Here is a 165,314-nt window from a genome sequence, read left to right as displayed (position 1 = left end):
CCGCTGGCACTCGCCGCGTCGACTTCGCGCCAACTTACGCGCCGCCTCCCGCGCCACGCCGCCCCAGGGGCGCGCGGCGTAGACCGCAGCGCTCGCCCCCTCGCTCCAAAAGAGCGAAAGTCGAGTCTGAGCGTGACGCCGTCAGGCCGGGGGAGATGCCCGGAACGAATCCGCTCGAGCAGCTCTTCGGGGAAGCCTCGCCCATTGTCCGTACAAATGATGGAGTCGGTGCCATCGGTCTCGACTTCGATCCGAAGCTCGATCCGGGGGGAGGAGACACCCTCGCAGGCACGCGTAGCGTTCTCGAGCAGTTCGCCGACGAGGAAGGTGCTGATGCCGGCCGGAAGGTCCAACGGCTTCGACTGCGAGACGGCATAGCTGAACTCGGGGTGCGCGCGCCGGTACTGGTCCGCGACCCTCTCGATGGTCTCCTGCTCCTGCGCCTGTTGCTCGGGGGCGTAGTAGGCCCTCGAAATGTCCTGCATGAGCTGCAGGACGCGGACGAGCCGCTCGAGCCCCACTCTCATGCGAGCAGCGCTTTTCGATTCGCTGGCGGGGGCCTCGGGCTCCTTGTGGGAGAAGTGCTGCAGCGACGCGGCGACGTTCAGGGCGTCGTGGAGCAATCCCCCCATGACATAGGGGTAGACATCGCGTCTGAGTGGAGGCGCGGGGCGCTCCTGGGAAGAAGGCATGTCCGCGGGGCGTGAGGGCGGGGGCTCCTCCTGAGTGCTGCGGACGGATGACATCCCCAGTGCCCTCCGAAGAGTCTCTACCGCCGAAAGCCACAGCTTGGGAAAAGTGGGGACACGTGAGATTCCCAAGGTCCTCCACATCCACCCGTCCCGTATCTCCAGCGTGAGACGGATCATCTGAATGAGATCATTCAGGTCGAATGGTTTCGCCAGATGTCCGCACGCACCGATGTCAAGCGCTTTGCTCCTTACATTCCTGTCGGCGGATAGGACCACAATCGGAATCCGGGGCCGGATGCGTCGCATGCGAAGGCGCTGCGCGAACTCCCACCCGTCCATCACCGGCATCATCAGGTCGAGGACGATGATGTCGGGGCGGACGTGCTCCATCTTTTCGAGAGCCTCCTTGCCATTGCGTGCGGGCAGGGTCCCGAAGCCCTCGGCCTCCATGATCTCGCTCAATGCTTCCAGGATGTCTGGATCATCATCGACAATCAGGAGGGTGGTCTGCTGGGTCACAATCGCTGCTCCTCCGCACGTCCCGCTGCAACCGAACCGGCAGTCGCCCGCACAGCAGCGTATCAGGCCGTGGGAGCTTCCAGGTTCGCCAGGACTCTAGCGCCTTCATGCTGGGGAGGAAGAAGTAGCCCCCACCCTTCATGGTGACGAAGCGTTAGATTCCCTCCACGCACCGGCGCAGCGGCGCGCGCGGCAGGGTGAGCTTGCCCGCGCCGTGCATCATGAGCGGATCGCGCTCGCCATACCAGCCGCAGAGGATGTCCGCACGGGCGACCATGCCCTCCCGGAACTCGGTGGGGAAGCTCTCCAGCGCCGCGGCTGGGAGCCCCAGCGCCTTTAGCCCGCTCCAGCTCACCGCGAGGTTCAGCCCCGTCGTCCACTGGGAGAGTTGCTCGGAGGTCTTGTCGGCCGCCGTCGACACGCCGGCCCTGGCCGCCCTCCCATGAGGTGCGCGGCAGGGGCTTGGCTCTCTTGGCCCTGGCGGCTTGAGCCTCAACACCACGCGGCCTGAGGGGGCTCGCGCGGCGGGGCCAGCCTCGCACCTGCCGTGGGCAGGCCCAGGTGCTCCAGAATCGCTCGCACTCCTGCCGCCTCGTTCACGTACGCCAGCACTCGCCGTCTGCCTCCACACCTCACGCAGGCGAACACGTCGAAGTCGAACGTCCTCTTCAGCCACTCTGCCCAATCCACTCGCGGCCTCCTCTCCTTCATCGGCTCCTTGCTGGCCGCTGCCTGGGGCGCCACGCTCGTCTCCTCCTCTCCCGCTTGGGGGGGCCGGTATGTCCCTTCCGATACCTTGAAGAGCGCGCTGGAGAAGCTCCCGGAGCCACCCCCGAGCCAGCAGGATGCGGAGCAACGGGGGTTCTCGAAGCTCCGGGGGGTGATCACCCCGGCGGAGCAGCAGCTGGCCCAGCAGTTGGAGGGGACGTGGACCCAACTGACGCGGAGATCGGGGAAGCTCGTCATCCACCCCTCCTGCCATGGGGAGCCCATGGAGATCCGCATCGAGGCTTTCGGAGAGGAGACCCGGGTCCACCTCCAGTTCAGCACCGAGGACGAGGGGGAGGAGACCAGCCTCATCGTGGTGGGCGTCGAGCTCAATCACGGCACGACCGTCTTCAGGGACCTGAATGGAGGGACGCTCAAGCACGCGAGCTGGCGCGAGGACCCGCGGGTGTCGACCTGGACCTACTCGGAGTGCGAGCCGCTCAACGGCCTGTGCGTGCACTCCTCCCAGAAGGACGCCTTCCCCGTCGTGGAGCCCAACTGCGACGGCGTGGACTCCAGCCCCCAGTAGAAGCTGGGACTGGCCCCTGGGGCGGCTTCAGGTCCGGCGGAGGAGCCGCGCCAGCGCCGGGGATGCTGTTCCAGTGGCCGCGCCGCCGCCTCCAGTCGTTTGAGGGCACCGGACCGCGGACTGTGGCACCGTGCGGCCTGCCTGCACGTCCGCTTCTCCCTGAGCGGTCAGCTGGATCAGCAGCGCGGCATCTGAAGACCCACGGCCTCAGCCGATTGGGAGCATGGGGATTTTGTGGTTTCATCACGGCGAACCATCCCCTGTGAGCACACGGGGGCGCCCTTGCCGGCCGAGAACATGCCTCACATCTTCATCAGCTACCGGCATTCCGACTGGGAAGCAGCGCGAATACTGGCGGACGATCTGGCGGACCTCGGATTCGATGTGTTCCTGGACTCGCTTCGTCTGGAGGCTGGTCAGGTTTGGCCGAACGAGCTCCAGGACGCGGTCCAGACGTGCCGCGCCATGCTTGTGGTCGTCGGCAAGGGGTGGACGAACTGGAGGAGCATCCGGCGCTTGAAGCACGAGGGCGATTGGGTTCGAAGGGAGGTCCATGGGGCGCTCGTTCGCGGTCCCCGAGACGTTCTCGTCATCCCGGTTCTTGTCGAGCCGGCAAAGCTACCCGGAGCCGAGCGGCTGCCTGAGGAGCTTCGTCCGCTCCTCAGGCTCCAGCACGAGGAACTGACGCGCAAGCAGAAGGACGGGGACGTGAAACGGCTCGCGAAGCGGCTCCACGCATGCCTGGGTACCTCGGCCACCCCGCAGGCGGAGCCGATCCCAGAGATGCTTCCGTACCTGTGTGACCGCGACGTGCAGGAGGGGGCGCTCAACGATTACCTCAACGCCATCCTGCGGCAGGAGCGGACGCCGATCTGTGTCGTCCATGGTCACGGGGACGAGAGCCACAACGACTTCCTGCGCCGGGTGAAGCCCGCCATCCTCGAGAATTGCCTTGGCGCCACGAGGTCCGGTCTGGCCGAGCACAAGCTGGTGTGGCCAACGCCATACACCAAGCTGAAGGACTGCGCCCCGTTGCTCCGCCAGCGCATCAAGCAGCATGTCCTCGGTTCGACCGCGTCGGATGAGCAGCTCACCCAATACCTCAAATCCCCGGGACAACCGCAGGTCCTGGTGCTTGAGGCCGCGGATGATGACCTGCCGCAAGGCGGCCGCCTGTTCGTGGAGAACCTCGCCAGTGCGTGGCAGGACCTGTTTCGGCTTCCGAGTCCCGATGGAAAGAACGCGGTCATCGTTCCGAGCCATCCGTTCCTCCTTTGGGTGAACCTGCGCCACTACGCCGAGGAGAGTTCTCTGGTTCCCCCGGGCACATCGGGTCGGGTGATGGTGGGGGGAGCGGCCGTACTTCCAGCACTGGCCCCCATCGGAAGACCTGACATCGACGTCTGGCTCGACCGGCCGGAAGTGCGGCCCTTCGTCCGCGAGAAGCGGCTGCAGTTACAGGAGCTCGTGAAGAGCTCACGCTACCGCCTGCGAGACAGTAGGCTCCGGATGAGCCATTTCGCGCACCACGTACAGGAACTCCTCGGCGACCGCTCCTCGCCATGACGAGAGGACCATGCACTACACGAAAGACATCGAACGCCTCGTGACGAAGGAGGACAAGGAGGAGGCGAAGCGCGCTGGTGGTGAACATCCATCAGGCTACGTGCCAGACGATGACCTGGTGAACGCTGTCAACGTGGCGCTCGTCCTGCAGCGCCCGCTGCTCGTCACGGGGGATCCCGGGGCGGGCAAGACGCAACTCGCATCCAGCATCGCCTGGCAACTGCACCGCCAAGGCGTAGAGGGGGTGACCTCCTTCGAGGTCGAGAAGTTCGAGACCAAGTCGACTTCGGTCTCACGCGACCTCTTCTACTCGTTTGACGCGATCGGTAGGTTCCACGCGGCGCACATCAAGGGGAGCAGGAACAACGTGGATTACATCGCGTACAACGCGCTCGGCCGCGCGCTGTTGGACGCCTGCCCCGTGGAGAACGTGAGGTCCCTCCTGCCCCCGGGTCACAGGTACCGGGGCCCGCGGCGAAGCGTGGTGTTGATCGACGAGATCGACAAGGCGCCGCTGGACTTCCCCAACGACCTTCTGAATGAGCTGGACCAGATGTACTTCCGTATCCCGGAACTCGGTGGCCGGACCGTCGGCGGGAGAGGGAAGGTAGAGGACACGCTGAGGCCCATCGTGGTCATCACCAGCAACTCGGAGAAGGCGCTGCCCGAGCCGTTCCTGCGCCGCTGCATCTACTACGACATTCCCTTCCCTTCAGAGACGCGGCTGCTGGAGATTCTCATCGCCCGTACGCCCGAGGAGAAGCTACCAGGCGGTGCGCTGCTCCAGGACGCCTTGAAGTTCTTCCGCTATTTGCGCGAGAAGGCCCAACTCCAGCGGCGCATCTCCACCGCGGAGTTGCTGCAGTGGCTCACCTTCATGCGGCAGATGAAGGCGGCGCCCGACCGCAGGCTCAAGGAGTCGCAGCCCATCGCGTTCCAGGGGCTGCATGCGCTCGTCAAGAACTCGGACGACCAGCCTGCGGTCAGGTCGCTCCTGGAGAGGTTCATCGAGGGCAAGCTCAAGTTCGACTGACACATGAAACCGACGCTGGACCTCCCGCTGCTCACCGCACAACTGCGCGACGCAGGCTTCAAGGTCGACACGCGCCAGTTCCTGGCGGCACACCAGCTCATGGTGGAGCTGCAGCGCCGGGGTGTGAGGATCGACGAGGACGTTCAGGCACTCACCTCCCACCTGGGGCCGCTGTTCTGCACGTCCCCCGAAGAACAAGCTCGCTTCAGGAGGGTCGTCCAGGCGCACCTCGCGGTCCCCCCCCCTCCTACCAAGCAACCCGAGTCACCCGACTTCGGGGGGCTCCAGAGGGCCATCGCGGGTTTCTCCGTGGTCGCCTGCCTCCTGTTCCTCTGGTTCGTAGGTCGCGACAGACTATCGGGCGAAGAAACCCACTCCAGCGATGGGGGCTCCGTGGACGGGGGCGTGCTGGATGCGGGGGTGGACGGGGGCGTGCTGGATGCGGGGGTGGACGGGGGCGTGCTGGACGCGGGGGTGGACGCGGGCGTGCCTCCGCCCCAGACGTGGCTGCGTGTCGGGGAGCCACGCACGTTCTCGCCCTCTGCCGTGGGCGAGTCTCAGAGTCCTGGGTTGGACTGGAAGCGCGGGGGGCTCCTGGGCGTCATTGGGGGCCTCGTCGTCTTCGGGCTCTGGTCGCTCCTCGCATGGAGGGCTCGCCGCTTGGTCCTCCAGAAGCTCCCGGAGGCCGAACGGCCGGATTTCGTGCATCTCGACCCTGAGCCCTCTGATGCCTTCTGGCTGGAGGACGCGCGGCTGAGGGAACTCGCGGCGGGGCTCAGGCGTCCTCGCGAACTGCTGCAGGTGCCAGAGTTCGACGCACGGAGGACGGCCGAGGCGGCTGCCCGTGGTGCGGGGTTCAGCCTGCCGCTCTTCTCCTCGCGGAAGACCATCCCGCACTACCTCTTCCTCGTTCATCGCCGGGCTCCCCAGGACCATCAGGCCCGCCTCGTCGAGGGACTGCTCGAAGAGCTCGGCAAGCGCCATGTGGCGGTGGCTCGCTACACGTTTGTCGAGGACCCCAGGACAGCTTTCTCCGCTGACGGCGAGCGCACGCCGATTCCTCTCGCGCGCCTCCTGGCGCGTCACCACGCCTCCACGGTCGTTCTCGTGGCCGAGGCACGCACCTTCCTCGACCCACTCATGGCGAGGCCCGCGCCCTGGCTCGCTGACTTCCGCCGCCTTCCCCGAAGGGTCCTCCTCACGCCAGCGCCCGTGGCCCATTGGGGAAGGGAGGAGCTGGCGGTTGAGCAGGAAGGCTTCGCGATCGTCCCCCTGGAGACCGAGGCGCTCGTCGCGTTCGCGCGGAGCGAGGGTGGGGGGATGGCGCGCCCGCAGGCTCTCGCGGAGTTCACGCGGCCCTTTCCCCCGTCCATTCGGCGGAATCCGGAACGCTGGCTCGAGTGCGCGACACCCGATGCCGTGGTGATCGCACGTTTGCTGCGGGAGCTACGAGCCTACCTGGGGCCCTCCGCGTTCACGTGGCTCGCGGCATGCGCGGCCTACCCGGAGGTGGAATGGGACCTCACCTTGTACTTGGCGCGGGCTGTGCCCAAGGTGGTAGACGGCTCCGGTGGCGGGCTGTCCGTTCCAGTCCACCTGCCCAGGCTGGCTCGCCTTCCCTGGTTCCAGCATGGGGTGATGCCTGAATGGCTCCGCAGGACCCTACTCACCCAGCTCTCCGCTGGCCAGGAGCGCGCTGTCCGGCGCTGCCTCAGGATGAGGCTGGCGCTGCTGGCCCGGAGGACCCTCGCGCGACAAGGGCAGGGCCCGGACGGGTCCGGCGGAGGTCTGCGCCTCAAGGCCTGGAACCCGCTTCAGCTCCTCCAGACGTCTTCGCCGGAGAGCCCGATGAGGGACGCGGTGTTCGTCGGCTTCATGGCGGGCGCGCGCATCGAGGCCCCGGTGCTCGAGGCGCCGGGCATCCTACGGCGCCTGTTCCGCCACGTCGGAGTCATGCCGTCGCCCCTGCAGGTGAGCGCGGCAAGCCGTGCTCCGCGGAGTCTTCGCGAGCGCATGAGGGCGCGGGTACGTGGGTGGGCTGCGTTCCGGCCGCAGCAGGTGCGCTTCGTGGCCGCATGCGCGAGCGCGGCCCTCGTGGGGGTTTTGTGCACCCCGAGGGTGGAGCCACTCTCGGAGCTCCCGCTCATCGCGGCAGTGGCTCTGAGCCCGGACGCAAAGCAGCTCATCCTGGGGCTGGAGAGCGGAGTAGTGCAGCGGGTGGAGCCACTGACAGAACCTTGGAAGGAAGTGTCTCCCGGGCACCAGAGCCGCATCACGGCCATGGCGTTTGCCCCGACGGGCAACGTGCTCGCCATTGCCTCCGAGGGCGGTGGGGTGCGCTTGTGGGATGTCCGCTCCGGCGGCGAACCACGCGTCCTGCGCTCCGATGAGGACATGTCGCTGCTGCGCTTCAGTTCCGGCGGCGAGCGCCTGCTCGGGCTCAGCGCGTTCACCGCTCGGGTCTGGGACCTCCCATCCGGCACCTCACGCTGGTCAATCGACCGGCGGCAGTCGCAGGGCGCGAAGTTCTCCACCGCGGCATTCCCTTCCGACGACCGGGTGCTCATCGGTGAGGAGACGGGGGAGTGGGTAGCGTGGGACATGGAGCGGTTGGCACAGGTTCCCTTCACCCTGCGGCCGGGGGGAGTGGTGCCCGGGGAGCCGCCCTTCGACCCAGGTCGGCCAGCGTTCACGAGCGATGACAGCTCCCTGCTGCTGAACACCACGGCGGACGGGAGGGTGCTGGGGTGGGATGCACGCTCGGGTGAGCCGCTCTTCCGGCTCCACGTGGACGGGGGCTACCTGCGTGTCGGCGCCACGCCGTGGGGCCTCCTGCTGGTCCAGCGAGACTCCAACGGAAGCATCTCCCTCCAGGAGGCGCAAACACGCGAGATCCTCGTGGAGGGGATTCACCACGATGGTGTCACGGACGCGCGTCTCAGCATGGACGGCACCACCCTTCTCACCACCTCCCAGAAGGAGGTGCGGCTCTGGTCCCTCGTGCGTGACGTCCCGAGTGGGTGCGACGCGTTCGAGCCGGTCCGGTTCGCGTACGGGGTCGATGGCTTTTCCGGTATGGGGCGGGAGCAACTCAAGCACGTCGCGGATTGCGTCAAGAAGCGGTCTGCTCCAGGCAAACTGCTCATCACCGGACATGCGGAGGGGGAGGAGCGCGGGGCGACCGTTCAGAGCGCCAGCGAGGCGCTGGCCCAGCAGGCCGCCAGATACCTTATCTCCCTCGGAGTGAGCTCCTCCCGCATCGAGACGCAAGGGGCGGGCACGTCCAAGCTGCTGTGCCAGGAGACGACTGAGGCGTGTCGGGCCCGGAATCGCAGGGTGGATCTGCAGTGGAAGGTCCCCGTAGCGCCCCCCGTAGCGCCCCCCGTAGCGCCCCCCGTAGCGCCCCCCGTAGAAGTCTTCGTGGAGGTGCCCGATCTGGTCACCCGGCGCGTGAGCGAGGCGCAGGGCCTCCTTGAGCAAGCACGGTTGGTGCTCGGCAAGGTGCAGGGGCAGACGCCGGACGTGCCGCTCAACGACCCGGACATAGTAGTCAGCTCGCAGTCTCTCACGGAGGGGAGCCAAGCAAGGCCCGGCAGCCGGGTCGATGTCACGGTGATGCGGCTGCCCCCCAGGTGCGAGCTGACTGAGCTGCCTCCGCTACGGATCGGATTCAACGAAGCTCGGCTCCGCGGGCCGGAGCGGGTCCTGATCCAGCAATACGCTCGCTGTATCAACGACAGTACGGACGGTTCGCGCGTGACCCTCGAAGGGCACACCGGCTTCCCGGGTGATGATACCTACGCCTTGCAGCTCAGCAACAGGCTTGCCGGGTCGGTCAAGCGGGCCCTCATCGAGCTGGGCGTGCCCGCCTCCCGCCTCGAAACCGTCGGCTACGGCGAGACGCGGCCGCGCTGCACGGAAAACACCGAGGCGTGCTTTGCCCTGAATAACAGGGTGGAATTCAGATGGGGAGGGCCCGACGTGCGCCTCGTCGACGTTCCCGACGTGGTGGGGCGGGGCAGGTCAGAAGCGCGCGCCGCACTCGAGGACGTCGGGCTGGTGGCCGTCTTGCCCGAGCCCCAATCAGAAGGCCTCCCTGGGGAAATCGTCGCTGCACAGGCGCCTTCCGCTAAGGCTCGAGTGCTTCCTGGAACCAAAGTCGAGCTCACGCTCCAGGTGATCGGGTACGTCGTCCTCCTGAGTGAACAGGCCGGGTGTGCCGCGACCGTGGACACGTACCTCGCCCAGCGGGAGGCACTGGCCGTCAGCCTTGGCACCGAGTTCAACATCGACCGGCTCCACGTGGTCCGCGCACGTCGGGAGACGTCTGCGACGTCTGCACGGTATGCCGTCGTCTACGGGGATGCCTCCACGAGGCCTGAAGAGGCCCGCCGTCTCGCCAACACCGTGGGAGGAAGCGCAACCCCGGTCCCGAGCGAGAAGTTCGAGGAGACGTCAGGCGGCTGCGAGGTGAAGGAGGAGGTGCGCTCGCGCCTGCTGCGGCTCGCGGCGGACTACACGCAGATGCGCGAGCGGCTCCCGTCAGGTGACGAGCGGACGACGCTCTTGAATGGAGTGGTCGCGCGCATGATGAGCGTGATCCCCGAAGTGTTCTTCTCCGCGAAGGACCTGGAAGAGCTCTACCGCCAGCATGAGAACCCGGAGGGTGCGCGGATTGCGGCGCTGGCAGCTTGGCAGAAGGTCGAGGTGCCTGTCGTCCTCTTGAGCATGGATCTCATCCTGCAGTCCATCCAACAACCCGACTCGCCATTCGAGCAGTACCAGGCGCTCATGGCACTCATGCGAATCGAGCATTACCTGCTCCTCGATGAGGACAGGGCGCGTGCGTTGAATGCGCTCGAGAGTGCCTGGCGGACGGATGTAATGGGAATCCAGGACGACATCTCGCGAAAAGAACCCGCGCAAACACTCATGAAATCGCTCCAGCGTTGACCTCGCCATGAGGCGTCCCAGACAGCTGCTTCCCCAGGAGCTCCGAGGGATGGCTGCGCGTCCTCGTGCGCGGAGGGCGTGAGACCACCGTGCGGCCTGCCTGCACGTCCGCTTCTCCCTGAGCAGTCAGCTGAATCAGCAGCGTGGCATCGCGGAGCGCTTCGTGGGTCGTCACGTCTAGGACGACCACGCCCGTCCTGACTGCTGACCATGAGGGGCGACGCAGGGCGCAGGAACTCTCGGCTCCTGTGCCCGAGGGCCTTTCGTGAAGCGCTGAGGGGCAGGGCTGAGTGAGTAGGTTTGCTCGAATAGGTGGGTATGCCGCTCGCGGGTCGCAGCAGAGCAATGCTCCTTGGACGCGATCGCTATCAGCGAACCCGGTTGATGCGCGAGATGGGGCTGGGGGCGCGAAGGTTGTACGCAATTTGTACGTAGCCGACTGAACGCCTGCGCACCCGCCCGAACGATTCATCCTGCACCGAGAGTCGGCTGCAACCGCCCGATTTCAGAGAGAAAAAGGGTGGCGGTAGGGCATGAGAATCGAACTCACCAGGGACCGCTCTCGCGACCCCTCACCGGTTTTGAAGACCGGGCCGGCCACCAGGTCCGGAGGCCCTACCACCGTCGATTACTGCCGCACGCCCACGGCCCCGTCAACCAACGCCACGGCTCACCGCGCCTTCTTCGCCGCCTTGGCCGGCTTCAACCCCGGCAGCCCCTCCACCAGCGTGGCCACCAGCAGCCGTGCCAGCTCCTCGGCGGGTGCGCCCTTGAACCCCGTGCACGTGAGCCGCAGGCTCACAATCCCGTGAAGTCCCGCCCAGAGCACCTCGGCCAGCTTTGAGGGCTCGGCGTCCTCCGCAAGTCGCCCGGCCGTTTTCAGATCCTCGAACACCCGCACCAGCACGGCGAATGACTTCGGCCCCGCGCCCTCCGCATCACCGAACAGCGCCGTCGACAGCTTCGCGTCCTCCATGAAGATGAGCCGATACGTCTCCGGCTGCCCCAGGCCGAACTTCACGTAGGCCTCGGCCATCCTCGTCAGCCGCTCCACCGGCTCCTCCACCGTGGCCGCCGGCTCCAAGGCCGCCAGCAGGTCCTGGAACCCGCGAACGCACAGTTCCTTCGCAATTGCGTCCCGGTTCTCGAAGTGCAGGTACAGCGTCGCCGGCGCGTACTCCACGGCGTCCGCCAGCTTACGCATCGACAAGGCGCTGAAGCCCTCGCGCATCACCATGTCCCGGGCCACCCGGACAATCTGCTCGCGCAGCTCCGCCCGCTGCCGCTCCTTTCGATCCGCGATCCCCATGTTCGCAGTGTAGGTCTTGACATCCCGAACGGCCACCAATAAATGAACGGTGTTCACAGAACGGTGTTCATAAACCTCTCGCCGTTCGGAACAGGGAGTACGACATGGACAAGGTGGCGTTGTTCGGCGCCTCGGGCGTCGTCGGACAGAGCGTGGCGCAGGCCCTCCAGGCGCAGGGGCGGGCCTACCGGGTGGTGGGGCGCTCGAAGGCCAGCCTCCAGAAGGAGTTCGGCGCGGACCCTCTGGCGGAGGTCGCCACCTGGAACCCTGACGACCCGGACTCCATCCGGGCCGCGGCTCGCGGCATCCACACGCTCGTCTACATGGTCGGGGTGAACTACTGGCAGTTCCAGCTCCACCCGCAGCTGATGCGCCGCACGCTGGACGCCGCCATCGCCGAGGGCGTGAAGCAGGTGCTGCTCATTGGCACCGTCTACCCGTACGGCCTGCCGCGCTCCACGCCCGTCACGGAGGACCACCCCCGCGAGCCCCACACCTTCAAGGGGCGCATGCGCAAGGAGCAGGAGGACCTCCTCATGGCCGAGGACGCCGCCGGTCGCATCCGCGGAACCATCCTCCGCCTCCCCGACTTCTACGGCCCGGGCGTGGACAAGAGCTTCCTCCACCGCGCCTTCCTCTCCGCCGCGCAGGGCAAGCGCGCCGGGCTCATCGGCCCCATCGACGCCCCGCACGAGTTCGTCTACGTGCCCGACGTGGGCCCCGTCGTCACCGCGCTCATGGATGAGCCTCGCGCCTACGGCCGTTGGTGGAACCTGGCCGGCGCGGGCGTCACCACCCAGCGGGAGCTCGTGAATGAAATCTTCGCCCAGGCGGGCCGTCCTCCGAAGCTCATGACGATGGGGAAGGGGATGCTCCGGCTCATCGGCCTCTTCGACCCGTTCATGCGCGAGCTGGTGGAGATGCACTACCTCCTCACGAAGCCCGTCCTCATGGACGACTCGGCCCTGCGTGGACTGCTGGGCACCGTGCGCAAGACGCCCTACAGCGAGGGCATCCGCCAGACGCTGGCGGCCCTGCGTGCCCCGTCCGTCAGTCCAGCCCCCGTTGCCACAGGTCGTCCTCATCCAGTCCCATGAGGTGACCGACCTCGTGCATCACCGTGATTCCAATCTGCTCGATGAGCTCCTCGCGCGTCCTCGCGAAGCGCTCCAGGTTCTTCTGGTACAGCACGATGGACGCGGGGTAGTGGTCGTACGCGTTCGTCACGCTGCGCTCGCCCACGGGCGTGCCCCGGAACACCCCCAGGATGCTCGGAGACAGCGGCGGGTCCTGCCCCAGCAGGTCCTCGTCCGAGGGCAGGTCCTCCACGGCAATCGTCACGTTGTCCAGGTACTGCTTCGCGTGCCGGGGCAGGGACTTCACCGCGTCCTCCACCGCGCGGTCGAACGCGGACTCCTCCAGCTCCACGGGAGGAGGGAACTCCTCGGGCACCAGCGCCTGCGCCTTCCCGAAGCGCTTCTTCGCCTCCTTCGCGTCCCCGCGCCGCTCCGCCATCAGCCCCAGGTAGTGGTGCGCCCACGCCTCGTCCGGCACGTCCTTCAGCACCTTGTCGAAGGCGGCCCGCGCCTCTTCGAAGCGGCATAGCTCGAAGAGGGCAATCCCGCGCTCCAGCTGCGCGTCCAGTGAGCGCGGCACGTGCCCGAGCGCCGCGTCCAGGCTGGCCAGCGCCGTGGCGCACTCGCCCATCTGGTTCAGGCCCATGCCCTCCAGGAGGAGGAATTCGTACAGCAGCTCCACATCATCGGCCTTCTGGGCCAGGCGCCGGCCTCGCGCGCACAGGGCCAGCCCCTCGGCCACCGCCTCGCGGTCCTCCCCGGCGCGGCACACCAGGCAGTCCGCGGCGCCCAGGAGCACCTCCAGGTCCTCCGGAGCCACCTTCAGGGCCTGTCCGAAGGCCCGGCCGGCTTCCTCCAACCGTCCCAATTCCACCAGGGCCGCTGCCCGGAAGTGCAGGGCCGGGGGCAGCTCGGGCGCGTCCGCCAGCAGGGCCTCCGCTCCGGCCAGCGCCGTCTCGAAGTCACCCGCCTCGAAGGCGTCCGCCACCGCGTCCAGTCGAGCCTCCACGCCGTCCACCCCCTCTCGCTTCGCGGTCCGCTTCCCCATGGGCCGGCACATATGAAGGCGCACTGTGCGTTGTCAACGACGGCCACGGCTGTTAGGTTGCGCGACCCGTCCATGCGTGGCGGCTCCGTCCCGTGAACATCCTAGTCGTCGACGACGATCTCGAGCTGTGCACCATGCTCTCTCGCTTCCTGGAGATGCATGGGTACACGGTCTACTCGGCGGCGGACGCCCTGCAGGCGCTCGACATCCTGGAGCGCAACCAGGTGGGCATGGTCATCACCGACTACGTCATGCCCCACATGGACGGCATCCGCTTCACGGAGATGCTCAAGGCGGAAGCCCGCTTCCAGTCCATTCCCGTGCTCATGATGACGGGCAGCAACGACGAGGGCATCACCGAGCGCGGCCTGCGCAAGGGCGTGGCCCTCACCCTGCGCAAGCCGCTGGACATGGGGCAACTGCTCACCCTCGTGCGCTTCGCGGAGTAGGGCCCCCGCCAGCCCTGCACCCAGGGAGGCTGGACGCGTCGGCTCGCCCACAGGGTTGCCCTTCTCGGTTGACATCATCCCGCTGGCCCTTATGTTGGCGCTCGCCATGGCCGAGTGCTAACGGCCAGCGTAGTCACAACATAATTCCCCAGTAAATTCAGGAGGTTGCGATGGCAGCGAAGGAGATTTTCTTCCACCAGTCCGCGCGTGAGGCCATCCTGCGCGGTGTCCGGATTCTGTCGGACGCTGTCGCGGTGACCCTCGGCCCCAAGGGCCGTAACGTGGTCATCGAGAAGAGCTTCGGCTCGCCCACGATCACCAAGGACGGCGTCACCGTCGCCAAGGAGATCGACCTCGAGAACAAGTTCGAGAACATGGGCGCGCAGATGGTGAAGGAGGTCGCGTCCAAGACCTCCGACAAGGCCGGCGACGGCACCACGACGGCGACGGTGCTGGCGCGTTCCATCTATGAGGAGGGCCTGAAGCTGGTGGCCGCGGGCCACAGCCCCATGGACCTCAAGCGCGGCATCGACAAGGCCGTCGAGGTCGTGGTGGCGGAGCTGAAGAAGATGTCCAAGCCCACCGCCGACAAGAAGGCCATCACCCAGGTGGGTACCATCTCCGCCAACGGTGACGACACCATCGGCGCCATCATCGCGGACGCGATGGAGAAGGTCGGCAAGGAGGGTGTCATCACCGTCGAGGAGGCCAAGGGCCTGGAGACCAACCTCGACGTGGTGGAGGGCATGCAGTTCGACCGCGGCTACGTCTCTCCGTACTTCGTGACGAACCGCGAGCGCATGGAGGTCGTCCACGACGACCCCTACCTCCTCATCAGCGAGAAGAAGGTCTCGTCGATGCAGGACATGATTCCCATCCTCGAGCAGGTGGCCCGCTCCGGCAAGCCGCTCATCATCATCGCCGATGACATCGAGGGCGAGGCCCTGGCCACCCTGGTGGTCAACAAGATCCGCGGCGTGCTCAACGTCTGCGCGGTGAAGGCCCCCGGCTTTGGTGACCGCCGCAAGGAGATGCTGAAGGACCTGGCCACCCTGACGGGCGGCATGGTCGTCAGCGAGGACCTCGGCCACAAGTACGAGAACCTCACGCTCAACGACCTGGGCCGCGCCAAGCGCGTCACGGTGGACAAGGACAACACCACCATCGTCGACGGCGCTGGCACCAAGGCGGAGATTGAAGGCCGCATCAAGCTCATCCGCGGCCAGATGGAGACCGTCACCAGCGACTACGACCGCGAGAAGCTCCAGGAGCGGCTGGCCAAGCTGGTGGGCGGCGTGGCCGTCATCAACGTCGGTGCCGCCACCGAGACGGAGATGAAGGAGAAGAAGGCCCGCGTCGAGGACGCGCTGCATGCGACCCGCGCGGCCGTCGAGGAGGGCATCGTCCCTGGCGGTGGCGTGGCGTACCTGCGCTGCCTGCCCGCGCTGGAGGCGCTGAAGCTGGGCGGTGAGCTGGACTTCGGCGTGGACATCATCCGTCGCGCGCTCCAGGAGCCGCTGCGGAAGATTGCCAGCAACGCCGGTGTCGAGGGCGCCGTGGTCATCAACAAGGTCCGCGACGGCAAGGGCGCGTACGGCTTCAACGCCCGCACCGAGGTCTACGAGGACCTGGAGAAGGCCGGCGTCATCGACCCGACGAAGGTGGAGCGCACCGCGCTGCAGAACGCCGCCTCCGTCGCCTCGCTGCTGCTGACCACCGAGGCGATGATCGCCGACCGCCCCGCGAAGAAGAAGGGCAAGGGCGGCGGCGCCGGCGGCGGCGGGATGCCGGACTACGGCGGCGACGACATGGACTACTGAGCCGACACCCACGGCCCGGGGCAGACGCCTCGGGCCCGCGGGTCCGGTGAGGTTTCTTGATGGGAAGAACGCGGCCCCGGATGCCTCCTCAGTGAGGCGCCGGGGCCGTGGTCTTTTCAGGGCAGGGGAGGGGGCCTTCCGGCCTGGGCCCCGGCTCAGGGCACCCGACCCACCGCGCCTCCGGTGCCGCTCTCCTGGGACGTGTAGAGCAGCGTGTTGCCGTCCACCAGCAGCCCGCCCGGGCCCGTGCCCTCGGGGCCCACCGCGTCCGACGTGCCCGGCGCGCACGCGCGCACGCGGCGCAGGAAGTCAGCACCGCCGGCACGCGCCTCCTTGAAGTAGACGGCCCCATTCAGCTCCACGGGGAACCACGGGCCCTGGAGTCCTTCGGCGAGGATTTCAGCCGTGCCCCCGCTTCGTGGCAGCTTCAGCACCCGGCCCGTGCCGCCCGCGCCCTCGGTGATGAGGAAGTGTGTGGGCGTCACCTCCAGCGAGTTGCCTCGCGTCACCGTGGCGTCCCGCCGCTCCGCCGCCGCGCTGCCGTCCAGCGGGACGCGGTAGAGGCCGGGGTTGGGGCCGCCGGAGACCAGGAACCACACGTCCGTGCCCACGAGCCTCGCGCTCCGCACCTGCGTGGCCCCCGTGCCGGCGTACAGCTCCTGGCGATTGCCTCCGTCAGTGTCCACCCGGACCAGCCAGCGATTCCCCGTGGCCACCACGACCACCTCACGGCCCGAGACGCTGGCGCGAAGCACCTCGGTGCCTCCGACGGTGACGTTGCTGACCGTCGCGTCGATGGGCAGGTCTCCCCGCCTCCCCGTCGCCTTGTCCACCTGCCAGAGCCCATCCAGGTCGAGCACGTAGATGCTCGTCGCATCCACGGCGAGGGCATCCGGCGCGCGGAAGCCCGTGGCCAGGGGCGTGGGCTCGCCTCCCGCGCGCGAGAACTTCAGCACCTGCCCTGCCCCCGGTGACGGCTGCTGGGGATTCAGCGAGTGCGACTCGGAGATGTAGAGGTCCGTCGCATCCAGCGCTAGCCGTCGGGGCGCGTTCAGTCGGGCGGCCAGCTCCGTTCCGCGCTCCGGGGCGGGGGCCTCGCAGGCTCCACCGTCCGTCGTGCCGGCGTCCGTGTCCGGATTGCCACCGTCCACTCCGGTGCCCGCGTCGTCCTCCGTGCCCGAGTCCGAGGGCTCCGTGCCCGCGTCCGGTTCGTCGCCGCCATCCGGCTCCGTGCCCGCGTCCTCCATGATTCCCGCGTCGTCGCCGCCTCCCGCGTCCTGTCGTCCCGGCTGCGGGGGCTTGTCCGAGGAGCAGGACACCGCGAGCAGCAGGACGGACAGGAGCGCGAGTCTCATGGGGCCTCTCTCTTGAATGCGCGGCTCAGCTCACGGCTGAGGGCCGTGATGTCGGACAGCAGCTTGGGCAGGCATGCGGAGGCGCCGGCGCGCAGGGACTCCAGCGCCGTCTCCATGGTGAGGTGCTCGGCCAGCACGACGAAGGGGGCGCCCTGCGACAGCGCCTTGGCCAGCTCCAGCGCCTTGCGTCCGTAGGCTGGTGCGAAGTCCCAGCTCACCACCACGCCCACGGGCTTCTCCATCGCCATCAGCTCGGCCGAGGCCAGCACCCGCGCCTCCAGCCCCGCCAGCGCCAGCGCCTCGGTGATGAGCTTCGCCGTCGTCGGGTTGTCCTCCAGCACGTCCACCCGCCGCATCTCGGTCGCCGTCCGCGGCGCGGGAGGCAGGGCCTGCTCGGACAGCGAGGTGCGCAGCAGCGCCCGCACCTGCCGGATGTCGTCGAAGGGCTTGAGCAGGTAGTCCACCACGCCCAGCTCCAGCGCCTGCTGCGTCGTCACCAGGGACGGGTAGCCCGTCATCAGGATGACGCGCGAGTTGGAGTAGAGCCGCCGCGCCTGCTGCGCCAGCTCCAGCCCGGACAGGCCCGGCAGGTTCTTGTCCGTGACGATGAGGTCCACCGGCGCCTGCCGCAGCAAATCGAGCGCTTCCTCGCCGCTGGCCGCCTCGATGACCTCGCACTCCTTGCTCATCAAGTCCCGGAAGACCATTCGGATGATGGTCTCATCGTCCACCACCAGCAGCCGCTGGCGCCGCGTGGGCGCCGCGTCCGTGGCGGGGAAGAGCACCCGGAACACCGTGGCCGGCGGCGGCACGTCGCGGATGATTCCCGGAGCCGCCAGGCCAATCTGCGCGCGGTGCTCCTGGGCGATGCGCCGGCACACGGCCAGCCCCAGCCCCGTGCCCCGCTTGTTGGCGGTGACGTAGGGCTCGAAGATTCGCTCGCGCAGCTCGTCGGGGATGCCCGGGCCCCAGTCCGCCACGTACAGCACCGGCGACGAGCCCTCGCGCGCGAGCACCACCTTCACGCGCCCTCGCCCTGCCATCGCGTCGCGCGCGTTGTTCAGGAGGTTGAGGGTGAGCTGCTCGATGAGCCGCGCGTTGCCCTGCACGGAGATGTCCTCGGGCGCCTCTACTTCCAGGGAGATGCGCGCGGAGTCGGGGTTGATGCTGAACAGCTTCGCCGCCGCCCAGATGGGGGCCGCCAGCGACAGGTGCTGCTGGGGCGCGGGGCGCTCGCTGGCCAGGCGGATGTAGTCGGAGACAATCTGCTCCATCCGCTCGACCTGGGCGAGCAGGAGCCGGAGCGGGCCGCTGGGGCCGCCGTCCTCCGCGAGGAGCTGCGCATAGGCCTTCACGCCCAGGAGGGGCTGCCGCAGCTCGTGCAGTACCTCCGCCGCCAGCTGAACGGAGTGGGCTCCCGCCCGTTGCAGTGCCGCCGCCGCCGCGCGCGCGGCTGGCAGGTCCCCCGCCTCCAGGGCCTGGAGCAGTTGGGAGAGCGGCGCCGGTGTTTCCATGCCGTGAGCATGACGGAGGCAGCGGCATCTACGCAACGCGGGCGAAGGGATTCCGTTGACCCGGGCCCCGGGCCGCGCGGATGCTCCCCGCGTTCTCAGGCGTCCAGGACCTGGACTCCGCCGCCGGCCTCCGGAGGGCCTTCATGCCGCAGACCAACCCGTTCCACTCGCTTGTGCCCCGGAAGATGTCCGACACGGAGCTGGCCCGCTCCATCCGGCTGAACATCGAGGCGGAGCTGGACGCCATCAACCTCTACGCCGCGCACATCGACGCCACCGACAACGAGGAGGCCAAGGCCGTCCTCCGCCACATCATGGACGAGGAGCGCGAGCACGCCGCCCTCTTCTGGCAGCTGATTGCCAGGCTGGACCCCGAGCAGGCCCAGCACGACCGCGAGGCGGGGGAGAAGTTCCGCCTCATCACCTCGGGCGCGTCGCACGAGGCGGTGGAGGCCGTGGGCAAGGAGGGCGGAGAGGGCGGAGAAGCGCGCTCCGTCGCCGACGGCAGCCCCGACAAGCGCCTCACCATCGGCAGCCTGCGCCGCTAGCCCGGCTCAGGCGTTGCCGGAGCCAGGGCCGCCCTGCCGGCGCTCCGCGGGTGGGGCCTCCAGGTCCAGCGCCGCCATGTAGACGACGTTCCTCGAGCCACGCTTGCCGCGGTACATGGCCCGGTCCGACAAGTCGAGCAGGGCGGCCTTCTCCCGGGCGTGCTCGGGGAAGCTGGCCACGCCGATGCATGTGGTGACGGTGAGCGACAGCCCCTCTCGCGCCATGAAGCGATGCGTCTCCATGGTGCGGCGGATGCGCTCCGCCACCTTGAGCGCCCCGCCCGAGTCGGTGTTCCGCAGCAGCACCACGTACTCGTCGCCGCCGTAGCGGGCCACCACGTCCGGGTCTCTCACGCAGCCCTTCACCACCCGGGCCGTCTCCACCAGCAGCTTGGAGCCCACCAGGTGGCCATGGGTGTCGTTGATGGACTTGAAGTGGTCCAGGTCCAGGAACAGCAGGCTGAAGGGGCGCTGCGTCTGGACGGAGTCCTGTACCTCGCGGTCCAGCACCATGTGCAGGTAGCGCGTGTTGAAGAGGCGGGTGAGGTCGTCGACGTACGCCAGGTCCTCCACCGCCGCGAAGCGGCCGAGGTTGCGCAGCGCCAGCGCCCAGTTGCGCACCAGGTAGCCGGCCGTCTCGCCGGTCCACCCGGCCCCGACCTCGCTGAAGAGCAGCACCGCATGCCCCAGCACCGAGTCTCCCTCGGTGGCGGGGAGGGAGAGGGCGCGCGGGAAGGCCGCGTCCAGCCCTTCCAGCTCCCGGGGCGCGCGCGCGTCCTTCAGGCTGGCGATGAGCGAGTCCACCAGCGCCTCCTCCGTTCCGGAGGGGAGCCCGCGCGTGCCCTGGAGCCGGAGGCCGGAGGCGTCGCGCTCCAGCAGCACCACGGCGGTGGCGGAGGCCATGGCCTGCAGCGCGCTCGCGGTGGCGGTGGCCAGCTTGTCCCTGTCCAGCGTGGTGGCGATGCGCTGCCCCGCCTCCAGCATGGCGACGTGCCGGCGCAGGGACGCGTTCTCCTGCATCAAGTCGCGCGTGGTGAGGGCGCGGCGCACGGCGTGCTGGAGGGCCTCGGGGGCCACCGGCTTGACGAGGTACTCGGCCGCGCCGCTCTTGATGGCCCTCACGGCGGGGTCCACCTTGTCCAGGCCGGTGATGACCACCACCTCCACGCCGGGGTGGCGCTCGCGGACGAACCGCAGCACCTCCATGCCGTCGCCGCCGGGGAGGATGAGGTCCGTCACCACCGCATCGAAGCGGTCTCCGGCCAGCGCGTCGCGCGCTTCCTGGAGTGAGCCCACCGCCATGACGGCATGCCCCACGGCCGTGAGGTAGTCGCCGTAGAGGGTGCGGGCGATCTTTTCGTCGTCGACGAGGAGGATGCGCGCCATCTCATCCAAGGGCTTAGCACCGAGGGGGGGAAGGCTGCTAGGGTAGGGCCGTGTCACCCTTCGAAAGCGGACGCCGGCTCTGCCTGCTCGTGGAGGCAGGAGAGACGCGCTACGCGGTGGAGGCCACCTCTGTCATGGAGGTGGCCATGTCCGGCGCCAACGGCACCAGCCTGCGCGGCGTGCTGGAAGTGAAGGACCTGTCCGCCCTGCTCGGTGGCCCTCCAGAGGAGGGGACGGGCATGGTGGTGGTGCTCGACGTCAGCCCCACACTCGCCGTGCGGGTGCGCTCGGTGGTGGAGGTGGCCGACGTCGCCCGCGCGCCCTTCTTCCTCCTACCGCCGGGGCTCGCGGACTCGCTGGCCCCGTTGAGCCGGGGCGCGGTGCTCCACAAGGAGCGGCTCTACCTGGAGCTCATCGCCGAGGCGCTGCCCCACCGCATCGGCCCCCGGTCCTCGCCCGCCCCCTCGCGTCCCGTCCACTGGGCCGAGGCCCCGCCCGAGCGAGCCATGGTCTTCGAGTCGCAGGGGCGGCTGTTCGGCGTCCCGCTGGGCCTGGTCTCCCAGGTGGTGGTCCGGGGGGAGGCCTTCAGCGTCCTGCCCGTGCAGAGCGGCCCGGTGGCCGGTATCTTCCCTCATGCCCAGGTGCTCTGGCCCATCTGCTCGGTACCCGCCCTGCTGGGGTCCGCCCCGGCGCCGGAGGCCTTCTTCATCCTCACGGAGCTCGCCGGGCGGAACGTGGGGCTGACGGCCACCCGGGTGCTCGGAGTGCTGCAGCGCTTCGAGTCAGACGACACCGCGGGCAGCTTTCGCGCCCCCGGGTTGCCCGAGCCCGTATTGTTCCTGGACCTGCAGCGCATGTTTTCTTGATCGTCGCAGAGCGCGACCCGTAAGCTGCTTCGCTTGACAGAGTGCCGCGACCCAGGCTTATCGCGGCAGGAATCCCCAACGAATTCAGGGGGGTGGACGCCCCCCGAGGCCCGAACCGATGCCCAAGAATCTGCTGGTCGCCGACGACTCGCTCACCATCCGGAAGGTGATCGGGATGATCTTCGCGACCGAGGACTTTCAGGTGACCGCGGTGGACAACGGGCTCGACGCCATCTCCCGTGTCCGCGAGCTGCGCCCGGACGTCGTGCTCGCCGATGTGATGATGCCGGGCAAGAGTGGCTACGAGGTCTGCGAGGCGCTGAAGAACGACCCCGCGACGCAGGGCATCCCCGTGGTGCTGCTGGCCGGCACCTTCGAGGCCTTCGACGAGAACCGTGCCCGCGCCGCCCGCGCGGATGACCACATCGCCAAGCCCTTCGAGAGCCAGGTGCTGCTCGACAAGGTGAAGGCGCTGGTGGGCCAGAAGTCCAACACCATGCCGGCCTCCATGGCCACGCGCGTGTTGCCGCCCTCCGCCCAGCCCGCGCCCGCCGCGCCGCAGCCCGCGCCCCAGCCTGCTCCCGTCGCCGCCCGTCCGGGCGTGCCTCCCGGGCCGGGCGTCCCCCGTCCTCCGGGCGCTGGCATGCCTCCGGGCGCGCCGCGTCCTCCGGGCCCTGGCATGCCGCCGGGCCCTGGCATGGCCCGTCCTCCAGGCCCCGGCATGCCGCCTCCTGGCGCTCCGGGCGCGCCGCGTCCTCCGGGCCCTGGCATGCCGCCGGGCCCTGGCATGGCTCGTCCTCCGGGCCCCGGCATGCCGCCTCCGGGTGCTCCGGGCGCGCCGCGTCCTCCGGGCCCCGGTATGCCTCCGGGCGCCGTCGCGCGTCCGGGCGTGCCGCCTCCGCCGGGGGCCCCCGCTCCGGGCATGCCGCCGCGTCCGGGCATGCCGCCTCCGGGAGCGCAGCCTCCGGGCATGGCGCGTCCGGGGATTCCCCAGGGCACCCAGTCGGGCTTCCCGCGTCCTCCGGGGGCCGCGCCGCTGCCGGCCGCTCCGGGTGGGGCGCCGCAGCCCGCCGCCCGCGCGAGGGATCCATTCGGCCTGGGCGCTCCCGCGGCGCCGCCCGCGCCCGTCGCCGCCCAGCCCTCCATCAGCATCGAGGACTCGCTGCCCGACACCCACGGGGCGGAGGAGATCTCCCTCGACATCGGCACTCCTCCGGCGCCCGTCGCCGCCCGTCCCTCCGCCGCTCCGGCCCCGTCCCGTCCGTCCGCCGCGGATGGTGGCGAGGCGCAGCTCCGCGAGGCGCTGTCGAAGGCCTCCCGCGAGGTCATCGAGAAGATTGCCTGGGAGGTGGTACCGCAGCTCGCGGAGACCATCATCCGTGAGGAGCTCGAGCGGCTCATCAAGGACCGAGAGACGCAGCACTGAGGCGTTCTACGCCGTTTCCTCCTGACCCTCCCGCCGACCCCGCCCCCGGGGTCGGCCGTGCGCAATGACCGACACTACTGAACTGTCCAAGGCCTACGAGCCCACCGAAGTCGAGGCTCGCTGGTACGCCCACTGGCTGGAGAAGGACTACTTCCGCGCCGAGGCGACCTCCGACAAGCCGGCCTTCTCCATCGTCCTGCCGCCGCCCAACGTCACGGGCAGCCTGCACATCGGCCACGCGCTCACCGCCACCATCCAGGACATCCTCACCCGCTGGAAGCGGATGAGCGGCTTCAATGCCCTGTGGCTCCCCGGCACGGACCACGCCGGCATCGCCACGCAGATGGTGGTGGAGAAGGAGCTGAAGAAGTCCGAGGGCAAGAGCCGGCACGACCTGGGCCGCGCGAAGTTCCTCGAGCGCGTCTGGGAGTGGAAGGCGAAGTACGGCGCCCGCATCGGTGAGCAGCACCGCTTCCTGGGCGCCTCGCTGGACTGGAGCCGCGAGCGCTTCACCATGGACGAGACGTCCTCCGCCGCCGTGCGCGAGGTCTTCGTCCGCCTGTACGAAGAGGGCCTGATGTACCGGGCCCAGAAGCTCATCAACTGGTGCCCCTCGTGCCGCACCGCCCTCAGTGATTTGGAGGTCGAGCACGAGGAGAAGAACGGCTCCATCTGGCACATCCGCTACCCCGTCAAGGACAGCGACCGCGCCCTCACCGTGGCCACCACGCGCCCGGAGACGCTGCTGGGCGACACCGCGGTGGCCATCCACCCGGAGGACGAGCGCTACACGGGCCTGGCCGGGCAGACGGTGAAGCTGCCGCTGACGGACCGCGAGATTCCCATCATCGCGGACGCGGAGCTGGTGGACCCGAAGTTCGGCACCGGCGTGGTGAAGGTGACGCCGGCCCACGACTTCAACGACTACCAGACGGGCCTCCGGCACAAGCTGCCGATGCTCACCATCCTGGACGACTCGGCCCGGATGACGAAGGAGACCGGGAAGTACTCCGGTCTGGACCGCTTCGAGGCGCGCAAGCAGGTGCTCGCGGACCTCACGGAGCTGGGGCTGCTGGAGAAGGAGGAGCCCCACAAGCTCTCCGTCGGCACCTGTCAGCGCTGCGCCACCGTGGTGGAGCCGCGCCTGTCGCCGCAGTGGTTCGTGAAGATTGAACCGCTCGCGAAGCCGGCGATTGAAGCGGTGGAGCAGGGCCGCACGAAGTTCGTCCCCGAGACGTGGACGAACACGTACTTCCACTGGATGCGCAACATCCACGACTGGTGCGTCAGCCGCCAGCTGTGGTGGGGCCACCAGATTCCCGCGTACTACTGCACCTCGTGCAGCCCCCGTCAGGGCGATGACACGGACCTGCCGCTGGACGCGCCCACGGTGAAGGTGGGCGGGGTGGACTTCGCGCGCGCGGAGCCCATCGTCGCTCGCGAGCAGCCCAAGTCCTGCCCGAAGTGCAGCGGCACGTCGTTCATCCAGGACTCGGACGTGCTGGACACGTGGTTCTCGTCCGGGCTGTGGCCGTTCTCCACGCTGGGCTGGCCGCGCGAGACGCCCGAGCTGAAGACCTTCTACCCGACGTCCGTGATGGAGACGGGCAGCGACATCATCTTCTTCTGGGTCGCCCGGATGATGATGATGGGCCTGCACTTCATGGGGGATGTGCCCTTCCGCACCGTCTACCTGCACGCGATGGTGCGCGACGAGAAGGGCGAGAAGATGTCCAAGGTGAAGGGGAACGTCATCGACCCCCTGGACATCGTCCTCGGCGCCCCGGCGGACAAGCTCCAGCCGACGCTGAAGAACAAGTTCCCCCAGGGCATGCCGCCGTTCGGCGCGGACGCGCTGCGCTTCACGCTCGCGACGCTCACCCAGCAGGGCCGGGACATCAAGCTGTCCATGGACCGGCTGGCTGGCTACAAGGCCTTCTGCAACAAGCTGTGGAACGCCAGCCGCTTCGCCCTGATGAACATGGGCGACTTCCAGCTCGACGCGCGCCCGCTGACGGAGCGCAAGCTGACGCTGGCGGACCGGTGGATTCTCTCCCGGCTGCAGCGCGCCACCGTCGAAACGCACAAGGCGCTGGAGGAGTTCGGCTTCGCCGAGGCCGCGTCCACGCTGTACCAGTTCCTCTGGGCCGAGTTCTGCGACTGGTACATCGAGCTGTCCAAGGGCGCGCTGTACGGCGAGGACGCGGAGGCCAAGGACTCCACGCGCGCGGTGCTGGTCTACAGCCTGGACCGCATCCTGCGGCTGCTGCACCCGTTCATGCCCTTCATCACCGAGGAGATCTGGCAGAAGCTGCCGATGACCCGGCCGACGGAGAGCATCATGATTGCGCCGTATCCGGAGCCGGACACCGCGCTGGTGGACGAGGCGGCGGAGGCGGAGATGGCGCCGGTCATCGCCGCCATCGAGGGCCTGCGCACCCTGCGCGGCGAGAGCAACCTGCCGCCCGCGACGAAGGTGAAGGCGTTCATCCAGAGCTCGGACGCGCGCACGCGTGAGCTGCTGGAGCGCTGGCGTGGCTACCTCATGCCGCTGGCCGGCCTCTCCGAGGTGCAGGTGAGCGCGCCGGGGGCGAAGCCGCCGCAGGCGGCCGCCTTCGTGGGCTCGAATCTGGAGATCTACGTCCCGCTGGCGGGCCTCGTCGACCTGGACGCGGAGCGAGATAGGTTGAAGAAGGAGATTGCCCGCGCCGAGCAGGAAGTGGCCGGCGTGCTGCGCAAGCTGGAGAACCCCAATTTCGTGGCCAAGGCGCCGCCGGACGTGGTGGTGAAGGACCGCGCCCGCGTCGAGGAGTTGAACGAGCGCAAGGCCAAGCTTCAGGACCACCTGCAGCGGATTGCCCCGGAGCCTCCCATGCCCGAGAACACGCCTCCCGAGAACAACACGCAGTCGACCGAGGTAGGTGCCTCCCCCTCCGCCCCGGCCCAGGTGAAGGTCGCCCCGAAGCAGGAAGAGAAGGGCGGCGTGGACCTGGGCCAGGAACTGAAGGGTGAGATGGGTGAAGCGGAGGGCGCGCCCCAGCCCGCGGACTCGCAGGTCGAGGACGCGCTCGCGAAGCTGCGCGAGGGCACCAAGGAGGGCCTGTCCCCGGCCGACCACCATGACCTCGGCGTTGCGTACATGAGCATGGGGCTCGTGGACGACGCGATGCGGGAGTTCAACCGGGCCAAGGAGGGCGGAGACGCCCGCGCGGCCCCTGGCGAGGAGGCCTCCGCTCCGGCGAAGGTGCAGGGCGACAAGCTGGCGAAGCAGTTGCCGGCCGCGAAGCCCGCGCGCCCGGCCCCGGCGAAGAAGTCGTCCGCTCCGGTGAAGTTGCAGGGCGACAAGCTGGCGAAGCAGGCCGCGACGCAGGCGCCCGTTGCTCCGGTGAAGACGGCCGCGGCCCCCGCGAAGAAGGCGGTCCCGGCGAAGAAGGCAACGGCTCCCGCGAAGGCGGCGGCGGCCCCGGCGAAGAAGGCAACGGCTCCCGCGAAGGCGGCGGCGGCGGCTCCGGCGAAGGCGGCGGCTCCGGCGAAGAAGGCCACGGCCCCGGCGAAGAAGGCCCCTGCGAAGAAGGCGGCGGTGAAGAAGGGCGCGGCGAAGAAGGCCCCCGTGAAGAAGGCGGCGGCGAAGAAGGCCGTGGCGAAGAAGGCCCCCGTGAAGAAGGCGGCGGCGAAGAAGGCGACGGGCCGGAAGGCTCCCGCGAAGAAGGCCTCCGCGAAGAAGGCGGCGGCGAAGAAGGCCACCCGGGCGAAGCCCACGGCACGGGCGAAAGCCCGGCGGTAACTGGAGGCGACGTGCAGCAGGATTACCTCGATCGGCTCATCGCGCTCGCTCTCGATGAGGACCTGGGGGCAGCGGGTGATGTCACCTCGCAGGCCCTCATTCCTCCCGACGCGGAGGGCAGCGCGGAGCTGGTCGCAAAGGAGCAACTGGTGCTCGCGGGGATGGAGGCCTTCATCCGCGTGTTCCAGACGGTGGACTCCGAAGTCGAGGTGGAGCTGATCCGCCGCGACGGCGAGGAAATCAAACCCAAGGTGGTCGCCGCGCGCTGCCACGGGCGCATGCGCTCGCTGTTGGCCGCGGAGCGCACCGCGCTCAACATCGTCCAGCGCGCCGCGGGCATCGCCACCCTGGCCCAGCAGGCCATGACGTCGGTGCGGGGGTCCAAGCTGAAGGTGCTGGATACCCGCAAGACGCCGCCGGGCATGCGCGCGCTGGCCAAGGACGCCGTCCGCATGGGCGGCGCCGCCAACCACCGCTTCGGCCTCTTCGATGGCGTCCTCATCAAGGACAACCACATCGCGGCGGTGGGTGGCTCCGTCTCCGAGGCCCTCCGGCTCGCCAAGGCGCACGGGCCCCGGCTGACCAAGATTGAAATCGAGGTCACCAACCTCAAGCAGCTCGCGGAGGCCATCGAAGGCGGCGCCGACGTGGTGATGCTCGACAACATGGACGACGCGCAGATTCGCGAGGCGGTGAAGCTCACGGCCGGCCGCGTCCCGCTCGAAGTCTCCGGCGGCGTCACCCTGGACCGGCTGCCCCGCCTGGCGAAGCTGGGCGTGGACTTCGTGTCCATGGGCGCGCTGACTCACTCCGCGCGGGCAATGGACCTGTCGCTGGAAATTACCGGCGCCGCGGTGAAGAAGACGCGCAGCAAGCCGAAGCAGGCGTGACGCCCAGGCGGGGTGCGGGTGGCTCCGCACTCCGCTCGCGGCACGGCAACCGCGTTGTGATAGTTCCTCGTTTCCAATTCCTTCCGGAATCGAGGACCCTTCATGCAAGCAATGCTCCGCAGTGCCCTGCTGTGCTCCCTGTTCGTCGTCGTCGGCTGCAAGACGGGAGCAGGCACCGTCCGTCCGACTCCGCCCCCGGATGAGCCGGCCTTCGAGTCCACGGTGGTGCCGTGCGACGAGGCGCAGAAGGCCATCTCCCAGGCGGCGGACACGCGCGCGAGCCCGTACGGCATCGACGCGCACGTCGAGAAGAACTTCAAGGACCGCAAGGTGTCGTGGCTGATGCCGGAGGGGACCTACCAGAAGTTCGTCGTGCAGACGGGCGCGAAGAACTTCGGCCGGTGCAACGACAGCGGCTGCTTCCTCTTCGCCGCGCCCTCGGCCACCATCCAGGACGCCGTCGCGAAGTCGATGGTGGATGGGAAGCATGACCCCGCGGTCATCGGTCAGGCGCTCGGGCTGCCCGCGAAGAACTTCGAGGGACCGCTGCGGATGATGACGCTGGACCTGGCGGCCTCGAAGTCCTGCGCGCGCCTTCCGGTGGATGAGGACCCGGGCGTGTGGAAGTGCCAGACCGCCGAGGACACGGACTGCTTCAAGTTCGGTGGTTACACGTCCGGAGGCGTCCCGGAGATCATGGTCATCAACGCCCCCGTCGAGCAGGCCACGGTCGCGGAGGTCCCGTGAGCGATGAGGAGGTGCTCTACCAGAGCCCGCTCCTCTACAGACTGCTGCGCGCTTCGGATGGCGGCCTGACGCTCGAGGTCGTCGTGGGCGGCATCGCCATGTACGAGGTGCGCGTGCGCCTGACCTCCCAGGAAGCGGAGTCCTATGCCCGGGAGGGCCGTGCCTTCACGGACCGGATGGCGCAAGCCATCATGGCCAACCCTCCCTTCGGAGGACGTTCGGTTCGCGCCTCGGAGGCGTGAGCCGGGAGGGGGCGGTGCCTTCGCACCGCCCCTCTGTGCGGCGCAGGGCCGTGACCGCACCATCCGGTCACGGCCCTTCAGGTGTTCGACTCTGGCGGCGGGTTGCCTGACGGCCCACCCTCACTGCGCGAAGCGGCCCAGGAACAGGTCCTTGCCGCCCGCGCTCGTCTGTCCGGGCAGGGTGCCCAGGGTTCCACCCACGAGGTACACGCCGTTGCCCGTCCGCGTGGCCACGCCCAGCACCACCTCGTCCGCGGCGGAGCCCAGGTGCTGCGTCCATCCCCGGGTGCCGTCGCTGGCATAGCGCACGAGGTAGCCGTCGTAGCCGCCCATGTAGCCGGGCGCGAGCGTGCCGGTGCTCGAGCCGGCCAGGTACACGGTGCCGGTGGAGTCGGTGGCCACGCCGTAGCCGGACTCATCCGCGGCGGTGCCGAGCTGCCGGGCCCACTCGAGGACGCCCGCGCTCGTCCAGCGCGACACGAAGGCATCCGAGCCGCCCTGGTTGGTATACGCCAGCGCGCCGGTGGTGGAGCCGCCCACGACGATGGCGCCCGTGCCGTCCACCTCCACGTCCTGGGCGATGTCATTCCCGGTGCTGCCCCACTGGCGCACCCACGCCAGCGTGCCCTGGGCGGAGTACTTCGCGACGAAGACGTCCTGGCCGCCGCTGCTGCTGGCCCCCTGCAGCGCGCCGCCGGTGACACCCGCCACGTAGACGTTGCCGCTGGAGTCCGTGGCCACGCCGTGGGCCAGGTCGTCCGAAGCCGTGCCCAGCATGCGCACCCACAGCAGCGTGCCCGCGGCGCTGTACTTCGCGACGAAGGCGTCCTTCAGCCCGGCGTTGGTGGCCTGGAGCGAGCCGGCCGTGTAGCCCGCGACGAGGAAGTCCGTGCCGTCCGTGGCCACCGCGCGCACCGAGTCCTCTGCGGCCGTGCCCAGCATGCGCACCCACTCGCGCGTGCCGAGGGTGTTGTACTTCGCGACGAAGCCGTCGAACGTCCCACCGGCATACGCCTCACCGGCGACGCCACCGCTGGCTTGGCCGCCCATGACGACGGCCGAGGCCGTGGCCGCCACACCGAAGGACTGCTCGTCGCCCGCGGCGCCCAACTGCCGGCCCCAGTCCCGGTCTCCCGCCGCGCTGTAGTGCCTCAGCACCGCGTCCCGTCCGCCCTGGTTGTCGTAGTCGAACGCGCCCAGCGAGTAGCCCACCACGTAGGCACCGCCATTCGGGTCCGTCGTCACCGCATAGCCGTATTCGTCGGCAACGGTGCCCATCTGCCGCTGCCAGAGCAGCTCTCCACCCGTGGGAGGAGGAGGCGCCGAGGCGCAGCGCTCCATCGCGCCCTTGTCCGGCGCACCGCCGCAGAACGACGCCGCCGTGTTGTTCATCGCGGTGTCGACGGCAGGGGAGGCCGCCAGGAGCGTCAGGTCTCCCGCCGCCTCCTGGGTGAAGGCCGCCGAGGCCACCGAGCTGGTCGGGTCTCTCAGCGTCAGGCCGCCGAGAGCACAGGTGCTGCCACGCCACGCGCTCAGGTCCTTCAGGCCCTGCTGGAAGTCGCAGGTGAAGTGCGCGGCGGAGCCGTCCGCGTGGGAGAAGAGGTTCCCATCCGACTCGAAGTCCACCAGGAAGTCGCCATCCGTGACGAGCCAGCGTGAGCCGGACGCGGACAGCGAGACGATGTTGTTCCAGAAGTCCAGGTTGCGCACCGTCCACCCGGCGCTCGAGATGAGCACCGCGGTGCGGCCCGCCTGGGAGAAGGTGTTGTGGAAGAAGTCGCCGCCGGTGAGCTTCTGCACGTAGAGGGCGGTGCCCGAGGTGCCGCTGGTGCCGCAGCCCTTCTCGCCCGTGTAGAAGTGGTGGAAGCGCGTCCGGGCGATGACGACGTTGGCCAGCGGGTCGGTTGCGCTGTTGCCCAGGCCCAGGCCCATGCACGAGTCGAAAATCTCCGAGTCCTCCACCCGCATTCCCTGCGCGCTGAAGTGGAAGATGGCGGCCCCGCCCCCGTTGAGCGAGCCATTGGCCTGCCGGGCCGCGCGGAAGCCGTGGTAGCGCTCGCGGCGCAGGGTGATGAAGTCACAGTCCTTGATGTCCGTGGCCTCTTCCACGACGCCCTGGTTGGCCGGGCTGGTGAACATGTCGTTGTCCTCCAGCGTGATGTCCACGGGCCGCGTCCCGGCGGTGTAGCCATACAGGGGGCCCGCGCACTGGAGGCCGTCACCGGTGTTGTCGTGGATGACGTTGCCCTTCACCAGGACGGAGTGCGAGTCGGACAGGACGACGATGGCGTGGCCGTCATCTCGCTCGCGGCAGTAGCGGCGCAGGACGTTGGAGGAGTCGTACTCCGGCTTGCAGAAGCTGCCGGCGGAGCAGTCGGTGTGCGCGGTGCAGGCCACGCCCCGGGCGCTGCCGGCGGTGTGCTCGAAGGTGTTGCGAATCTCATTGCCCTGGATGAGGACGTGCTGGGCCTTCACGTTGAGCGCGTCCAGCGAGGCGTCGCGCACCAGGCTGTTGCGCAGCGTCAGGTGGTCCGAGCGGAAGAGGACGGGATGCACCCGCGCGTAGCGGCCATCCAGCTCCAGGCCGTCCAGGATCCAGTACCGTCGGTTGAGGTGGAAGATGGGGGAGGAGCCGTTGCTCTTCAGCACAGGCCTCGACTCGCCGGGCGCGCCGCGCAGGGTGATGGGCGCGGTGGCCGTGCCGTCCAGCGCCGAGGCGGACGCGAAGTCCACCTGGGTGGCGTCGTAGGTGCCCGCGTGGATGTAGACGGTGGACCCCGGGGGCAGCCCACGCACCGAGCGCACCACCGTCCGCCAGGGCTTCGCCGCGCTGCCGTCACCCGTGGAGTCGCTGCCCGTCGTGCTGACGTGAAACACCTTGTCGGCCGGCGAGACATAGCCGGCATAGGCGTTTTGAGACTGCACCGTGGCCGCGCTGCGGCGGTCTCCGGCGACGATGTCCTTGCTGACGGCGGCAGGCGCCGACGAGGCCATGCAGAGCATGGCGAGCGCGAGACTCCGCGCCACATTCCCTCGCATCTGGAACTCCCGTTCGTTTTGTTAACTGGAGGATGAAGCGAGGCCAGGGTTGCACTGACCCACCCGGAAATTCCAGGGAGGGACCAGGCAGACAAGGAGGCGCCCGGCAGCCCGTGAGAGCCCCGGCTCGGTGCCTTTGACCGTGAGCTGCGAATGGCGTCGGCTGAGCTCAGCCTCGAGCACGGACAGGCGCTCGGCGGGTTGCCTGGCCGGGCCGTGGCGACACAGAGGCCACCGCCACGTCTGCGATTGGCCTGACTATCTCCCGCGACTCAGCGGACGCTCACTTGCCCGTGAGGATCTCCGCGCGAGGCTTGCCCTCGGCGGATGCGGGCATGCCGATCTCCATCAGCGCCGCCAGCGTGGGCGCCACGTCCACCGGGTCCATCTCCTCCAGGTACGCCCCGGGCTTGATGCCCTTGCCCGCGAACACCACGGGCACCTGTGAGTCATACGAGTACGGCGTGCCGTGGCTCGTGCCCTCCGCGTCCGTGTAGAGCAGGTGGAAGGGCTTCACCATGTACAGCACGTCTCCGCTGCGCTCCGGGAAGTAGCCCTTGCGCAGCGGCGTCAGGTGGCCCGCGATGTCCGGCGCGGTGAACAGGTCGTCCCGCGCCACCGCCGTCACCACCGCCGGGTGCTTCGCCAGCCACGCCGCCGCCGCGCGCCGCATCGCCGCGCCGTCCACCTTGGGGCCCTCCAGCGACTTGCCGGAGAGGTACACGTCCAGCTCCTCCAGCGACGCCGTCACGTCGCCGCCGAACTGCTTGCGCAGCTCCTGGGTCAGCTCCTGCGCCAGCACCACCGGGCTCACCCGCTGCGCCGGAAGCCCCTGGGCTGCCCACTGCTCGGGCGCCGTCGCCCCGCCGTGGTCCGCCGTCAGCGCGATGACCAGGTTGGCCCGGCCTCCCGCGGCGCGCTCGGCCGCGGCGATGAGGTCGCCCAGCGCCTTGTCCAGCCGCAGCAGCGAGTCCTGCATCTCCCACGAGTACGGACCGAACTCGTGGAACACCAGGTCCGTCCCGCTGAGGCTCACCGCCAGCAGGTCCGGCACTTCGTCCTTGCCCAGCGCCTCGCCGACCATGGCCGCCTTCGCCGCCTCCACCAGCACGTCATGCGAGTCGGGGGACACGCCGAATGCCCGGTAGGAGATCAGCCCCGGCGACGGCAGCCCGCCGTCCAGCGGGTGCGGGAAGGTGCGGCCCAGCCCGTACGCGTTCACCTCGTAGGGGCGCTCGTCCTCGCCCACGTACTCCGCGCGGGGGCGCATCAGCTCCCACTTCTTCCCGAAGTACGACTCAGGCAGCTTCCGCGCGTTCAGCTCCTTCACCCAGGTGGGGAACTCCTTCGTGTACCAGGTGCCCGTCACGAACTTCCCCACGCCGTCGTCGAACCACCACGCCTGCCCCAGCCGGCCCGCCATGGCGATGGCCGCGCGGGACTTGAGCGACACCGCCACCGCCTTGCCCCGCTCCTGCGTCGCCACCCGGAGCCGGTCCGCCAGCGTCTCCACCATGAGGTTGGCCGGGCTGGCGTCCTGCCCCGGCGACAGCGGCACCTCCAGCACCGGGTGCGCCGGGTCCACGAAGCTGTTGACGGGCTTGCCGGTGGCGCGGTCCACCCAGCGGTTGTCGATGACCCCATGGCGCCACGGGTTGGTGCCCGTGGAGAGGGTGGCGTGGCCCGGCGCGGTGCGGCACTCGGCGAAGCCGTAGCGGGCGTACGGGTAGAAGGCGCCCGCGGTGAGGAGCTGCCCCAGGCCCCCCTGGAGTCGAGGCCGGTTGCGCAGCAACACGTCGCTGCCGAGCGCGTCCACGGTGATGAACAGCGTGAGCCGCGGCGGACGCGCCGAGGCGGGCAGGGCGGCAAGGGCCGTCACCAGCAGTAGGGCTCGAATCATACGTATTAGAAGCTGCCCCGGTCGGCTGGTGAGAAGCAACCAACAAGCGGCACGACTGCTTGGACGCCGACGGGGGCCCTGTTACCTTCAGCGCTTCATGGTCGAGGCCCGGCTTCGCGTCATCTACGGCGACACCGATCAGATGGGTGTCGTCTACTACGCGAACTACTTCCGCTACTTCGAGTTCGCCCGCAGCGAGTTCTTCCGCTCCCGGGGCGGCAGCTATGCCGACATGGAGCGCTCCGGCCTCCAGTTGCCTGTCGCGGAGGCGAGCTGCCAGTACAAGTCGCCCGCCCGCTACGACGACCTCATCGTCATCCGCGTCACGGTGGACGAGTTGCGCCGTGCCTCCATCGTGTTCACCTACGAGCTTTTCCGCGACGGCGAGCCGCGCACGCTGCTGTGCACCGGTCGTACCCTGCATGCCTGCGTGGGGCGCGACGGCAAGCCCACCCGGTTGCCAGACTCCGTCGTCCGGCTGATGAAACCCTCGGAGCCCACCTAGGGACTCCGCCGCTTCCACCTGAACCTTCAGGGACACTCAAGGAGCACACACATGGATCGCAACCTGGCAATGGAGGTCGTGCGCGTCACCGAGATGGCGGCCATCGCCTCCGCCCGACTGATGGGCCGCGGCAACAAGGACGAGTCGGACCAGGCCGCCGTGGACGCCATGCGCAAGGCCTTCGACGCGCTGCATATCGACGGCACCGTCGTCATCGGCGAGGGCGAGCGCGACGAGGCGCCCATGCTCTACATCGGCGAGAAGGTGGGCAAGCGGAGCGAGGGCGCCCCCGAGGTGGACATTGCCCTGGACCCGCTCGAGGGCACCAACCTGTGCGCCTACGGCCGTCCGGGCTCCATCTCCGTGGTGGCCATGGCCGGCAAGGGCGGCCTGCTCAACGCGCCCGACACGTACATGGAGAAGATCGCGGTGGGCCCCCGCGCCCGCGGCGCCATCGACCTGCGCAAGTCCGCCACCGAGAACCTCCGCAACATCGCGGAGAAGATGAAGGTCTACGTCGAGGACCTCACCGTGGTGGTGCTGGACCGCGAGCGGCACGCCGACCTCATCAAGGAGGTCCGCGCCGCGGGCGCCCGCATCCGCCTCATCGAGGACGGTGACGTGGCCGGCGCCATCGCCACCTGCTTCGACGACACCGGCGTGGAGGTGCTGATGGGCATTGGCGGCGCGCCCGAGGGCGTCATCGCCGCGGCCGCCATCCGCGCTACCGGCGGTGACATGCAGGGCCGGCTCGTCCCCCGCAACCAGGGCGAAATCGACCGCGCGAAGAAGATGGGCATCACCGACATCTCCAAGATCTACACGGCCGAGGAGCTGGCGAAGGGCGAGGTCATGTTCGCCGCCTCCGGCGTCACCACCGGCGACTTCCTCAAGGGCGTGCGCTTCTTCGGCGGCGGCTGCGAGACGCACTCGGTCGTCATGCGCAGCAAGACGGGCACCGTTCGCTTCATCCAGTCCGTGCACAAGTTCGACAAGAAGCCGGGCTACGCTTTCTAGGTCGTCCTTCACGCCCTTCCGGAGACGGAGTCACTCATGCCTGGCGCCACGCGGACCATCGTCATCAACGCTCCCGTCGAGAAGGTCTTCGACGTCATCACCCAGTACGACCGCTACCCGGAGTTCCTGCCGGAGGTGAAGGAGGTCCGCGCCGCCAACCGGCAGGGCAACACCCTGGAGCTTCACTACAAGGTCGATGTGGTGAAGACGATTCGCTACTCCATCCGCGTCACCGAAGAGCGCCCCAAGCGCATGGCCTGGTCCTTCATCGAAGGTGAGATGATGAAGGACAACAAGGGCAGCTGGGTGCTGGAGCCTGAGGGCGAGGGCAAGACGCGCGCCACCTACAACGTGGAGATGGCCCTGGGCCTGCTGGTGCCCAAGGCCGTCGTCAACGCCTTGGTGGACACCTCGCTCCCCAAGATGCTGGAGGCCTTCAAGCGCCGCGCGGAAGGGACCTGAGCCTCCCTCCCAGGTCCGAAAGGACCTCTGACGCAGGCCGTCATGCCCGCCTGGAAGCAGGCGGGCAGGCAGGCCCTCCAGCGGGGAGCTTGTCGCCCTGAATGCCACGGGTCTGCCCGTGAGTTGGACCGCTTGCGGGCCAATTCGAGGGCATTAGAATGAACACCGTCCCTGCGGTATTTCGGCTTCCATGACATCCGCGCCCCGGTTGGTGGGGCCTGGGTGTCGGGTGGCGGACGAGCAACCGTGCGAGATGGCTGCCACGTACCCGTTGGAGAACCGGGGTTCTTAATTTGCATCTGAGACAGGTGGAAATGGTAATGGGGCGGGACGGCGGGCGTACATCGGGGTACGTAGGCTGAGGGAGACGGAAGACCCATGCTCGACGCCTTCATCATCGAAGAAATCAAGCGACGTGAGCGCCGCCGCGAGGACCATGAGCGGCCGGTGGTGGAGCTGCCGCTGCCCGCTCCTGACGACCGCCCTCGACGCCGGACGGAGACCGAGGACGAGAAGCCCCAGCGGGGCGTGGTGGTCATCGACCTGCTGTCCTGATTCCAACGCGCGGCCCTGATGCCGCGCCGTGTGTCACCCGGCCCGCGGTGGGTGTCCTCCCAGAGAGGACCACCCCCGCGGGCTTCTCACGTCCAGGGCTCCGTGGGGCCGCGAGCGGGGCCCCGGGCCTGGTGTGCTCACGCCGAGGCGAGCGTCAGCAGGTGCCTCGGGTGGTACACGTCCCAGAGGGGGCCCTTCACGGTGGCGAGCGCCTCCAGCACGCCCTTGCGCCACTCGGCGGGGAGCGCCTCCTCGCCGTGGAAGGCGCCCACCAGCGCGCCGGTAATCGCGGCGTGGGCCTCCGTGTCGCCCCCGCGGTGGACGACGTCCAGCAGCGCGGCCTCGGCGGTTGGGGCGTGGAGCAGCTCCCAGAAGGCCAGCCGGAAGGCGACGCGGACGGCGTGCAGTGGCCGGTGCAGGTGCAGCTCCGGCCCGTAGAGCTGCGGGTCCGTCTGCCGGGCCAGCACCAGGTCCTCGCGCAGGAGGGCGGCGGCCTGCGTCACCTCCTGCACGTAGTCGCTCGCGGAGCGTCCGAGCGCCGCGCCCGCGACGAGCAGGCCGGACTCCGCGGCGACGAGGAGGTCCTCGGGCTTCAGCCCCGCGCCGCTGGTGACGGCCCGGGCCAGGGCCGCGTTGAAGGCGGCGCAGGCGAGCTGGCAGCGCGGGTCGAAGTGGGTGAGGGCGGAGTCCTCGAGCGAGGCCTGGGTGCGCGCGGCGGTGTCGCCCGCCAGGTACACGCCCAGCGGCGCGGTGCGCGCCAGGCTCCCCACGCCCGCGGGCTGGCGGAAGGCGCGCAGCCACACCCGGCGGCCGGCGCCCAGCGGTGGGCCGGCGAGGCAGTCCTCCAGCACCTCCTTCATGGGCTCGCTGATGTCGAAGGCGTGGGGCTGCCAGCCCCGGTAGCGGCGGAGCGCGTCCGCGGCGTCGTAGCGCTTCAAGTCCCGCAGGCTGTGGCTGAGGCAGCATGCGAGCTGCACCTCTTCCGTCACCTGGCCCTTGCGCAGCTCGTGGGGCCCCCCGCCCATCAGCTTGAGGTAGGGGCCCTCGGCGGGCGTGGGGAAGGACACGGCCATGAGGGGGCGGTGCGCGGTGGGCACGGCGAGGGCATTGCCCACGGCCAGGCCCAGCAACGCACCCCGGCGGCGCTGGGCGAGGAGGGGGTCAGGCCCCTTGAGGGCTTGGCGGCGGTTGGGCGGCATTCGGCGGGTGGACACTGTAGCAGCGCCGGATGCGAGCATGCTTGCCCGCTCCGAGGCCCTCTTCTAGAAACGGCGACCTATGACCGAGATTGTCCATATCGTGGCGCGCGAAGTGCTCGACTCCCGCGGCAACCCCACCGTGGAGGCCGAGGTCCTGCTGGCCGGCGGCTCCCGGGGCCGTGCGGCGGTGCCGTCCGGGGCCTCCACCGGCGAGCACGAGGCCATCGAGCTGCGCGACGGCGACAAGGGGCGCTACCTGGGCAAGGGTGTGCGCAAGGCGGTGCAGAACGTCACCGACACGCTGGCCCCGGGCCTGGTGGGCCTGGACGCGGCGGACCAGTTCGCCGTGGACCAGAAGATGCTGGAGCTGGACGGCACGCCCACCAAGGGCAAACTGGGCGCCAACGCCATCCTCGCGGTGTCCATGGCCTGTGCCCGCGCGGCGGCGGATGCGCACGGCCTGCCCCTGTACAAGTACGTGGGCGGCGCGCAGGCGCGCACCCTGCCCGTGCCGCTGATGAACATCCTCAACGGCGGCGCGCACGCGGACACCCGCGTGGACGTGCAGGAGTTCATGGTGGTGCCCGCGGGCGCCACGACATTCGCTGAAGGCCTGCGCTGGGGCGCGGAGGTGTTCCACGCGCTGAAGAAGATCCTCAAGGGCCGCAAGCTGGCCACCGGCGTGGGCGACGAGGGCGGCTACGCCCCGGACCTGCCGGCCAACGAGGAGGCCCTGAAGCTCATCATGGAGGCCATCGACCAGGCGGGCTTCAAGGCCGGCGAGCAGCTCTTCCTCGCGCTGGACGTGGCGGCCAGCGAGTTCTTCGACAAGGGCTCGAAGAAGTACAAGCTCAAGGGCGAGGGCAAGGAGTTCGACTCGTCCGGGTTGCTCGACTACTACCGCGGCCTGTCCGAGCGCTACCCCATCATCTCCATCGAAGACGGCATGGCGGAGGATGACTGGGACGGCTGGAAGAAGATCACCGATGCGCTGGGCGGGAAGATGCAGCTGGTGGGCGACGACCTCTTCGTCACCAACGTGGAGCGCCTGGGCCGGGGCATCGACACCGGCGTGGCCAACTCCATCCTGGTGAAGGTGAACCAGATTGGCACGCTGACGGAGACGTTCGACGCCGTGCGCATGGCGCACAAGGCGGGCTACACGTCGGTGATGAGCCACCGCTCGGGTGAGACGGAGGACACCACCATCGCCGACCTGGCCGTGGCGCTGGACTGCGGGCAGATCAAGACGGGCTCGGCGTCGCGCTCGGACCGCGTGGCCAAGTACAACCAGCTGCTGCGCATCGAGCAGGAGCTGGGCGCGGCGGCCCGCTACGCCGGCAGGTCGGTCTTCCGCTCCCTGGCGCAGAAGAAGTGAGCCCGTGAGCGACAAGCAACCTCGCATCCTCGTCTCCAACGACGACGGCTACTTCTCCGAGGGCCTCAAGGCCCTCGTGGAGGCCGTGAGTCCGCTGGGCGAGGTGTGGGTGGTGGCGCCCGACCGCGAGCAGAGCGCCGCCTCCCATGCCATCTCCCTGCACCGGCCGCTGCGCATCAAGGAGGTGCGCGAGCGGTGGTTCTCCGTCGACGGGACGCCCGCGGACAGCGCTTATCTGGCGATCAACCACCTCATGAAGGATGATCGCCCGACTCTCATGGTTTCCGGCATCAACCACGGCGCCAACCTGGCGGAAGACGTCATGTACTCCGGTACGGTGGCGGCGGCGATGGAGGGGGCCCTGCTCGGGATTCCCGCCATCGCCTTCAGCCTCGTGGCCCGGGGGGAGTTTGACTTCGGGCCGGCGGCCCGCTTCGCGCGCTCGCTGGTGGCCAGCGCGCTGGCCCGGCCGCTGCCGCCGCGGATGCTCCTCAACGTGAACATCCCCGGTGGGGTGGAGCCGGACGGCTACGTGGTGACGCGCCAGGGCCGACACACCTACGGGTACGCGGTGGTGGAGAAGGTCGACCCGCGCGGCCGCAAGTACTACTGGATTGGCGGCAACGAGTACCAGCACGAGGACATTGCGGGCAGTGACTGCAACGCGGTGCACCTGGACAAGCGAATCTCGGTGACGCCGCTGCACTTCGAGCTGACAGACCACGGGCGCCTCGCCGACCTCTCGGGGTGGCGGGTCGACGGGTTCGACCGGCACGAACCGGATGGTGCCTAGCGTTGAGGCCGTCCGTGTCCAGCCGAGCGGGTGGGGCGCTCCGGGTGCTGCTCGTGGCCGTGCTGTTCTCCGGCTGCGTGGGCACCCGGGCCGCCGCGCCCGGTCCGGACACGGCGCTGGACTCCGTGGGTGAATCCCAGGGTGCCGCCGTGGCTCCGGCGGCGGCGGCGTCCTCGGGGAAGCCAGTCGCGCTGCCGTTCGCCCTGCGGGGCGCGCACCCGGAGCCGGAGTTGGTGTCCGTGCGGCACCGCGTGGCGGCGGGCGAGACGATGTACCGCATCGCGAAGACGTACGGCCTGACGGTGGAGGAACTGGGAGCCGCCAACGGCATCAAGGCGCCGTGGACGCTGGCGGTGGGGCAGGAGCTGACCGTTCCCGGCGTGGAGCAGCGCGGGTCGGCGGAGGCGCCGGAAGTGCTGGCCGAGGCGGACTCGGAGCCGGTGCGGACGGGTGGCCCCAGGCGCAGCGTGCCGGTGGTGGCGCGTCGCGAGGAGGCGCCGGGTCGCTCGCGGCCCGCGCCGCGTCCGGGGACGGGCTCCCGGCCCCGCCTGGCCACGCAGGGGATGCTGGACTGGCCGTTGAAGGGGGTGCTGTACGGGCGCTTCGGGAAGAAGGGCAAGGAGCCCCATGACGGCATCGACCTGGCCGCGCCCGCGGGCAGCCCGGTGAAGACCGCGAAGGACGGCACGGTGCTCTACGCGGGCGAGCAGCGTGGGTACGGGAACATCGTCATCGTGGAGCACTCGAACCGGCTGATTACCCTGTACGCGCACAATCGGGATTTGCGCGTGCGCACGGGACAGCGGGTGCTGCCGGGGCAGATCATCGCCACGGTGGGCGAGTCGGGGAAGACGTCCGGGCCGCACCTGCACTTCGAGGTCCGGCTGGATGGCAAGCCGGTGGACCCGCTCGAATACCTGGGGCCGATGCCATCGTCATGAGGCGGGGGCGGGCGCCTGCCCGCCTCCCTGGCCCTACGGCCGAGCAGCGGATGTGGCAGGGCGACCAACCGGCCCTCTGTGAGCGGCCCGGGTGAGGGTAGAGTGTCGCGCCGTGCCGCGCTCCCTCCCGTTGCTTGCCTCCCTCTTCGTCCTCCTCGCCTCGGCCGCTCGCGCCCAGACTCCGCCCGCACAGGGGAGTGCCGCACCTGACTCCGTCGCAGCCCCCGCCGCCGCCCAGCCTCCGCCCACCGCAGGCAGCGCGGCTCCCGCCACTTCCACCGTGACGTCCCCCGCGGATGGCAGCGCGACTCCCTCCGCTTCCGAAGCACCAGCCCCCGTCTCGAACGTGCCGGCGCCCGTGCCTCCCTCCGCTTCCGAGACGCCGGCCCTGGTGACGCCGCCCGCCGCTGCCGCGCCCGTCGCCACGCCCGCGCAGACTCCGGCCCCGGAGCCCGAGAAGGACTCCTTCGTCGTCGCGGTGCTCACCCTGGAGTCCAACGAGTCCGCCCGCGACTCCGCGCCCGGCGTCACCTCGCTCATCGCCTCCCGCCTCTCCGAGTCCCCGCGCCTGCGCGTCCTCTCCCAGCGCGACATCGAGACGGTCCTCGACGCCGAGCGCCAGCGTCAGCTCCTCGGCATCAAGTCCTGCGACCGCGGCGCCTGCCTCCAGGAGCTCTCCTCCATCACCGGCGCCCGCTACATCATCACCGGCCGACTGGACCGCTTCGGCGACCAGTACCTCCTCACCGCCAGCCTCGTGGACACCATTGGCGGCAGGAGCCTCGCCAAGCCCCGCGCCGAGGCCCCCGAGGCCGACACCCTCCTGCGCACCGCCGAGGCCGTCGCCGATGAGCTCCTCGCCGCGCTCGTCGTCTCCCCCGAGGAGTCCCTCACCGCCCGCCCGCTGCTGGACGGCGCCACGAAGACGGGCGGCGGCGGCTACATGCTGGGCCTGCGCATCAACAACAACTTCATCGACAACCTGGCCACCCTCAACCCGGGCGCCGACCTGGAGCTCGGCTATTGGTTCCACCCCGAGTGGGTCGCCTTCGCGCAGATTGGCTTCTCCTACGTGCGCTCCAATGAAGAGGGCGCCAAGGGCGGCCTCAACGTCCTCCCCAGCCTCGTGGGCGCGCGCCACTACCACAACGTCGCGAAGACCCTCCGGCCCTACTGGGGCTTCGGCCTGGGCGTGCAGCTGTCCTTCGGCGACTTCGGCATCTTCCAGTCCACCGGCCCGCTGCCCACCGTCGTCGGCTTCGCCGGCCTCGAGTACCTCATCGCCGGCCACGTCGGCCTCCAGCTCGAGGCCGGCACCAACGTCGCGCAGGCGGTGATGGGCCTCGCCGAGTCCAAGCTCGGCGACGGTCTCAACCTGGACCTCAACGCGGGCATCTCGTACCACTTCTGAGAGTCGGAGCTTCCATGTCCCCGCGTCTGCGCGTCCTCCCGCTGCTCGCCCTGCTCGCCGCCGCCGCGTGTGACGATGGCCCTCCGCGCGTCAACCCCAAGGACCACGCCGAGGGCCTCTACCTCAAGGGCACCGCCGAGTACCTCCAGGGCCAGTTCGAGGCCTCGCTCGCCTCCTTCGCGGCGATGAAGCAGCTCACCCCGAACGACCCGCGCCTCCCCGCCGCCCGGGGCGAGGTCTTCCTCTCCATGGGTCGCATCCATGACGCCGCCGCCGAGTTCGAGGCCGCCGTCCAACTCGAACCCAAGCGCTCCACCAACTGGAGCCGCCTGGGCTTCATCCAGGCCCAGCTCGGCAAGGTGCCCGAGGCCCAGAGCTCCCTGCGCAAGGCCATCGGCCTCTTCCCCAACGACTACAACGCGCTCGAGTCGCTCGGCGAGCTGCACCTCAAGAAGGGCGAGCACGAAGAGGCCGTGCGCCACTTCACCCTCGCCGCCAACGTCACGACCGGCGAGGCGCGGTCCGCGCTCACCATGCGCGCCCTGGAGGTGCTGACGCAGCAGGGCCGCCACGACGAGGTGCTCAAACAGGCGACACGCGCCGTGAGCCAGGGCGTGCGCACGCCCGAGGTCCTCACCACGCTGGGAGATGCGCTCGTGCGCGCCGGCAAGCTCCCCGAGGCCGCCAACGCCTACAAGGAAGCCGCGGGCCGCTCCCCGAAGGACCCGACGCTGTGGGAGCTCGTCGGCGAAATCCACATGCGGCTGGACAAGCCCGGTGACGCCATCTCCGCCTACAAGGAGTCCCTGCGCGTGAAGGACCGCGCCGTCGTCCATGTGGCGCTCGCCCGCATCCACCTCGCCATGCAGCACCGCGAGGCCGCGCTGGAAGAGCTCGACGCCGCCCTGGAGTCCGTCTCCGGCCAGGACATCCGCGAGCTGCGCGAGCTGGCCGGACTCCTCACGGAGCTGGGCCGCAAGCCGGACGCGCTGCGCATCCTCGCCAGCCTCAGCGCCGAGCAGGAGTACGCGAGCGACACGGAACTCCAGCTCACCACCGCCCGGCTGGCGCGGGAGCTGAAGGATTCCACCGTGCAGCAGGCCGCATGCGCCCGCGTCACCGCGGCGGATGCTGGCGTGCAGAAGTGCCCCTGAGCAGCTCGGGCTTGGACGGCGCCCGGGCGCTTGCTCGGAGCGGAACGCCCCCCTGGCGGGGGGCAGGGACTCCTTAGACGCGCCCGCCCTGCAGCTTGCGGTACACGCCCACCACCTGGCCCAGAATCATGGTGGACCGGAACTCCGCCCGGCTCACGTAGATGGGCTGCATGGTGGCGTTGGCCGGCTGGAAGCGGATGCGGTCGCCCTCCGGGTAGTAGCGCTTCACCGTGGCCTCGTCCTCGATGAGGGCCACGACGATTTCGCCCGGCTGCGCCGTCGGCGTCTTCTTCACGAAGAGGTAGTCCCCGTCGTGGATGCCGTCGTCAATCATCGACTGCCCCTTCACGCGGAGGGCGAAGACCTCGCGGCCGTTCATCCCGCCCAGCAGGAAGCTGTCGATCTTGACCGAGTCCTCCATGTGCTCCTGGGCGAGGAGGGGGGCGCCTGCCGCCACCTTGCCCAGCAGGGGGACCTCCACCATGCCGGCGTCCTTCTTCATGCCCAGGCCCAGCGCGAGCCTCGCCCGCTTGGTGGGGACCAGGGAGCGGCTCTGCTGCTCACCCCGGTTGAGGTAGCCCTTCCGTTCCAGGGCCTTCAGGTGGTCGTTCACCCCGTTGGTGGAGCGGATGTCCATCTGCTCGCCAATCTCGCGGATGGTCGGGGGGAAGCCCCGGGTCTCCGTCTCCTTGACGATGAAGCTGAGAATCTCGCGCTGGCGTTCCGTCAGCTCTTCCATGCGCTCCCTCCCTCGGCTGGCGTCCGGCTAGGGGCACGGACGTCCAGGCAACAGGCTTTCAGTGTCCACTCTCCCTGAACAGACGTGTAGAGTCAATTCGTTCGGTGTCCCCCCACGCACCTGGCGTGCGTGCTGAACGGTCGCCTTTCTCACAACTTGAGGCAGGACGGCGATTCTTGCGTACACTTCCATCCGCTTTGTCCGAGCCCCGCCACACGCTGCTCTTCGTCGATGACGAGGCCGACGTCCTGGACATCCTCACGCGGATGTTCCAGCGCCGGTACCGGGTGCTAACCGCGCCCGATGGCGCCGCCGCGCTGGAACTCCTGCGCCGTGAGACCGTGGACGTGCTCATCACGGACCAGCGGATGCCGGAGATGACGGGCATCGAGCTGGTGGCCACCGCGCGAGCGGAGGGCATCGACGTCACCACGCTGCTGCTCACCGGCTACACGGACCCGGAAGACATCATCGCGGCCATCAACCGCGGCCAGGTGTACCGGTACATCACCAAGCCCTGGGACGTGAACGACCTCATCATCACCGTGAAGAACGCGGTGGAGTTCACCCAGCTGCGGCGCGACAAGGAGCGGCTCATCCGCCAGCTCCACCAGCGGGTGGAGGCGCTCTTCGTCCTCTATGAGGTGAGCCGCGCGAGCGCGAACGACCCGGCCAGCTACGACAACATCATCGACCGGGTGCTCATCGCCGTGGCGCGGGTGCTGCCGTACGACTGCGGCGCGGCGCTCATCGCCCCCGACTCGTCGCGCAGCGTCACCCTGCGGCTGCGCTGCCACGGCACGGTGGGGGAGAAGGCGCTGCTGGGCGTGAAGGAGTCCATGCTCGGCGCGTACCGCAAGAGCAGCGGGCTCGCCCTGCCGGAGGACCGTGTCATCACCCGCGTGGCCGGCACCACCACGCAGGACGCCGAGGCGGCCACCGTCTACCCCAGCCAGCTCACCGTGAATCTCGTGGCCGGCGGGCGCCCGGTGGGCATGCTGTCGCTGTTCAGCCAGCGGCCGGACGCCTTCACCGAGGACGACGGCGTGCTGCTGGACGTCCTGGCCAACCAGACGGCGGACGCCATCCAGTCCCTGCGCTCGGCGGAGGAAGAGGCCCGCCACCGCATGGAGCGGATGGTGGAGTCCATGGCGGACGGCGTGGTCCTCACCGACGAGAAGAACGACATCGTGGTGATGAACCCGGCCGCCCGGCGCCTCCTCCAGGCGGGCGACGACGTCGAGGGCCACACCACGCGGATGATGGAGGAGCGGCTGGGCTTCCAGCCCTTCCACCTGGTGCGCGGCTGGGAGTACAGCGGCAACCAGGTGCTGCGCGAGGAGGTGAAGCTCTTCGAGCGCGAGGTGCAGGTCACCGTCACGCCCGTCAGCGACGCGCGCGGCACCCTGCGCGGGGTGTGCGTGGTGCTGCGCGACATCACCGACCAGAAGCGCCTGGAGGAGCGCAAGGACGAGTTCGTCTCCATGGTGAGCCACGAGCTGCGCACGCCGCTCACGTCCATCGCCGGCGCGCTGGACCTGGTGCTCAACTTCATGGCCGGCGACATCAATGACAGGCAGCGCCGCTACCTGTCGCTGGCGAAGGACTCCACCGAGAAGCTCAACACCATCGTCGACGACCTGCTCGACTTGTCGAAGTTCGCCAAGGGCCGGCTGCGGATGAACTTCGAGGTGGGGTACCTCGACGAGCTGATTCAGCGCGTGGTGGAGAAGTACCAGCCGGCCTTCGCCGAGAAGCGCATCCTGGTGAAGCCGATTCTTCCCCGGCACCCGCTGCGGACGCTGGTGGACCCCAACCGCCTGAACCAGGTCCTCAACAACCTGCTCAACAACGCGGTGAAGTTCACGCCGGAGGGCGGCGAGGTGCGGGTGGAGCTGCACGCCACCTCCAGCCTGCCGGGCTACGTGGTGATGTCCTGCTGGAACAGCGGCGACCCCATCGCCGAGGACAGCCTGGAGCGCATCTTCGACCGCTTCGAGCAGGCGCGCACCAAGGCCAACCGCACCGTGCGCGGCACCGGCCTGGGACTGGCCATCTGCCGCAACATCGTCGAGGCCCACGGCGGTCGCATCTGGTGCGAGCCCTGTGTGGACGGCGTGCGCTTCATGGCGGTGCTGCCCACCGAGCCCCCGCCGGAGCTGCGCGCGACGGACGACTCGGAGGAGGCGCCGGCGCTGCCTCGCCGCAAGGAGAACCGGGGCCGGGTGCTGGTCATCGAGGGCGAGCCCGAGGTGGGCTTCATCGCCAAGGCGCTGATGACCGGACGCGGGTATGACGTGCGGCTGGCCTTCAACGCCGAGGACGGTCTGGTCGCCGCGCGCAACTACCACCCGGACATGGTGCTGGTGTCCGTGCGGCTGCCGGACGTGGACGGGCTGCGGCTGGCCGAAATCCTCCGGCACGACCCGGAGACGCGCCGCGCGCCGCTGCTGGTGACGTCCGCCTTCGACGAGCGACAGCGCGCCTTCCGCGCCGGGGCGGACGCCTTCCTGGTGCGCCCGCTGGCGCCGGACAAGCTGCTGGCCACGGTGGACTCGCTGGTGCGCGGCCGCGCCGGCCCCGCCCACGGGCGCGTGCTGGTGGTGGACGACGACGTGAAGATTGCCGCCATCTGCCGCGAGGTGCTGGAGAACATCGGCTTCGACGTGGCGACGGCGGGCTCCATCGAGGAGGGGCGCCGCTCCCTGCGCGAGCGCCGGCCGGACGTCGTCCTGCTGGACGTGACGCTGCCGGACGGCGACGGCTTCGTCTTCCTGGAGGAAATCAAGGCCGAGCGCGCCAGCGGCCACATCTCCGTCATCTTCATCTCCGCGCGCGCGGAGACGTCCTCCAAGGTGCGCGCCCTCAAGCTGGGCGGCGACGACTACCTCACCAAGCCCTTCGACGCGCTGGAGCTGGGTGCGCGCGTGGAGAGCGTGATGCGGCGCAAGGAGCAGGAGCTGTCCGCGTCACCCACCACGCAGCTTCCGGGCTCCACGGCGATTGAGCGCGAGGTGCAGCGGCGGCTGGTGGCGCGGCGGCCCTTCGCCTTCTGCTACCTGGACCTCGACAACCTCAAGGCCTACAACGACTACTACGGCTTCGCGAAGGCGGACGGCGTGGTGCGCCAGACGGGCGACCTGATGCGCGAAATCTTCGCGCAGGAGGGTGGCCCCGGAGACTTCCTGGGCCACGTGGCCGGCGATGACTTCGTGTTCATCACCTCCACGGAGACGGTGGACCGCATCTGCCAGAAGGCGATTGAGACCTTCGACAGAATCATCCCGCTCTACTACGACAGGCAGGACCGGGAGCGCGGCCACATCGAGGCGGAGGACCGCTACGGTGAGAAGCGGCACTTCCCCATCATGAGCGTCTCTGTCGTCGCGGTGATGACGGACGGCTCGCAGGACCACGCGGAGCTGGCGCGGCGCGCGGCCGACATGAAGAAGCGGGCGAAGGCGATTGCCGGCTCGGTGTTCCTGCGCAGTGACAGGGAGCGGGTGGTACGCTCCGTGGCCGGATGAGGCTCTACCAACAGCTCGTCCTCTTCATGCTCGCCGCGACGGTGCTCCCGCTCGCCGCGGTCGGCTTCCTGTTGCTCTCGCGCGCCGAGGCCGAGCTGGCCAACCGCATCGACGCCGAGCAGCGCGCCCAGGCCACCGCCACCGCGGAGGCCGTCAGCGCCTCGCTCATGGAAGTCGTGGACGCGCTGGCCCGCTCGGCGGAGCTCATCGACTGGGAGTCCGTCAGCGACGCGGAGACGGTGGGCGGCCTGCGGCTGCTCTACGGCCAGTCCCCGGCGGTGAGCGCGGTGCTGAAGCTGGACGCGGACGGCCGGCCGCTGGGCGCTCCTGTCTTCCGGGCGCAGGCGCTGGACGGGCACCCGGCCTTCCACACCGCGGGGCTGGAGCGGTGGGTGCGCTCGGTACCGGTGCAGACCCTTCGCGGAGGCGGCAAGGGCCAGGCGGCGCTGGGCAGCGCCTACGCCCATGGCGACGGACAGCGCGCGGCGGTGGCCGTGGCGGTGAAGCTGGCCGAAGGGGAGGGTGCGCCCTATGCCCTGGCGGAGGTGGTCTTCACCCCGCTGGAGGCGGTGCTGCTGCGCCGCGCGGCCAATGGCCTGGGGCGCATCGACCTGGTGGACGAGGAGCGGCGCATCCTGGCCAGCTCCGAGCCGGAGCGGCGGATGCAGGTGCTGGGGCCGGAGCTGACCGCGCACCTGCTCACCCCCAACGGGCCGCTGCAGGACGCCGTGCGCAGCTTCCGCGTGGAGGCGCCCGCGCGGCGGGTGAGCGTGGCGCGCGTGCCGCAGGGCCTGCGCTTCGACGTGGTGGTGGAGGTGGACGAGGCCACCGCGCTGGCGCCGGTGACGGCCATGCGGCGCACGGTGCTGGCGTCCATCGGCGCGACGTTCATGGTGCTGCTCGGGCTGGGCGCCCTCTTCACCCGCCGCCTCAACCGCCGGCTGGCGGACGTGGTGCAGGGGGCCGAGGCCTACGGGCGCGGCGAGCTGGACAGGCGCGTGAAGGTGGAGGGCCAGGACGAGTTGAGTGAGCTGGCCACCACCTTCAACCGCATGGGCTCCGAGCTGGAGGCGGCGCGCACCCGGCTGATGCGGTGGAACGATGACTTGCGCACGCGCGTGGACGAGGCCACCTTCGAGCTGAAGACCGCCCAGGCCCAGCTGCTGGAGGCGCAGAAGCTGGCGGCGGTGGGGCAGCTCGGCGCGGGCGTGGCGCATGAAATCAACAACCCGCTGGCCGGCATCCTCGGCAACGTGCAGCTGCTGATGCTGGACCGCGGCGCGGCGGACCCGGACCTGGGGACGCTGCAGAAAATCGAGCAGAGCGCCAAGCGCTGCAAGGAAATCACCCAGAACCTGCTGCGCTTCTCCCAGCAGCGCGAGCGCGCGGAGCTGCGGCCGGTGGACCTGAACGCGGTGGTGCGCGACGCGCTCAGCCTCACGGAGCACCAGACGCGCGGCGAGGGCATCACCCTCGTCACCGAGCTGGGCCAGGGGCTGGGCCGCGTGCGCGCGGACCCCGGGCACCTGTCGCAGGTGGTGCTGGCGCTCCTGTCCAACGCGCGCACGGCGATGCTGAAGACGCCCATCAAACGGCTCACCCTGCGCACCGGGGAGCGCAACGGCCGGGGCTTCCTGGAGGTGGAGGACACCGGCAAGGGCATCTCCCCGGACATCCGCCCGCGCATCTTCGAGCCCTTCTTCACCACCAAGGACGTGTGGTCCAACGTGGGGCTCGGGCTGAGCGTGGCGTGGCGCGTGGTGACGGAGGCGAGCGGCACCCTCGAGGTGCGCTCGGAAGCCGGGCAGGGAGCCTGCTTCATCGTGACGCTTCCGAAGGCGTGAGGCCCCTCACCGGGGTGTGATAGCAAGCGAGGCTGCCCATGGCCGACCCCCGCCCACCCCGACGCCAGACGTCCTTCCTCGTCGGCCTCGTGCTGATTCTCGCGGCGCTGCCGGTGGGGTGGTTCGTCTTCCTGCGCCAGCCCCCTCCGCCGCCGCCCCCTCCGCCCGCGCCCGTCGCCGTGGCGGCCCCGGTCGCGAAGAAGCCGCTGGAGCTGGAGATTACCGAGGTGTCCGGCACCGTGGAGGTGCTGCACTCGGACGGCACCTGGCAACCGGCGAAGGTGGGCACGGCCCTGCGCCGCAACGAGAAGGTGCGCACCGACGACGGCTCGTACGCGATGCTCATCGGCGGCGAGGCCGTGGAGGTGCGCATGGAGCCCGGCACCGAAATCTCCGTGGAGGACCTGACGGAGTCGGTGTCCCGCATCCTCCTCGCCAGCGGTATGGCGACGGCCGTGGTGCGCCCCGGCCAGCGGCACACCTTCGAGGTGAAGGCGGGCAACGCCGACGCGGTGGCCACCCTCGAGCAGAGCGGCTCCTTCACCATGAGCAACAACGGCCGGGGCACCGTGGCGGTGGGCACGCGCGAGGGTGAAGTGACTCTGCTCGGGCAGGGCAAGGTCGTCATCGTCCGCGCGGGCCAGCAGGCCGTCATCCGCCCGGGACAGGCCCCGTCCGAGCCCGCGGCCGTGCCGGGCAGCCTGCTGCTCAAGGTGGACTGGCCGGTGGACCGCACGCGGCGCGAGCGCGAGCTGCTCGTGCGCGGGCAGACGGAGCCGGGCAGCCGCGTGGAGGTGGACGGCGTCACGATTACCCCGGATGCCGAGGGCCACTTCGAGCGCAAGGTGTCGCTGCGCGAGGGCCGCAACACGGTGGACGTCCGCGCCGTCGGAGTGGGGCGTATTGAACAGAGGGACCGGCAGGACGTGGTGGTCGACACCACTCCGCCACCCCTGAAGACGGACACTCAGGACATCTGGAATCAAGCAAACGACGCTTCCCCGTAGAGAGCAGTCGGACGAGTGGCCGTTCGCCTTGACCCCTGGCGAGCAGGCTCCCTAGACTCTCCCCTAGTTCATCCTGTTCAAGGGCAATCCAGGGCGAAAGCCTTGGTGCGCAAAGCCGCGGGGCCTGAAGTACGGCCGGCCGTGACCGCCGTGGGAAGCCAGCACCGGATCTACCGGGCCCACAGTGCCTTGCGCAGGCATGGGTCGTCGTCTCGGTCTCTCCGGGAGGTCGTTTCCGATGCTGAGGACACTGGCCCTGGTTTCCATGTTGTTCCCCGCGGTGTACCCCGCCTTCGCGCAGATGGAGGCGCGCCCCATCCACGGCACCCATCGGGTCGTCAACAATGGGCCGGGTGACCAGACGGACCCGCACGTGAGCGGGGCGCTGGTCGCCTATACGAATGAAGTCCGCGGCACGAGTGAGATTCGCTACCACGACCTGGCGTCGGGCCAGGACGCGGCCATCCCCAACGAGGGCGCATTCGACTTCGTGTCGGACGTGAGCGGCGGCACGGTGGTGTTCACCCGGGTGAGCGCCTCCAGCTCCATCTACACCTTCGACGTGGGCCCCGAGGCCACTCCGGTGGAGGTGGCCCCCGAGGCGGGCTGCAGCCGGCGCGCGGCGGTGATTGGTGGCCGCACGGTGGCGTGGCAGGACTTCGGCTACACCGGCAACTCGCTGCAGCCGGAGATCGCCACGTATGACCTGGACCGGGACATCCTCACCCGGCTCACGAATGACACGCTGCAGGACCGCACGCCCTCGGTGGCCCCGGATGGCAGGACGGTGGTCTGGGCCAAGTGCGACGCGCAGGGCCTGCGCTGCGACATCTGGGAGGCGCGGTGGAGCGAGGGCGGCTTCGTCACCCAGGCCCTTACCGGCGCCGAGGGCGAGGACTCTCAGCCGGACACCAACGGCCAGGTGGTGGTCTACGCCAGCACGCGCACGGTGGACGGCGTGACGGACCGGGACATCTACTGGAAGCCGGTGGGCGGCGGCGCCGAGCAGCGGCTGGCCCTGCCGGGCCTGGACGCCAACCCGAGCATCAGCGGCTCGCTGGTGGCCTTCGAGCGGAGGGCCCCGGGCAAGAGCGACTTCGACATCGCCCTGTATGACCTGGCCTCGCAGACGCTGTACGTGCTGACGAGCGGGGTGGAGGACGAGAACCTCAATGACCTGAGCGTGGACGCGGACGGCCAGGTGCGAGTGGTGTGGACGGCGCCCGCGAGCGGCGACTTCAACGTGCACTCCTTCACCTTCCAACTGCAGGAGGAGCCCCACTGCGATCCGGGACAGAAGGAGGGGCGGCTCCCCATCCAGGTGTGCTTCGAGCCCGAGAACTGGCCGCTGCTGACGTCGGTGGAGCTGACGCGGACCACCGGCGGGCCCAACTCGGCGGAGTTCCAGTTCCCCGGCTCGGGCGTGGGCGTGCTGTGCGTGGACAACGGCTACAGCAGCGCGCCGGCCACGTCCGGCTGGGTGTGGCTCAACGGTCACGAGAAGGTGACGCCCGCGCAGTTCAAGCCCGACGTCTCGCTGATCGCCGCGGGCGTGGTCATGGGGGGCGACAACCTGCTGAAGGCGACCATCTCCGGAAGCCCCGGCAGCTCGTTCCGCCTCCGCGTCTACGGCATGCCGCCGAAGTGCGAGGCGGATGACGCACCCGGGCAGCAGCAGGAACCCGGCGCGATGGTCATCCCCGGCCAGCGCGTGCAGCCCATGGCGCTCCAGTCGGAAGCGGTGTCACCCATGACCTTCATTCCCGAGGGCAAGGTGCGGGTCCTGGGCCCGGTTCCCGGGGGCTGCAGCACGGGCGGTGGCTCGCTGGCGCTGGTGGGGCTGATGGTGGTGGCGCTGTGGCTGGCGCGACCCCAGCGGGTGGGGGTGGTGGCGAGGCGGAAGGAACTTCGGCGCGAGCCCCGTGCCCTGTAGAGTGGGAGCCGCCTGAACCGGTTCCTCCTCTCAGCATTGCTGCTGCTGTGCGCCCCGGCCTGGGCGGACACGCTCGAGTTCCTCGGGCCGTCGTCCGCCGTGGCGCCGGATGGCTTCCTCCTGGCGGTGGCGCGGCGCGACGCCGCTGGCGCGCTGGTGCCGACAGGCGCCGTGTCGGTGGTGGCGGAGGGCGCGGAGCTGCGGGACGGCCCCGAGCAGCCGCCGCTGCGCTCCTTCCGGGTGGTGCCGCAGCCGGGCGCGCGCGACGTGGTGGTGCGCGCGCGGGTGGACGGGCTGGAGGCCCAGGCGCGCTACGGCGTGGGGCCGCCGGGCACCGAGGTGCGGCTGGCGCTGGAGCCTGCCGCGCCGGTGAAGGGGAAGGACAAGGAGGCGGTGCTCACGGTGCGGCTGCTGCGGCCGGACGGCGCCGCGGATGACAGCGGCGCGCCGCCGGTGGTGCGCGCCAGCATCGGCCGGGTGGAGGGCCTGGAGCGGACGGGGCCCGGCACCTACCGCGCTCGCTACGTGCTGCCGGACACGCGCTACCCGGAGGTGGCCATCCTGGTGGCGTTCTCCGCGTGGCCCAGCCCGCAGTCCATCCACGGCGCCTATGGGCGCGTGCTGGTGCCGCTGGCCGCGACGGTGACGCTGCCGGGCACCACCGAGCCGGACGCGCAGATTTCCGTCGACATCGCGGGCACGTCCTTCGGCCCGGTGGCGGCGGGCCCGGACGGCCGCTTCCGCCTGCCCATCATCGTCCCACCGGGGCACCGCATCGGGCAGGGCCGCGTGGTGGACCGGGTGGGCAACGTGCGGCGCATGCCCATCGACCTGATGCTGCCGCCCACTGACGGGCTGGCGTGCGTGCTGCAACCGCAGCGGCTGCCGGCGGACGGCGCGTCGCGGGCGCGGCTGGTCTGCGCCACGAGCGACCCGCTGGGCCGGCCGGTGGAGGACGCGAAGGTGACGGCCCAGGCGCGGCACGGGACGCTGAGTGGCCCGGTGCGCGCGGAGGGCGGCCTGCTGGAGTGGCGCTACACCGCGCCTCGTGGGCTGGCCGAGGATGAGCGCATCACCGCGGCGTGGCCGCAGCGGGGCGCCGGTTCACGTGAGGAACTGGCGCTGCAGCTGGTGCAGGGGCCGGTGGCGACGGTGGGCCTGTCCGTGTCCGACGCGCTGGTGCACCACGGCGCCCGCACGGAGGTCCAGGTGACGGCACGCGACGCCTTTGGCCGGCCCCGGCCTGGAGCGGTGGTGGAGACGCTGGCGCCGGTGGGCACCTTCTCGCCGCCGGTGGAGCTGCCGCCGGGCACCTTCACCAGCACGTGGACTCCGCCTGCTTCGGGTGACGCGGCGGAGGTCGGCCTGCGGGCCCGCGCCTGGGGGCCGGCGGGCAGCGAGCCCGCGCGCATCTCCGTGTGGCGCGAGGGCGGCGCGCTGTATGCCGGCGTATCGGACCTGGCGGGGTTGCCCGTGCCGGTTCAACCCCTGCGCGTGGATGGCCAGACGGTGGAGACGGGCGCGGACGGCACGGTGCGCCTGGGGCCGCCACGGCCCGGCACGCTGCAGGTGATGCATGGGGTGTGGCCGGGACTGGCGCGCACCGTCCATGTGCTCGGGCCCGACGGGCCGGTGTATCCGCTGGAGGCGCCGCTCGTGCCGGCCGCCGTGTCGCAGTCCGTGAAGCTGGCGCCCGAAGTCCCGGTGAACGTCCGGCTGAAGGTAGAGGGCACTCGCGTGACGTACTGGGTGGAGGACGCGAGCGGGCAGGTACTGGAGGGCCGCAGGGTGCACGTGGCGCTGTCCGGTGGTGAGCGAGTGGATGAGGCAGTCGAAGGCGGCCGCACTTCGTTCACCGTGAGGGCCCCGGGCCCGGTGGGTGTCTCCGTGGCGGACGTGAGCACCGGTGTGACGGCGCTGGCCGAGGTGAGGCCATGAGGCGCGTGATGAAGGTGCTCTGCGCCGTGCTGCTGTGGCCCGGCCTGTCGGCGGCGCAGGGGCTGTCCGCGGACACGGCTTCGCTGGCCTCCACGATTGCAGGCCGCGTGTGCCAGGACGTGGATGGTGACGGGCGCTGTGGCGCGGACGAGCCGGGCCTGCCGGACGTGCGCCTGGTGCTGACCACCGGCCGCGAGGTGCGCACGGACGCGCGGGGCCGCTACCACGTCAACGGCGTGGACGCGCGCGTGCCGGACGCGACGGGTGGGCTGCACCTGCGCCCGGGCCGCCAGCGGCTGAAGGTGGACCCACGCTCGTTGCCGGCCGCCAGCCGGGTGACGCCCGAGGCCGCCACCGTGGAGGTGCCCTGGGGCGCCGTCGTCCTCCAGGACTTCGCCGTGCGCAGCGTGGCCACGCAGGCGCCGCCGCTGGCGCTGTCCTACGCGGCGGTGCCGCCGGTGGCGGAGCTGGTGGCCGGCGAGGGCGCGGTGCGCTTCCGCGTGGCCGGACAGGCGGCCCGGGGAGACCGCGTCACCGTGGCGGGCGTGGAGGCGGAGGTGGACGCGGAGGGCGCGTGGAGCGCGCTCGTCCCGCTGGTGGTGGGAGAGAACACGCTGGCCATCACCGCCACCGCGCCGGACGGGGCGGTGCGCCTCTTCCGCCAGCGCGTGGACGTGGTGCGCCGCGAGGACGGGTGGCTGGTGGCACCCCGGCCGGTGGAGCCCGCGGGCTCGCTCCAGCTTCCCGCCGGGCGGGATGAGCAGGTGGCGAGCGGCACCACCCGGCTGCGCGTGGAGGCGCCGGAGGGCACACGCGTGCGCACGCCCGAGGGTGAGCGCGTGGTGGGGCGGGAGGGCAGCGTGGAGGTGCCGGTGGCGCTGGCACCGGGGCTCAACGCGGTGCCGCTCCACCTGGAAGTCCCGGGCGAGGCGCCGCGCGACGAGACGCTGGAGATTGACGCCGCCGCGAAGCCCTTCGCCGTGGGCCTGCTGGACGTGGAGGCCACGTGGGCGCCCGCGAATGGCGACGTGCAGCTGCGCGGCCGCGGCTCCGTCCATGGCGAGCTGCGAGTGGGCGACGTGGAGCTGGTGGGCGAGCTGGACCTGCGCGACACGGACGGGCGCACGCTGCACGGCGCCAGCCTACCGGACTGGCTGCGCCCGCGCGTGCCCGAGCGCTTCGAGCGCGTGCCGGACCTGGACCTCACGCCCGCGGAGTGGGGCGACGACTCGGTATCGCTGACGCCCAACGCCGCGGAGGGCCGCCTGCGGCTGGAGGCCCGGCACGAGGACTACGGACGCGCCGGCCTGGGCACGTACCGGGCGCTCGTGCAGGACGGCGAGGTGGGCCGTTACCACCGGCCGCTCTTCGGCCCCTACCTGGAGCTGAAGACGGGGCCGCAGGAGGACGACGCGGCGCGCGCGGGCGTGGAGGCGTTTGGTGGGAGTCTCTCGGACCCGAGCCGCCTGCTCACGGCGGTGCCGGCGCACGAGGAGCTGCGCGCCACCGGCGGCAGCCTCTACTACCTGGGCGCGGTGTCGGTGGCGGAGGGCTCGGAGCTGGTGCGCGTGGAGGTGCGCGACGGCGTCACCGGCCTGCCGCTGGCGGAGCGGCACCTGGTGCGCGGGCGCGACTACGACATCGACTACTTCGCCGGCCGCATCCTCCTGTCGCGCCCGCTGTCCTTCCTCGCGGGCGAGTCCTGGCTGCGCACGGGCTCTCCCACGGAGGCGCCCGAGCCGGTGCTGGTGGTGGACTACGCGGCGCTGCGGGCGGCGGATGCCGACGACACGGCCGGTGGTGAGGTGTGGGCCGAGTGGCTCGGCGCGCGCGTGGGCTTCGCCGCGGTGCGCGAGGGCCGCGAGGGCCGGCCGTACACGCTCTACAGCGGCCGGGCGCGCGCGGCGCTGGGCGCGTACACCCTGCAGGCAGAGGTGGCCTCCAGTCGCGGCACGGCGGTGGCACCGGAGCTCTTCGGCGTGTCGGACGACGGCGGCCTCAGCTTCATCCGCCCCCGGGTGGCGCTGGGGACGGAGGGCGAGGCGCTGGGCCTGCGGGTGCGTGGGCCGGGGCCATTGGGTGGCTCGGGAAGCGCGGTGGACGCCGCCTTCCGACTGCGCGCGAAGGGCTTCTCGGACGGGGCACACGCGGAGGCGGCCCTGTTCCGGCAGAGCTCGCTGCGCGTGCGCCAGCCGCTGGGACGCCTGCGCCTGACGCTGCTGGCGGATGAGCGTCGCTCGGCCGACCCCCGGGAGCCCTTCATGGACACCCCGTTCTCCGCGCGCACGGTGGGCGCGGGCGTGGGCTGGGAGGAGTCGGTCTGGGGCGTGCAGCTGGAGGTGCGCGACTCGCGGCTGAGCGCCGCGGAGGTCCCCGGCGTGGGCCCGGCGCTCTTCGGAGGCCGTACCTCGGCGGGGGTGGCGGGCACCTGGCGCGTGTCCGAGCGCCTGTCGCTGCGGGCGGCGCACCGCCAGACGCTGGCGCTGCACGGCGAGGGCCCGGGGCGGATGGATGACACCTTCACCTCGGCGGGCGCGGACGTGGACGTGGCGCGGGACACCCGGGTGGGGGTGCACGGCGGCTGGGGCCCGGACCTGGGCCCGCGCGCGTGGGCCAACGTGGAGTCGCGGAGCGGGCAGGACGTCTACTACGGCGGCTACTCGGTGGACGTGGACGGGCCGGACTTCGGCGCGGGCCGGACGCTGACGGGTGCGCGCACGGAGCTGCCGGACAGCGGCACCGCGCTCTTCGTGGAGGACGTGGGCGCGCATGACGCCACCACCGTGCGGCTGGCGCGGGCGGTGGGGCTCCAGCAGCAGGTGACGGGCAGCTTCAGCATGGGTGCCCGCTACGAGCGCGGCGTGCGCAGCCTGCTGGACGTGGACAGCGCGCTGAGGCGGGACACCGCGGGCGTCTTCGGTCAGCTCCTGCTGGCGCGCCTGCGCGTGGAGGGCCGAGTGGAGCTGCGCCGGGAGGAGGGCACGCCGGAGCGCGGCGCCCAGACGCCGGTGGACCGCTTGCAGACGGTGGTGGCGCTGGCCGCCCAGGCGGAGCTGCGCGAGGACGTGACGGCCTCCGGCCGCGTGGACTTCTCCCGCACCGTCAATGAGGAGGCGCTCGAAGCGAGGTTCGTGGAGGGCTACGCTGCGGTGGCGTGGCGTCCCGGGCCGTGGCTGGTGGTGGGACGCTACGCCATCACCCGCGAGCTGCTGCCCGGCGCGCGCGCCGCCTTCGGTGACCGGGCGCTACAGATCTTCTCCCTGCTGCCGGCCGTCCAGGCGGGAGACCGGGTCTCCGTGGGGGCGGGCCTGCACGCGGGCCGCTCCAGCCTGGAGGACTCGGTGCGCTGGGTGTGGACGGGCACGGTGCGCCCGGCGGTGCGGGTGGTGGGCGGCCTGGAGGTGGCGGCCGAGCTGGCGCGCAGGACGGCTTCACCGGAGGGCGAGCGGCTGACGGCCGTGAGGGTGGAGGTCGCATACCGGGTGGACGAACGTCTACGAGTGGCCACCGGGTACACACTGCTCGGCTTCAGCGGTTTGGGTCTGACGGCCGACTCGTCGGAGAATCAGGACCGGCTCTACCTGCGAGCCGAAGTGGCCTACTAGGAGCACTCCGTGCGCGCCGCCATCTTCAGCCTCTGTCTGGGTCTCTCCGCGGTGGCGCACGCATCGAGTGCGCCGTCCGGCGTGGATGGCGTCCCCGTGAACGTGGACCTGTGGGCGCCTGGCGTGTTCTCGGTGACGTCGACCGTCAAGGCAGAGCTCCGGAGGAATGCCGACCCCCCGGTGGAGTTCTTCGAGGGGAGGGCGCCCGGCACCTTCCTGTCTCCCCTGGGCTGCTTCGCCGTCGTCGCGCCCAACGGTAGCTTGTCCAGCGTCCAGAACTGCCTGGCCTCCGGGAACATCAGCCCCGACAACCCGAACATCAGCACCCGCGCCGTGCAGCGGGTGCGCTTCACGCCCTCGGGGACCGGCTATGCGATGGTGCGACTCGACACGGCCACGCTCGAGCTGCTCTACGCGCCCCTGGCGGAGGTCGGAGACCCTCCCTGGGATTGGCTGACCATCTCCAACCCCGTGTACACGCCCACGACGGTGATGGGAGTGACGGAGACGGCCAGCGGTACCCAGGCCCTCTTCCACGTCCGCAGCGGCGCCTCCGAGTTCCTGTGGTACCAGGGGCGTGACGAGATGGCGGAGGTCTCCATCTCCGACGCCCTGACGACGGTGCCTCCCGCGACGGTGGACCTCATCGCCGCGGACGGGCCCCATCCGATAGCGCTCTTCGGCAACAGCGACGGGCTCTTCCGGGGACAGCTCGTGCCGCCGCCGGTCGTGCCCGGGTCCATCTCCCCTCCGTTCTCGCGCGTCACGGTGCTCGATGGTGGGACGCCCCTGGGCATCACCTCCGTGGATGTGAACACCGGCACGGGAAGCGTGCGCGGCGAGGGCTTTGGCCTGGCGGTGGGGACGGGGGCCGGCGGAATCCCCGTGGTGCTGGGCGCCGTGCCGACCGACAGCGCGTCCGATGCGGGGACGCTGTGGCGCGTCCATCCTGAGTTCGCGGCCAGCCCCCTGCCGGTGCGCGCGGTGGAGGTGGGCTGTGTGGGCTCCGCCTTCTGCGTCATCACCCTGGACAGCCCGGGCGACTCCAGCGACAACCTCATCCTCTACACCAACGCGGCGTCGCCCCGGTTCCTCACGGGCACGCAGGCCCGGCCCATCAACGAGGGGAGCGGGCCCGTCGCGGTCCAGGTCACCGCGACGGATGATGACGGCGACGCGGTACGTGTCTCGGTGGATGCGCTGGCGGCGGCGGACCTGCTGGACGTGAGCGCCGCGGCCCAGCCGGACACGTTGGACCTCGTGATTTCCCCACGAGGAGAGGTCTGCAAGGACGAGACGCGGGTGCTGAACCTCTGGGCGTCGGATGGCCTGGGGGCGCATGACCAGGGCGCGGGCCTGAGCGTCACCATCGTCAACCAGCAGGGCCCCCAGGCGCCGGGGGTAACGCCCACGGCGGCCTCGACCCCCGCGGCTGGACCGCCGAGGGTCTTCACGGCGACGCCTCCCCCGGCGGGCGCTTGCGCCACGGTGGGCTACAGGTGGGACGGAGGCGCTGGCCAGCCTGCCCTTGCCACGGCCCCCGACGGAACGGCCACCTTCACGCCTCCGGACTTCGTGTGCTCGCGAGCTGGCACCGTCTACACGTACACGGTGCAGGGCCTGGATGAGGGCGGCCTGGCGTCGCCTCCCACGAGCTTCGCCGTGACGGTGACTGCCTGGGGACGGCCTTCCTCGCCCTTCGACCCGGACGCGGAGCGGGCTCTGGCCTCTGGCCCGGACGCGGGTGTGGAGGTGGCGCCCGACGCGCTGCTCCCCTGCGCTCCCGGCACGCCGGACCTGCCCCCGGTGGAGACGGTGTGGCGGCTGACCGCGCCAGGGGAGGGCGTGCCCCCGGGCCTCACCGTGAAGGACTCGGACGGCGGCACCGTCTCGCTCGCGTCCGAGGTGGTGAGCGGAGCGCTCCGGGTGGAGGCCGCCGCGTGCGCGCGCGCCACGCTGTCGCTCACCGCGAGGAACCGCATCAACTCCATCGAGGGCGGCCTCCAGGAAGGCACCGAGGCGCAGGTTCGCGTGGTCGCGGAGCCCCCGGAGGAGGACGCCACCACCGCCGGGCTGAACCTGACGGCGGTGCCCGCGGCGGACCAGCAGGTGGACGTCAACCTGGGCACGTCGCTGCTCTGCCCGGGCGAGTACGCCCTGCGGGCGCGCATGGCGCTCAGCGAGGGAACGGGCGGGCCGGAGCTGGCATCCGAGGTGGTGTCCGTGCCGGGGTCCTGGAGTCCGCCGGTGCCGGAGACCTGCGATGCCACGGAGTACCTCGTCCAGGGCGCGCTCCTCGACGACAGCGGCCAGCCCCGGAGCAACGGAGGCACCGCGGAGGCGCGGGTGACGGTGCCCGCTCGGGACGTCCGGCTGGGCGCGCTGGAGGGTGGGGCGCTGGTGGCCCGCTGTGGCGAGGGTGTCACCGGCACGCTCACCCAGGCGATTCCCGCCGGTGCCTGCCGCACGGCGGCCCTCTTGTGGACGCAGGTGGACGGGCCCGCGCTCACGGAGGACGCGCTGTCCGGTGAGAGCGTCACCCCCCGCACGCAGGAGACGGGGCTGGAGGGGCTGGTGGGCGAGTCCATCACCCTGCGCGTCACCGCGGAGGCGGCCGGCGGCAGGACGGCCACCACCGAGCACGTGGTGCCCATCACCACCGAGCCCTTCGTGGACCTGACGCATGAGACGGAGTCCCCCACGGGCTCGGAGAATGGCCTGGTGGGCGTGGTGGTGCGGCTGCGCAACACCACGGAGTGCCCGGTGTCCGGCCTGCGCCACGTGGAGCAGGTGCAGGGGCTGGAGTGGCTGCCCGGCAGCGTGAAGGTGGACGGCCAGCCCATGGCGGAGGAGGCGCGAGAGGACGGCTTCGCGGTGGAGGGCATCCCGCTGCCGGCGAGCGGCACCGCCGTGCTGACCTACGTGGCGCGTCCCCGGCTGCTGACCTCGCCCCACTTCGGTGGAGAGGTGCTGCTCAACGGCGTGCCGGTGTCCGCGCCCCTGCCCGAGGAGCAGGCCACCTCCGGGTGTGGCTGCTCGGGAGCGGGGACGGGCTCGGGCGCGGCCGTGTTCGGGCTGCTGGCGCTGGCGCGGCTGCTGCGCCGCCGTCGGGACGGCGCGGCGGGCTAGAGGCCGAAGGTGATGCGGTGGCGGCGGCTCGGGGCTTCGGGCCGCTCCTCCAGCACGCCGAGCAGCTCCAGGCCGCGCAGCGTGGCCAGGGCCTGACGCTCGGACAGGTCCGTGAGCGCGAGCAGGTCCTCCACCGTCTTGCTGCCGTCCGCGTACGCGAGCAGCAGCGCCTGCGGCCCCTGCAGCTTCAGCTCGTGCAGGCCATACGGCGGGTCCGCGGTGGGGAAGAGGCGGCGCGAGGGCGGCATGCGCTGGCGCAGCGCCACCAGCGTCTCCGTCTTCTCCATGCCCTCCAGCACCAGGTCCCCGGGGAAGACGGACAGCTTCACCAGGTCCGCGCGCTGCGGCCGCATGGCGCTGAAGCCGTACTGGCCCTCCGTCCAGGTGAAGGTGGACCAGATGATTTCCTTCACCTGCTCCTCTAGGAGCTGCTGGCGCCGCGCGGCGTCCATGAGGCCCAGGCGCAGCATGGCCTCGCCGGTGCGCAGGCCGTGCTCCTTCGCGTACGCGGCCACCTCGGCCAGGCGGGCCTCGGGCAGCACGCCTCGGCGGACGCAGAAGCGGCCGAAGCGCTCCTGGCCCAGGTTGGAGGCGGCGTACACGATGCGGCCGGCCTCGAAGTAGACGACCTTGAGGATGGAGCCCTGCTTGAGCTTCAGCTCTCCGTGGTGGCGCGCCTCGTAGTACGCGTTCAGCAGCCGCGCGACGGAGGTGTCCTTGAGGTCTCCCGCGAGCGTCCACTCGGGCAGGGTGCCGCGCGAGGGGGTGGCCGGGGAGGCGGCGGTGGGGCTCCACACCTTCTCGCGCCGCTCGAAGGGCAGCGGGAGGGCGTGCTCACCATCGTCCGGGACGGGCAGTGCCTCCGTCTCGGCCACGGAGTGCAAGGAGGAGGCGGCGTCGCCCTCTTCGGGCTCGGGAGCCAGCTCCTCCAGGACGATGAGGTCGTCCTCGTCGAGGAGCTCGTCGGGCGGCGCGGACTCCGGCACGGGGGGGGACGCGCGGGGCTCGGGTGAGATTCCACCCGCCTCCTCCAGGGCTTCCATGACGGCGTTCAGCTCGAAGGGCTTGGAGAAGAAGGCGCGGGCGCCGTGGACCTGGACGGCCTCCTGGGCGAAGCGGTCCCCCTTGTAGACGCCGCTGACGGCGACAGCGGGGATGCCGTGGGCGCGCAGCGCGCCCAGCACCTCGCTGCCGCGGATGTCCGGCAGCAGCAGGTCCACGAGGGCGATGTCCCACTTGGAGCCGGGGCCGAGTGCCTCCAGGGCGGCCTCGCCGGTATAGGCGGCGCGCGCCTCATGCCCCCGGCTCTCGGCCGCGGAGACGATGAGGGAAGCCAGTTCGTGGTTGTCTTCGACGACGAGCAGTCGCGCCATGAGCGCGCAGACCATAGCATCCGCGCCATGGACGTTCAGGGCTTCCACCATGTGGCCATCCAGGCGAGGGACATCGAGCGGGTGACCGCCTTCTACCGGGACCTGCTCGGCTTCCCCGAGCTGACCCGGCACCTGAGGCCGGACGGCTCCCTGAGGAGCATCTGGGTGGGCGTGCCCGGAGGCGGCTTCCTGGCCATCGAGGCAGCGGGGACGGAGCCGGAGCCCAGCCCGTTCCGCCACGAGCGGCCGGGCCTGCTGCTGCTGGCGTTCCGGATTCCGAAGTCCGGACGGGCCGGCGCGGTGGAGGCGCTCGCCCGGGCGGGGGTCCCCCTGGAGCACGAGACGCGGTGGTCGGTGTACGTGAGGGACCCGGAGGGCAACCGGGTGGCGCTCAGCCACCACCCCGAGGACTAGCGCCACCGCGCGCCGGGTGTGGGCGCGCTTGCGGAGCGGGACGGGGCACGGCTACAAGCGGAGGCCATGCGCCTGGGTGAAATGCTCCTGAAGGAAGGTCTCGTCACCGCCGAGGGACTCGAGGAGGCGCTCGAGGCACAGGTGGTGCACGGCGGGCGGCTCGGGACGAACCTCGTGGAGCTCGGGCTGGTGTCCGAGCAGGACCTGGCGAAGACGCTGGGTCAACTGCACAACACCGCGTTTGCGTCCGGGGAGCTGGTGCCGGACCCGAAGGCGATGGCGCTCGTGTCGTCGAACCACGCGGACGACAAGGAGTACCTGCCCATGCGGGTGGACTCGACGCGGCTGAGCATCGCCGTGCTCAACCCGCACGACTTCGAGACGCTGGACTCGATTGCCTTCAAGACGGGCAAGCGGGTGGTGCCGGTGGTCATCCCCGAGTTCCGGATGAACCAGCTGCTGCGCCGCTACTGCAAGGCGTTCCGCTCACTGCGCGCCATCGACGTGAATGCCATCCGCCCGAGGCCCGCGCCGGGCTCGCAGGCGGAGCTGGCGAAGGCGTCCGAGAAGGCGCCGGACCTGATGAGCGAGGAGGAGTTCCAGTCCGTCTACGCTCAGGCCTTGCGCGGAGGGGCGGACTACGAAGGGGACATGGGCGAGGAGGAGGTCATCACCGGGGTGGAGGTGATGGAGCCCCTGCCGATGCCAGAAGCCCCGGTGATGCAGCGGCCCGTGGCTCCGGTCGCGCCTCCGGCGGCGCAGGTGCCGGTGCAGCCGCCGCGTCCGGTGGTGCCCGCGCAGCCCTTCCCGATGACGCCGCCGCCGGTGGTGTTTGTGCCTCCGACGCAGCCGCAGCGCCCGGCAGTGCCCGTGGCGGCGGCTCCGACGGCGGTGCCGCCTCCGCAGGCGGTGCCGGTGCAGCGGCCTCCGGAGCCGCCACCGACGCCGATGACGTTCGCGGAGGCGCAGGCGGAGCTGGCGCGCAGCTCGGACCGCGAGGACGTGGCGCGCACGGTGCTGCGCTTCGCGCTGGGCAAGTGGAAGCGGAACCTGCTGCTGTCGGTGCAGGGCAGCCTGGTGACGGGCTGGCACGGCATGGGCACCGGCGTGCGCGAGCCGGCGGTGCGGCGCATCGGCGTGGCGCTGAGGGAGCAGAGCACCTTCCGGTTGGTGCGCGACACGCGCTCGCACTACATCGGCCCGGTGAAGCGGGACGCGGCGATGGGCGTGTTCTACAAGTTGCTGGGCGGCGGCTTCCCGACGACAGCCGTCATCCTGCCGCTGCTGGTGCGCGGCAAGGTGGTGCACCTGCTCTACGTGGACAACGGGCCCGACCAGCTCACCCCGCCGGACGTGGGCGAGCTGCTCATCCTCTCGCAGAGCGTGGGCCGCTCGTACGAGGCGATGATGCGGCGGCGCAAGAGCGCGTAGCGCGCTGCCAGGGAGCTCGCGCTTGTGCACCTGCCCCCGCGCCTCGGATGACGGCGCGGGGGTTCCAGCGGATGCCCGCTACTCCTCGACGGGTGCCTCGAAGTCCACGTCGAAGGCAACGCGCTGACCGGGCTCCATCTTGAAGGTCCGCTGCCAGCGCGCGTTGTTCACGACGACGAGGAGCTGGTGCGTGCCCTCGTAGAGGTCCAGCTCCTCGACGGGAGCAGCACCCACGAGGCGACCGTCGATGGTGACGATGGCGCCCTTCGGCGCGCGCACGGTGGCGAAGCCCTTGTTGAGGAAGAACTGCTGCGCGGTGCGGCCACCCGCCGGCACGGTGATGGTGCGAGTCACCTGGATGCCGAGCACGGGGTTGCTGAGCGTCAGCACGTGCCGGCCCGCCGGTAGCGACGCGGACAGCGGTGTGCGTCCCAGGTAGATGCCAGGCACGGACGCTTCCACGCGCGGCTCGACGGTGAGGTCCAGCATGCCCGTCGGGATGCCCGCGTCCACGACACCGGCATCCACCGGCCCTGCGTCGGCGGTCGCCAGCAGTGCCATGGACGCGGGGTCTCCCGCATCGACTTCCGCCTCGATGTTCGAGGGCAGCCGCTTGAGCACGATGGCGCCCGCGCCGAGCGTCAGCACCAGCCCCACGACGATGAACCCCACCCAGGAGCGTGACGGCTGCTGCGAGGCCACCACGGCGGCCGGAGGAACCTGCGCCGCGGACGGAACGCCCTTGGGCGGCTGCCCACCGACGGCAGGTGACGCGCCCGAAGCAGTAGAGGCCGCAGCCGAAGCGGCGGGAGCCACCGTTCCATTCGAGCCCGTCGTCCCATGCGAGGGCGCAACGGTGGCATTCGAACCCGTTGCGGAGGCCGACCCACCCGGGAGCTGTGGGTGAGAGCCGCTGGCCGGGCCCTGCGCGGAAGCAGAGGAGGCCGGTGCGGTCTGCTCAGCCCCCGTCCCGCTCGGAATCTGTGCGTGAGAGCCGCTGGCCGACACCTGCGCATGCGACCCCGTCGTCACCGTCGCGCTCGCGGCCGGCACCACTGGCGCGCTGCCCGTGATGGGCGCCTGCGCGGAGCTCCCGGCCGCCGCCACCTGCGCGTGAGAACCCGTGGTCGGACCGGAGCTCGCCGCCGCCGGAGTGCCCTGAACGGAAGCACCTTCCTCGGGACCCGCCGAAGCAGCGCTGCTCAGATTCACGGGGCCCGACACGGAGAGCTGTCCCGGCAGCGCCGGCCACTTCGCGGGCAACACTCCCGCAGGCAGCGTCCCGCGCGCGAGGAACTCGGCCACCACGGGGGGCGAGACTCCCGCCTTCTGCATCACCTCCGCGATACCCGTCTCAATCACCCGGCGCCGCGCCGACCGCGCCTCGTTCTCCGGCGGGAAGTACTTCGCCATGAACTCGGCGAACTGCGCATGCGTGGGCAGCGTGCCCACCGCCTCCACCAGCGCCTCACGGAACGCGAGCGCCGACGGATACCGGTCATACGCGCGCTTCGTGGTCGCCTTGCGCACCACCGCGTCAATCTTCAGCGGCACGTCCTGCGGCAGCGGCGGCAGGGAGCGGTTGAGCACGGCCTTGTCCGGGTCCGCCGTCTCCTTGAACGGCATCTTCCCCGACAGGCTCTCGTGCAGCACGAGCCCCAGCAGGAACACGTCCGACTGCACGTTGACGGCCTCGCGGCCACCCAGGAGCTGCTCGGGCGCGCTGTACTTGCGCCGGTTCTTCACGCGCTTGCCGTCCTTCTCGCGCGGGGCCACGCCGAGGGCGCCGTAGCCCGTCACCTTCGTCACGCCGCCGAAGGAGAGCATCAGCGTCTCCGGGCGGATGTCGCCGTGCACCAGTGGCGTGCCGTCGTCATTGCCGGCGACGTGCGCGTAGTGCAGGCCCATGGCCGCGTCCGCGACGACGAGCGCGGCGAACTGCGGCGGCAGGCGGGGGTGGGCCTCCAGCAGGCGGCGCAGGGGCTCGCCGTCGGCGAACTCGGTGACGCGCGCCACGCCGCCGTCCTGTACCGCCAGGCCGTGGACGCGGAGGATGTTGGGGTGCTCGAAGACGAGCGCGCGCGACGTCTCTCGCGTCAGCCTCGCCGTCATCTCCGGGTTCTGGGCAATCTCCTGCGGCGCCCAGATGAGCACCACGGGGCGGGGGGGCGCGCCGTCCTCAAGGGCAAGGCCGAGGAAGGCACGCGAGCCTTCCCCCGCCAGCAGGGGACCGAGGGACTGGTAACGAACGGAACTCATACCCCCCATGCTAGTTCGAGACTCGCGGGTCCCGAAATCCAGGGAGGGCGGTCCTGGACGAAGTGCCCTAGAGCCGCTGCCCCTGGCCCTGCTCGAAGGGCAGCGTGATGTGGTACCCGTACCGGCCCCGCTGCACGAGCAGCAACACGCTCCGTCCGCGTCGCGCCGTCAGCAGCGCCTCCCGGAACGCCTCCGCCGTGGGCACCAGCTGGTTGTTCACCCGCAGGATGACGTCCCCCGGCTCCAGCCCCACCTCGGCCGCCACCGATTCGGGACGCACGCCCGCCACCGCCAGCGCCCGCTTGCCCTCCCGCACCCTGAGTCCCAGCCGCTCCCAAGCCAGCCCCTCGACCATGCGAGCGGGGAATTCCGTAGGCGTCACCTGCACCGTGCGCACGCCGCCCTCTCGGAAGAGGACCAGGGGGAAGGGCGAGCGGGCGGGGTAGCCGCGCACGCGCGTGTCGAAGTCCTCGGCGTCCTCGATGCGCGAGCCGCCCAGCTCCGCCACCACGTCTCCACGCTTCACGCCGGCCTGGGCCGCGGGGCTGCCGGGCTCCACGGTGGACACCAGCGCGCCGTAGGCGCGGTCCCACCCGAGCTGCCGGGCCACGCGCGGAGCCAGGTCCACCGTGTCGATGCCCACCCACGCGGGGCGCACCTTTCCGAAGCGGGTCAGCTCATCGACGATGCGCCGCACCTTGTCCGCCGGAATCGCGAAGCCGATGCCCTGCGCGCCGCCGCCGAAGATGGCGGTGTTGATGCCGATGATTTCACCGTCCACGTTGAGCAGCGGGCCGCCCGAGTTGCCGGGGTTGATGGCCGCGTCCGTCTGGACGAAGTCGTTGTAGACGCGCCCGTCCGCTCGGAAGGTGCGGCCCACGGCGGAGACCACGCCCGCCGTCACCGTCTTGCTCAGGCCGAACGGGCTGCCGATGGCCACCACCGTCTCACCAATCATCAGGTCCGAGCTGGTGCCCAGCTTCGCGGTGGGCAGCGGCTCGCGCGCGTTGACCTTGAGCACGGCCAGGTCGTTGCCCGCATCGCTGCCAATCACCTCCGCTTCGAACGAGCGACCGTCCGCCAGAATCACATGGATGGCGGAGGCGCCACGGATGACGTGGTCATTGGTGACGATGATGCCGGACGCGTCGATGATGGCGCCGCTGCCCAGGCCCTCAATCTTCTGGCGCTCCGGGTCTCCGCCCATGCCGCCGAAGAACTCCTCCAGAGGGGAGCGCCGGCCCCGGAAGCGGGACTCCACCTCCTGCTCGGTGCCGATGTAGACGACAGCGGGGGAGACCTTCTGGACGACCTCGACGATGGCGTCCCGGCGCCGGGCCAGGTCCGCGCTCGCGCTCCCAGAGGCGAGCAGCGCCACCACCCACAGGCTCCACGTCATGACTCCAGGCTTCATTCCAACCCTCCATGCGCCACCAGCGAATGTCGGGAGCATGACAGCCCGACTGTCGGGTAGGCCCCAGCCTGCCCGGAGGTCTCTGGTAGCGGTGCGCTGCCCTTCATAAACCAGTCCGCTCATCCGTGAACGATTGCATCTCCGGGATGCGAGCGCTTCCACCGGTGCCGGTGCACCGTGGGTGGCGGCCGTTATCCTGGCAGTGCGCCGGTAGCGTCAGGCGCACTGAAGCCGAGGGAGTGGAAGCATGAGTCTCGTCCTGGTCGCGGACGATGAGCCAGCGGTGTTGGAGGTCCTCAGCCAGGTGGTGGAGGACCTGGGCCACGACGTACTGAGGGCGCGGGACGGCGAGGAGGCGCTCGGGCTCGCGAAGGCCCGTCTGCCCCAACTGGTGGTGACGGACCACATGATGCCGCGCCTGAGCGGCGTGGAGCTGTGCCGCCGGATGAAGCAGGAGTCCCGGCTCAAGGACGTGCCCATCATCCTGCTGAGCGCGGTGCTGCCGCAGGGGGCGCCGGAGGCCTATGCCTTCCTGCACAAGCCCTTCGAAATCACCGACTTCGAGTCGGTCATCCGCCAGTCCCTGGCCAGCGCGCCGCGTTTGGAGTCCGTGGACGCGGGCTCGCCCGTGGAGGTGCTGGGCCAGTGGGTGGCGCAGACGCTCCAGGGCCCGCTGGACACGGCGCGGGCGCAGCTCAAGCGGCTGGAAGCCGGGCCCGCGGTGGACCGCGTGGCGCTGGAGTCCCTGGAGGCGCAGCTCCGGTCCATGGAGACGCTGGGTCGTCACCTGAAGGACGTGGCGCGGCTTGCGGCGGGTGGGCTGGCGCTGCAGCCGGTGGAAGCGGACCTGACGCGGCACCTGCGTGACGCGGTGATGGCCTGGAGGGCGCATGCGCCGGTGACGCTGGTGGCGCCGTCGGAGCCGGTGTCGCTGCGCATCGACACGGAGCGCATCCGCCAGATTTTCGACGTGCTGCTGGGCAATGCCGTGCGGCAGAGCCCGGACCGGAGCGAGGTGACGGTGGAGCTGCAGGCGTCGCGCTCGCTGGTGACGGTGCAGGTGAAGGACTCGGGGCCGGGCATTCCCGAGGAGGAAGTGCCCCGACTCTTCACGCCCTTCCAGACGGGCCCCGCCGGCGTGACGGGGCTGGGGCTCCACGTGGCCTCGGAGCTGGCGCGCCTGCACGGCGGGGCGCTGTCGGCGGTGTCCCGCCCCGGCCAGGGCTCCACGTTCAGCCTGCTGCTGCCCCGGGGCGGGTGACCGGGCCCGGGGGCCCGGAACCCGCGGCGCTCAGGACTTCTGCGACTTCAGCATCCAGCCAATCATCTTGTAGAGCAGGCGCGCGCCGACGTTACCGTCCCACTCGCCGCCCTCTGGATCCGGGGAGACCTCGGTGAGGTCGAAGCCGACGATGGTGCGGCCGGAGCGGACGACGCCGGAGATGAGCGCCACCGTCTCGGGGAAGGACAGGCCGCCCGGCACCGGGGTGCCCGTGTGCGGGCAGAGCACCGGGTCCATCCCGTCGATGTCGAAGGACAGGTAGACGTGCTGGGGCAGCAGGGCGACCATTTCATCCACCTGCCGGTTCCAGGGGATGCCGTCGAAGCGCTTGTTCTGGAGGGCGGCGTCGAAGAAGCCGTGGACGCGGCCCTTGGAGCCCTCGATGTAGCCGTGCTCCTCCGCGCTCATGTCGCGAAGGCCCACCTGGACGAGCGTCTTCACGCCAGGGATGCGCTCGGCGACGTTGTACATGATGGACGCGTGGGACCAGGTGAAGCCCTCGTAGGCCACGCGCAGGTCGGCGTGCGCGTCCAGGTGGAGCACGCCCATGCCGGGGTACTTCTCCGCGTGGGCGCGGATGATGCCGTAGGAGATGGAGTGGTCACCGCCCACGGCGCCCACGCGCTTGCCCTGCTCCAACCAGTGCTTCGCGGTGCGGTAGACGTACTCGTTCATCTGGTCGCAGAGGGCGTTGACGTCTTTCGCGGCCTGGAGCAGCTCGGCCTCGCCGGAGTGGATGCCACCGGCCTCGATGACGACCTGGGCGCGCTCCTTGGCCTGGGTGTTCCAGTCGCGCAGCTCCTGGGGCTCGGGGAGCATGGCGATGCCGCGCTCGTAGGGGCGGCCCGTCTCCACGTCGAAGAGGTCCACCTGCCGGCTGGCGTCGAGGACGGCGGCGGGGCCCTCGGAGGTACCGCCGCCATAGCTGGTGGTGGCCTCGAAGGGGACGGGGATGAGGACGACGTGGGCCTCGTCGGGCGAGTGGGGGAGGCCGAAGACGCCGGAGCCCGGCTGGGCGGCGGCGCTGGGGTCGAAGTGGGTAGCCATGGCGGCGCAGGATAGAGGGACTGAGCCGAGGCGCAACGGTCGGCTTTCAGGGGCGCACAAGGATGCAGCTACCGACAGTTCCCGCATCCGCGTTTCCCCCCTTGCACTTCCCGATTCTGCCGTCATCGCCTCCCGCACAGTCCTCATTGCGTGTGCAGCGGGTCCCCTCGGGGCAGTCGTGGCCTGCGCCCTCACTCATCCCCTCTGCCAGGAAGCCCCGGTCCTTTACGGACTCGATGAGGGCCTGATTTCCGTGGGTGCCGGGGGCAACGTTATCCAGACGCACCAGTGCGTCTTTGTCTCCGGGCCCCGTCACCTGGATGTCCAACTTCCCATTGGAGATTTGCTTCGTGATGGCAACCGCCATCGCCCAGGCCACACCCCGCGCAGCAGTCCCATCACCGATAGATACTTCGACATGAGAATCGGGTACTTGCCCTGTCTTGTTGAACTCGAAGAACAGTCGGGCTCGACCATCACTGATGGAGAATATTTCGCCATCCGCAATTAGGCCCCCCTCGACGGCTTCGAAATACCCGCTGGCGATACTGGAGTCCTGACGCACCTGGCAGCCTTGCCCGCAGGTCCCACAGGCAAGGGCATTGCCATCGTCGCACTCCTCTATAACAGGAGGGGTTTGGTCCATGAATCCATCGCCACATCTGGCCAGGACACATGACGACAAGCAGTCATCGTCATTGAAGTAATTGCCGTCGTCACACTCCTCGTTGGCGTTTTTAATGCCATTGCCACACCCCTCTTCCGCCCGGCAAACAGCGCTGCAACCGTCGCCCCCCACCTTGTTGCCGTCGTCGCATGTCTCGTTGGCATCCACGACTTGATTGCCACATTCTTCAGAGGCGCAAGTCGCACTGCAGCCGTCGCCACTCTCTTCGTTGCCGTCGTCGCACACCTCACCGGGATCGAGAATGCCATTGCCGCAGCTCTCGTCCGATTGACAATCGGCGCTACATCCATCGCCATTCACCTGGTTGCCGTCATCGCAACTCTCGTCGATGTCGATGAGGTCATTGCCACAGGTCTCGTCGGATTGGCAGTCCGCGCTGCATCCATCACCATCATCATGATTGCCGTCATCGCACGTCTCGTCGGCATCAACGAAGTCATTGCCGCACTCTTCGTTTGATTTACAGTCAGCGCTGCATCCGTCTGACCCGATGGCATTGCCATCGTCGCAATTCTCGTGCACGGCGGTGTCCACGATGTCGTTCCCACATAGCTCCAACGACTTGCAGTCCGGGCTACAGCCATCGGCGCCGGTGATGTTGCCATCGTCACAGGCTTCGCCGGGCTGGATGACCCCATCGCCGCAGTCGTCAAGGATGCATGCATCCTGTCTGGCTGCGCACTTCATGCCCGAAGCACAGAGCAGCCCTGATGGACAGGTGGTGCTCTCGGATTGGATGCAGGACAGGAACAGAAGGCAGAGGATGGCCAGCAGTGCATGGCCGAGCCGGAACTGGAAGGACAGGTCTTGACGCATGGAGGGCCTCATCAAAAACGGAGCGTTCCCAAGACGCCGCCCGAACCGGACCCGACGAGCGGGGTGACGAGCAACTCTTGTCCGGGAGCATCCGGGTTCACCCGATAGGGCTGTGAGCGATTGAGGTAGAGGAGCACCGCGCCCGTGGTCAGCGCGGCTCCGGCGATGACATAGGAGCCGACCGCGACGTTCTGAAGGGTATCGGCCTGATTTCGCAGCCTCACGACGGTCGGACCTGGGAAACAGCCCTCCGTGCAAGCGGCGACCTCAGTGTCGAGCGCATCGAGTCGGTCTTGTGCCCTCTGGTGCAGGAGCGCGCCGCTTCCGGCGACCGCCATTCCCGCGCCCATCACCGACCAGGGGAGCCAGCCAGACCACCGCCGACGATAGCGGGTGACGTCGTCCGCGGTGTACAGCTTGAGCTGGACCTGCACCTTCTCTCCCGGCATGAGCGGCTGGCCCTTCTCTGTCGGCAGGTAACCCGCCTTGAGCGCCACGAGGCTGTGCATGCCGGGCCGGACCAGCCCCTTGAACCGTCCCGGCGCCGAGAACAGCTGCCGACCATTCATTGTCACCGTGGCGCCAGGGATGTCACACGACACGTCCAGCCACGCGAGCTGCTTCTCGATGAGCGACTTGTACCCGAGCGCGTGCTCGAACCGCCCCGTGTCCAGCGGCTCCGGCCCATGCGCCATCGCCGCCACGAGGTGCTCGTGGACCTCGACGGGCCGGTCCAGGTTCATCAGCGCCAACGCCAGGTTGTAATGGATGGCGGGGTGGTTCCAGTGCTTGAGCGCCCTGTGGTACCGCCGGACGGCCTCGACGAAGACGGACTCCTCCAGTCGCTCGTTGGCCTCCTGGAACAGTGCCCGCGCGGCCTGCTCGTCCTGCTCCGTGACACCGCGCGCCCACGGGCGGCCATCGCTCGCGCCGAGCGAGGTCCGTGCCTGCTGCGCCTCCGCGGCAGTCGCCCACGACATCATCCAGGCCATTGCCAGCGCGAGACCGGGCAGGGCCCTTCTCTTCATTCGAATCACGGAGACCTCACTTGAGTGACTTGATGAACGGACTGCCGAGCGAGGACTCGAGGCGCTGGGCACGTTCCATCTCTCGCTCCAGGAGCCGCTGGGTTTCCCTCGTCGCCTTGCGTGCCTCCTCCGCGGCAATCTCCGCGTGGCGCTTCGCGAGCCGGGCTCGCCGCTGGGCCTGCTGGGTTCGCTTCAGGGACGAGCGCAGCGCCACGTTCCTGTGCACCAGCTCGTCGTTGGCGAGCGCGACCTGGGCGCTGGCCTGCTCCGCGCGGAGCTGCGCCGCCTGACGCTCCAGCTCCTTCGCCTGGACCTCTGCCAGTCGCCGTTTCGCCTCCACTTCGGCCGCCTTGGCCATCGACTCGGCGGCGCGCGCCGTGGCCTCGGCGCTCAGGGCCAGCTCGGCCTGCCGTTCCGCCTCCTGCTGCGCGTCGCTGATGACCAGCAGCGCCACCACCGCCGCCACGACCAGCAGGACGAGGACTGTCGTGGAACCCGCCAGCAGGGCCCGCCGGAGCCGCGTGGCCCGGGCCGAACAGGCGAAGACCGCGTCCAGGAAGGCGCGCTGGAGCTCTGGCAGCTCCCGCGGATAGCGCCGCTGGAAGCGCCGCGCCTCGTCCACCATCTCCCCGCGCCAGAGCAGGCCGGTATCGCGGGCCTTGGCCTGCCACTGCCGGGCCGCGTTGCGGAGCTGCTCGATGAAGGCCGCGTCCTCCTGCCCCTCGTCGAGCCACCGGAGCAGGGTGGGCCAGCCGTGGATGAGCGACTCGTGCACCAGCTCCACGGACGCCCCGTTGGCGCCCCCTCCCGTCTGGGTGACGAGCAGTCGCGCCTGCACGAGATGGTCGATGACCTGTCTCAGTTCCCCTGTGTTCCCGGACAGCTCACGCAGCTCCTCCTGGGACACGATGGCGCGCGTGCGCTCGGGGGTCACCAGCCGGAGGAACACGGCCCGCACCAGGTTCCGCTCCGAGGCCGACATCCTGGCGAGCACGCTGTCCGCATGTGTCGCGAGCGCTCCGGTGATGCCGCCCAGCCGTTGGTAGGCGCTCTCGGTGAGCAGCCGCTGCGCGGGGTCTCGAGCCTCCCAGAGTTGCGTGGCGGCGAACTGCAGCAGGGGCAGGGCACCTGGTGTCGACTCCAGGTGCTGGAGCATCTGGTCGACGATGGCAGGCGTCTCGAACCGGTACCCGGCCAGCTCCGCGGGCTGCACCAGCGCATCCCTGAGCCCCTCGCCGTTGGGAGTGCCCAGGAAGAACAATCCCTGCCACAGCTCCGCCATGAACCGCTCGTCCTCGGAGACGCGGTCCAGGAAATCGGAGCGGAGGGAAAGGACGACGCGGATGGGGGACGTGGCGTCATCGGCGATACCGGACAGGCACGCGGTGAAGGCCTGACGCTCCGCGGCGTCGGACACGAGCGTGTAGAGCTCCTCGAACTGGTCCACGAAGAGCAGGATGCGCCTGCGCTCGCGCCGGGCCCGGCTGCGCAGCACCGACCCGACGTAGCCGGGCTGGGCCCGAAGGTGGTCGGCAAGCTGCTGCTGCTTGCGGATGTCCTCCTCCACCGAGAGGGAGGAGGTGATGAAGGGCGCCACCATGCTCGCCAGCGCCGCCAGGGGATTGCGGCCGGGCCGGATGACAAGAGACTCCCAGGGCTCGCCGGAGCGCTTGAGCACGGGCACCAGGCCGGCCCGCACGAAGGACGACTTTCCGGCACCCGAGGGGCCGACGACGCCGATCAACGGCCGGTCCTGGATGCGGTGCACCAGCGCCGCGGTCTCCCGGGAGCGGCCGAAGAAGCGGCTCGCGTCCGCCTCCTGGAAGGAGCTGAGGCCCGCGTAGGGGCTCTCGTCGATGCGGGCCTCGGGGTGGTAGCGCCCGGGCTGGAAGGGCTCCAGGGCGCGCAGCAGTTCGAGCGCGTCCCGGACACGCTCCTCCTTGCGCTTGAGCAGGCAGCGGTCGACGACGCCGGCCAGCCCCTCGGGCACATCGGGAGCCACATCGCGCAGCAGGGGCATGGGCTCGTCGAGCAGCCCGGTAACCATGAGCTGGTGGCCGCGCAGCGGGTCCAGCGGATGCCGGCCCGCGAGCATCCGGAAGAGCATGATACCCACCGCCCAGATGTCCGTCCGGTGGTCGACGGACGCACCGCTGCCCCACTGCTCCGGGGACATGTACGCCATCGTGCCGAGCAACGCGCCCTGGCGCGTGACGTGGACGACCTCGTCGCGTGCGCCGGAGTGCGCGAGGGCGCGAAGCTCCGCCATGACCGCCTTCGGGGACGTCTCGGTTCCCTGCTCCTCGGCGCGGAGCACCTTGGCGATGCCGAAGTCCAGCACCTTGATGGTGCCCGAGTCCGTCACCAGGATGTTATCGGGCTTGAGGTCCCGATGGACGATGTTCCGCTCGTGGGCGCAGGCCAGGGCGCGGAGCACGGGCGTCATCAGCTCCACCGCACGGGCGGGTGGCAGGCGTGGAGGGCTGGCCTTGAGGAGATGGCTGAGCGGCTGGCCCTGGAGAAACTCCAGGACCATGTACGGACTGCCGCCGGCTTCGCCGACTTCATGGATGACGACGATGTTTTCGTGACTGCACTGCGCGGTGGCGCGCGCTTCGAGGAGGAAGCGGCGGGTGAATTCGGAGTCCTGTGTATGCAGGACCTTGATGGCCACACGGCGGCCCAGCCGGGTGTCGCGCGCGAGGAAGACGGTGCCCATGCCACCACTGCCGAGCTGGCGGATGAGCTCGTAATGGTTGATGCGTATGCCAGGCCCCAGTTGGCTGAGGTCGACCCGAGGCATCTGGCCGGGAGTCTTCCTGCTGGCGGCGCTGGCTTCATTCGTTTTCATGGCGGGTCGGCTCCCGGGGCACTCGGTGCCTGGGAAGGGCTGGGACGGGGTGTCAAGGTTTCACGGCAGCGGGTTGCGGCCTCGGCTTGAGGAAGGACAAGCCAGTCCAGACGCAAGGGTTTGCAGCGGCGCGGAGCGCGCCGAGGTCTTACGGTCTGGCGCTGTGGTGCTGAAGCCACGACCAACGTGGGGAGCGTTGGGTGGCTTCCTGCCGGTGAGGGGATGCTTCAGGGGGCAATGATGGCCACTGAAGCTTCCTTGCCTACTTGAACCTTGGGGCAGCGCGGTGTTGTCCGCCCGGCGCGGGGCTGCACTTCAATCCTGGAGCGCGCGGGACCTACTGACCACGGAGCTGCTCGTCCCGATTCTCCTTTATTTGATTTTCTCGCCAGCCCTCGCCCAGGACTCTGTCAAACGCCCATGCAGCCCAGTTCCCCTCCGCGCTGAAATGCTCGTTCTCACGCCTCACGAAGTCGGCGATGTTCTCATCCGTGGCGGGTTTATTGAGCAAGTCCCGGTTTCGCTCGTAGAAGTCCCCAATCTTCCCGGCGAAGAGCTCATTGGCCACGGAGAATGCTGTCTCCAATGTGGGCCGGATCGCCGCGCCCACTGACCCTATGGGAGCCTGACGGGTCACCTCCAGTGCGCGCGCTCGCTGGCCGGGCTTGTTTTGCACGGGGGCGTGCAATGCGCATTGAGTCTTGGCCGCGCTCTTCTTGGCGGCAGCTTCGAAGCGATCTTGGTTGAGCCTGGCCTGAACTGAGTTGACGCCGACCATGCTCTTCTGGCCCGCGGCAGCAGTGCGGCCGGGCGTTCCTGCTGCCTTGGAGGATGACGCAACCACTGCGTGGCCTCTGTCCGACGAGGCCGAAGACCTGCCTGCGTTTGACCCTCGGTGTCACGCGCCAGTTCAACTCGCGACTCTCGGCGAGACTGGAGACCCAGTACACCTTCGGCCAGGGCGGCAGAAGGTTCAGCACCCCGGCCACTGTGCGCTTCACGCCCTAGTCAGCGCCTCTGGTCCCTGCATTGCCTTCCCCACCCGCAGGAGCAACGACCATGAATGTGCTTCGCCGCAGCATCCGCCCCGCCGATGTCACCCGCCCTGCTGCCCCGCTCAGCGCCGCGCGCGCCGCCGCGCGCCCCTCCCCGCCAACCGGCAGGGGCCAGGTCGCCCTGGCCGACGCCCGCTACCGCAGCTCCTTCGAGGCGGGCGACCGCCGCCTGGGCAAGGTGCTCGATGGCCCGAACACCGCCAGGGCCGAGGGCTCGCGAAGCGCTCGCTCGCAGGAGGCCGTGGCGAAGACAGCGGGCCGCTCGTCCAGGACCGCCGACGATACCGTAGCCCTCTTCGATGACTTCGGCCCCGGCAACACTCACGGAGACAAGGTGCGGTACGTCGTCCGGGCGAACAGCCCCTCCACGCGCGCATCCGGCATCCGGCAGGTGGAGGTCGGCACCAGCGGGAGGGGTCCGCTCAACCAGGTCATCGAGCAGAGTGTCTCCGGCTTCCTCGACAGCACCGCCAACGCCATCCAGTCCGTGCTCAGCAACCCCGGGAAGATTCGGGTCATCAACCAGTCGCAGGGCCTCAGCGAGGTGGACATGGCCACGCAGGTCTTCGTCCAAGCGAGGGCCCAGCCTGGAGGCCTTCAGTATCTTGCCCGAGAAATGGGGCTGCCCGAGAACGCCAGCAACAAGGCCCTCCTCAAGGCGCTCGTGGCACGGGTGGACCGCATCTTCGAGACCAGCCCGCGGATCCTCCAGGCCAAGGCCCGCTACAACACGATGTCGGACAAGCTGGAGCGCAAGGGCATTCTCCACGTCGTCGCGGCCGGCAACGAGGGAGCCACGCTGAAAGAGCTGCGGAAGCTGGGCATCCGCGGGGACCGGGACTTCGCGAGGTCGGTGCTCTTCAACCGCAACACCGTGGTGGTGGGGGCCTCCACAGGAGCGCAGCCGGACGGCATCGCCGGCTTCTCCACGCCCAGCCCGTTCGTCACCGTGGCGATTGACGGCACGGACATCCGCGTGGCGGGGAATAACCGGTCGGCGGATGGTACCTCCTTCGCGGCGCCCCAGGTGACGGCTACCATCGCGGAGATGCGCCGCATCAACCCGCGCCTCACCAACGCGCAGGTGCGCAGCCTGCTAAAGCGAGCCGCCACCGACACCTCGGCCCCGCGCATCCTGGAGGGCGCCGGCATCCTCAACCCGGACCGAGCCAAGGAACTGGCCCGGCAGTCGCTCAGCCAGAACGTCCCCGGCCGCGTGAGCTGAGCGCTGGGCCTTCCCCTCACCGCCGAGCGCCGTCGAGACGCGGCAGTGGGGATGAGGTGGGCTCACAGGCGAGTCGAAGCGCACCGGGACGGAGGCGGGCCCGCTCATGGCGGTTGTGGGAACATCCGCTCTCCATCCTTCGAACTGCGCCTCCAGGTGTTGCCGCGCGCGTGTGCTGAGGTGAACATGGGAGCATGAGAAGCGCGCCCGGCCCGCGAGGGTTCGATGGGCCGCCCGGCGCGGCTCACTCCCAGCGCACCACCAGCTTGCCCACGGAGTCGTTGCGCGCCATGCGCTCCAGCCCCTGGCGCAGCTCCGTCATGGGCAGCACCGCGTCCACCACGGGCTTCAGCGCGCCCGAGCGGAACAGCGGCAGCAGGTGCCGCTCCGCGCTCTGTGACAGGGCAATCTTCTCCTCCAGGGGCCGGCTGCGCAGCACGGTGCCCGTGACGCGCAGCCGCTTCACCAGCACCATCCCCAGGTTCAGCTCCGTGGTGGTCCCCGCCACCATCCCCACCAGCATCGCCCGCCCGCGAGGCGCCAGCGCATCCAGCGTCTCCGGCAGATAGTCCCCGCCCACCAGGTCCAGGCACAGGTCCGCGCCCCGGCCGCCCGTCGCCTCCTTCACAGCGTCCGCGAAGCGCGGCGGCGAGGACTCGCACAGCACCGTGCGCGCCACGCCCCACTCGGAGGCCCGCGCCAGCTTGGCCGCGCTGCGCCCCGTGCCCACCACGCGCGCACCGGAGGCCTGGCACAGCAGCGCCGCCGCAGAGCCCACGCCGCTGGCCACCGCGTGAATCAGCACCGTCTCCCCGGGCCTCAGCTCACCCTGCAGCACCAGCGCGTCGTACGCCGTGAGGTACGCCTCCGGCAGTGCCGCCGCGTCCGCGAAGTCCATGCCCTCCGGCATCGGAAGGGCCTCGCGCTCGTGCGTGACGAGCGACTCCGCCCACGCGCCGCCGCCCACCAGCCCCATCACCCGGTCGCCGACCTTGAAGCGCCGCGTGCGCGGGCCCACCGCCGCTACCTCGCCCGCGTACTCCAGGCCCGGCACGTCCGGCGGCACGTCCGGCGGGGCGGGGTAGAAGCCACGAATCTGCAGCAGGTCCGCCCGGTTGAGCGCGGAGGCCCGCACGCGCACCAGAATCTCTCCAGGGCCGGGAACGGGCTCGGGCCGCTCCTCCATGGAGAGCACTTCGGGACCGCCGGGCTCCGTGATTCGCTGGACCTTCATGGCATGGACCTCCTGCGAGAGGCCGGGCACGAAACATCCTGGCTCGCGCGAGCGTCAACGCTTATCTAGAGGCCATCCATCATGAGCGCCTCGAAGTGTTCCATCTGCCAGAAGCCCGTTCCCCCGAGAGGGGAGAACCCCTCCTTCCCCTTCTGCTCCCGCCGCTGCCGCGCGGTGGACCTCGGCCGCTGGCTCGGCGAGGAGTACCGCGTGCCCGACCGTCAGGCGGATGAGCATGAGGACGAGCTGCCCCCCTCCCACCACCCAGACAGGCAGGGCGGAGACGCGTGAGCGGCTTCGTCGACCTGCACTGCCACCTGCTGCCCGGGGTGGATGACGGCGCCCGCTCTCTCGAAGACGCACTGGAGATGGCGCGCGCCCTGGTCGACCTCGGCTTCTCCACCGTCGCCCCCAGCCCCCACGCCCGCCCCGAGTACGCCCCCGTCGAGGTGGTGGACGCGCGCCGCGACGAACTGGCCGCGGCGCTGGCCCGCGAGCGCATCCCCCTGACGCTGGGGCGCAACGCGGAGAACGTGCTCGACGACGCCTTCCTGCGCGGCCTGGGCACGCCCTCGGCGCGGACGCTGGGGCCGGGCCGCTATGCCCTGGTGGAATTGCCCTACACCGCGCCCGTGCCGGCCCTGCCGGACATCCTCTTCCGCATCCGCACCAAGGGCGTGGTGCCCCTGCTGGCGCACCCCGAGCGCTGCCTGGAGTTCGAGCGCAAGGGCCGCGCGGCGGAGGCGGTGCGGGCGGGGGCGCTGCTCCAACTCGACGTGGGGGCGCTCATCGGCCGCTACGGCCCCATGCCGAAGAAGCTGTCCCGGGCCTTCCTGGACGAGGGCCTGTACGCGGTGGCCGCCACGGACCTGCACGCCCCGGTAGGGGCCCGGGACTGGGTGGGCCGCTCGCTGGCCGAGCTCCGGGGTAGGGCAGGGGAGCAGGCCTTCGCCCGTCTCATGAAGGACAACCCCTCCAGGCTGCTGGCCGGTGAGGCGCTGGAGTCTGACCTGGACTGACGGTATACCCGGCCGCCGTGAAACGTGCCGTCAAGCTGCTGGCCAGTCTGCTGGTCACCTTCGTCTTCATGTGGTGGGCCTTCCGTGACACGGACTGGGCCACCCAGATCGCCAGCCTCAAGGCGGCCAACTACGCGTGGCTGGTGCCGTACTGCGGCTGCCTCCTCGCCATCCACGTGTTCCGCACCCTGCGGTGGGGGTGCCTGCTGTCGGGCCTGGAGAAGGTGCCCTTCCGCAAGCTCAACGAGGCGTCCGGCATCGGCTTCATGATGCTGCTGGTGCTGCCCTTCCGCCTGGGCGAGTTCGCCCGGCCCTTCCTCATCGCCCAGCGCAGCTCCATCCGCCGCAGCGCCGCCATGACGTCCGTGGTGCTGGAGCGCATCGTGGACGGCCTGACAGTCGCGGCGATGATGCGCGTGCTGCTCTTCTTCGTCCCCACGGAGACGCCGGAGATCCGCTACGTCAAGTGGGGCTCCTGGGTGCTCTTCGGCGTGTTCGGCGGCGGGCTCGCGTTCCTCCTCTTCGGCCTCTGGCAGCAGGAGCGCACCGTTCGCCTCGTGCGCGCCACCGTGGGCCGCCTGGCCCCGGGCGTGGCCCACAAAGTCGCGGACATCGTCGACACCTTCGTCGGCGCCATGCGGCAGCTCCCGGAGAGGAAGCAGATTGCCCTCTTCTTCCTCTACACGGTGCTGTACTGGGGCGTGAACGGCGCCGGCATGGCCCTGCTGGCCAACGCGTTCGACTGTTCGGGCGCGGCGCCGGGCTCGGCCTGCCAGCCGATGACGCTGTCGTTCTTCCAGGCCTACGTCGTCCTCGGCGTGCTGGTGGTGGGCATCATGATTCCCGCCGCGCCGGGGATGATGGGCACCTTCCAGGCCGCCACCAAGGTGGGCCTCGGCCTCTTCCTCCCTGCCACCGTGGTGAACGCCAGCGGGCTGGCCTACGCCAACGTCATGTGGCTGAGCCAGACGGTGCAGCAGGTGGTGATTGGCCTCATCCTGCTCTCCGTCGGCCACCTGTCCTTCCGGGACATCGCCGGCAAGCTGGACGACAAGGACGGCGGGGCCACGGCGCCCTCCGCCTGACGGCCTCCTGGCGGCCCACGGACTCACGAAAGCAACGGGGCCGCGGCGAGTCCTCGCACGCGGCCCCGGGCTTTTCGGAGGATTGGGTTACGGCGCCGGCGTGGTGGCCTGCTCGGACTGCTCGGCCGGCGCTTCCTTGTTACCCGTCACCACGCCCTTCACCTTCTTCACGGCGGCGGCTGGGTTGAGGTCGCCCTTGATGGTGCCGAACGGAGTCTCAATCTCCTGCTCGCGCTTGACCTTCTGGGCGTGGCCCTCCGGAGCGCAGTACGCCTTCGCGGTGTCGCGCACGGAGACAACGGGCGTGTTCAGGGCGGCCTTCTCGTCGGAGGTGGCCTTGGAGACCAGCTTGTCCTCGCGCATGAGCACGCACCGGTCCTCGCCGTAGTACCAGGCGGTGGACTTGTCGGGGTACTCCTCGGCGCGCGACGGCCCCGTGCCCATCGCCTCCACGACCTGCTGGGACGACATGCCGGGGTACAGCTTGTCGAAGCCGCCCGAGGTCGCACAGCCGGTGGCGACGAAGGCGAGGGCGGCGGTCAGGAAGGGAAGACGCATGGGGTGTGGGAACTCCTGTGCAAGAGGAGTCCCCAGCCTACCCCGTCCTCCGGTCCAGCCTCCAGGGAGGGGCCGGACGCGGGGCTCACAGCTCCTGGTCCAGCCAGCGGACGATGGCCTCGCGGATGGAGGCAGGTCGCTCGGCGGCCAGGCGGGTGCGCGGGGCGCGGACGGCGTCCGAGTCGCGGACCAGCGCGGCGGGGGCCGGCTCTCGGGTGCGAGACGAGAAGGAGCGGGTGCCGAAGGCCACGGCGCTCATGACTGGCCTTCCTCCTTGGGCGTGCCACGGCCGTACTTGCCGAGCAGGTCGTCTACCGCCTCGCGGAGGTACTCGCTCTGGTGGATGCGGGTGCGCCGGGCCAGCTCGCGCAGCTTCTGGACCTGCTCCTCCGGCACCAGGACGTGGGTGGACACGATGTCGGCCTCGGGACCGCGCGCGTCGACGGGGACCTCGGCGGACGCCGGTGACGATGGAGCCTCGGGGCTCAGGGGGCTGGCGCTTCCATCCTGCATCGGACTTCCTCCGGGCGTGGCTGCTACAGGCCGCTACCGACCTGTCCGCGGCATTAGGAGGGCGGTCCGGCGCCCCGTCAAAAAAAGCGTCGGGGGCAGGCAGGCAGGCCCCCTGGCGGGGTGCGACAGGGCCGGAGCGGGCCCGTCTTCCCATGGAGGGAATCCTCGTAGGAGACTCCGGCACCCCCATGCATCTTCGTCCCTTCGTCTTGATGACGTGCTGTGCCCTCGTCGGCGCACCTCTTGTCACGGCCCGCGCCCAGCAGGCCCCCACTCCGGTGGAGCCTTCCTCCACGCCAGCCGACGCGCCGCTCACCGGCGCCTCCGACGCGCAGGCGCCTGAGCCGACGGGAGAGGCGCCGTCCGCGCCTGTCGACCAGGCTCCCTCCACCGTGGTCCCGCTCGAGCCGGTGTCCGTCACCCCGGACGCCTCCGCGGCGCCCGTACCGGGTGAGGCTGTCGAGCCCGAGCTGGGAGTGGAGCCCGTCATTCCCCAGACGGTGGTGACGGCCACGCGGCGTCCCCGGCCGGCGTCCAGCCAGCCGCGCGCGATGTCGGTGGTGTCGCGAGAGGACCTGGCTCGCCGGCCCGCGCGCACCACGCCCGAGGCGCTCTTCGAGTCGGAGGGCGTCTTCCTCCAGAAGACGAATCACGGCGGCGGCGCGCCCATCCTCCGCGGCCTGTACGGGCAGCACGTGCTGCTGCTGGTGGACGGCGTGCGGCTGAACAACGGCACGGTGCGCTCGGGACCGAACCAGTACCTCAACACGGTGGACCCGTTCCTCGTGGAGCAGCTGGAGGTGGTGCGCGGTCCGGGCTCGGTGCTGTACGGCTCGGACGCGCTGGGCGGCGTCATCAACGTGCGCACCTTCTGGCCGCGCTTCGCTTCCGAGGCCACGCCCATTGGCGCCTTGCGCGCGCAGGCGGGCAGCGCGGACGAGAGCCTCCAGGGGCACCTGCGCGCGGGCGTGTCGCTCCAGGACACGGCGGTGGCCGGCGCGCTCACGCTGCGCGACTTCAACGACTTGCAGGGCGGAGGCCGCGTGGGCCTGCAGCAGTACACGGGCTACCAGGAGGGTGACGCGGCGCTGAAGCTTCGCCAGCGTCTGCGGCCGGGCCTCCAGCTCTATCTCCAGTACCAGGGCGTGCGGCAGTCGGACGCGCCGCGCCTGGACCGCTCGGTGCCGGGCGACTTCCGGCGCTTCAGCGACCAGGTGCGCGACTTCGCGCATGCGCGGCTGGAGCACGCGGGCTCGGGGTTCCTGCGGCGGGGCGCCGTGGAAGTCAGCGTGAATCGGCAGGGCGAGCAGGTGGACCGCTTCCGCGTGTCGCGGGACAGGCTGGAGCGGGACCAGGTGGACGTGTGGACGGTGGGCGTGCGCGCCGAGGGCGAGGCCGCGGCGATTTCCGCGCTGCCGGGCGCGCCGGTGCCCATCTTCGGGGCGGAGGTCTTCCACGACAAGGCGTCGAGCACCTTCGGGCGCAGCCCGCTGTCGGAGCCCGAGCTGGACTTCTCCTCCATCCCGGAATCCGCGCGCTACCCGGGAGCGCCCACCGCGCTGGCGGCCGGCGTCTTCGGCCTGCTGTCGAGCGACGTGGAGCGGCCCTTCTCGTACCACGCGGGCCTGCGGGCGCAGCTCCACCACGTGTCGCTGCCCGAGGACGGACGGCTCGCCGCGCTGTTCCCCGATGCGGCGGTGCCGCTGCCCGTGCTGCCGGCCAACACGCAGAACGCGGTGGGTCTGGCGGGAGAGCTGGGCGTGCGTCAGCGGGTGGCGGAGGGCGTCTCGGTGCTGCTCAACCTGGGCTCGGGCTTCCGGGCGCCGAACATCGACGACTACCTGCGGCTGGGCGCCGAGGGCCCGGGCTACCTCGTGCCCGGGGGGGACCTGCACCCCGAGCAGTCCTATACGGCCGAGGTGGGCACGCGCGTGGACCGCGGCCCGGTGGGCGCGCAGCTCTTCTACGCCTACACGGTGGTGGACGGAATCGTGGGCAACGTGCCGACGCTGCTGGACGGTGAAGAGTTCAATCCGGACGGCGTGCCCTACCTCACGCGGCAGAACCGCGAGCGCGCGGACATCCACGCGCTGGAGGCCTCGGTGGCCGTGAAGGTGCTGCCGTCACTGACGCTGGCGACCCACGCCACGTACACGCACACGCGTCAGCGGCGCAGGGACCTCACGGTGGAAGGCCAGCCGCTCATCCTCGAGCCGCTGTCGCGCACGCCGCCGCTCAACGGCCTGCTGCGTGCCACGTGGGAGCCGGGCGAGGTCTTCTTCCTGGAGGGCGTGTCGCGCTGGGCGCTGGCGCAGGAGAACTTCTCGGAGGCGGACCTGCTGGACATCCGCACCTGCGCGGAGGTGCCGGACTGCGCGCGCACCCCGGCGTTCATCGTCTTCCACGCGAGGGCGGGTGCGAAGCTGGGCAAGCGGCTGTCCGCGGCGCTGACGGTGCAGAACCTGTTCGATGCGACGTACCGCACCCATGGCTCCGGCGTGGATGAGCCGGGCCGCTCGGCGGTGATTTCCCTGGAGGCCTCGCTGTGATGCGGATGCGTTGGAGGGTGATGCCCTGGTTGTGCGCGGTGGTGCTGGCCGCGGGTTGCTCCTCGGGCCTGGGCGAGCCGTGCGACGCGCAGAAGGCGTGCCCGGATGACCTGATGTGCAGCTTCCCCAGAGGGGAAGACGGCCCGGCGCTCCAGGGCGTATGCGACTACGCGCTGCGAGGCGAGGGCGAGGCGTGCACGGTGGCCGCCGAGTGCGCGCAGGCGCTGACGTGCTCCAGCCACTTCACGCCCGGGGACCGCTATGGCACGTGCGTGAAGAAGCGCGCGGAGGGCGAGGCCTGCTTCGATGACAGGGACTGCGAGAGCGGCACCTGCGAGGGGGCCTCGGGCGACGCGCTGGACGGAGCCTGCGCGGCGGAGAGCTGAGCCTTCATGGCGGGGTGGAGCCGCGTTCCTGGAGCCATTGGACCAGCTCCACGAACTCGTGCTGGAGCGCCTTCTCCAGCTTGGCACGGTCACCCCATCTCCGTGGGGTGCGTCGCGGGAGGCGCTCCATCAGTTCCGGTAGCGTTGCATCCAGCTCGGCTCGCGTGGGCGCCAACGCCAGCACCGCGCTCCGCATCGCATTCGCCAGGGGAGGCGGGCCCCCCAACACATTCTCCAGGAGCGCGGGCAGTACTCCCACGGCGGGCCGCCCAAGGTTGCCGAGCGCGCGAGCTGCAAGAATCTTCATGAAGGGAATCTGTACCGGGACGGCGTGGCAGCTTCGTGGCGTCTCGGAGTAGAACAGGGTCCGCATCGGAAACAGCGCACCCTCCTGCTCCAGCAGGGCACGCAGGGGCGCGATGGCGGCAGGCTCCCCCCAATGCCCCAGCACCACTGCGACGCCATAGCGCGCGATGAGAGGCAGGGTAGGGCGCTCCATCACTTCCAGCAGCCGTGCGATGCGGGGCCTCTTCTCTCCCTGGAATGGGATGAGCGCCTGCGCCGCGGCTTCGACGCTCTCGCCCGTATCCCGCCCGAGTTCGCGAACGAACGCATCGACGACTTCCTCGCCCATGCCAAACCAGGTGAGGGCGCGTATCAAACCGGCGCGGCCCAGGCCCGGGAGCCGCGAGTCCTCCAGCTCCGCGAGGAGCCGCGGAAGGACCCTGTCGGGAATGCTCCGATACCTGGACAGCGCATCCACCAACTCTTCGGTACACGAATCCCTTCTCGCCAGAAGCTCGCCGTCAAGGGGGGCACCGCTCGGCGCGCGCCTGAGTTCGCCAATCAGCAACTCCGTTACATCAACGCTCTGCTCCGCGAGACGACCCAGTTGTTCGATGAGTCTCCGACGTTCCTCGTCTTGAGGTACCTCCTTCAATCGCACTCCCAGCGTTCGGACCACTTCCGGCGTCTGGTGGGCCATTCGTGGCCGCAGAGTCACGAGGCATTCCATCGCGCGGTCGCGCACCCGCTCATCGCTTGACGATCGGGCCGCGTCGAGGAGTGTCTCCCATCCGCCCGCGGTCTCCAGTGTGTTCTCCAGCAGGACCGCAGCCAGGTGTCGCACGGGAGCCGCTGTATCGGTCAGTAGCGGCTCCAGTTCCGCACAGAAGGCAGGGGTTTCCTTGAAGAAGGTGCGCATGCGGAATCGCTCATGGCGCTCGGCTCTCGTGAAGAGGACTTGGAGTGCGGTTTCTCGCACCTCCATTCGCGGAGACGTGAGGTGCTCCCGGAGCCCCGCCAGGTCCAGGTTCCCCTCCTGGAATGCCGCGACACAGGCCTCGCGTACGCGACCGTCCGGGTCTGCCAGCCCACGCAAGAGGCCCGGAATCCCGGCGGGGAACTGCCCGGGCTTGATGAAGGTCGCCGCGACGTGCCTGGCCCGTGCGTCGGCATGGTCCAGCATGTCAATCATTCGGGAGGGAATGAAAAGGGGCGCGGGACGGAAGCTGTTCAGAAAGACCTGGACATCGCGGGAGCCATGTACCGCCAGCAAGCGGTCGATCGCGGCGGTGCGCTCGGGTTCCGGCGCGTCAAACACGGCGTCGGTCAGGATGGGGATATGCGCGGTATGAGTCGCGTCCGGAGTCAGACTCAACACCTCGCTCAACGTCCGGGCTGAGATCATCCCTGGAGTCTGGCGCCCCGCGCACTCCGGGTGCAACCCCGGCGAGTCCACCTCAGTGCCGCATGGGCGCGGAGACGAGCCGCAGGTACACCATGCCGCCGACGGGGAGCGCGGGGCCGTACTCGCCCCGTAGCGGCTCCGGCACGGGATTGACGCTCACCCGCGCGCCGATGCCGGGGACGAGGTCTCCCCACGTGCCGAGGTTGCGCAGGTAGCCCAGGGACAGCCCCACGGTGTCGAAGGACGAGCCGTGGAAGGACTCGGGCAGGACGAGGTCGTGGTCCGTCTTCTCCACGTACTCCGCGCGCCCGAAGAGGACGTTGCGGCCGTCGAGGTCCAGGGTCGACTCCACGAGGAAGGCGTTGGTGTCCCCGGAGTGCTCGCCCACGTTGCGGCCGAAGGCGGCGGTCGTGGCCCAGTGCCCGGCGGTGCCCACGGGCCGGTGGTACATGGCCGAGGCGGTGAGCCGGTGCAGGGGCTCGTCGGGCTCCAGCGGGTCGTGGCTGGGCAGGTAGCCGTAGGACACCTGGGCGCTCACGTGGCGCGTGGGGTTGGTGGTGAGGCGCACCGCGAGGGAGTCGGGGACGCGCAGGTCGAAGTCCCAGCGGTTCTCATCCGGCTCGCGCCCGTTGAACCAGGACAGCTCCAGCTTCGCGGTGGGGGTGAACAGCGCGGCGGTCAGCACGCCAAAGCTGATGTGCGAGGAGTCGAGCCAGTGGTGGCCGATGGCCGCCAGCGGGTCCGCCGCCGCGGACACGCGGTGGGGTGAGGCGACGGGGCCAAGGGCGGGCTCTCCCACGGGCGCGGCATAGAGCTGCAGGCCCCAGCCCGGCGCAAGTGCCTGCGTGTACGTCACGGCCGCCTCCATGAAGAGGTCATGCGGGTGCTGCCGGTCATGGAGCCGCTCGCCCGCGTACGTCTCGCCGCTCTGGAAGAGCAGGGGGTAGCCCCTGCCGCCGGCGGTGAGGGGCTCGGGGCTGAGCATCAGCCGGAGGCCGAGCCGACTGTCCTCGCCCAGTGGGCGCTGCGCCATGAGCATCAGCCAGCCCGTGCCGGCGAAGCGCCGGGCGCCACGCTCGCTGCCCTGTGCCACGTACCCTCCGAAGAGCTGCTCGTGGAACATCAAGCTCCACCGGCCCGAGGACAGGTGGGAGCCGGCGTGCGGCGTGGCGTCCGGCTGCCAGGCGGTGCCGGAGGCTTCCCGCGCCATGGGCAGCGAGAGGATGTCCGGCACGTCGCTGCCCACGGAGGACGTGGCACCGTGGCCATCGGTGGCACCTGCGTGCCCGGCGTGAGGAGCGGGGTGGCTCGCGTGGGGAGGGGTCGCCTCCGTGGCATGGGCCTGGAAGGCCAGGAGCAGTGCGGCCAGGGTGGCGGAGGCGGCGGGAGCGCGCATGGTGAAGCCCTTTCGTGCGGCACACCGCGAGGCGGCATGCGGCGGTAGCGGTTCACCCACGCGAACGAAAGAGGCCCGGAGCTCTTACAGGTGCCATGCGTCACCCGTGCCTCGCCCAAAACAAAACCCCGCCCCCGGCAACCCGGGGACGGGGCATGTGCGTCAGGTCGGCACCCACTGCTCGCGGGTGGGCGCCCGCGGGGCGTGCCGGCTACCGGCCGTCGAGCGTGCCGTCCAGGTTCCGGTCAATCGCGATGCGCGTACCGGAGCCCGGGGGAACGGCGGTGAACGTCACTTCCTGGCCCGCCGTGTTCGCCAGCGCGCGCAGGGCCGCGGTGGTGATGTTCGCGCTCCCGTCGTCGGGCTTCCACGTGCCCGGCGTGCGCTCGTACAGGTAGCCCTTCACCCGCCCGGCCACGGCCACCTTCGCCACCAGGTCGGCCTCGAACGTCGCGCCGCCCAGAATCTTCGAGGCGAACGGCGCCCGGGCGCGCGCAATCAGCAGGTCGATGCGCGAGCCGACGGTGGAGGCGTTGGTGTTGGTGAGGGTGATCTGCTGGCCGACGATGGGCGCCAGGTCGGTGTCGGCCGCCAGCATGAAGGCCTCCACGTTGCGGCGCTGGGTGTCGTTCTGGAAGCCCACCAGCGGGCCACCGATGCTGGTGTTGGTGAACACGATGGCGCTGAAGAAGCGGAACAGCGTGTCCACCGCGCCGTCGTTCGTGAAGCCGAAGCCGCGGATCTGGTCCCCCAGCTGCCCCGACTCGGGGTGGGAGAAGAACCGGCTGTCCGGGAAGCCGAACATGCCGACCTTCGTGTACATGTTGCGCACGTGGGGAATCTTCACGATCTGGGTGATGCCCTCGAAGCTGCCCTTGCCGTCCGTGCCGAAGAAGCCCTGGGCCCCATCGATGGTGTGGCAGCCGTTGCAGTTGAAGCCGTTGTCATCGCCAATCGCGATGCCGTCCACGCGGCGGCTGCCGAAGTAGAAGTCACTGCCCGCCTTCTCCGAGGCGGTGAGCGAGTTGTCCAGCCGGCGCACGGGGCTGGGCGGCAGCTGCACCTGGAGCTGGAAGGCGGTGAACTTGTTCATCTCCGCCTCGGTAGGCATGGACGCGCGGCCCAGCAGCCCCTCGAAGGCCACGATGAAGTTCTTGAACGACAGCTCCTCGTTGTACGGGTCGCTGCCGAAGAAGCCGTCCGCGCGGTCCCCGCGCCAGTGCATGGCGCCCGCGTTCGTCATGCCACGCAGGGTCTGCGTCGTCATGGGGCCCTTCATGGGGTGGAAGGAGTGCTGGTCGCCGGTGCCGTTGACGTCCGAGCCCGGATGGCCGGTGAACGTGCGGAACAGGCCAATCTCGAGGTCGCTCGACAGGCGCAGCTCGATGGGGTTGGTGGTCACCACGTCGTCCGGGTTGCCCAGGTCCCAGGCCAGCTCGTCCTTGTCGCCGAAGATGTGGCAACTGGCGCAGGACGCCTCGCCGTTGGCGGAGGAGAAGTTGGCGTCATAGAGGAACGGACGGCCCTGCACCACGGAGGCCGGCTCCGGGTTGAAGAACGCCGCCGAGGCCACCTGCGCCTTGGTGGCCAGGTCGATGACCTTCACCGCGTTGTCGAAGCGGGTCATCACATAGAGGCGGTTGCGCGCCTCGTCCAGCACCAGTCCGCTGGGGCCGCCGCCGCTGACGGGGATGTAGTTGGCGCTCGCCGTGCGGGGGTCGAAGGTGTTGGCCTCCAGCGCCGCGGTGTCGAAGACGCCGACCTTGCTGGAGCTGAACGCGGCCACGTACAGCTTCGAGCCGTTGCTCGACACCACCATGTCCGTGGGGGTGGAGAGGCTGTGGTTCTTGACCGAGGGGTCGAAGCCGGGCTTCCCGGCCAGCTTCGAGTAGTCGATGTGCTTGTTGAGGTGCCGCGGGGCGACGGCGCCGCCGGAGATGACGGTGATGCGCATCTTCGCCAGGTTGCCCTGCACCGTGCTTCCGCCGAAGGCGCCCGGGCCCTCGAAGCGCGTCAGGTTGTTGGCCTCGCTGTTGGAGACGTACAGCGCGCCCGTCCTCGGGTTGGTGGCGAGGTTGAAGAGGGTGGTGCCGACGCCGGTGTAGAAGGCCGTCTCCTGGAGGGTGTCCGCGTTGATGGCGAACACGTCCTTGTCCGGCAGGCGGAAGCGCACGCCGTTGTTCCAGTTGCGGCCGAGCGTGTCCTCCCACCGGTTGGCGGACGGGTTCCACTTGACGATGAGCCCCGTCTCCGGCGCTTTGGCACCCTCGACGTTGGTATTCGGACCGGGCAGGCCGCCCGGCATGAGGTTGTTCCCCCACGGGTAGGTGTCGGGGAAGGAGAGACACGGGATGTTCTCGTAGAAGCCGTCGCAGACGGCATCAAAGCTGAGGGTGGTCGTCTGGTTGCCGGACTGGGCAATGGCCGCATAGACGGTCTTCTTGTCCGGGCTGACGGCGAGGCCGCGAGGCGTGTCGCCGAAGAGCGTCACGATGCGCAGGGGCGTGCCGCCCAGGGTGGTGCCCAGCGACGCCGGGTTGAAGACCCAGACGTCCGCGCGGCCCACGCCCGCCGTGGTCAGCTTCGAGTCACCCGCGCCGGGGACACTGGCGATGGACGGGTCCGTGCGATGTTGGCCGCGGTGCGCCGTGGTGATGAAGGCATATCCGCCGGTGCCGGCGAAGACGACGTCGCGCGGCTCGTCACCGACGAGCAGCGTGCGCACCACGCGGGGCGTGCCGCTGAGGCTCACCACGCTGATGCTGTCCGACAGGTGGTTGACCACCCAGACTTCCGTGTTGCTGCGCGCGGCGACGGCGACGGGCTCCATGCCCACCGGCACCTCGGCGGCGAGCGTCAGGCCGGCGCTGGTGATGTTGAAGATCTCCAGCCGGTTGTCCGGGGTATTGACGGCGAAGAGCTTCGTTCCGTCCGGAGAAATCGCCAGCGGCCGTACGTGCCCGCTGTCGAACTCGATGAAGGAGGGCGCCTGCGCGGCGGCGCTGGATGAGACCAACAGCGACACGGCGGCACACAGCGAAACTGCCCGAGCGCGCCACCAGTTCCTGCTCACGCCGACTTGTTGGGTACCCACGATATGGACCTCCTGACAGAACGGGGAAGCGATGCTGTCCGGGGAATACCAGGGCAGTCCGCGACATCGCCCCCACCGAAGGGAGGGGGAGTGAACGACTCCGGGGCTCGTGAAGCCGGGCTTCAACGCGGCGCGGTGTCAGTGAGTTGGTACTTGTGCAGCAACGTTGCGTTTGAGTTGGCCCAAGGGGCCGTGAAGGGCTGCCTCGCGACGCGTCGCGGTGTGCCCTGGGCGACACTTCGCCCGCACGGGCGGGGGTCAAGGCGTTCTGCGTCCATGGTCTACTGATTCAGAAATCAGCCATGGGGAGAGCACCTATGCGGAGCCGTCGAAACGCCATGGGGAGCCGTCAGCTGCCCTCGCCTGTCGCGCCGGGCGCCGCGGAAGGTGCGGCGCCGCTCGGTGAGCATCTCTCGCATCTGCTGCCGACGAAGCTCTCGCCTCCGCAGACGGCGTCGGTGCTCGTGACGAGGAGCGCGCCCCTGCGGCGAATCGACCGGGGCATCAGCGGAAAGCTGGTGCTGGTGACTGCGCCACTCGGCTCGGGCAAGACGACGCTGCTGACCCAGTGGTACCGCGAGGAGCGCGTACCGCACCTGCGCGCGTGGCTGTCACTCGACGAGCAGGACAACGCGCCCGAGCGGTTCTTCTCGTACCTGGTCGGGGCCATCCGCCGGGTGGCGCCGGACTTCGAGGCGTATATCGCGAGCCAGTTGGACGCGCAGGTGGCGCTTCCGCTGGACCATGCCACGACGGTGCTGCTGCGGAGCCTGTGGAACCTGGGGCGCGAGCTGGTCGTGGTGCTCGACGACTTCCATGTGCTGCGCGAGCAGGCGCTGGTGCGGGCCTTCTCGTACCTGCTGGACCACTCGCCGCCGCACATCCATTGGATTGTCGCTTCGCGCCACCCGCCCGAGCTGGACCTGGCGAAGCTGAAGCTCACCGAGCAATTGGTGACGCTGGACAGCAGGGATTTGGGCCTGGACGGCGAGGCCATCCGTGAGCTGGGCCAGCGCCTGTGTGGCACCGCGCTGTCGTCCGAGGACGTCGAGTACCTGCGCTCGCGCACCGAGGGCTGGGTGGCCGGCGTGAAGCTGGCGCTGCTGTCGGCGGGCGAGCACGCGAGCGTGAGCGACGCGCTGAGGAAGGCCATCGGCTCCAACCACGATGTGGCGCGCTACCTCGCGGACGCGGTGCTGCGCGAGCAGACCGACGCGGTGTACGAGTTCCTGGTGCTGAGCTCGGTGGTGGACCGCTTCAACGGAGAGCTCTGCAACGCGCTGCTGGGCATCACCCACGGGCCGGCGATGCTGTCGGACCTGGAGCGGGGACAGCTCTTCATCCAGCCGCTCGACACCCGGCACCAGTGGTACCGGTACCACCCGCTGTTCCTCGACTTCCTGCGCACGCAGCTCGCGTGCGACTTCGGGGACCGCGTCCCGGGGCTACACCGTGCAGCGAGCGTGTGGTTCGCCGGGCACCAGATGCCGGACGAGGCGCTGACGCACGCGTTTGCCTCCGGCGACCGGAGCTGGTGCCTGGAGCTCACCGCGCGCTGCGTGGAGGCGTGGATGCGCGAGGGGGAGCTGGCCCCGGTGCTCCAGTGGCTGGCGAGGCTGACGGGGGAGGAGATCATCCGATCGCCGGCCCTCTGCGTGGCGCACATCGCGTGCCTCATCCTGTCCCGGCGCTTCGCGCACGCCACGGCCGCGCTGCAGGACGCGCAGCACCGCGTGGCAACGGCGCCCGCGTCGTCGGAGCTGGAGCGCGAGCGGCTGTCGAAGCAGCTCGAGCACCTCACGCTGCTGCACGCGGTGCTGTCCGACTCGGCGCCGGGCACAGGCCTCGACCTGGATGCGTCGTCGGGCTACGAGGAGCCGGACGTCTTCATGGCGGGCGCGGTGCTGGCGGCGAAGGCCTACCAGGCGCTGCGGATGAACCGGTTCGATGCGATGCGCCGGCTCGCCTTGAGCGCGCGGGAGAAGCTGCAGGAGCACGACAACCCGTTCCTGGTCGGCTACACGGACGCCCTCGTCGCCCTGGCGGACCGGGCGCAGGGGAACATGAAGGAGGCGGCCGAGCGCTGCGAGGCCGCGTTCGCGAGCGCGAGCCTCGGGCGGCGCAACCCGGTGTGGGTGAACGCGGCGACGGCGCTGGCCAACACCCGCTACGAGCAGAACCGGCTCGACGAGGCCGAGGCGCTCTGCCTCGAGGCCCTGCCGCTGCTGCCGCAGGCGCCCGCGTTCGAGACCTTCGCGCTCGCCTACTTCATGCTGGCCCGCATCAAGTCGATTCGGGGAAATTACGCCGAGGCCTACCGGCTGCTGGACTATCTGCACAGCGTCCTCGAGGCCAGCCAGCAGACGCGCTTCCTGGCCCACGTGTGTGGCGAGAAGGTTCGGCTCGCGCTGGTGGAGCAGTCGCCCGCGCGCATGAAGGCGGTGGCGCAGGAGTTCGGCCTGGGCGAGCGGATGCGGCGAGGGGAGTGGAGCGAGCGGCGCTTCTACGACGAGACGTGGGAGCGGCTCGGGCTGGCGCAGGCGTGGGTGCTGATGGCGCGCGGGCGGCATGGCAAGGCGCACGCGATTCTGGAGACGCTGCGCGCCAGCGCGCATGACGTGGGCTACGTGTCCCGGGAGAGCGCGCTGCAGGCCGCCATCTCAGTGTGTCACTGGCGCGCGGGAGATTCCGCGGGGGCGTTCGCCGCGCTCAACCGGGGTCTGGCGCTGGTGCAGCGGTTCGGCTTCAACCGCGGCGTGTTCGACGAGACGCCGGGCTTGCAGGAGGTCATCGTCGCGGCGGCCACCCAGCGGAAGCTGAGCTACGTGCTGCCCGCCCGGTACGTCGAGCGGTTCCAGGACCTGCTCTCGGTGGGCACCACCGGGCCTGGTGAGTTCGCGGACCCGCCCAGCGCACCGCTGGAGCCGCTCACCGAGCGCGAGTTCCAGATGCTCAAGCTGCTCGCGCAGGGACTGAGCAACCAGGAGATCAGCGAGCGCTCCAACGTGGCGCTCTCCACCACCAAGTGGCACCTGCGGAACGTGTTCGCCAAGCTGGACGTCACGACGCGCACGGCGGCCATCGTGAAGGCCCAGGAGCGGCTGCAGCGGAACCTGTGAGGCGTCAGCGCCGGAAGCGCGAGTAGCGCACGAAGAGCTGCCGCGCCGGATCCTCGAAGGCCTCGCGCGCGTGCATGACGCGCGTGTTGTCGATGATGAGGACGTCGCCCGTGCACCACTCGAGCCAGATGGCCGAGTGGTACACGGCCTGGCGCACCTCGGTGACGAGCCAGTGGTCTATCTCCGAGCCGTCCTCGAACCGGTGGGAGCGAGGGGAGTCGAGCAGGCCCGCCAGGAACACCGGCTCGCCGCAGATGCGCCCTGGCCGGATGGCCTTGTATTCGTACCGGTAGGACAGCCGCTGCTCCTCGTCGAACTCGAGCAGGGCGAGCGTGCCGCCAGGAGGGAAGGTCTCCAGCCAGCGCCGGGCTGTCTCGGGGGTCGTGACGCCCGGGATGATGGACTGCCAGACCGCGGGCGCGACCGCGGTGCACTCGAAGCGGAACGCCCGCTCCTCGAACGCGCGCCGGGTCGTCGCCGTCAGACGGGCAAGCACCGCGCGGCCATCGACGAGGCCGGTGCGGCCACGCCCGTCCGTGGGAGCCCGGGCGCAGTACATCCAGAAGGCCTCGGGCGAGGCGGGGTTCTGCGCCATCTCGAAGTGGAAGTCGATGGCCCTCGCCCCACGGTTCACCGTGGCGTAGGTGCGCTCGCCGTCCACGTAGTCCCGTAGCTTGAGGTTGGGGTGGACCACGAAGGCGTCACCGCCACGCTCGGTGAACTCGCGGAAGCCCTTCTCGTCCACGGCGTAGCCGCGCAGCAGGACCGCGCCCCCGTCGGGCCGCCGGAGGCGCTCGAACAGCGGCTCCCAGGCCAGGTCGGCGAGCGACTCCCCCTGGCGGGCCTCGACGACGTGGCCGAAGCCCGCGCCCAATGACGTGTGAGTGGTCATGGCATTGCCCCTTCATCCATCAGTTGAGCTCCGCGGAGCTGAATACGGGAAGGACCTTCTCGGGACGATCCAACATGCGCAGCTCGCCCTTGTGCAGCCAGAGGATGCGGTCGCAGTGGGCGAGTGTCGAGAGGCGGTGGGCGATGATGAGCTGGGTGCGGTCCGCGAAGAACTCGCGGGTCGCCCGTACCAGGACCTCTTCCAGCTGCGGGTCGACCGAGCTCGTCGCTTCGTCCATGACGACGACCGGGGAGTCTTGCAGGAGGCAGCGGGCCAGGCAGAGCAGCTGCTTCTCGCCAGCCGAGAGGTTGCGTCCGCGCTCCTCGAGCCGGGCCTCCAGGCCCTTCGGCTGACTCCGGAGCCATTCCCCCAGGCCGACCCGCTCCAGCACGCGGACCAGCCGCTCGTCGTCGTGGGCCTGGGTGAAGTCGAGGTTCTCCCTCAGGGTGCCGCGAATGAGCGTGGGCTCCTGGGAGATGAGGGCGATGCTCCTCCTGAACACGTCGAGGTCGATGCGGCCCTGGGGTTGGCCCTCGCGGCCGGTCTCGGGCTCGGCGCCATTGATGAGGATGCGCCCGCGCTCCAGCGGATAGAGCTGGAAGAACGCCTGGACGAGGCTCGTCTTGCCGCTGCCCGTGCGCCCGATGATGCCGACCTTCTCGCCGGGCTGGAGGCTGAAGGTGAGCCCCTTCAAGACGTAGGGCAGCTCCGGCGCGTAGCGGAACCAGAGGTCTTCGACGGTGACGGAAGCGCCGCCGGCAGGCGCGAGGCCCGTCTGCTTCAGGGCCTCTTCCTCACCCGGCGCATGCACCTCGTGAGCGGTGGGGAACCTGCGGGTGGCGGGCAGCTTCGCGCCCGGCTCGAGCTTCCGCCGGAGGTAGTCATCGAGCCGCTCGATGCCCGTCAGCCCGTCCTCGAACTGGGTGAGCCATTCGAAGAGCATCCTCAGGTTCATGCTGACGAGGACGATGAAGGTGAACGCCACGCCGATGGAGCCGACGCTGACGACGCCCTTTCGCGCGAGCCAGTAGCCGAGGAGGCCGGTGCTCAGGAGGAGGAGGGAAGTGAGCGCGCTCATCTGCATGGAGAAGCGCAGGGTCACGCCCGTGGTCCGCAGCCGCTGGTCGAGGTGGCGGCCGTCCAGGCTCCGGAAGCGCTCCAGGAAGGTGGCCTGGCGCCCGAAGGTGCGGATGGTGCTCGCGCCTTGCGTCGTCTCCGTGAAGTGGGCAATCGGCGGCGCGCGGCTCGCCGCCAGCTCGCGCCGCTCTTCCCGGAGCCGGTCACGGTTGAGGCGGTACACGGCGAAGTACGCCACCCCGATGACCACGAGGGCCGGCAGATGGACCGGGTGGGCGGCCGTGATGAGGAGCAGCGCGCAGGCGAGGTCGAAGACGAGCGCGAAGAGCTCGGCCAGTGGGCCGCCGAACAGCCGGAAGATGTTCGCGTAGTCGCTCGAGAAGCGGGTCACGATGTGCCCGGTGGGCGTCGTATCGAAGAACCGGAGCGGCAGGCGTGAGGTCCTGAGCGTCACCTCGTCATAGAGATGGCTCATCGCGATTGCCGACAGGCGCGAGAAGCCGATGCGAAAGAACGCGGTCAACGCGAAGCCAGCCAGCGTCGCCGCGGCGAGGAGCTTCAGGAAGTCGGTGTCGCTGAAGTGCGCGAACAGCGCCGGAACAGGCTTGCAGGGGGCCTGGCTACCGAAGCGGTCGCAGTACGTGTCGGCCCAGACGCCAATCAGGTTGGCATTGGACAGCAGCAGGAGGCGCCCGAAGAAGCCACCGACAAAGAGCAACAGGATGCGGCCAGCCATGGGCCGGTAGGCGAAGAAGAGCGTCTCGAACACGTCGCGTGAGTACCGCCCGCGCAGGGCGCGCTCGTCGCTGGCGTGCTCACCGGGCCGGGACATCCGCCCTCCGCACGTCCGGCCCGGTCACGGACTGCTGCGTGTTATCGGACACCGACGTCACGAGCTCCCGCATGCGGCGGGAGCTCTTCATGAGGTCCGCGAAGGTGCCTGCCTCGGAGATGGCTCCGTCCTCCATGAGGAAGACGCGGTCCACCCGCTCGAGCACGGACAGCCGGTGGGTGACGAGGATGCGCGTGCGGTCCCTCCAGGCGCCTTCGATGAGCTCCTCCAGGAGCCGGCGCTCGGTGTCCACGTCCACGGCGCTCAAGCAGTCATCGAGGAGCACGATGGGCCGGTCGAAGTGGTAGGCGCGCGCGAGCGAGATCCGCTGCCGCTGTCCTCCCGAGAGATTGACGCCACGCTCTCCAATCCGGGTGTCGAGCCCCGGTCCGTGGACCTCGTCGTCGAGTCGGAACTGGCAGGTCAAGAGTGCTTGCTCGACGCGATTGTCGGAGTCCAGGGACGGCTCGTACTGGAAGACGACGTTCTCCCGGAGCGAGGCGCTCATGACGAAGCCCTCCTGCGGGACGAGCGCGAAGTGGCGGCGGCGCGCCTGGAGGTCCAGCCCGAGGGCGTCGACCGAGCCAATACGCAGGCTCTCGAAGGTCGCGCCTGTCTCACCGAGCAGCGAGAGCAGGAGGAGCGACTTCCCGCAGCCCACCTCTCCGACGATGGCGACGAACTCGCCCGGCTTCACCTCGAAGTCGACGTCCTCGAGGAGCTTCTTGCCGTTGATGGTGAGGTTGAGCCCGCGCGCCGAGAGGGCGAGGGCGCCGGCGGGAAGGGGCCCTGCCTCGGGCTCATCCTGCTCGGGAGCGCGCGTATCGGCGTGACGTTCGAGGAACGTCTCGAGCCCTCTCATCCAGGTGAGCGATTCGAGCAGGAAGGTGAAGAGCCATGGAATCTCGCGGAAGGCGCGTGACAGGAATGCGCCGAAGATCCACAGCATCATGAAGAGCTCTCCCGGGGTGACGCGCCTCTCGCTCAGGTAGATGAGGCTCGCGATGCCGGTGAGGTTGATGATGAAGTTGAGTGAGGAGCCGAAAGTGACGATGAGCTGGCCGTTGACGACCATCGCGAGACGGTTGCGCGTCTCCTCCTCGCGCTTCGCGAAGATATTCTTCTCGTAGCCGGCGACCCAGCCAAGGACCCGGAGCAGCCGGATGGACTGCACCCACTCGCTCACGAGGGCGGTGCGCTCGGCCGAGAGCTGCTTGAAGCGCACGAGGAACCGACTCTGCCGGGCCGCCAGGACGAGGGTGAGCGAGATGATGACGCCCATCACGGAGAGCGTCGCCCAGAGCGGAATCCCGCAGACCCAATGGATGACCAGCGGCGCCAGGACCAGGTGGAAGCCGATGAACGAAGCCATCGGAAGGACCTGGGTAATGAGTGCGGAGGCGCCCGCCACGTTGCTGGCGTAGAGCGCGACCACTTCGCCCGTCGGAGTCGCTTTCGCCGAGTCGGACCGGAGACAGAGGGCCTTGCGGTAGAGCCGCTCCGAGAAGAGGCGCTGCACGAGCGTGCCTTCACGCGTCGCCGCATAGCCTCCGGCGAAGCCGAGCGCCTGTGAGACGAAGGCACAGAGGGCTGCGGCGGTGATGGCCGCCAGCGGGGAGACGGATTGGAGCCAGTCGACCCCAGCGTGGGGGGCCCGGGTGGAATCCGAGGCCAGGAGCCCGTCGATGAAGACCTTCTGGAAGACGGGGCTTGCGACTCCGACGACCGCGCTGCCCAGCGCCAGCGCCAGGATTTCGAGCCGCCGTCCGAAGCGATGCCGCAACGACAGCAGCAGCAGGGACTCTGGCTGGCGAGGAGTCGAAGTCACAGGGGAAGAGAAGGGCAACCACCGACCGAGCGCAGCGGCATGGGCAGTCCCTGGCAGCGGCTGACTGATGGAGCCGAGCAGGCTTGCTACCGCGGCTCCAGGGAAGCCCGAGCCCCTGCGGGCAAAGAAAAACCCCGGAATCACTAGAAAAAGTGACTCCGGGGCTTGTGGCCAGGGTCGGACTTGAACCGACTACCTGCGGATTATGAGACCGCCGCTCTAACCAGGTGAGCTACCTGGCCGCAAAGTGACGCCCGTATAGCGGGACAGGGACGCCGCTGCAAGGGCTTCGAAGCGGGATAACCCCAGTTGGCCACGGTCTTCTTCCGCGCCTTGAGGGTGTAGGGGGCCTGCAGGGCCGGGGCCCTGGCGGAGAGGCCAGCGCCCCGGGATTCCGCTTGCGCCTACAGGCGGCTCACGCGCTTCAGCCGGAACGGGGAGGGGGTCTCGCTCATCGTGTAGTAGCTTGCGCCGTTGGCGTCATACTCGATGGCCTCGCCCTGGCCCTCCTGGGTGTCGGTCAGCGTCACCGGGGTCGCCGCGAACGCGGATTCGAAGCCCTGTCCGGCGGCGGCACGGAACTCGTAGACCCTCCGGTAGGTGCGCACCAGGAACCGGTTGGCACACGGGTGGACCGCCGCCGAGGTGGCCTTGGCCGCCTCCACGTCATTGGGATCCACGGGGAGTTGCAGGTCGGCCACCCACACCAGCGTGCTCATCGTCCCCGGCGCCGGCAGCGGCGTGGGGAACTTGTAGACCTTGCTCGCCCCCGAGCCCGACTTGGTGATGACGTAGATGTCCCCCGTCACCGGATGCACCATCAGCGCCTCAGCGTCCTTCGCCGAGTCCGGGTAGACGAACGGGAAAGCCTCGGCGGCGAGGGTCCCCGTCGTCTGGCCGTTGGCGAGGTCCGGCTCCGGAATCCGGTACACCGCGAACGAGTTGGGCGGCGTGGGGAAGTTGGCGCTCGCCCGCCCGATGTCCCCCATGAAGATGCAGGAGCCCGCGGGACAGGGCCCGCTGGCCACGTCCTCCCAGTCCGCCGGCGTCACGTTGCCCACGTCGTACACGCCCACCGTCGAGGCGTTGAGGGTGCTGATGGCCACGATGGCCGTGGTGTCCTCGTTGTGCACGTACAGCACATCCGGCACCACCCGGCTCGCGGCCAGGCCCGAGGGCTCCACTATCTCGGGGGCTACCACCGTCCCCTGCTGAACCCAGGTGCCGACGTAGTTGTCGGCCGCCGTGCAGGCCGGCGCGCTCGCGGCCCTCAGCGCCACCACCTGCGCGGTGTTGGTGTTGGCATAGGGAGAGCTCCCGTTGAAGGCAGGCTGCACCCCGGGCTCCCCGAGGACCTTCCAGGCGGAGTTGAAGATGAGCCCGGTGGACGTGGAGACCAGGCAGGTCTCGAAGGACTCGGTGAAGTCCGCGGGGGGAACGATGGGGCTCGCCGGACACGTGCTCCCGGCCCACAGCTGCGACCCGAACCAGACCGCGAGCCCGCCGGCGCTCGCGGTGGTGAGGGCCGGGGCGTCGAACGCCGAGGTGGTCCCGTTCTTCTGTCCGCTGTGGGTGTCGATGGGGCTCGCGGGGTCCGCACCACTGAAGGCGTCGATGCTGCCCGCGAGGTTGCTCGCGAGGCTGATGCCGAACTCGTACGAGGCCGGCTCGGACGCGGTGGCGACCTTGTAGAAGACCCAGCTCTTGAGCTGGGAGGAACTCTGGTCCGAGCGCAGGAAGGTCCAGCCCGCCGGCGGAGTGAGGGTCGCGCTCACCTGGTTGCGGTTGGACAGGCGCGCCAGGAGGACGTCGTCCGCGGCGACCCCGGCGGGAGCCGGAAGGGTGAGGCGGGTGGCCGCGAGCGCCGAGGCCTGGGCGGCGCTGCGGAAGGCCACCGCGGGGGGCGGGGGGGGCTGGATGGGACGCAGGGCCACGACCTGGGTGGTGTTGGTCTGCGCGTACGGTGAGGTGCCGTTGAACGCCGGCTGCACACCTGCGGCGCCCAGGGCCTTCCAGGCGGCGTCATAGAGGAGTCCCGCGGAGCTGGAGACCAGGCAGGTGTCGAAGGACTCCGTGAAGCCAGAGGGGGGCGCGATGGGGCTTGCGGGGCAGGTGCTCCCGGCCCAGATCTGCGACCCGAACCACACCACCAGTCCATTGCCCGAGGTGGTGGTGATGAGCGGCGCATCGAAGGCGGAGGTGGTCCCGTTCTTCTGTCCGCTGTGGGTGTCGATGGGGCTCACCGGATCCACGCCGCTGAACGCGTCGATGCTGCCCGCGAGGTTGCTCGCGAGACTGATGCCGAACTCGTAGCTCGAGGGCTCCGAGGCCGTGGCGACCTTGTAGAAGACCCAGCTCTTGAGCTGGGTGGAACTCTGGTCGGAGCGCAGAAGCGTCCAGCCCGCGGGGGGCGTGAGGGTGGCGCCCACCTGGTTCCGGTTGCTGAGCCGCGCGAGCAGCAGGTCCGCCTCCTCGACGCCGGCCGGGGCGGCGATGGTCAGGGAGGTCGCCGTGAGCGCCGAGGCCTGGGCGGTGCCGCGGAAGGCCACGCCCGGTGCAGGGGGCGGCGGAGTCGCGCGCAGGGCCACCACCTCGGCGGTGTTGGTGTGGGCGAACGCGGAGCCGCCGACGAAGGGGGGCTGCATCCCCGCCGCGCCCAGCGCCGCCTCCGAGACGTGGAGGAGGAGGCCGGTGGAGGACGAGACGAGGCAGGTGTCCTCCTGCACGGTGAAGCCGGTGGGCGGCGTGATGCCCGGCGAGGGGCACGCCGCGCCCGTCCACACCTGGGAGCCGAACCACACCGCGAGCCCGTCCGCGCTGGAGGTGGTGAGGGCCGGGGTGGTGAAGGTCGCGCTGTCCCCGTTCTTCTGGCCGCCGTGGGTGTCGATGGGGTTCAGCGGGTCCACGCCGCTGTAGGCCACGAGGCTGCCGGCGAAGTAGCTCGCGAGGTCGAGGGTGAAGGTGTAGCTGGAGGGCTCGGACGCCGTGGCGACCTTGTAGAGGACCCAGGTCTTGATGGCCGAGGCGCTCTGGTCTGAGCGGAGCAGCGTCCAGCCGGCCGGAGGCGTGAGGACCGCGCTCACGTTGTTGCGGTTGGTGAGGCGCGCCAGGACGACGTCGTCCACCTGCAGCCCAGCCGGTGCGGGGATGGCCAGTGAGGTGATGCCCTTCCCACTGGCCCTGCTGCTCCCGCGGAAGCTGATGGAGGTGAGCCCCTGCTCACTCGCCCCCCGCGGCGACTCCCGCCCCACGGCCCCAACGTCCTGCTCCAGAGGTGTGCAGGCCATCACGACCGCGGCCACGCACGCGAATGCTCCAAGTAGGCGACGACTCATCGATGATTCCTCTAATAACGGGTAGCGGCGCAATGGGCGCCGACGCGGCGGGGAGGATACCGTGCGGCGCGGGTATCTCCTCGCGGGAGTGAGGGGCGTGAAGCGGGTGCTCCGCGGCCCGTGTACCTCGCGGTACGCCGTGCTGCGGGTTGGGATTGGAGAAAGGCGCCCAGCCCGGAAGGGACTGGAGGCCAGCGGAGGCTTCCGCCATGGCTCTGATGCCGAGGCGCGAGCGGGAATTGCCCTCCTGCGGGCAGGCCACCGCCCAACCGGGGAAGTAGTTGCTCTCCCGGGGCGGCCCGGGAACCTGCTAAAGCCTTGGGGTTGGCAGAAGTGCTGGGAGGTTCCGCTGACCTCACGCATTCATGAAGCCGAATAGGGCGCTTCATTCCTGGCGGCTGCGCGGCTACAGCCCCATGCCAATGAGGGCGGGGCTGTACGGATTCTGTACGGACCGGGCCGGTGGCGAGCGAACGCTAGCGACGGCTCACGGTCAGGAAGAATAGAGGGGGTTACGGCCAAGGGTTCAGAAGGTGAGGGGCAGGGCCGGGATTATGAGACCGCCGCTCTAACCAGGTGAGCTACCTGGCCGCAAAGTGACGCCCGTATAGCGGGACAACCGCACCCGCTGCCCTTGGGCACGGTGCTCCCCCTGCCTGGGGATCGTCCCAGCCTTCGCAGGCTTCCACTGTGTATCGGGGGCGCGCTGCGCGCCCAATGCACGCACGCGGCCTCCGGACGCGGCAGGAGCGTCCGGCTGGGCGAGGACGAGGGCCTGCAGAAGCGACTGCGGCGGCTGCAAGGTACCCGCTCGGGACGGGCGAAGCTGCGCGAGCGGGTGCACGTCGAGCACCAGCTTGCCCACCTCAGCCAGCGCCAGGGCTCGCGGGCCCGCTACCGCGGCACCCGGAAGAACACCTTCGACCTTCGCAGGCTCTGCGCTCTCCAGAACCTGGAGACCCTCCACCGCCGCATCGACGAGAAGCGGCGGCTTGCGGCCTGAGGTTCCACTAACCTGTTTGGCGCTCTAGGACCGCGCAGCCCGCGCCCCGGAAAAGTGCACCATGTCGGCTGGCGGGTTCCCCTTCCGCGAGGGGTGGGCCCGCACCACGCGAGCATCAAGTCATCACGCTGCGGCTTCGAGAGAAAATCAGCCCCGTTCTCTGGACTGCACCGATACATAGGAAGTCGCCGGAGTCGAAGCCGACATGGAGGACTCGCTGGGCGGCATCCCCAAGGAGCGTCGGCCCCATGAGCTTTGCGAGGTGCCTGACAGCGAGCGCGGCGTACGCAAGGCACAAGGGGTATTCGGCGTCGTTCCCAAGGCCGTTCTCGCGCCCGTAGGCCACGCGATAGATGGCATCAAGGACAGTGGAACTCGCGTCGGGCGTGTCCCCGCCCCAGCGCTGCCGGAACAGCCAGTCAGGATCATTCGCACTGTAGGGTGCCCCGATGAGATGAAGGTCCGCGGTGACGCGACCCTGCACGACCGGATTGAAGAGGCCGAACCACAGCCCCGTCACCGGAGCTGGTGGTGGCATCTGCCGCATGACGGTTTCGAGCCACTGCTGGAACTGTTGGAGATCACCCGCCACATCCAGTGAACGAAGAGCGGACCAGTCCGGGTGAGGGCGTGCGGTTTCGCAGAATTGAATGACGCGCAGGAGTCCTTCCGCGACGGGGACGTCCGACTTCACCGCGCTCTCAATTTCACTGAAGAGCCTACCGACATTGTAGGAGACCATGGAGTTGCTCCATCTGCTGGGCATCCATCCGATATCCGGAACCGGGTTGGAGGCCTGTGGGGGAAGTAATCCTCGAAGCCTATCTCATCAGGCGGGAAGGAAATGCACTACCTGGTAGGTCGACGAGGAGGACGGTGCCCCGCGATTGCCGGCAGGTATCGAACGGTGGTCGGGCTGCGCATCGTCCCGTCCATGGGTTGGCTCTCGGTCTTCTCGTTCGTCGTGTGATTCGCGGGTTGGGGTTGGAGGAATGCGCCCGGCCCGAAAGGAACTGGACGCTCGCGGAGACTTCCGCCATGGCCCTGATGCCGAGGCGTAGGCGGGAGTTCCCCTTGGGAGGCCAGGCCATCGCCCAACTGGGGAAGTAGTTGCTGTCCCAGGTCAAGCGGGAACCTGCTAGGTTGTGCCTGAGGTGAGCCGCCTGATGCCCCTGCACGTGGAGAACATTCAGGTGTACCCGGAGGCGCTCGGGCCCGGCACGGAGGTGGGCACCTGGCGCGTGGTGGACCGGCTGGGCGTGGGCGGCTTCGGTGCCGTGTACCGCGTGGAGGACATGGGTCGGCCCGGCGAGTTCTACGCGCTGAAGCTGGCACTGCGTCCCGGAGATGAACGGGCCGAGCGCGAAGTCACGCTGCTCATGGTCAAGGCGGTGCACCCCAACGTCGTGCGCTTTCACGCCTGCGGCAGGTGGCCGCACCCGCGGACGGGCTACCTCTACTTCGTCATGGACTGGGTGGCCGGCCGGCCGATGGACACCTGGGTCGAAGAGGTGAACCCGAGCTTCCGCGAACTGGTGCAGGCCGCCGGCAAGCTGGCCCTGGCCTTTGATGCGCTCCATGGGACGGGAGTGCTGCACCGTGACGTCAAGCCCGTGCACATCCGCATCCGGGAGTCAGACGGCGAGCCGGTGCTCATCGACTTCGGCATCGGGGACTACGCGGGCGCGGCCACCATCACCGAGCAGACTGTGCCTCCGGGCACGTTGCACCTGCGCAGCCCCGAGTCGGTGCTCTTCCACCGGGAGAACCACGGCCGGCCGGAAGCACGGTACGCGTACCAGGCCACCGATGACCTGTACGCGCTGGGCGTCAGCCTGTACCGGGTGGTGACAGGGCACTACCCGTTCCCGCCGCACCTGCCTCCCGACATGCTGTACTTGGCCATAGAAGGGCAGACGCCACCTGCGCCGGCGGACTTCAACCGGCGCACGCCTCGGGCGCTCAGCGACATCATCATGCGACTGCTGGCGAAGAAGCCGCAGGAGCGCTACCCGATGGGGACGGAGCTGCACGCGGCGCTCATTGCGGCGGTGAGCTCCGGCAAGCCCGCGGCGTGGGAGGCCAGTCTCTTCGCGTGGGAGGACGTTAAGGGAACCGAGCCTGTGTTTGGCGACGGCGCACGGCGATGCATCCGCCGGCCAGAGTGGCCCACGTGCTCCGCGACGCCGCCCGAGCCCAGGCTCGTCATCGCCCCGTCACTACCTTTCGTTCGGCATCCGGCCAGGCCGGCTCCAGGAACTGCGGTGCAGGAGCGTCCAGTGGAGGCGCATCCTCGGCAAGAGCGGTTGCGCTCGCCGGTGCTGGTGGCTGCTGTGCTGCTCGCTGGGGTAATGGGCTTGGCGGCCTGGGGGATGCGGGTGGAGGAGCGTGGGCCTTCCTCCGATGAGGCGAAGGTGCCCGCGCCGCTGTCCGGCATGGTGACGCCTCCCGCGCCGCTCCGTGAAGTGGCGCCCGTGGGGGCGCTACCAGAAGCTGTCCCTGCCACAACTCCGCCGATGGTGGCGGCAACCGCTGTGGCCGCCGCGCCTCCCGCGACGCTCCTGAAAGAGGATGCACCTGTGATGAAGCAGCTAAAGCCGCCAGCCGTTTCGCTGAAGAAGGTGGGGATGAAGGCCATGGGCGTGGCTGGCGCCTGTCTCAATCTCTCCTGCTCCAGCCCGCAGGTCCGCCCCCCTCCGCCCGAGCCGGAAGCCTGCCCGCCGAACGCCTTGAAGACCATGGAGGAACTGGGCATCCGGCTGGGCTACGAGCGCGCCGTCATGCTCAACGTCATCAAGGGTGAACCCCACGTCATCTCCGTGAGTGCCGGAGAGACGCAGGTGAGACTGGCGGAAGGGTGGGAGGGTCTGCGCAGCGCCTCGGTGGTCTCCGGACAGCTCATCCTGGGGGACCGCGTGTACGGCCGCTTCACCTCGGCGCTCACTCATGACCGCCGCGCGACCTATTCTGTGTGCATGGAGCTGATCGGCCTGGACGGGAAGCGGGGCCTGGAGCGAAAGCCTGGTGGCGATGCCGATTCCGCCCGCATCTTCCCGGTGGGGGACTTGAAGCCGGTAGACCACTTCGAGTGACGCGGCCTCATGGCTGCATCGTGAGGTTCCGCCTCGTGCATGCTTCGTACTCCGCCGTCCTGCTGGTGTTCACCCTGTTGGTAGGCGCGGCGTCCACCGCTCAGCCACGCTCCGCGTCCTGGATGGGAGGTGTCCGTGTGGTTGAGCTGCCGGAGGAGCCCACAGGTCAGGAGCCGGAGGTTGTCATCAGCCCGGGGTTGTCCACCACGTTCACCTTTGAGGCGGAGTTGTCGCGTGGAGAGAGCGGCAAGGACAGGGTGGAACTGGAGAGACGGGAGGTGTTCTCGCTCGTCGATGTCGGGCAGACCACCCTGCGCCTGACGCCCTCCGACAAGCTGGTGCCCGGCGCGAGGCTGCGGCTGTCCGTGCGCTTCAAGGACGGCGCGGCCCCGTCAGCCGCGGTGTTCATCCTCGTGGTGCACCCGGTCCGGGCAGAGCGTCTGGTGGAGGTGTACCGGAAGGCCCAGCCCGTGGAGTTCTACCAGCGGGAAGCCCGAGCGGCACGGATGGAGACTGAGCGGTGCCACGAGGAACTGGAGCGAGAGCGCGCTGAGCACACCGTTCCAGGGGGGCTGGCGGGCCTTATCGCCGCCGGGACGATGGACATCAACGGGGTGGGGAGCCAGAACCTCACGGAGTCGGTCGTCCGCGCCCGACAGAACGCACTCGTGACGGTGCAAGTCCTCAGCTATCGCTCCGCGCGGCAGGTGGCGCTGGAGGTAGTCCTTGAGAACCCCGAAGGCGCTCAGACCTGGACGACCACGGAGGCCGTGCTGACGGACCCGAAGGGCGTGGAACTGAAGGCGCTGCCGGTGTGGCAGTCCGGGCCCGTGGCTCCCGGCGGCAGCGAGCAACGCATCGTGGTGCAGGCGGAAGCGCTGGAAGCGCAGGCCCAGGGCCTCTACACCCTCAAGCTCTGGGAGCCGAGCACAGGCCGCACCGTCATCCTGTCCGGGGTGTCCTTCCCCTGAGGCGACCAGGGTGTTTACGCGCCGGAGCCGAGACACCTCTCGCAGGCGAACACGTCCCGCGCGAACGTCAGGCGCAGCAGTCCGGCCCAATCCAGTCGCGGCATGCCGCTCTTCCTTCGGTTCTGCTTTCGCAGTTGCCTTAGGCGGGGAGGCTCGCCTCTTGTTGGTTCGGCTCTGCCCCCTCCAGGGGGAGACAGCGGATGACTGCGGGCGACCTGTGTCCGCGACTCTGCGACCCGTTGCTTATTGAGCAGACCACGAGACAGACTCCGATCGACCGAAGCGATCAGGCTGGATGGTACATTTTATGGGCGCGAAAAGGGCTTCAGCGAAGAAGGCTTCGATACCAGGGCCATGGGACCAACTGTTCAAAAAAGCCGACAGCTTTGAGCGGGATGCCGGTCCAAGCTCTGGGCATGTGGGTTTCGACGACATGCCGAGGCCACACCTGAACAAAGGCGCTGGAGACAATACGATCGCGTTCGTTTTTGCCGCGCCCGGCCGCCTTGAGGCGGACTGGTGCCGACCAGTCGCTGGCGCAACTGGCCTCAATCTGAACCGAATTCTGGGTATGCTTAAAGTCGTGTGTGAACAGCACTTTCCTCATCTTGACCGATACCACTATCGGATCACCAACTCCGTATCGAACATTATGTACGATGAGCAAGATGGCGACAGCGAGCCCAGCAACACGCAGATCAAGGAGAAGGGTAACCTCAGCAGATTCGCAGACGAGATATCGTGCCACACCATCATAATCTGCTTTGGTGCGTGTGCCTGGCTGGCGGCAACGACCAAGTTCCCTTCAAGCGAGCAATCCACTGGAACCAGGAGTTGGTACCGCGCCAGCAAGAAGCTTTTCATCAAAACAGCGCACCTGAGCCAACTCGGGCTCAATCAAATCAGAAAGGCTGATCTTCCCGGCATCACCCCAGCGATGATTAAACGAAAGGATAAGGAGGCCACACGTTTTCGGCATGAACTACGACTGAAAGTCTGCGCCACCGAAATATTGGCTGCCCTTCGTGATTCTAGCGCCTGGGAAGAAGTGCCGACCAGCAAGGCATCATGAAATGTAGGCACCTCAAGAATGCCCACGCCTGCACTCCGCGCACTCCCTGACGCATTTTGAATTGAGAGGCTGCGCGAGGGCGCACAACATGAGGCCGGTCCTGGCGAGATGAATGAAGAGAGAGGAATCCTGGGACGAGGGTTTTTATTCCGTCTTGGGGGAGCTTGGTCAGAATGGGGAGATACCGATGAGAGACCTGGGAAACAAGGCTTACTTTCGACTCAAGCAGGATGAGATCTCAGACCTTGGGGATGAGGACTGGATTCAGTTTACTTGTGAGGGGCGTTATCAGGTCAGGGCCCCTGTGAGTCTTTTCCGGAGCCGATTTAGAAACTCCGTCAGTTGGAACGACATAAATCGGAGGGATCACAGTTATACCCGTGGGAGCTTTCCTCAGTGGCTCGTGCACAGCGAATATTGTCAGATCCTCACTACAGGAGAGCCCGAGGCGGGTAGTGACGATGTGAGTCGTAGAGTGAGAAACGATGCGCAGGCTGTAGCCGCACGGATTCAGGAACTCCCTTCCTGGGCAGCCGTAAGGGAGGCCCAGCCGGAGGTGATTAACGCGATCGATGCGCAGTTGTTCGCGCTGGGACGGGAGTGGGCAAAGATCTGCCCTCGCCCAGATCAAGATGTTCTGGCCGCTTGGGAGGAATTGCTGACCTCCTGGTGCGCAGACGCGCGACTTCCCTATCTGGCACGGAAGTCAAAGCTCAAGGGACAGAAGTTTTCGGTGCAGGAGCGGGAAGTCATCGCGACGGATAATAGTCCCGCGAATTGGGCGCTCTTCGGGGCACTGTCCGGTAAGTGTCCTTCTCCTGAAGAGGTCCGCAGTCTGATCCAGGAGGATCGTCTGCCGATCTGCAAGGCCATGTCCCGGGAACTGGCGCAAGCGGCGTCTTATAGAGGAGCCCTATCGCGCCGAGAGGATCTCAATGTCAGAGGGTGGAAAGTGGCTCATATACGAGGCGTTGGGGAAGAGTCCCTTGATCTGTCAAAGTCGTCACTGGAGGAGGTCGAGCGGCACTTCAAGCGATTCATTTCTCCTTCCAATCTCTTCGTCATCCCCATGGAGTGGGGCGGGATTGCAGAAGTCCCCGCGTTCCTGACTGGCTTTGTGGGGGTGCAGAAGTGAGTCTTTTTCATGGGCGAGCCACCGAAACACCAAGCCCTGCCGCGCGAGCACCGCGCGTGGTTCGAGAATCACGGCTCTGTGGAGAACATTGTCATCGACCAGTCATGCATCGGTATGGCGCCGAGATGCGGGAGTACCTGTCCTGATTGTCTTGGTCGCGCTGCCGCGGGACTCTCTCTCAGCGCGGCCACGACTGCTCTTCGGCCGGGGTCGTGAGCGGCTCAGGGACGGTGAGTTCGCCCACCTCGGCGTCGAGTTTGGAGGCCACCAGGCGAGCGCGCGTGGCGGCCCGGTAGTCATGACGGGGTACGGCTAAGGGTTCAGAAGGTGAATGCCAGGGCCGGGGTATTGAGACCGCCGCTCTAACCAAGTGCCGAATGGCGTTACTTGGCCGCAAAGTGCCGCCTCTGAGCCACGAAGCACGCATCGCCGCAAGGACATCGGCCCGAGGTGTTGCTGAGCACGGTGGTTGATGGAGACCGGCTCGTTTTCAGACTGGCTGGATGATGGGGGCGCCGAGGGAGTGCGCGTCGGCCATCAGCGAGCCGGTTTCTTGAGTATCGCTGTCGTTGATGTCCGCTCGTTGGTCGGCGAGAGGGCGGGGCGCGGCGTGGAGCTGCTACGGCAGCCGGAGCGTGCCGGCTGCGAGTAGGCGGTGGGAGGAGGGCTGCCACCCCCTACCCACCAATGCCCCGCGAGAAGACTGTGGCGAGAGGTTCGCGGTGCTACTTGATCACCTGTGGAACGGGTGCGCGGCGCGCTTCACCGTCCGCTGTGCCGGAGGGCCCACCCGCGGTTGAAGGTCAGGACGCTCTGGTCGAACCTGACCTGGAAGCGGCCGTGGCGGCCGGAGGGTCCAGGGAGGAGAGGTTCCGGTCCGGATCCGCGCACGCAGCCTCGAGGAGCCTCCGGTAGTCCTCCACGAGGCGCTCCACCGTCTGGGCTTCGTAGATGTCGCCATTGGCCTGCGCCGTCACCGAGATGCGGTTGTCCTCCTCCTCGGAGATGAAGAAGAACATGTTGACCATCACCCCTCCCGCGGGGCCGCTCAGGCGGTCCACCTGGAGGCCCCCGAGCCGGGAGGCATCGGTCTTCTGGAAGCTCTGCAGGTTCAGGCCGGGGAAGTTGCGTGCCTTCTTGCTGTCCGGATGCAGCCCGGCCAGCTCCAGCACCTGGTGATGAGGCAGGAGTGCGTGGGCGAGTGCTCCGAGCACGGACTCTCGCACGCGCGTGAGCAGCTCGCGGAAGGTGGGGTCCCCCTCGAGGTTGGTGCGGATGAGGACGATGTTGGTGAAGCAGCCGATGAGGTTCTCCACCTCGTAATGGTCGCGGCCCCCGATGTTGCTGAACACCGTCACATCCCGGACGCCGCTGCGCAACGAGAGCAGGGCCTGGTAGGCGGCCAGCGCAACCATATACAGCGTGACGCCTTCGCGCCGACAGAGCTCCCTGAGGGCCTCGGACTGTCCGTCAGGCATTTGGGTGGTGGCTGTCAGCGTGGTGTGGCTGCGGGTGGCCGGGCGGGGCTTGTCCAGGGGGAAGTCGACCATGACCACCTCACCGGCCAGTTGCTTGCGCCAGTAGGTCTTGACCGCCTCGATGCGCTCTCCTCGCAGGTGGGTGTGCTGCCACCAGGCGAAGTCCGAGTATTGGATGTGCAGCTCGGGTAGCCGCGGCTCCTCGCCGCGGGCGTAGGCCTCGTAGGCCAGGCTGACCTCCTTGAGCAGGATGGCCTCGGACCAGCCGTCCCAGGCGATGTGGTGCGTCGTCAGCAGGAGCACGTGCGCCTCGGGACCGAGCACGTAGAGCCACGCGCGGAACATCGGCAGTGCCGTGAGGTCGAACGGCACCAGCGCGTCCTGCTGCACGCGCTGGAGCACCGCTTCCTCGCGTTGCTCCCGGGGCAGCCCGGAGAAGTCCAGCTGCTCCAGCCGTACCGGGGCAGGCGGAGACACTTCGAAGGTGAACCCCTCGTCACCCATGGCGAAGTGGGTTCGCAGGACTTCATGACGCGCGACGAGCGTGTCCAGGGCCCGCTCGAGCGCCCGGACATCCAGCCGTCCGGTGATGCGTACGCTCAGCTGGATGTTGCCGGTGCTCTGGGGGCGGCTCGGGCTCGAGCTCGCGTAGCCGAGCCACCGGCTCTGCGCCATGGAGGTGGGGCCCGAGGTGCGGCCGACCGCGGTGGGACGCACCGGAGAAACGCCCGCGCCGTCGCCGGCACCGCGTTGCTCCAGGGCCCGCGCGAGCGCCTCGATGTTGGGGTTCTCGAAGAGCACGCGCAGCGGCAGGTGGGCGCCGAAGGCCGCGAGGATGCGCGAGACGACCTGGATGAGGAGCAGGGAATGGGCCCCGAGCGCGAAGAAGTCATCCGTGACGCCGATGCGCTCCAGCTTGAGGACCTCGGCCCAGATGGCCGCCAGCCGGAGCTCGGTGGAGGTGCGAGGCGCGACATAGCCTCCGGCGGCGGAGGAGGCCCGGCCCTCGGGCGCGGGGAGCACCTTGCGGTCCACCTTGCCGCCAGGCGTCAGCGGCAGCGCGTCCAGGAGCACGAAGGCCGAGGGCACCATGTATTCGGGCAGGTGCTGGCGCAGGTGGTCCCGCAGTGACTCGGCGGTCGCCTGCGCGGCCCGCGAGGCCACGTACGCCACCAGGCGCTTGTCGCCCGGTGCGTCCTCCCGTGCCACCACCACCGCCTCGTTCACCGAGGCGTGCGAGCGCAGCACGGCCTCGACCTCTCCCAGCTCGATGCGATAGCCGCGCAGCTTCACCTGGAAGTCCGTGCGGCCGAGGTACTCCAGCGTGCCGTCAGGCCTCCAGCGTGCCCGGTCTCCCGTGCGGTACATGCGCGCGCCGGGCTCGGTGCTGAACGGGTGGGGCACGAAGCTCCCGGCGGTGAGGTCCGGCCGGCCCAGGTAGCCCCGGCTCACGCCCTCGCCGGAGAGGAACAGCTCTCCCGGAACGCCCACGGGCGCCGGCCGCAGCGCCGTGTCCAGCACGTACGCCTGGACGTTGGTCAGCGGCCGGCCGATGACGGGCACCGGGACGGTGGTGCCCTGGATGCACCAGGTGGTCGCATCCACCGTGCACTCGGTGGGCCCGTAGACATTGAAGGCGCGCGTGCGCCCGGTCCCGGCGAGCCGCTGCCAGGTGGCCTCGTCGAGGGCCTCGCCTCCGGGGAGCAGCAGCCGGGGGACGTGGGCCCGCTCCAGCAGCCCCGCGCCCAGCAGCAGCTTCAGCAGGGACGGCGTGCAGTCCAGCACGTCCACCCGCTGGCGCTCCAGCCACTCCAGCATGGCCCCCGGGTCCCGCCGTGTGTCCTCGGACACCAGGCACAGGCAGTGCCCATCCACCAGCTGGATGAGCTGCTGGATGGAGGCGTCGAAGACGAAGGGCGCGTTGACGCTCACCCGCAGTCCCCGGGGCTGGCCCGCATAGACGGTGTCCAGCAGGCCCTGGCGCAGGTTGAGCACCGAGCGGTGCTGCACCATGACTCCCTTGGGCATGCCGGTGGAGCCCGAGGTGTAGATGACGTAGGCGAGGTCGTCCTCGCTGGAGGACGTGAGCAGGTTGCCTTCGGGCAGGGAGGCCAGCTCCGCCGCCTGGGTGTCGAGGCACAGCAGGTGCCGCACCCGGGGCTGCCACGCGTCCGCCAGGTGCCGCACGGTGAGCAGCACCCGGGCCTCGCAGTCCTCGAGCACGAAGGACTTGCGCCAGGCGGGCGCCGCCGGGTCGATGGGCACGAAAGCGCCGCCAGCCTTGAGCACCGCCAGCAGGGATACGATGGCCTCGGGGGTGCGCTCCAGGCACAAGCCCACGCGCACGTCGCGTCCGACGCCGAGCGAGCGCAGGTGCCAGGCGAGCTGATTGGCGCGGGCCTCGAGCTCGCGGAAGGACAGGGCCTGGTCCCCGAGCTGGACGGCCGGGGCTTGTGGCGTGCGGGCCGCCTGCTGTTCGAAGAGCTCGTGCAGGCACGCTCCGGCCGGGAGACCGGTCCTGGCCCCGTTCCACTCCACCATCAGCTGATGGCGCTCCTGGGCCGTCTGCAGGGGGAGGGCGGACAGCGGCGCGCCGGGCGCGGCCACGGCGCCTTCCAGCAGGAGCTCCAGGTGCGCCCGCAGGCGCTCGGCGGTGGAGCGCTCGAACAGCTCGGTGCTGAAGATGAGCAGGCCGCGGTAGCCCTCCGGCGCGCGACTCAGGTCCAGGCTCAGCTCGAACTTGGTGACGTCCTCTTCGACCTCCAGGGGGCGCAGCGTCAGCCCGGAGAGCGCCAGGTCCGTCCGGGGCGCGTTCTGCAGGACCATGAAGGCCTGGAACAGGGGCGTGCGGCTCAGCTCCCGGGAGGGCTGGAGCGTCTCCACCAGCTTCTCGAAGGGCACGTCCTGGTGCTCGTAGGCTCCCAGGGTGGTGTCACGCACCTGGGCCAGGAGCTGGCGGAAGGTGAGCGCCGGGGTGAAGCGCGCGCGCAGCACCAGCGTGTTGACGAAGAAGCCGATGAGCCCCTCGCTCTCCATGTGCTGGCGGCCGGCGATGGCCGAGCCGACCAGCACGTCGTCCTGGCCCGAGTAGCGGTGCAGCAGCGCCTGCCAGGCGGCCAGCAGCACCATGAAGGGCGTGGCCCCCTCGCGCTGCGCCAGCGCCTCCAGCGCCTCGCTGAGCCCGGACGGCAGGGCCACCGGCACCGCCGCGCCCCGGTGTGAGAACACGGCCGGCCGGGGCTTGTCCGTGGGCAGCTCCAGCGCGTGCGGTGCGCCCGCCAGCAGCTGCTTCCACCAGTCGAGCTGGGCCCGCAGCGTCTCGCCGCGCAGCCAGTCGCGCTGCCAGAGGGCGTAGTCGGCGTACTGCACCGGCAGCTCCGGCAGCGGCGAGGGCTGGCCCTGGCAGAAGGCGTCGTACAGCGCCATCACCTCGCGCACCAGCACGCCCATGGACCAGCCGTCGGAGACGATGTGGTGCATGCACACCAGCAGCACATGCTCGGTGGGCTCCAGCTTCAGCACCGAGGCGCGCAGCAGCGGGCCCCGGGCCAGGTCGAAGGGCCTGGCCGCGTCCTCGGTGGCCAGCCGCAGGACCTCAGCCTGGCGCAGCTCGGGCGGCAGCGCGCCCAGGTCCACCACCTGCAGGGGCTGGGAGATGGAGGGGTGGATGACCTGGCGGGGCTCCTCGCCCTCCGCGTGGAAGGTGGTGCGCAGCACCTCGTGGCGGCGCAGCAGCTCGTCGAAGGTCCGCTGGAAGACGGGAAGGTCCAGGGGGCCCGACAGCCGCAGCCCCAGGGGCATGTTGTAGTGCGCCTGGCCCGGCTGGAGCTGGTCCAGGAACCACAGCCGCTGCTGGGCGAAGGACAGTGGCAGTGCTCCTCCGTCGCGGGAGGCGCGCGTCAGCGGAGGTAGCCGAGACGCCCCCACCCGGGTGGCCTGCTGGGCCTCGATGCGCCGGGTGAGCTGCTCCACCGTGGGGGCCTCGAACAGCTCCCGCAGGGCCAGCTCCACCTGGAGGGCCTCGCGCACGCGGGAGACCAGCTGGGTGGCCAGCAGGGAGTGGCCGCCCAGCTCGAAGAAGTCATCCCGCAGGCCCACCCGCGGCACGTTCAGCACCTCGGAGAAGATGCCGGCCAGCGTCAGCTCGGTGGGGGTTTTCGGGGCGGCGACGGGCTCGGGCCGGGCCTGGTGCAGCTCCGGTGCGGGCAGCGCCTTGCGGTCCACCTTGCCGTTGGGCGACAGCGGTAGGGCCCGCAGCAGCACCACCGTTGAGGGCACCAGGTACTCGGGGAGCTTCTGGCGCAGGGCGCTCCTCAGGGCCGCGGCGTCAGCCCCTGGAGCGACGGCATAGGCCACCAGCCGCTTGTCGCCCGGCACGTCCTCGCGCACGAGGGCGGCGGCCTCCTGCACCTGGGAGAGCTGGCGCAGGGCGCTCTCCACCTCGCCCAGCTCGATGCGGAAGCCGCGCACCTTCACCTGGTGGTCATCGCGGCCCAGGAACTCCAGGCTGCCATCCGCCCGCCAGCGCGCCTTGTCTCCGGTGCGGTAGAGCCGCTCGCCCGTGGCGAAGGGACTGGGAATGAAGCGCTCGGCGGTGAGGTCCGCGCGGCCCAGGTAGCCCCAGGCCAGGCCATCCCCGCCGGTATACAGCTCGCCCGGCACGCCCACGGGCACCGGCCGCAGGGCCGGGTCCAGCACGTAGACGCGGGTATTGGAGATGGGGCGGCCGATGGGGACGGAGGCGCCGAAGGAGGAGGAGGCCCGCAGCAGGTGGCAGGCGGTGAAGGTGGTGTTCTCGGTGGGGCCGTAACCGTTGACGAGCACGGCGTCAGGGGGCAGGCGCGAGAGGTGCTCGCGTACGCGCCAGGCGGGCAGCACGTCCCCCCCGGCCAGCACCTGGTGCACGCGGGCCAGCGCCGGGGCCTGGTGCACGGCCATCTGTTCGAAGAGCGCGGCCGTCAGCCAGAGGGTGGTGATGCGCTCGCGCACCAGCACCGTGCCCAGCTCCTCCAGCGAGGGGGGCCGCGGAGGGAAGAGCACGAGGCGGGCGCCATGCAGCAGCGCGCCCCAGACTTCCAGGGTGGAGGCATCGAAGGAGATGGGCGCCAGCTGGAGGAAGACTTCCTGGGGCCCGAAGTGGATGAAGTCGCTGCCGAGCACCAGGCGGGTGATGCCGCGGTGGGGAATGGCCACGGCCTTGGGCTGCCCGGTGGAGCCCGAGGTGAACATGACGTACGCCAGGCTGTCGGCGCTGGTGAAGGAATGGGGCGGAGCCGCGGGCTGGAGCGCCACCTGCTGCCAGTCGGTGTCGAGGCAGACGACGAGGGGAACGGCGCTGGGCAGCTCGTCGGCCAGCTGCTGCTGGGTGACGAGGACGGAGACGCCCGTCTGGGAGAGCATGAAGTCCAGCCGCTCGGCGGGGGAGGCCGGGTCGAGCGGGACGAAGGCGGCGCCCGCCTTGAGGATTCCCAGCAGGCCCACGGGCAGCTCCAGCCCGCGCTCCAGGCACAGGGCGACACGGGTGCCCGGGGTGACGCCGAGGGTGCGCAGGTGCCAGGCGAGCTGGTTGGAGCGCTCGTCGAGCTGGCGGTAGGTGAGCGCGCCCTCCGTTGCTTCGACGGCGATGGAGTCAGGAGTGCGCGCGGCCTGGGCGGAGAAGAGCTGGTGGACGGCCGCGTCGCGCGGGTACTCAGCGCCGGTGGCGTTCCAGTCCACCAGCACCTGCCGCCGCTCGGCCTCGGAGAGCAGGGACAGGGAGCCCAGGCGCGCATCCGGTGAGGCCAGCGCCGCCTCCAGGAGCGTCTGGAAGTGGGTCACCAGCCGCGCGGCCGTCGAGGCCTCGAAGAGGTCGGTGCTGTACTCGAGGGTGCCGCCGAGGCCTTGCGGCGTGTCGCCGAGGATGAGCGCCAGGTCGAAGCGCGCCACCCGGCCCTCCGTCTCGACCGGCTGGAAGGTGAGCCCCGGCAGGGACAGCCGGGTGGACCCCACGTTCTGCAGGGTGAAGGAGACCTGGAAGAGGGGCGAGCGGCTCAAATCACGGTGGGGTTGCAGCTCCTCGACCAGCTTCTCGAAGGGCACATCCTGGTGCTCGAAGGCGCCCAGGGTGCGCTGACGCACCTGCGCCAGCAGCTGCCGGAAGCCGTCGCGAGGGTCGACTCGGGCGCGCAGCACCAGCGTGTTGACGAAGCAGCCGATGAGGCCCTCGACTTCGGCGACGCGGCGGCCGGCGATGGGGGAGCCGACGAGGACATCGTCCTGGCCCGAGTAGCGCGACAGCAGCAGCTGCCAGGCGGCCAGCAGCGCCATGAATGGCGTGACGCCCTCCTGCTGGCAGAAGGCCCCGAGCGCGTCGGACAGCGGGCGCGACAGCTGAACGGGGGCGGTGGCGCCCCGGAAGGACTGGGCGGCGGGGCGCTGGAAGTCGGTGGGCAGCTCCAGGGCGGTGGGCGCGTCTTCCAGCTGCTTGCGCCACCAGGAGAGCTGCGCGTCCAGCACTTCGCCCCGCAGCCACGCGCGCTGCCAGACCGCGTAGTCGGCGTACTGGACGGGCAGCTCGGGCAGGGGCGAGGGGCCGCCGACGGAGAAGGCCGCGTAGAGGGCGGCAAGCTCGCGCACCAGCACGTCCATGGACCAGCCGTCGGAGACGATGTGGTGCATGCTCAGCTGCAGCACGTGCTCGTGCGCCTCCAGCCGCAGCAGCCAGGCGCGCAGCAGCGGCCCCCGCTCGAGCTCGAAGGGCGTGTGCGCCTGCGCATTGGCGAGCCGGCGCAGCTCGGCCTCCCGGTCCTCGTGGGAGGAGAGGTCCACCACCGGGAGCGCGGTGTGGTCAGGACTGGAGATGTGCTGCGAGGGCTGGCCGTTCGTGTCGGGGAAGCAGGTGCGCAGGGACTCGTGACGGGCGACGAGCTCGGACAGGGCCCGCTGGAGGGCGAAGAGGTCCAGGCGCCCCATCAAGCGCACGGCGCCGGGGATGTTGTAGACGGCGCTGCCAGGCTCGAGCTGGTGGAGGAACCACAGGCGCTGCTGGGCGAAGGACAGGGGCAGCGGGCCCGTCCTGGGCGCCCGGGTGAGAGGAGGCACCAGGAGGCCCTGGCCCTCTTGGAGAGAGGACTCCAGCCGGGCGGCGAGCGCGGAGAGGGTGGGGGCCTCGAAGAAGGCGCGCAGGGGGAGCTCCACCTGGAAGGAGGAGCGGATGCGCGAGACGAGCCGCGCGGCCAGCAGGGAGTGCCCACCCAGGTCGAAGAAGCTGTCGTGCACGCCGACGTGCTCCAGGCGCAGCAGCTCCTTCCAGAGCGCGGCCAGCTTCTGCTCCCAGGGCGTGAGCGGGCGCGCGTCCCCGGCCGGGCCCCGCGGCGCCCCCGGTGGGGGCAGGGCGCGCCGATCCACCTTGCCGTTGGGCAGCAGCGGCAGGGCCGCCAGGGCCACCAGCGCCTGCGGCACCATGAAGGCGGGCAGCCTGTCCGAGAGCCACGCCTTCAGCTCCGCCACGTCCAGCGCCTGGCCGGCGCGAGGCACCGCGTAGGCCACCAGCTGCTTGTCGCCGGGCACGTCCTCGCGCACCAGCACCAGCACCTCATGCACCCGCGGGTGGCGCAGCAGGGCGGCCTCGACCTCGCCCGGCTCGATACGGAAGCCGCGCACCTTCACCTGGGCGTCACCGCGGCCCAGGTGCTCGAGCGTCCCGTCGGGGCGCCAGCGGGCCAGGTCTCCCGTGCGGTACATGCGCTGCCCGGGCTCGGAGCCGAAGGGATCCGGCACGAAGCGCCCGGCCGTCAGCCCCGGCTGGTCCAGGTAGCCGCGAGAAACGCCCTCGCCGCCCACATGGAGCTCGCCCGTCACGCCCACGGGGACCGGCTGCAGCGCCCCGTCCAGCACATAGGTGCGCACGTTGAGCACCGGCCGGCCGATGCACACCTCGCGCCCCTCCGGCTCGGCCCGTACCGACAGGTCGATGGACGTGGAGACCGCCATCGCCTCGGTGATGCCGTAGGTGTTGAGCAGCGGCACGGCCGTGCCCACGCGCCGCATCCACTGCGCCACGCGCGCCGGGACAGCGCGCTCCCCGCCGATGACCACCCAGCGCAGCCCGCGAGGCAGCCGCGCGTGGCCCTCCTCCAGGCTGGCCACCAGCTCATGCCACCAGGCCGTGGGGAGGTTGAGCTGGGTGATGCCCCGCGCCTCGCACCAGGCCAGGAAGTCCTCGGGCGCTTCCAGCGGGGCCGAAGGACGCAACACCAGCGTGCCGCCCTGGGGGAGGCACGTGAAGAGCTCCTCCGCGCTGGTGTCCCAGCTGATGGAGGCGAACTGCAGCAGCCGCTCTCCCGGAGCCATGGGGGAGAAGCGCGAGGCGGCCCGGCTGTAGTTCACCAGCGACCGGTGCCACATCACCACGCCCTTGGGCTGGCCCGTGGAGCCCGAGGTGTAGAGGACATACGCGGCCGCCTCGGGGGGCACCGCGACGGAGGGCGCCCGTGCGCTGCACGCCGCGATGTCCTCACGCGCTTCGTCCAGGCACACCTCCTCCAGGTGGCGGCCGGACAGCTTCCCGCGTGTGGGCGCATGCACCAGCAGCAGGCGGATGCCGCTGTCCTCCAGCATGTAGGCCAGCCGCTCGGGCGGATAGGCGCTATCCAGCGGCACGTAGGCGGCGCCCGCCTCGAGGACGCCCAGCAGCGCCACCACCATGTCCGGGGAGCGCTCCAGGCACAGGGCCACCCGGGTCTCGAGGCCGACGCCGCGCGCCCTCAGGAACCAGGCGAGCCGGTGGACCCGCTCCATCAGCTGCGCGTACGTCAGGGTGCCGCCGTCCGCGGCCACCACCGCCAGGGCCTCGGGCGTGCGCGCGGCCTGGGCTTCGATGAGCGCATGGATGCAGGTGTCGCCCACCGGCCCCTCGCGCGTCGTGTTCCACTCCACCACCATCCGCCGCCGCTGCTCCTCGGAGAGCAGGGGCAGCGCCCCCAGGCGCGAGTCCGGTGCACGCACGGCGCCCTCCAGCAGCACCCGCAGGTGCCCCAGCAGGCGCTCCACGGTGGACGCGTCGAAGAGGTCCGCGTTGTAGAGGGCCTCCAGCCCCACCCCGTCCGGCCCGTGGCCGAGCGTCACGGTCAGGTCCAGCTCCGTGGTGGCGGGCACCGTCTCCAGCGCCTCCACGCGCAGGCCTGGCAGGCTCAGGCGCGCCAGGGGGGCATCGAGCTGGTTGAAGAGCACCTGGAAGAGCGGCGCGCGGCGGGTGTCACGCCTTGCGCCGGGTGGCTCGCCCAGGGAGTCGAAGGGCACGTGCGGATGCGCGAAGCCCTCCAGCACCGTATGGCGGGTGCGCGCGAGCAGCTCGCGGAAGGTGGGGTTGCCGGCCAGGTTGGCGCGGAAGACGAGCGGCTCGAAGAAGAGGCCTACCACGCCCGCGGTGCCCGCCTGCCCGCGGTTGGCGAAGGGCGAGCCCACCAGGAAGTCCTCCTGTCCGCTGTAGCGCGACAGCAGCACCTCCAGGCCCGCCAGCACCGTGATGAACAGGGTGCCCGACTCCTGGCGGGCCAGCGCCGCCAGGTCCGCTACCAGCGCGGGGGGCAGCAGCAGCTTGCGCAGCCCGGCGCTTCCCGTGGCCTCACGGCGCGGCCTGTCCGTGGGCAGCTCCAGCGCCACCGGCGCGCCCGCCAGCTGCTGCCGCCACCAGGCGCGCTGCGCCTCCAGCGCCTCGCCCTGGAGCGTGGAGTGCTGCCAGGCGGCGTAGTCGGCGTACTGGAGGGACGGCTCGGCCAGGTCCGGAGTCCTGCCCGTGCTGAAGGCGGTGTAGAGCTCCCCCAGCTCGCCCACCAGGAGCCGCGCGGACCAGCCGTCGGCGATGGTGTGGTGCAGGGTCGCCAGCAGCACGTGCTCACGCTCGCCCAGCCGCAGCAGGGTGTGGCGCAGCAGGGGACCGCGCTCGAGGTCGAACGGGCGATGCGCGTCCTCGCGAAGCAGCCGTCGCACCTCGGCCTCACGGGTGGCGGCGGGCAGGGTGCTCAGGTCGACCGTGGTGAGGGTGAAGGCCGCGGGGGGCGAGACGACCTGGACGGGCTCGCCAGCCTCGGCGTGGAAGGTCGTCCGCAGCGCCTCGTGGCGGCGCACCAGCTCGACAAGGCTCTGCTCCAGGGCCGCGGCGTCGAGCTCACCCGTGAGCTTCAATGCGGCGGGCAGGTGGTAGGCGAGGGTGCCCGGCTCGAGCTGCTCCAGCAGCCACATCCGCTGCTGGGCAAGGGTCAGCGGCGCCGGGCCACGCTCCGCGCGGCGGGGGATGGAGACGAGGGGCTTCTTCTCGCGCCAGAGCGCCAGCAGGCCGTCCGCGGTGGTGGCCAGCGCCGGTTGCCGCCACAGGAAGGCCGGGGGCAGTGCCAGCCCCAGCTCGGCTTCGAGCCGGCCCTGGAGCTCGAGGAGCATCAGCGAGTCGAGGCCGAGCGCCGTCAGCGGGGACTGGCTGTCGATGGTCGCGGCATCGATGCGCGCGACGCGGGCGAGCAGCTCCCGCAGGTAGCGCTCCAGCCGGGGACGCTGCTCGCCGGGAGCCGTGGCGCGCAGGAGCTCCGGGAGGGAGAGGTCCCCCGGCGTCGAGGCCTCCGGCTGCTCGGGTACGACGGAGCGGCCCACCAGCTCGAGGGTGCCGCTCATGAAGCCGATGCGGCAGGCGTGGCGCTGGATCTTCCCGCTGGAGGTCTTGGGGATGGAGCGCGGCTCGAGCAGGGCCACCGCGTGGACGTGGACGGCGTGCTCCTCGGCCACCTTCTTCCGGATGGCGCTGGCCACCGCGTCCGCGTCGGCGCCGCGCAGCTCCACCTCGACGGCCACGCCCAGCCGCTCCTCGCCCCGCGCCTCCACGGAGAAGGCGGCGATGCAGCCCTGGCGCACGGCCTCGTGGGCCGACTCCAGGGTCCGTTCGATGTCCTGGGGGTAGAAGTTGCGGCCGCGGATGATGATGAGGTCCTTCAGCCGGCTGGCGATGTACAGCTGCTCGCCGGAGAGGAAGCCGAGGTCCCCCGTGCGCAGGAACGGCCCCGAGCCATCCGCCAGCCGCGCGCCGAAGGTGCGCGCCGACTCCTCCGGGTTGTTCCAATAGCCCTGGGCCACGCTCGGACCGGAGAGCCACAGCTCCCCCACCTCGTTGTCGGCGCACGGGGTCGCCGTGTCCGGGCGCACGACGAGCATGCGCTGCTCGGAGGGGCGCCGGCCCGAGGACACCATCACCCGGGCGTCCCGTGTGCCCTCTGGCACGGCGGTGGCCTTCCCGTTCTCCAGGGCCCGGGGGTCCACCGGCAGGGAGGTGAAGGGCTCTTCCTTGCTCCCGCCGGAGGCGATGAGCGTGGCCTCGGCCAGTCCGTAGCACGGGTAGAAGGCCTCGCGCCGGAAGCCGCACGGGGCGAAGGTGCGGGCGAAGTGCTCCAGCGTCTCGTGCCGGACGGGCTCGGCGCCGTTGAAGGCCAGGTCCCAGCGGCTCAGGTCCAGCTCGGCGCGCTCCGCCTCGGTCATCTTCCGGGCCACCAGGGCGTAGGCGAAGTTGGGCCCACCGCTGGTGGTGCCATGGAAGTGGGAGACCGCCTGCAGCCAGCGCGCGGGGCGCTGCAGGAAGGCAATGGGAGACATCATCGTGCATGGGAAGCCCACGTACATCGGCTGGATGACATTGCCGATGAGCCCCATGTCGTGGAACAGCGGCAGCCAGCCGACGCCCACCGAGTCCGGCGTATGGCCGAACCCGCGGGTGATGAGCAGCTCGTTGTGCAGCACATTGGCGTGGGTGAGCATCACGCCCCTGGGCGTGCCCGTGGAGCCCGAGGTGTACTGGAGGAAGGCCAGCGTATCGCTGGAGATGTCCGGCCTGCGCCAGGACGGGGCGGCGTCCTCGGGGACGGCGTCGGTGGCGATCCACTTCAGCGCCGCCATCTCGGGGGCCAGCGCATGGAGTGTCCCGGACATCTCCAGGATGAACGAGGAGGTGAGGACGAGCCCCGCGTCGCAGTCCCGTGCGATGGCCCGCAGCCGGGGCAGGGTGCGCTCGAGTCGCAGCGGGTCTGGCGGGTAGGCCGGGACGGCGACCACGCCTCCGTACAGGCAGCCCATGAAGGCGGCGATGAACTCCAGCCCCGGAGGGAACAGCAGCAGGGCGCGCTGGCCCTGGGCTCCGGCTTCCTGCAGCGCCGCGCCGATGGCGCGCGCACGCGCATCGAGCCGGGTGTAGCTCCACTCCTCCACCCCTCCGTCCAGGTCGCCCGTTTCCAGGAAGCGGTACAACAGCTGCTCACCCTGGGCCTCCACGCGCATGCGCAGCAGCTCCACGAGGGTGTCGCACCGAGGATGGGGCAGGGCGGTCCGGGTCAAGGTATCCCCTGGAGTTCGAAAGCCGTTGGAAGCCGAGACGACGTGCCGTTCAGGTGGGGTCCTCCTGCTCTCCCTTTCCCTCGCCCCGCGGCCCCTGTTCGTCATTCCGGCGCCGGCGCCGGGCGATGGCGGCCTGGCGGGTCTGCGCCTGAGGCCGGGGCGCCTCCACGGCCGTGACGGCCCCTGACAGGTGCGCGGCCAGGCCCGCGACGGTCGGATGGCGGAACAGCGCCAGCAGGGGCACTTCACGACCGAGCCCCCGCTGCAGCTCGGCCTGCGCCTTGAGGGCCAGCAGCGAGTGCCCACCGAGGTCGAAGAAGTTGGCCTGTGGGTCCACCACGTCCAGGCGGAGGACCCGCTGCCAGACCTCCGAGATGGATTGCTCCAGCGCCGTCTTCGGCCGCGCCAGGGGAGTCGCGGCTGGCACGTCCACCGGGCGGGGCAGGGCCTTCGTGTCGAGCTTCCCGCCCGGCAGGCGCGGCAGCGCCTCGCACGCGAGAATCACGGCGGGAACCAGGCCCGCCGGCAGCCGTGCGCGCAGGTGCTCCCGCAGGTCCTCCGGCACCGGCCCGGGGGCGAGCCAGGCCCACAGCTCGGGCTGGCCCTGGCGGTCCTTCCCGGCCGCCACGAAGGCCTCGCGCACCCCGGGGTGCGAGCGCAGCGCGGCCTCCACCTCGCCCGGCTCGATGCGCAGGCCCCTCACCTTGAGCTGGCCGTCACAGCGCCCCAGGAAGTCGAGCGTCCCGTCCGCGCGCAGCCGCACCCGGTCTCCCGTCCGGTACAGCCGCGGGTGCTCCAGCTCCGGGAAGGGGTTGTCCACGAACGCGCGCCGCGTCGCCTCCGGGTTGCCGTGGTAGCCCAGCCCCAGGCATGCACCCGTGACATACAGCTCTCCCGGTACCCCGAGCGGCGCGAGCCGCCGCTCCGGGTCCAGCACCACCGCCTTCACGTTGGCGATGGGCCGCCCAATCGGAATGGTCGTCTCGTGCCCGCCCAGCACCGCCGCGATGCAGCCGATGGTGGCCTCCGTCGGGCCGTAGAGGTTCGTCAGCCGCACGGCCGGCATGGCCGCGCGGAAGGCGTGCAGCGTCTCCGGGCGTAGCGCCTCGCCGCCGGCAATCACGTGGCGCAGGCTCCGCAGCCGCCGCTCCAGTGTGTCGTCCGCTGCGAACTGCGGCAGCAGCGCATCCAGCACGGAGGGGACGAAGTCGACGAGGGTGACGCCGTGCCGCTCCACCAGCGCGGTGATTTCCCCGGCGGTGAGCACCGGCGAGTCGCTGGGAACCACCGCCATCCCCCCCCGGCACAGCGGCCACAGCAACTGCCAGACGGCGCTGTCGAAGAAGTGTGGCGTCGTCTGGAGCGTCACCGGCGCATCGGGGCCGAAGAACCCGTCCATCCACGCGAAGCGGTTGCTCAGCCCCCGGTGCGCCACCAGCGCCAGCTTGGGCTCGCCCGTGGTGCCCGAGGTGAAGAACCCGTACACCGGCGACTCGGGCTCCGGCAGCGGCGCCACCGGTGGAGGCCGCTCCCCGCCGCGCAGGGGCGCCGTCGCGACCTTCGGAAGCCCCGCCAGCACGTCCAGGAACTCGTGCGCCGAGTCCACGACCACCGCGCGCGGAGCCAGCCGTACGAGGGCCGCGCGCATCCGCTCCACGGGCCAACCCGGGTCGATGGGGACGAAGGCCGCGCCGGCTTCCAGGACCCCGAGCCACGCGGCGACCAGGTCCAGCCCCCGCCGCACCACCACCGGCACCAGCGCTCCGGGCCCCACGCCCCGCGCGTGCAGCGCGTGGGCAATGCGCCGGCTCCACGTCAGCAGCTCGCCCTGGCTCAGGCGCGCGTCACCGAAGGCCACCGCCGGGGCGTCCGCGCGCGCCCCGGCTTGCGCCAGGATGCGCGCTCGCACGGACGTCCCCAGGTCGAAGTCGCTTCGCGTGTCGTTGAAGTCTCGCAGCAGTCGCTGGCGCTCCTCGGTCGGCAGCACCGTGAGCTCCCCCACCGGACGGTCCACGCCAGCGGCCATGGCCGACAGCAGCGTGAGCCAGCGCTCGCGCAGGCGCTCGATGGTGGACGCGTCGAAGAGGTCCGTCGCGTACTCGAACCAGGCCTGGACGCGCTCCGACTCGCGGACGGTGAGCGTCAGGTCGAACATGGCCACGCCCAGGTGCAGCTCGACGGGCTCCGCCGTCACTCCGTCGAGCCGGGGGTGTCCAGGCTCACCATGGTGGACGATGAGCATCGCCTGCGTGAGCGGCTCGCGGCCCGCGTCTCTCTGGACGCCAGCGCTCGCCACCACCCGCTCGAAGGGGAGCCCCGCATGGGCGAAGGCGTCCACGGCCTGCCCCCTCACGCGCTCGAGCAACTGGCGCACCGTCGGGTTCCCCGACAAGTCAAGGCGCAGGGCCAGCGTGTTGACGAAGGTGCCGAGCACGTCGTGCAGCTCCGGCAGCGGACGGTCCGCCACGGGCGAGGCCACGGCCAGGTCCTCTTGTCCCGTGTGGCGCGAGAGCAGCACGCCGAAGGCGGCCAGGCACGTCATGTAGAAGGTCGCCCCCGCCTCGCGTCCCAATGCGCGCAGCGAGCCCACCAGCGGCGCGGGAAGCTCGAACCGGCACCATCCGCCCCGGCGTGACTGCACCGGAGGACGCGGGCGGTCGGTGGGGAGCTGCAGCTCCGGCAGCCCCGCGAGCCGCTGCTTCCACCACGCGGAGAGCGCGTCGAGCCGCGGCCCCTCCAGGAGCCGGCGCTGCCAGGCCGCGAAGTCGGCGTACTGCAGCCGGGCCCCGTCCGTCCGCACGGGCCGTCCCTCCCGTCGCGCCGCGTAGGCCTCGCTCCACTCCGTGAAGAGCTGCTGCAGGGACCAGCCGTCCACGGCGAGGTGGTGCGCCACCAGCACCAGGAAGTGGTCGTCCTCTCCCAGCCGGAACAGTGTCGCGCGCACCAGCGGCCCGCGCGCGAGGTCGAACGGCCGGAGGGCCCGCTCGCGTGCCTCTTCCCGAGCGCGCGTGGCGACCTCCGTGCCGGGCGGCACGTCCAGGGAGACCTGCTCGAAGTCGAGCGGCGCCCCTGGCGACACGCGCTGCACCGGCACGCCGTCCTCCAGGGTGAACGTCGCCCGGAGCACTTCGTGCCGCGCCACCACGTCGGCCAGGGCGGCCCGGAGGAGCGCGGCGTCGAGCCGGCCCCGCAGCCGCGACGCGGCGGGCACGTGGTACGTGGGGTGGCCCGGCATGAGCCGGTCGAAGAAGAGCAGCCGCTCCTGCGCGAAGGACAGCGGCAGCGGACCGCCGCGTGGCAGGGGCTCCAGCGCGGGGCCCGCTGGCCCCGCCCCCGCGGAAGCCACGAGGCCCGCGGCGAGCCCGGCGACGGTCGGCGTCTCGAACACGGTGGCCAGGGGCAGCTCCACCCCGAAGGCCGCCCGCGCCTGCGCGAGCAGCCGGGCCGCCATCAGCGAGTGGCCGCCCAGCTCGAAGAGGTGGCTGTCCGCGCCCACCGAGGCCTCGTCCAGGTCGAGCAGTCGCGCGAACGAGCGCGCCACCCAGCGCTGCTCCGGGCCCTCGGGCGGACGGAAGGCGCGTGGCGCCTCGTCGCGCCACCCGATGAGCGCCTGCCGGTCGAGCTTCCCGCTCGCCGTGGTGGGCAGCGTGTCAAGCACCACCAGGCGCGCCGGAACCATCACCGCGGGCAGCACCTCGCGCAGCCGCGCCAGCAGCGCCGCGCCGTCCAGCGAGGCGCCGGACCTGGGGGCCGCGAAGGCCACCAGCGAGGCCCCGCCGGAAGCGCGCTCCTGGAGCACCACCGCCGCCTCGCCCACGCCTTCGAGCGAGCGCAGCCGGGACTCGATTTCCTCCGGCTCGACGCCCCAGCCCCGCAGCTTCAGGCGCAGGTCCTTGCGCCCGAGGAAGAGCAGGCTCCCGTCCGGCTCGCGCCGCGCCAGGTCACCCGTGCGATAGATGCGCCGCTCGCCCCCGTCCGGGTCCGGCAGGAACGCCGCGCGCGTGAGCTCCGGCTGGTTCCAGTAACCCAGCGCGACGTGGGGACTCCGGATGGCGAGCTCTCCCTCTGTCTCCACCTCCGCGCCGCGCTCGTCCAGCAGCAGCACCTGCGTGTCCTCGACGGGGCGGCCCACGGGCAGCAGGCCCGCCGGGGGACGCGTGTCCGTGGAGAAGAAGGCCTGTAGCGCCAGCGTGCTCTCGGTGGGGCCCAGCCCGTTGACGAGCACCGCCGTCGGCGCGAAGGCGCGACGGAAGCCCGCGAGGTCGTCCCCGTGCGCCGGCTCACCGCCCAGTACGACGCGCCGCACCGTCGTGAGCGTCCTGCCCGCCGGCAGCTCCCGCATCCAGAAGCGGAACACCGTGGGCGTGGAGTGGTAGAGGGTGATGCCCCGCGCGTCGAGCCAGTCCGCGAGCCCCTCGGCGCCCTTGCTGGCCAGGTCCCACAGGTGCAGCGAGGCGCCGCTCAGGAGCGCTCCGAAGACGTCCATCAGCGCGGCGTCCACGGCCAGCGAGGCCAGCAGCGCCACCCGGTCATCGGGCGTCAGGTCCAGGCTGCGCGCGTACGCCCGTGCATGGTGGAGCAGGTTGCGGTGGCTCTGGATGACGCCCTTGGGCCGCCCGGTGGAGCCGGAGGTGTAGAGGAGGTACGCCACGGCGCCGGGCCGCACCGCCAACGAGGGCACCTCCTCGCCGTCGCCCAGGTCCTCCAGGCAGAGGACCCGGTCGCCCGCGATGCGCGTGGCCACCGCCCGATGGGCCGCGTCGCACACCAGCGCTCCGGCGCCCGCGTCCTCCCAGATGGCCGCCAGCCGGGAGGGCGGGTGGCGGGAATCCATCGGCACCCAGGTCTTCCCGGCGCGCAGCAGCCCCAGGATGGCGCCAATGGCCGGCCCGTCATGGCCACAGAGCAGGCCCACCCGCTCGGTGCTCGGGGCCTGGGCGTGGATGGCGGAGGCCACCCGCCGCGACTCGCGGGCGAGCCGGGCGTAGCTCCACTCGCCCGAAGGCGCGTCGATGGCCAGGCGGTCGGGGAGGGCGCGCGCGACCGCATCGAAGCGGTCGGCGACTGGCTGCTCGAGGTGGAAGGGCGTCATCGGTCCGGGTCGAACGAGGCGAAGAAGTCACGCAGCACGCCGGAGACGGCGTCCACGTGCGGAGGCGCCAGCAGGGAGTCATGGTCGCCCGCGACGCCGTGCGTCCGCACCGGCCCACCCGCGACCGCGCCGAAGCCCAGCGTGGCGTCCTCCGTCGGGAGCCCCTGGCCGGCATGGATGACGGTCAGCGGCCCCGTGAAGCGCCCGGGGTGGTAGCGCAGCAGCGCCTCCACATGCGCGACGTAGGTCGTGCGCAGGCGCTCCACCGCCAGCAGGTCCTCGCGCGGCACGCCCGCGCGCTCCAGGTGCCGGTCCAGGCCCGAGGCAATCTCCTTGCGCGGCGGACGCGTGTGCCGCTTCGGATCCAGCAGGGCCTGGGTGTCCAGCAGCGCCGCGCACGCGGGGATGCCAGCGCGGCCCAACTGGACGGCCATCTCGTACGCCACCAGGCCGCCGAAGGACCAGCCGGCCAGCAGCCACCGGGCCGGCGCGCCCCGGGCGCGAACCTCGTCGAGGTAGGCCGCGGCCAGGGCCTCGACACAGTCGAGCGGCTCCTGCCGGCCATCCACGCCTCGGGCCTCGATGCCGATGCAGGGCCGGTCGGCGCCGAGCCGCACCGCGAGCTCGCGGTAGGGGAGCACCGTGCCCATCACCCCATGGACGAGGAAGACGGGCGCGCCAGTGGAGGTGGACGCGTGGAGGGACACGAGGCTCACGGCAGCAGCGCCCCGGTCTCGTCGCGGACCTCTATCCACGAGGGCATTGGCGCGAGCAGCGTCGGGTCGGCCTCCAGCAGCAGCTCGGGCTCCGTGCCTCCCACCTCGGAGAAGCCGGCCAGCTTCAGTCCCACGTACATCCGCCGGTTGGCCTTGGTGCGCACGTAGTCCGCGCGGAAGCGGGCCCCGGCCCGGTGCGCGCCGCGCCGCAGGGCACCGAGCACCGCCGCGCCCACGCCCCGGTCCTGCACGCGGCACGACACCATCAGCATGCGCATCGTCCAGAAGCCCGGCGTCAGGGCCACCAGCGCGAAGCCGACGGTCCCCGAGTCGCCGAAGCGGTCCTTCAGGTCCATGACGACCGCGACGTGGTCCTCCGCGGCGCAGAGCCGCTCCAGCTCCTCCAGCGGGAAGAAGCGCCCCGTGGTGTTGAGCTGGTTGGTGCGCAGCATCAGCTCCTGGATGCGCCCGAGGTCGCCCGAGCCGGCCCGGCGCACGGCCAGGCGCATGCCCAGCCCCTCGAGGAAGTCCTCGCTGGGGCCACCCGCCGCGTCCTCCGCGGCCTGCCGCTCCTGCTCGGCCAGGTGGAGCATGCGCCGGTTGATGCCGGTGCCCACGGGGATGGTGATGTCGCCCCGCTCCAGCAGCGTGGCCACGGTCGCGGCGTCGACGCACACCACGTTCGGGTGGACCGCCGCCACCTCCTCGCGCTCATACGGCTCGTCGTCGACGAAGGCCACGCTGTCCGTGGACACGCCCAGCCGCTCCGCGATGCGGGCGATGGAGGCCGACTTGGCCGTGGCGCCGAAGTGGGGGTGCAGGAAGTAGTCGCGCAGGCCGAACCGCTCCAGCGTCTCCAGCGCGACGGCGTCGTTGCGGCTGGCCACGGACTGGAGCACGCCGCGCTCGTCGAGCGCGCGGACCAGGTTCGCGGCCTCCTCCCTCAGCCGGAGCGAGTCCCCCTCGGCCAGCACTCCATTCCACAAGGTCCCATCCAGATCCCAGACAACACACTTGATGACGCGAGGCTTCACGACTCGTCTCCCTCGAGGTCGTCGAGGGCGCAGTGGCGGGCAATCATCACCTGCTGCATCTGCGTGGAGCCCTCGATGATTTCCATGATGCGGGCATCGCGGAAGTGGCGTTCCACCCGCGAGCCCTGAATGCAGCCAGACGCGCCGTGCAGCTGCACGGCGTCCGCTGAGATGCGTGACGCGGCGGTGGACGCGAAGTACTTGGCCATCATCGTGGCCGACTCCGAGTCCGGAGCCCGGGCCTTGCGCTTGGCCCCGGCCTCCTGGCACAGCAGGCGCGCCGCGCGCGTGTCCGTGAGCATGTCCGTCAGCTTGCGCGCCACCAGCTCATGCTCCAGCAGCGGCTTGCCGAACTGCCGGCGCGTGCGCGCATGCGCCATGCTCGCCGCCAGGCACGCCTCGGCCTGGCCCACGCAGCCCCAGGCCACGCTGTAGCGGCCCACGTCCAGCGCCGTCGCCGCCACCGGGCTGAACGGCAGGTCTCCACCGCCCACGCGGTGGCTCGCCGGCACGAAGCACCCGTTCAGTCGCAGCTCCGCCAGCTGCGTGGCGCGCACGCCCAGCAGCCCGGTGATGGGCTCGCGGGTGAGTCCCGGCGAGGAGCCCTCGACCAGGAAGGCGGCCATGCCCCCCTCCAGGCGCGCGAACACCAGGAACAGGTGGGCAATCTGCCCGAAGGAAATCCAGCGCTTCACGCCGTCCAGCACGTAGCCGTCCCCGTGCGGGCGGGCGCGCGCCTCCAGGCCCTGCACGTCAGAGCCCGCGGAGGGCTCGCTCAGCGCGAAGGCCGCGAGCAGCTCGCCCCGGGCCAGCGCTGGCAGGTAGCGCGCCTTCAGCGGCTCCGGCGCCCAGCGCTCCAGCGCCAGCCCCACCAGCGTCTGCACCGTGAGGAGGCTGCGCGTGGAGCCGCACGCCCGGCCCACGTCGCCGTGGAGCCGGCCCCAGGTGGGGGCGTCCAGGCCGCCACCGCCCCACCGGGTGGACAGGGCCGCGCCCAGCCAGCCCCGGTCCGAAAGCTGCGCGATGAACGCGCGGGGCAGGGCCCCCTCGGCGTCGAAGCGGTCGGCGTGCGGGAGCAGCTCCGCCTCGGTGAAGGCACGGGCCTCCCTCATTTCGCCTCCACCACCCGGGTGACGAGGCTGGTGATGGCATCCACCGAGCGGAAGTTGACCACGCGCAGGTCCTCGTCCGACACCTCGAGGTCGAACTCGCGTTCGATGGACTGGACCAGGCGCAGCGCATACAGCGAGCTGAGCAGGCCAAGCTGGAAGATGTCGTCGTCGTCGCGCAGGTCCCTGGCGCCGCACAGGGTGGTCACCTTGGTGCGCACGCGGGTCCGGATGTCGTTCGAGGTCATGAGTTCGGGTAGGTGAAGAAGCCTTCGCCGCTCTTCCGGCCGTGGAGGCCGCGGCCGACCATGTCGGCGAGGTGGGGGTGGGGGTGGTACTTGGGGCCAGCGAACTCCTCCAGCACGAGCAGCGTGTCGAGGACGTTGTCCAGGCCGATGAGGTCCGCCGTGGCCAGTGGCCCCATCTTGTGGCCGAGGCAGGCGGTGAAGACGCGGTCCACGTTCGCGGGGGGCGCGACGCCCTCGGCCACCAGCGCGACGGCCTCGTTGATGGAGAGCATCAGCACGCGGTTGTTGACGAAGCCCGGCCCGTCGCCCACCTCGACGGAGTCCATGCCCAGCCGGCGCAGCAGGTCGCGCGCGGCGGCCAGCGTGTCCTCGTGCGTGCGCGCCGCGCGCACCATCTCCACGGTGGGCTTGAGCGGCACCGGGTTCATGAAGTGCATGCCCAGCACGCGGGGCTCGCGCCGCGTGGCCGCCGCCAGACGGGAGATGGGGATGGCGGACGTGTTGGACGCGAAGCACACCTCCGGCGGGCAGCACGCGTCCAGCTCGCGGAACAGCCGCTCCTTGTCCGCGACGCGCTCGATGATGCTCTCCACCACGAAGGTGGCGCGCTGGATGTCGTCCAGCTTCGGGGTGAAGGTGATGCGCGCCAGCGTCTCGGCCGGAGGCGCGCCGGTGCCCCCGTGGAGCATGCGCTCCAGGCGCAGGTCATCCAACATGCGCCGCCGCGAGCGCTCCAGCACCTGCGGCCCTGTGTCCACCAGCACCACGGGCAGCCCGGCGCGCGCCGCGCTCTGCGCGATGCCGGTGCCCATCACTCCCGCGCCAACGACTCCGAGGACGTAGTTGCTCATGTCGATTCACCTGGGATTTCGTAGCCAAGACGCTCGGCGAGGCGGCGTGTCGCATCGCGCAGCGGCCGTGGGGGCCGCACCTGACGCCACCGGTCCCCCAGCTCCCGCTCCACGCGGTCATGCTCGTGGAGGTTCGGGTCCCCCACGCCGTCAATCATCCTCCGCCCTTCATACGGAGTCAGCACGGCGGGATGATAGCCCACACCCAGCGAGGCACAGAGCCCGCGCAGCACCGGCTCGGGCGTGGCCATCAGGTCCTCGTAGCGCAGCAGGTGCGAGGGGCGCGGCGCCTCGTCGAGGAAGTCCATCAGGTGGCTGTTGACGTCGAGCCAGTGCCGCTCGGCCTGGTCCCACGGGCCCTCGCCGGAGGCGCGGCCCATGCTCCCGATGCGGTTGCGCACGTAGGACTCCATGACGGAGTACGGGTGGCGCACCAGGACGACCGCGTAGCTGGAGGAGAACCACTCGTCGACACGCCGCAGGGTGGCCGGGTCCTCCGCGTAGGAGGGCGACTTGTCGACGAACAGCCGCGGGCGCGCCAGCCGCTGCAGCTCGCGGTAGACGTCCGGGATGCTCAGGTCGCGCTCCAGCCAGTCGGCCACCATGGCGTCGGCCCGGGAGGCGTCCATGGCGCACAGCTCCATCAGCGCGCGTGGCAGGCCCTTGCCGAAGTGGGACGTGGACAGCTGCGCGTCGCGCTGGCGGAGGCTGTCGAACATCAGCAGGTGCAGCTCCGGCGGGCAGAACAGCTTCGGGTGCCCGGCCAGCATCACCCGCAGCAGCGTGGAGCCGGAGCGCGCGCTGGAGAAGATGAAGGCCGCCGGCGGGTTGCGGCGCGACAGCGGCGCGGCGGGGCGGGGGGCCAGGGGACGCGGAGCCTCCGGGGCGGACGCGGGCGCCGGCTCGGGGGCGATGAGGCCCAGGGCCTCCCGGAGCAGGGTCCCCAGGCCGGCCACCGTGGGGCGCGCCATCAGCTCGTGCGGGTAGACCACGAGGCCCAGGTCGCGCTTGAGCACGCGGACGAGGTCCGCGAGGCTGCTCCCCAGCCCCAGCGCGCTCAGGTCCGCGGCGCCACGCACCTCGTCGGCGCCGCGGCCCAGGGCCCGGGCCGCCGCGTCCGTGACGTAGGACTCGGCGAGCCGGCGCTGCTCCTCCGGCGGGGCCTGGCGCAGCTGCTCCGGGAGCCCCGGGCCGGAGGCGGCCACGGGCGTGGGGGCGGGCGCGGACGCATTCGCCCCCCAGTACGCGGCGAGCTTCGCCACCGTGGGGTTCTCCATCAGCTCGCGCACGGACAGGTCGACCCCGTGCGCGCGCCGCAGCCGGTGCAGCAGTTGGAGCGCCAGCAGGGAGTGGCCGCCCATCTGGAAGAAGTCGTCATGCACCCCGAGGTCTTCCGAGCCAAAGGACGCTCGCCAGATGTCCAGCAGCGCCCGCTCGCGCTCGTCTCGCGCCAGCGCGCGGGAGGACGACGGGGCGGGCAGGGGTGACTCCAGCGGAAGGGCCCGCTCCCCGGAAACGGCCGGCGACGGAGGGGCGACGGGCCGCGCGGGAGTGAGCACGGGGCCATCCACCCAGTGGCGCTTGCGCTCGAAGGGGTAGGTGGGCAGCGGGAGGCGGGAGCGGAGCGCGGTGTCCTCCAGCCGGCTCCATTCCATGTCCACACCCGAGAGCCACAGCCGGCCCACGGCGCCCAGCCAGTGCGCGAGCCCGTCGGAGCCCTCCTCCGGCAGCGACGTGGCCGTGACTCGCTCCCGCGCCCCGGCGCCCGCGCCCTGCGCGAGCCGGACGAGCTGCGCGCCCGGGCCCACCTGGACGAGGACGCGCGCCGGGTCCGCCGCGAGCGCCTCCAGCACGGGCGCGAAGCGCACCGGCCGCGTCAGGTGGTCCACCCAGTACCCCGCGCTGGCCGCCAGGGTGGCGTCGTGCAGCGCGCCGGTGACGTTGGAGAAGAAGGGCAGTCGGGGCGCGCCCCGGCGGACCTGCTCCACGAAGGGGGCGAAGCGCTCGGCGGCCGGGCGCATGGCCGGCGTGTGGAAGGCGTGGCGCGAGTCCAGCCTCCGGCAGGCGAAGCCCTCCGCGTCCAGGCGCTTCTCCAGCGTCTCCACGTCCGCGGGAGTCCCGGCGGCGACGCACATCGCCCGGCCGGTGATGGCGGCGATGGAGATGCCGGGCATTCCGAGCGCCAGCACCTCGTCCGCGCCCAGGCCCACCGCCGTCATCGCACCGGACGGGAGCTCCTCCACCAGCCGGGCGCGCTCGGCGACGACGCGCAGGGCGTCGTCCAGTGTGAAGTGCCCCGCGGCGGTCGCCGCGACGTACTCGCCCAGGCTGTAGCCCGCCAGCGTGTCGGGCACCACGCCGAGCGACGTCCAGAGCGCGTGCAGCGCCCAGCTCACGGCGAAGACGGCGGGCTGGGCCAGGCGCGTGGGCGGCCCCTCGGCCTGGACGCGCGCGCCCCAGCGGCTGATGCGGTCCCCGGAGGAAGGGGCCGTCAGGAGCGTGCGCACGTCGGCGCCGATGAGCGGCAGCAGCTTCTCCGCGCAGGTGTCCAGCGCGGCGCGGAAGACGGGCGCGTGCGCGTAGAGGTCCGCCGCGCCCTGGAAGCGCGTGTCTCCCAGTCCCGGATACAGGAAGGCCACCGGACGTCCCGGGGTGGCGGTGCCCGTGAAGACCCGCGCCGAATCACGCGTGGCCAGCGCCCGCGCCGCGTCCTGCGCCGTGCGCGCCACCACGAAGCGGCGGTGGGTGAACGCCTCGCGTCCCAGCCGCAGCGTATGCGCCACGTCGGCCAGCGGCAGGTCGGGGTGCGCCTGGAGGTGCTCGGCCAGGCCCGTGGTCATCCGCTCCAGGGCCGGGCGCGTCCGGGCCGACAGCACCAGCAGGTGCCAGGGCCGCGTGTCCTTCGCCGGCGCGGCGCGCGGGGGGGGCTCTTCCAGCACCACGTGCGCGTTGGTGCCGCCCATGCCGAACGAGCTCACCCCCGCCCGCCGGGGGCCGGCGCCCTCGGGCCAGGGCTCGGTGGCCGTCTGCACGCGGAAGGGCGTGGAAGGGAAGTCGATGAGCGGGTTCGGCCGCTCGAAGCCAGGGGTGGTCACCCAGGTGCGCTCGCGCAGGCACAGCGCCGCCTTCACCAGCCCGGACAGGCCGGCCGCCGCGTCGGTGTGGCCGATGTTGGCCTTGATGGAGCCCAGCGGAAGGCTTCCCGCCGGCAGGCCCTCGAAGGCCTGGGCCAGCGCCGCCACCTCGATGGGGTCTCCCAGCGTGGTGCCGGAGCCATGCGCCTCGATGTAGCCGATGTCCCCCGGCTCCACGCCGGCCACGTCGAGGGCGTCACGCACCACGCGGGCCTGGGCGCTCATGCTGGGGGCGGTGAAGCCCGCCTTCGTCGCGCCGTCGTTGTTGATGCTGGTGCCGCGCACGACGGCGTGGATGAAGTCGCGGTCGGCCACCGCGTCCTCGAGCCGCTTGAGGACGATGACCACCGCCGCGTCCCCCCCCACGGTGCCCGTCGCATTCGCGTCGAAGGGGCGGCAGCGGCCGTCCCGGGAGGAGATGGAGCCCTCCTGCCAGAGCCGACCCTCGCGGCCCGGCACCGCCACCGACGCGGCGCCCACCAGCGCCATGTCCGCCTCGCCCAGCACCAGCCCCTGGCAGGCCAGGTGCAGCGCCACCAGCGAGCTGGAGCACGCCGTCAGCACGGTGGCCGCGGGGCCGCGCAGGTCCAGCTTGTAGGCCGCGCGCAGCGCGAGGAAGTCGACGAGCGTGCCGTCCAGCGCGAAGGGCTCACGCGCCGCCGGTCCCAGCCGCTCCACCAGGTGCAGGAGGTACTTCGACGCGCTCGCGCTGGCGTACACGCCCACGCGCGGCCGCCGCGAGCGCGCGCCATGGCCCGCGTGCTCGAGCGCCTCCCAGGCGCACTCCAGGAAGAGCCGCTGCTGCGGGTCCAGCCGCGCCGCCTCGGCGGGAACGAGCCCGAAGAAGTCGGCGTCGAAGTACTCGATGCCGTCCAGGCACGCGCGCGCCTTGACGTAGTTGGGGTCTCGGATGAGCTCGGGGGGGACGCCCACGTGCTCCAGTTCCTCGTCGGTGAAGACGGTGATGCCGTCGCCGCCGGCCCGGAGCATCTCCCACAGCGCGTCCACGGACGGCGCCTGGGGGAAGCGGCCCGCGAAGCCGATGATGGCCAGGTGGTCACTGGGGGGGCTCAAGGTGTGTTCCATTTGAAGGGCCGCTTCAGCAGCCGGACGAACTGATGGCGGAGGAAGTCCACGAGCGGGGCCTCCGGGTGGGGCTCGAAGGGCGCGCCGTGGAGGACGTCCAGCGGAACCAGCGCGGCGCCGTGGTTCCCCGGGAAGCGCCCGCTGGTGAGCCGGTCGAGCAGCACCGGGCGGGGGCGAGGCAGCGCCGGGTCCTCCAGCCACGCCTGGCGGTAGAGGCTCAGGTACTCCATCTGGTCCACGCCTCCGAAGCAGCGGAAGCCGTTGAGGAAGGCCAGCGAGGTGAACTCCAGGAACGTGCCCGCGCACAGCCTCCCGTCGCGCAGCGCCTCCAGCACGGGCCCGGGCCGCAGCGGCAGCTCCCGGCGGCGGCCGCGCAGGACGTCTCCGTCCAGGCGCAGCGCGTCCAGCTCCTCGCGCCGGCCGTCCAGGTCCGGCACGAGGAACAGGGCCATGGGAGGCAGCCGGGACAGCAGCCGCTGGCGGGACTCCGCGCTGAACAGCACGCGGTGCAGCGGGTGGCTCCCGTCGTCCAGGACGGCGAGCAGGTAGTCCCTCAGCACCTCATTGACGTCGAGCGTGAGGAAGCGCCGGCCGAGCACCTGGCCGTGGAGCGCGCCGTGGGCCCGCGCGGCCCAGGCGGTGTAGGGCTCTCCCGCGCGAGGCTCGCGCAGCAGCCGCCGCAGCGGCTCGCGCAGCGCCTCCACCCGCCGCACCGTCTCCTCGCTGACGCGGGAGCCGTAGACGAGCGCGTCGCGCTGCGCGCCGGGAATGAGGGACAGCCGCCGCTCGCTGGTATCGAGCGCGCGGTTCGCCTCGGACTTCAGCCACATGGCGCGCAGCGGCGACCGCGGCTCGAACAGGTCCTCCGCCCGCATCGCCGAGTAGTTGAGGCAGCCGGGCCACGAGCTGTTGTGGAAGTCGATGCCGGAGAAGGCCCCCACGAAGTAGGGCGCGTCGGGCGCCAGGCCCAGGCTGCCCACGTAGTGGGCGGCGAAGAAGACGGGGCCCTCCGTCAGGGTGAGGTGCGTGGTGGTCTGCAGCACCCGGCGCCGCTCCAGCAACTCCAGCGCGGCCGCGCCTTCCTCGGGCGGCAGGCCCAGCCGCGTCAGCTCGCGCCGGAGCGCCGCCGCCATGGCGGGCTCCAGGGGCTCGTCCGGTGAGTGCTCGTGCAGGCGCGCCGCATACTCCGACAGCGGCAGCGCGCCCTCGCGCTCGATGAGCCGCGCGAGCACGGGCCGTCCGATTCCCCGCAGGCGCGCCGCGATGGCCTCGGGCGTGCTCTCGTCAGATTGACAGTGCGGGAGAGCGGCCACTACCCTCATGAGGGTGCTCCAAAAGGATACTCGTATCGCGTTGGTCGGACCCGGTGGAGCCGTCTCCCCAGAAGCGCTGGAGCCCGGCATCGCGTGGCTGAGAAGCTGCGGCTGGGTGCCCGTTGCCGCCCCTCATCTGCATGAGCGCCACCGCTATCTGGCGGGCCGCCCGGAGGTTCGCGCGGCGGACCTGGAATGGGCGCTGACGGCGCCGGACATCGACGCCGTGTGGTTCGCGCGTGGCGGGTATGGCACCGCCCAGGTGCTCGCCTCACTGCCATGGGAGCGCCTGCGCCGCCGCCCGGTCATCGGCTTCTCGGACGCCACCGCGCTGGTGTGGGCGTTGGCGCGGCGGGGCATCGAGTCCATCCACGGCCCGGTGCTCACCACGCTGGGCCCCGGCCCCAGCGCCTCGGACGAGGAGAGCCGCGCGGTGCTGCGGCACCTGCTCACCACCGGCGAGGCCCCTGTTCTGCCGGGCACGCGGCTGTGCGGGCCGGAGCGGAGCGTGCGTGGCCGCGTCGTGGGCGGAAACCTGACGGTGCTCGCGAGCCTCGCCGGCACCCCCGAGGCGTTCCGGGCAGAAGGCGCCATTGTCGTCCTGGAGGATGTTACCGAGTCTCCGTACCGTCTCGAACGCGCCCTGTGCCAGCTCATCGACAGCGGCGGGCTCCAGGGGGCCGTGGGCATCGCGCTCGGCGAGTTCGTGGGCTGCGAACCGCCTCGGGGCGCGACCTATGAATTGACCGACATGTGGTCGGACAAGCTGGGGCCGCTCGGAATCCCTGTCATCCACCAGCTCCCCGTGGGACATGGCTCGCGGAATCACGCGTTCCATTACGGTGGGGAGGCCGTGCTGTCCTCCGACGGCCTCAAGCCTGTCGGTGCGCGAACGCGCGTGGAAGTTGTCTGACAACACGCTGCGTGTCTCGTCGCTCGGAAGGTGGAAGCCTGTGGGGTGTGGCCATCCTGCGTGTGGCCGCTCCATGCCGTCAAGCATTGTAGGGCGGCGCCCGCCAGCCCCTCCTTGAGGGAAACCCGCGTGAATACGGGTGGGTGGGAGTGACTTCACGCCGTGCCGTCGCGCCGTGCCGTCGGGGCCGGTCGGGCGGGGAGCGGGATGGGCCTCAGGACGAAGATTCCCGCGAAGATACCCTCCGCGAAGTCGCGCAGGGGGCGGGGTCTGTCCATCTCGTAGCCATGGAGCCGGGAGCCCTCCACGTCGAGGGCGGTGGAGTCTCCTGCGTAGACGCCCCCAGGGCCCACGCCAATCTGCTCGCGCTGTCGACCGGTGCCATAGAAGATGCCTGTCCACCGGACCGGGGCGTCCGGGGTCGCGTGGGGATTCCAGGCGAAGTGACGTGTCGCGTGAATGAAGCCCGGTGTCCCACCGGTCTGCTCGGCGATCGCCAGGTGGTTGACGAAGTCCGTATTGGCCGAGCCGTCCTTGAGGCGAGGGCCGCGGGTGAAGGCAATGAGGTCTCCGGAGCGGACCTGCTCCCAGCGGGCGCTGGGAAAGGCCGCGCGGGCCAGGAAGCGCGCGCGCCGGAGTCCGTCGCCGAAGCGCGGCTTCTCCAACCGCTCGTCGGGGTCGTGCTCGCGCGGCCGTCGGCAGGCGCGTAGCTCCAACTCCAGCTCCGTGAGTCCCTCGGGGCCGCCCGCCACGTCGGCCGTGACATCCTTCAGGTAGCCGAGCTCCGCGGCCTGTCCGAGGAGGCACTCCGAGGAGAAACCGAGGATGTTGCCATCCGTCGGGTCGCTGTCGATGGGGCGTCCGACGTCGTGCTGATAGCGGAGGCGGGCCAGGTGATGCACCAGGTCGGTTGGCGTCGGCGAGTACGCCATCGCCAGCACGTTGTAGACGAGCGTCGCGCAGTCGAGCGACTCCAGCCGCACCCGCAGACAGCCGGGCGGTGGAATGGAGAGCATGGATTCGTAATGGAAGGGCGTCCCCGCCAGCGCGCGGGCCAGCGCCAGCACCCGCTCACCCGGGACGTCCAGCTCCGAGACGCGGGCCAGCAGCGCCTCCAGGTCCGCGCGAGACCAGCGACTCCCCAGCTCCCACCAGACCTCGTTCACGTCCATCCCTCATCTCCCTGGCCTGGCACGGCGTTGGTGGTGGCTCCCCGCGGCGGGAATTGTAATACCTGCCACCAACCCCACGTCGAGGGCTCTTCATCCCAGCACCGAATACCCGCCTGGCTGGCGTCTCGTGTCCGCAATGCTTGACGCAATTTGCGCAAGCGGCCCAGTGTCTCTTCCGGCGATGCAGTGGCTCGGTGGCTCATGCGCGAACGAACAGGGAACTCATCAGGACAGCCCCCCATGGAGCTTCCGCTCACCCAGGGCCAGCAGGCGCTGTGGCTCCTGCGCGAGCTGGTGCCCGACGGAGACGCCTACCACGTCTTCCGTGCGGTGCGGTTGCTCACGCCGCTCGACGTGGAGGCGTTCCTCCATGCACTGGTGGCGCTGACCCGGCGTCATGCCGCGCTGCGCACCACCTTCCACCTCCGCGACGGAGCGCCGCACCAGCGCGTCTCGGAGGAGGCCTCCATCTGCTTCGAGCAGGTGGATGCAAGGGCCTGGAGCGGGGCCGCGCTGGAGGAGGCGCTCTCGGCCGCGGCCCGCGAGCCGTTCGACCTGTCACGGGGGCCGCTGCTCCGGGTGCGCCTCCACGCGCGGCGGGATGGGGACGTGCTGCTGCTCTGCGCGCACCACATCGTCGTGGACCTCGCCTCACTGGTGCTCCTGGTGAGGGACCTGGGCGAGCTGTACGCCGCCCGGCTGGAGGGCCGGCCGGACCGCCTGCCGGAGGCCGGGCATCCAGCCGAAGCCCTGGCCGCGGAGCAGGCCTACCTGGCGAGGGAGAGGGCGTTCGAGGACGAGCAGTACTGGCGGCAGGTGGTGGAGGGCGTCGAGCCGCTGGCGCTGGCGGGTGACAGGCCACGGCCTCCCGCGCGGGGCTTCGGGGGCATCACCGTCCCTGTCGTGGTGGAAGCCGACACCTCCGGGGCGCTACTGCGCCTGGGGCGGGCCTGGGGCGTCACGCCCTTCACGCTGCTGCTCGCGGCGTTCCGGGCCTTCCTGTTCCGGCACACCGGGCAGGAGGACCTCGCCGTGGGCGTGCCGACGCAGGGGCGGCGCGAGGCCCGGGTCCGCGAGCTGGTGGGCTATCTGGTCAATCCGCTCCCGCTGCGCTGGCGCGGCAACCCGGAGGCGCCGTTCCGGGAGTGGGTGGAGCAGGCGCGGCAGTCGGTGAGCGAGGGCTTGAGGCGCGCCGCCTTCCCCTTCCCGCTCATGGTGGAGCGCAGCCACGTGCGGCGGGGCTCCCCACACAGCCCCGTGTTCCAGACGCTGTTCGCGTATGAGCGGGGGCCCCGCTCGCATCCCGGGTTCAACGCGCTCATCGTGCCCCGGCCGGGGAAGGTCGTCCGGGTGGCCGGGATGGAGCTGGAGCCCGTGGAGGTGCGCTCGACGAGCGCGCAGGTGGACCTCTCCCTGGTGATGACGGAGCTGGATGGCGCGCTCCATGGCACGCTGCAACTGAGCACGGACCTGTTCGGGCCCGCGGCCGCGACGGCGCTCGCGGAGCGCTGGAAGGTGTTCCTCGCGGCGATTGCCGCGAACCCGGAGGCCCGGGTGCACGCGTTGGACGTGCCCATGGCCCAGGTCCGGGCCCTCACCGAGGCGGAGCGCCTCGTCATCACTCGCGCGAACGAGACCGGGCGCCCGCATCCCTGGCTCGAGCGTGGGGTGCACGAGCTGTTCGAGGCCCAGGCCGACCTGAGACCGGAGGCGCTGGCGGTGGAAGCCGCGGGCGAGCGCCTGACGTACGGGGAGCTGGAAGCCCGGGCCAACCGGCTCGCCTCCGCGCTGCGGGCGCGCGGCGTGGGGACGGAGTCCCGCGTCGGGGTGTTGCTCGGGCCGTCGGCGGATTACGTGGTGGCGCTGCTCGCGGTGCTCAAGGCGGGGGCGGCCTACGTCGCGATGGCCCCGGAGACTCCGCCGGAGCGGGTGGGCCGGATGCTCGGCATCGCCAGGGCCACGCTCGTGGTGACGGACGCGCGACTCGCGGCGCGAGTCCCGGCCGGGGCCGCCGGGGTGCTGAGGATGGACGCCGAGCGCGAGCAGTGGGCGCGGGAATCCGACGCGAGGCGCTCTCGTGCGCCCTGGCCCCGGCAGCTCGCGTATCTGGTGTTCACCTCGGGCTCGGCGGGCACACCGAAGGGGGTGGAGCTGGAGCACGAGGGGCTCGCCAACCTGGTGTGCTGGCACGCGCGCCGGTACTCGCTCCAGCCGGGAGAGCGGAGCACGCAGGTGGCGGGGCTCGGCTTCGATGCCTCGGTCCTGGAGGTGTGGCCCCCGCTGGTGAGCGGAGCGGTGCTCTGCCTCGCCGACGAGGCGACCCGGCTGGAGCCGGAGCGGCTCGGCCGGTGGCTGGACTCGCTCGGGGCGGTGGTGGCCTTCGTCCCGACTCCGCTGGCCGAGCGGCTCCTGGTGGAGGCCGCGTTCCATGGCGAGAAGCTCCGCGCCCTGCTCACCGGCGGGGACCGGCTGGCGAGGCGTCCGGGCGCGGGAGCTCCGTTCGTCCTGGTCAATCACTATGGGCCCACGGAGTGCACCGTCGTGGCGACCGCGGCGGACGTCGGCGAGGAAGGGGACGGGAAGGCGCCCTCCATCGGCCTGCCCATCGACAACCTCCGGGCCTACGTCCTGGACGCACGGCTCCAGCCCGTCGCGCCCGGCGTGTCCGGCGAGCTGTACCTGGGCGGGCTGGGCGTGGGCCGGGGGTATGCCGGGGCCTCGGACCTCACCGCGGAGCGCTTCCTGCCGGACCCGTTCAGCCCCACCGCGGGCGCACGGATGTACCGGACGGGAGACCTCGTTCACCAGTCCGGGGACGGGCGGCTGGAGTACGAGGGGCGGGCCGACCAGCAGGTGAAGGTGCGGGGCTTCCGCATCGAGCTGGGAGAGGTGGAGTCCACGCTCATCCTCCACCCCGCCGTGCACCAGGCCGTCGTGCTGGCGCGCGAGGACGTGCCCGGCGACAAGCGGCTGGTGGCCTGGTTCACCGCGCGCGCCCGGCCCCCCGAGCCCTCCGAGCTCCGCGCGTTCCTCAAGGAACGGCTGCCCGAATACATGGTGCCCTCGGCCTTCGTGAGGCTGGAGGCGCTGCCGCTCACGCCCAACGGCAAGGTGGACCGCACGGCGCTGCCGGCACCGCGAGTGGAGGAAGGGGCGCGAGGCGAGCCGGCGCGCACGGAGGAGGAGCGGCTGGTGGCGGCGGTGGTGGCGCGGGTGCTGGGGCGAGAGGCCGTGGGAGTGGAGGAGGACTTCTTCGAGCTGGGAGGGCACTCGCTGCAGGGCGTGCGGGTGGTGGCGGGAGTGAGGGAGGCGCTGGGGGTGGAGCTTCCGCTGAAGGCCCTCTTCGAGGCGCGCAGCGCCCGGGGCCTGACGCGGGTGGTGGAGGAGGTGCGGGCGCGGGGGCGGCCGAGGCGGCGGGTGGAGCGAGGGGAAGGCCCGGCGGAGGTGACGGCGGGGCAGGTGGGCATGTGGCTGCAGTACGAGAAGGACGACACGGGCGCGGCGTACAACGTGCCGGTGGTGGTGAGGCTGCGCGGGCCGTTGCGGGTGGAGGCGCTGGAGTGGGCGCTGGGCGAGGTGGTGCGCCGGCACGAGGCGCTGCGCACGGGACTGGTGCTGGAGGGCGGGCACCTGCGGGCGCGGGTGGAGGAAGGGGCGGGCGTGGAGTGGGAGGTGGAAGACCTGGGCGCGGTGCCGCCAGGGGAGCGCGAGGCAGCGGCCCGGAAGAAGGCGCAAGAGGTGGGGCGGCGTGCCTTCCACCTGGGAAGCGGCAGGCTGGTGAGGGCGGCGCTGCAGCGGCTGGGGGAGGAGGAGTGGCAGTGGGTGCTGGTGGTGCACCACGTGGCGACGGACGCGTGGGGGTTGAACCGGGCGGTGGAGGAGGTGGCGGCGCTGTACCGGGCGCGCGTGGAGGGAAGGGACGCGGGGCTGGAGGAGCCCGGGTTGAGGTTTCGCGACTACGCCCGGTGGCAGCGGGAGGAGGAGGCGTCCGGGGAGTGGGCACCGGCGCTGGAGTCCTGGAAGCAGAAGCTGGGCGGGCCGCTGCCGGTGCTGGAGTGGCCGTCGGACACGCCGCGGCCCGCGGTGGCCGGGTATGAGGGCGCGCGCCAGCCGGTGGCGGTGGACGCGAGGCTGACGCGGGAGCTGAGGCGGCTGGGGCGCCAGGAGGGGGCAACCCTCTTCATGGTGGTACTGGCGGGCTTCAAGGCCCTGCTGCGGCGCTACACGGGCCAGGAGGACGTGGTGGTGGGCTGCCCGGTGTCGCAGCGCGTGCAGCCGGAGCTGGAGTCGGTGGTGGGCCTGCTGCTGAATACGGTGGCGGTGCGCACGCGCGTGGAGGCGGGCGCCAGCTATCAGCAGCTCCTGGCGCGGGTGCGCCAGTCGGTGGTGGAGGCGCTGGCCCATCAGCACGTGCCCTTCGAAAAGGTGGCCGCGCGACTGGAGGCGCCCTCGCGCGCCGGACGCAGCCCCGTCTTCCAGGTGATGATGACGCTGCAGGGCGTGCTGGTGGAGGCGCCCGACTTCGGGACGCTCGAGGCCACGGCGGAAGCAGGGGAGACGGGCACGGCCAAGGCGGACCTCTGCCTGGAGCTGCGCGAGGAGCGCGAGCAGCTGGTCGGGTGGCTCGAATACAGCTCCGCCCTCTTCTCGCCGGAGCAGGCGGGAGAGATGGTGGAGCAGCTCCTGTCCCTGCTCGCGGAGGCCTGCCGCGCGCCTGAGCGCGCCATCCAGGCACTGGAGCTCGAGCCGGCCGAGCGCCTCGCGGAGCGGCTCGCGCGCTGGAACGACACGCGCGCCGGGTACCCGGACGTGAGCGTCCATGGACTGTTCGAGCAGCAGGCCGCGCGCACCCCGGACTCCGTCGCCCTGAGGGCCGGCTCCGAGCGCGTCACCTACGCGGAGCTCGAGCGCCGCGCGAACCGGCTGGCCCACCGGCTGCTCGCGCTGGGGCTCGGACCGGAGGGGCGGGTCGGCCTGTGCCTGGACCGCTCCGTGGACATGGTGGTTGCGCTGCTCGCCGTCCTCAAGGCGGGAGGCTGCTACGTCCCGCTCGACCCGGCCTTCCCGGTGGAGCGGCTGGCCTTCATGGCGCGCGACGCGGGCCTGTCCTCCCTGCTGGTGCAGGGGGCGCTGCGCAGGCAGCTCCCGGACGACGGCGCCGTCCCGGTGATGGCCCTCGAGGAGGCCCGCGGCGAGGAGCTCCCCGACACACCCCCCGCGGTGGAATGCTCCGCGGCGCGGCTGGCCTACATCCTCTACACCTCCGGCTCCACGGGACGCCCCAAGGGTGTCGCCGTCGCGCATGGGGCGCTCGTCAACTTCCTCACGAGCATGGCGCGGGCGCCGGGGCTGCGTCCGGACGACGTGCTGCTCGCCGTGACGACGCTGTCCTTCGACATCTCCCTGCTGGAGCTGGTGCTGCCGCTCACCGTGGGCGCGCAGGCGGTCATCGTCCCGCGCGAGGTCGCGTCGAGCGGCACGCTGCTGCGCGAGGCGCTCGAGCGCGAGGGGGCCAGCGTGATGCAGGCGACTCCGAGCACCTGGCGCCTGCTGCTGGAGGCCGGCTGGACGGGAGGGCCGGGGTTCCGCGCGTTGTGTGGCGGGGAGGCGCTGGGGCGAGAGCTGGCGGAGGCGCTCCTCGCGCGCACCGGTGAGGTGTGGAACCTGTACGGCCCCACCGAGACCGCCGTGTGGTCCAGCCTCTGGCCAGTCACCCATGCGACAGGCACGGTGCCCCTCGGGCGTCCCATCGCGAACACGGCGATGTACGTGCTGGACGCGGGCCTGCGTCCGGTGCCGCGCGGCGTCCCGGGCGAGCTCTTCATCGGCGGGCACGGCCTGGCTCGCGGGTACCACGGGCGGCCGGACCTGACGGCGGAGCGCTTCCTGCCGGACCCCTTCGCGGGGACGCCGGGGGCGCGCATGTACCGCACGGGCGATGTCGCGCGCCACGCGCCGGACGGCACGCTCCACTACCTGGGCCGGACGGATGCCCAGGTGAAGGTGCGCGGGCACCGCATCGAGCTGGGCGAGCTGGAGGGGGTGCTGACCTCGCACCCCGCCGTGGCCCGGGCGGTGGCGTTGGTGACGCGGGAGGGCGGGGGAGAGGGCCAGCTCGCCGTGTTCATCGTGTGGCGCCCCGGGCAGGAGGGCACGGAGGAGGAGCTGCGCGAGCTCGTGCGGCGCCAGCTCCCGCCGTACATGATGCCGCAAGCGCTGTGGCGCATCGATGACGTCCCCCTCACTCCCAATGGGAAGGTGGACCGCGACGCCCTGCGCGGAGCCACCTCCAGGCCCATCCGCTCGGACCGCGTGGCGCCGCGCACGCAGACCGAGCAGGCCCTCGCGAGGCTCTGGGAGCAGGTGCTCGAGCGAGGGGAGCTCGGTGTTCACGACAAGTTCTTCGAGGTGGGTGGCGACTCGCTGCGGCTCATGCGCCTGTACGAGCTGCTGGAGCGCTCGTGGCCCGGCGTCCTGCGCGTCGCCGACCTCTTCGAGCTCAACAGCATCGAGGCGCTCGGGCGCCGCATCGACGCGAAGCGGGCCCCTCCGGCTCCGGCCGGCGGCAGGGCCCGGGCCATCAAACTCTGACGAGGTTCACGGATGACGGAGATTGCAATCATCGGGATGGCGGGGACGTTCCCCGGGGCGGGCGAGGACCTGGAGCGATTCGCGGACCTGCTGGACGCGGGCACGGACCTCGTGGGCCCTGTCTCCGCGGAGCGCAAGCGCGACGCCGGGGTGCCCGAAGACGTCGACGTGCCCCCGGTGGCGCTGCTCGAGCGCATCGACGCGTTCGACCCGGCCTTCTTCGGCCTGTCGCAGTGGGAGGCCGAGCACATGGACCCCCAGCACCGGCTCGCGCTCGAGCTGGCCTGCCGGGCGGTCTACGACGCGGGCCATGGGCCGCGGAGCCTGCGGGGCAGCAGGACCGCGGTGGTGCTCTCCCCCGGCCGCGCCGGCTACTCGGAGCTGCTGGGGGAGACCGGCTCCGCGCTGTCGATGGGGAACCTTCAGGCCGCCGCGGCGGGCCGCATCTCCTATCTGCTGGACCTGCGGGGGCCCGCCTTCGTCATCGACACGGCCTGCTCGTCCGCGCTGGCCGCGGTGCACCTGGCCTGTGGGCAGCTGCGCGCGGGCGTCGCGGACCTGGCGCTCGCTGGCGGCGTGGCCTGCCACACCCGCCTGTTCACCTGGGCGCAGTGGGGCGTGGGAGGTGTCATGTCTCCCCGGGGCCGCACGAGGGCCTTCGACGCGGACGCGGACGGCATGGGCGCGGGGGAGGGGGGCGCCCTGGTGCTGCTCAAGCGGCTGCCGGACGCGCTGCGCGATGGAGACCCCATCCGGGCCGTCATCCTCGGCTCCGTGACGACCCAGGACGGCGGGCGCTCGAACGGGCTCGCCGCGCCCAGCCCCGTGGCCCAGACCGAGACGGTCCGCCTGGCCTGGCGCGACGCGCGGGTCCAGCCCGAGTCCATCTCCTTCATCGAGGCGCACGGCGCGGGCACGCGCATCGGCGACCCCATCGAGCTGCAGGGGCTCGCGGCCGCCTTCGGTGAGCAGGTGTCGCGGCGCGGCGCCTGCGCCATCGGCTCGGTCAAGGCGAACATCGGCCACCTGGACGCGGCGGCGGGCATCGCCGGGCTGGTGAAGGCGGTGCTCTCCCTGGAGCGGCGGCGACTCTTTCCGACGGCGCACTTCCAGAAGCCCAACCCCCTCGTCGACCTCGCCGCGTCCCCGCTTCGCGTCTGCACCCGGGGCGAGGACTGGGAGGGCCCGCGGCCGCGCCGCGCGGGGGTCAACGCCTTCGGCATCAGCGGCACCAACGTGCACGTCGTCCTCCAGGAGGCCCCCGAGCCCCACTCCCCGCGCGAGGACGCCCCGGAGCCCTGGCTCTTCCCCCTCTCCGCCCGGAGTGACGGGCAGCTGCGGCAGCTCTGCCAGCGGCTCGCCACGCACCTGGAGCGCCGCGCGGAGCACCCGAGGGACATCTCGTTCGTCCTCGGAGTGGGACGCGACCACGGGCCTCACCGGATGGCCCTCGTGGCCCGTACCCTTCCCGAGCTGCTGGCGGCCCTGCGGGCGGGCTCCGTCCAGGCAGGGGCCGTCGCTCCCGCGGAAGCCCGGCCGGTGGTCTTCCTGGTGTCCGGCGACGCCCGGCTTTCTCCCGCCGCCCGGGAGCGGCTCGGCGCCGAGCCCCGCTTCCGCGAGGCCCACGCCGAGTGCGCCCGCGCCGCGCGAGCCGCCAGCGAGGTGTCCACCGCCTTCGCGGACCTCTATGCGCTCATCCGCTTCTGGGAGTCGCTGGGGGTGAGCGCCGAGGTGATGATGGGGACGGGGCTGGCCCACCACGTCATCGACGCGGTGCTGGGGCAGTGCTCGCTCGAGGAGGCGCTCTCGGCGGCCGCCACCGATGCCGGTGCCCCCCTCGCCGTCGAGCGGCTGCGGGAGGCGCTGGCCACGCTGGCGGAGCAGCGGCCGGTGTTCCTGGACCTCGCCGGGGGCTCGCTCCCGGACGTCGTGGCACGGGCCGGGACGGCGACGCTGGTGCGGGGCGCGGGTGGCTCGCGGACGGAGCTGCTGGAGGCCCTCGCCCGGCTGTACGAGGCGGGAGGCGCGGTGGACTTCACGCGGCTCCACTCGGGACGCGGGGGTCGCCGCGTGAGCCTGCCGGGCCCGCCCTTCGCGCGCACGCGGTGCTGGCCAGCCCTTGAGCCGGTGCGGGCGCCGGAGCGTCCGGTCCCCATGCCTTCCACTGCGCCATCGCCCTCCGAAGGGGGCAGTGCCCGCGAGCGCATTCGCGGGTTCGTCGCGGCGCGCTTCTCCACGGAGGATTTCTCGGACGAGGAGTCGCTGCTCCAGAACGGCATCATCGATTCGATGGGGGTGATGGAGTTCGTCTCGTTCCTGGAGCGCGAGTTTGCCATCATCATCTCCGACATGGAATTGCTGCCGGAGAACCTGGAGTCGGTCCAGCAGGCGGTGGCCTTCGTCGCTCGGAAGCGCGCGCATGGCTGAGCGGCTCCACGTCATCGCGGCGCCCGGCCCGGGGAGGGCGGCATGAATCGGGTGCTGCGCTTCCTGCTGCGCGTCTCGCCCCGGCAGCTCGCGGTCGTCGCGCTGACGGGCCTGCTGGCGGGCATCAGCAGCACGGTGCTGCTGGTGTACATCAACTCCCTGCTGCGCAGCCCGGAGGCCCGCGCGAACGGCGTGGCTGGCTTCGTGGGGCTGTGCCTCGTGCTGCTGGCGTCCCGCAGCGTGTCGCAGTTCCTGCTGGTCCGGCTCACCTATGGAGCGCTGGTCCAGCTCCGGATGTCGGTGTGCCGCCGCATCATCGCCACGCCGCTGCGGCGCATCGAGGAGCTGGGCCGGCCCCGCCTGCTGGCCGTGCTCACGGAGGACGTGGCCTCGGTGGGCAACTCCGTGCCGGGCCTGGCACTCACGTTCTGCCATCTGGCCATCATCCTGGGCGTGCTCGTCTACCTGGCCCTGCTCGACCCGGGGTTGATGCTGTTGCTGCTGGGGGCGGCGGCCGTGGGGCTGCTCACCTATGCCCTGCCGGTGCGCTACGCCCTGGCCGCGCTCCAGCAGGCCCGCATCTACCAGGACCGGTTGTACCAGGGGCTGCGTGCCGTGCTCGACGGCATCAAGGAGCTGCAGCTCCACCGCGCGCGGCGCGCGGCCTTCCTCGACGAGGAGCTGGCGAGCGCCCTGCGGCTGGTGCGCGAGCACAACACCCGCGGCACCGGGACCTACGCGGTCGCTGCCGGATGGGGCGAAACGCTCTTCCTCGCGGGGCTCGGGACCTTCCTGCTCGTCGCCGGCCCGGAGGCTTCCGGAGAGACGCTCATGTCGTTCGCGACGGCGATCCTCTATCTGGCGGGGCCCCTGCAGGCGCTGCTGGGCTGGCTGCCGATGCTGGGCCGCGCCAGCATCGCCCTGGAGCGCATCGAGGCCGTGGGAGGCTCGCTCCTGGACCCGGAGCCCACCGAGGTGTCGGAGGCGCGCCCGCCCGACGTCATCGAGCTGCGCGGCGTGCGCTACAGCTACGGCACGGGGCGGGAGGCCTTCGCGGCGGGGCCGCTGGACCTGCGGCTGCGCCGGGGCGAGGTCGTCTTCATCGTTGGCGGCAACGGCGGTGGGAAGACCACCCTCACCAAGGTGCTGACGGGCCTCTACACGCCGGACGCGGGGACGGTGTGCCTGGACGGCACGCCGGTGGAGGACGGGGACCGCGAGCGTCTGCGGCAGTGCTTCTCGGCCCTCTTCCCGGACTCGCACCTGTTCGAGCGCTTCGACGGGGTGGAGGCCGACGATGCGGCGATGAACGCCCGCATCGAGTCGCTGGGACTGGCCCACAAGGTCCAGTCCCACGACAAGGCCTTCTCCACCGTCGACTTGTCGCAGGGGCAGCGGCGCCGGCTGCTGCTCGCGCTGGCGCTGCTGGAGGACCGGCCCTTCTACGTCTTCGACGAGTGGGCCGCCGACCAGGACCCCGGCTTCCGCGCCCACTTCTACGAGCGCGTGCTGGCGGAGCTGCGGGCCCGGGGCAAGGGCATCCTCGTCGTCAGCCATGACGACCGCTACTTCGGGGTGGCGGACCGGGTGCTGCGCATGGAGGACGGCTGCCTCCGGGAGCAGGGGGTGAGCGCCGCGGCGGGGACTTCATGAGCCGCGCGGGTCAGGCCGGAGGAGGACCGCATGTCGGAGCGAACGTCGAACGCCCCCGGGAGGGGGGCGGGAGGAGGACGAATGGGAGCGGCAGGCCATGAGCGGTGAGCGCGCGGTGGAGATTCCGCTGTCCCTCAAGCACCTGCCGGGGGGCCGCGTGGTGCGCATGACGCGCGAGACGGCGCCCGACGTCGCGCGCTTCCACGAGGAGTTCGCGGGCAACCAGCGGCTCACCGCGAAGGTCCTCGAGTACGAGTACCTCCACAACCCCATCCCGGGCGGAGGCCTCTACTGCGCCGTCGACGCCACGGGGCGCATCGTGGCGACGCAGGGGTGCGTGCCCCACCGGCTGCGCCGCGGCGCCGCGGAGCTCGACAGCCTCATGCTCGAGCGGGCCCTCTGCCGGCCGGACCTCCAGAAGACCGGAGTCCAGGTGATGCTGGGTTCGGCCGGGCTGAGGGACGTGTACCCGTCCTCCGAGTGGCCCCTGCTCTGGGGCAAGACGTCCCTGGCCAGTCCCGCCACGCTTGCCTGCGGCGTCGACTACCGCAAGCGGCTCGACGCGGGAGACACGCCGCCGGCCGCGCCGCCCCACCTGCACTTCGTGGAGGGCCTGGGCCCGGACGCGCTGGGGTTCCTGGAGCGCGTCTACGCCGCGCATCCCGACACCTGCTTCCTCAGCCACACGCCGGCGCTGCTGCGGTGGATGGTGCTGGAGAACCCCTTCGTGCGCTTCACCACCGGCGTGCTCCAGGGCGCCAGCGGCATCGAAGCCGTCGCCATCGTGCGCGCCGCGTGGGAGGGAATGGCGCGGGTGGACGAGCTGCTGACGCTGCCCGGCGCCGACCTGGACGCGCTGGTCCGGGCGCTGGAGCTGGAGCTGCGGCGACGCCAGTTCAAGGGCATCCGCTTCGTCCTCAACGGCCTCCACGCCCCCGAGGCGCCCCTGGGCGAGGTGCTCGTGGCCCGGGGGTTCTCTCACGGACAGGATGGCTCGCTGCTCAACGTGCGTCATGGCTCCCGCTCGGCGCGGGAGATTCTCAGCCACTGCGCCATTTCAGGCCTCTGGGCGCCGCCCTTCTGGGCCGCGGCCGGCGTCCCGCCCCGGAGCACGACACCATGAGCCAGATGGCGCTCACGTTCGACGACCTGCCCGTCCACGAGACGCGGCCGCCGGGGAGGTCCCGGCTTGGCATCACCCAGGCCATCATCGATGCGCTGCGCTCCCAGGGCATCACCCACGCCTGTGGGTTCGCCAACACCTCCGTCGAGGTGGACCACCCGGGCGAGCAGGCCGAGGCGCTGTTCCGCGCCTGGGTGGGCGCGGGCTTCGAGCTGGGCAACCACGGGGCCCGGCACCTCAACCTCAACCGCCGCACCGCCGACGAGTTCCTGGCCGACGTGGACGCCGCCTCCTCCTACCTCCACGAGCGCTTCCCCGGCGCGCCAGGGGCACACTTCTTCCGCTACCCCTACCTGGCGGAGGGAGACACCCCTGACAAGCGCGCGCTCGTGCGCGAGGCCATCGCGGCGCGAGGCCTGAAGGTGGCTCGTGTCACCCTGAACTTCGGCGACTGGCTCTGGAACTGCACCTACACCGAGTGCCACGCGGCGGGTGCCCTGGAGCGGCTGCCCATCCTGGAGGAGACGTTTCTGGACGCGGCACGGCGGGCGCTCGAGGCCGCGCGTGTCACCTCCCACGCCCTCTTCGGGCGCGACATCCCCCAGGTGCTCCTGCTGCACAACGGCGTTTTCACGGCGCGGATGCTGGACCGGCTGCTGACGCTCTACCGGGAGCTGGGCGCGGGCTTCATCCCCCTGGACGAGGCGCTGGCTGACTCCGCCTATGACTGGTCCCACCTGACGTGCCACGAGCCCCGGGGCGAGTCCGGCTATAGCTGGTTCCACCAGCTCGCCAACGCCCGGGGTGTGGCGGCGACCCTCCCGCTGGAGCCGCCAGAGGCGGAGGTGCGCCGCATCCGCAAGGAGGTCAAGGAAGGGACGACGCCTAGTCCCAGATGAACAGCCACTTCACGGCCTTGCCCAGGCCGTAGAACACCCAGCCCACGGGGCCGGGGCGCACGGGGCGCTGGAACTCCAGGCTCACCGTGGCCAGCGCCACGTGGTCCTCCAGGGACTGCACCCGGGCCTTGAGGGACTCGTACTCCGCGGTGACGCGCTCCAGCTCCTTCTCCACCCGGAGGGTGTCCTCCACGCTGACGGCCCGCTGGAGCAGCTCCAGGTAGCGCTCGCGGACGCGCTCCACGTTGGCCAGCCGGACCTTCAGGTCCTGGTGCGCCTCCGTCACGTCGTCGGCCGTCACCGTCTGCTTCGCCACCTTGCCCAGCCCGGACACGGCCCCGAGGAACCCGTCCAGGCGCTCCGCGGGCACCCGCACCGTGGCGGACTCGGACGTCACCCGCCAGGCGTACCCTCCGTGCTCCTTTGCAAGCGACACGGCCTGCTTCGGGCCCTGCTCCGGGTCCTTGCGCTCCAGCTCCAGCGAGGCGGTGCGGACGATGGACCGGTTTGCCTCGAGCGCCCCCGGGGCGCCCCCCGTCACGGACAGCGCTTCAGACCGGGACTGGACGGACGGCGCCGCACTGGAACAGGCGGCGAGGACGAGCAGAGAAGCGAGGAGGAAGAGGCGCACGGGGTTCCTTATCGGAAGGGGCAGGGACGGCGGCTGCCCTCCAGGACGCGCGCGGAGGGCTCGCGGTTCCGTACGCCCCGTGCGGCAGGGGTCCTTCGATTCAGCGGTACAGCGGGTCTCTCGTTCAGGAGGCCCGGACCGGGGGGACCTGGGCGGGAGCCACCCCGTCACCCTCGTAATAGATGCTGGCGCTGCCCTTCTCATAGACGACGAGCACCCGATCACTCTGCTCCAGCAGGTCGGAGGCTTTCTCCGTGGCCTTGCGAACCAGGGCGTCGAACTGCGCCGGGCGTTGCTTGCTACCCGCCCGGACTGTCACGACTGGCATGCGGTGTCCCGCTCCTTGTGTCCCGCGGCGGGGGGTTCCAGGAAGGACCCGGCCCTTCACCCATCCGCGAGTAACGGACGTGTCATAGCCAAGGGAACACTTCGTTGACAAGCGCCCCGCACCATGGCGGGAAGGAGGTCCATGAACCGCAAGCTCCCCGTTTTGCTGGTTTTTTCGCTTGGTCTCACCTCTGTCGCCCATGCCCAACCCGAGCGCCCGACCGAGCACGTCTCACCCACGCCGGCCTGGCTTCCCCGAGGCCTCTTCCTGGGGACGACCATTCGTGAGGGGGCCGTCACGCCCCGGGTGAAGGTGCAGTGGCAGTTCACCTTCTACCAGGAGCGCAAGGACGCCTTCGCGCTGCTGCTGGAGGGAGGCCTGGGGTGGGCCGTCGGCTTTCCAGACCCCCGCCCGGACATGCCGCACACCTCCCTCGGCTCCTTCTATGAGCACTCCGCGCAGGTGGGCATCGGCTACCGCAACCACCTGCCGAACGACGTGCACTGGGGCTTCCAGGTGACGGGCGGCCCCGTCTTCTATGGCGCCCACTTCGATGGGGGCCTCCCCGCGGACCACCGCTCGGCCGGCATCGTCGAGGGCCGCATCCACCTGGGCTACCAGCTCGGCGCGACGGCGGTGGGCCTCGCGGTGGGCTACTCCGAGCCCTTCGGCCTCAAGCGCCGCAGCCTCGGCCGCTACTTCGTCGGTGGCCCGATGGTCGGGTTATTCGTGGATTGGCGCTAGACTCCGCGTAGAGTGCACTCGCTGACATCTTCTACCCGCACCCTTGGTATGTCCGAGCCGCTCAGCGCCCATGTCTCGCGGTACCTGCGCAATCGCGGCGAGTTCGAGCGCCAGTTGCCGCCCGCGCTGCTCGTCTTCGCTCCGCCCGCCGTCGCGCGCGGGGCCGAGGGCGAGGAGGAGTACCGGCTGAAGACGGTGACGAACGCGGGCGCTCCCACGCTGGGTGCGAGCGAGTCGGTGGTGTTCCCGGTGCTGAAGTCCCGGACGAATGCCTTCGGCCGGGGAATCACGGTGGGGCGCACGGGCAACAACGACGTGATTCTGGACGACGGGAGTGTGTCCCGGTTTCACGCGTGGTTTGCCCGCGAGGAGGGTCAGGAGGGGTTCCTCCTGACGGACGCCGGCTCCAAGAACGGCTCCTGGCTGGGAGGGGCGCGGCTTACCCCCCGGCGGGCCAGGCCGGTGGAGGATGGTGCCCGCCTGCGCTTCGGCCAGGTAGAGGTGGCCTTCTACACGGCCAGCGGTTTTCTCCGGATGCTGACCGTGAGGATGGCTCCCTGAGCCTTGCCACGTCTTCGGCGGCCTGCGTAACGTGCGGAGTCGCCCTCTGTCACACACGGGAGTGTTCGCGGTGGCCTTGAACACAGAAGCCTTCGGACTGACCGACGTCGGCCGCAAGCGGCAGCACAACGAAGACGCGATGCTGGTGGATTCACCGCTCGGTCTCTACGTCGTCGCCGACGGCATGGGCGGCCACGCGGCCGGAGAGGTCGCCAGCGCCCGGGCCACCGAGGTCGTCAAGCAGCACATCACCGCCAACCGGCACCTGCTGAAGGACCTGGGGAACAACCCCACGGCGGACAGCCGCTCGGCGGCGGCGGCGCTGGTGGAGGTGGCCGTGCAGCGCGCCTGCGCGGACATCTACCGCACGGCGATGACGGACGCGTCCAAGCGCGGCATGGGCACCACCTTCGTGTGCCTCGCGGTGGGCGGCAACAAGGGCGTCATCGGCCATGTCGGTGACAGCCGCGTCTACCTGGTGCGCCACGGCCAGTGTCACCGGCTGACCGAGGACCACACGCTGGTGGCCGCGCAGCTCAAGGCCGGCACGATTACGAAGGAGCAGGCCGCCGCGTCGCAGTACCGCAACGTGATTACGCGCGCGGTGGGCATCCAGGAGTCCGTCCAGGTCGACACGCTCATCGTGGACCTGGTGCCCAACGACGTGTTCATCCTCTGCTCGGACGGCCTGCACGGCTACGTCGAGGACGAGGAGATCCTCCCGCTGGTGTCCAGCATGGCGCCGGCGGACCTGCCCAAGCGCTTCATCGACATCGCCAACGAGCGCGGCGGCAAGGACAACATCACCGCCGTGGTGGTGAAGGTGGCCGGCGAGGGCGCCACCGTCAGCGAGGAGACGAGCGAAGCGCAGTCGCGCATGGAGGCGCTGCGCAAGATTCCGCTCTTCCGTCACCTCACCTACAAGGAGCAGACGGCGGTGCTGTCCATCGCCACGACGCGCACGTACCCGGCGGGCCGGGAAATCGTCGTGGAGGGGCAGCCGGGCGAGGAGCTCTTCGTCGTCATCCGCGGCCGGGTGGCGATTGAGAAGAACGGGGTGGAGATCGCCGAGCTGCGCGCCGGTGGCCACTTCGGAGAGATGGGGCTCATCGACAACGCGCCGCGCTCGGCGACGGTGCGGGCCACGGAGCCCACGCGCACCATGGTCATCTCCCGTCCGGACCTGATGGGGCTGATGAAGCGCGAGTCCATCCTCGCGGTGAAGATGCTCTGGAGCTTCGTGCAGGTGCTGAGCGACAGGCTCCGCGCCACCAACTCGGAGCTGAGCGAGGCCCGCCAGGAGCTGGCCGTCGCCCAGGCCATCCAGCCCTTCGCCGAGGAGTAGTCAGACGGCCCGCGTACCCTCGCGGCGTTCCATTCCTGGAGGGCGTATGGCGAGGGCGGCGGGTGGGGATGTGGTGGTGCAGTTCCTGGGCGAGGTGGCGGAGCTGCGGAAGGAGCTGCGGGGAGCCCAGACGGACGTGAGGTTCCTCTCGTCCAGCCTGGGCTCCGCCATCGCCCAGCTGGCGTGCATGCGCGTGGCCATGGACTCCATGAAGTCGACCCTGGAGTCCGTGCAGCAGCGGCTGGGCGCGCTCGAGGACAAGCACTAACGCGCGGGACTGACGGCCCGGGGAGCGTCCGAGAAAGGACGCGTCCGGAATTTCCATCGGGAATTGCCCGTTCCGGGCCCGACCGCGCGTTATGGTCCTCGCGGCGTGCGCATGCGCAACTGGATCCTCATAGGGTTGACGGCGGCTCTGCTGGTGGCGGCTGCTGCCTGGTATGCGTCGGGCCCGGACTCCAGCTCCCGGACTTCTGGCGCCACGTCCGAGACGCCGAAGGCGACGGCGCTCCCCGCGTTCTCCGCGGTGGAGGTGTCCTCCGGAGCCGATGAAGGGCTCGCCCTGACGGGCCGTGTGCTGGACGCCTCGGGACGTCCGGTGTCGGGTGCAGAGGTGTCGCTGGCGGCCAGCGCGGAGAAGACGCTCGCGGACGTCCGCTGCGACGAGTGCCAGCAGGCGCTGCTGTCCTGCCAGGCACGCGAGACGTCGCTGCAAACGCTCACCTTCTTCGAGCACCAACACGGCTTTCTCACCCCCCGCGCCACGACGACGACGGACGCGCAGGGACGCTTCCGCTTCGAGCACCTGGCGGGAGTCTCCTTCTCCGTCTGGGCGAAGGCGCCGGGGCTGGGCGTGGCGCTGCGCGAGCGGGCCGCGCCCGGAGACCCGGTGGAGCTGTTCCTCCCGCCGCTGCGGAGCATCGGCGGGCAGGTGGTGGACGACGCGGGCCAGCCGGTGCGGGGCGCGCGCGTCCACGCGGTGTCGCGCCGCGTGCCGCTGCCTTTCGAGGCGACGGCGGGCGCGGACGGCGTCTTCTCGCTGGAGGGACTCGGAGAGGGGCCCTTCTACGTGCTGGCCACGGCCGAGGGCTACCTGCCCGCGGTGGAGCCGCAGGTGGAGGCGGGCCCGCAGCCGGTGCGCCTGAAGCTGACGCCCGCGCGCACGCTGGAGGTGCGCGTCACGCGGAACGGCGAGCCCGCCGCGGCCACGGTGCGCCTGCGCGCGGACCACCTGTCGCGCGAGCTGCGCACCGAGGGCGAGCCGCTGCGCTTCACCGGCCTGTTCCCCGACGAGGTGGTGGTGACGGCCGAGGCCCCCGGGCTGGGCGCCGCGCCGCGCACGCTGACGCTGGAAGCGCGCGTCACCCAGGTGACGCTGGAGCTGGAGGTCGCCGGCAAGCTGCTCGTCACCGTGGTGGACGAGCAGGGTGAGCCGGTGCCCCAGCCGGAGCTGCTGCTGCGCACCACCCGGGGCGACCTCATCCGCCGCGAGCGCGTCGCCACCGGGGCGATGGCGGAGCTGGGGCCGCTGGCCGCGGGTGACTACGTGCTGGAGGGCCACGCGGAGGGCTTCCGCGACGCGCAGCTGCCGGCGAAGGTGGTGCAGGGCGAGACGACGCTGGAGCTGGAGATGGAGCGCGCCACGCTCATCAGCGGCCAGGTGATGGACGAGTATGGCCGGCCCGCGCCGCGCGTCTCCGTGCTGGTGCAGCCCACCGGCGAGACGGTGCTGGCGGACGCGGATGGCCGCTTCGTGGCGCAGGTGCCCACGGCCGGCCTCTACGAACTGCACGCGCACCACTCGGAGTGGGGTGGCGGGCAGGTGAAGGTGACGGCGCCGGCCAGCGGAGTGCAGCTGGCGCTGGAGCCTCGCGCGGCGCTGGAGGTGACGGTGTCGTCCGCGGGCCGCCGGGTGGAGGGCGCGGACGTGGTGCTGTGGGTGGAGCAGGAGGGCATCTTCCGGAGCGACCGTGCGTCGGGCTCGGACGGCGTGGTGCCCATGCGGGGCATGCCGGCGGGGACGTACTGGATGATGGCCTCGCACCCGGACTACCTGCCCTCGGACCGCAAGCAGGTGACGCTGGAGGACGGGCAGACGCTGAAGCTGGAAGCGGAGCTGAAGCCCGGGGCGCCGCTGACGGGCGAGGTGGTGGACGGGCAGGGGGCTCCGGTGGCCGGGGCCACGCTGGTGGTGGTGCCTCGCGGCGCCGAGCCGGTGCAGAGCGACGCGCGCGGCCACTTCGAGTTCCGCTCGTTGCGGCCGGACCGGGGCTACCGTCTGGAGGCGAAGCACACGGGCTATGACCAGGTGGAGCGCGCGGAGGGCAAGGCGGGTGGCCCTCCGGTGCGGGTGGTGCTCAAGCGCCGCGACGTCTTCCGGGGCCGCGTCGTGGGCGACGACGGTGCGCCGGTGCGGCGCTTCCGCGTGGACGAGCACGAGGTGAACAGCCCGGACGGCCGCTTCGAGCTGCCGCTGGCCACCGCGGGCGAGCGCATCATCGCCGCGGTGGATGCGCCGGGCTACGAGCCGACGATGGTGGACCGGCCGGCGGCTCCGGACCTGGGCGACCTGGTGCTGCAGAAGCTGCCCAGCGTCTCCGGCCTGGTGCGCGACACGGCGGGCGCGCCGGTGGCGGACGCGGTGGTGACGTGTGACGTGTGCGACGAGTCCGTGATGTCGGGCCCGGACGGCGGCTTCACGCTGGCCAGCCCGCCCTACGTGCCGCGCTTCACCGTGTCCGCGCGCAAGGGCCGACTGAGCGGGACGCAGTCCATGGAGCGTGGCTCACGCGGCCCGGTGGAGCTGACGCTCCGGCAGGCGACGCGGCTGAGCGGCAGGGTGTACTCGGCGGACGGGCGTCCCGCGGCCGGCATCGAGGTGGAGGCGGTGAATGGCGACCGCAGCGAGCCGCTCACCATCGTCACCGGGCCGGACGGCGGCTACAGCGTGGAGGTGTCGCCGGGCAACTACCGCTTCATGCTGGGCCCCAACCGCGAGTTCTCCGGAGAGCTGGCGCTCGTGGTCCAGGTGGACGGCGCGGAGATGCACCTGGACCTGGGGCCCGCGCCGGGCACCGCGTCCCTCACCGTGCAGCTCAAGCCCGAGCGAGGCAAGGCGCTGTGGCTGGTGGCGGGCGAGGTGGGCAGCGTGGGCAACCCTCCGGCCACGGCGCTGATGCGCTCGCGCTGGGCGCAGCTCGTGTACCAGCCGCGCGGTGAGCAGGTGGTGTTCAGCGGGCTGCCGCCGGGGCGCTACACTCTCGTGTGGAGCCACTTCCACGTGGAGACGCCGGGTGGGCCGGAGGTGCGCGCGGTGGACGTGCCCACACGTGGCGAGGTGGCGCTGGGCCGTTGACGCGGTGGCACCACCGTGCGGCCTGGGTTGCGAGCCAGCGGGCGTGCGCATTAGGAAGCCGCATGGACGTAACGGCACTGAAGGGCCGGCGGGTGGTCGTCGGTGTGGGCGGCGGCATCGCGGCATACAAGGCGTGCGAGCTGGTGCGTGAGCTGGGGCGCGCCGGGGCCGAGGTGCGGGTGGCCATGACGGAGGCCGCGCGGCAGTTCGTCACCCCGCTCACCTTCCAGGCGCTCAGCGGCCACCCGGTGCTCACGGACTACTTCGACCCGGCACAGGAGGGGAACTTCGGTCACCTGGACCTGGCGCGGTGGGCGGAGGCCTTCGTGGTGGCCCCCGCCACGGCGGACCTGCTGGCGCGGCTGCGGGTGGGCATGGCGAACGACGCGGTGACGACGTCACTGCTGGCCTTCCGGGGCCCGGTGGTGCTGGCCCCGGCGATGAACGTGGCGATGTGGGACAACGCGATGACGCAGGAGAACGTGGCGGCGCTGCTGGCGCACCCCCGCTTCACGCAGGTGGGGCCGGGCGCGGGGCTGCTGGCCTGCGGTGACGTGGGCGAGGGGCGGCTCGCGGACGTGCCCAACATCGTCGCGGCGGTGGCGGCGCGCTTCGGAGCGGGGCCGCTGGCTGGCAAGAAGGTGCTGCTGACGGCGGGCCCCACACGAGAGTTCCTGGACCCGGTGCGGTTCATCTCCAATCCGTCCACGGGGAAGATGGGGCTGGCGCTCGCGCATGCGGCGCGGGGGCTGGGAGCCGAGGTCACGGTGGTGCTCGGCCCGGTGGGCCCGGTGGACCGGGGCGGGCTGACGGTGGTGGACGCGGTGAGCGCGGACGACATGGCGCGCGAGGTGCTGTCGCGGGTGGAGACGGTGGACGCCTTCATCGCCACCGCGGCGGTGAGTGACTGGCGGCCGGAGACTCGCGCGGAGCAGAAGGTGAAGAAGGGCCCGGCCTCCTCGCTGGAGTCCCTGCGGCTGGTGCGCACGCCGGACGTGCTGGCGGAGGCGTCGCGCAAGGTCTCCGCGATCGCGAAGCGGCCCCTGCTGGTGGGCTTCGCTGCGGAGACGGAGCGGGTGCTGGAGCATGCGCGGGAGAAACTGGAGCGCAAGGGGCTGGACGCCATCGTCGCCAACGACGTGACGGCCCCTGGCGCGGGCTTCGGCACGGACACCAACCGCGTGACGGTGCTGACGCGCGCGGGCATGCAGCGGGAGCTGCAGGGCACGAAGCACGAGGTGGCGCGCGCCATCCTCGAGCTGTTGCTCGTGCCCCGGCGGTAGGGTGCCGGGCTTGGAGCCCTCGCCACACGAGCGTTCTGCCCACACTGTGAGCAGCGCTTCCGGGACAGGGGGTTGCGGGCCTCCGCCAGAGGAGCGGACGACTCCGGGAGTGACGCCGGGCTCGCCCCTGCGGTAAGCGTACTGACGCCTCCGCCGGCCGCTTCCTTGCGCCCGCCCCCTTCCTCCGCTACCGATCCAGTCAACGTGAACGACGACTCCCTCGACTCCTCGCAGGAACTGAGCTCCGTGCTGGACGAGGTGCGCCGCCATCTGCTGTGGCAGGAGGAGGCCGGCGGCCGTGTGCTGATGATTGACGCGAAGGCGGCATCCGAGCTCCAGCGCTCCGCGCCTTCGCTCCGCTCCATCCTGGCCCGGGGCAACGGGGCTCCGGACTCCGGCACCGCGGCGGGCCGCCCTGCCGCTGTCCCTGCCCGGCCCCCGAGCGCTGTCCCGGACGCCCGGCCCATGGCTCGCCCTGGACCCTCTACGTCCAGCAGCCCCGGCGATGCTCCGATGCGCCCGGCGGTCACCGGGCCCATGGCTCGGCCTGGCCCTTCCACGTCCAGCAGCCCCGGCGATGCTCCGATGCGCCCGGCGGCCACCGCGCCCACCGGCTCGCCCCTGTCCGCGCGGGGCCCGGCTTCGCGCACTCCGCCCGTGGGTGGGGCGGGCCTGCTCGCGGACGTGCCGCAGCAGGCGCCTCACGCCCCGGGTCGGCTGCCGGGAATGGGGACCGGAGACCGGCCCACGCTGGATGAGATTCGCCGCGAGCTGGGCGACTGCCAGCGCTGCAAGCTGTGCAGCACGCGCAAGAACATCGTCTTCGGCTCGGGCAACCCGCGCGCGGAGCTCGTCTTCGTGGGCGAGGGCCCGGGGGAGAACGAGGACCTGCAAGGCGTCCCCTTCGTCGGCGCGGCGGGTGAGCTGCTGACGAAGATGATTGAGGCCATGGGCTTCCGTCGCGACGACGTCTACATCTGCAACGTCGTGAAGTGCCGGCCGCCCGGCAACCGCAACCCGGAGCCGGAGGAGATTGCCTCGTGCGAGCCGTTCCTGCGCGCGCAGCTGGCGGCCATCCAGCCGAAGGTGGTGGTGGCGCTGGGCAAGTTCGCGGCGCAGACGCTGCTGCGGGACAGCACGGCCATCACCCGCCTGCGCGGCAACTGGCGCACGTACGAGGGCATCCAGCTCATGCCCACCTTCCACCCGGCGTACCTCCTGCGCAGCCCGGCGGAGAAGCGCAAGGCGTGGGAGGACCTGCAGGCGGTGATGAAGGTCCTCGGCAAGCAACCCGGCTCGCGCGCCTAGCGGCGGGCCCTCGGAGGGGGAGACTCTTATGAAGGGACAGCTGGATACGCGCGAGCTGCAATCGCCCGCGCTGGAGGCGAACCCGCTGGGCGACCCGGCCCGGCGCCGGCTCACCGTGTACCTGCCGCCCGGCTATGGCGAGGGAGACCGACGCTACCCGGTCGTCTACTTCCTGCACGCCTTCGGCAACAGCGGCGGCACGTGGACCAACGCCGCGGGCTTCGGCCCCACCGTCCCCGAGCGGATGGACGCGCTCATCGAGTCCGGCGCGCTGCCGCCCGCCATCGGCGTCTTCCCCGACGGGTGGACGTCGCTCGGCGGCAGCCAGTGGGTGAACAGCGACGCCATCGGCCGCTACCGCGACTACCTGGCCAAGGACGTGGTGGGCTTCGTGGACCGCACGTACCGCACGCTGCCCAAGGCGGCCTCGCGCGCGGTGGTGGGCCACAGCTCCGGCGGCTACGGCGCGCTGGTGATGGGCCGCTACCACCCGGAGGTGTTCTCCCACCTGGGCGCGCACGCGGCGGACTCGTATTTCGAGTACTGCTACCTGCCGGACCTGCCCAAGGCGGCGACCTCGCTGCTGAAGTCGGGCGGCGTGGACGCGTGGCACGCGGAGTTCCGCAAGCGCGTGCGCGAGACGAAGATGCGCGGCGACGACTTCCCGGTGGTGAACACGCTGGCGATGGCGGCGGCGTACTCGCCGAAGAAGGGCGAGCCGCTGAACCTGGAGCTGCCCTTCGACGCGCAGACGGGCCGCATCAAGCTGGACGTGTGGAACCGCTGGCTGGTGCACGACCCGGTGCGCTTCGTGCCCAAGTTCCTGGACTCGTTCCGCAAGCTGAAGACGGTGTTCCTCGACTGCGGCACCCGCGACGAGTTCAACATCCGCTGGGGCACGCGCATGCTCGCGGACGACCTCAAGGCCGCCAACCTCGAGCTGGTGCACGAGGAGTTCGAGGACGGGCACTCCGGCGTGTCCTACCGCTTCGAGCGCTCGCTGGCGGTGCTGGTGCCGAAGCTGGCTCGCGAGTAGGGCGCTCTCGCGGAAGCGCGTCGCACGGGCTCAGCACCCGTGCGACGGGTAGTTGGCGGGCCAGAGGAGCAGCGTGCCCCGCGCGTCCACCAGCCGCACCCAGCCCCTGCGGTAGTACTTCTCCGTGTAGGAGTTGAAGTCCAGCACCTCCGCGTAGTCGCCGATGCGGCGCCCCAGGCTGAAGTCGCCGTCGTGGAAGTTGAGCTCCACCGGGCTCGCGTCGTGGCGGGGCTCCTCCCGGACAATCAGCAGCGAGTCCTCGCGGAGCAGTCTGCGGAACTCGATGCCCCTGTCCTCGAAGGCCTCCAGCGTGCGCAGGCTTTCGATGGTGATCCACGTCGCGGTGGGGCTGTCCGCGCCGCCCTCGCCGAGCCAGGCCTTCCGCCCGCTCCGGACGTCGAGCATGACGTGGGCGTAGCGCACGGAGACGCCGTGGTGGTTGAGGCGCTCGTGCTCGAAGGCGGGGAAGCAGTCCTCCTGTGAGCCTCCGGGGTCGACCCAGCGGCTCACCGGGACGGTCCTCGCGCGCGGGACGGAGCCAGCCGGCTCGAAGCCGAGGGCCCTGCGCTCGTACACGGGCACCTCGGGCACGGCGCCCTCGGGGAAGGTGACACAGACGACATGGGTGACGCCGCGCAGGTGGGCGTCGGGAATGTCCTCGCGCGGGGTGAAGACCTCCTGGGCGGAGGCCCTGGTGGGGAGCGCGAGCAGCGTCAGGACGAGGGCGCTGGTGGCGAAGACCCCGGCGCGGTGAGGAGGGTGGGTGACCATGCCCCTGTCCTTTGCACCCCTCGGGCCAGCCTCCGCGGAACGAACATTCCTTCGGAAGGTCGCGGCCTTGGCGGGAGGGGAGGGGCTTTCCCCGTGGCTGCCGGGCCACGCGGTGTGGCTGGATGACCTGTTCAGGAGGGGACGGAGCGGGGTGGGGTGACGTGGCGCTGGCCATCCCCCGGTGGGAGCGGGTAGACGCAGCAGCGTGCGCGCCTCGCGGCGCTCGGACCTTCAGGGAGACGGAACATGGGCATCGACCTCTACGGGCTGTCCCGCGTCGTCGGAGAGAGTGGCGTGCTGCCGCAGCGGGCGCGGAAGTTGGACGCTTCGCTGCCATGCCGCGAGGCGGAGCTGCTCATCGACGTGGAGAGCCTCAACATCGACGCCGCGTCCTTCAAGCAGATCAAGGGCGAGGTGGGTGGGGACTCGAAGCGCATCGGCGAGCGCATCCAGGAAATCGTCCGCGAGCGCGGGAAGATGCAGAACCCCGTGACGGGCTCGGGCGGCATGCTGATTGGCCGAGTGAAGGAGCTGGGCCCCAAGCACCCCGCGCGCGAGCTGCTCAAGGTGGGGGACCGCATCGCCACGCTGGTGAGCCTCACGCTGACGCCGCTGGTGATTGAAGAGGTGAAGGCCGTGCACGCGGACATCGACCGCGTGGACATCCGTGGCCATGCGCTGCTGTTCGCCAGCGGCATCTTCGCGAAGCTCCCATCGGACATGCCGGACACGCTGGCGCTGGCGGCGCTGGACGTGTGTGGAGCTCCAGCGCTGGTGGCCCGCCATGTGCGGCCGGGGATGACGGTGGCGGTGCTGGGCGCGGGCAAGAGCGGGGCGCTGTGCCTGGCGCAGGCGCGGCGCAACCTGGAGAGCCGCGGGAAGCTCATCGCCCTGGACGTGTCGCAGGGGGCGCTGGACCTGCTGTCCTCCATCGGCCTGTGCGACGCGGCGCTGAAGGTGGATGCCACGCAGGGCGTGGACGTGATGGAGGCGGTGAGCCGGGCGACGGACGGCCAGCTCTGCGACCTGGTGGTCAACTGCGCCAGCGTGGGCAACACGGAGATGGCCACCATCCTGTCCGTGAAGGACGGGGGCACGGCCATCTTCTTCTCCATGGCGACGAGCTTCACCGCCGCGGCGCTGGGCGCTGAGGGCGTGGGCAAGGACGTCACCATGGTGGTGGGCAATGGCTACGTGCCCGGCCACGCCGCGCTGACGCTCGACCTGCTGCGCACCGAGCCGGAGCTGCTCCAGCTCTTCGCCACCCGGTACGTCTGACCCCAGGGGCTCACCGCGCCGACGCGGAGGGCTTCAGCACTTCGCCACCCGGAGCGTCCAATACGGGCCTCACGGGTGGGAGCGGGACGCTTCACCGCGCCGACGCGGAGGGCTCCGGAGTCACGGGA

The 165,314-nt window shown here is 70.7% G+C and carries 104 protein-coding genes, 2 tRNA genes and 1 pseudogene (1 of these 107 cut by a window edge); 60 read left to right on the top strand and 47 right to left on the bottom strand.

Features of this window, described 5'->3' with window-relative positions; all coding sequences use genetic code 11:
* Positions 1-851: 851 nt before the first annotated feature.
* A pseudogene (locus G4D85_RS49910) lies at positions 852-1,142 on the bottom strand (response regulator); the annotation flags it as partial.
* A 223-nt stretch (positions 1,143-1,365) separates the two neighbouring features.
* Positions 1,366-1,632: a hypothetical protein gene (locus G4D85_RS37115; protein WP_164018676.1), complete on the bottom strand. Its 267-nt coding sequence runs from the start codon at positions 1,630-1,632 to the stop codon at positions 1,366-1,368.
* Between the two features lie 375 nt (positions 1,633-2,007).
* On the opposite strand from G4D85_RS37115, the gene G4D85_RS37110 reads away from it, so the two are divergent.
* The 4 genes from G4D85_RS37110 (at position 2,008) to G4D85_RS37095 (ending at position 10,060) form a co-directional block, all read left to right on the top strand.
* Positions 2,008-2,508 (top strand): hypothetical protein, encoded by a 501-nt coding sequence (locus tag G4D85_RS37110; RefSeq protein WP_164018830.1) that lies wholly within the window; start codon positions 2,008-2,010, stop codon positions 2,506-2,508.
* A gap of 282 nt (positions 2,509-2,790) precedes the next feature.
* Positions 2,791-4,074 carry a TIR domain-containing protein gene (locus G4D85_RS37105; RefSeq protein WP_164018829.1) on the top strand — a complete coding sequence of 428 codons (1,284 nt, stop codon included), beginning with the start codon at positions 2,791-2,793 and terminating at the stop codon, positions 4,072-4,074.
* 10 nt (positions 4,075-4,084) lie between these two features.
* A complete protein-coding gene (locus G4D85_RS37100) occupies positions 4,085-5,107 on the top strand; it encodes an AAA family ATPase (protein ID WP_164018828.1) in 1,023 nt (340 codons plus the stop codon).
* 3 nt (positions 5,108-5,110) lie between these two features.
* Entirely contained in the window at positions 5,111-10,060 is a 4,950-nt protein-coding gene (locus G4D85_RS37095) for an OmpA family protein (protein WP_164018827.1), read from the top strand.
* A gap of 521 nt (positions 10,061-10,581) precedes the next feature.
* Here G4D85_RS37095 and G4D85_RS37090 read toward each other — a convergent pair.
* Together G4D85_RS37090 and G4D85_RS37085 are read right to left on the bottom strand one after the other, a co-directional pair.
* Positions 10,582-10,680: transfer RNA gene (locus G4D85_RS37090), tRNA-Sec, on the bottom strand.
* Positions 10,681-10,730: 50 nt separating this feature from the next.
* Positions 10,731-11,369 (bottom strand): TetR/AcrR family transcriptional regulator, encoded by a 639-nt coding sequence (locus G4D85_RS37085; protein ID WP_205525866.1) that lies wholly within the window; start codon positions 11,367-11,369, stop codon positions 10,731-10,733.
* A 104-nt stretch (positions 11,370-11,473) separates the two neighbouring features.
* Between G4D85_RS37085 and G4D85_RS37080 the strand changes: the two genes are divergently transcribed.
* Positions 11,474-12,466 carry an NAD-dependent epimerase/dehydratase family protein gene (locus G4D85_RS37080; RefSeq protein WP_164018825.1) on the top strand — a complete coding sequence of 331 codons (993 nt, stop codon included), beginning with the start codon at positions 11,474-11,476 and terminating at the stop codon, positions 12,464-12,466.
* Here G4D85_RS37080 and G4D85_RS37075 read toward each other — a convergent pair.
* Positions 12,420-13,493, bottom strand: a complete 1,074-nt coding sequence (locus tag G4D85_RS37075; protein ID WP_164018824.1) for a metallopeptidase family protein — start codon at positions 13,491-13,493, stop codon at positions 12,420-12,422. The genes G4D85_RS37080 and G4D85_RS37075 overlap by 47 nt on opposite strands.
* Positions 13,494-13,585: 92 nt before the next feature.
* Here G4D85_RS37075 and G4D85_RS37070 point away from each other — a divergent pair, with 92 nt between their 5' ends.
* Both G4D85_RS37070 and groL read left to right on the top strand, forming a co-directional pair.
* Positions 13,586-13,942, top strand: coding sequence for a response regulator (locus G4D85_RS37070; protein ID WP_164018823.1), 357 nt, complete (start codon positions 13,586-13,588; stop codon positions 13,940-13,942).
* A 170-nt stretch (positions 13,943-14,112) separates the two neighbouring features.
* On the top strand, positions 14,113-15,762 hold the full coding sequence (gene groL / locus G4D85_RS37065; RefSeq protein ID WP_164018822.1) for a chaperonin GroEL: 1,650 nt from the start codon (positions 14,113-14,115) through the stop codon (positions 15,760-15,762).
* A gap of 155 nt (positions 15,763-15,917) precedes the next feature.
* Here groL and sinM read toward each other — a convergent pair whose 3' ends face one another.
* Together sinM and sinK are read right to left on the bottom strand one after the other, a co-directional pair.
* Positions 15,918-17,117 (bottom strand): signal integration modulator SinM, encoded by a 1,200-nt coding sequence (sinM, locus tag G4D85_RS37060; RefSeq protein ID WP_164018821.1) that lies wholly within the window; start codon positions 17,115-17,117, stop codon positions 15,918-15,920.
* The gene (gene sinK, locus G4D85_RS37055) at positions 17,114-18,631 is read right to left on the bottom strand and encodes a hybrid histidine protein kinase/response regulator SinK (RefSeq protein WP_164018820.1); all 1,518 of its coding nucleotides are present in this window, start codon (positions 18,629-18,631) and stop codon (positions 17,114-17,116) included. Before sinK ends, sinM begins: the two co-directional genes overlap by 4 nt.
* A gap of 143 nt (positions 18,632-18,774) precedes the next feature.
* On the opposite strand from sinK, the gene G4D85_RS37050 reads away from it, so the two are divergent.
* Positions 18,775-19,179: a demethoxyubiquinone hydroxylase family protein gene (locus G4D85_RS37050; RefSeq protein WP_164018819.1), complete on the top strand. Its 405-nt coding sequence runs from the start codon at positions 18,775-18,777 to the stop codon at positions 19,177-19,179.
* A gap of 6 nt (positions 19,180-19,185) precedes the next feature.
* Here G4D85_RS37050 and G4D85_RS37045 read toward each other — a convergent pair whose 3' ends face one another.
* Positions 19,186-20,565 (bottom strand): GGDEF domain-containing response regulator, encoded by a 1,380-nt coding sequence (locus G4D85_RS37045; RefSeq protein WP_164018818.1) that lies wholly within the window; start codon positions 20,563-20,565, stop codon positions 19,186-19,188.
* Between the two features lie 50 nt (positions 20,566-20,615).
* Here G4D85_RS37045 and G4D85_RS37040 point away from each other — a divergent pair, with 50 nt between their 5' ends.
* From G4D85_RS37040 to G4D85_RS37015, 6 genes are all read left to right on the top strand, one after another.
* Complete coding sequence (locus G4D85_RS37040) at positions 20,616-21,431, top strand: chemotaxis protein CheW (RefSeq protein ID WP_164018817.1); 816 nt, start codon at positions 20,616-20,618, stop codon at positions 21,429-21,431.
* Between the two features lie 118 nt (positions 21,432-21,549).
* Entirely contained in the window at positions 21,550-22,857 is a 1,308-nt protein-coding gene (locus G4D85_RS37035; RefSeq protein ID WP_164018816.1) for a response regulator, read from the top strand.
* Positions 22,858-22,921: 64 nt separating this feature from the next.
* Positions 22,922-26,641, top strand: a complete 3,720-nt coding sequence (locus G4D85_RS37030; RefSeq protein ID WP_164018815.1) for a valine--tRNA ligase — start codon at positions 22,922-22,924, stop codon at positions 26,639-26,641.
* Between the two features lie 11 nt (positions 26,642-26,652).
* Positions 26,653-27,531, top strand: a complete 879-nt coding sequence (nadC, locus tag G4D85_RS37025; protein ID WP_205525865.1) for a carboxylating nicotinate-nucleotide diphosphorylase — start codon at positions 26,653-26,655, stop codon at positions 27,529-27,531.
* Between the two features lie 102 nt (positions 27,532-27,633).
* Positions 27,634-28,278 carry a hypothetical protein gene (locus tag G4D85_RS37020; protein ID WP_164018814.1) on the top strand — a complete coding sequence of 215 codons (645 nt, stop codon included), beginning with the start codon at positions 27,634-27,636 and terminating at the stop codon, positions 28,276-28,278.
* Positions 28,275-28,520: a hypothetical protein gene (locus tag G4D85_RS37015; RefSeq protein ID WP_164018813.1), complete on the top strand. Its 246-nt coding sequence runs from the start codon at positions 28,275-28,277 to the stop codon at positions 28,518-28,520. Before G4D85_RS37020 ends, G4D85_RS37015 begins: the two co-directional genes overlap by 4 nt.
* 120 nt (positions 28,521-28,640) lie before the next feature.
* Here the strand turns inward: G4D85_RS37015 and G4D85_RS37010 are convergent, their stop codons facing one another.
* Together G4D85_RS37010 and G4D85_RS37005 are read right to left on the bottom strand one after the other, a co-directional pair.
* Positions 28,641-31,559 (bottom strand): SBBP repeat-containing protein, encoded by a 2,919-nt coding sequence (locus tag G4D85_RS37010; protein WP_164018812.1) that lies wholly within the window; start codon positions 31,557-31,559, stop codon positions 28,641-28,643.
* Between the two features lie 283 nt (positions 31,560-31,842).
* Positions 31,843-33,459, bottom strand: a complete 1,617-nt coding sequence (locus tag G4D85_RS37005) for an alkaline phosphatase family protein (protein WP_164018811.1) — start codon at positions 33,457-33,459, stop codon at positions 31,843-31,845.
* Between the two features lie 97 nt (positions 33,460-33,556).
* Here G4D85_RS37005 and G4D85_RS37000 point away from each other — a divergent pair, with 97 nt between their 5' ends.
* The 4 genes from G4D85_RS37000 to G4D85_RS49015 all read left to right on the top strand — a co-directional run bounded on the left by G4D85_RS37000 (position 33,557) and on the right by G4D85_RS49015 (position 35,998).
* On the top strand, positions 33,557-33,964 hold the full coding sequence (locus G4D85_RS37000) for an acyl-CoA thioesterase (protein ID WP_164018810.1): 408 nt from the start codon (positions 33,557-33,559) through the stop codon (positions 33,962-33,964).
* 51 nt (positions 33,965-34,015) lie between these two features.
* Positions 34,016-34,981, top strand: a complete 966-nt coding sequence (gene glpX, locus G4D85_RS36995; protein WP_164018809.1) for a class II fructose-bisphosphatase — start codon at positions 34,016-34,018, stop codon at positions 34,979-34,981.
* A gap of 36 nt (positions 34,982-35,017) precedes the next feature.
* Entirely contained in the window at positions 35,018-35,443 is a 426-nt protein-coding gene (locus G4D85_RS36990; protein ID WP_164018808.1) for a type II toxin-antitoxin system RatA family toxin, read from the top strand.
* 378 nt (positions 35,444-35,821) lie between these two features.
* The gene (locus G4D85_RS49015) at positions 35,822-35,998 is read left to right on the top strand and encodes a hypothetical protein (protein ID WP_205520329.1); all 177 of its coding nucleotides are present in this window, start codon (positions 35,822-35,824) and stop codon (positions 35,996-35,998) included.
* Positions 35,999-36,135: 137 nt separating this feature from the next.
* Here G4D85_RS49015 and G4D85_RS36985 read toward each other — a convergent pair whose 3' ends face one another.
* The gene (locus G4D85_RS36985; protein ID WP_164018807.1) at positions 36,136-37,197 is read right to left on the bottom strand and encodes an ADP-ribosylglycohydrolase family protein; all 1,062 of its coding nucleotides are present in this window, start codon (positions 37,195-37,197) and stop codon (positions 36,136-36,138) included.
* Positions 37,198-37,276: 79 nt separating this feature from the next.
* On the opposite strand from G4D85_RS36985, the gene eno reads away from it, so the two are divergent.
* From eno to G4D85_RS36960, 5 genes are all read left to right on the top strand, one after another.
* Positions 37,277-38,575, top strand: a complete 1,299-nt coding sequence (eno, locus tag G4D85_RS36980; RefSeq protein ID WP_164018806.1) for a phosphopyruvate hydratase — start codon at positions 37,277-37,279, stop codon at positions 38,573-38,575.
* A gap of 4 nt (positions 38,576-38,579) precedes the next feature.
* Positions 38,580-39,368: a 5'/3'-nucleotidase SurE gene (surE, locus tag G4D85_RS36975; RefSeq protein ID WP_164018805.1), complete on the top strand. Its 789-nt coding sequence runs from the start codon at positions 38,580-38,582 to the stop codon at positions 39,366-39,368.
* A 2-nt stretch (positions 39,369-39,370) separates the two neighbouring features.
* Positions 39,371-40,309, top strand: coding sequence for a LysM peptidoglycan-binding domain-containing M23 family metallopeptidase (locus tag G4D85_RS36970; protein WP_164018804.1), 939 nt, complete (start codon positions 39,371-39,373; stop codon positions 40,307-40,309).
* A gap of 358 nt (positions 40,310-40,667) precedes the next feature.
* Positions 40,668-41,720 carry a hypothetical protein gene (locus G4D85_RS36965; RefSeq protein WP_240359720.1) on the top strand — a complete coding sequence of 351 codons (1,053 nt, stop codon included), beginning with the start codon at positions 40,668-40,670 and terminating at the stop codon, positions 41,718-41,720.
* A 14-nt stretch (positions 41,721-41,734) separates the two neighbouring features.
* A complete protein-coding gene (locus G4D85_RS36960) occupies positions 41,735-42,874 on the top strand; it encodes a tetratricopeptide repeat protein (protein WP_164018803.1) in 1,140 nt (379 codons plus the stop codon).
* Between the two features lie 73 nt (positions 42,875-42,947).
* Here the strand turns inward: G4D85_RS36960 and lexA are convergent, their stop codons facing one another.
* A complete protein-coding gene (gene lexA / locus G4D85_RS36955) occupies positions 42,948-43,613 on the bottom strand; it encodes a transcriptional repressor LexA (RefSeq protein ID WP_164018802.1) in 666 nt (221 codons plus the stop codon).
* 197 nt (positions 43,614-43,810) lie between these two features.
* On the opposite strand from lexA, the gene G4D85_RS36950 reads away from it, so the two are divergent.
* From G4D85_RS36950 to G4D85_RS36920, 7 genes are all read left to right on the top strand, one after another.
* Positions 43,811-47,140 (top strand): response regulator, encoded by a 3,330-nt coding sequence (locus tag G4D85_RS36950; protein WP_164018801.1) that lies wholly within the window; start codon positions 43,811-43,813, stop codon positions 47,138-47,140.
* Positions 47,137-48,984 carry a sensor histidine kinase gene (locus tag G4D85_RS36945; protein ID WP_164018800.1) on the top strand — a complete coding sequence of 616 codons (1,848 nt, stop codon included), beginning with the start codon at positions 47,137-47,139 and terminating at the stop codon, positions 48,982-48,984. The genes G4D85_RS36950 and G4D85_RS36945 overlap by 4 nt, the downstream gene beginning before the upstream one ends.
* A 38-nt stretch (positions 48,985-49,022) precedes the next feature.
* On the top strand, positions 49,023-49,991 hold the full coding sequence (locus G4D85_RS36940; protein WP_164018799.1) for a FecR domain-containing protein: 969 nt from the start codon (positions 49,023-49,025) through the stop codon (positions 49,989-49,991).
* 238 nt (positions 49,992-50,229) lie between these two features.
* Positions 50,230-51,924 carry a TolB family protein gene (locus tag G4D85_RS36935; protein WP_164018798.1) on the top strand — a complete coding sequence of 565 codons (1,695 nt, stop codon included), beginning with the start codon at positions 50,230-50,232 and terminating at the stop codon, positions 51,922-51,924.
* Between the two features lie 36 nt (positions 51,925-51,960).
* Complete coding sequence (locus G4D85_RS36930) at positions 51,961-53,862, top strand: hypothetical protein (RefSeq protein ID WP_164018797.1); 1,902 nt, start codon at positions 51,961-51,963, stop codon at positions 53,860-53,862.
* Positions 53,859-57,467, top strand: coding sequence for a flagellar motor protein (locus tag G4D85_RS36925; RefSeq protein WP_164018796.1), 3,609 nt, complete (start codon positions 53,859-53,861; stop codon positions 57,465-57,467). Before G4D85_RS36930 ends, G4D85_RS36925 begins: the two co-directional genes overlap by 4 nt.
* A gap of 9 nt (positions 57,468-57,476) precedes the next feature.
* The gene (locus G4D85_RS36920) at positions 57,477-60,596 is read left to right on the top strand and encodes an MYXO-CTERM sorting domain-containing protein (RefSeq protein WP_164018795.1); all 3,120 of its coding nucleotides are present in this window, start codon (positions 57,477-57,479) and stop codon (positions 60,594-60,596) included.
* Here the strand turns inward: G4D85_RS36920 and G4D85_RS36915 are convergent.
* Positions 60,593-61,984 (bottom strand): response regulator, encoded by a 1,392-nt coding sequence (locus G4D85_RS36915; protein WP_164018844.1) that lies wholly within the window; start codon positions 61,982-61,984, stop codon positions 60,593-60,595. The genes G4D85_RS36920 and G4D85_RS36915 overlap by 4 nt on opposite strands.
* A gap of 12 nt (positions 61,985-61,996) precedes the next feature.
* Here G4D85_RS36915 and G4D85_RS36910 point away from each other — a divergent pair, with 12 nt between their 5' ends.
* Entirely contained in the window at positions 61,997-62,383 is a 387-nt protein-coding gene (locus G4D85_RS36910) for a VOC family protein (RefSeq protein ID WP_164018794.1), read from the top strand.
* 66 nt (positions 62,384-62,449) lie between these two features.
* On the top strand, positions 62,450-63,814 hold the full coding sequence (locus tag G4D85_RS36905; RefSeq protein ID WP_164018793.1) for a GspE/PulE/PilB domain-containing protein: 1,365 nt from the start codon (positions 62,450-62,452) through the stop codon (positions 63,812-63,814).
* Between the two features lie 78 nt (positions 63,815-63,892).
* Here G4D85_RS36905 and G4D85_RS36900 read toward each other — a convergent pair whose 3' ends face one another.
* Both G4D85_RS36900 and G4D85_RS36895 read right to left on the bottom strand, forming a co-directional pair.
* Positions 63,893-66,073, bottom strand: coding sequence for a serine/threonine-protein kinase (locus tag G4D85_RS36900; protein WP_164018792.1), 2,181 nt, complete (start codon positions 66,071-66,073; stop codon positions 63,893-63,895).
* A gap of 67 nt (positions 66,074-66,140) precedes the next feature.
* A complete protein-coding gene (locus G4D85_RS36895; RefSeq protein ID WP_164018791.1) occupies positions 66,141-67,487 on the bottom strand; it encodes a trypsin-like peptidase domain-containing protein in 1,347 nt (448 codons plus the stop codon).
* 247 nt (positions 67,488-67,734) lie between these two features.
* On the opposite strand from G4D85_RS36895, the gene G4D85_RS36890 reads away from it, so the two are divergent.
* The gene (locus G4D85_RS36890; protein ID WP_164018790.1) at positions 67,735-68,748 is read left to right on the top strand and encodes an ATP-binding response regulator; all 1,014 of its coding nucleotides are present in this window, start codon (positions 67,735-67,737) and stop codon (positions 68,746-68,748) included.
* 30 nt (positions 68,749-68,778) lie between these two features.
* Here the strand turns inward: G4D85_RS36890 and G4D85_RS36885 are convergent, their stop codons facing one another.
* The 5 genes from G4D85_RS36885 to G4D85_RS36865 form a co-directional block, all read right to left on the bottom strand.
* Entirely contained in the window at positions 68,779-69,816 is a 1,038-nt protein-coding gene (locus tag G4D85_RS36885) for an agmatinase family protein (protein ID WP_164018789.1), read from the bottom strand.
* Between the two features lie 46 nt (positions 69,817-69,862).
* Positions 69,863-71,320: a DUF4215 domain-containing protein gene (locus tag G4D85_RS36880; protein WP_164018788.1), complete on the bottom strand. Its 1,458-nt coding sequence runs from the start codon at positions 71,318-71,320 to the stop codon at positions 69,863-69,865.
* 11 nt (positions 71,321-71,331) lie between these two features.
* Entirely contained in the window at positions 71,332-72,348 is a 1,017-nt protein-coding gene (locus tag G4D85_RS36875; protein WP_164018787.1) for a peptidase associated/transthyretin-like domain-containing protein, read from the bottom strand.
* Positions 72,349-72,364: 16 nt separating this feature from the next.
* The gene (locus G4D85_RS36870; RefSeq protein WP_240359723.1) at positions 72,365-75,151 is read right to left on the bottom strand and encodes a serine/threonine-protein kinase; all 2,787 of its coding nucleotides are present in this window, start codon (positions 75,149-75,151) and stop codon (positions 72,365-72,367) included.
* Positions 75,152-75,536: 385 nt separating this feature from the next.
* Positions 75,537-75,977, bottom strand: coding sequence for a hypothetical protein (locus G4D85_RS36865; protein WP_205525864.1), 441 nt, complete (start codon positions 75,975-75,977; stop codon positions 75,537-75,539).
* A gap of 281 nt (positions 75,978-76,258) precedes the next feature.
* Here G4D85_RS36865 and G4D85_RS36860 point away from each other — a divergent pair, with 281 nt between their 5' ends.
* The gene (locus G4D85_RS36860; protein ID WP_164018784.1) at positions 76,259-77,479 is read left to right on the top strand and encodes a S8 family serine peptidase; all 1,221 of its coding nucleotides are present in this window, start codon (positions 76,259-76,261) and stop codon (positions 77,477-77,479) included.
* A 244-nt stretch (positions 77,480-77,723) separates the two neighbouring features.
* Here the strand turns inward: G4D85_RS36860 and G4D85_RS36855 are convergent, their stop codons facing one another.
* Positions 77,724-78,713, bottom strand: coding sequence for an NAD(P)H-quinone oxidoreductase (locus tag G4D85_RS36855; protein ID WP_164018783.1), 990 nt, complete (start codon positions 78,711-78,713; stop codon positions 77,724-77,726).
* Positions 78,714-78,794: 81 nt separating this feature from the next.
* On the opposite strand from G4D85_RS36855, the gene G4D85_RS36850 reads away from it, so the two are divergent.
* From G4D85_RS36850 to G4D85_RS36840, 3 genes are read left to right on the top strand one after another with little or no spacing between them, the layout of a single operon-like run.
* Positions 78,795-79,004 carry a DNA gyrase inhibitor YacG gene (locus tag G4D85_RS36850; RefSeq protein WP_164018782.1) on the top strand — a complete coding sequence of 70 codons (210 nt, stop codon included), beginning with the start codon at positions 78,795-78,797 and terminating at the stop codon, positions 79,002-79,004.
* The gene (locus G4D85_RS36845; RefSeq protein ID WP_164018781.1) at positions 79,001-79,732 is read left to right on the top strand and encodes a tyrosine-protein phosphatase; all 732 of its coding nucleotides are present in this window, start codon (positions 79,001-79,003) and stop codon (positions 79,730-79,732) included. Before G4D85_RS36850 ends, G4D85_RS36845 begins: the two co-directional genes overlap by 4 nt.
* Positions 79,733-79,749: 17 nt before the next feature.
* A complete protein-coding gene (locus tag G4D85_RS36840; protein WP_164018780.1) occupies positions 79,750-80,817 on the top strand; it encodes a lysylphosphatidylglycerol synthase transmembrane domain-containing protein in 1,068 nt (355 codons plus the stop codon).
* 87 nt (positions 80,818-80,904) lie between these two features.
* On the opposite strand, the gene G4D85_RS36835 is transcribed toward G4D85_RS36840, so the two are convergent.
* From G4D85_RS36835 to G4D85_RS36830, 3 genes are all read right to left on the bottom strand, one after another.
* Positions 80,905-81,375 (bottom strand): hypothetical protein, encoded by a 471-nt coding sequence (locus G4D85_RS36835; protein ID WP_164018779.1) that lies wholly within the window; start codon positions 81,373-81,375, stop codon positions 80,905-80,907.
* An 85-nt stretch (positions 81,376-81,460) separates the two neighbouring features.
* Positions 81,461-81,634 carry a hypothetical protein gene (locus G4D85_RS49010; protein WP_205525863.1) on the bottom strand — a complete coding sequence of 58 codons (174 nt, stop codon included), beginning with the start codon at positions 81,632-81,634 and terminating at the stop codon, positions 81,461-81,463.
* Positions 81,631-81,888, bottom strand: coding sequence for a ribbon-helix-helix domain-containing protein (locus G4D85_RS36830; protein WP_164018778.1), 258 nt, complete (start codon positions 81,886-81,888; stop codon positions 81,631-81,633). The genes G4D85_RS49010 and G4D85_RS36830 overlap by 4 nt, the downstream gene beginning before the upstream one ends.
* A gap of 188 nt (positions 81,889-82,076) precedes the next feature.
* On the opposite strand from G4D85_RS36830, the gene G4D85_RS36825 reads away from it, so the two are divergent.
* Entirely contained in the window at positions 82,077-84,437 is a 2,361-nt protein-coding gene (locus G4D85_RS36825) for a TonB-dependent receptor domain-containing protein (protein WP_164018777.1), read from the top strand.
* A gap of 20 nt (positions 84,438-84,457) precedes the next feature.
* Complete coding sequence (locus G4D85_RS36820; protein WP_205525862.1) at positions 84,458-84,823, top strand: hypothetical protein; 366 nt, start codon at positions 84,458-84,460, stop codon at positions 84,821-84,823.
* A 4-nt stretch (positions 84,824-84,827) separates the two neighbouring features.
* Here the strand turns inward: G4D85_RS36820 and G4D85_RS36815 are convergent, their stop codons facing one another.
* From G4D85_RS36815 to G4D85_RS36805, 3 genes are all read right to left on the bottom strand, one after another.
* Positions 84,828-86,495 (bottom strand): hypothetical protein, encoded by a 1,668-nt coding sequence (locus tag G4D85_RS36815; protein ID WP_205525861.1) that lies wholly within the window; start codon positions 86,493-86,495, stop codon positions 84,828-84,830.
* Between the two features lie 70 nt (positions 86,496-86,565).
* Entirely contained in the window at positions 86,566-87,909 is a 1,344-nt protein-coding gene (locus G4D85_RS36810; protein WP_164018774.1) for a hypothetical protein, read from the bottom strand.
* A gap of 211 nt (positions 87,910-88,120) precedes the next feature.
* Positions 88,121-91,006 (bottom strand): YncE family protein, encoded by a 2,886-nt coding sequence (locus tag G4D85_RS36805; protein WP_164018843.1) that lies wholly within the window; start codon positions 91,004-91,006, stop codon positions 88,121-88,123.
* Positions 91,007-91,320: 314 nt separating this feature from the next.
* Between G4D85_RS36805 and G4D85_RS36800 the strand changes: the two genes are divergently transcribed.
* Positions 91,321-94,122 (top strand): winged helix-turn-helix domain-containing protein, encoded by a 2,802-nt coding sequence (locus G4D85_RS36800; protein WP_240359719.1) that lies wholly within the window; start codon positions 91,321-91,323, stop codon positions 94,120-94,122.
* Between the two features lie 4 nt (positions 94,123-94,126).
* Here G4D85_RS36800 and G4D85_RS36795 read toward each other — a convergent pair whose 3' ends face one another.
* The 5 genes from G4D85_RS36795 to G4D85_RS36775 form a co-directional block, all read right to left on the bottom strand.
* Positions 94,127-95,014 (bottom strand): TauD/TfdA family dioxygenase, encoded by an 888-nt coding sequence (locus tag G4D85_RS36795; RefSeq protein ID WP_164018773.1) that lies wholly within the window; start codon positions 95,012-95,014, stop codon positions 94,127-94,129.
* Between the two features lie 19 nt (positions 95,015-95,033).
* The gene (locus tag G4D85_RS36790; protein ID WP_164018772.1) at positions 95,034-96,923 is read right to left on the bottom strand and encodes an ATP-binding cassette domain-containing protein; all 1,890 of its coding nucleotides are present in this window, start codon (positions 96,921-96,923) and stop codon (positions 95,034-95,036) included.
* Positions 96,907-98,751, bottom strand: coding sequence for an ATP-binding cassette domain-containing protein (locus G4D85_RS36785; protein WP_164018771.1), 1,845 nt, complete (start codon positions 98,749-98,751; stop codon positions 96,907-96,909). Before G4D85_RS36785 ends, G4D85_RS36790 begins: the two co-directional genes overlap by 17 nt.
* 168 nt (positions 98,752-98,919) lie before the next feature.
* Positions 98,920-98,993 (bottom strand) — tRNA-Ile (locus G4D85_RS36780).
* Positions 98,994-99,155: 162 nt separating this feature from the next.
* Entirely contained in the window at positions 99,156-102,053 is a 2,898-nt protein-coding gene (locus G4D85_RS36775; protein WP_240359718.1) for a cell wall anchor protein, read from the bottom strand.
* Positions 102,054-102,729: 676 nt separating this feature from the next.
* Between G4D85_RS36775 and G4D85_RS36770 the strand changes: the two genes are divergently transcribed.
* Positions 102,730-103,089, top strand: a complete 360-nt coding sequence (locus G4D85_RS36770; RefSeq protein WP_275900346.1) for a transposase — start codon at positions 102,730-102,732, stop codon at positions 103,087-103,089.
* A 115-nt stretch (positions 103,090-103,204) separates the two neighbouring features.
* Here G4D85_RS36770 and G4D85_RS36765 read toward each other — a convergent pair whose 3' ends face one another.
* Positions 103,205-103,831, bottom strand: coding sequence for a hypothetical protein (locus G4D85_RS36765; RefSeq protein ID WP_164018770.1), 627 nt, complete (start codon positions 103,829-103,831; stop codon positions 103,205-103,207).
* Between the two features lie 424 nt (positions 103,832-104,255).
* Here G4D85_RS36765 and G4D85_RS36760 point away from each other — a divergent pair, with 424 nt between their 5' ends.
* From G4D85_RS36760 to G4D85_RS36740, 4 genes are all read left to right on the top strand, one after another.
* A complete protein-coding gene (locus G4D85_RS36760; protein ID WP_164018769.1) occupies positions 104,256-106,181 on the top strand; it encodes a serine/threonine protein kinase in 1,926 nt (641 codons plus the stop codon).
* Positions 106,178-107,152: a DUF2381 family protein gene (locus tag G4D85_RS36755; RefSeq protein ID WP_338052928.1), complete on the top strand. Its 975-nt coding sequence runs from the start codon at positions 106,178-106,180 to the stop codon at positions 107,150-107,152. Before G4D85_RS36760 ends, G4D85_RS36755 begins: the two co-directional genes overlap by 4 nt.
* A gap of 307 nt (positions 107,153-107,459) precedes the next feature.
* Entirely contained in the window at positions 107,460-108,224 is a 765-nt protein-coding gene (locus tag G4D85_RS36745) for a hypothetical protein (RefSeq protein ID WP_164018768.1), read from the top strand.
* A gap of 112 nt (positions 108,225-108,336) precedes the next feature.
* On the top strand, positions 108,337-109,359 hold the full coding sequence (locus G4D85_RS36740) for a hypothetical protein (protein ID WP_164018767.1): 1,023 nt from the start codon (positions 108,337-108,339) through the stop codon (positions 109,357-109,359).
* A gap of 803 nt (positions 109,360-110,162) precedes the next feature.
* Here the strand turns inward: G4D85_RS36740 and G4D85_RS36735 are convergent.
* The 9 genes from G4D85_RS36735 to G4D85_RS36695 are packed head-to-tail and all read right to left on the bottom strand — an operon-like array spanning position 110,163 to position 137,777.
* On the bottom strand, positions 110,163-123,185 hold the full coding sequence (locus G4D85_RS36735; protein WP_164018766.1) for a non-ribosomal peptide synthetase: 13,023 nt from the start codon (positions 123,183-123,185) through the stop codon (positions 110,163-110,165).
* Between the two features lie 49 nt (positions 123,186-123,234).
* Positions 123,235-128,277, bottom strand: coding sequence for a non-ribosomal peptide synthetase (locus G4D85_RS36730; protein WP_164018765.1), 5,043 nt, complete (start codon positions 128,275-128,277; stop codon positions 123,235-123,237).
* On the bottom strand, positions 128,274-128,993 hold the full coding sequence (locus G4D85_RS36725; protein WP_164018764.1) for a thioesterase domain-containing protein: 720 nt from the start codon (positions 128,991-128,993) through the stop codon (positions 128,274-128,276). The genes G4D85_RS36730 and G4D85_RS36725 overlap by 4 nt, the downstream gene beginning before the upstream one ends.
* Positions 128,990-130,027: an HAD-IIIC family phosphatase gene (locus G4D85_RS36720; RefSeq protein ID WP_164018763.1), complete on the bottom strand. Its 1,038-nt coding sequence runs from the start codon at positions 130,025-130,027 to the stop codon at positions 128,990-128,992. Before G4D85_RS36720 ends, G4D85_RS36725 begins: the two co-directional genes overlap by 4 nt.
* Entirely contained in the window at positions 130,024-131,139 is a 1,116-nt protein-coding gene (locus G4D85_RS36715) for an acyl-CoA dehydrogenase family protein (protein WP_164018762.1), read from the bottom strand. Before G4D85_RS36715 ends, G4D85_RS36720 begins: the two co-directional genes overlap by 4 nt.
* The gene (locus G4D85_RS36710) at positions 131,136-131,384 is read right to left on the bottom strand and encodes a phosphopantetheine-binding protein (protein ID WP_164018761.1); all 249 of its coding nucleotides are present in this window, start codon (positions 131,382-131,384) and stop codon (positions 131,136-131,138) included. Before G4D85_RS36710 ends, G4D85_RS36715 begins: the two co-directional genes overlap by 4 nt.
* Positions 131,381-132,235 carry a 3-hydroxyacyl-CoA dehydrogenase family protein gene (locus tag G4D85_RS36705; protein ID WP_164018760.1) on the bottom strand — a complete coding sequence of 285 codons (855 nt, stop codon included), beginning with the start codon at positions 132,233-132,235 and terminating at the stop codon, positions 131,381-131,383. The genes G4D85_RS36710 and G4D85_RS36705 overlap by 4 nt, the downstream gene beginning before the upstream one ends.
* A complete protein-coding gene (locus tag G4D85_RS36700) occupies positions 132,232-136,443 on the bottom strand; it encodes a type I polyketide synthase (protein WP_164018759.1) in 4,212 nt (1,403 codons plus the stop codon). The genes G4D85_RS36705 and G4D85_RS36700 overlap by 4 nt, the downstream gene beginning before the upstream one ends.
* Positions 136,440-137,777: a hypothetical protein gene (locus G4D85_RS36695; RefSeq protein ID WP_164018758.1), complete on the bottom strand. Its 1,338-nt coding sequence runs from the start codon at positions 137,775-137,777 to the stop codon at positions 136,440-136,442. The genes G4D85_RS36700 and G4D85_RS36695 overlap by 4 nt, the downstream gene beginning before the upstream one ends.
* Here G4D85_RS36695 and G4D85_RS36690 point away from each other — a divergent pair.
* The gene (locus G4D85_RS36690; RefSeq protein WP_240359717.1) at positions 137,776-138,681 is read left to right on the top strand and encodes a S66 peptidase family protein; all 906 of its coding nucleotides are present in this window, start codon (positions 137,776-137,778) and stop codon (positions 138,679-138,681) included. The genes G4D85_RS36695 and G4D85_RS36690 overlap by 2 nt on opposite strands.
* Positions 138,682-138,836: 155 nt before the next feature.
* Here the strand turns inward: G4D85_RS36690 and G4D85_RS36685 are convergent, their stop codons facing one another.
* Complete coding sequence (locus G4D85_RS36685; protein ID WP_164018756.1) at positions 138,837-139,853, bottom strand: N-acetylmuramoyl-L-alanine amidase-like domain-containing protein; 1,017 nt, start codon at positions 139,851-139,853, stop codon at positions 138,837-138,839.
* Positions 139,854-140,093: 240 nt separating this feature from the next.
* On the opposite strand from G4D85_RS36685, the gene G4D85_RS36680 reads away from it, so the two are divergent.
* The 5 genes from G4D85_RS36680 to G4D85_RS36660 all read left to right on the top strand — a co-directional run bounded on the left by G4D85_RS36680 (position 140,094) and on the right by G4D85_RS36660 (position 152,546).
* Complete coding sequence (locus G4D85_RS36680) at positions 140,094-146,444, top strand: non-ribosomal peptide synthetase (protein ID WP_164018755.1); 6,351 nt, start codon at positions 140,094-140,096, stop codon at positions 146,442-146,444.
* 12 nt (positions 146,445-146,456) lie between these two features.
* Complete coding sequence (locus G4D85_RS36675; RefSeq protein ID WP_164018754.1) at positions 146,457-148,871, top strand: beta-ketoacyl synthase N-terminal-like domain-containing protein; 2,415 nt, start codon at positions 146,457-146,459, stop codon at positions 148,869-148,871.
* A 42-nt stretch (positions 148,872-148,913) separates the two neighbouring features.
* The gene (locus tag G4D85_RS36670) at positions 148,914-150,524 is read left to right on the top strand and encodes a cyclic peptide export ABC transporter (protein ID WP_164018753.1); all 1,611 of its coding nucleotides are present in this window, start codon (positions 148,914-148,916) and stop codon (positions 150,522-150,524) included.
* A gap of 97 nt (positions 150,525-150,621) precedes the next feature.
* Complete coding sequence (locus G4D85_RS36665) at positions 150,622-151,647, top strand: hypothetical protein (RefSeq protein ID WP_164018752.1); 1,026 nt, start codon at positions 150,622-150,624, stop codon at positions 151,645-151,647.
* Positions 151,644-152,546, top strand: coding sequence for a polysaccharide deacetylase family protein (locus tag G4D85_RS36660; RefSeq protein ID WP_164018751.1), 903 nt, complete (start codon positions 151,644-151,646; stop codon positions 152,544-152,546). The genes G4D85_RS36665 and G4D85_RS36660 overlap by 4 nt, the downstream gene beginning before the upstream one ends.
* On the opposite strand, the gene G4D85_RS36655 is transcribed toward G4D85_RS36660, so the two are convergent.
* Positions 152,533-153,177 (bottom strand): DUF4349 domain-containing protein, encoded by a 645-nt coding sequence (locus tag G4D85_RS36655; protein ID WP_164018750.1) that lies wholly within the window; start codon positions 153,175-153,177, stop codon positions 152,533-152,535. The genes G4D85_RS36660 and G4D85_RS36655 overlap by 14 nt on opposite strands.
* A gap of 124 nt (positions 153,178-153,301) precedes the next feature.
* Positions 153,302-153,505: a hypothetical protein gene (locus tag G4D85_RS36650; protein ID WP_164018749.1), complete on the bottom strand. Its 204-nt coding sequence runs from the start codon at positions 153,503-153,505 to the stop codon at positions 153,302-153,304.
* A gap of 141 nt (positions 153,506-153,646) precedes the next feature.
* On the opposite strand from G4D85_RS36650, the gene G4D85_RS36645 reads away from it, so the two are divergent.
* The 8 genes from G4D85_RS36645 (at position 153,647) to G4D85_RS36610 (ending at position 163,137) form a co-directional block, all read left to right on the top strand.
* Positions 153,647-154,249: a hypothetical protein gene (locus tag G4D85_RS36645; protein ID WP_164018748.1), complete on the top strand. Its 603-nt coding sequence runs from the start codon at positions 153,647-153,649 to the stop codon at positions 154,247-154,249.
* A gap of 48 nt (positions 154,250-154,297) precedes the next feature.
* Positions 154,298-154,810 carry an FHA domain-containing protein gene (locus G4D85_RS36640; RefSeq protein ID WP_164018747.1) on the top strand — a complete coding sequence of 171 codons (513 nt, stop codon included), beginning with the start codon at positions 154,298-154,300 and terminating at the stop codon, positions 154,808-154,810.
* Positions 154,811-154,871: 61 nt separating this feature from the next.
* Complete coding sequence (locus G4D85_RS36635; RefSeq protein ID WP_164018839.1) at positions 154,872-156,155, top strand: Stp1/IreP family PP2C-type Ser/Thr phosphatase; 1,284 nt, start codon at positions 154,872-154,874, stop codon at positions 156,153-156,155.
* 46 nt (positions 156,156-156,201) lie between these two features.
* The gene (locus tag G4D85_RS36630) at positions 156,202-156,423 is read left to right on the top strand and encodes a hypothetical protein (protein ID WP_164018675.1); all 222 of its coding nucleotides are present in this window, start codon (positions 156,202-156,204) and stop codon (positions 156,421-156,423) included.
* A 111-nt stretch (positions 156,424-156,534) separates the two neighbouring features.
* Positions 156,535-159,510 carry a carboxypeptidase regulatory-like domain-containing protein gene (locus tag G4D85_RS36625; RefSeq protein WP_164018746.1) on the top strand — a complete coding sequence of 992 codons (2,976 nt, stop codon included), beginning with the start codon at positions 156,535-156,537 and terminating at the stop codon, positions 159,508-159,510.
* Between the two features lie 62 nt (positions 159,511-159,572).
* On the top strand, positions 159,573-160,793 hold the full coding sequence (gene coaBC / locus G4D85_RS36620; RefSeq protein ID WP_164018745.1) for a bifunctional phosphopantothenoylcysteine decarboxylase/phosphopantothenate--cysteine ligase CoaBC: 1,221 nt from the start codon (positions 159,573-159,575) through the stop codon (positions 160,791-160,793).
* 204 nt (positions 160,794-160,997) lie between these two features.
* Positions 160,998-162,101, top strand: coding sequence for a uracil-DNA glycosylase (locus tag G4D85_RS49905; RefSeq protein WP_240359716.1), 1,104 nt, complete (start codon positions 160,998-161,000; stop codon positions 162,099-162,101).
* A 28-nt stretch (positions 162,102-162,129) separates the two neighbouring features.
* Positions 162,130-163,137: an alpha/beta hydrolase gene (locus G4D85_RS36610; protein WP_164018744.1), complete on the top strand. Its 1,008-nt coding sequence runs from the start codon at positions 162,130-162,132 to the stop codon at positions 163,135-163,137.
* 30 nt (positions 163,138-163,167) lie between these two features.
* Here G4D85_RS36610 and G4D85_RS36605 read toward each other — a convergent pair whose 3' ends face one another.
* Positions 163,168-163,908, bottom strand: a complete 741-nt coding sequence (locus G4D85_RS36605; protein WP_164018743.1) for a hypothetical protein — start codon at positions 163,906-163,908, stop codon at positions 163,168-163,170.
* Positions 163,909-164,154: 246 nt separating this feature from the next.
* On the opposite strand from G4D85_RS36605, the gene kdd reads away from it, so the two are divergent.
* Complete coding sequence (gene kdd, locus G4D85_RS36600; RefSeq protein WP_164018742.1) at positions 164,155-165,186, top strand: L-erythro-3,5-diaminohexanoate dehydrogenase; 1,032 nt, start codon at positions 164,155-164,157, stop codon at positions 165,184-165,186.
* 91 nt (positions 165,187-165,277) lie between these two features.
* On the opposite strand, the gene G4D85_RS36595 is transcribed toward kdd, so the two are convergent.
* Positions 165,278-165,314: the final stretch of an ankyrin repeat domain-containing protein gene (locus G4D85_RS36595; RefSeq protein ID WP_164018741.1), read on the bottom strand. The gene runs 584 nt beyond the window's last position; only the last 37 of its 621 coding nucleotides appear in the window; its start codon lies beyond the right edge, outside the window; it ends in the stop codon at positions 165,278-165,280.

Origin of the sequence: Pyxidicoccus trucidator, from assembly GCF_010894435.1 — a bacterium.
Lineage (GTDB): Bacteria > Myxococcota > Myxococcia > Myxococcales > Myxococcaceae > Myxococcus > Myxococcus trucidator.
The sequence above is the reverse complement of the archived record's forward strand: the minus strand, read 5'-3'. Positions and strand labels throughout refer to the sequence as shown.

Coding starts and splice junctions, on each gene's coding strand:
- G4D85_RS37100 (WP_164018828.1), top strand. CDS start 4,085: ATGCACTACACGAAAGACATCGAACGCCTCGTGACGAAGGAGGACAAG.
- G4D85_RS36715 (WP_164018762.1), bottom strand. CDS start 131,139: ATGAGGGAGGCCCGTGCCTTCACCGAGGCGGAGCTGCTCCCGCACGCC.
- G4D85_RS36685 (WP_164018756.1), bottom strand. CDS start 139,853: ATGGACGTGAACGAGGTCTGGTGGGAGCTGGGGAGTCGCTGGTCTCGC.
- groL (WP_164018822.1), top strand. CDS start 14,113: ATGGCAGCGAAGGAGATTTTCTTCCACCAGTCCGCGCGTGAGGCCATC.
- G4D85_RS36875 (WP_164018787.1), bottom strand. CDS start 72,348: ATGAAGAGAAGGGCCCTGCCCGGTCTCGCGCTGGCAATGGCCTGGATG.
- G4D85_RS36990 (WP_164018808.1), top strand. CDS start 35,018: ATGCCTGGCGCCACGCGGACCATCGTCATCAACGCTCCCGTCGAGAAG.
- G4D85_RS36830 (WP_164018778.1), bottom strand. CDS start 81,888: ATGCAGGATGGAAGCGCCAGCCCCCTGAGCCCCGAGGCTCCATCGTCA.
- G4D85_RS36820 (WP_205525862.1), top strand. CDS start 84,458: ATGCCCTGGTTGTGCGCGGTGGTGCTGGCCGCGGGTTGCTCCTCGGGC.
- G4D85_RS37010 (WP_164018812.1), bottom strand. CDS start 31,559: ATGCGAGGGAATGTGGCGCGGAGTCTCGCGCTCGCCATGCTCTGCATG.
- G4D85_RS36865 (WP_205525864.1), bottom strand. CDS start 75,977: ATGGTCGGCGTCAACTCAGTTCAGGCCAGGCTCAACCAAGATCGCTTC.
- glpX (WP_164018809.1), top strand. CDS start 34,016: ATGGATCGCAACCTGGCAATGGAGGTCGTGCGCGTCACCGAGATGGCG.
- G4D85_RS36730 (WP_164018765.1), bottom strand. CDS start 128,277: ATGACGCCCTTCCACCTCGAGCAGCCAGTCGCCGACCGCTTCGATGCG.
- G4D85_RS36625 (WP_164018746.1), top strand. CDS start 156,535: ATGCGCAACTGGATCCTCATAGGGTTGACGGCGGCTCTGCTGGTGGCG.
- G4D85_RS36850 (WP_164018782.1), top strand. CDS start 78,795: ATGAGCGCCTCGAAGTGTTCCATCTGCCAGAAGCCCGTTCCCCCGAGA.
- G4D85_RS36810 (WP_164018774.1), bottom strand. CDS start 87,909: ATGCGCGCTCCCGCCGCCTCCGCCACCCTGGCCGCACTGCTCCTGGCC.
- G4D85_RS36690 (WP_240359717.1), top strand. CDS start 137,776: ATGAGGGTGCTCCAAAAGGATACTCGTATCGCGTTGGTCGGACCCGGT.
- G4D85_RS36650 (WP_164018749.1), bottom strand. CDS start 153,505: ATGCCAGTCGTGACAGTCCGGGCGGGTAGCAAGCAACGCCCGGCGCAG.
- G4D85_RS36895 (WP_164018791.1), bottom strand. CDS start 67,487: ATGAAGCCTGGAGTCATGACGTGGAGCCTGTGGGTGGTGGCGCTGCTC.
- G4D85_RS36800 (WP_240359719.1), top strand. CDS start 91,321: ATGCGGAGCCGTCGAAACGCCATGGGGAGCCGTCAGCTGCCCTCGCCT.
- G4D85_RS36925 (WP_164018796.1), top strand. CDS start 53,859: ATGAGGCGCGTGATGAAGGTGCTCTGCGCCGTGCTGCTGTGGCCCGGC.
- G4D85_RS36885 (WP_164018789.1), bottom strand. CDS start 69,816: ATGGCTACCCACTTCGACCCCAGCGCCGCCGCCCAGCCGGGCTCCGGC.
- G4D85_RS36985 (WP_164018807.1), bottom strand. CDS start 37,197: ATGCCGCCCAACCGCCGCCAAGCCCTCAAGGGGCCTGACCCCCTCCTC.
- G4D85_RS37035 (WP_164018816.1), top strand. CDS start 21,550: ATGCCCAAGAATCTGCTGGTCGCCGACGACTCGCTCACCATCCGGAAG.
- G4D85_RS36945 (WP_164018800.1), top strand. CDS start 47,137: ATGAGGCTCTACCAACAGCTCGTCCTCTTCATGCTCGCCGCGACGGTG.
- lexA (WP_164018802.1), bottom strand. CDS start 43,613: ATGGAAGAGCTGACGGAACGCCAGCGCGAGATTCTCAGCTTCATCGTC.
- G4D85_RS36935 (WP_164018798.1), top strand. CDS start 50,230: ATGCTGAGGACACTGGCCCTGGTTTCCATGTTGTTCCCCGCGGTGTAC.
- G4D85_RS36915 (WP_164018844.1), bottom strand. CDS start 61,984: ATGGTCTGCGCGCTCATGGCGCGACTGCTCGTCGTCGAAGACAACCAC.
- sinM (WP_164018821.1), bottom strand. CDS start 17,117: ATGAGACTCGCGCTCCTGTCCGTCCTGCTGCTCGCGGTGTCCTGCTCC.
- G4D85_RS36680 (WP_164018755.1), top strand. CDS start 140,094: ATGGAGCTTCCGCTCACCCAGGGCCAGCAGGCGCTGTGGCTCCTGCGC.
- G4D85_RS36765 (WP_164018770.1), bottom strand. CDS start 103,831: ATGGTCTCCTACAATGTCGGTAGGCTCTTCAGTGAAATTGAGAGCGCG.
- G4D85_RS37050 (WP_164018819.1), top strand. CDS start 18,775: ATGCCGCAGACCAACCCGTTCCACTCGCTTGTGCCCCGGAAGATGTCC.
- G4D85_RS36910 (WP_164018794.1), top strand. CDS start 61,997: ATGGACGTTCAGGGCTTCCACCATGTGGCCATCCAGGCGAGGGACATC.
- G4D85_RS36740 (WP_164018767.1), top strand. CDS start 108,337: ATGAAGAGAGAGGAATCCTGGGACGAGGGTTTTTATTCCGTCTTGGGG.
- G4D85_RS36695 (WP_164018758.1), bottom strand. CDS start 137,777: ATGAGGGTAGTGGCCGCTCTCCCGCACTGTCAATCTGACGAGAGCACG.
- coaBC (WP_164018745.1), top strand. CDS start 159,573: ATGGACGTAACGGCACTGAAGGGCCGGCGGGTGGTCGTCGGTGTGGGC.
- G4D85_RS36640 (WP_164018747.1), top strand. CDS start 154,298: ATGTCCGAGCCGCTCAGCGCCCATGTCTCGCGGTACCTGCGCAATCGC.
- G4D85_RS49015 (WP_205520329.1), top strand. CDS start 35,822: ATGCTCGACGCCTTCATCATCGAAGAAATCAAGCGACGTGAGCGCCGC.
- G4D85_RS36760 (WP_164018769.1), top strand. CDS start 104,256: ATGCCCCTGCACGTGGAGAACATTCAGGTGTACCCGGAGGCGCTCGGG.
- G4D85_RS37080 (WP_164018825.1), top strand. CDS start 11,474: ATGGACAAGGTGGCGTTGTTCGGCGCCTCGGGCGTCGTCGGACAGAGC.
- sinK (WP_164018820.1), bottom strand. CDS start 18,631: ATGGAAACACCGGCGCCGCTCTCCCAACTGCTCCAGGCCCTGGAGGCG.
- G4D85_RS37030 (WP_164018815.1), top strand. CDS start 22,922: ATGACCGACACTACTGAACTGTCCAAGGCCTACGAGCCCACCGAAGTC.
- G4D85_RS36900 (WP_164018792.1), bottom strand. CDS start 66,073: ATGAGTTCCGTTCGTTACCAGTCCCTCGGTCCCCTGCTGGCGGGGGAA.
- G4D85_RS36790 (WP_164018772.1), bottom strand. CDS start 96,923: ATGTCCCGGCCCGGTGAGCACGCCAGCGACGAGCGCGCCCTGCGCGGG.
- G4D85_RS36940 (WP_164018799.1), top strand. CDS start 49,023: ATGGCCGACCCCCGCCCACCCCGACGCCAGACGTCCTTCCTCGTCGGC.
- G4D85_RS36645 (WP_164018748.1), top strand. CDS start 153,647: ATGAACCGCAAGCTCCCCGTTTTGCTGGTTTTTTCGCTTGGTCTCACC.
- G4D85_RS36705 (WP_164018760.1), bottom strand. CDS start 132,235: ATGAGCAACTACGTCCTCGGAGTCGTTGGCGCGGGAGTGATGGGCACC.
- eno (WP_164018806.1), top strand. CDS start 37,277: ATGACCGAGATTGTCCATATCGTGGCGCGCGAAGTGCTCGACTCCCGC.
- G4D85_RS36855 (WP_164018783.1), bottom strand. CDS start 78,713: ATGAAGGTCCAGCGAATCACGGAGCCCGGCGGTCCCGAAGTGCTCTCC.
- G4D85_RS36710 (WP_164018761.1), bottom strand. CDS start 131,384: ATGACCTCGAACGACATCCGGACCCGCGTGCGCACCAAGGTGACCACC.
- G4D85_RS36860 (WP_164018784.1), top strand. CDS start 76,259: ATGAATGTGCTTCGCCGCAGCATCCGCCCCGCCGATGTCACCCGCCCT.
- G4D85_RS36870 (WP_240359723.1), bottom strand. CDS start 75,151: ATGCCTCGGGTCGACCTCAGCCAACTGGGGCCTGGCATACGCATCAAC.
- G4D85_RS36605 (WP_164018743.1), bottom strand. CDS start 163,908: ATGGTCACCCACCCTCCTCACCGCGCCGGGGTCTTCGCCACCAGCGCC.
- G4D85_RS37005 (WP_164018811.1), bottom strand. CDS start 33,459: ATGATTCGAGCCCTACTGCTGGTGACGGCCCTTGCCGCCCTGCCCGCC.
- G4D85_RS37095 (WP_164018827.1), top strand. CDS start 5,111: ATGAAACCGACGCTGGACCTCCCGCTGCTCACCGCACAACTGCGCGAC.
- G4D85_RS37085 (WP_205525866.1), bottom strand. CDS start 11,369: ATGGGGATCGCGGATCGAAAGGAGCGGCAGCGGGCGGAGCTGCGCGAG.
- G4D85_RS37020 (WP_164018814.1), top strand. CDS start 27,634: ATGCAAGCAATGCTCCGCAGTGCCCTGCTGTGCTCCCTGTTCGTCGTC.
- G4D85_RS36610 (WP_164018744.1), top strand. CDS start 162,130: ATGAAGGGACAGCTGGATACGCGCGAGCTGCAATCGCCCGCGCTGGAG.
- G4D85_RS36670 (WP_164018753.1), top strand. CDS start 148,914: ATGAATCGGGTGCTGCGCTTCCTGCTGCGCGTCTCGCCCCGGCAGCTC.
- G4D85_RS36665 (WP_164018752.1), top strand. CDS start 150,622: ATGAGCGGTGAGCGCGCGGTGGAGATTCCGCTGTCCCTCAAGCACCTG.
- G4D85_RS37000 (WP_164018810.1), top strand. CDS start 33,557: ATGGTCGAGGCCCGGCTTCGCGTCATCTACGGCGACACCGATCAGATG.
- G4D85_RS36795 (WP_164018773.1), bottom strand. CDS start 95,014: ATGACCACTCACACGTCATTGGGCGCGGGCTTCGGCCACGTCGTCGAG.
- G4D85_RS37045 (WP_164018818.1), bottom strand. CDS start 20,565: ATGGCGCGCATCCTCCTCGTCGACGACGAAAAGATCGCCCGCACCCTC.
- G4D85_RS36745 (WP_164018768.1), top strand. CDS start 107,460: ATGGGCGCGAAAAGGGCTTCAGCGAAGAAGGCTTCGATACCAGGGCCA.
- G4D85_RS36660 (WP_164018751.1), top strand. CDS start 151,644: ATGAGCCAGATGGCGCTCACGTTCGACGACCTGCCCGTCCACGAGACG.
- G4D85_RS36880 (WP_164018788.1), bottom strand. CDS start 71,320: ATGCGTCAAGACCTGTCCTTCCAGTTCCGGCTCGGCCATGCACTGCTG.
- G4D85_RS36825 (WP_164018777.1), top strand. CDS start 82,077: ATGCATCTTCGTCCCTTCGTCTTGATGACGTGCTGTGCCCTCGTCGGC.
- G4D85_RS36630 (WP_164018675.1), top strand. CDS start 156,202: ATGGCGAGGGCGGCGGGTGGGGATGTGGTGGTGCAGTTCCTGGGCGAG.
- G4D85_RS36675 (WP_164018754.1), top strand. CDS start 146,457: ATGACGGAGATTGCAATCATCGGGATGGCGGGGACGTTCCCCGGGGCG.
- G4D85_RS37075 (WP_164018824.1), bottom strand. CDS start 13,493: ATGGGGAAGCGGACCGCGAAGCGAGAGGGGGTGGACGGCGTGGAGGCT.
- G4D85_RS36835 (WP_164018779.1), bottom strand. CDS start 81,375: ATGCGTCTTCCCTTCCTGACCGCCGCCCTCGCCTTCGTCGCCACCGGC.
- G4D85_RS49010 (WP_205525863.1), bottom strand. CDS start 81,634: ATGAGCGCCGTGGCCTTCGGCACCCGCTCCTTCTCGTCTCGCACCCGA.
- G4D85_RS36905 (WP_164018793.1), top strand. CDS start 62,450: ATGCGCCTGGGTGAAATGCTCCTGAAGGAAGGTCTCGTCACCGCCGAG.
- G4D85_RS36890 (WP_164018790.1), top strand. CDS start 67,735: ATGAGTCTCGTCCTGGTCGCGGACGATGAGCCAGCGGTGTTGGAGGTC.
- kdd (WP_164018742.1), top strand. CDS start 164,155: ATGGGCATCGACCTCTACGGGCTGTCCCGCGTCGTCGGAGAGAGTGGC.
- G4D85_RS36960 (WP_164018803.1), top strand. CDS start 41,735: ATGTCCCCGCGTCTGCGCGTCCTCCCGCTGCTCGCCCTGCTCGCCGCC.